This is a genomic window from Asticcacaulis benevestitus DSM 16100 = ATCC BAA-896 (genome assembly GCF_000376105.1).
Taxonomy (GTDB): Bacteria; Pseudomonadota; Alphaproteobacteria; order Caulobacterales; family Caulobacteraceae; genus Asticcacaulis; species Asticcacaulis benevestitus.
The window spans coordinates 56212-285603 of the sequence record NZ_AQWM01000001.1 but is presented as its reverse complement, the minus strand read 5'-3'; the positions used below and the strand labels follow the sequence as shown (position 1 = coordinate 285603).

Annotated in this window: 222 protein-coding genes, 3 tRNA genes and 1 riboswitch (2 of these 226 cut by a window edge); of the genes, 109 read left to right on the top strand and 116 right to left on the bottom strand. The window is 59.3% G+C overall.

The annotated features are described in order from the left end of the window. From ppdK to B060_RS23690, 3 genes are all read right to left on the bottom strand, one after another. A protein-coding gene (gene ppdK, locus B060_RS0101425) for a pyruvate, phosphate dikinase (protein WP_026172501.1) crosses the window boundary here: on the bottom strand, positions 1-1105 show its 5' portion. The gene continues 1562 nt to the left of window position 1, outside the view; only the first 1105 of its 2667 coding nucleotides appear in the window; its start codon is at positions 1103-1105; its stop codon lies off the left edge, out of view. Positions 1106-1198: 93 nt separating this feature from the next. Beyond that, on the bottom strand, positions 1199-3478 hold the full coding sequence (gene glyS / locus B060_RS0101420) for a glycine--tRNA ligase subunit beta (protein WP_018079962.1): 2280 nt from the start codon (positions 3476-3478) through the stop codon (positions 1199-1201). A 2-nt stretch (positions 3479-3480) separates the two neighbouring features. Next, positions 3481-4398: a glycine--tRNA ligase subunit alpha gene (locus B060_RS23690; protein WP_018079961.1), complete on the bottom strand. Its 918-nt coding sequence runs from the start codon at positions 4396-4398 to the stop codon at positions 3481-3483. Positions 4399-4537: 139 nt separating this feature from the next. On the opposite strand from B060_RS23690, the gene B060_RS0101410 reads away from it, so the two are divergent. Both B060_RS0101410 and B060_RS0101405 read left to right on the top strand, forming a co-directional pair. After that, complete coding sequence (locus B060_RS0101410) at positions 4538-5854, top strand: AmpG family muropeptide MFS transporter (protein WP_018079960.1); 1317 nt, start codon at positions 4538-4540, stop codon at positions 5852-5854. Positions 5855-5928: 74 nt separating this feature from the next. After that, positions 5929-6393: a DUF6157 family protein gene (locus tag B060_RS0101405; protein WP_018079959.1), complete on the top strand. Its 465-nt coding sequence runs from the start codon at positions 5929-5931 to the stop codon at positions 6391-6393. Here B060_RS0101405 and B060_RS0101400 read toward each other — a convergent pair. The 3 genes from B060_RS0101400 to B060_RS0101390 all read right to left on the bottom strand — a co-directional run bounded on the left by B060_RS0101400 (position 6331) and on the right by B060_RS0101390 (position 10856). Beyond that, a complete protein-coding gene (locus B060_RS0101400) occupies positions 6331-7245 on the bottom strand; it encodes a 4-(cytidine 5'-diphospho)-2-C-methyl-D-erythritol kinase (RefSeq protein WP_026172500.1) in 915 nt (304 codons plus the stop codon). The two genes, B060_RS0101405 and B060_RS0101400, sit on opposite strands and share 63 nt — an antisense overlap. Then, positions 7245-9044 (bottom strand): tetratricopeptide repeat protein, encoded by a 1800-nt coding sequence (locus B060_RS0101395; RefSeq protein WP_155847733.1) that lies wholly within the window; start codon positions 9042-9044, stop codon positions 7245-7247. The genes B060_RS0101400 and B060_RS0101395 overlap by 1 nt, the downstream gene beginning before the upstream one ends. A gap of 120 nt (positions 9045-9164) precedes the next feature. Further along, the gene (locus B060_RS0101390) at positions 9165-10856 is read right to left on the bottom strand and encodes an electron transfer flavoprotein-ubiquinone oxidoreductase (protein WP_018079957.1); all 1692 of its coding nucleotides are present in this window, start codon (positions 10854-10856) and stop codon (positions 9165-9167) included. Positions 10857-10955: 99 nt separating this feature from the next. Between B060_RS0101390 and B060_RS0101385 the strand changes: the two genes are divergently transcribed. Further along, the gene (locus tag B060_RS0101385) at positions 10956-11783 is read left to right on the top strand and encodes a uracil-DNA glycosylase (RefSeq protein ID WP_018079956.1); all 828 of its coding nucleotides are present in this window, start codon (positions 10956-10958) and stop codon (positions 11781-11783) included. A gap of 209 nt (positions 11784-11992) precedes the next feature. Further along, a complete protein-coding gene (locus B060_RS0101380; protein WP_018079955.1) occupies positions 11993-14242 on the top strand; it encodes a lytic transglycosylase domain-containing protein in 2250 nt (749 codons plus the stop codon). On the opposite strand, the gene B060_RS0101375 is transcribed toward B060_RS0101380, so the two are convergent. Next, positions 14243-14917 (bottom strand): glycosyltransferase, encoded by a 675-nt coding sequence (locus tag B060_RS0101375; RefSeq protein ID WP_018079954.1) that lies wholly within the window; start codon positions 14915-14917, stop codon positions 14243-14245. Further along, positions 14914-16152, bottom strand: coding sequence for a class I SAM-dependent RNA methyltransferase (locus tag B060_RS0101370; protein WP_018079953.1), 1239 nt, complete (start codon positions 16150-16152; stop codon positions 14914-14916). Before B060_RS0101370 ends, B060_RS0101375 begins: the two co-directional genes overlap by 4 nt. Positions 16153-16338: 186 nt before the next feature. Here B060_RS0101370 and B060_RS0101365 point away from each other — a divergent pair, with 186 nt between their 5' ends. After that, positions 16339-16908 carry a hypothetical protein gene (locus tag B060_RS0101365; RefSeq protein WP_018079952.1) on the top strand — a complete coding sequence of 190 codons (570 nt, stop codon included), beginning with the start codon at positions 16339-16341 and terminating at the stop codon, positions 16906-16908. Positions 16909-17025: 117 nt separating this feature from the next. Continuing rightward, the gene (locus B060_RS23685; protein WP_018079951.1) at positions 17026-17502 is read left to right on the top strand and encodes a glycine zipper domain-containing protein; all 477 of its coding nucleotides are present in this window, start codon (positions 17026-17028) and stop codon (positions 17500-17502) included. Between the two features lie 60 nt (positions 17503-17562). On the opposite strand, the gene B060_RS0101355 is transcribed toward B060_RS23685, so the two are convergent. Beyond that, a complete protein-coding gene (locus tag B060_RS0101355; RefSeq protein ID WP_018079950.1) occupies positions 17563-18744 on the bottom strand; it encodes a glycosyltransferase in 1182 nt (393 codons plus the stop codon). A 143-nt stretch (positions 18745-18887) separates the two neighbouring features. Here B060_RS0101355 and B060_RS0101350 point away from each other — a divergent pair, with 143 nt between their 5' ends. Continuing rightward, positions 18888-20111 (top strand): hypothetical protein, encoded by a 1224-nt coding sequence (locus B060_RS0101350; RefSeq protein ID WP_018079949.1) that lies wholly within the window; start codon positions 18888-18890, stop codon positions 20109-20111. On the opposite strand, the gene B060_RS0101345 is transcribed toward B060_RS0101350, so the two are convergent. The 4 genes from B060_RS0101345 to B060_RS0101330 form a co-directional block, all read right to left on the bottom strand. Next, on the bottom strand, positions 20112-22811 hold the full coding sequence (locus B060_RS0101345; protein WP_026172498.1) for a valine--tRNA ligase: 2700 nt from the start codon (positions 22809-22811) through the stop codon (positions 20112-20114). A gap of 153 nt (positions 22812-22964) precedes the next feature. Then, entirely contained in the window at positions 22965-23516 is a 552-nt protein-coding gene (locus B060_RS0101340) for a DUF2497 domain-containing protein (protein WP_026172497.1), read from the bottom strand. Positions 23517-23707: 191 nt separating this feature from the next. Then, positions 23708-25105 (bottom strand): TolC family outer membrane protein, encoded by a 1398-nt coding sequence (locus B060_RS0101335; protein WP_018079946.1) that lies wholly within the window; start codon positions 25103-25105, stop codon positions 23708-23710. A 295-nt stretch (positions 25106-25400) separates the two neighbouring features. Next, positions 25401-26030: a protein-L-isoaspartate O-methyltransferase family protein gene (locus B060_RS0101330; protein ID WP_018079945.1), complete on the bottom strand. Its 630-nt coding sequence runs from the start codon at positions 26028-26030 to the stop codon at positions 25401-25403. Positions 26031-26237: 207 nt separating this feature from the next. On the opposite strand from B060_RS0101330, the gene B060_RS0101325 reads away from it, so the two are divergent. After that, a tRNA-Cys gene (locus tag B060_RS0101325) sits at positions 26238-26311 on the top strand. Positions 26312-26340: 29 nt separating this feature from the next. Here the strand turns inward: B060_RS0101325 and B060_RS0101320 are convergent. Continuing rightward, positions 26341-27648: a methyl-accepting chemotaxis protein gene (locus B060_RS0101320; protein ID WP_018079944.1), complete on the bottom strand. Its 1308-nt coding sequence runs from the start codon at positions 27646-27648 to the stop codon at positions 26341-26343. A 344-nt stretch (positions 27649-27992) separates the two neighbouring features. Between B060_RS0101320 and B060_RS0101315 the strand changes: the two genes are divergently transcribed. From B060_RS0101315 to B060_RS0101300, 4 genes are all read left to right on the top strand, one after another. Then, positions 27993-28068 (top strand) — tRNA-Asn (locus tag B060_RS0101315). Positions 28069-28238: 170 nt separating this feature from the next. Next, a complete protein-coding gene (locus B060_RS23680; RefSeq protein ID WP_018079943.1) occupies positions 28239-28817 on the top strand; it encodes a tyrosine-type recombinase/integrase in 579 nt (192 codons plus the stop codon). Positions 28818-29126: 309 nt separating this feature from the next. Further along, positions 29127-29273, top strand: coding sequence for a helix-turn-helix domain-containing protein (locus tag B060_RS28380; RefSeq protein WP_413783242.1), 147 nt, complete (start codon positions 29127-29129; stop codon positions 29271-29273). A gap of 203 nt (positions 29274-29476) precedes the next feature. Then, complete coding sequence (locus tag B060_RS0101300; RefSeq protein ID WP_018079941.1) at positions 29477-30619, top strand: SLC13 family permease; 1143 nt, start codon at positions 29477-29479, stop codon at positions 30617-30619. Between the two features lie 76 nt (positions 30620-30695). Here the strand turns inward: B060_RS0101300 and B060_RS0101295 are convergent, their stop codons facing one another. The 3 genes from B060_RS0101295 to B060_RS23675 are packed head-to-tail and all read right to left on the bottom strand — an operon-like array spanning position 30696 to position 34075. Next, complete coding sequence (locus tag B060_RS0101295) at positions 30696-31760, bottom strand: PLP-dependent cysteine synthase family protein (protein ID WP_018079940.1); 1065 nt, start codon at positions 31758-31760, stop codon at positions 30696-30698. Further along, the gene (locus tag B060_RS0101290; RefSeq protein ID WP_018079939.1) at positions 31757-33778 is read right to left on the bottom strand and encodes a M3 family metallopeptidase; all 2022 of its coding nucleotides are present in this window, start codon (positions 33776-33778) and stop codon (positions 31757-31759) included. Before B060_RS0101290 ends, B060_RS0101295 begins: the two co-directional genes overlap by 4 nt. Before the next feature lie 30 nt (positions 33779-33808). After that, positions 33809-34075, bottom strand: coding sequence for a RidA family protein (locus tag B060_RS23675; protein WP_081606775.1), 267 nt, complete (start codon positions 34073-34075; stop codon positions 33809-33811). A gap of 138 nt (positions 34076-34213) precedes the next feature. Between B060_RS23675 and B060_RS0101280 the strand changes: the two genes are divergently transcribed. After that, the gene (locus tag B060_RS0101280; protein WP_018079937.1) at positions 34214-34465 is read left to right on the top strand and encodes a hypothetical protein; all 252 of its coding nucleotides are present in this window, start codon (positions 34214-34216) and stop codon (positions 34463-34465) included. Between the two features lie 173 nt (positions 34466-34638). Here B060_RS0101280 and B060_RS0101275 read toward each other — a convergent pair whose 3' ends face one another. Next, complete coding sequence (locus tag B060_RS0101275) at positions 34639-35820, bottom strand: alpha/beta hydrolase-fold protein (protein WP_026172496.1); 1182 nt, start codon at positions 35818-35820, stop codon at positions 34639-34641. A gap of 134 nt (positions 35821-35954) precedes the next feature. Continuing rightward, complete coding sequence (locus B060_RS0101270) at positions 35955-37751, bottom strand: glycoside hydrolase family 97 protein (protein WP_018079935.1); 1797 nt, start codon at positions 37749-37751, stop codon at positions 35955-35957. Positions 37752-38122: 371 nt separating this feature from the next. Here B060_RS0101270 and B060_RS0101265 point away from each other — a divergent pair, with 371 nt between their 5' ends. Further along, positions 38123-38350 carry a hypothetical protein gene (locus B060_RS0101265; RefSeq protein ID WP_018079934.1) on the top strand — a complete coding sequence of 76 codons (228 nt, stop codon included), beginning with the start codon at positions 38123-38125 and terminating at the stop codon, positions 38348-38350. A gap of 4 nt (positions 38351-38354) precedes the next feature. Next, positions 38355-38570: a hypothetical protein gene (locus B060_RS0101260; protein WP_018079933.1), complete on the top strand. Its 216-nt coding sequence runs from the start codon at positions 38355-38357 to the stop codon at positions 38568-38570. A gap of 28 nt (positions 38571-38598) precedes the next feature. Here B060_RS0101260 and B060_RS0101255 read toward each other — a convergent pair whose 3' ends face one another. After that, entirely contained in the window at positions 38599-39381 is a 783-nt protein-coding gene (locus B060_RS0101255) for a hypothetical protein (protein ID WP_155847732.1), read from the bottom strand. A gap of 128 nt (positions 39382-39509) precedes the next feature. Between B060_RS0101255 and B060_RS0101250 the strand changes: the two genes are divergently transcribed. Both B060_RS0101250 and B060_RS0101245 read left to right on the top strand, forming a co-directional pair. After that, on the top strand, positions 39510-40106 hold the full coding sequence (locus tag B060_RS0101250; RefSeq protein WP_018079931.1) for an LOG family protein: 597 nt from the start codon (positions 39510-39512) through the stop codon (positions 40104-40106). 1 nt (position 40107) lies between these two features. Then, positions 40108-40809, top strand: a complete 702-nt coding sequence (locus B060_RS0101245; protein ID WP_018079930.1) for a VIT1/CCC1 transporter family protein — start codon at positions 40108-40110, stop codon at positions 40807-40809. Here B060_RS0101245 and gltX read toward each other — a convergent pair. Continuing rightward, a complete protein-coding gene (gltX, locus tag B060_RS0101240) occupies positions 40806-42146 on the bottom strand; it encodes a glutamate--tRNA ligase (RefSeq protein WP_018079929.1) in 1341 nt (446 codons plus the stop codon). The genes B060_RS0101245 and gltX overlap by 4 nt on opposite strands. A 278-nt stretch (positions 42147-42424) precedes the next feature. Between gltX and B060_RS0101235 the strand changes: the two genes are divergently transcribed. Continuing rightward, positions 42425-44566, top strand: coding sequence for an EAL domain-containing protein (locus tag B060_RS0101235; RefSeq protein ID WP_018079928.1), 2142 nt, complete (start codon positions 42425-42427; stop codon positions 44564-44566). Positions 44567-44613: 47 nt separating this feature from the next. Here B060_RS0101235 and dksA read toward each other — a convergent pair whose 3' ends face one another. Continuing rightward, positions 44614-45033, bottom strand: coding sequence for an RNA polymerase-binding protein DksA (gene dksA / locus B060_RS0101230; protein ID WP_018079927.1), 420 nt, complete (start codon positions 45031-45033; stop codon positions 44614-44616). Positions 45034-45246: 213 nt separating this feature from the next. After that, positions 45247-45672 (bottom strand): flagellar assembly protein FliX, encoded by a 426-nt coding sequence (locus B060_RS0101225; protein WP_018079926.1) that lies wholly within the window; start codon positions 45670-45672, stop codon positions 45247-45249. Positions 45673-46034: 362 nt separating this feature from the next. Between B060_RS0101225 and B060_RS0101220 the strand changes: the two genes are divergently transcribed. The 3 genes from B060_RS0101220 to B060_RS0101210 are packed head-to-tail and all read left to right on the top strand — an operon-like array spanning position 46035 to position 47896. After that, positions 46035-47093 (top strand): flagellar basal body P-ring protein FlgI, encoded by a 1059-nt coding sequence (locus B060_RS0101220; protein ID WP_236621607.1) that lies wholly within the window; start codon positions 46035-46037, stop codon positions 47091-47093. Continuing rightward, entirely contained in the window at positions 47094-47456 is a 363-nt protein-coding gene (locus B060_RS0101215; RefSeq protein ID WP_018079924.1) for a rod-binding protein, read from the top strand. Then, positions 47456-47896: a hypothetical protein gene (locus tag B060_RS0101210; RefSeq protein WP_018079923.1), complete on the top strand. Its 441-nt coding sequence runs from the start codon at positions 47456-47458 to the stop codon at positions 47894-47896. The genes B060_RS0101215 and B060_RS0101210 overlap by 1 nt, the downstream gene beginning before the upstream one ends. A gap of 12 nt (positions 47897-47908) precedes the next feature. Here B060_RS0101210 and B060_RS0101205 read toward each other — a convergent pair whose 3' ends face one another. Further along, positions 47909-48946, bottom strand: coding sequence for a hypothetical protein (locus tag B060_RS0101205; protein WP_155847731.1), 1038 nt, complete (start codon positions 48944-48946; stop codon positions 47909-47911). Between the two features lie 239 nt (positions 48947-49185). On the opposite strand from B060_RS0101205, the gene uvrA reads away from it, so the two are divergent. After that, positions 49186-52095, top strand: a complete 2910-nt coding sequence (gene uvrA, locus B060_RS0101200; RefSeq protein WP_018079921.1) for an excinuclease ABC subunit UvrA — start codon at positions 49186-49188, stop codon at positions 52093-52095. Between the two features lie 67 nt (positions 52096-52162). Beyond that, a complete protein-coding gene (locus B060_RS0101195; protein ID WP_018079920.1) occupies positions 52163-53011 on the top strand; it encodes a carbonic anhydrase in 849 nt (282 codons plus the stop codon). Here B060_RS0101195 and B060_RS0101190 read toward each other — a convergent pair. Next, positions 53008-53913, bottom strand: coding sequence for a hypothetical protein (locus B060_RS0101190; RefSeq protein ID WP_018079919.1), 906 nt, complete (start codon positions 53911-53913; stop codon positions 53008-53010). The genes B060_RS0101195 and B060_RS0101190 overlap by 4 nt on opposite strands. A gap of 38 nt (positions 53914-53951) precedes the next feature. Beyond that, the gene (locus tag B060_RS0101185) at positions 53952-54761 is read right to left on the bottom strand and encodes a hypothetical protein (protein WP_155847598.1); all 810 of its coding nucleotides are present in this window, start codon (positions 54759-54761) and stop codon (positions 53952-53954) included. A gap of 156 nt (positions 54762-54917) precedes the next feature. Between B060_RS0101185 and B060_RS0101180 the strand changes: the two genes are divergently transcribed. From B060_RS0101180 to B060_RS0101170, 3 genes are all read left to right on the top strand, one after another. Next, positions 54918-55367 (top strand): hypothetical protein, encoded by a 450-nt coding sequence (locus B060_RS0101180; protein ID WP_018079917.1) that lies wholly within the window; start codon positions 54918-54920, stop codon positions 55365-55367. Positions 55368-55439: 72 nt separating this feature from the next. After that, entirely contained in the window at positions 55440-56858 is a 1419-nt protein-coding gene (trmFO, locus tag B060_RS0101175; RefSeq protein ID WP_018079916.1) for a methylenetetrahydrofolate--tRNA-(uracil(54)-C(5))-methyltransferase (FADH(2)-oxidizing) TrmFO, read from the top strand. An 11-nt stretch (positions 56859-56869) separates the two neighbouring features. Beyond that, on the top strand, positions 56870-57631 hold the full coding sequence (locus B060_RS0101170) for a DUF1353 domain-containing protein (protein ID WP_018079915.1): 762 nt from the start codon (positions 56870-56872) through the stop codon (positions 57629-57631). Between the two features lie 8 nt (positions 57632-57639). On the opposite strand, the gene B060_RS0101165 is transcribed toward B060_RS0101170, so the two are convergent. The 6 genes from B060_RS0101165 to B060_RS0101140 all read right to left on the bottom strand — a co-directional run bounded on the left by B060_RS0101165 (position 57640) and on the right by B060_RS0101140 (position 63477). Next, entirely contained in the window at positions 57640-58308 is a 669-nt protein-coding gene (locus B060_RS0101165; protein WP_157405615.1) for a squalene/phytoene synthase family protein, read from the bottom strand. Positions 58309-58364: 56 nt separating this feature from the next. After that, the gene (locus B060_RS0101160; protein WP_018079913.1) at positions 58365-59003 is read right to left on the bottom strand and encodes a hypothetical protein; all 639 of its coding nucleotides are present in this window, start codon (positions 59001-59003) and stop codon (positions 58365-58367) included. 94 nt (positions 59004-59097) lie between these two features. Further along, positions 59098-60072 carry a protein translocase subunit SecF gene (gene secF / locus B060_RS0101155; protein WP_018079912.1) on the bottom strand — a complete coding sequence of 325 codons (975 nt, stop codon included), beginning with the start codon at positions 60070-60072 and terminating at the stop codon, positions 59098-59100. 12 nt (positions 60073-60084) lie between these two features. Further along, entirely contained in the window at positions 60085-61680 is a 1596-nt protein-coding gene (gene secD / locus B060_RS0101150; RefSeq protein ID WP_018079911.1) for a protein translocase subunit SecD, read from the bottom strand. A 48-nt stretch (positions 61681-61728) separates the two neighbouring features. Then, positions 61729-62079 carry a preprotein translocase subunit YajC gene (gene yajC, locus B060_RS0101145; protein WP_018079910.1) on the bottom strand — a complete coding sequence of 117 codons (351 nt, stop codon included), beginning with the start codon at positions 62077-62079 and terminating at the stop codon, positions 61729-61731. A 195-nt stretch (positions 62080-62274) separates the two neighbouring features. Continuing rightward, positions 62275-63477 carry a M23 family metallopeptidase gene (locus B060_RS0101140; RefSeq protein WP_018079909.1) on the bottom strand — a complete coding sequence of 401 codons (1203 nt, stop codon included), beginning with the start codon at positions 63475-63477 and terminating at the stop codon, positions 62275-62277. Between the two features lie 224 nt (positions 63478-63701). On the opposite strand from B060_RS0101140, the gene B060_RS0101135 reads away from it, so the two are divergent. Genes B060_RS0101135 through B060_RS0101120 form a run of 4 tightly spaced genes read left to right on the top strand, consistent with a single transcriptional unit; the run spans position 63702 to position 65166 of the window. Continuing rightward, positions 63702-63878: a hypothetical protein gene (locus tag B060_RS0101135; protein WP_155847597.1), complete on the top strand. Its 177-nt coding sequence runs from the start codon at positions 63702-63704 to the stop codon at positions 63876-63878. Positions 63879-63906: 28 nt separating this feature from the next. After that, on the top strand, positions 63907-64332 hold the full coding sequence (locus B060_RS23670; protein ID WP_018079907.1) for a hypothetical protein: 426 nt from the start codon (positions 63907-63909) through the stop codon (positions 64330-64332). A 5-nt stretch (positions 64333-64337) separates the two neighbouring features. Next, positions 64338-64859 (top strand): RNA polymerase sigma factor, encoded by a 522-nt coding sequence (locus B060_RS0101125; protein ID WP_018079906.1) that lies wholly within the window; start codon positions 64338-64340, stop codon positions 64857-64859. After that, a complete protein-coding gene (locus B060_RS0101120) occupies positions 64849-65166 on the top strand; it encodes a hypothetical protein (RefSeq protein ID WP_018079905.1) in 318 nt (105 codons plus the stop codon). Before B060_RS0101125 ends, B060_RS0101120 begins: the two co-directional genes overlap by 11 nt. Here B060_RS0101120 and B060_RS0101115 read toward each other — a convergent pair. The 10 genes from B060_RS0101115 to B060_RS0101070 all read right to left on the bottom strand — a co-directional run bounded on the left by B060_RS0101115 (position 65163) and on the right by B060_RS0101070 (position 73694). Next, the gene (locus tag B060_RS0101115; RefSeq protein WP_018079904.1) at positions 65163-65822 is read right to left on the bottom strand and encodes a protein-L-isoaspartate(D-aspartate) O-methyltransferase; all 660 of its coding nucleotides are present in this window, start codon (positions 65820-65822) and stop codon (positions 65163-65165) included. The two genes, B060_RS0101120 and B060_RS0101115, sit on opposite strands and share 4 nt — an antisense overlap. Further along, positions 65819-66616 carry a 5'/3'-nucleotidase SurE gene (gene surE / locus B060_RS0101110; RefSeq protein ID WP_018079903.1) on the bottom strand — a complete coding sequence of 266 codons (798 nt, stop codon included), beginning with the start codon at positions 66614-66616 and terminating at the stop codon, positions 65819-65821. Before surE ends, B060_RS0101115 begins: the two co-directional genes overlap by 4 nt. Before the next feature lie 226 nt (positions 66617-66842). Next, positions 66843-68294, bottom strand: coding sequence for a serine--tRNA ligase (gene serS / locus B060_RS0101105; RefSeq protein WP_018079902.1), 1452 nt, complete (start codon positions 68292-68294; stop codon positions 66843-66845). Positions 68295-68475: 181 nt separating this feature from the next. Then, positions 68476-69399, bottom strand: coding sequence for a twin-arginine translocase subunit TatC (tatC, locus tag B060_RS0101100; protein ID WP_018079901.1), 924 nt, complete (start codon positions 69397-69399; stop codon positions 68476-68478). Continuing rightward, positions 69396-69965, bottom strand: a complete 570-nt coding sequence (gene tatB, locus B060_RS28290) for a Sec-independent protein translocase protein TatB (protein WP_018079900.1) — start codon at positions 69963-69965, stop codon at positions 69396-69398. The genes tatC and tatB overlap by 4 nt, the downstream gene beginning before the upstream one ends. 52 nt (positions 69966-70017) lie before the next feature. Continuing rightward, positions 70018-70203, bottom strand: a complete 186-nt coding sequence (locus B060_RS0101090; protein ID WP_018079899.1) for a twin-arginine translocase TatA/TatE family subunit — start codon at positions 70201-70203, stop codon at positions 70018-70020. 141 nt (positions 70204-70344) lie between these two features. Continuing rightward, positions 70345-70986 carry an SMC-Scp complex subunit ScpB gene (gene scpB / locus B060_RS0101085; protein ID WP_018079898.1) on the bottom strand — a complete coding sequence of 214 codons (642 nt, stop codon included), beginning with the start codon at positions 70984-70986 and terminating at the stop codon, positions 70345-70347. Continuing rightward, positions 70983-71843: a segregation and condensation protein A gene (locus tag B060_RS0101080; protein WP_018079897.1), complete on the bottom strand. Its 861-nt coding sequence runs from the start codon at positions 71841-71843 to the stop codon at positions 70983-70985. Before B060_RS0101080 ends, scpB begins: the two co-directional genes overlap by 4 nt. Continuing rightward, on the bottom strand, positions 71840-72898 hold the full coding sequence (nagZ, locus tag B060_RS23660) for a beta-N-acetylhexosaminidase (protein WP_018079896.1): 1059 nt from the start codon (positions 72896-72898) through the stop codon (positions 71840-71842). Before nagZ ends, B060_RS0101080 begins: the two co-directional genes overlap by 4 nt. A 10-nt stretch (positions 72899-72908) precedes the next feature. Continuing rightward, the gene (locus B060_RS0101070; protein WP_018079895.1) at positions 72909-73694 is read right to left on the bottom strand and encodes an SPOR domain-containing protein; all 786 of its coding nucleotides are present in this window, start codon (positions 73692-73694) and stop codon (positions 72909-72911) included. Positions 73695-73921: 227 nt separating this feature from the next. On the opposite strand from B060_RS0101070, the gene B060_RS0101065 reads away from it, so the two are divergent. The 8 genes from B060_RS0101065 (at position 73922) to B060_RS0101030 (ending at position 80525) form a co-directional block, all read left to right on the top strand. Continuing rightward, complete coding sequence (locus B060_RS0101065; RefSeq protein ID WP_026172491.1) at positions 73922-74182, top strand: GNAT family N-acetyltransferase; 261 nt, start codon at positions 73922-73924, stop codon at positions 74180-74182. A gap of 360 nt (positions 74183-74542) precedes the next feature. Continuing rightward, the gene (locus B060_RS0101055; protein ID WP_081712340.1) at positions 74543-74932 is read left to right on the top strand and encodes a transposase; all 390 of its coding nucleotides are present in this window, start codon (positions 74543-74545) and stop codon (positions 74930-74932) included. Positions 74933-75334: 402 nt separating this feature from the next. Further along, positions 75335-75634: a helix-turn-helix domain-containing protein gene (locus B060_RS0101050; RefSeq protein ID WP_018079891.1), complete on the top strand. Its 300-nt coding sequence runs from the start codon at positions 75335-75337 to the stop codon at positions 75632-75634. Continuing rightward, positions 75635-76885: a type II toxin-antitoxin system HipA family toxin gene (locus tag B060_RS0101045; RefSeq protein ID WP_018079890.1), complete on the top strand. Its 1251-nt coding sequence runs from the start codon at positions 75635-75637 to the stop codon at positions 76883-76885. Between the two features lie 138 nt (positions 76886-77023). Continuing rightward, a complete protein-coding gene (locus tag B060_RS28375) occupies positions 77024-77197 on the top strand; it encodes an IS1096 element passenger TnpR family protein (RefSeq protein WP_081606772.1) in 174 nt (57 codons plus the stop codon). A 217-nt stretch (positions 77198-77414) separates the two neighbouring features. Beyond that, on the top strand, positions 77415-78335 hold the full coding sequence (locus B060_RS0101040) for a M14 family metallopeptidase (RefSeq protein ID WP_018079889.1): 921 nt from the start codon (positions 77415-77417) through the stop codon (positions 78333-78335). Positions 78336-79052: 717 nt separating this feature from the next. Beyond that, the gene (locus tag B060_RS0101035; RefSeq protein WP_157405614.1) at positions 79053-79265 is read left to right on the top strand and encodes a hypothetical protein; all 213 of its coding nucleotides are present in this window, start codon (positions 79053-79055) and stop codon (positions 79263-79265) included. 336 nt (positions 79266-79601) lie between these two features. Then, the gene (locus tag B060_RS0101030; protein ID WP_026172490.1) at positions 79602-80525 is read left to right on the top strand and encodes a tetratricopeptide repeat protein; all 924 of its coding nucleotides are present in this window, start codon (positions 79602-79604) and stop codon (positions 80523-80525) included. Between the two features lie 71 nt (positions 80526-80596). Here the strand turns inward: B060_RS0101030 and B060_RS28370 are convergent, their stop codons facing one another. The 3 genes from B060_RS28370 to B060_RS0101015 form a co-directional block, all read right to left on the bottom strand. After that, positions 80597-80956 (bottom strand): tyrosine-type recombinase/integrase, encoded by a 360-nt coding sequence (locus B060_RS28370; RefSeq protein ID WP_413783233.1) that lies wholly within the window; start codon positions 80954-80956, stop codon positions 80597-80599. Continuing rightward, positions 80881-81285: an integrase arm-type DNA-binding domain-containing protein gene (locus B060_RS25920; protein ID WP_026172488.1), complete on the bottom strand. Its 405-nt coding sequence runs from the start codon at positions 81283-81285 to the stop codon at positions 80881-80883. The genes B060_RS28370 and B060_RS25920 overlap by 76 nt, the downstream gene beginning before the upstream one ends. Positions 81286-81449: 164 nt before the next feature. Continuing rightward, a tRNA-Ile gene (locus B060_RS0101015) sits at positions 81450-81525 on the bottom strand. A 208-nt stretch (positions 81526-81733) separates the two neighbouring features. Between B060_RS0101015 and B060_RS0101010 the strand changes: the two genes are divergently transcribed. From B060_RS0101010 to B060_RS0100990, 5 genes are all read left to right on the top strand, one after another. After that, entirely contained in the window at positions 81734-82498 is a 765-nt protein-coding gene (locus tag B060_RS0101010; RefSeq protein WP_018079886.1) for an SIMPL domain-containing protein, read from the top strand. A gap of 139 nt (positions 82499-82637) precedes the next feature. After that, positions 82638-83390 (top strand): hypothetical protein, encoded by a 753-nt coding sequence (locus tag B060_RS0101005; protein ID WP_155847595.1) that lies wholly within the window; start codon positions 82638-82640, stop codon positions 83388-83390. A 2-nt stretch (positions 83391-83392) separates the two neighbouring features. Next, on the top strand, positions 83393-84289 hold the full coding sequence (locus B060_RS0101000; protein WP_236621551.1) for a M23 family metallopeptidase: 897 nt from the start codon (positions 83393-83395) through the stop codon (positions 84287-84289). 44 nt (positions 84290-84333) lie between these two features. Continuing rightward, positions 84334-84963, top strand: coding sequence for a TIGR02466 family protein (locus tag B060_RS0100995; RefSeq protein WP_018079883.1), 630 nt, complete (start codon positions 84334-84336; stop codon positions 84961-84963). After that, positions 84956-85987 (top strand): oxidoreductase, encoded by a 1032-nt coding sequence (locus B060_RS0100990; protein WP_018079882.1) that lies wholly within the window; start codon positions 84956-84958, stop codon positions 85985-85987. Before B060_RS0100995 ends, B060_RS0100990 begins: the two co-directional genes overlap by 8 nt. Before the next feature lie 76 nt (positions 85988-86063). Here the strand turns inward: B060_RS0100990 and B060_RS0100985 are convergent, their stop codons facing one another. From B060_RS0100985 to B060_RS0100965, 5 genes are all read right to left on the bottom strand, one after another. Beyond that, the gene (locus B060_RS0100985; protein ID WP_018079881.1) at positions 86064-86687 is read right to left on the bottom strand and encodes a DUF1134 domain-containing protein; all 624 of its coding nucleotides are present in this window, start codon (positions 86685-86687) and stop codon (positions 86064-86066) included. Between the two features lie 179 nt (positions 86688-86866). Next, positions 86867-87220 (bottom strand): MmcQ/YjbR family DNA-binding protein, encoded by a 354-nt coding sequence (locus B060_RS0100980; protein ID WP_018079880.1) that lies wholly within the window; start codon positions 87218-87220, stop codon positions 86867-86869. After that, on the bottom strand, positions 87217-88107 hold the full coding sequence (locus B060_RS0100975) for a hypothetical protein (protein ID WP_018079879.1): 891 nt from the start codon (positions 88105-88107) through the stop codon (positions 87217-87219). The genes B060_RS0100980 and B060_RS0100975 overlap by 4 nt, the downstream gene beginning before the upstream one ends. Before the next feature lie 36 nt (positions 88108-88143). Continuing rightward, entirely contained in the window at positions 88144-88914 is a 771-nt protein-coding gene (locus B060_RS27050; protein ID WP_018079878.1) for a MerR family transcriptional regulator, read from the bottom strand. 74 nt (positions 88915-88988) lie between these two features. Then, positions 88989-90653, bottom strand: a complete 1665-nt coding sequence (locus B060_RS0100965; protein ID WP_018079877.1) for a M28 family metallopeptidase — start codon at positions 90651-90653, stop codon at positions 88989-88991. Positions 90654-90843: 190 nt separating this feature from the next. Between B060_RS0100965 and B060_RS0100960 the strand changes: the two genes are divergently transcribed. Further along, positions 90844-91497 carry a fasciclin domain-containing protein gene (locus tag B060_RS0100960; RefSeq protein WP_018079876.1) on the top strand — a complete coding sequence of 218 codons (654 nt, stop codon included), beginning with the start codon at positions 90844-90846 and terminating at the stop codon, positions 91495-91497. A gap of 160 nt (positions 91498-91657) precedes the next feature. Next, positions 91658-92902 carry an SGNH/GDSL hydrolase family protein gene (locus B060_RS0100955; RefSeq protein ID WP_018079875.1) on the top strand — a complete coding sequence of 415 codons (1245 nt, stop codon included), beginning with the start codon at positions 91658-91660 and terminating at the stop codon, positions 92900-92902. A gap of 7 nt (positions 92903-92909) precedes the next feature. On the opposite strand, the gene B060_RS0100950 is transcribed toward B060_RS0100955, so the two are convergent. Both B060_RS0100950 and B060_RS0100945 read right to left on the bottom strand, forming a co-directional pair. Beyond that, positions 92910-93401, bottom strand: a complete 492-nt coding sequence (locus B060_RS0100950) for a hypothetical protein (RefSeq protein WP_018079874.1) — start codon at positions 93399-93401, stop codon at positions 92910-92912. A gap of 218 nt (positions 93402-93619) precedes the next feature. Then, complete coding sequence (locus B060_RS0100945) at positions 93620-94426, bottom strand: DUF695 domain-containing protein (protein ID WP_081606768.1); 807 nt, start codon at positions 94424-94426, stop codon at positions 93620-93622. An 86-nt stretch (positions 94427-94512) separates the two neighbouring features. On the opposite strand from B060_RS0100945, the gene lepA reads away from it, so the two are divergent. Further along, positions 94513-96318 (top strand): translation elongation factor 4, encoded by a 1806-nt coding sequence (gene lepA / locus B060_RS0100940; protein WP_018079872.1) that lies wholly within the window; start codon positions 94513-94515, stop codon positions 96316-96318. A gap of 12 nt (positions 96319-96330) precedes the next feature. On the opposite strand, the gene B060_RS0100935 is transcribed toward lepA, so the two are convergent. The 8 genes from B060_RS0100935 to B060_RS0100900 all read right to left on the bottom strand — a co-directional run bounded on the left by B060_RS0100935 (position 96331) and on the right by B060_RS0100900 (position 102765). Beyond that, positions 96331-96735: a DUF6491 family protein gene (locus tag B060_RS0100935; protein WP_018079871.1), complete on the bottom strand. Its 405-nt coding sequence runs from the start codon at positions 96733-96735 to the stop codon at positions 96331-96333. Positions 96736-96739: 4 nt separating this feature from the next. Further along, positions 96740-97174: a DUF6491 family protein gene (locus B060_RS0100930; RefSeq protein WP_155847594.1), complete on the bottom strand. Its 435-nt coding sequence runs from the start codon at positions 97172-97174 to the stop codon at positions 96740-96742. A gap of 23 nt (positions 97175-97197) precedes the next feature. Continuing rightward, entirely contained in the window at positions 97198-97644 is a 447-nt protein-coding gene (locus tag B060_RS0100925) for a DUF6491 family protein (RefSeq protein ID WP_018079869.1), read from the bottom strand. An 80-nt stretch (positions 97645-97724) separates the two neighbouring features. Then, positions 97725-99512, bottom strand: a complete 1788-nt coding sequence (gene mnmC1 / locus B060_RS0100920) for an FAD-dependent 5-carboxymethylaminomethyl-2-thiouridine(34) oxidoreductase MnmC1 (protein ID WP_018079868.1) — start codon at positions 99510-99512, stop codon at positions 97725-97727. Positions 99513-99587: 75 nt separating this feature from the next. Then, entirely contained in the window at positions 99588-99773 is a 186-nt protein-coding gene (locus tag B060_RS0100915; protein WP_018079867.1) for a hypothetical protein, read from the bottom strand. A gap of 92 nt (positions 99774-99865) precedes the next feature. Continuing rightward, positions 99866-100099: a hypothetical protein gene (locus tag B060_RS0100910; protein WP_018079866.1), complete on the bottom strand. Its 234-nt coding sequence runs from the start codon at positions 100097-100099 to the stop codon at positions 99866-99868. Positions 100100-100436: 337 nt separating this feature from the next. After that, the gene (gene motA / locus B060_RS0100905; RefSeq protein WP_018079865.1) at positions 100437-101309 is read right to left on the bottom strand and encodes a flagellar motor stator protein MotA; all 873 of its coding nucleotides are present in this window, start codon (positions 101307-101309) and stop codon (positions 100437-100439) included. A 130-nt stretch (positions 101310-101439) separates the two neighbouring features. Then, positions 101440-102765, bottom strand: a complete 1326-nt coding sequence (locus tag B060_RS0100900; RefSeq protein WP_018079864.1) for a lytic murein transglycosylase — start codon at positions 102763-102765, stop codon at positions 101440-101442. Positions 102766-103028: 263 nt separating this feature from the next. Between B060_RS0100900 and ykgO the strand changes: the two genes are divergently transcribed. From ykgO to fdhD, 9 genes are all read left to right on the top strand, one after another. Beyond that, positions 103029-103154, top strand: coding sequence for a type B 50S ribosomal protein L36 (ykgO, locus tag B060_RS0100895; protein ID WP_006274063.1), 126 nt, complete (start codon positions 103029-103031; stop codon positions 103152-103154). Positions 103155-103358: 204 nt separating this feature from the next. Continuing rightward, on the top strand, positions 103359-103637 hold the full coding sequence (gapR, locus tag B060_RS0100890; protein ID WP_018079863.1) for a nucleoid-associated protein GapR: 279 nt from the start codon (positions 103359-103361) through the stop codon (positions 103635-103637). 132 nt (positions 103638-103769) lie between these two features. After that, entirely contained in the window at positions 103770-104204 is a 435-nt protein-coding gene (locus B060_RS0100885; RefSeq protein ID WP_035422904.1) for a hypothetical protein, read from the top strand. Continuing rightward, positions 104182-104937: a hypothetical protein gene (locus B060_RS0100880; RefSeq protein ID WP_018079861.1), complete on the top strand. Its 756-nt coding sequence runs from the start codon at positions 104182-104184 to the stop codon at positions 104935-104937. The genes B060_RS0100885 and B060_RS0100880 overlap by 23 nt, the downstream gene beginning before the upstream one ends. Further along, positions 104930-105946: an endo-1,3-alpha-glucanase family glycosylhydrolase gene (locus B060_RS0100875; RefSeq protein ID WP_157405612.1), complete on the top strand. Its 1017-nt coding sequence runs from the start codon at positions 104930-104932 to the stop codon at positions 105944-105946. The genes B060_RS0100880 and B060_RS0100875 overlap by 8 nt, the downstream gene beginning before the upstream one ends. Positions 105947-106106: 160 nt before the next feature. Beyond that, positions 106107-107480, top strand: coding sequence for an MFS transporter (locus tag B060_RS0100870; RefSeq protein ID WP_018079859.1), 1374 nt, complete (start codon positions 106107-106109; stop codon positions 107478-107480). Further along, positions 107477-109813: a GH36-type glycosyl hydrolase domain-containing protein gene (locus B060_RS0100865; RefSeq protein ID WP_018079858.1), complete on the top strand. Its 2337-nt coding sequence runs from the start codon at positions 107477-107479 to the stop codon at positions 109811-109813. The genes B060_RS0100870 and B060_RS0100865 overlap by 4 nt, the downstream gene beginning before the upstream one ends. 104 nt (positions 109814-109917) lie before the next feature. Then, complete coding sequence (locus B060_RS0100860) at positions 109918-112197, top strand: FdhF/YdeP family oxidoreductase (protein ID WP_018079857.1); 2280 nt, start codon at positions 109918-109920, stop codon at positions 112195-112197. Next, the gene (gene fdhD, locus B060_RS0100855; protein ID WP_018079856.1) at positions 112197-113006 is read left to right on the top strand and encodes a formate dehydrogenase accessory sulfurtransferase FdhD; all 810 of its coding nucleotides are present in this window, start codon (positions 112197-112199) and stop codon (positions 113004-113006) included. Before B060_RS0100860 ends, fdhD begins: the two co-directional genes overlap by 1 nt. A 12-nt stretch (positions 113007-113018) precedes the next feature. Here the strand turns inward: fdhD and B060_RS0100850 are convergent, their stop codons facing one another. Both B060_RS0100850 and B060_RS0100845 read right to left on the bottom strand, forming a co-directional pair. Next, a complete protein-coding gene (locus B060_RS0100850) occupies positions 113019-114647 on the bottom strand; it encodes an NAD(P)/FAD-dependent oxidoreductase (RefSeq protein ID WP_018079855.1) in 1629 nt (542 codons plus the stop codon). Positions 114648-114865: 218 nt separating this feature from the next. Further along, positions 114866-116083 carry a glycoside hydrolase family 27 protein gene (locus B060_RS0100845; RefSeq protein WP_018079854.1) on the bottom strand — a complete coding sequence of 406 codons (1218 nt, stop codon included), beginning with the start codon at positions 116081-116083 and terminating at the stop codon, positions 114866-114868. Between the two features lie 360 nt (positions 116084-116443). Between B060_RS0100845 and B060_RS0100840 the strand changes: the two genes are divergently transcribed. The 4 genes from B060_RS0100840 to pncB all read left to right on the top strand — a co-directional run bounded on the left by B060_RS0100840 (position 116444) and on the right by pncB (position 120471). Further along, positions 116444-117319, top strand: a complete 876-nt coding sequence (locus B060_RS0100840) for a UTP--glucose-1-phosphate uridylyltransferase (RefSeq protein WP_018079853.1) — start codon at positions 116444-116446, stop codon at positions 117317-117319. A 105-nt stretch (positions 117320-117424) separates the two neighbouring features. Then, positions 117425-118927, top strand: coding sequence for a phosphomannomutase/phosphoglucomutase (locus B060_RS0100835; RefSeq protein WP_018079852.1), 1503 nt, complete (start codon positions 117425-117427; stop codon positions 118925-118927). 2 nt (positions 118928-118929) lie between these two features. Then, positions 118930-119166, top strand: coding sequence for a DUF2188 domain-containing protein (locus B060_RS0100830; RefSeq protein WP_018079851.1), 237 nt, complete (start codon positions 118930-118932; stop codon positions 119164-119166). A 3-nt stretch (positions 119167-119169) separates the two neighbouring features. After that, a complete protein-coding gene (pncB, locus tag B060_RS0100825; protein ID WP_018079850.1) occupies positions 119170-120471 on the top strand; it encodes a nicotinate phosphoribosyltransferase in 1302 nt (433 codons plus the stop codon). Here the strand turns inward: pncB and B060_RS0100820 are convergent. Further along, positions 120468-121229 (bottom strand): TrmH family RNA methyltransferase, encoded by a 762-nt coding sequence (locus B060_RS0100820; RefSeq protein WP_018079849.1) that lies wholly within the window; start codon positions 121227-121229, stop codon positions 120468-120470. The two genes, pncB and B060_RS0100820, sit on opposite strands and share 4 nt — an antisense overlap. A gap of 250 nt (positions 121230-121479) precedes the next feature. Here B060_RS0100820 and B060_RS0100815 point away from each other — a divergent pair, with 250 nt between their 5' ends. From B060_RS0100815 to B060_RS0100805, 3 genes are all read left to right on the top strand, one after another. Continuing rightward, complete coding sequence (locus B060_RS0100815; RefSeq protein ID WP_026172484.1) at positions 121480-122880, top strand: glutamine synthetase family protein; 1401 nt, start codon at positions 121480-121482, stop codon at positions 122878-122880. A gap of 142 nt (positions 122881-123022) precedes the next feature. Continuing rightward, positions 123023-124297: an NAD(P)/FAD-dependent oxidoreductase gene (locus tag B060_RS0100810; RefSeq protein ID WP_018079847.1), complete on the top strand. Its 1275-nt coding sequence runs from the start codon at positions 123023-123025 to the stop codon at positions 124295-124297. Positions 124298-124455: 158 nt separating this feature from the next. Then, a complete protein-coding gene (locus tag B060_RS0100805) occupies positions 124456-125478 on the top strand; it encodes a methyl-accepting chemotaxis protein (protein WP_018079846.1) in 1023 nt (340 codons plus the stop codon). Positions 125479-125485: 7 nt separating this feature from the next. Here B060_RS0100805 and B060_RS0100800 read toward each other — a convergent pair whose 3' ends face one another. The 12 genes from B060_RS0100800 to B060_RS0100745 form a co-directional block, all read right to left on the bottom strand. Next, positions 125486-125833, bottom strand: coding sequence for a hypothetical protein (locus B060_RS0100800; RefSeq protein ID WP_018079845.1), 348 nt, complete (start codon positions 125831-125833; stop codon positions 125486-125488). After that, complete coding sequence (locus tag B060_RS0100795; protein WP_018079844.1) at positions 125830-127236, bottom strand: aspartate aminotransferase family protein; 1407 nt, start codon at positions 127234-127236, stop codon at positions 125830-125832. The genes B060_RS0100800 and B060_RS0100795 overlap by 4 nt, the downstream gene beginning before the upstream one ends. Before the next feature lie 131 nt (positions 127237-127367). Beyond that, entirely contained in the window at positions 127368-128117 is a 750-nt protein-coding gene (locus B060_RS0100790; RefSeq protein WP_018079843.1) for a gamma-glutamyl-gamma-aminobutyrate hydrolase family protein, read from the bottom strand. Continuing rightward, on the bottom strand, positions 128117-129247 hold the full coding sequence (locus B060_RS0100785; protein ID WP_018079842.1) for an ABC transporter ATP-binding protein: 1131 nt from the start codon (positions 129245-129247) through the stop codon (positions 128117-128119). Before B060_RS0100785 ends, B060_RS0100790 begins: the two co-directional genes overlap by 1 nt. 7 nt (positions 129248-129254) lie before the next feature. After that, on the bottom strand, positions 129255-130130 hold the full coding sequence (locus B060_RS0100780; RefSeq protein WP_018079841.1) for an ABC transporter permease: 876 nt from the start codon (positions 130128-130130) through the stop codon (positions 129255-129257). After that, positions 130130-131026 carry an ABC transporter permease gene (locus B060_RS0100775; protein ID WP_018079840.1) on the bottom strand — a complete coding sequence of 299 codons (897 nt, stop codon included), beginning with the start codon at positions 131024-131026 and terminating at the stop codon, positions 130130-130132. Before B060_RS0100775 ends, B060_RS0100780 begins: the two co-directional genes overlap by 1 nt. A 61-nt stretch (positions 131027-131087) precedes the next feature. After that, complete coding sequence (locus tag B060_RS0100770) at positions 131088-132194, bottom strand: ABC transporter substrate-binding protein (RefSeq protein WP_026172482.1); 1107 nt, start codon at positions 132192-132194, stop codon at positions 131088-131090. A 208-nt stretch (positions 132195-132402) separates the two neighbouring features. Continuing rightward, positions 132403-133470: a polyamine ABC transporter substrate-binding protein gene (locus B060_RS0100765; protein ID WP_026172481.1), complete on the bottom strand. Its 1068-nt coding sequence runs from the start codon at positions 133468-133470 to the stop codon at positions 132403-132405. Between the two features lie 18 nt (positions 133471-133488). After that, positions 133489-134931, bottom strand: a complete 1443-nt coding sequence (locus B060_RS0100760) for a glutamine synthetase family protein (protein ID WP_018079837.1) — start codon at positions 134929-134931, stop codon at positions 133489-133491. Further along, positions 134928-136262: an aspartate aminotransferase family protein gene (locus B060_RS0100755; RefSeq protein WP_018079836.1), complete on the bottom strand. Its 1335-nt coding sequence runs from the start codon at positions 136260-136262 to the stop codon at positions 134928-134930. The genes B060_RS0100760 and B060_RS0100755 overlap by 4 nt, the downstream gene beginning before the upstream one ends. Further along, entirely contained in the window at positions 136259-137710 is a 1452-nt protein-coding gene (locus B060_RS0100750; protein WP_018079835.1) for an NAD-dependent succinate-semialdehyde dehydrogenase, read from the bottom strand. The genes B060_RS0100755 and B060_RS0100750 overlap by 4 nt, the downstream gene beginning before the upstream one ends. Positions 137711-137714: 4 nt before the next feature. Then, positions 137715-139232, bottom strand: coding sequence for an aldehyde dehydrogenase (locus B060_RS0100745; RefSeq protein ID WP_018079834.1), 1518 nt, complete (start codon positions 139230-139232; stop codon positions 137715-137717). A 216-nt stretch (positions 139233-139448) separates the two neighbouring features. On the opposite strand from B060_RS0100745, the gene B060_RS0100740 reads away from it, so the two are divergent. After that, the gene (locus B060_RS0100740) at positions 139449-139838 is read left to right on the top strand and encodes a DUF4844 domain-containing protein (protein WP_018079833.1); all 390 of its coding nucleotides are present in this window, start codon (positions 139449-139451) and stop codon (positions 139836-139838) included. Here B060_RS0100740 and B060_RS0100735 read toward each other — a convergent pair. Continuing rightward, positions 139835-140557, bottom strand: coding sequence for a GntR family transcriptional regulator (locus B060_RS0100735; protein WP_018079832.1), 723 nt, complete (start codon positions 140555-140557; stop codon positions 139835-139837). The two genes, B060_RS0100740 and B060_RS0100735, sit on opposite strands and share 4 nt — an antisense overlap. Positions 140558-140687: 130 nt before the next feature. On the opposite strand from B060_RS0100735, the gene aptA reads away from it, so the two are divergent. After that, positions 140688-141998, top strand: a complete 1311-nt coding sequence (gene aptA / locus B060_RS0100730) for an omega-aminotransferase AptA (RefSeq protein ID WP_018079831.1) — start codon at positions 140688-140690, stop codon at positions 141996-141998. Here aptA and B060_RS0100725 read toward each other — a convergent pair. Beyond that, positions 141995-142285 carry a hypothetical protein gene (locus B060_RS0100725; RefSeq protein ID WP_155847592.1) on the bottom strand — a complete coding sequence of 97 codons (291 nt, stop codon included), beginning with the start codon at positions 142283-142285 and terminating at the stop codon, positions 141995-141997. The two genes, aptA and B060_RS0100725, sit on opposite strands and share 4 nt — an antisense overlap. Positions 142286-142421: 136 nt before the next feature. On the opposite strand from B060_RS0100725, the gene B060_RS0100720 reads away from it, so the two are divergent. After that, a complete protein-coding gene (locus B060_RS0100720; protein WP_018079829.1) occupies positions 142422-142991 on the top strand; it encodes a hypothetical protein in 570 nt (189 codons plus the stop codon). Positions 142992-143035: 44 nt separating this feature from the next. On the opposite strand, the gene B060_RS0100715 is transcribed toward B060_RS0100720, so the two are convergent. From B060_RS0100715 to B060_RS0100705, 3 genes are all read right to left on the bottom strand, one after another. Then, positions 143036-143236, bottom strand: coding sequence for a DUF3126 family protein (locus B060_RS0100715; RefSeq protein ID WP_018079828.1), 201 nt, complete (start codon positions 143234-143236; stop codon positions 143036-143038). A 180-nt stretch (positions 143237-143416) separates the two neighbouring features. Beyond that, positions 143417-144244 (bottom strand): serine O-acetyltransferase, encoded by an 828-nt coding sequence (cysE, locus tag B060_RS0100710; RefSeq protein ID WP_018079827.1) that lies wholly within the window; start codon positions 144242-144244, stop codon positions 143417-143419. Positions 144245-144265: 21 nt separating this feature from the next. Continuing rightward, positions 144266-144898, bottom strand: coding sequence for an NUDIX domain-containing protein (locus B060_RS0100705; protein WP_018079826.1), 633 nt, complete (start codon positions 144896-144898; stop codon positions 144266-144268). Between the two features lie 46 nt (positions 144899-144944). On the opposite strand from B060_RS0100705, the gene B060_RS0100700 reads away from it, so the two are divergent. The 3 genes from B060_RS0100700 to B060_RS23645 are packed head-to-tail and all read left to right on the top strand — an operon-like array spanning position 144945 to position 146204. Beyond that, positions 144945-145565 carry a nitroreductase family protein gene (locus B060_RS0100700; RefSeq protein WP_018079825.1) on the top strand — a complete coding sequence of 207 codons (621 nt, stop codon included), beginning with the start codon at positions 144945-144947 and terminating at the stop codon, positions 145563-145565. A gap of 37 nt (positions 145566-145602) precedes the next feature. Then, complete coding sequence (locus B060_RS0100695; RefSeq protein WP_018079824.1) at positions 145603-145893, top strand: nucleotidyltransferase family protein; 291 nt, start codon at positions 145603-145605, stop codon at positions 145891-145893. Continuing rightward, entirely contained in the window at positions 145890-146204 is a 315-nt protein-coding gene (locus B060_RS23645) for a HepT-like ribonuclease domain-containing protein (RefSeq protein ID WP_023447267.1), read from the top strand. The genes B060_RS0100695 and B060_RS23645 overlap by 4 nt, the downstream gene beginning before the upstream one ends. Positions 146205-146446: 242 nt before the next feature. Here B060_RS23645 and queF read toward each other — a convergent pair whose 3' ends face one another. Further along, complete coding sequence (gene queF, locus B060_RS0100680; RefSeq protein ID WP_026172478.1) at positions 146447-146908, bottom strand: preQ(1) synthase; 462 nt, start codon at positions 146906-146908, stop codon at positions 146447-146449. Positions 146909-147090: 182 nt separating this feature from the next. On the opposite strand from queF, the gene B060_RS0100675 reads away from it, so the two are divergent. Then, a complete protein-coding gene (locus B060_RS0100675; RefSeq protein ID WP_018079821.1) occupies positions 147091-148047 on the top strand; it encodes an NAD(P)H-dependent flavin oxidoreductase in 957 nt (318 codons plus the stop codon). Here the strand turns inward: B060_RS0100675 and B060_RS0100670 are convergent. Continuing rightward, a complete protein-coding gene (locus B060_RS0100670) occupies positions 148042-148494 on the bottom strand; it encodes an SRPBCC family protein (protein ID WP_018079820.1) in 453 nt (150 codons plus the stop codon). The two genes, B060_RS0100675 and B060_RS0100670, sit on opposite strands and share 6 nt — an antisense overlap. Positions 148495-148590: 96 nt before the next feature. Between B060_RS0100670 and B060_RS0100665 the strand changes: the two genes are divergently transcribed. Further along, positions 148591-149289 carry a DUF1345 domain-containing protein gene (locus B060_RS0100665; protein ID WP_018079819.1) on the top strand — a complete coding sequence of 233 codons (699 nt, stop codon included), beginning with the start codon at positions 148591-148593 and terminating at the stop codon, positions 149287-149289. 118 nt (positions 149290-149407) lie between these two features. Here the strand turns inward: B060_RS0100665 and B060_RS0100660 are convergent, their stop codons facing one another. The 3 genes from B060_RS0100660 to B060_RS23640 form a co-directional block, all read right to left on the bottom strand. Beyond that, a complete protein-coding gene (locus B060_RS0100660; protein WP_018079818.1) occupies positions 149408-151267 on the bottom strand; it encodes an SGNH/GDSL hydrolase family protein in 1860 nt (619 codons plus the stop codon). A 289-nt stretch (positions 151268-151556) separates the two neighbouring features. Beyond that, complete coding sequence (locus tag B060_RS0100655) at positions 151557-152012, bottom strand: response regulator (protein WP_018079817.1); 456 nt, start codon at positions 152010-152012, stop codon at positions 151557-151559. Between the two features lie 21 nt (positions 152013-152033). After that, on the bottom strand, positions 152034-153521 hold the full coding sequence (locus B060_RS23640) for a sensor histidine kinase (protein ID WP_236621550.1): 1488 nt from the start codon (positions 153519-153521) through the stop codon (positions 152034-152036). 206 nt (positions 153522-153727) lie between these two features. Here B060_RS23640 and B060_RS0100645 point away from each other — a divergent pair, with 206 nt between their 5' ends. Together B060_RS0100645 and rnr are read left to right on the top strand one after the other, a co-directional pair. Beyond that, positions 153728-154198, top strand: a complete 471-nt coding sequence (locus tag B060_RS0100645; RefSeq protein ID WP_018079815.1) for a response regulator — start codon at positions 153728-153730, stop codon at positions 154196-154198. A gap of 55 nt (positions 154199-154253) precedes the next feature. Further along, positions 154254-156644 (top strand): ribonuclease R, encoded by a 2391-nt coding sequence (gene rnr, locus B060_RS0100640; RefSeq protein ID WP_035422900.1) that lies wholly within the window; start codon positions 154254-154256, stop codon positions 156642-156644. 41 nt (positions 156645-156685) lie between these two features. Here rnr and B060_RS0100635 read toward each other — a convergent pair whose 3' ends face one another. Beyond that, positions 156686-157255 carry a hypothetical protein gene (locus B060_RS0100635; RefSeq protein WP_018079813.1) on the bottom strand — a complete coding sequence of 190 codons (570 nt, stop codon included), beginning with the start codon at positions 157253-157255 and terminating at the stop codon, positions 156686-156688. Positions 157256-157468: 213 nt separating this feature from the next. Between B060_RS0100635 and rpmG the strand changes: the two genes are divergently transcribed. After that, positions 157469-157636 carry a 50S ribosomal protein L33 gene (gene rpmG / locus B060_RS0100630; protein ID WP_018079812.1) on the top strand — a complete coding sequence of 56 codons (168 nt, stop codon included), beginning with the start codon at positions 157469-157471 and terminating at the stop codon, positions 157634-157636. A gap of 196 nt (positions 157637-157832) precedes the next feature. Beyond that, positions 157833-158279, top strand: a complete 447-nt coding sequence (locus B060_RS0100625) for a hypothetical protein (protein WP_018079811.1) — start codon at positions 157833-157835, stop codon at positions 158277-158279. Between the two features lie 3 nt (positions 158280-158282). Here B060_RS0100625 and B060_RS0100620 read toward each other — a convergent pair whose 3' ends face one another. Further along, entirely contained in the window at positions 158283-159662 is a 1380-nt protein-coding gene (locus tag B060_RS0100620; protein WP_018079810.1) for a PleD family two-component system response regulator, read from the bottom strand. Positions 159663-159677: 15 nt separating this feature from the next. Further along, entirely contained in the window at positions 159678-160043 is a 366-nt protein-coding gene (locus B060_RS0100615; protein WP_162149112.1) for a response regulator, read from the bottom strand. A gap of 268 nt (positions 160044-160311) precedes the next feature. Here B060_RS0100615 and B060_RS0100610 point away from each other — a divergent pair, with 268 nt between their 5' ends. From B060_RS0100610 to B060_RS0100590, 5 genes are all read left to right on the top strand, one after another. Further along, the gene (locus tag B060_RS0100610) at positions 160312-160782 is read left to right on the top strand and encodes a RidA family protein (RefSeq protein ID WP_018079808.1); all 471 of its coding nucleotides are present in this window, start codon (positions 160312-160314) and stop codon (positions 160780-160782) included. Between the two features lie 24 nt (positions 160783-160806). Beyond that, positions 160807-162510 (top strand): Hsp70 family protein, encoded by a 1704-nt coding sequence (locus B060_RS0100605; RefSeq protein WP_018079807.1) that lies wholly within the window; start codon positions 160807-160809, stop codon positions 162508-162510. Further along, positions 162501-164189 (top strand): J domain-containing protein, encoded by a 1689-nt coding sequence (locus tag B060_RS0100600; protein WP_018079806.1) that lies wholly within the window; start codon positions 162501-162503, stop codon positions 164187-164189. Before B060_RS0100605 ends, B060_RS0100600 begins: the two co-directional genes overlap by 10 nt. A gap of 70 nt (positions 164190-164259) precedes the next feature. After that, on the top strand, positions 164260-165672 hold the full coding sequence (locus B060_RS0100595) for a M20/M25/M40 family metallo-hydrolase (RefSeq protein ID WP_018079805.1): 1413 nt from the start codon (positions 164260-164262) through the stop codon (positions 165670-165672). Between the two features lie 11 nt (positions 165673-165683). Then, a complete protein-coding gene (locus B060_RS0100590; RefSeq protein ID WP_018079804.1) occupies positions 165684-167096 on the top strand; it encodes a M20/M25/M40 family metallo-hydrolase in 1413 nt (470 codons plus the stop codon). Positions 167097-167125: 29 nt separating this feature from the next. Here B060_RS0100590 and B060_RS0100585 read toward each other — a convergent pair whose 3' ends face one another. The 5 genes from B060_RS0100585 to B060_RS0100565 form a co-directional block, all read right to left on the bottom strand. After that, positions 167126-168001 carry an alpha/beta fold hydrolase gene (locus B060_RS0100585; RefSeq protein WP_018079803.1) on the bottom strand — a complete coding sequence of 292 codons (876 nt, stop codon included), beginning with the start codon at positions 167999-168001 and terminating at the stop codon, positions 167126-167128. Between the two features lie 11 nt (positions 168002-168012). Continuing rightward, positions 168013-169284, bottom strand: a complete 1272-nt coding sequence (locus B060_RS0100580; RefSeq protein WP_018079802.1) for a DUF3443 family protein — start codon at positions 169282-169284, stop codon at positions 168013-168015. Beyond that, a complete protein-coding gene (locus B060_RS0100575) occupies positions 169281-169757 on the bottom strand; it encodes a DUF2844 domain-containing protein (protein WP_018079801.1) in 477 nt (158 codons plus the stop codon). Before B060_RS0100575 ends, B060_RS0100580 begins: the two co-directional genes overlap by 4 nt. A gap of 80 nt (positions 169758-169837) precedes the next feature. Further along, entirely contained in the window at positions 169838-170545 is a 708-nt protein-coding gene (gene hutC, locus B060_RS0100570) for a histidine utilization transcriptional repressor HutC (protein ID WP_018079800.1), read from the bottom strand. After that, the gene (locus B060_RS0100565) at positions 170542-171837 is read right to left on the bottom strand and encodes a formimidoylglutamate deiminase (RefSeq protein ID WP_018079799.1); all 1296 of its coding nucleotides are present in this window, start codon (positions 171835-171837) and stop codon (positions 170542-170544) included. Before B060_RS0100565 ends, hutC begins: the two co-directional genes overlap by 4 nt. A 69-nt stretch (positions 171838-171906) precedes the next feature. Here B060_RS0100565 and hutI point away from each other — a divergent pair, with 69 nt between their 5' ends. The 6 genes from hutI to B060_RS0100535 all read left to right on the top strand — a co-directional run bounded on the left by hutI (position 171907) and on the right by B060_RS0100535 (position 181848). After that, the gene (gene hutI, locus B060_RS0100560; protein ID WP_018079798.1) at positions 171907-173094 is read left to right on the top strand and encodes an imidazolonepropionase; all 1188 of its coding nucleotides are present in this window, start codon (positions 171907-171909) and stop codon (positions 173092-173094) included. Further along, complete coding sequence (hutH, locus tag B060_RS0100555) at positions 173091-174614, top strand: histidine ammonia-lyase (RefSeq protein WP_018079797.1); 1524 nt, start codon at positions 173091-173093, stop codon at positions 174612-174614. The genes hutI and hutH overlap by 4 nt, the downstream gene beginning before the upstream one ends. Continuing rightward, a complete protein-coding gene (hutU, locus tag B060_RS0100550; protein ID WP_018079796.1) occupies positions 174611-176278 on the top strand; it encodes a urocanate hydratase in 1668 nt (555 codons plus the stop codon). Before hutH ends, hutU begins: the two co-directional genes overlap by 4 nt. Further along, positions 176275-176796, top strand: coding sequence for a HutD/Ves family protein (locus tag B060_RS25910; RefSeq protein ID WP_026172475.1), 522 nt, complete (start codon positions 176275-176277; stop codon positions 176794-176796). The genes hutU and B060_RS25910 overlap by 4 nt, the downstream gene beginning before the upstream one ends. Before the next feature lie 68 nt (positions 176797-176864). Beyond that, positions 176865-178421, top strand: a complete 1557-nt coding sequence (locus B060_RS0100540; protein WP_018079794.1) for a hypothetical protein — start codon at positions 176865-176867, stop codon at positions 178419-178421. 40 nt (positions 178422-178461) lie between these two features. Then, the gene (locus tag B060_RS0100535; protein ID WP_018079793.1) at positions 178462-181848 is read left to right on the top strand and encodes a trifunctional glycoside hydrolase family 18/polysaccharide deacetylase/glycosyltransferase family 2 protein; all 3387 of its coding nucleotides are present in this window, start codon (positions 178462-178464) and stop codon (positions 181846-181848) included. On the opposite strand, the gene B060_RS0100530 is transcribed toward B060_RS0100535, so the two are convergent. From B060_RS0100530 to B060_RS0100520, 3 genes are all read right to left on the bottom strand, one after another. Further along, complete coding sequence (locus B060_RS0100530) at positions 181845-182999, bottom strand: acetyl-CoA C-acyltransferase (RefSeq protein ID WP_018079792.1); 1155 nt, start codon at positions 182997-182999, stop codon at positions 181845-181847. The genes B060_RS0100535 and B060_RS0100530 overlap by 4 nt on opposite strands. Before the next feature lie 144 nt (positions 183000-183143). Then, a complete protein-coding gene (gene dapA / locus B060_RS23630) occupies positions 183144-184082 on the bottom strand; it encodes a 4-hydroxy-tetrahydrodipicolinate synthase (RefSeq protein WP_018079791.1) in 939 nt (312 codons plus the stop codon). A gap of 4 nt (positions 184083-184086) precedes the next feature. After that, positions 184087-184320, bottom strand: coding sequence for a hypothetical protein (locus B060_RS0100520; protein WP_018079790.1), 234 nt, complete (start codon positions 184318-184320; stop codon positions 184087-184089). A gap of 407 nt (positions 184321-184727) precedes the next feature. Between B060_RS0100520 and B060_RS0100515 the strand changes: the two genes are divergently transcribed. The 4 genes from B060_RS0100515 (at position 184728) to B060_RS0100500 (ending at position 188649) form a co-directional block, all read left to right on the top strand. Then, complete coding sequence (locus tag B060_RS0100515; RefSeq protein WP_018079789.1) at positions 184728-187529, top strand: helicase-related protein; 2802 nt, start codon at positions 184728-184730, stop codon at positions 187527-187529. A gap of 243 nt (positions 187530-187772) precedes the next feature. After that, a complete protein-coding gene (locus B060_RS0100510) occupies positions 187773-187982 on the top strand; it encodes a cold-shock protein (RefSeq protein WP_018079788.1) in 210 nt (69 codons plus the stop codon). 119 nt (positions 187983-188101) lie between these two features. After that, complete coding sequence (locus B060_RS0100505; RefSeq protein ID WP_018079787.1) at positions 188102-188362, top strand: type II toxin-antitoxin system ParD family antitoxin; 261 nt, start codon at positions 188102-188104, stop codon at positions 188360-188362. Next, complete coding sequence (locus B060_RS0100500; protein ID WP_026172473.1) at positions 188362-188649, top strand: type II toxin-antitoxin system RelE/ParE family toxin; 288 nt, start codon at positions 188362-188364, stop codon at positions 188647-188649. Before B060_RS0100505 ends, B060_RS0100500 begins: the two co-directional genes overlap by 1 nt. On the opposite strand, the gene B060_RS0100495 is transcribed toward B060_RS0100500, so the two are convergent. Next, positions 188650-191148, bottom strand: coding sequence for a glycoside hydrolase family 9 protein (locus B060_RS0100495; RefSeq protein WP_018079785.1), 2499 nt, complete (start codon positions 191146-191148; stop codon positions 188650-188652). Positions 191149-191268: 120 nt separating this feature from the next. Between B060_RS0100495 and B060_RS0100490 the strand changes: the two genes are divergently transcribed. The 6 genes from B060_RS0100490 (at position 191269) to rpmB (ending at position 194460) form a co-directional block, all read left to right on the top strand. After that, complete coding sequence (locus B060_RS0100490; protein WP_018079784.1) at positions 191269-191571, top strand: RNA-binding S4 domain-containing protein; 303 nt, start codon at positions 191269-191271, stop codon at positions 191569-191571. Between the two features lie 159 nt (positions 191572-191730). Then, positions 191731-192069 (top strand): ferredoxin FdxA, encoded by a 339-nt coding sequence (gene fdxA / locus B060_RS0100485; protein WP_018079783.1) that lies wholly within the window; start codon positions 191731-191733, stop codon positions 192067-192069. A 30-nt stretch (positions 192070-192099) separates the two neighbouring features. Beyond that, the gene (locus B060_RS23625; RefSeq protein ID WP_018079782.1) at positions 192100-192375 is read left to right on the top strand and encodes a DUF1294 domain-containing protein; all 276 of its coding nucleotides are present in this window, start codon (positions 192100-192102) and stop codon (positions 192373-192375) included. A gap of 385 nt (positions 192376-192760) precedes the next feature. After that, positions 192761-193276 (top strand): CarD family transcriptional regulator, encoded by a 516-nt coding sequence (locus B060_RS0100475; RefSeq protein WP_018079781.1) that lies wholly within the window; start codon positions 192761-192763, stop codon positions 193274-193276. Positions 193277-193595: 319 nt separating this feature from the next. Then, positions 193596-194021 carry a hypothetical protein gene (locus tag B060_RS0100470; RefSeq protein ID WP_018079780.1) on the top strand — a complete coding sequence of 142 codons (426 nt, stop codon included), beginning with the start codon at positions 193596-193598 and terminating at the stop codon, positions 194019-194021. A gap of 145 nt (positions 194022-194166) precedes the next feature. Continuing rightward, entirely contained in the window at positions 194167-194460 is a 294-nt protein-coding gene (gene rpmB / locus B060_RS0100465) for a 50S ribosomal protein L28 (protein ID WP_026172472.1), read from the top strand. Positions 194461-194523: 63 nt separating this feature from the next. Here the strand turns inward: rpmB and B060_RS0100460 are convergent, their stop codons facing one another. The 6 genes from B060_RS0100460 to B060_RS0100435 all read right to left on the bottom strand — a co-directional run bounded on the left by B060_RS0100460 (position 194524) and on the right by B060_RS0100435 (position 199902). Then, complete coding sequence (locus B060_RS0100460) at positions 194524-195489, bottom strand: esterase-like activity of phytase family protein (RefSeq protein ID WP_018079778.1); 966 nt, start codon at positions 195487-195489, stop codon at positions 194524-194526. A gap of 218 nt (positions 195490-195707) precedes the next feature. Next, a complete protein-coding gene (gene cobT, locus B060_RS0100455; protein WP_018079777.1) occupies positions 195708-197558 on the bottom strand; it encodes a cobaltochelatase subunit CobT in 1851 nt (616 codons plus the stop codon). Positions 197559-197683: 125 nt separating this feature from the next. Next, positions 197684-198685: a cobaltochelatase subunit CobS gene (gene cobS / locus B060_RS0100450; RefSeq protein WP_018079776.1), complete on the bottom strand. Its 1002-nt coding sequence runs from the start codon at positions 198683-198685 to the stop codon at positions 197684-197686. Between the two features lie 100 nt (positions 198686-198785). Next, complete coding sequence (locus B060_RS0100445; protein WP_018079775.1) at positions 198786-199124, bottom strand: HepT-like ribonuclease domain-containing protein; 339 nt, start codon at positions 199122-199124, stop codon at positions 198786-198788. Further along, positions 199114-199410 (bottom strand): nucleotidyltransferase family protein, encoded by a 297-nt coding sequence (locus tag B060_RS0100440; protein WP_018079774.1) that lies wholly within the window; start codon positions 199408-199410, stop codon positions 199114-199116. The genes B060_RS0100445 and B060_RS0100440 overlap by 11 nt, the downstream gene beginning before the upstream one ends. Before the next feature lie 42 nt (positions 199411-199452). After that, positions 199453-199902, bottom strand: coding sequence for a GFA family protein (locus B060_RS0100435; RefSeq protein ID WP_018079773.1), 450 nt, complete (start codon positions 199900-199902; stop codon positions 199453-199455). 87 nt (positions 199903-199989) lie between these two features. Here B060_RS0100435 and B060_RS23620 point away from each other — a divergent pair, with 87 nt between their 5' ends. Continuing rightward, positions 199990-200700, top strand: a complete 711-nt coding sequence (locus B060_RS23620; RefSeq protein ID WP_018079772.1) for a GNAT family N-acetyltransferase — start codon at positions 199990-199992, stop codon at positions 200698-200700. Positions 200701-200861: 161 nt separating this feature from the next. Here B060_RS23620 and B060_RS0100425 read toward each other — a convergent pair whose 3' ends face one another. Then, on the bottom strand, positions 200862-201524 hold the full coding sequence (locus B060_RS0100425; protein WP_018079771.1) for a J domain-containing protein: 663 nt from the start codon (positions 201522-201524) through the stop codon (positions 200862-200864). 68 nt (positions 201525-201592) lie between these two features. Here B060_RS0100425 and B060_RS0100420 point away from each other — a divergent pair, with 68 nt between their 5' ends. From B060_RS0100420 to B060_RS0100400, 6 genes are all read left to right on the top strand, one after another. Continuing rightward, a complete protein-coding gene (locus tag B060_RS0100420; RefSeq protein WP_018079770.1) occupies positions 201593-201883 on the top strand; it encodes a BolA family protein in 291 nt (96 codons plus the stop codon). 59 nt (positions 201884-201942) lie between these two features. Next, positions 201943-202260, top strand: a complete 318-nt coding sequence (locus B060_RS25905) for a TadE/TadG family type IV pilus assembly protein (protein WP_018079769.1) — start codon at positions 201943-201945, stop codon at positions 202258-202260. Positions 202261-202263: 3 nt separating this feature from the next. Next, positions 202264-203286: a hypothetical protein gene (locus B060_RS23615; protein WP_018079768.1), complete on the top strand. Its 1023-nt coding sequence runs from the start codon at positions 202264-202266 to the stop codon at positions 203284-203286. Positions 203287-203344: 58 nt separating this feature from the next. Continuing rightward, positions 203345-203537: riboswitch (cobalamin riboswitch) on the top strand. A 182-nt stretch (positions 203538-203719) separates the two neighbouring features. Beyond that, a complete protein-coding gene (locus B060_RS0100410) occupies positions 203720-205582 on the top strand; it encodes a TonB-dependent receptor plug domain-containing protein (RefSeq protein ID WP_018079767.1) in 1863 nt (620 codons plus the stop codon). 119 nt (positions 205583-205701) lie between these two features. Then, on the top strand, positions 205702-206850 hold the full coding sequence (locus tag B060_RS0100405) for a GNAT family N-acetyltransferase (protein ID WP_018079766.1): 1149 nt from the start codon (positions 205702-205704) through the stop codon (positions 206848-206850). 212 nt (positions 206851-207062) lie between these two features. Beyond that, positions 207063-207416 carry an Mpo1-like protein gene (locus B060_RS0100400; protein WP_018079765.1) on the top strand — a complete coding sequence of 118 codons (354 nt, stop codon included), beginning with the start codon at positions 207063-207065 and terminating at the stop codon, positions 207414-207416. On the opposite strand, the gene B060_RS0100395 is transcribed toward B060_RS0100400, so the two are convergent. From B060_RS0100395 to crcB, 4 genes are all read right to left on the bottom strand, one after another. After that, complete coding sequence (locus B060_RS0100395; protein ID WP_018079764.1) at positions 207400-208146, bottom strand: ATP12 family chaperone protein; 747 nt, start codon at positions 208144-208146, stop codon at positions 207400-207402. The genes B060_RS0100400 and B060_RS0100395 overlap by 17 nt on opposite strands. Position 208147: 1 nt before the next feature. Then, the gene (locus tag B060_RS0100390; RefSeq protein WP_018079763.1) at positions 208148-208834 is read right to left on the bottom strand and encodes an HAD-IA family hydrolase; all 687 of its coding nucleotides are present in this window, start codon (positions 208832-208834) and stop codon (positions 208148-208150) included. Between the two features lie 116 nt (positions 208835-208950). Continuing rightward, positions 208951-209955 (bottom strand): RluA family pseudouridine synthase, encoded by a 1005-nt coding sequence (locus tag B060_RS0100385; protein ID WP_018079762.1) that lies wholly within the window; start codon positions 209953-209955, stop codon positions 208951-208953. Continuing rightward, complete coding sequence (gene crcB, locus B060_RS0100380; RefSeq protein WP_018079761.1) at positions 209952-210338, bottom strand: fluoride efflux transporter CrcB; 387 nt, start codon at positions 210336-210338, stop codon at positions 209952-209954. The genes B060_RS0100385 and crcB overlap by 4 nt, the downstream gene beginning before the upstream one ends. Before the next feature lie 261 nt (positions 210339-210599). Here crcB and B060_RS0100370 point away from each other — a divergent pair, with 261 nt between their 5' ends. The 3 genes from B060_RS0100370 (at position 210600) to B060_RS0100360 (ending at position 213458) form a co-directional block, all read left to right on the top strand. Beyond that, positions 210600-211031 (top strand): HIT family protein, encoded by a 432-nt coding sequence (locus B060_RS0100370; protein WP_018079759.1) that lies wholly within the window; start codon positions 210600-210602, stop codon positions 211029-211031. Then, on the top strand, positions 211031-211672 hold the full coding sequence (locus tag B060_RS0100365; protein WP_018079758.1) for a histidine phosphatase family protein: 642 nt from the start codon (positions 211031-211033) through the stop codon (positions 211670-211672). The genes B060_RS0100370 and B060_RS0100365 overlap by 1 nt, the downstream gene beginning before the upstream one ends. A gap of 67 nt (positions 211673-211739) precedes the next feature. After that, complete coding sequence (locus B060_RS0100360) at positions 211740-213458, top strand: DUF4153 domain-containing protein (RefSeq protein WP_018079757.1); 1719 nt, start codon at positions 211740-211742, stop codon at positions 213456-213458. Here B060_RS0100360 and B060_RS0100355 read toward each other — a convergent pair. From B060_RS0100355 to B060_RS0100340, 4 genes are all read right to left on the bottom strand, one after another. Further along, on the bottom strand, positions 213455-214453 hold the full coding sequence (locus B060_RS0100355; protein WP_018079756.1) for an LLM class flavin-dependent oxidoreductase: 999 nt from the start codon (positions 214451-214453) through the stop codon (positions 213455-213457). The genes B060_RS0100360 and B060_RS0100355 overlap by 4 nt on opposite strands. A gap of 339 nt (positions 214454-214792) precedes the next feature. Continuing rightward, entirely contained in the window at positions 214793-217108 is a 2316-nt protein-coding gene (clpA, locus tag B060_RS0100350) for an ATP-dependent Clp protease ATP-binding subunit ClpA (RefSeq protein ID WP_031220253.1), read from the bottom strand. Positions 217109-217354: 246 nt separating this feature from the next. Next, positions 217355-217684, bottom strand: coding sequence for an ATP-dependent Clp protease adapter ClpS (gene clpS / locus B060_RS0100345; protein ID WP_018079754.1), 330 nt, complete (start codon positions 217682-217684; stop codon positions 217355-217357). Between the two features lie 342 nt (positions 217685-218026). Then, a complete protein-coding gene (locus B060_RS0100340; RefSeq protein WP_018079753.1) occupies positions 218027-218464 on the bottom strand; it encodes a phasin family protein in 438 nt (145 codons plus the stop codon). Between the two features lie 507 nt (positions 218465-218971). Here B060_RS0100340 and B060_RS0100335 point away from each other — a divergent pair. Then, positions 218972-220441: an SPOR domain-containing protein gene (locus tag B060_RS0100335; protein WP_236621548.1), complete on the top strand. Its 1470-nt coding sequence runs from the start codon at positions 218972-218974 to the stop codon at positions 220439-220441. A gap of 129 nt (positions 220442-220570) precedes the next feature. Here the strand turns inward: B060_RS0100335 and B060_RS0100330 are convergent, their stop codons facing one another. Next, positions 220571-221032, bottom strand: coding sequence for a J domain-containing protein (locus B060_RS0100330; RefSeq protein WP_018079751.1), 462 nt, complete (start codon positions 221030-221032; stop codon positions 220571-220573). Then, positions 221032-221907 (bottom strand): division plane positioning ATPase MipZ, encoded by an 876-nt coding sequence (locus B060_RS0100325; protein WP_018079750.1) that lies wholly within the window; start codon positions 221905-221907, stop codon positions 221032-221034. Before B060_RS0100325 ends, B060_RS0100330 begins: the two co-directional genes overlap by 1 nt. A gap of 163 nt (positions 221908-222070) precedes the next feature. Between B060_RS0100325 and map the strand changes: the two genes are divergently transcribed. Together map and B060_RS23610 are read left to right on the top strand one after the other, a co-directional pair. After that, positions 222071-222889, top strand: a complete 819-nt coding sequence (gene map / locus B060_RS0100320) for a type I methionyl aminopeptidase (protein ID WP_018079749.1) — start codon at positions 222071-222073, stop codon at positions 222887-222889. A gap of 93 nt (positions 222890-222982) precedes the next feature. Further along, the gene (locus B060_RS23610; RefSeq protein ID WP_023447266.1) at positions 222983-223672 is read left to right on the top strand and encodes a JAB domain-containing protein; all 690 of its coding nucleotides are present in this window, start codon (positions 222983-222985) and stop codon (positions 223670-223672) included. A 233-nt stretch (positions 223673-223905) separates the two neighbouring features. Here the strand turns inward: B060_RS23610 and galA are convergent, their stop codons facing one another. Together galA and B060_RS0100300 are read right to left on the bottom strand one after the other, a co-directional pair. After that, on the bottom strand, positions 223906-226782 hold the full coding sequence (gene galA, locus B060_RS0100305) for a beta-galactosidase GalA (protein ID WP_026172469.1): 2877 nt from the start codon (positions 226780-226782) through the stop codon (positions 223906-223908). Positions 226783-226879: 97 nt separating this feature from the next. Beyond that, positions 226880-228190: a peptidoglycan-binding domain-containing protein gene (locus B060_RS0100300; protein WP_018079746.1), complete on the bottom strand. Its 1311-nt coding sequence runs from the start codon at positions 228188-228190 to the stop codon at positions 226880-226882. A gap of 264 nt (positions 228191-228454) precedes the next feature. Between B060_RS0100300 and purB the strand changes: the two genes are divergently transcribed. Continuing rightward, on the top strand, positions 228455-229392 hold the 5' portion of the coding sequence (gene purB / locus B060_RS0100295; RefSeq protein WP_018079745.1) for an adenylosuccinate lyase. 367 nt of this gene lie beyond the right edge of the window; 938 of the gene's 1305 nt are visible here — the first part of the coding sequence; its start codon is at positions 228455-228457; its stop codon lies off the right edge, out of view.

The following is a 229392-nucleotide window of genomic DNA, read 5'->3' as shown; positions in this document are numbered from 1 at the left end:
TATCGACGGCGATTTTGAGCGCCGCCTTGGAGGTGCGCTTGGCGTTGCGGGTCTGGAGCATGTAGAGCTTGCCCTGCTCGACTGTGAACTCAACGTCCTGCACATCGCGGTAGTGATTTTCGAGCTTATCGACCGTTGTCTTGAACTGGTCGAAGACTTCCGGCAGCGCCTCTTCCATCGAAAGTGCGCGTTCGCCCATTTCCTCGCGGGCCTTTTTCGTCAGGGCCTGCGGGGTGCGGATACCCGCCACCACGTCTTCGCCCTGCGCATTGAGCAGGAACTCACCGTAGAGATCGCTGTCGCCGTTGGAGGGGTTACGGGTGAAGGCGACGCCGGTGGCCGAGGTCAGGCCCATATTGCCGAAAACCATCGACTGGATATTGACGGCGGTGCCCCAATCTTCGGGGATATCGTGCATCTTGCGATAGAACTTGGCGCGATCGTTCATCCACGAACTGAACACGGCCTTGACCGCGCCCCAAAGCTGTTCCTTGGGGTCTTGCGGGAAGTCGCGGCCCAGCTCGGACTTCACCATCGCCTTGTAATCCGCGATGATCCTCGTCCAGTCCTTGTCGGTGATGTCGGTATCGACCGTCACGCCAAGGCGATCCTTGTGATCGTCCAGAATGTCCTCAAAGCTGTGATGGCTGACGCCCAGCACAACATTGGAATACATGGTAATGAAACGGCGATAGCAATCAAGCGCAAAGCGGCGGTCACCGGTCAGTTCGCTCAGGCCTTCGACGGTTTCGTCGTTGAGACCGAGATTGAGCACCGTATCCATCATGCCGGGCATTGAAGCGCGGGCGCCGGAGCGCACCGATACCAGAAGCGGATTGGACACCTGGCCGAAGCCCTTGCCCGTGCTCCTTTCCAGTTCGGCCAACGCCTTTTCAACCTCGTCAACCAGACCTTCCGGCAGGGACGACTCGTTTTTGAAATAATGGACGCAGGCTTCGGTCGTGATGGTGAAACCCGCCGGAACCGGCAGGTTGAGCGACGACATTTCGGCGAGATTCGCCCCCTTGCCGCCCAGCAGGGCCTTCATTGAGGCGTCGCCATCGGCCTTTCCGGCCTTGAAAGCGTAAACCCAGTGCTTTGACATGAACTTTCCCTTTTCATTTTCAAGCATGACTTGATATTTTAAGCGAGGTGTTTCAGGAAACTCGTTGTTTTCCTGTATTTTATAAAAACGTCATCAGGAAATTTTGCTGAGATCAGCAATATCTCCGGACAGATCACACACAGCTTGCAGAAGGATCAGACGGTTGGCCCGGATCGCCGGATCTTCCGCATTGACCAATACCCCGTCGAGGAAGGCATCGACATCATGCCGCATTGCAGCAATATGATGCAAGGCGTCAATATATTTTTCCTCAGCGAGTGACGTCTCTACCGCACGTTTGGCGGTGTTGATGTGCGTCAGCAGGGTGGCTTCCACCGCCGGCGCGTCTTTCAGAGCCTTGGGCGCGCCTAGTGGCAAGGCCGCTTTCTTGGCTTCGGCCGCCAGAATATTGGCGGCACGCTTGTGAGCGGCCAGTAAGTTTTCGCCTTCAGGAGACTTCAGGACTGCTTCAAGAGCCGCGATCTTCTCGGTCTGGCGCACGATATCGCCGTCCTTGAGCGCGAAGACAGCTTCGATCACGTCGAAGCGGAAGCCCTCGTCCTTGAGCTGGACCTTGAGGCGATCGGCCATGAAATCCTCGAATTCGGGTCCGACCTGGGTAAAGCTGCGGAAACTCAGCAACGCACCTTCAACCTCCGGCACATTCGGGACGTGCTCGTACAGGATATCGAGATCGTAATTGCGATCGGTCGGGATCACCCAGACCGGGCTTTCCAGCAGCCCCTGCTGGAAATCGCGCAGGTAGTTGTCGAAGATATCGCCTTCGCCTTCCGACCAGCGCGGACCGGCCGAACCGCGCCAATTCTCGGTATCGACATAGACGGCCCTGCCCTCGCCGGCATAGATCAGCAGGCTCTTGTACCAGAAGCCGGCCAGTTGGCTGAGACCAACGCGGACATTGTGCTGGCGCAGGATGCGCAGGATACCGAGCGCCGAACGACGCAGGGCGAACGGGTCTTTCGAGCCGGTCGGCTTTTCATCGATAGCGAAGAAACCGATCAGGGTATCGATCTTGTCAGCTAGGGCCACAGCGGCCGAAACAGCGGCTTCCGGCACCGAATCCGAAGGGCCCTGAGGCTTGTAATGCTCACGGATGGCGTTGGCGACCTCCGGCTTCAACCCTGCGGCATCGGCGTAATAACCGCCCATGACGCCTTGCAGTTCCGGAAATTCGCCGACCATGTAAGACGCCAGATCGGCCTTGGCGAGACGCGCCGCCTCAGCCGCCACAGCCGGATCGGCGTGGATGAAAGGTGCGATATCCTTGGCCAGGGCTTCGATGCGTGCCACGCGCTGCGCCATCGTGCCGAGCTTGGCATGGAAAGTCACGCCATTCAGCTTCGTCAACCATTGATCGAAATTATGGGCGCGATTGTCTTCCTTCCAGAAGAAGACACCGTCCGACAAACGCGCCGACAGTACCTTGGCGTTACCGCGCTTGATTTCCGCGCCGCCATCGATCGCTTTCATGTTCGAGGTAATGACGAACTTAGCCGCCATCTTGCCCGTCGTCCTATCCTTGACCGCGAAGTACTTCTGATGCGTGCGCATAGAGGTCTTGATGACTTCCGGTGGCAAGGTCAGGAAGGCCGGGTCCATATCACCCAGCAACGGCACGGGAAACTCATTGAGCCCGGCCACCTCTTCCAGAAGCCCTTGATCCTCTATAAGCTCGCAACCGGCCTCTGTGCAGATGGCCTTGGCTTGTTCGAGAATGATCTTTTGGCGCTCTGCATGATCCAGAATGACAGAATTATCCGCCAAGGCCTTCTGATAGCTGTCAAAATCACTGACGGGAAAAGACTGTGCCGAACCGAGGAAACGGTGGCCTTCGGTCACATTGCCTGCCGTGAGGCCTTCGAGTTCAAACGCAATGACCTCGCCATCGAACAGGAACAGGATGCGCTTCAGAGGCCGCACCCAGCGGAAGGTTGAGGTACCCGAGCGCATCGACTTCGGCCAGGGGAAGCTAAGAATGACCTCACGCAGCATGGCGCCCAGCACCTCAGCGGTTTTCACACCGGGCTTTTCTATGCGCGCCAGCCAGACGCCATTTTCCAGCACAAGCTTATCACGTGTCAGGCCGACCTTGCGCAGGAAGCCTTCCATGGCATGCGGTGGGGCACTTTCCTTCGGCCCCTTGACCTCTTCGGTCACGGCGGCGGTTTCCTTTGGCAGGCCTTCGACCACCAACGCCAGACGGCGCGGGCCGACATAGGCCTTGAGGCTTTCAAAGGTCAGGCCGGACGCCGTGAGCTTGGCGCCAAACAGACGCTCGAAATCACGCGCGGCACCCAGTTGCATACGGGCCGGAATTTCTTCGGAGAAGAGTTCGATCAACAGTTGAGCCATGTCTATTGCCCTACCACTTCGTTGCTTGAGGGCAAGCGCGCCTCCTCCTGCTTCGCCCATTCAAGCGCACAGGCCTTACAGAGATCACGGATACGGCCGATATAGCTCTGACGTTCCGCCACGGCGATGGCGCCGCGCGCATCCATCAGGTTGAACAGGTGTGAGGCCTTCAACACATGGTCATAGGCCGGCAGGACGAGCGGATAGCCGAGGCTGTTCTTCGTCTCCAGAATGCGCGTCACATTGGCTTCCATGTCTTCAAACTGGCGCTTGAGCGTCGGCACGTCCGAGGCTTCAAAATTGAAGGCCGAGAACTGCCGCTCCTGCTCCTTGAAGATATCGCCGTATTTCACGCCGGCATTGTTGAAGCGGAGATCGTAGACATTATCGACGTTCTGGACATACATGGCCAAACGCTCCAGCCCGTAGGTCAGTTCGCCCGACACCACATCGACCTCAATGCCGCCGACGCCCTGAAAATAGGTGTACTGCGTCACTTCCATGCCGTCGCACCACACTTCCCAGCCAAGCCCCCAGGCGCCCACGGTCGGGTTTTCCCAGTCGTCCTCGACGAAGCGGATATCGTGCAGTTGCGGATCGAGCCCGATCGCTTTCAGTGAGCCGAGATAGAGCGCCTGCAGGTTCTCCGGATTGGGCTTCAGGATGACCTGATACTGGTAATAGTGCTGCAAACGGTTAGGGTTTTCGCCATAGCGGCCATCAACCGGGCGGCGCGACGGCTGCACATAGGCGGCCTTCCACGGCTTCTTGCCAAGCGCGCGCAGAACCGTGGCCGGATGGAGCGTGCCGGCGCCGACCTCGATATCATAGGGCTGGAGTATGGCGCAGCCCTGTTTGGACCAGTAGCTGTGAAGGGTCAGGATCAGGTCCTGAAAACTTAAGGGTTCGGCTGAAGACATTGTGCTCTGCAAATGGCTTTGAATTTGGCGCGAACATAGAGGGAGGCTTAACCGCCCGCAAGCCAAAAGACCCCGTATTTAAAAAGAAAACCTGTCCGAAGACGGGAGAATCTGGCTTCATCGCGCAAGGAGCCGCCATATGATTGCACACGAGACAAAAAACCGCGTGAAAGCCGTAGGCGCAGCTCTCCGGCATCCGACCTCGTGGCTGCTGCTTGGTATGGGCTTTTCCGCCGGCCTGCCCTTCCTGCTGGTGGGCGGCACCTTGGGTTTCTGGTTAAGAAGTTCGGGCATCTCCCTGACTCTGATTGGCTTTCTGGGCTGGGTCAGTTTGCTGTACGGTCTGAAAGTGGTCTGGGCGCCCTGGATGGACAAGGTGCGCCTGCCGTTCCTGCATGGCTGGCTCGGCCAGCGCCGCAGCTATATGCTGCTGTCGCAAATCGGCGTTGCCCTGGGCCTGATCGCCATGGCCCTGATCGGTCCGCAACATCTGGCAGGGCTTGCCTGCGCCGCCCTTTTCGTCGCCTTCGCCGCTGCCTCGCAGGAAATCGCTATCGATGCCTGGCGGGTCGAACAGACGGAAAGCGAGGCCGATCAGGCGCTTAACCCCAGTTTCTACGCCTTTGGTTTTAGAATCGCCATCCTGACCACCGATGCGCTGGTACTCGTCCTGTCCAAGCGCGTCGGTTGGCCGCTGTCCTACCAGATCCTGGCTCTGGCCATGCTGATCGGCGTGACCGTCACGCTTATGGCCCCCCCCAGCACCATCGAAACCCATATCAAAACCTCGACCAAAACGCTTTACGCTCTGATCGTTGAGCCCTTTGTCAGCTTTTTCAACGCGCATAAGGGCACAGCCGGGTTGATCCTGCTGACCCTCGCGCTTTACCGCCTGCCGGATTACCTGATCGGCCCGGTGGCCGGCCCGCTTTATCAGGATATCGGCCTCGATCAGGACACCATCGCCGCCATGCGCGCCTCCATCGGTTTGTGGGCGTCCTTTATCGGGATCGCCGCTGGCGGCTCATGTCTGTTGTGGCTGGGTGTCCAGCGCAGTTTCCTACTGGGCGCACTGGTCGGACCGATCTCCAACATATGTTTCTCATGGATGGCTGTGTCGCATGGCGATCCGGTCATCTTTGGCCTCACGCTTGTGGCCGATAATTTTTCCAACGGTATCGCCGAGACCGCACTCGTCGGCTTCATGACCCAGCAGACCCTTAACAGCCAGCAAGGCCGCGAACACACCCTCACCCACTATGCGCTGATGTATTCGGTCGCCGCCTTAACCGGCAAGTTCCTCAAAGGCTTTTCGGGCTGGGCGGTCGATCTGATCAAACCGGACCTTGGCCTTTTCAACGCCTATTCCGCCTTCTTTATGGGCACCGCGCTGATCGGCCTGCCTTGCCTCATCTTGTGCTGTTATATGGGCAAAAAAGGCGTATTCTCACGCTGATATTCGTATCGTCTTTTTATGCGGCGAAGGTCTAAATCTCGCCCATAAAGTTCCAATGCGTGCGGGGATGTTACATGAAAATCACCAATACTTTCATTCGCATAGCCGATGACAGCGATGCCGCCATGGGCATTGTGCCCAAGGTCAAGCCTGGCAAGCCAAGCGTGGGGCGCATGCATTACGATCTTCTGACCGATCATCCTTATGAATACGATCTCGACAGCTTCAATTTTGAAATCTGGTGTCAACGCAACGATATCGATGCGGCCGACCGTGAAAGCCACCGCGAAGCCTTCTTTTCCAAGGGCCACCCGTGTATGCGGGCCTCACCGCTGACCAAGACCCATGGCTTTGGCGCGCATTATAATTATGCCGGAAAAATAGCCATCTATCCCGTTGATTCAAAAGCCTATCATAAGCTTCTCAACGACCCGGATAATAAGGTAGAGATGGCGATGCGCTCAAAGCGCCCCGCCTCAGCCAAGGCGACAGCGCCTGACCCAGCCGGACGGGTACATCACGCGCAGACGCACGCTTAGGGCTTCGGCGTCTTCGTCAGTGCGGCAAAGGGCGAAACAGGTAGCGCCGGAGCCGGACATGCGGGCGAAAAGTGTTTGCGATTGCTCACGTAAGTCAGCCAACACTTTCCCGATAACGGGCTGCAGCGATATTGCCGGCGCCTCCAAATCGTTACGTGTGGTATTTAGGTAGTCGATTAACTGCGTAAGCTGAATGTTATGACTGAAGCACAGCACAGAACCGTGGACCAAGTCCTGCGCGGAAATTACGTCCTCTCCAATCCATCTCGTGTAGATCGAACGATAGCTGCCTGCCTCGTCATAGGCTTGGAAAACTTCAGGTGTCGGACACTCAACACCAGGATTTATCAACACACATGGCAATGAAGGCAAAATGATAGGACTGAGCTTTTCGCCATAACCTTCAGCAATACAAGATTTTGACCAGGCGCACATCACGCCGTCTGCTCCGGTCTTACTGGCTATGGCGAAAAATGTCTCCTGTGACATTTCCGGGTTCCAGTCTCTTAGCAGGCGTAACATGGCCCCTGCATCCGCGCTACCACCTCCAATACCCGAAGCCAAAGGCAGGTTCTTGGTCAGGCGATAATCCCAAACCTTGTTCTTGTCGCCTGTTGCTTCTTCAAAGAGGCGGACTGCCTTCATGATCAGGTTGTCTTCACCCGTGCTCAGTCCTTCAGCATAAGGCCCATCAATTCTCAACCGGCCCTTGCCGCCAAACACGAGTTGAACCTCATCCCCAATATCCGCGAAGGCCACCATACTGCGCAAAGGATGATAGCCACGCGCATCTGGTGCTGCGACATGAAGATACAGATTGACCTTGGCTCTGGCGGTCGCGGTCAGCGTCATCAGGGGTGACGCTTCGGTTCTTCGTTCAGTGCCTGCGTACCGTTTGATGCCTTGGCGGCGATCTTGCGATCGGCGGCATTGGCGTCCAGTTTGCGGCGTACCTCGACGGCCTGGCGCTCGGTCGTTTTCAGCGTCAATACGCGCTTCCATTCGTAACCGGCTTCGATATCGCGTCCCATTGCCTTGTAAACGTCCCCAAGATGCTCGTTGATTTCCGGATCGGACGGCTCCATCTGCACGGCCTGCTCGATAAAGCTCAGCGCCTGTTCGTATTCACCGAGCTTGTAATAGCCCCAGCCGAGCGAATCGACGATGGCGCCCGACTTCGGATTGACGTTCAGCGCCTGACGAATCAGATCCATACCGCCCTGAATGTTTTCGCCGCGGTTTATATAGCCGTAGCCAAGGAAGTTAAGAATTTCCGGCTGCTTGCCATTGACCGCCTGTGCCTTCTTGATGGCGGTTTCGGCATCGGACCAGCGCCCCAGTCCATCATAAACAATGGCCTGCATATACCAGGCCTGCCAGCCGAAATCCTTGTCGCCCACGCGTTTGATGCGGGCATCCAGCAAGGCTTGCGCATCGGCATCCTTGTCCTGAGCGTGCAGGATACCGGTCTTTTCAATCAGCAGGCTGAGATTATCGGGATCGCGGCTGAAAGCCTGATCGATAAGCGCCAGGGCCTGACCAAGCTGCTCATCCTCGCGCATGGCCCAGACGCGGCGCAGAGTCGCTTCGTTATAGAAGGGCGATTCCGGTGCGATACTGGCCCAGGCCGCTTCGGCCGCCGGCGTATCTTTCAGTTCCTGCTGGATCTGACCGAGGAAGATGCGCTCGCGGTCGGAGGAATTGTCGAGATAGAGCGACAGATGCAGACTGGCCAGCGCAAACTCGCTATCGTGTTCGCTGAACGACACCGTCGAGGATACGAACAGGGCCTGCGCCATGCTTTCCTTTAAGCTTGGCAAAACCGGCGGCTTGTAATCGGCGGCATCGAGACGCTTCAGGGCCTGCGCCGCAGTGATATCGCCGCTCTGACTGGCGATGGCGCTCCAGACCGTCTTAGCCTCATCCTTGCGGCCACGGCGTTCCAGGAAACTGGCATAATCCGGCCCGAATACGAAACTGGCGGCGCCGGGCTGATAGAGCGATTTATAAAGCGCATCGGCCGCATCATACTTGCCCTTGATCTCATTGAGGCGCGCACGGTCGGCCTTGACGAGATAAACCAGCAGGCGATCGCGGTCATTGCCTTGCAGAGCCGCATCCCCGGAATCATCGAGCGCCGCCGACCACTTGCCGTTCATGGCCAGGATATAGGGGCGCAACAAAACGGCGTTGCGGTCGTTTTTCTTGAAAGCCAGCACAGCGTCTATGCTTTTCAGCGCCTGAGACGGTCTGTCGGCCTTGGCAGAGGTGACGGCGCCCAGCAAATTGACCATCAGTTCGGCGGTGTCGCTGGTCGGTTTCATGCCCGACGCCAGCTTAGAGGCGCGATCAATATCTCCGCCCAACGCACTGATCAAAAATGCTTTTTCGCGTAAATCACTATCGGTCGGATCGCCCAGACTTGCCGCGCCCATGGCCTTGGCCGCCGTACTTACGTCGCCTTGAGCCATGGCGAAGCGCCCGACGAGATAGTTGGCGTAAGGGCTTGGATAGACACCCAGTTCCTGGCTGGCGCTCGCGTAAATGACGCGCGGCGCGGCCATCTTATCGCTGGCCGACACCTGTCCCGCCAAGGCGAAACCGATAGCCACCAGACTAAAACCAGACTTCAACACCAAACTTGTCTTCACGTTACGACCTCTGAAGCTTCAGCAAGCTCCGTCAGCTTTCGTTCAGCCAACGGATCAGACTCCCATATCAAACATATAGGGCTAAAATGCGTAACATAAAAGTTTACGACGTTCAGAAGCCTACATATTCGGATAGTTGGGCCCGCCGCCACCTTCCGGGCATACCCAGACGATGTTGTTCGTCGGGTCTTTGATATCGCAGGTTTTGCAGTGGACGCAGTTCTGCGCGTTGATCTGCAGACGTGGCTCGCGCGTTTCCAGGCCGACAATTTCATAAACACCGGCTGGGCAATAACGCTGCGCCGGCTCGGCATATTTGGCCAGGTTGATATCGATCGGGATATGCGGATCTTTGAGTTTGAGGTGAACCGGCTGGTCCTCCTCGTGGTTGGTGGCCGACACAAATACCGATGACAACTTGTCGAACGAGATCACACCATCCGGCTTCGGATAGGCGATGGGCTTGAAATCGGCCGCTGGCTTGAGGCTATGGGCATCGCTCTTCGTGTGGTGCAGCGACCCCGTGCCGGTGAAGATGCTGAAACCACCGAGCAGATGGGTCAGGGTCATCTCGATGCCGCTGATCAGGGTGCCGAGATTGGTGCCAAACCTTGTCAGGATCGGCTTGACGTTGCGAACAAGCTTGAGCTCTTTGGCCACATCCGAATGTTCATAGGCCTTCTGGTAGCCTTCGAGCACGCGCGGCGCGTCTAGCGACTGCAGAGCCTTAAAGGCGGCGTCAGCGGCCATGATGGCAGTCTTCATGGCGTTATGGCTGCCCTTGATGCGCGGCACATTGACGAAGCCGGCCGAGCAACCGATCAGCACCCCGCCCGGAAACACCAGACGCGGCACGGACTGATAACCGCCTTCGTTGATGGCGCGGGCGCCGTAAGCGACACGTTCGCCGCCTTCCAGCACATCACGGATGGCCGGATGCTGCTTGAAGCGCTGAAACTCATCAAACGGCGACAGGTAGGGGTTTTCGTAGTTCAGATGCACCACGAAGCCGATCGACACGTAGTGATCACCGAAGTGATAGAGGAAGGAACCACCGCCGGTCTTGTCGTTCAACGGCCAGCCAAGCGTATGCTGGACAAAGCCCGGCTTGAACTTCTCCGGCTTGACCTTCCACAGTTCCTTGAGGCCGATGCCGTATTTCTGGACGTCGCTTTTGGCGTCGAGGTCGAACTTGCGGATAACGAGTTGTGACAGCGAGCCCCGCACCCCTTCGGCAAAGAAGGTGTATTTGGCGCGCAGTTCAAGGCCTGGCTGGTAATCCGGCTTATGATGACCATCGCGGGCGATACCGAACACGCCGGCCACGACGCCGGCAACAGCGCCCTCGTCATCATAAAGCACTTCCGAACAGGCCATGCCGGGATAGATTTCGACGCCCAGACCTTCGGCCTGTTGAGCCAGCCAGCGACAGAGATTGCCAAGCGAGCCGATGTAGCAACCATGATTGCTCATATAGGCGGGCTTCGGCAGGGCCGAGATATCCATCGCGCCCTGTGGTCCGAGATAGATGAACTTATCCTCGGTCACCGGCGTATCGAGCGGGGCGCCCATCTCCTTCCAGTTGGGGAAGAGCGAGGCCAGGCCGGAAGGATCGAACACGGCGCCGGACAGGATATGGGCGCCGATTTCCGAGCCCTTTTCCAACACGGCGACCGAAATGTCCTTGCCGGCTTTTTCCGCCTGCTGTTTCAGGCGAATGGCGGCCGAAAGACCGGCCGGACCGCCGCCGACGATCACCACGTCATAATCCATGGCTTCGCGCTCAATAACGGTGTCTTGCGTATCGGCCATGTTATCGTAACTCCTGACGGATCCCGGCATCCGTTTTGTTTTGAATTTTACGCACAGTCTCACTATGACAGTGCGATAGTGTTAGCTTAAGGCCCGCCCGTGATCCCTTCCGACGACCTCAGATCTGAAATCGAAAGCTATCTCGGCTTTCTGATCGATCATGAGCTGGAAGACGCCTATGAAACAGAGCCTCTTAATCGGACTCTGTCGGAAAATAAACACGCATTTAAGCGTGCCGCTGCGGCACCTGCGCAAATTCACGTTACACCCGTGCAAACGGGCAACAATGTCAGCGCTCTCAAACCGCAAAGCCTTGCCCATCTTGATCTCGGCACTGTGCTCCACGAAGCGCGCCAGCGCGCCAGCGCGGCCCGCACGCTTGATGAGCTTTATGCCGAACTGGAGGCCTTCCAGCACATGCCTTTGCGCCATGAAGGCGGCAAGGGTGTGGTGCGGTTTCGCGGCCATGCCCAGCCCGATATTCTGGTGATCGGTGAGATCCCTGACGAAGAAGAGGACGCGAGGCTCAGCGCCTTTAGCGGCAAGGCGGGCGAAATGATGGACAAGGCGCTGAAAGCCGCCGGTATTTTCGACAAGGCTATGCTCAGCCCTTGTGTTTTCTGGCGGCCGGCCGGCGGTCGCCCCCTGACAGCGGAAGATGTCAGCCTGAACGCCCCGTTCATGCACGCCCTGATCCGGCTGGCGGCGCCAAAAGCGATTCTGCTGCTGGGCGCCTCGGCGGTGTCGTGCGTGCTAAATCTCGATCAGAGCCTGGCCAAACTGCGCGGTCGCCTTGTCAGCTATGGCGAAAATCAGGCCCTGCCGGTCATGGCCAGCTACCCCCCCAACTTTCTGCTCAGGCAACCGCAGGCCAAGGGCCTTTTCTGGAATGACCTTTTGCAACTGGTCGATAACGCCAAACTCTAAGAGTCTCAAGAAGACGTGATACAACCCACAGGTACTAGGCGTTGCACGAACTCTCCCCTACTCACAGGATGGTTATTAGGTCGCAATAGGTTGCGGCTTGCCAAAAATTAATCTTTGATTAAGCTCGCTCAACGATTTTGGCGGTCAGTCCCGAAGAACTTCCGGTCTGTTCCTCCGCTAAAAATTGCATTCGGACCAAGGAAGACGTTTTGAAGCCAACCCATCGCGCCCTGATTAGCCTGTCCGCGCTCGGTTTCGCCCTTATGGCGGCGACTCCCGGCTGGACCGCTACGAGCAAGACAGAGAAGCCGACAACGGAAATTCGTACCGCCAAGCCGGCGGAAAAGAAAACGGATGCGAAAAAGGCGGCCAGCAAGACCAGTTCTAAAAAGACTGAGGTCGCTGAAAAATCGTCGAAAGCCAGCAAAAAAACCGCTGCGGGTGAATCTGACGACGCCAAGCCCTTAAAAACCAAGGGCAAAACCGCAAACGGCAAGGAAAAAGCCAAGATCGCCGATGCCGCGCCTGAAAAAGGCTCGAAGACAAGCAAAGCTTCCGAAAAAGCCTCCAAGAAAGCCACGGGAAAGAGCAAATCGGAACTGGCTGAGGCCAAATCCAGCAAGAAAAGCAAATCCGAACTCGCAGACGCCTTGTCTGGCAAGACATCCGGCAAGAAGAACAGTAAAAAGACCGAAGTGGCCGCTGCGGCGCCGGCAAAAAAATCCAGCAAAACGGCCGTAAAGGTCGCCACCGTCAAGGCGCCAGCCGTTGTGGCCACCATAACAGCCCCCAAGGTCGATGCCCCCGTCGTGATGAACGCTATGCCGCTGCCCTATGGTCTGGTGGCCGGGCAAGGCACACCGATCACGCCGGTGGCGCTGAATACCCCCCTTTCACCTTACGATACAGCGCTTTATCAATCAGCCTTCACCCTGATCGACAAGGGTGACTATGCCGGCGCCGATGCGCAACTGGCGCAGGTTACCGACAAAAGGCTTATGGGTTACGCTCAATACAACAAGCTTTTTAGCCGCGGTTATAACTCGACCTACGAAGAACTGATGGCGTGGCTGGCCGACTATGGCGATCAGCCCATGGCCATGAAGGTCTGGGGCCTGGCCAAGCGCAAGAAGCCTGAAGGCGCACCCGATCCTGCCTTCCCGCTGCTGGCCGGAAAACCGGTGTTGACAGGTGGCAATGCGATTCAGCTTGACGGTGGCACCACCCTTTCCGGCAGCACGCCGGTGGCGCGTGCCGATGCCAGCGCCCCCGCATCCGATACCGACCTGACGCCAAAATCAGCCCGATCGGCCTATAATAATGGTCAGCTTGCCGAAGCCGTGCGCCTCGGTCGCAAGATCGGCGATCACTGGGTGGCAGGCCTGGCAAGCTGGCGTCTCAAACGCTACGAAGACGCCATGGCGGAATTCACCTTCGTCAGTTCCGATCCCAGCACCAACGCCTGGACGCAATCGAGTGGCGCCTATTGGGCCGGTCGCTGCGCTGCCAAACTGGGTCAGAAGGAACAGGCCGACACCTATTTCCAACTCGCCGCCAGCTTTCCCTTCACCTTCTATGGCCTGCTCGCCGAGGCCCGCCTGGGCGTCACGCCCGCCATCGCCTTGGCGCAAAAGGGCTTACCCCCCACCTTCAGCCGTGATCAACGCACCGCCCTCGCCGCCAGCCTGACCAGCGACTTTAGCTGGACCCACACCAATGCACGCGCCCAGCGCCTCAACGCGCTCGTTCAGGTCGGTCAGCATTCCGAAGCGCAGTATGAGCTAAAAACAGCGATCCAGAATTCGAGCAACAATGATGAGCGTCAGAAGTGGCTGGCCCTCGGCGCCAAGACCCATCTGCCGGTCAATCAGCTCACCATGACCGACCGCCTGTTCGACGTCTCACTCTATCCCATGCCGGATATAGCCCCCAAGGGCGGCTACACGGTCGATAAGGCGCTGATCTATGCCCTGGCGCGCAAGGAGAGCAAGTTTGACGCCTCAGCGCACAGCTATTCCGGCGCCTATGGCCTGCTGCAACTGATGCCGTCCACCGCGGCGCTGGTTGAAAACGATCCGAGCTATAACAGCAAGCCCAAGCAATTGCTGACCCCAAGTGTCAATCTGCGCGTCGGCCAGAACTACATCATGCGACTCAAGGATTCCAATATCGTCGATGGCGACCTGCTGCGCACGATCGCCGCCTATAATGCCGGTCCGCGTCCCGTAAAGGATGCCGTGAGTTCGCTCGGCAATGACGCTGATTCGCTGCTGGTGATGGAATCGATTCCCGTGGCGCAGACCCGGCAATATGTCGAAGAAGTCGCCGCTAACTACTGGATTTACCGCCAGATCATGGGCAAGACGAGCAAGACCCTGGCGGCCGCGGCGGCTGACGCACAGATCATCGACCTGACGGCGGATTCACCCGCGCAAGCCGTAGCCTTCGCCGATAAATAATCAGGACGGCTTTTTTACCGGCGGCTTGGGCGGTATCCCTAGAAGATAGGCCAGGAAGCTGAAGCTCTTGCCGATCAGGCGCAGCATCCAGCCACGGGCATGGAATCGCTCGGCGCTCGTGGTCAGCGAGGCCCCGATCGGACGCAGCCGCGCACGACCGAGCGCCATGGATAGCGCCACATCCTCAAACGCCGCCTGATCCTTATAGCCGCCAACCGTATCGTAGAGCGCGCGCGACAGCAGCAGACCATGGTCACCGCTCGGCATGGCCAGCCAGCGCGCGCGCAAGGCCAGCATTTCGGCCCATAGACCCACCATAATCGACGGATCATCAAACCGCAGGTGGAAGTAGCCCGCCTGCAAAGGGAAGTTCTTGATATGCGCCTGCACCTGATCCATCCAGCCGTCGCCAAGCTGTGAATTGGAGTGCATGATCAGGATCCAGTCGCCGCGCGTGGCGCGACAGCCCTGCCAGAGTTGCAAGCCGCGTTCGGCGTCGGTCTTGACGATCTGACAGCCGGTCGAATCGGCGATTTCGAGCGTCGCATCGTCCGAGCCGCCATCGACGATGACAACCTCCTTGATCATCCCTTCGACCACACCGGGGACGAGCGCCGACAAGGTGCGGGCCAGGTGATCCTCGGCATTCAGGGTCGGCATGACAACGGAAATCAACGCGAAAATACTCCTACCAGCTCAACGTGGCCAGACCACAAGAACTGATCGATCGGCGTCACCCTGTCCAGCGAAAAGCCAGCGTTCACAAGGATTTTAGCATCGCGCACGAAGGTAGACGGATTGCAGCTCACGGCCACGGCGCGCGACACCTGTGAGCGCGCGATCTCGGCCGATTGCGCCTCGGCACCAGCACGCGGCGGATCGAAGACGATCGCTTCATAGCCCTTCATATCTTCGGCCAGCATGGGCCGGCGGAACAGGTCGCGCGCTTCGGCGGTGATGGTTTTCAGCCCTGGCGCAGACGCTATGCCGGTTTTCAGGGCGTGGATGGCCGGCGCGGAGCCATCGATGGCATAGACCACGGCCTTTTCCGCCAACGGAAAGGTGAAGGTGCCAGCGCCGCAGAAAAGATCGGCGACCTTTTTCGCGTCGCCGATGCCAGCCACCACCAGTTTCGCCATATCGATTTCCGAGGACGCACTGGCTTGCAGGAAGGGCGAGATCGGCAGGCCGACCATAGCCTTGCCAAAACGCACCTTGGGCGTGCGGGCCATATAGAGCATGTCCTCGCCCATGGAGACACGGGCGAAATCGGCCTCGCCGGCACACATGGCGATGTTCATGCGCGCGTCGGCCGAAAGGCCGCCGGACTTCATGCGCTCGACGCCGGTGATATCGATATCGAGTCCGGTCATCGACAGGGTAATATGCAGGATCGGCGCGGACTTCGGATGCTCGAACAGATAGCCAGCCAGTTCTTTCAGCTTGGGCAGAGCCTTGACAATGGCAGGTTCCGAGACCGGGCATTCCTGGATGGCGACCAGGTTCCACGACTTGCGCGCCTTGAAACCCAGTTCGATCTGCTTGCCATTCTTGCGAGCGTGCAGGCCGACGCGACGACGACTTTGCGCCGGAGTGGTCACGATCGGCGCCACCTCGGTCTCAAGCCCCGCCCTTTGCAGGAAGACCTCGACCATCGCCTGTTTCCAGCCGCTATAGGCGGTCATATCCCAATGTTGCAGGCTGCATCCGCCACAGGCTGAAAAATGCCTGCACGGCGGCGTAACGCGATCGGGGCTGGCCTCCAGCACCTCAACCAATTCCAGCCGGTCTTTGCCTTCGCGCACAACAACGCGCTCACCCGGCAGGGTCAGGGGCACGATCAGGCCGCCAGCGGTGATGCCATCGCCCTGAAAACCCACTTTTTCAATTAGAGCCTCAAATTCGGCCATTGTAGTTCCGCTGTTACGAAGAGAGGCCCGCTTAAAGCAGACCGGCCAAAATGCAAGTTTAAAGCCCTTGCTGTGTCGAATCGGCGCTATTTTTATCGATTATTTACAAATGGCCTTCGAATTAACCATGCGGACTTTTCGCCTGAAAGGCGATACTATATCCTATCATTCTGAGGAAAAGTCGCCATGCCCCGCCCTTATCCCACGCCTCACCCGCATCATATCGGTCCGGTCCTGATCGGCAGCGTGCTGGCTGCAGCCATCGTGGCGCTGCTGATGCCCGCCGTTGCCAATGCGCAGCATGACGACAGGTACGACAATCGCTTCACCTACAGTGACAGCGACTATTACCCCGATGACCAGGACAATAGTTATGACGTTGCCATCGCGCCCTATAGCAATGGCGATGAAGATGACATCTATTACAACAGCCCGGCCTATTATAACGAAGATGGCGTGCCCTACGCCGGCAAGAATCTGGCTTACGATTATCTGAAAGGCGATTATTACCGCTATCAGGGCCAGCCCGCTCAGGACCACCGCGCCCGTGAGCAGGACGGCTATCGGGACGGCGTACTTCAGACCCGCCCGCGCGGCTATCGTGCCTACCGCAACTATTATGATTCTGCCTGTGGATGCAGCCGCCGCGCCTATTACCGCGTCTACAATAGCTGGGGTGAGCATGAGTATCGCAAACTTGGCGGCTATAACGACCGCCGCACCTATTCCAGCAGCGATCGCTACAGCCGCTATTGAGCACAGCGTTACATGAACCAAGATGAACGAAGTTATCAAGTCTCGTTCATCTTGGTGCGACTAAGGTGGTGACATCAACGGCAAGGCGATACGCGCTCATGCCACAGGAGACCTGAGATGACGAAGATGTCCAACAGTAAGAAGATTATTATATCCGCCCTGGTATCGACGGCTCTGGTCGGCATGGCCCTGCCCGGTATCGCTTCGGCATCGTGCCGCGACAAGCAAACCGATGGCGCCGTGCTTGGCGCCGTGGCCGGTGGCCTGATCGGCGGCAGCGCGGCAAACACCCGCAACAAGGGCGCCGGTACGGTGCTTGGCGCCGTGGTTGGCGCGGCCGTGGGCTCCTCGATCGCCAAGAACAACAGCAAATGCGATAACCGCTACGCTTACAATGACAACCGCTACGCTTATAACGACAATCGTTATGATGATCGTTACGACCGCAATGATCGTTATGATGACCGTTACGACCGTCGTGAAGATCGCCGCGATGACCGCTGGGATCGCCGTGACGACCGTCGCCATGATCGCCACGAGTACCGTCAGGAACGCCGTGAAGATCGCTGGGAAGACCGCCACGACAACTGGTAAGATCTGACTTTCACCAAGACAAACTTGACGCCCAAGGTTTCCCCCGCCTCGGGCGTTTCTTTATTTCGAGCCTTTGGGGGTGCGCCAGGCAAGCCATTTGGAGGCAAAGTAGTTCCACACGCTGCTCAGAAGGGCCGCGACGATACCCGCGACCATGTAATGAATACGCAGATGGTCCTTCATGTAAACCGCCATGAAGAGGCTCAGGATTGCCCCTATTGAACAGGCGAAATAGAAACCGAGCAGGCCATAGAACATGGCGATGCCCTTCAGGCGCTTGTCGCGGAAGGTGATGGCATTGTTGACGAAGAAGTTCCATGTCATCGACACCCAGATCGCCAGGCTAAAGCTCAGCACGTCGTCAAGACGCTTCTGGAAGCGGTACATAGGCACCGACTCACCGGTATTAAAAAGGTGGTGGCAGAGAAAGAGCACCGCCGCATAGACGAAGACGCCGGTCACACCGACGCCGGCGAACAGAACGAAGCGCGCGTTCAGAACGCCGCCGGTAGCCTTTTCGATCAACAAGGCGCCCAGATCGAGCACCACGCGGATATCGAGCTTCGATTCGCCGCCCTGGCGCTGGCGCAGCGCCGCCTTGACCTCGCCAAAGCGCGGCTTGATCGGGGAAGACGCCGCCACATCGAGCAGGATTTTGAAGCCGATACCCGTCAGCTTGGGGCGCGCCGACATATAATAGTCGCGCGTCATCATGAAACAGCCGCTCATCGGATCGGACAGCGGCACCTTCAGCACCATGCCGGTCGCGGCCGTAGCCACCTTGGAACCGATATCACGCAGGCCACTCAGGCCCGTATCGGTCTGGCCGATATAGCGCGAAACGCAGACCAGATCCTTGTCGCCGGCCATGATCATATCGGCCAGGGCACGAATGGCCACCGGGTCATGCTGACCATCACCATCCATCACGCCGAGATATTTGCCGTGGGCGATATCCCAGCCCTTTATGGCGGCCGACGACAGCCCGCGCTCATTGACGCGGACATGCAGGCGGACATGGGGGTGAGACTGCGCCAGCGAGAGCACTTCTGCGGCGGTGTTGTCCGACGAATTGTCATCGACCACGATAATCTCGTGACGGATCGAACCGAGCGCCGCCGAAACCTCTTCGACGACAGAACGGATCGCAACACCTTCATTCAGGGTGCAAATAATCAGGCTAAGATCAGGCGCGCCCCCGGAAACGGATGCAGACGCAGATACAGGATCGATTCCGGACAAAAAAAGCTCCCAGCCGAAGACAAAATCAAAGGACGCTGCATATCCGGTTAAAGCCCTAAATACAAGAAGCAGGTTCGCTAAGCTCTTGACGGTGCGCAGCTACTGCCTATGCTCCGCCGCCTTCGCCACCTTCAGGACGCCCCATGGATGCGCTAACCTTCTTAAGAGACCGCACCCGCAACAAGTGGATGTTTGGCCTCTTCCTGCTATTCGCGCTGGAGCCGATGATCGGCGCCCTGACCCGGCGCTTTTCCAAGCCGGGCTGGTGGCTGGGCGATTTCGACGCGCTCATCTGCGGTGCCCAAAGGCTTGGCCAGGGGCAATCCCCCTATGTCGATCCGGCCAACTGTTCGGGGCTGAAAGCCGCCAGCTATGTCTATGCGCCGCAGATCGGCAAGGCGATAGCGCCCCTCGAACAGCTTCTTGGACCGTGGGGCCTGCACTGGACCTATGGCGCCATTCTCCTGCCGCTGCTGGTTTTCCTGCTGTGGTACACGATGATCAAGCCTTTCCCGCACCTGCCCCTGCACATGCGCCTGATGGCCTTGAGCGCCATTCGCGGCAATCCGCTGACGACCGGCAATATCGGAGGCGTTATTCACGCCCTGATCGTCGCCAGCGTGCTGGTCATCCGTAAATGGCGCTGGCTGTTTATCGCCATGGTAATCACGGCCGGGCTGATCAAGCCGGCCTTCCTGACGGTGCTGGTGGTTTTGCTCTATGAGAAAAGGCCGTTCACGCACCGCCTCGTGACGTTTGCCCTAGCACTTGCCCTGGGCCTTGCCGGCGTGGCGACTATCTTCCTGACCGCCGGGCCTTTGTCCGCCGAATGGCATGCCTATGTCGTCGATATCGTGCTCAACCGCCAGCCCGGACGCGGCTTCTTCGCCCTGCTGACCTATATCGGGCTTGAGCCCAACACCCTGCCCGTTTTCCTGGCCTATATGGTCTTCGCCGCTATCATCATCGGCGGCGGACTGGCGCTGGCCGAATGGGGCCCTCTGACGGTCGAGGAGCGCTGCTTCTTTGGACTGGGCGTGGCGCAACTCATCAATCCGCGCCTGTTCGAATACAACTTCGATCTTTACCTGCTCTATCCGGCCATGGCGATGGTGGTCATGATGGCCGAGCCGCTCAACCGCAAAGCCTTTGTCTGGCTAAGCTGGCTCTACGTGATCACCATGGGTGCCAATTTCTGGATCAGCATTATCGGTATCAATATTCTGCGCTATTTCCCCGGCACCTTCCTGATATCGTGCGTCATCTACCTGACCGTAGTCGGGCTGACGCTCCATGCGCGCAGGGAAACGCTGCAAGCGTGGTCGCAGCGCCCCGGCATATGGCTCAGGGCGCTGCGTAGGGTTTGATTACTGCGCGGCGCGCAGGCGTTCCAGCGCGGCCGACAGCTTGACCTTGCCGTTCTGTGCGTCTTCAAGGCGCTCGCGGTTTTCGGCGATCACCTCGTCCGGCGCTTTGCGGACAAACTCCGGATTGTCGAGTTTACGGCGCACGCCATCAATCGTCTTGTCAAAGTCGGCGATGCCCTTGGTCAGGCGCGCCTCTTCGGCCTTGATATCGATGAATTCGGCGATGGCCAGATGCGCCGTCGCTTCACCGGCCACAAAGGGCACGGAGCCCGCGGCGGCCGTTTCGCTGACATCAACGCCTGACAAACGCCCTAAGAACAGGATCAGATCTTCGTGTGTATCCAGACGCTTGCGTGTAACATCTGAGGCACCACTTAAGGTGAGAGGCGCGCGCGCCGAACCCGGCACGTTCATTTCCGAACGGATCGAGCGAATCTCCGAGATCAAATCGATCAGCCAGTTGATCTCTTCATCGGCCTCGGCATCAATCGCGCCGGCATCCGATTTCGGCCAGCTATGGGTGATCAGCATATCCTTGTGGCCGGTCTTATCCCAAAGCTCTTCGGTAATGAAGGGCATGACGGGATGGAGCAGGATCATCGCCTGATCAAGGACCCAGGCCGTCATGGCGCGGATTTCAGCCTTGGCGGCCTGATCATCGCCATTGAGGATGGGCTTGGCCAGTTCGAGATACCAGTCGCAGAACACATTCCAGATAAACTTATAGAGCGCATTGGCGGCATCATCGAAGGCGCAGGCTTCCAGCGCTTCGGTGATGGCAGCAACCGTCTTCTGCACCTCGCCGCGGATCCAGCGGCTGAGCGTCAGTTTGGCCGTGGCCGGATCGAAACCGTCGACGCGGGCGCATTCATTCATCTGCGTGAACCGCGTGGCATTCCACAGCTTCGTCGAGAAGTTGCGATACCCCTCAATGCGCGGCTTGGCGAGCTTGATATCACGCCCCTGCCCCGACATCGCGGTCATGGTGAAGCGCAGGGCGTCGGCGCCGAACTCATCGATCAGCACCAGCGGGTCCATGACATTGCCCTTGGACTTCGACATCTTCTGGCCCTTGTCGTCACGAACCAGGGCGTTGATGAAGACGCGCTTGAAAGGCGCCTTGCCGGTGAAGTGCAGGCCCATCATCATCATCCGGGCCACCCAGAAGAAGATGATGTCAAAACCGGTGATCAGGGTATGGGTCGGGTAGAAACGCGCCAGATCCTCGGTATTTTCTGGCCAGCCCATGGTCGAAAACGGCCACAGCGCCGACGAGAACCAGGTGTCGAGCACGTCCTCGTCCTGCTTGAGCGCGACCTTATTGCCGTAATGGGCTTCAGCCTGCTTGTGGGCATCGGCTTCAGTCTCGGCGACGAAGATATAGCCGTCCTCGGCATACCAGGCCGGGATGCGGTGGCCCCACCAGAGCTGGCGCGACACGCACCACGGCTCGATATTACGCATCCACTCAAAGTAGGTCTTTTCCCAGTTCTTAGGCTCGAAGACCGTGCGACCGTCCTCGACAGCGGCAATCGCTTCCTTGGCCAGTTCGCCGGCATTAACGTACCATTGATCGGTCAGGAACGGCTCAATGACCACGCCGGAACGATCGCCATGCGGCACCATATGCTTGGTCTTCTCGATCTGCTTCAGCCAGCCCTCTTCCTCGGCACGAGCGATGATCGCCTTGCGCGCGGCGAAGCGTTCCATCCCCTGATATTCCGCCGGAATCGGATCGAACTTCAGAAGATTGGCTTGGGTATCCAAAATATTGATCTGCTCCAGATCGTGACGCTTGCCGACCATGAAGTCGTTGAAGTCATGCGCCGGTGTGATCTTGACCGCGCCGGACCCCTTGGCCGGATCAGCATACTCATCCGCCACGATCGGGATACGGCGGCCGGTGATCGGCAGGATAACAAACTTGCCGACCAGATCCTTGTAGCGCTCATCATCCGGATGCACGGCTACGCCGCTATCGCCCAGCATGGTTTCCGGGCGGGTGGTGGCGACCACGATATAGTCGCGCGTCTCCGTCGTGTCGTTGCCCTCTTCATCCTTAATCGGGAACGGATAGGTGACGCCATCGGCCAGCGGATAGGCGAAGTGCCAGTAGTGGCCGTCGACCTCTTTCTGCTCGACTTCGAGATCGGAAATCGCCGTCTGGAACTGCGGGTCCCAGTTGACGAGCCGCTTGTCGCGGTACATCAGGCCGTCCTTGTGAAGCTGAACGAAGACCTTACGCACGGCCGCCGACAGACCGTCATCGAGCGTAAAGCGTTCGCGCGACCAGTCGCACGAAGCCCCAAGGCGACGCAACTGCTGCACGATGGTGCCGCCCGATTCCTTCTTCCATTCCCACACCTTGGCGACGAACTTGTCACGGCCCAGTTCGCGGCGGCCTTCGTTGCCGGCGGCAGCCAACTGACGCTCCACCACCATCTGCGTGGCGATGCCGGCGTGGTCGGTGCCCGGCAACCACAAGGCCGCCTTGCCGCGCATACGCTCAAAGCGCGTCAGGACGTCCTGCAAGGTGTTGTTCAGCGCGTGGCCGATATGCAGGCTGCCGGTGACGTTGGGTGGCGGGATGACGATGGAAAAGGTCTCACCCGCATCGGAAGGCGCAAAGGCGCCGGAGTCTTCCCACTTTTTGTACAGGCGGGGCTCAACGGCGGCGGGATCGAAGTTTTTTTCTAACATGGTCTCGTAAGGGGAATAGCCTGGGCGGAAAAGCGACAGGGCGACTTTTAAGGAAAAAGGGCGGCTCACCGGAGTGATGCCGCCCTCTTATCAGGTGATCTTTATAAAATCTATGTTTTAGCGTCGTGCCAAGTCTTAGTGGCGTGCCAGATCTTAACGTCGTGATTGACGCGCAATACGTTCGACTTCGAGGCGAACCTGCTCTTCGACGATGCCAGGCAGGTTTTCATCGAGCCAGGCTTGCAGTTGCGGACGCAGCAGTTCCTTGACAACGTCTTCAAGCGTGCGGTCGCTATGCGGCACCAGCAGATTGCTGGTCAAGGCACCAAACGACGAGGCGGCGATCGATTCGGTGCGCTCGCTGACCAGACCGCCAGCGGCCGAAGGCGCCGCAGGGCGTGGGGCTGGTTTGGGCGCCGGTGCTGCAGCGACAGGCGCAGGGGCCGGCGCATCAAAAGCGTCGATGTCGCCAATAGACACAGCGGCCGGTGCTTCGTAGGTTTCCGTCAGTTCGAGCACATCATCGTCTTCCGGCTCGTCCTCAATTTCCGGCTCCGGTTCTGGAGCGACGGCTTCGGGCTCTTCCTCGACTTCGACCTCCGGCTCGGCCTTCGCGTCTTCCGGAGCGTCATCTTCAGAGATGATGCGACGGATAGAGGCGAGGATTTCCTCCATGGTCGGTTCGTGTGCGGATTGTTCTGCCATGTTTTTTTAACTGCTGCGAATCGGATTCGGGAACTGAAACCGTGTACAGGTGACACGTATTTGGCGCTTTTTGCAACTCTTTAGGCAGGTCGCTCAAGCGAAATTTCGTCGAAACGACGAATTTCCTGTGGTTAAGCAAGGCGGTTAACAGCGCCCGACTTCGCCACAGGATTATAAGGTCGCAATAAGGATTACTTGCCGCCGGCAGCCAGGCCATCGAGCGCATGAACCACCGGCTCAAGCGGTGTCCAGCCCTTCTTTTTCACATCATCAAAGTGCTTCTGAGGATCATAGACCTCGATATCCGGCACGAAGGCCTTGGCCGTCATGCCGCCCATTACCGACAAAAGCTGGCTGGCAGCAACATATTGACTGCGCTCGGCCTCCACCAGCGACAATTGCGCTGATTTCAATTCCTGCTGGGCGTTCAGCACTTCGATATTGGTGCGCAAACCGACCTGTTGCTCGACCTTGACCCCTTCGGCCGCCACGGTCGCGGCCTTGACCTGCTCCTGATTAGAAGAAACAGCCGAACGCGCCGCCAGCATCTGCGACCAGGCTTGCGAGACCGACGACACCACCTGGCGGCGGGTCGATTCGACCACAGCGACCTGGGCATTGTAGTTTTCGGTCGCCTGACGGACGCGGGAACCATTCAGGCCGGCGCTGAACAAGGGGATCGACAAACGCAGGCTGGCCGATGTGGCGTCATTATCAGCGAGATCGCCGATTTTAAGACCAGGCACATTGCCACCCGTACTGGCCGAAAGCGAAACCGTCGGGCCAAAAGTCGAACGCTGCGCCCTCACCTGGGCTTTGAGCGCATCCGCGGCATAGAGCGCCGATTGCAGGTCGGGATTGTTCTTTTGGGCGGCATCGAGCGCAGCATTGAAATCTGAAGGCAGCCCCGGGAGGGTCGGCTCAGGTTCAAGTGCCACCGGCGCCTGGCCAACAACAGCCACATAAGATGCGCGGTCCGAATCAAGTTGGGCCTGAGCCGAGGCCAGCGACGCGGCCGAAGCCGACAAACGGGCCTGCGACTGCGCCACATCCGTGCGCGTCAGTTGACCGGCGTCGAACTGAGCCTGGGTCTGGTCGAGCTGCTGCTTGAGAATGTCATAATTATCCTGCGAAATCTGCAGAGCGCGCTGGTCGCGGCGCACGGCGGTATAGACGCTGATCACATCAAGCAGGACGCCCGATTCGGTAGAACGCAGACCTTCCTGACCGGACTTGACATTAGCGCGTGACGCATCCAACGACGAGGCGATGCCGCCCGAAGCAAACAGCGTCTGGTTGGCGGTGATGCCGGCACTGGTCGAAGCGCGGTTGCCAGCCGTTGGCAGGTCGTTATAGGTACTTGTGGCGCTGGCGCTCAAATTCGGCCCGAGCTGCGAACGTGTCTGGACGTAGGATTCGTCGGTGGCGCGCTGCGTAGCGCGACTACGCTGCAAGGTGGGATTTTGCGCATAGGCCATGGCGATGGCGTCATTCAGGCTCTCCGCCTGCGCACCGATGCTTCCGAATGCGTTCACGGTAAGGGCCAGAACCGATACGGCGGCATACCTGGCAAGCTTGAATTTCATCATGTTAAAGACGTCCCCATAAAGTTTAAGGCAGACCACAAACACGGCCTGTTACCCCGTAGCCGCATGTACCTGCGGCATCGTTCGGGGCCGATGCGATAAATTACCACTTATTCCCTACTGCCAGAACTTTACGAGCTTGGCGAGTTAAGGATTTTTCACGTTTGGCATTTTCTTGTCACATCTGACACTCTTCGTCAGCGGGCGACTTTTATGCATCACTCTATCGGTTAGCCGGACGATTTCCGTCAGCAGTAGCGCCTGCAAAAATGGCCAGTGCTAAGGCTGGCCATTTTCATCAGAACTGGAAGGACGGAGCCCGCTCGAAACCGGGCAGCGTGGACGGTGTTGAGTCAAAGACATCGCGCTCTGAGACACCCGATTGAAGCCGGATATAAAGCCGGGCGTGGCCTACAGCGCCATCACGCACCACCACGGCCAGGCGCCCGCCTACTTTCAAAGCATCAAGCCAGGCCGCCGGCACTTCGGCCACGGCGCCCTCAATGATGATCATGTCGTAGTCAGCGCCCACAGGCGCTTTCAGATCGCTTGTTTCAATCCTGACGCCGAGTTCCTTGAGATAGGGCTCGGTGACCGACAGGACACGCGGATCGGATTCCTGCGCTGTCACCTTGAGACCGGCATGGCTCAGAACGGCGGCGGCATAGGGTGCAGCTATCGCCAGCGCGCGCTCGCCGGTCTTGGGTTCGGCTATTTGCAAGAGCTTCGAGATATCGCGCGGCTTCATCAGCACACGTCCCGGTGCGATCGGGCTTTCGACCTCGCCGTAGGCGCCAAAGGCTTGCGACGGCGCGCACAAACGTTCGCGCTGGATGTGACGCATAGCCAGTTGCAGTGGCATATCGGTGACATCGTTCACGCGAACCTGGGATTCGACCATATTCTGGCGGGCGGCGTAAAGATCCATGGATATAACCCCTTTGGCAAACTCGGACTTAGAAACGGTTGCACCGCTTATAAGCGGAAGCCTGCGCGTCTTCAATCGGCATTTACGTTTGTTTTCCAGCAAAAAACCCACAATCCTGTGGGCTTATACAAAATTATTAGCTAAATTAGCCTACAAGTGATTGCAGGCGGTGATGCGATCTGATAGCTCACCGCTTCGCTCTGATGAGGCCTGATGGCGGAGCGGTTACGCACCGGATTGCAAATCCGTGAAGCCCGGTTCGACTCCGGGTCAGGCCTCCAAGCGTTCCCCCGATATATTCAGCCGGCTATCATGCCGCCCGCATGCTGTTCAGGAATTTGGCGATTTCCATTTTCAGCTTGTCAGAGGCCTGACTTACCGATTTGGCCTCTTCAAACACCACACTGGCGACCTGTCCGGTTTCATTGGCGACATCGCGCACGGCGTCAATATCATTGCCGACACTGGCCGAACCCTCCGCCAGAGATTCGACGGTCTCGGCGATCTGACTGGTGGCCATCTGCTGGGCCGCCACCGAGCGGGCGATATCATCGGCGCCGGAACGCAATTCGCTTATGGTTCCCACAATGGCCGCAATAGCTAAGGTCGCGTCGCCAGCGTCGCTTTGGATCTGCTGAACCTTGGCGGTGATTTCACGCGTTGCCTTCTCTGTTTGCTGCGACAGGGTTTTAACCTCAGAGGCCACCACGGCGAAGCCTGCGCCGTGCTCCCCTGCCCGCGCCGCTTCAATGGTTGCGTTGAGCGCCAGGAGGTTGGTTTGCTGAGCAATCGAAGTGATCATATCCACCACCGCGCTGATCTCGTCAGCGCTGCGGCTGAGACGGGTCATCATGGCGGAGGTTGATTCGGCTTCAGCCGAGGCGCGTGCCGAAACCTCGGTCGAAATCTGCGTCGACCCGGCGATTTCGTTGGCAGTTTGCGACAGCTCCATCACCGTGGCGGCCACCTTTTGCGCGCTCTCAGACGTAGAGACCGCGACCGAAGCCACCTTGCCGGCGCTTTCAGACGCCGCGAAGGCCGACTGGCTCATCTGATCCGACGAGATGATCATCGCCTTGGATGAATTTGTCAGCCCTTCCAGAAGGGTCGAGACTTGAGCTTCCAGCTTGACACCGAGCTCCTGCAAGGCAAGCTCGCGTTCGCGGGCTATATGTTCAGCGTGATGTGAGGCATCTTCTTCCAGGCCAATCATTTTCTGACCATTGGCGCGCAACACATCGAGGGCACTGGCCAGACGGCCGATTTCGTCCGAACGATGAGCGCCTTCGGCCGGCATATCGTACTTACGATCCGCCAAGCGCACCGTATAGTGGCTCAGGCGGTCGATAACCGAAAACACTTCCCGATCAAAATAGATAGCGGCCCCCAGGCCAGCAAGCCCAACAATGATCGCTGTCATGATGGCCAGCGAAGTGAACCCTGCCTCCAACTGGCGGATCTGTTCGATGTAATCGCCTGCCCCCTGGCTTTGCGCCTGAACCAACAGACCACTGACAGCGTTCGTATGCTGCAACACCACAAAGGTCGCCATGCCAAGCCCGGCAAAGAAGAGCGCCAGAAGGGCGCGGATACGGATCTTGATTGGGGGAAGACGCACGGCTGATTCCTAACTTGTTGCTCAAGAGGAACTTCTTCCAGGCATCGTTAAATTGTGGTGAAGATATGACTTCCCCGACACTTAAAAGACATGCAAAAATATTTCGCCAACCAGGAGAATTAACCCCTTATTAACCCAACTCCTTACATAACAGCGTTGTCTTTGCTTTACTTAAGACACCCACCATCACAAAACTTTAAAGCCCGAAAGCGCAATTTCGGGCTTTTTTTCGCCCCGCGCCCAGGCAAACGCATTTATTTTGGATAGTTGTGCAAAACTTGGCGATTGGGCTTGCCATGAGGTTCAAACCCTTGCTATAGGGCGCGCCTTGCCAAGCTAATCGTTCCCCGATAGCTCAGTTGGTAGAGCAGTCGACTGTTAATCGACTTGTCACAGGTTCGAGTCCTGTTCGGGGAGCCAGCTTGGCATGTATCCACGTCCCATGACGTTGAAAAATTCCTTAAAATCTGGCACTTTAGCGGCCTAACTGTCCCGCGGCGGTTCTGCGCGTCCCATCGTATCCCACGTTATTGGGGGGCACTTTGGGGGTCAGATTTGAAAGTGGGACTCAACGCCAAAAAGTGACCCCCATGGCCCTCTCGGATACGGCTATTCGCAACGCTAAGCCTCAGACGAAACAATATAAATTGTTTGATGGCGGCGGACTGTTCCTCATCGTCCACCCGACAGGTGGCAAGCTCTGGCGCCTGAAATACCGATTTGGCGGTAAGGACCTTCAGCTTTCGATCGGGACCTATCCAGAGACCAATTTAAAGGAGGCGCGCGAACGGCGGGAAGATGCGCGTCGGACCATGGACGCTGGCGCCGACCTGAGCGTCGAAAGAAAGAAGGTCGCAGCCGCCGCTATGTTGGCCGCAGGCAGCACGTTCAGCGTCATTGCCGAGGAATATCTGGCCAAACGAAAGGCCGACGGCCTGGTCGACCATACGATCATCAAGAACAAACGCTTTATAACCCTCATCGAGGGTGATATCGGGCGCCTGCCCATCACCGAAATCGAACCGTTTCAGTTGCTTCAGGCGTTGAAGAAGATCGAGCGACAAGGTCTCCATGAGACGGCGAAGCGTAGGCGTCGATCCGGCCTTGCTTGTCTACGCAGGTCGGAAAATACAATTGGAAATCCGACCACCTCTGGACGGAACACCTGAGCTTTCGCGCATGAGAGCAAAATATAAACTATGGATCGCCAATGACGAACAACTTGCCAAATTTGGCCTGAATATCGGAAACTCCTCCCGGCCGGGGTGGCGCCCAACGGTCGATCACTATGTCGGCTTCAATTTCAAGAATGTATACTCTGAGGTCGTCTATTAGAAGTATTCATCAACTCCACTCGGGCGCTCGTGTCATGCATCGCACCACTACTTCCCCTCACGGTTGGCCGAAGTGGCTCAGGTCAGCGGCAAAACTCCATGCCAGCATTTTAAGAAAAAGCATGAGATGCCCCCAGTCATTATATTAGGCACCTCCGCCTTCAAAAAGCACATTCCATGCTGAAAGGCGCGCCCTCGGCTTCTGTGGTCTCAATCGCACTTCATTGTGGATTTAGCAGTTTTGGCCATTTTGCCCGCGCATACTGGCAAAAATTCGGGGAACTCCCTTAGGACACACTGAAACGAAGAAAATAAACCGAACTCCCGATAGAAGCTCTACACTTCTGCCGGCATGTTGCATCTCAGCATGGCGTCCATGCAACCAGCCCATTTCTACGACTACAGCCACCGCCGCCAAAGTGTAGATTTCCATACCCATCGCTGGGCGAAAGCGGTAAGGAGTTGCACTAAAGACCTGACCGGGAAGATTTCGTATGGCGACGCGTATATTTGGCTTGCTGCAAGGCCTCGTCCGTGCCGTGGCCCGCGACAAGCTGTTGCTCATCTTGTTGGCTGCCTTTGGTGTTTTAGTGTTCGTGATCCCGTCAGGTATGGCCTCTGTTCCATCGCTCATCGACTGGCCCACCATGGCGGCCTTGTGCGGTCTGCTGATCCTGACCAAGGCACTGGATATGTCCGGGGCGCTGCAATGGCTCGCGGAGGTCGTCGCGAAGCGCATGCCTGATCAGCGGCGCCTTGCACTTGCGCTCGTCCTTATGACTTGCCTACTATCGATGGTGCTCACCAACGACGTTGCGTTATTCGTCGTCGTTCCCGTCACCTTGGCGCTGGCAAAATCGACCGGGATGCCTGCAACTCGTCTCATCATGTTCGAAGCTCTGGCCGTCAATGCGGGCTCGGCGCTTACCCCGATCGGGAATCCGCAAAACCTCTACCTTTGGCAAATTTCCAACGTGTCCTTTGCAGATTTCATAATCCATATGCTGCCGCTGGTATTCATCCTGATCATCGTTCTACTGGGGCTTACAGCCCTTACTTTCAAAGGGTCCCCGATTGCCATCACAAGTTCGCCAGAGGAACGTCTATCGCCTATTGAGCGTGACTTGTGCGCTGCAGCGCTCACCCTGTTCTTGCCTTTCCTGATAGCCACCAATTTCGGTCAGGCCTTATGGGCGGTGGCGGCGATGACCGTTCTGTTCCTATGGTTTCGGCGCGCCGTGCTTGTGAGTTTGGACTGGGGATTGCTGGTGACCTTTCTGCTGATGTTCATCGACCTCGGCCTGGTGACAAAGTTGCCAACGGTTGCGAGCACTTTGCGATCCTGGCACCTTGATATCGCGTCTCACTTGTATTGGGCAGCCCTAGGCGCTTCGCAGATTATCAGCAATGTACCCGCGACGATTGCGCTGATGAGCTACGCCCACGACTGGCGCGCCCTGGCCTACGGGGCAAATATCGGCGGGTTTGGCATATTCATTGGGTCTCTGGCAAATCTCATCGCCCTCAGAATGGCCGGCGATCGAAAGGCCTGGCTGACCTTTCACGTCTATAGTCTACCTTTTTTAGGCCTTGGTGCGGGCGTCGGATATCTGATCCTGTTCTGGCCTGGCGCCTAGACTAGTCCAGCTACATGAATTACCCTCCTGGTAATCCAAGTTTTCGTCCGCGGTCCCCTTCGGCGGATGGCCGCTATCACATCGTCGCCGACAGAAAGGCCTCCATCTCCTGTGCGCTGCCTTGCCAGTCGATGCCAGCCTCAAGCAGCCAGCCATCGTTGTAATAGGTGTCGGCATACCGATCGCCGCTGTCGCACAGCAAGGTCACGATGCTGCCTTTCTTTCCGGCTTCGTGCATCTCTCGCGCCAGTTCCGCACAGGCCCAGATGTTCGTCCCCGTCGAGCCGCCGACATTTCGCCCAAGCCGCCGTGAGAGAGCTCGCATCCCGCCGATGCTCTGGTGGTCTTCAACTACGACCATACGATCGACAAGTTCGGCGATGAAGCTCGGTTCAACCCGCGGCCGGCCAATGCCTTCGATGCGCGAAGAACAGCCCAGTGCAAGACTGCGCACGCGCCGGTCACGATGATACTGGTGAAAAACCGAATGCACCGGATCAGCCACGCATAGCCGTGTATTACGGCGATTATAGCGGACAAAGCGGCCGAGCGTGGCGGACGTACCGCCGGTGCCCGCACCACAGACGATCCACTCAGGCGTTGGATATTCTTCTTCCGCCATCTGGTTGAAGATGCTCTCGGCGATATTGTTGTTGCCCCGCCAATCGGTCGCCCGCTCTGCGTTGGTGAACTGATCAAGATAGTGGCCGCCCGTTTCCTCAGCCAGGCGCTGCGCAACGTCATAGACCGTGCGCGGATCATCGACCTTGTGGATCTCGCCGCCATGAAAGCGAATCGCGTCCAGCTTGGGCTGAGCCGTCGCACTGGGAACCACGGCCACAAAGCGTAGCCCCAGCATGCGGGCGAAATAGGCCTCGCTGACCGCGGTCGATCCAGAAGAGGCTTCGATGAGGCAGGTATCCGGTCCGATCCAGTTGTTGCACAGGGCGTACAGGAATAGCGAGCGTGCAAGCCGATGTTTCAGGCTGCCCGTTGGGTGAGAGCTTTCGTCCTTGAGGTATAGCGTGATGCCGTCATAGCGTGGCAGCGGTACGCGAACCAGATGGGTGTCCGCAGAACGGTTGAAATCCGCCTCGATACGGCGAACGGCTTCGGTTTGCCAGGTGCGCAGGGACCTCATGCTGCTAACCCATGCCGTACCAGCATCGCCACAGGATCCGGGTCACGGCCGCTAAACGCCCGGAAACTTTCGGCGACCGGGCGTGACGCGCCACGCGACAGAACCTCCCTACGGAACGCATCCCCCGTTGCGCGATCGACCACGCCCGCTTCGGCAAATTTGCGGAAGGCGTCCGCCGCCAGCACCTCGGCCCACAGATAGCTGTAATAGCCGGCCGCGTAGCCGCCAGAAAAAATGTGATTGAAGCTGTGCGGGAACCGGTGCCACTCCGGATAGGAAACGACGGCCACCTCATCGCGAACCCGCTTCAGCACAACCATCGGATCGCGGCCCCATATGCCCAGATGCAGGATAAGGTCGAACATCGCGAATTCCACCTGGCGAAGAATTCCAAGCCCCGATTGGAAATGCCGCGCCGCCACCATCTTGTCAAAAAGCGCGTCCGGCAGGGCCTCGCCTGTCAGATTGTGCGCCGACATCTGCTTCAGGGTCGTGCGATCCCAGGCGAAGTCCTCCATCATCTGGCTCGGCAGTTCGACGGCATCCCACTCGAAACCGTTGACCCCGCCAATCGAGGGGCGATCGATTTCCGTGAACAACAAATGCAGACCGTGACCGGTTTCGTGCAGGAAGGTCACCACGTCGTCGTGGGACAGCAGCGACACCCCATTCTCGTCCTTGGGCGCGAAATTGCACGAGAGATAAGCCACCGGCAAACTCTCGGCATCGCCGTCACGCAGACGCGGCCGGGCTTCGGCCATCCAGGCGCCGCCGCGCTTGCCCGTGCGGGCATGCAGGTCGAGATAGACGCCGGCGAACACACGCCCCTGGTCGTCGGCGACATCGAAATATCGCGCATCCTCGTGCCACAGGGCCACATCTACGCGCGGCTGCAGCCGCACCCCGTAGAGGCGCAACAACAATTGCTGCCACCCCTCCATGACACGGTCGACCGGAAAATAGGCCCGGATCTCTTCTTCCTGAACCGCGTAGCGCTCCGCACGCAGACGCTCGGACACAAATCCGCGATCCCAGGCCTCCAGTGTTTCCAAACCCAACGTCCGGCCGTGGGCCTCCAGGGCCGCCAGATCCTTCTCAGCCGAGGGACGCGCCCTCACGGCAAGGTCGCGCAGAAAACGAAGAACCTCGGCACCGTCAGGGGCCATCTTCGTCGCCAGCGACAGGTCGACCGCGCTTGGCATGCCCAGCAATTCTGCGCGCTCCTGGCGCAGGGCCAGGATTTGGGCGATACGTTCAGAATTGTCGAAGCGGCCCGCATCAGGACCAGCATCTGAGGCCCGGGTGCCATAGGCCCTGTAGACACGTTCGCGCAGGTCCCGGTTCTCGGCAAAGGTCAAAACGGCGATGACGCTTGGGGCCTGCAGCGTAACGACCCAGCCTTTGAGGCCCCGTGCGGCCGCTGCGGCGGCAAACATCGCCATCGCCCCCTCCGGAATACCGGCGAGGTGCGCCGCGTCCTCGATAGGCTCAAACCAGGCGTCCGTCGCGTCCAGCACGGCGCTGGAAAACGCCGTCGACAGTTTCGACAACTCAAGCGATACCGCAGCAAAGCGCGAACGCGCCTCATCGGCCAGCGCCACGCCGGATAGCGTGAAATTACGAATCTCGTGCTCGACGGCGACACGATCAGCCGCCGGACATTTCGCGAAATCTGCGGATGTGCTCAAATCGACGAGTAAGCTATAGAGCTCTGGCATCTGGCGCACGGCGGTTATGACTTCGACCATGCGCGCCTCGCCCATGGCATAAGCCTTCCGCAACTCCGGCGTATCGGCGACGCTGTGAAGGTGGCTGACACCGGACCACAACGCACTCACGGCGACATCGGCGCGCTCCAAAGGCAGCCAGACCTCTTCAAAGGTTGTGGGGCGCGTCTCGATCAGGTCGCGAACGACGGCCTGATAGGCTGCCAGCCCCTCATCAAGGGCGGCGCCGATCGCCTCCGGCGTAAGGTCTGCGAAATGTGGAAGATGCAGGGGATCCAGCAAGCTGTTCATAGTCATTCTTTCTGTGCCGAGACGGCTGTCTCAGGCGTTTATCTTCAGGACGGCATCGACCTCTACAGCCACACCCAGAGGGAGGGCCGCTGCCGAAACGGCGCTACGGGTATGTCGCCCCTTTTCGCCAAAAGCCGCCACCATCAGTTCGGAGGCGCCATTGGCAATCTTGGGCTGATCGGTAAAATCGACCGTCGAATTGACGAATACAGTGAGTTTCATCACACGGCAAACCCTCTCAAGGTCACCCAACGCGGCTTGCGCCTGCGCTCCGACCTCCGCCGCGACAACACACACACGCCTGGCGTTGTTTTGACATCAGCTTTAGTCCTTTGAGAGTAATCCATGCGTTTGCTTTTTTTGGGCCTCATTAGAGTCTAACGAACCAGCCCTGTACAGTCCTCAAACCGAAAGCGAAGGCCTTTTGATTAAACTGTGCGGGAGCTGATCAAGCGGCCCGATCCCCATCTCCATGCGCATAATGCCAGCGCTGTTGAACAGCAGATTGACACCAGAACAGCCCGTTATCAGTTCCTTGGCGAAGGCCGCGACATTGTGGGGATCGTCAATATCGAGTCTCAGGGCATGTACGCGCACTCGATCGCCGCCCCCCTGGAGGAATTAAAAGCGGCGGCCAGCAATAGTGACAGCGCCGCCGAGGTCGTAAATCAATGGTTGAGTACCTGACTTTGGCACGTACCCACGCCCATTGACGATGTGCCCACCAAATAGCCAGTCGCTTAACAGCTTCGCATTTGCGCAGGGCCAAGGGATTCAAGGGTTACCCCCCCTTATGGGCATTCGAGCTACGCCGACATTGGAGCCCCCAACTGGGGCCAAGACCGACACAACTCAGGCTATCAGTCCTTGAAGAGCAAGGGAGCCATTTCACGCAGACTCCGCCGCCAGGTGAGGAATTCGTGTGCCGTATTCGGCGACACATAAAAAACACTGTTAAAGCCAGACTTTTTCAAAGCTTCCGCATTTGCGCGCGGATCCTGGCGAGGTCCGCCCGGAGGGCCGCCGCGTCCGCCTTCAAGTTCGCGGCTGCCAAAACTGACAAACGCCAGCTTTACCTTGTCCCGGAAACCCGGCGTCTTGTCGACGTCTTCGACGGATAGTGTTCCACCGCTCAGAAGGCCGATATAGGCAAACTTATCGACGTTTGCGAGCGTGACCAATTTGGTTTCGAAGCCGCCCATTGAAAGGCCTGCCATGGCTCGGTGCGGCTGGTCGGCAAGTGTGCGGAAATGGCCATCAATATAGGGGATCAGTTCGTTGACGAGAACCGTCTGGAACGGCTTGATGTCGAAGCTTGCCAAACCGCCGGGACGGACCTCGTTCGTCATGCCATATGTCATCACAATGATGAACGGACGCACCTTACCGTCAGCGATCAGATTATCCATGATGAGGTTGGCGTGGCCCTGATTGGACCAGGCGGTTTCGTCCTCCCCCCAGCCATGCTGGAGATAAAGCACCGGATATCGCATGCCTTGATTTTTATCGTATCCTGGCGGCGTGTAGACAAAGGCGCGTCGCTGCGCGCTTGTGCTGAGAGAGGCAAAAAGAACCTGTTGCACATTACCATGGGGAACGTCCTTGAGCGCATAGAAGTCCGCGTCATGCGCCGGAATTTCTATGCCGCTTTCCCATCGTGTCGAGCCATAGAAATTCAAAGCCCCCGGGTCATTGAAGGTCCCGCCGTCGACCGTCAGGTGATAATAATGAAAGCCCTCGTCCATCGGGCCTTCCGTTGTGCCGCTCCATGTGCCGTCTGAGGCCTTGGTGAGGGTTGTACCGCCACGACCACCCAAACCGAGGCTCACCTTAACATTTTGAGCGTCCGGCGCGACGATGTGAAAACGGGCATATCCCTGCGAATTGACCTGAGGGTATTGCTGACCCGGCTGATTCACAGAAGACGGCTTAAAGTCCTCCGTTATCGCCGCAGGTCCGGTTTGTGGCGGCGTAGCTGTCTGCGCGGACACGGGGCCAACGATGAAGACAGCCATCAAGGCTGTGGCTATAGACCGGTTCATTTGACATCTCCCTAAGTTATATCGCCGTTTGTTTTCTCTCGGCGTTTATATTACTCAGACTATTACAAAGATCCGCGATCTCTGCAATAGCGCTGATGTGTCAGCAAGGACAAGGGAACCGGCTACAGGCGCTCCTAGTTCGCTGCTTTGCGTATATGCGCAACGAAGCCGCCGCGTGCGCGCATGGTCAGCCTGATAAGCTGATCAGATGCGACCGGTCCCTCCAAAGGCTTATAAGAATCTGGCTTATCCGGATCATCGGCAAGTTCAACCATATGCCACGTCCCCTTTTTCAGGAAAGCCAGGCTTAGCTCCATGTCACGCGCCTCGCCATTATTGATGGCCGCGATGAACCAGTCGCTACCACTGCGTCTGGCCATGATAGCGACCTTACCCGGTTCGCTGCCAGGCAGGACGATCGTCTCATCCCACGTGGCGGGCACAGCCTTTAACAGGTCAAGCCCAGGGTTTGACAGATAGGCCTGCGGGTGCCCGCCCATTGACAGATAAGGCGATGTAAACATGACCATCTGGGCCAGTTCGTGGCCCCAGCTATTGCCCTGCAGTTCCTTGGTTTCAAAAACGGTCGGCGTGTAATCCCCGGGGCCTACCACATAGCGGGTGAACGGCAGGATCGTGTCGTGGTCGGCCGTAAGTTTGCGCTGATAGCGCGTAATATGCCACTCATGGCCGCGCACCCCCTCGCGTGTCAGAACATTCGGCCATGTCCGCTCCGTGCCTGTCGGCTTGGAGGCTCCATGAAAATCAACCATCAAATGCTCGGCCGCGGCATCCTTTGCCGTGTCTCTATACCAGTTGGACCATTCACGACTGGCAGGTGCCGGAAAATCAACCTTGACCCCCACCACGCCAATGTCGGCAAAGCGCTTGAACAAGGCTTGCCGGGTCGCCGGGGTCGATACGTCATGACTATGAACCCAAACCCAGATGCCAACGCCCTGCTGACGGGCATACTGGACCGTATCGGTCAGGGATGGCCACGGCGCGGCCCATTTGGCCCAGCCGTCATCGATCAGGTAGTAATCAAAACCAAGCTTGTGCGTCCAGTCGACCCATTGATGCTGATCCGTTTCGAGAGGATCACCAATCGCCAGCCATTGCCACGATGAACGCCCCGGACGAATCCATTTGGCCTCCGCCAACTCCGCCGACGGGGGAGGATTGAGGTTTTGCACAAGAGTTGAATTGACCAGCCCTGTCAGGTCGCGGGCAATAATCGTCACGCGCCAGGGCTGGATCACCGCCTGGTCTGTTGACCAGCCATTGGGATCAGCATAGAGGCGCGTCGCCAGCGTACCCTCTTTGGTCAAATGGATAGAACTGTCGCCATAGTCGACCACCGCCGCTTCGCTCAAGGTTACCCATAATCCGCTGACCTTGGCCGTTAATGGCAGACCGTAGGCTTTGTCGCCAAGCTTGGTTAAGGTCGTTTCTGCATAGGTATTTTCATATTCGGGTCCAAATTCTGTTGCCCAGATCTTGGGATCAGGTTCAGCCAGGTTCCAGCCGGATCCATTGGCTTCAACCTTTCGACCGGCAAGGGCCGGCAATCTCAGCCGCACGGCCACGCCATCGTTAGCGACATGGACATCCGCCTCAAACGCCACTCCGTTGGACGACAGAAAAAGCTTCGCCGTATTGGCATGGTTATCGGCCCAGGCCTTGCCGCCATGGAAGGGGTAACGCTCCGCCACCTTCCCGCGTTGCGTTTTCTTGATGGATACGCCAGCCCCAAGATCAATCCCGTTCGTACGCATACCCAGTGGGGATGGATTGAGGACGGACTTGCCGTCCATCGACACACGATAGGCCAAGACCCCGCCTTCGTCGCTAATAACCGCTGTGACTTTTCCATCCGGACTCAGAACGCCGACGGGTCGGGCCTGCACGGCCGAAACCGCAAGGAGCAAGATTACAAGTCCCCCTATCACGGAGGCTACATCTTTTATTTGAATCCTGATCACTGACTTTGCGCCTTATAATGCCCTGCTTAGGCTCAATTGTAGGACATTTCCACAACCATAAACAGAACTAATTTTCACCGCTGTCGCGTTTAAGAGATCCACCTGGCATTGCCATACTGAACTGGGTCTTCTCAAACACCCTGAGCTTGTATGTCCATCTCATCCGTCGGGCTGAAACCTTAGGCGAATTAAAGCCTCCATAAAAATCACACAGCAGATGACCCTCGCCCTTTTTATAATCGCCCAGGGACTGGCCTATATTTTCCTTACCGCCCACGAGCGCATGTTGAACGCGTTATTTCAATGCGAGTCCTGCCATGCCCCGCGCAACTACCTTACGGAATACAGACTATCGCAGCGATCGACGCGAGCCCGTCGTCTTCGAGACCATCGTCATTGTTTTGGCCCTCATCATGATCATTTCCGGCTTTTCCCTCTATGTTGGCAGGGCTTTTGCAGCACCCGGAGACACACAGGCCCATACGATCCGGACCGAGACACCCGCGCCCATAACCGCTAGACCTTTCAGCCTTGCAGAGACCTAAGATCATGTCCTCCGCCTATGCCATACGCACAAGCTCTTCCACGCCCTATGCTTTGATGGCCTTCTTTGCAATTGTCATCGTGGCGATCCTGGCTGCGACAGCCATGGTGCAGCTGAAAGCCGCCGAGGCGCTACAGGCAGAAGCCGCTGATCGCTATGTACCGGTGGATGAAGATGTACCTGTCACAGACGCGGTGGTGGAAACGCAAACCAAGATTTGACAGTTCGCGTTCAAGCAAGGCAGACGGACTAAAAAACCAGGGTTGTCTGCATACCGCCGCCAGGCAGTTTCCACGCGACGCGCCACCCCTCTCCCACCCGGCTTATGGCGTCCTCATTATCTGCCGGCAGAACGTCGGTGAAATCGCGTTTTATCTGTTTTTCACCGACCACCAATGTCAGGCTGTTGGGCGTCTCGGTTTTCAATGGAGGCTCGATTTGCGTTGTCGCGTTGTAATATCCCCGATCATCGCTGGTGGTGCGCCAGATGTCGCCGTTCAGAATCACCTCGACCGCGGCAGAAGGCGCTACACGTCCGCTGATTGCAAGGGCGCCTGCCGCATCATAATCCAGCACCGCCACCTCTGTATCATCGTTGAACAGGGCCAGGCTTGGAGAACCCGCCCGCATCAATACGGCCTTATGCGGCGCCAGCGGCGGAATGAACAGGCGTCCTTCGGCGTACATCAGCCGGCCACCATCTTCGGTCGAGAGGTCGTAAAGGCCGCCTTGCGGTCCGGCCGGCAGTTCGGCGCGGAACCGCCCCTTGGAGTCCGAAGTGACACCAATGGCGCGATTGCCGCCATAGCCGAAGCGCACGCGGGCATCGGGAATCGTCTGACCGGTGACCACGAACACGTTGGAACCGGCCTGAGCCACCTCAATGATCTGCGGGGCGCGCGAATAGCCGGCGGCGCGCATGGCGTCGGGCGCTTCGGGCAAGGCCGGCTTGCCGTTGCAGCCCCCAAGCGTCGTCAACGCCACCATAGCGGTCAGCGACAAAAGGCGGCGCAAATCAGTTACGTGTCTCATGGTCGATATCTTTTTCACGCCCTAGACCTAACCGCTTTTCACGAGCGCGAATAGAGGGTTAGATATGTCATGACGCAGGTTTATAAGATTAAAGTGAGTCGCGCTCCCTAACCGAGATTGAAGCCAACATGCCCCTGACCAAAAACGAAATCCGTTCCGTCTGTGTGTTTTGCGGATCGGCCTTCGGCAAAGACCCGGCCTATAAACAGGCGGCCCACGATCTTGGGCAAATTCTGGCAGGCGCCGCCATGCGCCTGGTTTATGGCGGCGGCGGCGTGGGGCTTATGGGCGAAACCGCCCGCAGCGTGCACGAGTCAGGCGGCAAGGTGCTGGGTATCATGCCCAAATTCCTGCAGAACCGTGAAGCCATTGTCGATGGAGTCGACACGCGCATCGTGTCGAATATGCACGAACGCAAGATGATGATGTTCGAGGAATCGGATGCTTTCGTCGTCATGCCCGGCGGCGTCGGCACGCTTGAAGAGGTCATCGAACTGATGTCATGGCGTCGTCTCGATTTACATAAGAAGCCGGTCATCTTTCTCAATATCAATCACTATTGGGAGCCTTTCTTTGCGCTGATACGTCATACCGAAGCGGAGGCCTTCACCCCTGCTGTTTTCCTCGACACCTTTTTCAGCGTGGATACGGTCGAAGAGGTTCTGCCTGCCATAGCCCGCGCTGGCCTGCACACGGTGGATATCGATACCCGGCGTAGGGTCTGACATGACACGATCTCACAAGGCTTCGGAACGGCACTATATCTCACGCATCGGCTGGCTAAGAGCCGCAGTTCTCGGCGCCAATGACGGGATTATCTCGACCGCCAGCCTGATTGTCGGGATCGCCGCCAGCCCCGCGGACAAGAGCGCCATCCTGTTGACAGGCGTAGCGGCTCTTGTGGCGGGCTCGCTGTCGATGGCGGCGGGCGAATATGTCTCCGTCAGCTCGCAGGCCGATACCGAAGCTGCCGATATCGCCCGCGAAACTCAGGAATTGCAAGACTTCCCAGAAGCCGAGATCGAGGAATTGACGCAGATCTATGTTGGCCGGGGTCTCGAAGCGCAGCTCGCCCGTCAGGTGGCTGAGCAGTTGATGAAGACAGACGCCCTGAAAGCCCACGCCCGCGACGAACTGGGCTTCTCCGAACACACCGAGGCCAAGCCCATTCAGGCGGCCCTGACTTCGGCCATCACCTTCGCCTCGGGCGCCATCCTGCCGCTGCTGGCCATGTGGCTTAGCCCACGCCCGCTCATCGTGGGGATCGTCGCGGCCTGCGCCATTGTCTTCCTCGGCCTTTTGGGCGCTTTGGGCGCTGTGGCTGGCGGGTCGAACATGGGTAAGGCTGTTTTCCGCGTTACCTTCTGGGGCGCGATCGCTTTGGGTGTGACCGCCGGTATCGGCAAACTGTTCGGTGCCGTGATCTAGCCCTTCAAGCGTTGCGCGATCTTGTCACGGCCGATCAGGAAGCTCAGCGCCCCCATATCCGGACCGTGGTCCATCCCGGTCAGGGCCTGGCGCAGCGGCATGAACAGGGCCTTGCCCTTGGCGCCGGTGGCTTCCTTGATGGCGCCCGACCAGGCGGACCAGCTCTCGCGGCCATAATCGGCCGGCAGAAGGTCCAGCGCCTTGGCGGCAAAGGCAGCGTCTTCGATCTTCGGCGTGATGTCCCCACCGACGATCTGGGCCCACTCGGTCACCTCGTTGAACTTGTGCAGGTTCATGCGGATGGTGTCCCAGAAGAGTTCTCCGAGATCGGCGTTGAGGGCTTCGAGACGCGGCTTGGCCTCGGCATAGCTCATGGCCTGCAACACGCCAGCATTGAGGCGCATCAGGTCATCAAAATCATAACGCGCCGGCGCACGCCCCATCTTGCCGAAATCCTGACCTTCGGCCAGCGCGGCCAGAGACGGCGCGGCTTCCAGTGCATCGGAGGTGCCGATCTTGGCGAGGTGTGAGGTGATGGCCAGAGGTTCGATGCCGTCTTCGCGCATTTGCGAAATCGACATGGAGCCCAGGCGCTTGGAAAGCCCCTCGCCATCGGCACCGACCAGCAGCGGCATGTGGGCGAAAATAGGCAGCGGCGCGTTGCCGAAGAAGGCGGAAAGCGCTTCAAAAATTTCGATCTGCGTGCCGGTATTGGCGACGTGATCCTCGCCGCGAATGACGTGGCTGATCTTCATGTCGATATCATCCACCACCGATGGCAGGGTGTAGAGGAAGGCACCGTCTTCGCGGATCAGCACAGGGTCGGACATCGAGGTGGTGTCGACTTCGCAATGCCCGCGCACCAGATCTTCCCAGGCGACGCGTTTGCCTTCCAGCTTGAAGCGCCAGTGCGGCTTGCGCCCCTCGGCTTCAAAGGCGGCGATCTCTTCGGCGGTCAGGGTGAGCGCCGCGCGGTCATAAATCGGCGGCAGGCCGCGCGACAATTGCACCTTACGGCGACGATCCAGTTCGTCAGCGGTTTCATAGCACGGATAGAGCCGGCCATCGGCCTTTAGCTGGTCAGCGCACTTTTGGTAGATGTCGAAGCGCTTGGACTGGTTATAGCGCTCATCCCAGACCAGACCCAGCCAGGTCAGGTCGGTCTCAATCAGGTCTTCATTTTCCTTGGTCGAGCGTTCCAGATCGGTGTCGTCGATACGCAGGACAAAGACGCCCTGATTCTTCTGTGCGAACAGCCAGTTAACGAGCGCGGCGCGAACATTGCCGGCGTGGATGCGGCCGGTGGGCGAAGGAGCGAAGCGAACCTTGACGGTCATGGATACGGTCTCTGATAAAAGCCTGAAATTCAAGCCCCTCCCATACGCCGCCCGATCCGCTTTGGGAAGGGGCCGAATGGAAAAGGCGCCAAGGCCCAGATATGAAAATACCGCCTGCGCCTTGACTTGGTTTCTTAGGGAAACGCTTTAACGCTCTGAATAAGAATAATAATCTTTTGTGACATCAAGCGACAATTAAGCACTTACCTTTAGGACTGACCACAAGACGCCAAAATCGCGTCCATTGCGTGTCTAGTGAAGAAGTCAGGCTTAACTCTATGCAGACGTCCTTGTGCATTTCCGATATCACCGACCGGATCGATCCGGTGCCCGTTCATTGCAATAACTCCACCCTCTACGAAGCCTTCCGTGACGATCATGACCTGATGGTGGTGGCTGTGGTCGATACTGCCGGCCAGGTCCTTGGCTTGATCGAACGCCATGCCTTCAACCTGACCATGGCTTCCGAATATGGCCGCGCCCTCTATGGCAACAAGCCGGTCACCACGGTGATGGACAAGTGCCCGCTGCTCGTCGATATCACCACGCCTTTGCGCGATTTCACCAGCAAGACCCTGACCGAACGCCCGTCCGAACTGATGCGCGGCTTTATCGCCACCTCGGATGGCCGTTATGCCGGCGTCGGCACCTCGCTATCCGTGCTCAGGGCGATCAGCGGCGATCTCCAGCAATCGCTGGGGCGTCAGCAGGAAATGACCAACGACCTGATCAGGCTGGGTGGTGAATCCCAGCGCCACCAGACCTTCCTCAACATGGTTATCCAGAATATCCCGGCCATGGTGCTGGTTAAAAACGCCTCTGACCAAAAGATCGTCCTGCTCAATAGCGTCGGCGAGGACATGCTCGGTGTCTCACACGAGACCGTCGTTGGCCAGGCCAGCGGCGACTTCATGACCGCCGAACGCGCCGCGCTTTACAACACCTATGATCAGATGGCGCTCAATAGCGATGAGGCCATCATGCTCAAGGAAGAGCATGTCACTGACGCCCATGGCCGGCAACGTATTATCCAGCTCAAGAAGACCGTCCTGCGCACGCCGTCCGGCGAGCCCGACTGCATCCTGACTCTTGGCACCGACCTGACCGAACAAAAGCAAGCCGAAGCGCGCATCGCCCATCTGGCGCACTACGACCCCCTCACAGGCCTGGCCAATCGGGCGCTGTTCAGCCGCGAAATGGAGGCCGCGCTCAGTCGCGTGCAGCGCCTTGATCGTAAAACCGCCCTTCTCTGCCTTGACCTCGATCGTTTCAAGGCGATCAACGATTCCTACGGCCATCTCACGGGTGATCAGTTGCTGACCGAGGTCGCCGAACGCCTGCGCGGATGCGTACGCAAAGGCGATGTCATCGCGCGCATGGGCGGCGATGAATTCGCCATTATTCAGGATATTGAGGTGCCCCAAGATGCCCAGCATCTGGCGGCCCGCATCGTCGAGGCGATGAAACTGCCGATCGTAATCAATGATACGGCGCTCGAAGTGGGGGCCAGCATCGGCATTGCCATGGCGCCGACGGATGGCATGGACGCCAACAATCTGTTGTCGCGCGCCGATCTGGCCATGTACCGCGTCAAGGCGGAAGGCCGTAACGGCTGGCGCTTCTATCGTCCGGAAATGGATGCGCAGTTACAAAGCCGCATCGAGATGGAACATGACCTCAGGCAAGCCTTGGCTGATAATCAGTTCCAGCTGTTTTACCAGCCTCTGCTCAATCTTGACACCCATCGCATCGTCTCCTTCGAGGCACTGTTGCGCTGGCACCATCCGTTACGGGGCATGGTATCGCCGGCCGAATTTATCCCGGTGGCCGAAGACTGCGGCCTGATCGGGCAACTGGGTGAATGGGTCCTCAATCAAGCTACCCGCACCGCCGCTTTGTGGCCAGAAGCCTGGCGCGTGGCTGTCAATATCTCGCCGCTTCAATTCCGGCACAAATCCTTGGTGGGTCTGGTAAACAGGGCGCTCAAGGTTTCGGGTCTGTCGCCCGCGCGCCTGGAACTGGAAATCACCGAAAGCGTTATTCTGGAAGACGAGACGCACAATCTCGCCATCCTGAACGCCATCCGGGCCCTGGGCGTTCGCATCGCCATGGATGACTTCGGCACCGGCTACTCATCCTTGAGTTACCTGCGCACCTTCCCGTTCGACAAGATCAAGATTGATCAGTCCTTCGTGCGCGACCTGCCACACGACAAAAACGCCCTGTCGATTGTTCGCGCCATCACCGACATGGCGCAGTCGCTCGGCGTTCTGATCACCGCCGAAGGTGTAGAGACGGAAGCACAAATGGAAGCCCTGAAAGCGCTCAATTGCGGCGAAGCCCAAGGCTACCTGATCGGTCGGCCGGCGCCGGATATCAGTGCCTATGTACAGCCGCTCGCTGTCTGCTACGGCACATAAAAAAGCGCTGGATCACGCCGGCGCTTTTTCATTTTCCATTTTCTGGCTTAGTCGTCCCGGTGGACCCGCTCGGAACGTTCGTGGCGTTCCTGAGCTTCAATCGAGAGTGTCGCCGTCGGGCGGGCCTCAAGGCGGCCGAGTCCGATCGGCTCTCCGGTCTCTTCGCAGAAGCCGTAGGAACCATCGTCGATGCGCGAAATCGCCTCGTCGATCTTGCTGATCAGCTTGCGCTGACGATCGCGCGTGCGCAGTTCGAGGGCGCGGTCGGATTCCGACGAGGCGCGATCGACCAGATCCGGATGGTTTTCCGTCTCTTTCTGCATGATGTTGACGGTTTCCTTGGCGCCTTTCAGAATTTCTTCTTTCCAGGCGTTCAGCTTGCCGCGGAAATAGGTCAGTTGGCGGGAATTCATATACTCTTCGCCATCGGTCGGGCGATAGGGCTCTGTTACTTGGATGGCAGACATAAGATTACACCCCTGATGAACGACGCTGGTCAATATGTCCTGACGCTGAACACAGCCGGACATAAGAACCCTAGACAGCAAAAACGATACCAGTCGACAGTCGCTCATCCCCGCCGGGCGCGATTGTGCGATGGCGGGCTTATAATGCGGGAATCTAAACCTGTGAAGCGGTTTTAAGTGAATGGTTCGTAAATCGCCGGAAGCGGTGCAGCGTTACATCAAACGGCGCTTGGCCAGCTCGACGCAGGCGCGGGTTTCGATCTCGTTGAGCACACCTTGCAGCCTGTCATCTTCGATGTCCTCCCGATGCTCGGCGATGCGTGACTGCAAGCGCAGCAAGGCTTCGTCATCGAGATCGCCGGAGAGCACGCTGACCTTGATATCATCAAGCGCATCGAGAATATCGTGAGAACGCTTCATCTGGCGGCGGCGGCGGCCAGTCAGCACGTCCTCCTCGCCCTGGAGCGCCAGAAGCGCATCCATGCCCATCATGCCGAAGGTCGCAGAGGTTTGCGCCGTCGCCGCCGATTTTTGCGCGCCCGTGCTACCGGAAAGCGAGAAGCCAGAACCGGGCTTTTTGGCGCCGCTGGCTGGTACGCTGACGGAAGCGCCGGTCGTCGGATTAATTCTGAACGTCATGATAGACCTACGGGGACGAAATGCCCCTCACCCTTATGCATTTTGTAAGAAATGCCGTCTAGCTTCTCTTCATCCGCGCCGATCAGAATGACCGATAGCGGAAACCGGCTTTTGCCAGTTGTAACGACACGGTCATTATTGCCGCCTACGGGTAAGCGAAGCCTTAACGCCCCGGCATAATTTTCCGCCTCGCTTCAAGTTCGCAAAATGCGCCTCACAAGTAACTGACTCTCAAGGCGAATTTAATCCACAAAGCGTGGCACGATATTCGCAGACCTATCCGGCAGTTATGGTTAACGGGTAATTTTATGCTGATCAGGAATTTGAAAGCTGCTTTTTGCGCCACGGCCCTCGCCGCCGCGATGCTGTGCGGCCATGCCGAGGCCGGCTCCCGCATCAAGGACATCGTCGATGTCGAGGGTGTCCGCACCAACCAACTCGTCGGCTATGGCATCGTGGTGGGCTTAAGCGGCACCGGCGATACGGTTCGTAACTCGCCCATGCTGAAGCAATCCATGGAAAGCATGATGGAGCGCATGGGCGTCAATGTCCGTGACGCCAGCCTTAACACCAAGAACGCCGCCGCCGTCATGGTCACCGCCGAACTGACGCCGTTTGGCGCCGCTGGCTCACGCATTGATGTCACCGTATCGGCCATGGGCGACGCCAAGAGCCTGCTGGGCGGCACCCTGCTGGTCACGCCCCTGCTCGGCGCCGACGGCGAAGCCTATGCCGTGGCGCAAGGCACCGTCCAGACCGGTTCGGTCTCGGCCGGCGGCGCGTCAGGCTCTTCGGTCACCAAGGGCGTACCGACCGCCGGGCGCATCGCTTCGGGCGGCACAATTGAGCGCGAAACGGCCTTTGACTTCAACTCCATGCCTTTCCTGCGCCTGACCCTGCACAATCCTGATTTCGCCACCGCCAAGCGCATCGCCGACACCATCGTGTCACGCTATCCCGGCACGGCCATCGCCCAGAATCCTTCGATCGTCGCCATCAAGCCGCCCGCCGGCACCTCGATGATGGACTTCATCACCATGGTCGAGCCAATGAACGTCGAGGTCGATACCCCGGCCAAGGTTATCATTGATGAAGTCAACGGCGTCATCGTCATGGGTGAGAACGTCCGCATCTCGCGCGTCGCCATCGCTCAGGGTAACCTAACCATCCGCGTCGATGAGCGCCCGGATATCAGCCAGCCGGCGCCGTTCAGCCAGGGCCAGACGGCCGCGATCCCCAACAGCAATGTCAGCATCGATGAGGAAAAGGGCAAACAACTGCTCCAGCTCGGCGGCGGATCATCACTTGCCGATCTGGTCGCCGGCCTGAATGCCCTGGGCGTCACGCCGCGCGATATGATCGCCATCCTGCAATCGATCAAGGCATCCGGCGCCCTACAAGCCGATATTGAGGTTATGTAAATGGACACCGCCGCCCTCCTCACCCTGCAAGCCGCCCAAACCCAAACGCAATCGGCCCAGCAGAACCGCATCAGCAGCGCCATGGCTGCCACGGGCGGAAAGAGTAACGCCAAGCTCGGCCTCGATTTTGAGACCATGTGCCTGACCAATTTGATGACGCCGATGTTTGAAGGCCTGAAATCTGACGGCCCGTTCGGCGGCGGCGAAGGCGAGGAAGCGATGAAATCCTTCTATATCGGCGCCATCGCCAAGGAAATGGCGCTGCGCGGCGGCGTCGGCATATCCGACATGATGCAGAAGCAACTGCTTAAAACCCAGGAAATGGGCCAGGAAATGAGCCAAAAAATGGGAGTGTCCGCCTGATGGCTCTTTCCGCCGCAAGCCCTTCTGATCGCGCCGCGCAACTGATCGCCCTGACCATCCGTCTTGGTGAACGCCTGGTGGGTGAAACCGCCTGTCTTGAAGCGCACCGCCCGCAGGATATCTACGAAGGCATTGAGGAAACGCGCAACCTGTCGAACCTCTATCGTCACGAATCGATGCGCATCAAGTCAGACCCGAGCCTGCTGAATGGCCTGACCGCCAATGAGAAGAAGGCGCTGCGCGAGGCCACCGAACTGTTTCAGGAACGCCTGCATCGCTATGAACTGGCGGTGACCGCCGCCAAGACGGTGACCGAGGGCATCATCAGCGCCGTAGCCGAAGACCTGAGCGCCCGCCGCACGCAAAACTCGCCCTATGGCGCACGCGGCCGCACGGTCGTCAGCGGCCCGCAATCGTTTAACTTCGGCAAAAAGGCCTGAAAATTACAGGCCTTAGTTGCCATTCAGGCGCTGGTCTTTGGGATTTGAATAGGCTCCCTTTTTAGGCAGGTCATCCTTACGGTCGCTTGAGGTCGGTGCGTGATTGACGCGCTTCCAATACTCATCATTGCCTGGTGTTGTCTTATACCGCAGGTCGAAGTCCTTCTTCGCCACAGCCGCCTGGAAATCTTTATCCGGCCTGGGCCCCAGCGGGGGCTGGCTGGCGAGATCCGTCATCTTGCAATCAGCAGGTATGGGCTCGCCAGCCTTTTGCGTTGCAACGCACCAGTCATGGTTTTGCAGGGATTGCGTCACCTGACCACGACCGCCCTTGAGGCCTGTGCCGTTTATACTGCCCAGCGGCAATTGCACGGTCCCGATTCGGCCGCCCTCGGGTGCCGCAGCCTGACCTGTCGGGGCCAAGCCGGAAGGCTGAACCTTCTGCAAGGCCGGCATATTGATAGAATCGACGGCGTGCAGATTGAGATCAGTCACTTGAGTCGCCGTGTCCTTTTTGGCCGCCTCGATCTCCTCCTGCGTTTTCTTTTTCACCGTCGCGCCGATGTTCGGACGAGCGGGCACATCCGCAACCGTTTTCGGTGCGGTCATGTCGAGCGGCTTCTCCTTGGGTATCTGGATGGTAATCGGCTTGACGACCTGGGGCTGAACCACGGGCTGTGGCGCGACAACAGCCGGCGCCGACTCTGACTTTTGCGGCGTTTCATCGACCTGTTGCGGCGTATCCTGCGGCTCGACCTCGCGCGGCGTCACGACCGGCTCGATAACCGGAACCGGTTCGGGTTTCGGCAGAGGCGGCACATCCCAAAGCTCGATCAGTACAGGCGCCTCATCGATCACCGCCAGATCCGTGTCCCAGACACCGAGACGCGAACTGAGCAGGGCCCATAAAAAAAGAGCATGAAGACCAAGCGCCACGACAACGGCGCCCGTTAAGCGCGTGCGTCGGCTGGTGCGGGCCGCCAATATCGCCAGCGATAACTCAAGGCCGTCGCTTATACGATGCCTTAAACGGGTAACGATGACCGACATGATAACAGCCCCCTTCATCCTGACCCTGATCAATAAATCAGGCCTTACTGTGTTCTTATGGTTGAAAATACATCAAAAACATCTGCTGACACATCCTGACAGCTTATCGTCATAGCTAAAGAACCGATATGTATTGCGGCGCAAAAACTAAATGTTGCTAAAATGTTCTTGAAGCCCTCTGGCAAATCACGGCAAAACTTCTATATAGTCCTCTTGTTCAAATTTCGGGATATGCGCGTATGGCGAAGCACTTCGATCAGGATTTCATCAAGGTTCGCGGTGCCAGAGAGCATAATCTCAAGGGCGTGGACGTTGATATCCCCCGCGGTCAACTGGTGGTGCTCACCGGCCTTTCCGGTTCAGGCAAATCGTCACTTGCGTTTGATACCATCTACGCCGAAGGCCAGAGGCGTTACGTCGAATCGCTGTCGGCCTATGCCCGTCAGTTCCTCGAACTCATGTCGAAGCCCGATGTCGACCTGATCGAAGGGCTGTCGCCGGCCATTTCGATAGAACAAAAAACGACCTCGAAGAACCCGCGCTCGACCGTCGGCACCGTCACCGAAATCCATGACTATATGCGCTTGTTGTGGGCGCGCGTCGGTATCCCCTATTCGCCAGCCACCGGTTTGCCGATCGAGAGCCAGACGATTTCGCAGATGGTCGACAAGATCATGGCCCTGCCGGAAGGTACGCGCCTGCTGCTGCTGGCGCCGTTCGTGCGCGGCCGTAAGGGTGAGTATAAAAAGGAAATCGCCGACCTTCAGCGTCAGGGTTTCCAGAGACTTAAGATTAACGGTGAATATTATCCCATTGAAGATGCACCAAAATTAGACAAAAAGTTCAAGCATGACATCGACGTCGTTATCGACCGCGTCATCGTCAAATCCGGCATCATGGCGCGCCTCGCCGACTCGCTGGAAACCGCTCTGAAACTGGCGGATGGCCTAGCGATCGCTGAATATGCCGATCTGGAAGACGGTGAAACCGAACCGAAGCGTATTATTTTCTCGGAAAAATTCGCCTGTCCTGTCTCCGGCTTTACCATCACCGAGATCGAACCGCGCCTGTTCTCCTTCAACAACCCCTACGGCGCCTGCCCGACCTGCGATGGCTTGGGCGTCAAGCTCGCCTTCGACAAGGAGATGATCGTCGCCGATCCTAAGCTCTCCCTGACCGGCGGCGCCATAGCCCCCTGGTCGAAGGGCCCGTCGCCGCTCTATGCCCAGACCCTGCAGGCGCTCAGCCTGCACTATGGCTTCAAGATGGATACACCGTGGAACAAGCTGAGCGAAGAGGTGCAGAACGTCGTCCTGCAAGGCTCAGGCGGCCAGAAGATCAAGTTCACCTACGAAGACGGCAATCGGCGCTACGACGTCACCAAGGTCTTTGAAGGCGTCATTCCCAATATGGACCGGCGTTGGCGTGAAACCGATTCGTCGTGGGTGCGGGAAGACCTGGCGCGCTATCAATCGGAAACGCCGTGCGAGGCCTGCGGTGGCGCACGCCTCAAGCCGGAAGCCCTGGCCGTCAAGATTGACGCCAAAAACATTTCGCAGATTTCCGGTTTGTCGATCCGCAAGGCACACGAATGGTTCTCCACCGTCGAAGACAAGCTGACGCCCCAATCACAGGAGATCGCTCGCAGAATCCTGAAAGAAATCAAAGACCGGCTGCGTTTTCTTAATGATGTAGGTCTGGACTACCTCAACCTGTCGCGCAATTCCGGCACGCTGTCCGGCGGCGAAAGCCAGCGCATCCGCCTGGCCTCACAGATCGGTTCTGGTCTGACGGGCGTGCTCTATGTGCTCGATGAGCCGTCGATCGGCCTGCACCAGCGCGACAATGACCGTCTGCTCGTCAGCCTCAAGGGCCTTCGCGATCTCGGCAATTCGGTGCTGGTGGTCGAGCACGACGAAGACGCGATCCTGCAAGCCGATTATGTCATCGACATGGGCCCAGCCGCCGGCGTGCATGGCGGCCAGATCATCGCACAGGGCCTGCCCGAAGAGATCAAGGCCAATCCGAACTCCCTAACCGGCCAGTACCTGACCGGCAAGAAGGAAATCCCGCTTTTCTATGGCGAAGGTCATAACGATCAGCGCCGCCCAATCAACAAGAAGAAGATGCTGAAGGTGATCGGCGCCCGCGGCAACAACCTGAAAAACGTCACCGGCGAGATCCCGGTCGGAGTCATGACCTGCATCACCGGTGTCTCAGGTGGCGGCAAGTCGACCTTCACGCTGGAAACGCTCTACAAAGCCGCCGCCCGCCGGCTCAACAATGCGTCTGCCCATCCGGCCCCGCATGACAAGATTGAAGGTCTGGAGTTTTTCGACAAGATCGTTGAGATCGACCAGTCGCCGATCGGGCGCACCCCGCGCTCCAATCCGGCCACCTATACCGGTGCCTTTGGTCCTATCCGCGACTGGTATTGCGGTCTGCCGGAATCGAAGGCGCGCGGCTATGGCCCTGGCCGCTTCTCCTTCAACGTCAAGGGCGGGCGCTGCGAAGCCTGTTCGGGCGATGGCCTGATCAAGATCGAAATGCACTTCCTGCCCGATGTCTACGTCACCTGTGATGTCTGCAAGGGCAAGCGTTACAACCGCGAAACCCTCGATATTTCGTTCAAAGGCCACTCCATCGCCGACGTGCTGGACATGACGGTCGAGGAAGGCGCCGAGGTCTTCAAGGCCGTGCCCACCATCCGCGACAAGCTGGAAACCCTCAAGCGCGTTGGTCTCGGTTATATCAAGATCGGCCAGCAGGCGACCACGCTGTCCGGCGGCGAGGCCCAGCGCGTCAAGTTATCGAAAGAGCTTTCCAAGCGCGCCACCGGCAAGACGTTGTATATTCTTGATGAACCTACCACCGGCCTGCACTTCGAGGATACGCGCAAACTGCTGGAAGTGCTGCATGAACTGACCGATCACGGCAACACAGTCGTGGTCATCGAGCACAATCTCGACGTCATCAAGACGGCTGACTGGCTGCTCGATTTCGGCCCGGAAGGCGGCGATGGCGGCGGTGAGATCGTGGCCTTCGGTACGCCGGAAGACGTGGCGAAAAACAGTAAGAGCTGGACTGGCAAGTATCTCAAGGAGATGCTGGCCAAACACAAACAGCGGCATCTCGAACCGGTGCAATAACTGTTTTTTCGCCTTACAAGCGAAGCGCGCTTAACCTCCGTTAACCAATTTTCGTCAGGATCGCGACATGAAGATGAGTCGCGCCCATAGAATCGTTGCGGTCAGCCTGCTGGCCCTATCCCTTGTCGCCTGCTCGGGCAAAAAGGCGGATGAACACGCGCCTGACGCAACGGAGCATGGCTCTGCTGAGCACGGCGCGGCTGCGGCCGGTCACGGCTCCGAAACGGGCGCCGTGCAGCACTGGACCTACAGTGGCAACGAAGGGCCGGCCCACTGGGCTCAGATGGGCGGCCCTAATGCGGTGTGTAGCGCCGGTCAGCGCCAGTCCCCTGTCGATATCTCTGGCAACACGCGCAATATGTCATCGCACATGGTCATGGCCTATCACGCCTCGACCGCCACGATACAAAACAACGGCCATACAATCGTCGTAACGCCGAAAGACGGCGGCGGCGTTGAGATTGATGGCAATCTTTTTACGCTCAAGCAATTCCACTTCCATTCGCCGAGCGAACACGCCATCAATGGCCACGCCACCGCGCTGGAAGCCCACTTTGTCCACCAAGATGCCAAGGGCCATTACCTCGTGATCTCCGTCATGTCGGACATTGGTGCTGCAGACCCCATGCTGGCCTCCTTGTGGACCTACCTGCCGTCCGATCCGGGCCAGCCAGTTCCCTTGCCGGATCTTCTGATCAACGCGCAGGATCTGATGCCGGGGACCGAGGACTTCTATGTCTATTCAGGCTCACTGACGACGCCGCCCTGCACGGAAGAGGTGACGTGGATGGTCTTTTCTTCGCCATTGACCGTCAGCGCTGAACAGGCCGACGCCTTTCAACGCCTTATCGGCCCGAACGCCCGCCCCTTGCAGCCGGCGCATGGACGCGACTTCCTGCATATGGCGGGCAGTTAACGCGCCGCTTCCTGATCCGGTAGAAGCGCCACCTTGCCGCGCAGGATCTTGTAGGCCGCCACCGGCGCGCCAAACTGTATGGCCGAGGTCAGCGGCGCGACAATCGCATAGCTCAGGACAAAGTAGATCAGAGAGGCCGGTGACAGGAAACTGGTCAGGGTGGTCGGGTCGGGCGGCACCATATCGCCGGTAACCTTGAGGCCGAGGCTCAAGACCTGCACCGCCTCGATGATCTTGTCACACAGAAACTGCACCACCAGCGCCAGGGCCATGGCGGCCGCATAGCCAGTGAACAATGACCAGAAGCGGTCCTGCGTCATGCTAAAACTACCGAACAGGTTGATACGCTGGCTTTCGAAGCTTTGCGGATTGTTAAGCGACAGGCGCAAGGATAGCCAGACAAAGGTGCCGAGCGCCAGAATACTGCTCAAGGACTGCGCCGCCGCCGCGGCTTGCGGGCTGCTGGCATTGACCAAAGCTGCAAAAAGGCTGCCAACCGTGCCAAAACCGATAAAAACACCGGCAAGGGTCAGCAAGGTCCCGCCCCGCACGCCCATCATGCGGATCTCATCCATACCCAGCTTCAGAAAGCCAAAACGATCATCTCTTTGTCCCATAGAGGCGCGGCAGATGGCGCAGACCAGAATCGACGACATGACAACATAGATGGGCGCGCATACGCCTAAAGCCGGTAAAAGCTGCTCGGTCAGGGTCTGGATCACCTGCGGATCATAGCTGGTCATCTTCATCAGCGTAGCCAGAGCCGGTCCGGCCATAGCGACCATGATGCCCCACATCGCCCCCCACCACAGAAGCGTCAGCGCCCCCCAGAAAGCGATCAGCTTGGGTCGCTCGCGGATCAGGCGGAAGCCTTCAAAAGCGAAGTCAAAGGTGAGGTTCATGCGCAGGTCTCGTCCGTCCGCATCAGGCACGGACTCGGCTATTTAGACCTGATCGTGACAATCTGCCTATAGCTGGCGGCCAAAAATCCGACGGTCAATGGCAAAAACAGGAAAATATACAGGCTCATCAGCGCGGCATGGACCACAAGACGCGCCTGCCCGGCATGTCCCAGCCCTTGGCTAACTAAACCACAGATCAGCCCGAATGGTAACAGGATGACCAACAGCCCAAGACATATCCGCCCGACATGACCGGAGGTCAGCCCCAAGGCATTGAGCGTCACCAGCCGGCGCTCGGCGATATTGGCGGCGGCCAACAGGGCGAATTTCAGCCCCACAAAAACGAGGAAGAGAAAGCTGCCGATGATATAGGCGATAAACAGATAGTCTATGCCGTCATGCCGCGCGATCAGCGCCTGAACCGCCTGCATCGTGGTGTCATAGCCATGCGTCAGACCGGAAAAGCTGAGAGCGATGGCGAAAACGATAAACAAAGTGGCCGCCATCAAGGCGAAAAAGGCCGTCACGACCAGCGAGGCCACAAACAGACGCCATTCCGGCGGGCCAAATTGCAGACCGCCAAGACCAAGCCCTTCTTCGCACGCTGACTTGCCGAACAAGGCGACGCGATAGAGCCCCCCTTGCGTCATGAGCTTGGCGATGACCAGCAACACAACCAGCGCCAGACCGGCCAACGGCGTTGTGAACGCTATCGCTGCCATCGGCCCACCGATCACAAGCGCCAGTATCACGAGCAGCGAAAGCCACCCGCCAGCCCACGCCTGCGGCAGAAAGCCTGTAGCCGTCTTCAAGGCTTTCGTCACCGAAAATGCCGATGTATCCCTCATAATACCCCCAACCATGGCCTGTCGATCTATTTCAGGCCAATAGCAATTTAGAAACAAATCCATTCGCTTTTAAAGCTTATTTCGTTAACCGCGTCACATTTCCGATCCAAGCTTGCTATAGAGCCACACAGATATGACCGTGATATGAGGATCAAGATGAAAAAGTTCTGGTTGGCCATGGCCGCTTTCGTGATGGCGATGCTGCCCCTATCACCCGCCATGGCACAATCCATGACCGATGAGGAATCGGCCGAACTGGCGCAGTTTCCACTGACCGAACCTCTGCTGGCCAAGCTGATTGCCGCCGCGAAGGAGATCAACACCCAGAAGATCGATCTCGGCGGTGGCGCCGATATGTCGAAGATGGAAACCCTGGCGCAACTGGTCGGCCAGATCGAGGCCTCGCCGAAAGCACGCGACATCATCGTCAGAAACGGTCTGACGCCGCATGATTTTCTCTATGGCATGCTAGCCATTGCCGATGCCGTGGCGGCTGCGCAACCGGGCGCCGGCGATGTCATCCTGTCCTACACCAATGCGGCCAATATAGACTTTTACAAGTCGCATCACACACAGATCGACGCCTTTCTGGCCGGCCGCCTGTAATCTCTTCCCACAGGCGTCGCCTTGCTATAGAGGCATCGTCTTTCCGTTTAGGCTCTACGGCAGGAGATCAGGTTGACAGTTCATGTTATTGGCGGCGGTCTCGCCGGTTCAGAAGCCTGCTGGCAACTGGTTCAGGCGGGCATTCCGGTGGTGCTGCACGAAATGCGCGGCGGCACGCGCGATGGCGCGCCGATCACGACCGATGCCCACCAGACCGATGGCCTGGCCGAACTGGTCTGCTCCAACTCTTTCCGCTCGGATGACTGGCAGTTCAATGCCGTGGGCCTGCTGCATGAAGAAATGCGCCGCTCGAAGTCTCTGATCCTCGCCTGCGCTGACAAGCACCAGGTGCCGGCCGGCGGTGCGCTTGCCATGGACCGCGAGAATTTCAGCGCCGCCGTCACCGAGACGCTTGCCAACCATCCGCTCATGACCATCGTGCGCGAGGAAATCACCACCCTGGCCGATAAGGGCTGGGACAATGTGGTGGTGGCCACCGGCCCCCTCACTTCCGAGGCGCTGTCGCGCTTCGTGCTCGATGTCTCCGGCGAAGGCCAACTCAGTTTCTTCGATGCCATCGCGCCGATCATCCATGCCGAGAGCATCGACATGTCGAAGGCGTGGAAGCAATCGCGCTACGATAAGGAAGGCCCCGGCGGCGACGCGGCGGCCTATATCAACTGCCCGATGGACAAGCAGCAGTACGAGGCATTTATCGACGCCCTGCTAGATGGCCCCAAGGCCGAATTCAAGGACTGGGAGCACGTCCCCTATTTCGATGGCTGCCTGCCAATCGAGGTCATGGCCGAGCGCGGCCGCGAAACCCTGCGCTACGGTCCCATGAAGCCTGTGGGCCTGACCAATCCGCATAACCCGACGGTGAAAGCTCATGCGATCATTCAGCTTCGGCAGGATAACGCCTTGGGAACGCTGTATAATATGGTCGGCTTCCAGACCAAGCTGAAGCATGGCGCTCAGGCTGAGGTCTTCCGCATGATCCCGGGCCTGGAGAACGCGCAGTTCGCGCGTCTGGGTGGCCTGCACCGCAACACCTTTATCCAGTCCCCCAAGCTTCTCGACCGAGAATTGCGCATGAAAGCGTTTTTCGCGCCCTCAAGCAGCGAAGCAATAGGGCAAAAACATGTGCGGTTTGCAGGTCAGATCACGGGCGTGGAAGGCTATGTCGAAAGCGCCGCCATCGGCCTTTTGGCCGGCCGTTTCGCCGCCGCGCAGGCTCTGGGCCGCGACCTCCCCGCCCCGCCCGAAACGACCGCTCTGGGCGCCCTGCTCAACCATATCACCATCGGCCACCTCGAAGGCGGCTCCTTCCAGCCCATGAACATCAACTATGGCTTGCTCCCGCCGCTGGACGCGCCGAAGGTCGATGAGGACGGCAAGAAAATCCCGCTCAAGGAGCGTGGCCGCGCCAAAAAACGCCTTATGTCGTTACGCGCCTTGCAGGATTTGCAGGACTGGCTAAATATCGCCTGAATTTCGGGCTAATGGCCCGGTACATGCTTATCGGATGGGTTCCCTTGCGTTCGTTGAAAATTGCCGCCTTAGCCGCCCTGCTCTTTGTCGCCGGATGCGCCACAACGAAGACGACGGAGACCGTCTATGTGCCAGTGGTGGCACCGACGCCGCCCAGTTCGCTGACGCCGCTGCCGATCATGCTGTTCAACCAGACCAAACAGGGCCGCAAGCTTTTCACCCTCAACGCCGAATTTCCCTATTGCGACGGCGCCACCGGCATGGTGATCGTGGTGCCGAAATGGTACGTCACCGACTTCGCCTCGGTGCCATGGTACGGCCAGAGCTTTATCGATCCGCAAGGGCCGACGGCGCGCGCGGCCATCATCCACGACTGGCTCTACACCATCGGCGAGCCGGGCAAGCGCGATGTCGCCGATGGCATTTTCTACCGCGCCATGATCAAGTACGGCGTGCCGGAATATCAGGCCCGCATCGCCTATAATGCCGTCCATGTCGGCGGTCAGGGCGGGTATGGCCTGGCGGGTGACTGGCAATTCGTCGACCCGACGCGGCAGAGCGTCAAACAGGCGGCGCCCTTCATCAAGCCTCGGACCGGCGCCGTACGCATCCTGCCGAAATGCCAGGGTTTCAACGAACTCATTCAGAGCGGCTGGCGCGCCTATCCGGAAAAGCCAATCATCATCAATGTGCCGCCGCCGGTCGTGGTGACGGAAAAGCCGCTGGATGGCGTGATGGAACGCATGCCATGGGGCAAAAAGAAGAAATACTAGATAAGTTTCTAGATTTTGGCGCTGATAAAGGCCCAGAACAGCCTCAAACGCTTGGAAAGTGGTCCAGGCATCCGGCCATGCCATAAATCACCTGCCAGAGTGGCCGGCAAGGCCAGCGGCATGACAGCCACCGGCATTCCCTTGGCAGCCTTCACGGCTTCGCGTTTCAGGTGCGCAAATTCCATATCGCCGGCGTCGCTCAAGCCGCGCGCGGCCTTGATATGCGACATGCCGATGAGCCGGGCAATATCGGTCAGGTCGGCGCTCTCGCCCAGTATATGAGCGGCCAGACGGCAAACAACGCCCTCCCCGCGATCCACGACGCTAAGCGCGTCCTTGATGGTCAGCGGCCCTTTATCGAGCAGCGGCATCTGGCCTTCGATCAGGTTGAAAAAGTCCTTCGGCGCCTGCTTATAGCGCTCAATGATCGCCTTCAGCGCTTCGGTCAGCGGATGGTAACGCACCGCCCGACCCTGGTCGATTTCCTCAATCGCCTCAAACCACCAGCGCAGACGAATTTCGCCCATCAACGGATCGGTGACGCGTTCGGGGATATCGCGCAGGGTTTCCAGAAAAGCAAACAGCACCAGTATGTCGGCCCGCTTATTCGCTTCAGGGATGAAGGCGCAGGCCAGGCGAATGTCCTCGGACTTCGGTACCAATTCAGAGGACGTCACGCAAATTTATCCAAAAATAGTCTGATACAGTTTTTGTTGATCCAGCCGTTTTCGGACTAGCCGAAAATGGTCTGGTACATGGCCATGCTCGCCAGCATGGGCAGAGACAGCAGCGTATTGATGCGGCTGAACATCATGGCCTTTTTTGCCGCGGCGGCCTTCTGCTCCGGCGTGAAGCCTTCGCGGATGCCAAGCGCGATCTTCTGCGCCGGCCAGATGGCGTGCCAGACGTTCATAAACATGATCAGGGCCAGCCACATGCCGACGCCAATAAAGATGAACTGGGAATTAGCGCTGTCAAAACCGAAGGCATAGCCCTTGGCGGTCAGGCTGACGAAACCAAAGCTCATGGCCTCGACGATGTAGCCGCGCAACCAGGCCAAGATCAGGCCGAAGACGACGGTAAATAGTGCCGAATAGCGGAACCAGAACAGGGCTTCGGGTGCGATATACTTGCTGATAGCTGGTTTAAGATCGGCGGGGATATCCGGCATGACCCGGATCTGCACGAAGTTGAAATAGTAGAGCAGACCGACCCACAGTACGCCGCACAGGACGTGCGCCCAGCGGATGACGGCGATCAGAAAGACCTCATTGAAGCCCGCGCCGTGCTTGCCGAAGCCAAAGATCACCAAGGCCGCCAGCAGAAAACTGGCCAGCATCACATTGCGAAAATTACCGAGAAAACCAGCCATAGCCTGCCCCTTATCCTGAAATCCGATTCGTATCCTACGTCAGACGCGCCATCAAAGCAAAACGGCCTCCGCTGGGAGGCCGTTTCAACAGTGTTTAAGGCATGTCTTTGGGCTTCTTACCGCCCTTGAAGCCACCCAGATCGACCACCTCGGCGTCCGGGTCGTTGCGGTTGACGCCCCAGATCAGGATGATCGGCAAGGCGACGTAGATTGACGAATAGGTGCCGATCAGGATGCCGAAGACCATGGCAAAGACGAGCGGGAACAACGCCGGACCACCCAGGAACAACATGCCGGCCAGTGCCAGAACAGCGGTCGAACCGGTGATGATGGTGCGCGACAGACGCTCGTTTTCCGACAGGTTGATGATATCGGCCAGCGGCGTCTTGCGGAACTTACGCAAATTTTCACGCAGTCGGTCGAAGGTGATCACCTTTTCGTTCATCGAATAACCGATGACGGTAAGCAGTGCCGCGATCGAGGTCATGGTGAATTCGATCTGCAGGAAGGCCATCATGCCGACCGTCAGAGCCACGTCGTGCAGCACGGCGATAACCGCACCCGAACCGAATTGCAGGCCGGACGGGAAGCGGATCCAGATGTAGATCAGCATCAGCACAAGCGCCGCCCCCAGGGCCAGGAAGCCCGAACGCAACAGTTCAGCCGAAACCTTGGGGCCGACCACTTCGGTGCGCTTGAAGGCGATGCCCGGAATGGCCGCCGACAGCTTGGTCTTGATGGCTTCGACGCCGTCATTGGTCTGGTGGCTCTCGTCGAGCTTGAACTTGATGATGACGTCGCGCGGGCTGCCGAAGGTCTGGACGCCCGTATCTTCCGCGCCGAACTGATTCATTTGCGCGCGCAGGGTATCCAGATTGGCCGCCGTCGGCGTCTCGACTTCAAGCACATTACCGCCGGCGAAATCGGTGCCGAGGTTCAGGCCTTGCAGAAAGAGCACAGCGATGGTGGCGATGATCGCCAGTCCGGAAATGACGGCCGCCACAGGTGCATACTTCGTAAAGCGAAAGTGGAACTCGTTCGGCAGGTTTTTAATCAGAGGCCATTGCATGACGCGGATACCTTAAATCGGGAGTTTCTTGGGCTTGGCGGCCTTATACCACCAGCCGAGCAGGATCTGGCTGACCAGAATGGCCGAGAAGACCGACGTGAACACACCGATCATCAGCGTCCAAGCGAAGCCACGCACCGGGCCGGCGCCGAAGACGAACATGATAAGCGCCGCGATCAGGTTGGTGATGTTGGCGTCCATGATCGACACCAGCGCGCGGGCGAAGCCGACATCCATGGCCGCGATGGGCCGGTGGCCGGATCGTTCTTCGTCGCGGATACGCTCATAGATCAGCACGTTAGCGTCAACGGCCACGGCCAGACTGAGGATCAAACCGGCGATACCCGGCAAGGTCAGGGTGGCCTGGAAGGCCGTCATCGAGGCCACGATCAGCAGCAGGTTGACCAGCAGGGCCGCAATCGACACGCCGCCGAAGATGAAACCATAGGCCAGGAACATGAAGACGACGATGGTCAGGAAACCGATAATGGTCGACACGACACCGGCGTGAACCGCATCTGCCCCCAGTTCGGCGCCAACAGTGCGCTGACTTTCGAAGTTGAGCTTGGCCGGCAGGGCGCCGCTCTTGAGGATGTTGACGATTTCCGAGGCCTCTTCATGGGTGAAGCCGCCGGTGATCTGCCCGCTGCCCGTGGTGATGGCGCCATGGATAACCGGCGCCGAAACGATGTGGCCATCCAGAACAATGGCGAAACGTTTGCCCACATTGCGCAACGTGGCGTCACCGAATTTCTTGGCGCCTTCACTGTTGAAGGCGAAATCGATGGCCGGACGCTGATACTCATCGACACCGACATTGGCCTTGGTCAGGTTGTTACCCGATACCAGAATAGCCTTGCGCACCACCAGAGGCGTACCACCACGGCTGTCATCCGGCAGGACTTCCGAGCCCGGCGGCACGCGGCCAGCGGCGAGATCGGACGGGCTTACGGTTTCATCGACCATCTGGAAGGTCAGCTTGGCTGTGCGGCCAATCAGACGCTTCAGTTGCTCAGGGTCGCTTTCGCCCGGTGCTTCAATAACGATCCGGTTGACGCCCTGACGGCTGATCGAGGGCTCCTTGGTGCCGAGCGCATCGATACGCTTTCGGATGACTTCGATCGAGGTTTCGACCGCACCGGCGGAGGTGGAGCGGATACCTTCCTGCGTGAAGATCACGAGCAGGGTTTGATCACTATTCTGCTGAACCGCGAGATCCATCACGCCGGGGTTCTTCGGCAGGGGCGTGCCGAGCTTGACGAGCGTGGCTTGCGCTTCCTGCAGGCGCGACGCATCTGTGATGCGAACGCTAACAGAGGTGCCGGTGGCGGCGACGCCGGTGTAGGCGATGCCCTTTTCATCAAGACGGGCCCGCACATCATCGCTGACAGCGGCGATCTTGGTCTTGATCAGGTCGTTGGTATCGACCTCCATCAGGAGGTAGGAACCACCTTGCAGATCGAGACCGAGGTTCAGAGTCTGAGTCGGCATAAAGCCTTTGACCTGATCCCGCACACTGGCCGGAAGGAAGTTGGGCACGGCAAAAAGGATGCCCAGAAGGACGGCTACAATAACCAGCCCTACCTTCCAGCGCGATAAATTCATCATGATCGGGATGCTCGGTCGTTAAATCTGCAAAATCAGGAAAGGGTGAGCTTAGCTCTTGGCGTCGTTGGCGGGCGCAGGCTCGCCCTTAACGCGCACTTCAGCGATGAGGGCCTTGACAACGCGTACATTGACGCCGGTCGCCACTTCAATCATGACCTCGGCGTCTTCAACGCGCGTGACCTTGCCGATCAGGCCGGAGGACAGAACCACCGTATCGTTGCGCTTCAGCGCCGTAATCATGGTCTTGTGTTGCTTGGCGCGCTGGCTTTGCGGACGGATCATGAAGAAGTACATCGCGCCGAAAAGCACGATCATCATCGGCAGCATGGTCAAAAGGTCACCACCAGCGGCGGGGGCAGCAGCGCCAGCGGCCTGGGCAAAGGCAGGTGTTGCGAACACGTATGTCTCCTGAATATCATTGACTTTTAACCGCCGGTTCGGTGGCGGGTTAAAATTTGTTCGCCATACATAGGCACAACCAAAAAAAGGTCAATGACATTATTAGCACGGTTTGCCACCACCAACCGTCAATAGACAAAGCCGAACCACCAAAAGCGGTCCGGCTTTGTAAATCGTGGAATTCGCTTCTGAATTCTAAGGCAGAACGAGCGTCGGATCGATCGGACGGGCGATATCGGTCGACGGCGTGTAGCGAATTTCAAAGTGCAGTTGCGGCTGATCAATGGTGCCGGTCTTGCCAACCGTGCCAATCACCTGCCCCTTGGTGACGGTTTCATTGTTCTTCACCAACATGTTTTGCAGGTGTGAATAGCCCGTATACCAGCCGTTGGGATGCTTGATATAGATGGTGTTGCCCAGTTCCTTGACCTGGTCGCCTTCATAGACCACCACGCCATCGGACGCCGCGCGGATTTCGGTGCCTACGGAAGCGGCAATGTTGATTCCGTCATTGCGCACATTGGGCGCCAACTGGCCAAACGGCACCAGAAGCTTGCCCTTGACCGGCCATACGAACCTGCCCTTGCCCATCTGCGTAAGCTGCGCGCTGCCGGGGAAACCTGCCACAGTCGGCGTAACGGCCGGCTTGACAACCGGCTTCACCGGCGTCGTTGTTGTGGTCGTGGTCGTTACCGCTGGCGCGGTCACGGTCGGCTTTGCGGTGGAAGGCGGTGCAATCACCGGCTTGGTCGCTGGTGTCGTCGTGGTCGGGGCGGTCGTCGTTTTCGCCGGCGCGACGACAGCGGGCTTAACAGGCGCAACAGCCGGCTTTGCCGCTGGAACTGCCAGAGCCTTTTCGAGCTTGACCAGTCCGGTTCCGTTGGCGTGATCCTCAACGCCCTTATCGACCGCCGAGGAGGGCAGCAGAACCTTCTGGCCGATGCGCAAAGAGGCATCCGGCGCCAGATCGTTAAGCTCATAGATCGCCTTGATCGGCACGCCGAAGCGGCGCGACACGCCGTAGAGGGTGTCGTGCGGCTGGAGCACATAGACATAGGCCGCCGGTGTATCGCGTACCGGCGCGGTAGCCACAGGCCTGGTCGCTGCCTTGGCCGCTGTTGTCATCTCAGCGGGTGGCGGAGGCGGTGGTGGCGGGGCGGCCAGTTCGGTCACCTGCACGCTGCCATTGGGCGATGTCACCGGCGGCGGTGGCGCCTCTTCCTCCACGCGGCTCACTGGCACGACCGCTTCGGCCGGCTTGTCCTGCATATAGATGGGATATTTCGGCTTTAGGGGCGTAGCCGTACAGGCCTGCAAGGCCATCACAGTCACCGCCGTCAGCGCAAGTTTGACGGACAGACGATTTAGGTGATCCGTCTTGAAAGGATGCGGGAACATGGCAGGCTCCATCGGTAGCAAGCAGAAAAAGCGTAGGTCAAAACCACTCTATGCGAACTTATGGATAACGAATCGTTAAACTGTCCGGCAAGCGGAGCTTTGAAACGGGGGACAGTTCAAAAAACGCAAAAATAATTCTGGCGGCCACATCCAAACCGGCTCGCGGCGGACATTAAGTCTCAGAAGGCGGGCTGATCCGCGCTTACGGAGAGATGAAAATGTTCATGACGCTTTTTAATCAATACTGGTGGCTGGTATTCCCGCTGGGCTTCATGGTCGCGGGCGTGGTCCGCATGGTACTGAGGGACGAGGAAAAGCGCCGCACCATGGCTCTGATCCGCACCTACACCGACCAGGGCAAGGACGTTCCGCCCGAACTTTTTAATCTTTTGAAGCGCTAAGCGCTCGTCTTTCATCCGGAGTCTTATCATGACCGCAAGTCAACTTTTTGCCAGCTACTGGTGGCTGATCTTTCCGATCTTCGGCATGAGCATGGGCCTGATCGGGATGCTCGGCACCTTCCGCCACCGCAGCGAAACCCTGAAACTGATCAAATATTATGCCGATCAGGGCAAGGAACCACCGCCTGCCCTGCTCGACGCCCTGCGCAGCAACGAACCTCATGGCTTTGACTACAGCGCCCGCCACGGCCGCCGGCGCGGCGGTGCGTGGACGCAGGTTGTCGTCTTCGGCGCCCTGTCTGCCGCCTTTGGATATTTTGGCTATTATGGCGGCGGCGGACAGGTTTTCATCGCTTTGGCGCTCGGTTTCGGGGTCGCCGCGGTCAGCCTTTTGGTCATCTCGATTATTCGCGCCGCCGCTTCGCGCCCGGCTGACCTTGACACGAAGGACTAATCTTCATGTCCGACCCGCTCATTAAGCGGGCCAGGGAAGGCTCTGGCGACGCCTTCTCAAGGCTGGTGGCAGATCATCAACAGGCGGTGCGCGCCTTCGTGCGCCGCCTGTGCGCCCTGCCTGACGATGCGGACGATCTGGCGCAGGAGGCCTTCGTGACCGCCTGGACCAACCTGCACAAACTGCGCGAGGGTGTCGCCTTCAAAACCTTCGTCTGCGGCATCGCCTACCGCAAGGCGCTCAATGATCGCAAGCGCTTTAACCGCTCGGGCGCACGCGACACCGAATGGTCGGGGATGCAGGACCAATCCCGTTCATCAACGGTTGATGCCCGACTAACGGTGCAGGCCGCCCTGCAAACCCTGCCGATTGATCAGCGCGCCGCCATATCGCTGTGCGTCGCCGGCGATTACAGCCATGCCGAGGCAGCTGACATTTTGGGGCTTCCGCTCGGCACGATTAAGTCCCATATTCTCAAGGGAAGGGCCAGATTGAATGCCCTTCTGGGTGTACCCGATGACCAATGACGCTTTGAAATCAATGTTGACGAACGACGCACCTGCCGCCCCGCCTGCGCGGGATATCGGCTTTGTCGTCGAGGTGATGAAGCGTGTCGAGCTCCGCCGGCTTTATGAGGGCCTGGCATGGCTCACCCTGATTTTTACCACCGTCACCGCCCTGCTCTTCATCACCATGCCGGTCATTACGCCTGCCCTCACCGGACTGGGTCAAGCCATGTGGCCGCTGGTCATTGCTATAGGCATAGCCGGCTTTTCGCTGGTCGGCTTTGAGCAGACCCGCCGCGTGTTCAACCAGTTAGGTTGGCGTTTTTAGGTTTCCTTGGCGACGCCGGCGATCAGCGGCACAAAGCGCACCTCACCAAGATCCTCGGTCTCATAGCCATCCGACGTGCGGGTATAGCGCAGCAGGCGCTGGGTCGAGCCCCGCCCTTGCGGCCCCACCATGATGCCCTTGACTTTAAGTTGCGCCAGCAGGTGCGTCGGCGCTTCCGGCAGGGCAGCTGTGACCAGAATGCGATCAAACGGCGCCTGCTCCGGCCAGCCTTCCCAGCCATCGCCGAAGCGATAGATGATATTTTCCAGCATCAGCCGCTTATGGCGGATCTCGGCCTCGACCATCAGTGAACGGTAACGCTCGATCGTATAGACATAGCGCGCAAGCCGGCTGAGCACGGCGGTCTGGTAACCGCTGCCGGTGCCGATCTCTAACACGCGGTGGCGGCCTTCGATCTTCAGCGCCTGGGTCATCAGCGCCACGATATAGGGCTGGGAGATCGTCTGGCCGCAATTGATCGGAATGGCGGAATCTTCCCACGAGCGATCGAGAAAAAGCTCCGGCACGAACAGGTCGCGCGGCGTGTATTCCATGGCGTGCAGCAGCTTCTTGTCGTCGATGCCCTGGCTTTTCAGCCCACGCAGCAGCCTTTCCAGGCGCGTTTCTTCGGGACTGTCCTTGCGTGTTTCGCTCATGACGCCACCTCGTCCTTGATGACTTTCGGCGCCACGCCGCCCAGAGTCTTTTTGAGGCGGTGCATCGTCTCATAGTGCGTCAGGTCGAGGTGCAGCGGCGTCACCGAAATGCGTTTTTCACGCACGGCCTTGAGGTCGGTGCCATCGAGCAGGGTCTGTTCGAGGGCGTGGAAATCCATCCAGTAATAATCACGGCCGCGCGTATCGACGCGCTTGACGGCGTGCATCTCATGCTGATCGCGCAAACCCTGCTTGGTGACCTCGACGCCGGTGACGCTGTCGGCGTCGCAATCGGGGAAATTGATGTTCATGATGACATCGGCCGGCCAGCCCTGCTTGATCAGATTGCTGATCACCGGCGCGCCATAGACCTGCGCTGCCAGCCATTGCGCTTCGATATCGAGCTCGAAATCAAGGCATTGCGACAGGGAAATGGAGGGAATGCCGAGCGTCATACCTTGTAGGGCGCCGGCGACGGTGCCCGAAAGCGTGACGTCCTGCGCCAGATTGAAGCCGCGATTGACGCCGGAGAGCAAAAGATCGGGCGGACTGTCCATCAGGTCGTTCACGGCGATTTGCACGCAATCGGTGGGGGTGCCGGAAACGGCGAAGCGCTTCTCACCGATACGGCGGGCGCGCAGCGGATCATGCAGGGTGATGCCCCTACCCTTGCCGGATTGTTCGGTGAGCGGGGCGCAAACCCAGACATCATCGCTCAGGGCGCTGGCAATATCGTAAAGCACCTTCAGCCCGAAGGCATCGATACCGTCATCATTGGTGAGCAGAATACGCATGGGGCGTTTGTACGGCGATTTGAACAGATCACGCAACGATGAAAGCAGCACTCAAAGCAAGAAAGATACACCACCACCACGCCATAAAGAATGGCGCGGTCCCCCTCCCCGACAAGCGGGGAGGAACAGGAGGCCGCTATTTCTTGCACCTCCCCGCTTGTCGGGGAGGGGGACCGCACGAGCCAGCGAAGCAGGCGAGATGTGGTGGTGGGGTTTCTTGCTTTAACTACCCAATATGCGTCAGCCCGCCCATATAGGGCTGGAGCACCGAGGGAATGGCGATGCGGCCCCCCTCGTCCTGATAGTTTTCCATGATGGCGACCAGGGTACGACCAACCGCCAGGCCGGAACCATTAAGGGTATGGACAAAGCGCGTGCCTTTTTCGCCGGCCTTGCGGGTGCGGGCGTCCATGCGGCGCGCCTGGAAATCCCCGCAGTTCGAGCAGGAGGAGATTTCGCGGTAGGTATTTTGCGACGGCAGCCAGACTTCGAGATCGTAGGTCTTCTTCGCACCAAAGCCCATATCGCCGGTGCACAGCAGCATCGTGCGGAACGACAGGTCGAGCTTTTTCAGGATGGTTTCGGCGCAGGTGGTCATGCGGTCGTGTTCGGCCTCGGATTGCTCCGGCGTGGTGATCGAGACCAGTTCGACCTTCTGGAACTGGTGCTGGCGGATCATGCCCTTGGTGTCGCGGCCCGCCGAACCGGCCTCGGCGCGGAAGCAGTTGGTCAGGGCGGTCAGGCGCAGCGGCAACTCTTCCTCGGCGGTGATGGCTTCACGGACGAGATTGGTCAGGGTCACTTCGGCCGTTGGGATGAGGTAATACGGTTGATTCTTTGCTGGAGGTGCCTCCAAACTACTTTGAGCCTCCCGGATGTAGCTATCGACGTCCACAAAACTGTCAATTTTACCTTTAGAAGCTAATATAGACTTCAAGCGTTGTCCGAAGGAAATCCAGCTTTCCTCGCTCGATACTGGTTGCTCTCCCGTTTTGAATAGGTCCTCTTCAAATTTCGGCAATTGCCCAGTTCCAAACAGAGCTTGCTCGCGGACCAGAACCGGTGGGTTGATCTCGGTATAACCGTGCTCGCTCGTCTGAACATCAAGCATGAATTGGCCAACCGCGCGCTCCAAACGCGCCAGTTGGCCTTTTAGCACCACGAAGCGCGAACCAGACATCTTGGCCGCCGCTTCAAAATCCATCAGTGGGCCGATTGGCCCTTTCAACGCTTCGCCCAGATCGGCGTGATCCTTGGCGGGGAAGCTCAGGATGTTCGGTGCGCCATGTTTGCGAACTTCAACATTGCCGTGCTCGTCGGCGCCTTCCGGCACATCCTCGAACGGGATATTCGGCAAGCTGGACAGCAGATCTTTCAGGTCTTCGGTCTTGAGACGTTCGGTTTCCTGCGCCGTACTGATCGCGCCTTTCAGGCCCTCGACCTCGGTCATCAGTTCGGCAGCGCGCGCCTCATCCTTCTGGCCCTTGGCCTTGCCGATTTCGCCGGACAGCTTTTTCAGTTGCGCCTGATTGGTCTCGAAGGCGGTTTTTGCGGCACGCAGATCGGCATCCAGCGACAGCAGGGCATCGACATCCGATTGCGCAGTTTCGCGGCCGCGACGCGACCAGCCCTGAACATAGCTCTGAGGATTTTCGCGGATCGCCTTGATATCGTGCATGTGAGAAGCCTTGACTGAATGCGGGGTCTGCCCCCTCCGTCACGGACGTCGCCTCTGCCGAGGCGAGCGCCGTGCCACCTCCCCCGTTTCACAGGGTAGGATAAGGGTATATGTGTCTATACAATGGTTTGCGGCTCAGGCAAGCCCATAGACGACGACACAAGCATCGTCGCGTTACGGGTTAAGGGACGTTACGTCCCTTACGGAGTTCGATGATCTTCACGCACAGGATCGAGACTTCATAGAGCAGCCAGATCGGCACCGAGAGCATGATCTGCGAGATCGGGTCCGGCGGCGTGACCACGGCGGCGACAACCACTATGCCCAGAATGGCGTAACGGCGGAAACCGGCCAGCATCTTCGAGGTCACCATGCCCGTCAGGCCGAGCAAAGTGATGATCACCGGCAACTGGAAGCACAGACCAAAGGCGATCATCAGGGTTTCGATCAGTTGCAGATATTCCGACACCTTCGGCATGAACTGGACGGCGACGCCGGCATTGCCGACGATCTGCTGGTTCAGCGAGAACCACAGCACCATCGGCAGGATCAGAAAATAGACCAGCGCCATGCCCATGATGAAAAGCACGGGCGCGGCGATCAGGAACGGCAAGAAGGCCATGCGCTCGCGCTTGTAAAGGCCGGGGGCGACGAAGCGGTAAAGCTGGAAGGCCAGAACCGGGAAGCTGACGATCACGCCGCCAAACATGGCCAGGCGCAGATTGGTGAAGAAGACCTCCATCGGCGCCGTGGCAATGAGCGGGATGTTCTTGACGTTGGCGATGGTTTTCAGGCCGGTCAGAACCATGATCAGGTCGAACGGGCCTCCATGACCGGCATTGCGCTGTTCTGCTTCGTAAAGAGACGACGCAACCGCCAAGGGGTGCACGAGCAGGTTCAGGATATGGGTGTGGAAGGCATAGCAGCCGATCACGCAGACGAAGAAGGCCACAACCATGATGATGATGCGGGTGCGCAACTCGATCAGGTGATCCATCAGGGGGGCGCGCGAGGATTCGATATCGGCCTCGTCGTGCTCCATCGGTGTCACGATGCTGCGCTTGGACTTGTCCTCGATAATCTGAGCCGGCAGGTTCTCGCTCATGCTTCAGTCTCGTTCGGTTTAGCTACAGTCTTCTTGGTGCGTGTGCGTTTGACCGGCGTCACGGTGGGCTCGATATTGACAACCTCGACCGGCGCGGCCTTTACAGGCGCCTTGCGGACGCGCTTGGTTTTTTCCGGCTTGCCTTGTGGTGGCAAGCCTTCCATCTGGGCTTCCAGCATGGCTTCGCGGTCGGCGTCGATCTGGTTGATATCCATCTCGGTGTGTTCGACCGGCGCGGGGATATTGGCGCCACCATTATAGACCTGCGTCTTGGTCTGCAGGCTCGAATTGATATCGCTCTCGATGGATTTCATCTGGTGCGACATATCTTCAAGCCCGTTCAGCTTGCCCGATCTGAGCGCATCGACTTCTTTACGCAGATCGTCCAGTTCGCTCTGTCGCGCCATATCCTCGAAGGAGGTGCGGAATTCATCCGCCATGCGGCGCATCTTGCCGACAAAGCGGCCAAGTTGACGCAACAGCTTCGGCAGGTCTTTCGGCCCGACGACAACCAGCGCCACGACAGCAATAAGGATGAGCTCACCGCCCCCGATACCGGGCACCATGTGACAGACTTTCTCTTAGTATTTCTGGCTCTTAGAAGTTCAAGGTTGAGGATTAAGCCTTAGGCTCTTCGTCAGCCTTCTTGACCTTCACATCGTCTTCGTCGTCCTTCAGGCCGTTCTTGAATGCCTTAATGCCCTTGGCGGCATCTCCCATGAGGCCGGACAGCTTGCCGCCGCCGAAGAGAACCAGAACTACCACACCGATGATCAACCAGTGCCAGATGCTAAAACTACCCATCTTAATCTCCTTAAACCCGCAGCCTACACCTCATACATGGTGGCGCGGCTTTTATATGTCAGCCCGTACGGACAGATTTACGTCCTTATAGGCGCAAGTTTATGCTTGTTGGAAGTGAAAACTCAGTCTTTCTCAAAGAAGTCAGTCCTTCTCGAAAAAGTCTTGGGCAAATTCGGTCTCTTCCATTTCTTCAAGCAGAAGGGGATCTTCGGTGGTCTGTCCACTGGAGGGATCGGGCACCATGAAATCGGCCGGCACGTTGATATCGAGCAGCCCCGCCGCGCGCATTTCGGCCGCGCCCGGCAGATCGGCCAGCGAGGGCAAAGAGAACTGCTCCAAGAAGGCGTCGGTCGTGCCGTATGTGACCGGACGGCCGGGGCTACGTCTGCGACCGCGCAGCTTGATCAGGTTCATTTCATGCAGCACGTCAAGTGTGCCGCGTGAGAGGCCAACCCCGCGCACGGCCTCGATCTCGGCGCGCGTCACCGGCTGGTGGTAGGCGATGATGGCCAGGGTTTCCAGCGCGGCCTTGGAAAGCCTTCGCGGCTCCTCGCGCTCCTCGACCATCAGGTAGCCCAGATCGGAGGCGGTGCGGAACTGCCAGCGGTCGTTGATGATTTCCAGCGCCACGCCACGGCCGGCATAGCGCGCCCGCAAGGCCGCCAGCGCCTTGCCGACCTCAGCGCCTTCCGGCAGACGATACGCGATTTCCGACGCCGACAGCGGTCCATCGGCCGCGAACAAAAGCGCCTCGATGGCGCGTTCCACGGTTTCCGGCGTCATGTCCTGTCTCCGGAGATAGGTTGCCTTTTACGCATATAGAGCGTCTCGAAAGTCGCCAGTTGCTGAAGCTGTAAATGGCCTTCCTTGGCCAGTTCGAGCGAGGCACTCAAGGTGGAGGCGACATAGGAGACGCGCCGTGGACCGCCCGCGCCATAGGGCTGCGGCGCCACGTCTTCGAGCGCCGTCCAGTTGCTCAGCTTTGGCAATTGCGCCCGCAGATTGTCGCGCGCGTCTTCTAGCGAATAGGCCTCGATGCGGCGCGTGGGGTCGTAATGGCGCTCAATTTCGCGACGGCGCTGCGTCACATAGGCGCTCATCAGGTCGAACACATTGGCCTCGATGCGTGACGACGGAATGATCAACCGCGCCTCCGGATCGCCGCGCGCAAACACATCGCGCTTGAGCTGGGGCCGCGAGGTCAGTGCCTCGACCGACTTTCGCATGGCTTCCAGTTTTTTCAGGCGGAAGGCCAGCGCCGCGGCCAGTTCTTCGGGCTGGGGCTCGTTGGTCTGCTTGCGCTCGGCCTGCGGCAGCAGCAGGCGTGATTTCAGATAGGCCAGCCACGACGCCATGACGAGGTAATCGGCCGCCAGAGAAAAGCGCAATCGGCGCGCTTCCTGGATAAAGGTGAGATACTGCTCAGCCAGACGGGTGATCGATATCTTGAGCAGATCGACCTTTTGCTGACGGGCCAGCGCCAGCAGGACGTGCAGCGGCCCTTCATAGCCATCGAGATCGAGCACGAGGGTATCGTCAGCCGCAATTTCTTCAGCGACCTCAGGCCCCGGTCCGTCGAAATCGAGCCGCCTTTGCAGGACGTCGTTTTCAAAGCCTCTGGGGCTGGTATCGCGGTTCACGACGCCTGACTTTCAGTAGGATCAACCTTTGTCACGGCTTCCTGACCGCGCGCCAGCACCATATCAAAACGTGCGCGGGCGTCGATGACATCGAGCGGTTCGGGGACGCGCAAGATGCGCTTGATAGCCGCACGGGCGCGGCGCAGTGATTTGCCTTTCAGCTTCGGCGTTTCATGCACAACCTGCTCCATCTCGGCCATCTGACCACTGCAATGCAGGACCACGTCAACACCGGCACGCAGAGCCGCTTTCACGCGCTTGCCGAGCGTGCCCGACAGAGCATTCATCGAGAGGTCGTCGGTGACCAGAAGGCCCTCAAAACCGATGACATCGCGGACGATCTTGAGACATTTCTTCGAGGTGGTGGCCGGATTCCGGTTGTCGATGGCGTTATAGAGCACATGCGCCGTCATGGCGATCGGCATATCGGCATTGACCTGAAACGGATAAAAATCAACGCGCATCAGGTCATCGAGCTTGGCATCGACGCGCGGCAGATCCATGTGCGAATCGGCGCCGGCGCGGCCATGACCGGGTATGTGCTTGATGACCGGCAGGACACCGCCCGCCAGGAAGCCTTCGCAGGCGGCGCGGCCCATGATGGCGACATCCTGCGGCGTGTGACCATAGGCCCGGTCACCGACAATCTCGTGAGCATCCGGCTGCGGCACATCGAGCACCGGGGCGCAATCGACATTGATACCCAACTCAGCCAGATCGTGCGCCATCAGGCGCGCGCCCAGTCGCACCAGCTCACGTTCCTCATTGGGATCATTGGTGACCTCGGCATAGCGACCGGCCGCTGGATAGTCCGGCCAGTGTGGCGGACGCAGGCGGCGCACCCTGCCCCCTTCCTGATCGATCAGGATAAGGGCTTCATGATCCACCAAAGCTTTCAGCGACGCCACCAGTGACTTAACCTGTTCCGGCGTCTCGATATTGCGACGGAACAGAATAAAGCCCACCGGCTGGGTATCGCTGAAAAACTTGCGCTCCTCAGGCGTCAGTTCGAGGCCTTCAAGCCCCAGGATACATGCCGCGATCGCCTTGGCCACAGGGGATGCCTTATTTTACGATACAGTCGTGCCCGGCAGATTTGAGCGCGGCGCAGAAGGACTTGGCCTTTTCCGCGCTCAGGCCGGTGAAGGCCGTGCGATAGAAGGTGCCGTTTGGCGTGGTGACCTTCTCGACACGCTTGCCGGCGCCACCCACAAAGAGACCGTAGGACGACGCCACCTTGGCGTATTCACTGTTGGCGATCTCGGTCGAGGTGAAGGCGCCGATCTGCACAGCCGACGAACCCGAAGCAGCGACCGGCTTGGCGGGTGTCACAGCCGGCTTGGCGGGCGTCACAACCGGCTTGGCAGGTGTCACAGCCGGCGCAGCGGCGGACGAAGCCACAGCGCTGGAGGTCGCAGCCGCGCTTGCGCCTAGTTGCGACGGCAGCGGCCCGGTAATCGGCGCAGCCGGCAGGGGGGCGACATCAACGACGCCCGCGCTGGCGGCTGGACGCGCGCCCGGCACTTCCGAACCTGGCGCGAAGGCTACGCCGCCTTCGACGCTCATATCCTGATCGCTAAGCGGCTTGGCTTCCTGAACCTGGCCTTCCTTGACATCGCCCAGGGGATCGCCAACTTCCGGCGCGATCTTGCCTTGCTTGTTGAGAGCGAAATTGTACAGGATCACCACCGCCAGCAGCAGAACCACCAGGCAGATGCCGCTGACGATCAGGGTCACCGGCGCCTGATCGCGCGATGTGGGGACACGACGTTCATAGCTCAAGTGATCTTCGGTCGGCGGCGAATAGGTTCCGCGATCCCTGTCGCCTGATCCGTGATCGTTGTCTGTCATGGTGTATCCCCAAACGCCCGGCGCGTCCGCCGGCAACAAAGTTAAGTGTCGTTTCCCCACTATGGGTGGGGAATCGGCGATGAGAATAGAGGGTAGCGCACGATTTGGACACCCCTGTGTCCAAAAATGTCCACAGCGACCTGTTTTGCATGGCTCACTGCTATGTGAAGCGCGCAGAATTGAACTCCCGCCCCGAAGCACTTACCTTTATCACAAAGGAGCCCATCATGAACGCACAGGTCATCGACAATACCAAAGAAAGCCGGTTCGTACTGGTTATCGACGGCGAGATCGCCCACGCCGATTACCGCTTATCGGGCGACGAGCTCTATATTGACTATGTCGAGGCCCCACCTGCCCTGCGTGGCACCGGGGCGGCGGGCCGCCTGATGGAGGGCATTATGACCTCCGCCGCCGAAAAGGGCTATTCGGTTGTGCCCATCTGCGGTTACGCCGCGGCCTGGATGCGCCGGCACCGCAAGCTTTAGCTCAACCAGACTTCCATTCGACGAGAATTTATGCGGCGCTTATTTTTGCCCGCACAACACTTGCCCATACCGAGAATTTCTGAGGGAACTCCCGAAATTGCCGTTTACTTATGGCTTTATCATCCGGATTCGGAAAACGCTGTTATTCAATTTTTGAGTGATGCGTAAAAGATGGGAGGGGCGGTTTATGCACCTTAGTAATGTGCCATTGGCCGGCAAGCTTTCAATTATCGTGGCAGCAATGGCCGTCCCGCTCGCTTTAATGACAGGCCTGTTCATTATGAGTGAGCGTTCAATGATAACCTTCAGTCAGGCCGAACGCGAAGGGGTCGCCTACATCCGCCCGCTGTGGAAATCTCTATGGTTGACGCCGTTATTGCCAATACTGGCAAGGCTCCAGACGAATTATCGGCTGATGCAGGCTATTGCTCCGAAGCCAATATAGCGGCTATGGAAAATCGGAAAATAGACGCCTTTATTGCAACCGGACGCCAAAAGCATAACGGCCCGGCCGCTGATGGCGGCCAGGCCAAAACGCCCAAAACGGAAGAGATGCGCAAACGATTGCGCGAAGGCGGCTTTGAAAGTCCATACCGTTTACGCAAGCAGACGGTAGAGCCTGTGTTTGGCCAGATCAAACACGCCAGAGGCTTTCGTCAGTTTCTAATGCGAGGAATAGAAAACGTATCCGCCGAATGGGCAATGATCTGTACCGTCCACAACATCCCGAAGCTCGCCAAGGCAACCTAAAGACAAAACACCTTTTGAAGAGACAGGCCGCACCAAAAAAATGGCAGAGCCCGATAGTGCCGAACCGCGTCAAAAAATGCCTAACCCCAAAACTGATTACTCGGACGGGCTCCTAGAACATATCGACAGGCTGGAGATGAGGACGATATCTTTTTTTTCACATACTGAACGGTCATAGCCCTGCCTCGTCTGCTCTCAGGCGGGGCAAATTACTAAACCGGCATTTTTAGAATGGCTGACGCCCGCTGGACTTAGGTCGCAATTGACGCGCTCGCCACCGCGAATTAGTCATCCGGCTCTGCCTCACTCTTAATGCCGGGGACACCGCAGCGCCCACATTGCGCGTCATATTAGAGACAACATATTGACTATTACCTGCCACCATGGCATTTAACAGGCATTATGTTATCCATTGCCCTGAAATCACCAAACGAACTTTTGCGCGATGTGGCCAATAGGGCCAAGGCGCGACGGCTCTCTCAGAACCTTACGCAAGAAGGGTTGGCGGCGCGTGCCGACGTAAGCTTGGGGACTCTGAAATTGTTCGAAAAAGAGGGCAAGGCTTCCTTTGCCACCATCGTGCGCATCGCGTTCGCGCTCGATGCGGTCAGTGAATTTGAAAGCCTGTTCCCGCCTTTCACTTACATACACATTGAAGACGTAGCGAACCCGTCCGTCCGCCAACGTGGAAGGCGGAAATAGGTGCTCAAAAATGTTGATCATGTCACCCGACTCGACGTCTCGCTCGATCTAGCTGGGCGCACCCAAGCTGTGGGAACGCTCGCGTGGAGTACGGCTGAGCGTCGCAGCTATTTTGAATACGCTGCCGAATTTATCGAGACACGGCTCTCCCTCTCCCCAATAGCTATGCGCCTCGAACGCGGTGCCGTTGCAGCCCCTCACGTACCCTTTGAGGGCCTCCACGGCCTGTTCAACGATAGTTTGCCGGATGGCTGGGGGCGAAAATTGTTAGATCGCCACCTCCAACGCCTCGGTTACGATCACCAGAGTCTGAGTCCGTTGGACCGGCTGTCCTTTGTAGGGACGAGCGGCATGGGAGCCCTGCGCTACAAGCCGACGGGTGATCTGGATGTACCAGACAAGGCGGCGTTAGAGCTTGACTGGCTCGCATCGCAGGCCGAACTCGCTCAACGCGATGCCACTGAGGCGGACATTGACCGACTACTGGCGGAACAGGGAGGCTCCGCTGGCGTCAGACCCAAGATTGTCGTAGGTCTCGATGTTCAAACCGGTCTTTTGTTTCCAGATCGGAATACGGGCTTGCCTGAAGGATACGCTCCATACATCGTGAAATTCAAAGCGGATAGCGACTCCGAGGAGATTGGCGCGGAAGAATATGCTTATTCTTTGATGGCGCAGGCAGCGGGTGTCGACATGCCAAAGACCCTTTTGCTAAGTGGTAAAAGTGGTGCTCGCTATTTTGCCGTCGAACGGTTTGACCGCACAGCGGAGGGAAGCCGTCACATCCACACACTGAGTGGATTACTGCATGCTGATCATCGAATCCCGTCCGTAGACTACGGCAGCCTATTAAAGGCTACGCGTATCGTGACACGCGATGAGCGTCATGTGAAGCAAATGTTCCGCCGCATGGTCTTCAACGTTTTGGCCCGGAACAGGGACGATCATGCGAAAAACCATGGGTTTGCGATGGATGCTGATGGCATATGGAGCGCCACACCTGCCTACGACATCACCTTTTCGTCGGGCCCCGGGGGCGAACATAACCTGACCATTGCTGGCGAGGGACGAAACCCCAACAACGCACACATTATGGCTGAGGCCAAGGCTTCTGGTGTTAGGGTGGCTGATGCCGCAGAAGCCTATGATTGTGTGAAAGCCGCCCTCGACCTCTGGCCAAAGTTTGCCGAGGCCGCAGGGCTTTCGGGGCGCCGTACCAGGGAACTGGATGCTGTTCTCAACAGCCGCTAGAACGACCAGCAGAGAGAATGCCCGGACCTACTAGACCATTATGTCCGTGAGGCATTAGCCAATTGAATTGGCCCGCCTCGAGGTGTCAACTAAGGCGTCAAGCACAACGGGGGTTGCTCATAGTGAGCCTATCGGCGTGTGCTCGTTCCTTACACCATAAGGCTCCACCGCCTTCACATGGTCATCCAGGCGGCCATGGGATGGACCGATAGCCGCACTGACTGTGGTCATCTATTTCGCTTGTGCATGGGGAAGTCTAAGCTTCATGAATTTGGCCCTAGACAATCAGCCAGTGAAACACCTTCAAGTTAACGTGCTGAAGGCTGAGGCATATGATGATCGCTACGAATTGACGCTTGGAGATTGGGGGCCTCGTCAGGCTGAGAATAGTCTCGAAGTGCCGCGCGCTGTATACGAACAAGCCAAAACTGAGAGACGACTAAGCGCGTCGAACAACCCTAAAGACGGGTTTGACACACACGCCCGTGCGTCCTTAATCTGGAGCACGTTTTCTCTGACCGCGAGCCCCATGATGACTGCTGCCACCTACCCTATCGGACTACCAGGAACGCCCTGGGGCGAAGCTGAGCTCGACACCTGGCGCCAACACCGCATTCGTTTGCGCAATTATGCCGAGGATGTCGTCCCTCGCATAGACGCCCTATCGGCCCAGTTCGACGTCGTAACCTATGGAGAGCTCAACTACTCTGACGACAGCTACCGGCTTTTTGCGCTGCGTTCGCGCGACTGGAACCCCACCTTGCCGGTGGCGCTGGTGACTGGCGGCGTCCACGGCTATGAGACCAGTGGCGTGACAGGTGCGCTGGCCTTTCTGGAAACCCAGGCGGCCAAGTATGCGGGCAGGGTCAATCTTATCGTGGCGCCCTGCGTCAGCCCGTGGGGTTATGAACGTGTCAACCGCTGGAACTATGACGCTCTTGACCCTAATCGCAACTTCCGCGCGGACGGTCCGGCCCCGGAATCGGCCGCGCTGATCCAGCTATTGTCGCCGCTGCACGGACAAGTTCTCATGCACATCGACCTTCATGAGACGACCGATAGCGATGAAAGCGAGTTCCGACCGGCGCTCGCAGCACGCGACGGCAAGGATTATGAGCCGGGTGAAATCCCTGACGGCTTCTATCTGGTGGACGACAGTGACAATCCGCAGCCGGAGTTTCAACAGGCGATTGTCACCGCGGTGGAAGCCGTCACCCACATCGCGCCGCCAGATGCGCACGGCAACATCATCGGCTCCCCCTTGGTTGCGCATGGCGTCATTGAATATCCGGTAGCCAAATACGCCATGTGCACGGGCATCACCGGCGCGCCTTACACGACGACGACCGAGGTTTATCCTGACAGTCCCCGCGCCTCCCCTAAGGAATGCAGCGACGCCCAGGTGGCCGCGGTCTGCGCAGCTATAGACTATGTCCTGACCCAGATTTGACCGCTTGCTTGGGGCCCCTGTGTCGCCGATGCGGTCAATTCGGGCATCTTGAAGGCTTTTATGACTACACCCGCCAGAGGCTTATCTGGCGGGTGTTTGGCTTTTGTCCGGAGACGTATGGTTCTTCTAAATCAGACGAACACACCCAACTGCACGTCGTAAGCGGCATCATAGAAGTCCTCATTGCTTGTCTGAGCCTGCAGTGACCGTTGCGATGTTACAATGCGAACCAGGTATTCTTAATCGCCAAATGTAAGCTGTAAGGCAAGCTCCTCACAGCACTAGATAAATCATCGAGACTGGGTGAGTTCAGACGTGCCACATTAAAACAAATGCCACCCCGATAAGGGTAAAGCCACACCACGCGACAACGTACATGATGAGGTCAACATTGCCCTTGCCAGATTGTTTTTCGGCAATTTTAGGTTTCTCTGCGTACCTAATATGTCTCATTCCGAAACTCCATTCGCATTCAGATGACCACCAGCAAAACACATTCCACTTGCCGTTACGCAGGCCACTTCGGCTGCCGTTCAGCTACGGTCACCTTAATTGACAGCTACCAGTGAGCGGAAACTGTGGATGACGGAGGTCATCCTTTAAGACTGTCGGCAAAGTCGCTGTTCAGACACGCAAAATGGTGAAATGATGCCACCCTGTTACAGGGGACACGTGTCAGACCAACGACTAACGGGCCAGGAAATAGCCGCGAGCGGCTTGACCTATGAACAAATAGTCGAGGCGGTCGAATGGCTTGTGTTGGATTCCATTGGCCCCAAGGTCAATGGAATGGCGGGCGACATCATCTTGGGCGGCATGGCGCAAGCCATGACCCGAATCGCCATGGCGACAAACAAGATTGAGCAGCGCGAGGCTATGCAAATGATCCGTTCGATGTTTATGGCGAAGCCGAACGAGTGCCCCGCTTAAATGACAACTTGCAATTCGCAAGCCTCAACATTTAGCCAGTCAGCCCGTATATGGGCATAGGTATCCGTATTTGGTGTCGGTCAGCCGCCCCTCCCGCTAAACGCCCCCCAACGGCCGAACGGCCACACTTTGGAGGTGAACACTTCCCAGCAACTGAAGATCAATGTGGTAAAATGCCGGTGCCATTATGCTCCTCTCCTAAGCAACTGTTTCAATAATAGGATAACACTTGCTTCTGGCCCAGCGGCGACAGGGAAAAATCTAATCCGGAATGATATGTGCTTTAGAGTTTTAGGCCTTCCGTCTAAAGTCTGCAATTCCATAGGGGGGAGAAGAATGAGCCAATCAGTTGCGTCAATTTGCCGGATTTTTTATATATGCCTGCTGATAGTTCAGCCATTTCCTGTGATCGCGCAAACAACCGCCACTGACTTCGGGAAATCTATCAGCCGCGCGGAAAAAGGTGACGTGCAGGCATACGAAGGTGCTGGTTTAGACTATTTTCACGGAAGCAATGGCGCGCCACAGGATTACGCAAAGGCCTTGTTCTGGTTTCGTAAAGCCGTCAACAATGGCAATAGTTCGGCTGCCCAAATGCTTGGAGAGATGTACGGCCGAGGTTTGGGCGTCCCTCAAGACAGCGAGTTGGCGGCTAAATGGTATCGAATGGCCGCCGAGCATGGAATACCTTTTGCTGCTGAATCGGCGGATTTGTTTGAGCATATCACAGTAGAGGGACGACTGGAGCAGCGAAGGCTTGGTGAACTCGAAAGGGCATTTACAATACTCAATCCATTTCAAGACCCTGCCTTCGACGCCTCCATAGAGGACCGAAAGCAAGCTTTTGCTGTAATTCAAAAAGCTGCAATGGAAGGATTGGCAGGTGCCCAGTCGACCATAGCGTTTATTTATGACGACCCTGTCTTTGCTGATCAACTGGGTGTTGGATTTGACCAGTCCAAAGCTACCGAGTTCTATCTGGCAGCAGCAGAGCAACATGATCCGGACGCAATGGTTGCAATCGCCAAGCGGTATGAGCACGGAATCGGTTTCGCAAAAGATACCGATAAGGCGTTAATGTGGTATAGAGAAGTGGCTAAACTTCCATTCAACAGGTTTAGCCACCTGACGGGCCTGGCAGGGTGTAAAATCGATTTCCTCGAAGATGGAATGCTGGACAATCGAAATTGCGAAACTTGGACGAGCACCCATCAAGCAAGGAATGGGCTGCGAGACGACGAGCCTCACCTCGATCAGTGAGTGTTCATAAGGAGTGTTAGGCGCCATGTATTGCCGTTCAATCCAGTCAGAATTGAATAGACCACTCTCGTTTAGAATGGTTGATGCCGTGCTGCGGAGACCATGGATCGACAGCCGCGAATGATAAACTCGGGCAATTCCTTTTCCCGAATGCTCGGTTGATGCTTGACCTTCGGTGCCGGTCGCATCGCGTTATGGAGCGAAGCTGCTGGATCGTACTTCGCCTTTCCGTTGGCAATAGCGTACCTGAAGATTGAACTGATGGTCTGTCGGAGGCGTTTGGCCGTGTCGATGGCGCCTCGATCCTCCACCGTTCGAATCGCAGCCAAGACTTCGGGAGGCTCGATTTCGGTTATCAATTCGCACCTAGAACCGGGAATACATCTCTCTCCAAGCCTGAGATAATCGGGCTGCTGTGATGGTCGACCCATGCTCCTTGCTTTAAGTTGAACCACTCGCGCCCCATCGCCTCGAAGCTAATCGATTTAGCCTTCTCTTTAGCGGGCACCTTAGCAGACGGATCAACCCCCTTCGCCAACAATCGCTTGGCATCATCCTTCAAGCGGCGAGTGTCAAGAAGCTTCACATGCGGATAAGCTCCAAACGTTAGTGACTTCTGTTTGCCCTCAAAACGGTAGGCCAAGCGCCAGAGTTTTCCGCCAGAAGGTGTCACAAGGATATGAAGCCCCTCACCGTCAGAATATTTTTTAGCCTTTTCGGCAGGCTTTAACGCCTTAATTCTTAATTCGCTGAGCGACATGTGTTGGTATCCCGGCCAACCCGTGTTGGTATCTGACCTAAACATCCCAACAAATATATGAGAACAGGTGACATTTAACGGTACCTCAAGGGACGAGAATTTTCAATATTCCCTTTTAAAATAAGGAGTTTTGAACACATATGGGATCTATTGGGAAAGGAGGTTGGTAGGCGAGGAGGGACTCGAACCCCCAACCAGACCGTTATGAGCGGTCGGCTCTAACCATTGAGCTACTCGCCCCCAAAACGCGAAAGGCGCCCGAAGGGAGGCCGTGCCTAACATGCACGCCACATGATTTAAACCCCATTTTTTAGCTATCCACGCTGTTCAGGCCACATTCATGCAGCTTGCGCCATTATGAGCTTACCGCAGAGAAGCGTCATACAAACGATGCAAGCTGCGGACTGTCATATCGACATGCGACCCAATATAGAGAAAGACCATCCACATGACCGCCATCCGTAACGCCAAATCCGCCCTGCTGAAATCCTTCGCTTTAGGCGCCCTTGTGGCCGGAATGGCCGCCGCCCCTCTGATGGCAAGCGCTCAGGCCGCCACCCAGACGCCCGTTATGATCATGCCGGCGCCCAGCACGCTCAGCCTCAACGCCTCCGGTGAGGTCAGCGCCACACCCGACATGGCCACGATCAATTTCGCCGTGGTGACGCAAGGTTCCAGCGCCTCCGAAGCCATGAAGGGCAATAATGTCCGCATGAATACGGTCATGGCCGCCCTCAAGGACGCCGGGATCGCTGCCAAGGACATCCAGACCTCAAGCCTCAACTTGAACCCGCAGTATGATTACACCGATGGTCAGGCCCCGAAACTGACCGGCTATCAGGCCCAGAACCAGATCACCGTGCGCGTCAACGATCTGACCCGCACCGGCCCGGTCATCGACGCTGTGATTAAGGCCGGCATCAATCAGGTCAATGCCATCACCTTTGGCCTGAAGAATGATGAAGCCGTGCTCGATCAGGCCCGTCAGGCCGCCGTCGCCACCCTGCTCAAGCGCGCCAATCTCTATGCGGCTGCCACCGGCATGAAGGTTAAGCGTATCATCACAATCGATGAAGGCGGCCCGGTCTACAACCAGCCGCAGCCGATGATGATGTCGATGCGCGCCAAGTCGGCCGATTCCTCGACGCCCGTCTCTTCCGGTGAACTGCAACTGAGCGTCAACGTGTCGGCGACCTTCGAACTGGAGAAATAAACCTCTCCCAAGGCGAGTAAGGTAAAGCCTCTTCATCCATTTCCTTCTTCACACGTGACAGGGTGTTAACTTTTTGTTAACTTGCCGCGTGGGTGACGGCGTCAGATTGGCGCTGTGGGATGGATGGGGAGGCTTTGACGTGTCCAAAAAGCAGATTGCTGCCGTAGCAGCCGCTGTGGTCGCGCTGACGATGGGCGCCGGCGCCGTGTTTTACAGCGCTGAGGCGCGGCAGGTGGCCACCAATCGGCAGGCCAGTTCCACCTTCCGCGGCGACCTCCGAAATGGCAGCCCTGTTCTTTTACGCAAGGCGCTGCCGCCCGCACCGGTGCAGTGGCAGTCAGCCCTTGAGCGCGCCAGCCAGCAAAAGTCCTTGCGCAAGTCGGATGGCATATTGGCGCGCCTGCCCAAGGCTGAACTCGACCGCACCCGCCTCCCCGTCATCCTGCCGCGCGCCGGCGTGATTGATGCCGCCAAGGCCAAACTGGTGAGCTTTGGTGATGCCTACGCGCTCAACATGCCGCAGGCCAAGGGCGTGCAGATCACCATGTACGGCAACCGCTCCTTCGTGCCGGCCGAGGCCGGCGCCGTGTCGAAAAGACCGGTCGCCCGCTTGCTCAATGTGGTCGAGGACGTCCGCATCAGTCAGATGGAGGACGGCTGGACCGGCACCTTCACGCGCTACGGCGTGGTCTACAGCCTCGATGTCAGTTGCGATGATATCAAAAGCCCCGATTGCCAGAGCGACGGCTATATCCGCAACGCCATCGCGCAGTTCGATGACGTGACCCTCGGCGCCGAAGCCCAGGCAGAAGCCAATAGGGCGGTCGCAAAGCCCGCCAACTGGCTGGACGGCGCCGTCCAGTCGGTGCGCAAGCTGACGAAGGCGAGTTGATCATGCGCCGTCATCCCATCAATGTCGCCATCTTCCTCGCCGCCATGCTGTTCGGTATGAACGCCTGTGACAGCAAGCCGCCGGTCGATGGCGGTGACGCCAGCGCCTCAGCCAGCGAATCCGAAAGCGCGGACAGCTTAGAAAGCGCGGAAGCGTCCGATGCCGCATCAGAAGTGGCATCCGAATCAGCTTCCGAAGTCGCCATGGTCGATTTCCCGCATGGCGCCGCGACCGCCCTCGTCGCCGGCTCCGGCAGCGGCTACACCGATGTCAGCAACTGGGCGCCGGGCATCTGTTTCCCGATGGCCCAGACGCCCGTCTACGCAAATTCACAGGTCTATAGCCCCGGCGGCGACCATTACCCCACCACCACGGCCAGCAATCACGGCGTCCAGTGCGACCCGGTCAACTACGCCTATCCGTGGAAGGACAATTTCTGCGAGGCGCGCGGCTGGAACAATCCGGTCTGTGCCAGCGGTCAGGGCCACCAGGGCCAGGACATTCGCCCAGCCACCTGCAAGGCCAATATGTACTGGGCCGTGGCGGCCGAGGACGGCGTTGTCACACAGGTCGGTTCCTATACCGTAGCCGTCACCGGGAACGGCGCGCCGCACCGCATTTACCGTTACCTGCATATGCAAAAAAGCTCGGTCAAGGTGACGGTTGGCGATGCGGTGAAGCGCGGGCAAAAGCTCGGCCTCGTTTCAAACAATCTCGGCGTTTCCAACGGCGTGCAGCAATATACCACCATCCACCTGCATTTCGAGGTGCGTATCGCGCAGGCCGAACAACTGGCCGACGGCACGCAACTGACCGCCAACGCCTTTGTGCCCCCCTACACGGCCCTGGTCGACGCCTACCAGCGCAAGCTGGCCGGCGATTGCCCGACGGTGGAGTAGTTTTGAGTCTTGCCCTGAACGCCCTATAAGCTTAGGGAAACGCCATGAGCAAAACAGCCCCCGCCTCCGTCACCCCTCTTTTCGTCACCGAGCTTTACCGCGCCGATCTCGGCGATGCCAAGTTCGAGGATTTCCTTGCCGAACTCGACGACACCTGCCGCGCCATCGCCGATGAGGACGAGGCCGGGCAGACCTGGTCGCAGACCAAGGGCTACCTCGGCTATACCTCCTATGCGTCGCTGAACGACCTGCCGGCCCGCGCCAGCATCTTCGCCGACCTGAAAGCCATACTCGACAGCCACGTCGCCGCCTTTGCCGACAAGCTCGATTTCGATCTCAACGGCCGCAAGCTCAAGCTTGACTCGATGTGGATCAATGTTCTGGAGCCGATGGGCCACCATTCTAGCCATATCCATCCGCACAGCGTCATTTCCGGCACGTTTTACGTCTCCATCCCCGAAGGCTCAAGCGCCCTGCGCCTCGAAGACCCGCGCCTCGGCTTTATGATGAACGCCCCCCTGCGCAAGGCCAATGGCAAGCCGGAGCACCAGAGCTTTGTCTGCGCCACGCCGCTGGCCGGAACGGTTTTGCTGTGGGAAAGCTGGTTGCGCCATGAGGTGCCGATCAATCTGAGCGACGATGTGCGCATTTCGGTGAGTTTCAACTATGCCTAGGGTCAGGGCAGCGCTGGTCGGTTACGGCTATGCCGGCAAGACCATCCACGCGCCGCTGATCCGCGCGGCCAAAGGGCTTGAGCTGACGACCATCGTATCGTCACGCCCTGCCGATGTGCTGTCAGATATCTCTGGTGTCACGGTCGCGCCCGATCTCACCACCGCACTCAATGATCCCGCTATCGAACTGGTGGTGATCGCCACACCGAACGACCTTCACGCCTCACAGGCCCACGAAGCGCTGGAAGCCGGCAAGCATGTCGTCATCGACAAGCCTTTTGCGCTCAGTGTAGCGGAAGGCGAATCGGTTCTGGCCCATGCCGAGCGGGTCGGCAAACTCGTATCGGTCTTCCATTGCCGCCGCTGGGACAGCAACTACCTGACTTTCCAAGCCCTACGTCCGCGCCTCGGCGACCTTTATCAGTTTATCCTGCGCTATGACCGTCTGCGGCCCGTGGTGCGCGATCGCTGGCGTGAACGCGCGGGTCCCGGCTCCGGCATCTGGTTCGACCTCGGCTCGCACCTACTCGATCAGGCCTTGAGCCTTTTCGGACAGCCGGAATGGATCATGGCCGATATCACGGGCCAGCGTCCGGCTGCGCAGACCGATGACTATTTCCACGTCACGCTCGGCTACGGCCCGCTGCGCGTCATCCTGCACAGTTCGATGATGACCACCATCAACGGCCCCTGCCTTGAGGTGCAGGGCTCAAAGGGCGCCTTCGTCAAGTATGGCATGGATACGCAGGAAGAGATGCTAAAAGCCGGTCGCACACCGGGCGATCCTGGCTGGGGCGCCGATCCGGTCACCGGACGTTTCACACCGGTCACGGATGATGTCGCAGGCATGCCGGAGGAGATCGTGGCCACAACCGGCAATTACCTTGCCTATTACGAGGCCATGGCGAAGGCCATACCCGACAACGCGCCCAATCCGGTGAGCGGAGAGGACGCGCTGAAAGTGATGCGATTACTGGAGCTTGGCTTTATCAGCTCACGTGAAGGTCGAAGAGTAGCGGTGTAGTTCCGAAACCGTGAGGTTTCGGCAAGCGCGATCACGCGCCGGCGCTGATGCGCCGAGCTATGCGGCGTTTGAGCTCTTACAATGGAATAATACGGCGCTTCTTCGAGAAGCTCATATAGCCGACATTGGCGCCGAGACGGAAGCCGACACCGGCGCGGATGGGCGCCAGCACGATACCTTCGGCGCGCTGGTAGGTCAGGCTGAGGCCGCCGATGAAATAGGCCGAACCCTCGACACCAGGGAAGCGGCGATACATGAAGATCGGCTCGCGCAGGTTATAGATCAGGGTAAAGCAGCGCGAGGCGTTGGCGCCGGTATCAAACCCGATCGATGGCCCCTGCCAGAACAGTTGTGTCGGCTCCGGCACGTCCTTCATGAACAGGTTACCCTTGCCATAGCGTACGCCGATGCCGACCGCGCCGGAGGCTTCGGTGCCGGCGATATAGGCGGTGGGGTGATCGCCATAGTCGGCGAAGATCTTTTCCAGCGCGCCGCCAAGCGCTTCGACGGTCACGCCGAGGAAATCCGAACCTGCGGTCAGGATTTCATCACGCGTATAATAGCGATATTCCTGCTTTTCGGCAGGCTGGCCTTTCTCGACAGGATAATCCTGCGCCATAGCCAAGCGCGGGGCGAGGCCAGCGATCAAGGGCGTGGCGGCGGCGGCCACACCGGCCAGAAGAAACGAACGACGCTCCATGCGGCGACTCCTCAAACTCAAAAGATCGGGTGTATCGCCATGAAGGTTAATGCCGTATTTACTAACATCCCCTTACGCGCGCAAATTCCCCGGTTGATTTGACGATGACAGAGTCATGTGTCGTCAATAGGGCTTGATCCGCCGCAAGCCGGCCGCAATTCTTAATTTCGGGATATCAATTACAAAGTTCTGACGTCCGCTTCATGCGCCTTCAGAAGCTTTTTCGGTGCCTGCGCCAGCCACACCTGACGCAGATTTCCGCGTATCCAGTCCTCATCGATTTTGTCCTTGTGCGCCAAGATGCATGGCCAATTACGATGATGATCTGTGATAAAAAAGGTCTCGGAATCAGCCTCCAGATAAACGTCGCGCGTCTCAAAATCCATCTTGAAGACCGGCGCATCCCACTTCGAATTCCAGTAGAACATCGCCCTCTTGCCTACCTTGACGTTCGGCGCACCCCACGATTCCGAGGCTTCGGTACCAGGCAGTTCCAGAGCCAGTTCACAGAGGTGTTGCAAGGTCAGGCTCACAGGACACGCTCAAGCCAACGTCCTACATTCAGCGCAAATTGCTGGTCGTCATATCCCGGGACATTCATACCGGCATAGATACGCTCACCATTTGGTTGGATGACCACCTGGGCCGACAGCATGGCTGCCTCCCCCATCACCACCAATCGCCCTGCGCCATAGTCCAGCGCGAAGCTCTGGCATCGCCCGGCGACTGCAGGCATCTTGCGTCCGCGGGTCATATCCTGGGGTGTTGGTGCCTCACGCGCCCGGTCACCAAACTTTAGCAAGGCCGTAGCGCCTTTCGGCACACTCAACGACTGGCCGGTGAAGCTCTTTATCTTGCGAATACGCTCCTTGTCATTGCGCCCATGCATGATGAGATGATCACCCAGCGCGGCGCCGGTAAAGACAAGCTGACTGTTTGCTTCCGGTTCGAACACATAGCCCGTGCCCATGTCGAAGCCAAAGGCCTTCGCCATGATCTGCGCCGCCTTGCCAAAGGGGGCATGATCGGCGATCAGCCACAGCGATCCGCCGCCCTTAACCCATTGTTCAACGTTGGTACATTCCTCAGTCGTGAAAGCCTCTTCGCCGCCCTTCGGCGGCAGGGCATTAGCGACAACCAGCACATCGTTTTCGGCCAATGTTGCGGCGCTAAAGGCCGCGTCGTTCGTCCCAACCGTCCAACCATCAGCGGTCATCAGCCGCGCAAACGGCGCATAACGACCGTCACGCGTATGGAAGTTGTTATGCGCTTGATCTATCGTCAGGTGCTTCCCTGCGATGGCCGGCATATCAACTTTCGGTTTGAAATCGGGATCACTAACCTGTTGCTGTGCCTGAACAGGACCAGCCGCCAGAGTCGCCGCCCCCGCCATAACCATGCTGCGCCGTGTCCAGTCCATGCCAGCCTCCTGTTTTGCAGTCTGAACCTACCGCGTTCATGCCGCCGCGTCGAGCGCCACCCACGCTTTCATGCCGGACGTCAGCCATACGGTCAGTCCAGGCGCCAGGCTTTCGAAATGATCCTTATACCCGGCATAGCCGAAAGCGTCGGCCACGCTTGTATAGGTTTCCGGCATACATGGCCCGCCTATTATGGCAGCCGTCAGAATACGGTGCCTGACCAGCAGCTCGGACACCGCCAGCGTTTCAACCGTCATACCGGCTTTAAATGCTGTCACCAAATCACCCTCCCAAGCTTTGCGCTGCGCTGAAAGTCCAGTCCGTTCTTCCGGCGTCATGGCGGTGATACGGCGGCGCGTGTCCGCAACGGAGCTGTCAACTTTTTCACTGTAGCGCTCCATCAGCCATTGCTTGTATTCGGCCGCCTGAGCATCCGATTTCCAGATGTTGGGATATGTATCTGTCATGTCATCTCCATCAATGCGCCTGAGCGTGGTTTCGATAATACTCAGCAGATCACCAAGGCTTCTCAGACGGTCCACCAGCCGCTGGCGATGGCCGCGCAAAGCGCTGGCAACATCGAAATCGGTCGCATCCATGATGTCACCGATCTGATCTAGTCCCAGGCCCAAGTCGCGGTACATTAGCACCTGCTGCAGCCTGTGAAGCTGCGTCCGTTCGTAATATCTGTAGCCATTATTGCCAAGGTAGGCCGGTTTCAGCAGGCCGATATCGTCATAGTGATGCAAGGTTCGCACCGAAATGCGAACCAGATCAGCCAGTTGTTTGACGGTATAGCGAGTCAACAGTCTCCCTCCGTACGCCGGACCATCCGGCGCAGGACAAGCCATAGTCTCTAACGCCACGTGAGGGGCAACGCCTATTTCCGGTCAGCGGCGCTGGAATCGCGCGCACCCTTGAATTCGGATGTGTCACGCCAGACGGGCCAGATAGCAGAATTGGCCAGTGCTGAGCCAATGCGATAATAGAGCGTGGCGTCCTCCACCAGACCCGACAGGTCCCATTTGGCTGACCACTCATCCGCCGGCTGGTGATAGCGCTTTTCCGTGTAATCCTTGCTGAAGGCCTCGCCAGCCGCCTTGCCGCCCTTGATCATATCATCGCCCGAACTGGCCACCAGCATCGGCACGCCGCGCTTCACCAGCGGGAAGTGGTCGGAACGGAAGAAGCCACCGCTTTCGGGGCGAGGTTCCGGCACGACAACACGGTGCTGTTCGCTGGCGTAGAGGCTGACCAGTTCATCGAGCGAAGACTGACCGACGCCCTCAACAATGATATCCCGGGTAGCGCCATTGACGTTCAGCGCATCCATATTGATGCCAGCCACCGTCTTGCTCAGCGGATAGACCGGATTGCTAGCGTAATATTCCGAACCGAGAAGCCCGCTTTCCTCGGCGGTGAAAGCGACCATGACGATGCTGCGTTCCGGCTTCTTTGCACTTTTTTGCCCTATCGCTGCGCTGCTTGAGGGCTGACCGAAAGCGCGTGCGATCTCCAGCAAGGTGGCAATGCCCGTCCCATTATCGACCGCGCCGTTGCAGATCTTGTCCTTGGCCTCCGGCGCGCAGATGCCGAGATGGTCCCAGTGGCCGGTGTAAAGAATCGTCTCGTCCGGATGCGTGGTGCCCGGCAGGCGCGCCAGCACATTATGCGTGGTGATCTCCGTAGCGGCCACCTTGTAGCTGCCGCTCAAAGACACAGTAAGTTCGACCGGTTGGAAGTCCTTCGCGCGCGCCTTGACCCTCAAGGCCGCCAGATCCTGCCCGGCCGCCTTGAACAGGGCCTCGGCCGTTTCGTGGCTGATCCACGATTCCAGTTTCGGACTGGCGGTCGAAGGATCGGGCCGGACGATATCGAACTTCGAGCCGTTGTTGGAATTACGCACCGTATCCCAGCCGTAAGAGGCGGCATCGGCGTCATGGATGATCAGCACGCCGGCTGCGCCGCGTCGCGCCGCTTCTTCATACTTGTAGGTCCAGCGGCCGTAATAGGTCATGGCCTTGCCATTGAAGGTCATCAGTTGCGGCTCGACGAAATCGGGATCGTTGATCAGTTCGACGAGGATCTTGCCCTTCACATCAAGGCCTTTGAAATCATCCCAGCCGCGTTCCGGCGCCGTCACGCCGTAGCCGATGAAGACCAGCGGCGCCTTGTCGAAGCTGACATCGCTGAGCGCGCCGCGCGTATTGACCGTGATCTCCTGGCCCTGATGCAAGTCGAACGTCTTGCCGTCCGGCAGGTTGAAAGCCAGTTTCGAATCACTGACGATGAACTGGCGCAGATGCACGGCCTGCGTCCATCCGCCATTGTCACCACCGGGCTGGAAACCCGCCGCGGCAAAACCCTTCGCCAGGTAATCGATCGTCTTTTGCTCGGCCGGCGTGGTGATGCCGCGCCCCTCATAGGCGTCGGATGACAGCACCTTGACGTCCTGCGATATCCGCGCTGCGCTGATCGATTGGGCCATAACCGGCGTGGTCATGAGCGTCAGGGCCGCGGTCATCATCAGGATGCGTTTGAACATGGGTCTCTCCGAAAAAAGTTTCGGGTGATGCTAGAATTTACCCCGCCAGAGTCAAGCGCAACGCCTCATAAGAAAGGCAGGTGGTAAGGCCTGCAAACATATAAAGAAGCGATAAGTGGGCCATCCAACCCCCATCCGGGGACGTATCCTTTTGCAAGCCACGACACACAGACTTCACAAAGGAACGCCCATGTACCGCACACTTTCCATCACCGCCCTTATCGTCGGCGCCTCGTTATCCTCCGCCATGGCGCAGGATACCAAGCCGGCTCAACCCGATCAGAACCCCGCGCACCAGATGCACTATGCCGAAGGAACAAACGCTGCGGCCAAGCCTGTGGCGAACGCTGCGATGAAGAACCCTTGGGTCGGCGGCGCCGAAATGTACCCGACGAAAAACATCGTTGAGAACGCCGTCAATTCGAAGGACCACACCACCCTGGTCGCTGCCGTCAAGGCCGCAGGTCTGGTCGATACCCTCTCCGGCCCTGGCCCTTTCACTGTCTTCGCGCCAACCAATGCCGCCTTTGACGCCCTGCCCGCCGGCACGGTCGATAATCTGCTCAAACCTGAGAACAAGGCCACGCTGACCAAGATCCTGACCTGTCACGTCGTAGCCGGCAAGGTGTCGGCCATGGACCTGTCCAACGCGATCGACCAGAACGGCGGCAGCTACAAAATCACCACGGTCGGCGGCTGTTCGCTGACCGCCAAAAAGGATGCCGCCGGCATGATCTGGCTGACCGATGGCTCCGGTGCCACAGGGCAAGTCACCATCGCTGACGTCAACCAGTCAAACGGCGTAATCCACGTGGTCAACAAGGTGCTCCTGCCTGCCATGTAAGCTTTCTCCCCGATTGATTTCGACCAACTGGCCCCGGATGCCGCCCTCTCACCCAAGGCATCCGGGGTCCTTTTTGTCGGGACTTGCCTCAGCATGATATTCGGCGCATAAATTTGGCGCCGCTGTTAGCGCTAACAAATAAGACTATCGGGAGAGAAACATGCTGTCAGGCACACGTCGCGCCGCACTTTTGCTTGGCCTTAGCCTGCTGGCCACACCGGCCTTCGCCCTGACACGTTCTTTGGCGCCACCGCCTGCGTGGGTCGGCACCTGGGCCTCGGCGCAGATGACACCCGGCGCCGATAGCGCCCTCTCCCCGGTCGACGCTACCGATGTCACCCTGCGTCAGATCGTGCGCATCACAAAAGGCGGCGGCACGATCCGCATCAAGCTGTCGAACGTCATGAGCAACGCGCCACTGCGCCTGCAAAACGTGCACGTCGCCCGCGCCTTGTCCTCAGCCGGTGCCGGCATAGATCCGGCCAGTGACCGCGCCGTCACCTGCGGCGGCATGAGCGATATCGTCATTCCCGCCGGCGCCGATTATCTCTCCGATCCCGTCGCCATCGCCCTGCCCGATCAGGCCGATCTCGCCATCAGCTTCCATATGGCAGAACCGCCAGCGCAACAAACCGGCCATCCCGGCTCACGCGCCACCTCGTATCTAGCACCCGGCGGTCACAGTGCCGAGGCCGATCTGCCGGGTGCCACCGCCGTCAATCACTGGTTCCATATCGCCGGAGTGGACGTCATGGCGCCAGTCGGCACCCGCGCCATCGTCACCTTCGGCGATTCGATTACCGATGGTTACGGCATCACACCCAACAGCAACCGCCGCTTCCCGGACCGTCTGGCCGAACGCCTTAAGGAGCATCCCCTGACCGTGATCAATGCTGGCATCGGCGGCAACCGTCTGCTGCTCGATGGTAACGGCCATAACGCTCTGGCGCGCTTTGAGCGTGACGTGCTGAGCCAGTCCGGCATCGGCTATGTCATCGTGCTGGAAGGGGTCAATGATCTCGGCATGTTGACCAAGGAGGCTCCGGCCACACCCGACGCCCATGCAGCCCTGGTGAGTCAGCTAAAGGCGGCCTATCTTCAGATCATCGCCAAGGCACACAGCCGCGGACTAAAGATCTACGGCGGCACCATCACACCCTATATGGGGATGGATTTTTATCACCCCGAACCCGTCAGCGAGGCCGATCGTCAGGCCATCAATAGCTGGATCAGAACGTCAGGCGCTTTCGATGCGGTCATTGATTTTGATGCCGCCTTGCGTGATCCGGCCAAGCTGGACCATCTTAAGGCTGAGTATGACAGCGGCGATCATATTCACCCGTCCGAGGCAGGCTACAAGGCCATGGCCGACGCGGTGTCATTGACATTGTTTGGAATTAAGTAGCGCCAGCCTATTTGCTGGCAATCTGCGTGCTGGGAACCTGAGCACCGGGGACTTGAGCACTGGCGATTTGCGTGCTGGCCACTTGGGATGGCGCCAGCTTCCAGTTGGTGGTGAAACGCAGCCAGGCGCCCGGCTGGTGATCAGGACGCGACGTGTCGGTCTGGGCCCATTTCAGCACCGTAATTGCCAGACCCTGCCCGAGGTCGTAGCCGGCTGCACCTTCGGATGCGACGACGCAGCGTGTCAGGAAACCATCGGCGCCAATTTCACAATCGACCGCCGCAGGCCCTTCGACCGCGCTGGTCTTGGCGAGACGCGGATATTCACCAGCGTCGCTTAAGTCGCTACCGTCACGGGTAAAGACCCGCGCGCCGGCCAGATCAGGCTGTGCAACGGGCGCGCACTTGACGCCGCCACCGTTCGCTGTTGCATCCTGGGCAAGGGTTTGCGTCGCCATAAGGCCGCATATTACCGAGACTGAAAGAGCGATCGTTTTCATCAGGCCACCTTTAGAACTTTTCGCCAGTTAGCTACTGACCAGCATAAGGGGGCAATATGGAGAGTCTGGCAATCACTAAAATTGCTCTCAGGGTTAATGGGACCCCCTGAGACGCTTCTGAGACCGTCGCCATGAGTCACGCATTTTTTAAATTTTATCAGCCATCTGTAGACCATATGTAAGATTCAAACTCAGTCTTATCGTTATGCCTAATGGTCCTATGAAGGAGAAATAACTTCAATCCCCCAACCATCATAGTCGCCACCAAAATCCTCGACTAATCCTTCAATAATATCAGTCACATTGTCGATATTCTGAAGTAAATAAGCTCTAAAAAAGTCAACAATAAAGATATTAATATCTTCAGAATTTTGAGCTTCTATTTGAAACCCCATAGACAGAATTTTATCTATAAAAGGCTGGACTTGACTATTTTGAGTCAAATATACGCGATGATCTAACTTGTGAGGAACCGCCTTATCGTCCCCATGCTGATCCAAGGCTTCCAACACACGGCGATTGAGAATCGTTCTGTAAGCCTTCGCATCTGGATACAAAAATTCACGGTAAGTAGACCAATTGGCATCCAGCCGGTCACCGGTTTCATATTCATATTCTGATAGTGTCGCCATAAGAGTGGCCAATGCTTTAGAGAAAGCATTTGGTTCTTTGACATAGAAATAGAAGTCGCGAACGCCATTGTTGGTATTTCGCCCGACGTATAATATCCCGGCCTTGGCAATCAGCTTGGTATTCAGGTGATCTTCAAAATCACAGAGGATTTGATATTCTTCGTTGCTGGATAACCCGTCTTCTCTTGGCTGCTTCATATAGAGCCTGAGATAGGCCATATGCTGGAAGCCTTTATCAGGAATGGCGTTCATACGCCCGATATCGACAAAGATTGACGCTGGCTTATGATCGACCTGGCAAAAATAGAAATCCCACTCTTTCGACGGCTCACTGACCTGATCCGCCTTATCAAAAAACCACGACATGCAACGCCCCCCTTTATCTAAAGCCATATGCCGGTCCAAACTTAAAAACAATTGGGTGCAGGGGCTGCCCCCCTGCCTTTCCTTTCGCGGCGCATCATGCTATCGCCACCGGCATGAGCACAGACCTGTCCCTGATCCGCAATTTCTCCATCGTCGCCCATATCGACCACGGTAAATCCACCCTGTCCGATCGCCTGATCCAATTCACCGGCGGTCTCACCGCGCGTGAGATGAAGGAGCAGGTGCTCGACAATATGGATATCGAGCGCGAGCGCGGCATTACCATCAAGGCCCAGACCGTCCGCCTCACCTACCCGGCCAAGGACGGCAAGACCTATATCCTCAACCTAATGGACACGCCGGGTCACGTCGACTTCGCCTACGAAGTGTCACGCTCACTTGCCGCCTGCGAAGGCTCGATCCTCGTAGTGGACGCCTCGCAGGGCGTCGAAGCGCAAACGCTCGCCAACGTCTATCAGGCCATCGACAACAACCACGAGATCGTGCCGGTTCTCAATAAGATCGACCTGCCGGCCGCCGAACCTGAGCGTATCCGCGCCCAGATCGAGGATGTCATCGGTATCGACGCTTCGGAAGCCGTGCTCTGCTCTGCCAAGTCCGGCCTCGGCATCGAGGATGTGCTCGAAGCCGTCGTGAAGCGCCTGCCTGCCCCCAAGGGTGAGGAAAATGAGCCGCTGAAGGCCTTGCTGGTCGATGCGTGGTATGACGCCTATCTCGGCGTTATCGTTCTGGTGCGTATCTTCAACGGCCGCATGAAGCCGGGTCAGCAGGTCAAGCTGATGAACGCCGGCGCGTCCTACAAGATCGACAAGCTCGGCGTCTTCCAGCCGAAGGCCGTCGATGTCGAGAGCTTGGGGCCTGGCGAGATCGGCTTCTTCACCGCCCAGATCAAGGAAGTCTCTGACGCCGCCGTGGGTGACACCATCACAGACGAGCGCAAGCCGACGGCTGCCGCCATGACGGGCTTCAAGGAAGTCCAGCCGGTCGTCTTCTGCGGCATCTTCCCGGTCGACGCCGCTGACTTTGAAGACCTGCGCGCCGCCATGGGCCGCCTGCGCCTCAACGACGCCAGTTTCTCCTACGAGATGGAAACCTCTGCCGCTCTGGGCTTCGGCTTCCGTTGCGGTTTCCTTGGGCTGCTGCACCTCGAAATCATCCAGGAGCGCCTGAGCCGCGAGTTCAATCTCGACCTGATCGCTACGGCGCCTTCGGTCGTCTACAAGATCAACATGAACAACGGCGATGTGATCGACCTGCACAATCCCGCCGACATGCCCGATCCGGTCAAGATCGCCAGCATCGAGGAACCGTGGATCAAGGCGACCATCTTCTGCCCGGACGATTACCTGGGTGCCATCATCAAACTCTGTCAGGATCGCCGCGGCGTCCAGATCGACCTGTCCTATGTCGGCACCCGCGCCATGGTGGTCTATAATCTGCCGCTCAATGAAGTGGTGTTCGATTTCTATGATCGCCTGAAATCGGTATCGAAGGGCTATGCCTCGTTCGATTACACCATAGAGGAATATCGCGAAGGCGATCTGGTCAAGATGTCGATCCTCGTCAATTCCGAGCCGGTCGACGCTTTGTCGATGCTCGTTCACCGCGATCGGGCGGAAATGCGTGGCCGTGGTATGTGCGAGAAGATGCGCGAGCTGATCCCGCAGCACCTGTTCGTGATCCCGATTCAGGCGGCTATCGGTGGTCGTATCATTGCCCGTGAAACCGTCCGCGCCCTGCGCAAGGACGTGACGGCCAAGTGTTACGGCGGCGACGCCACGCGCAAGAAGAAACTGCTGGAAAAGCAGAAAGAGGGCAAGAAGAAGATGCGGCAGTTCGGCAAGGTCGAAATACCGCAGGAAGCCTTCATCGCCGCGCTCAAGATGGACAATGACTAATCCCATTAGGGATCAGCGCATATTGTTATACTCTTTGACCTGATCTTTCGTCAGGGCCTCGACCGACGAGATCATGCAGCGCAACGGCACAGCGCTTGAGATGTCGCCGGTGACGGTAACGTCGAGAGGCGAACAGACGCGCGCCGAGCCAAAGAACTCCAGCCCGACCGGCTCATTCTTTTGCAGGCAAGGCCCCGTCATATGCAGCAGAACGGCATTGCCCGAGCGATCGGTCAGCATCAGGGTCTCGCGGTCGATGACCTTGGAATCCTCCAGCGGCGACGACACGCACTGACGCCCCGATACGCTGTTGCTGCGCTTGTCGTCATCCGCCATCGACCGGCTGGCGGTCATCGCCACCACAACGCCCGCTGCCAGGGCGCAAACACCGCCCGTTACAAGCTTCAGATGCTTCATAATCTTACCCCTTATCCAGTGCGTCGGCTTCTTCGCGGCTGATCGATTCCACGCCATTGATCAGGCATTTCACCGGACGCGAACCGTTCTCCGAACGCAATATCTTGGCGTCATGCGCCTTGCATATCTGGTCGGAACCGTTGAATTCAAAACCGACCGTCGAGAAATCGTTCATGCTGCGGCACGGACCACGGACATCCAGCTTATAGGGATTACCCCAGGTATCATAGACCAGCAGCGTATGGTCATCGACCATGTGGGTGCGGCCGATATTGCGGCCATCGAGGCACTTCGGCGCCTGACGCGGCGTGGAAGCGCGATCGTCGTCACGCGCTTCACGCGCCGAAACCGACGCCGCACCGGAAAGCGCCGTGATGGCCAACGCGCCGGCCAGAAGTCCTGCAGCGGCAAAGCCGGCCAGATATGTCTTGTTCGTCATTTTCATTTCTCCCAATTCTATCGTTACTTCGAGCGTTCGGATTTGCGCTTCACCACATAGGGCGCCGCTTCCTCGCCGGTCAGGTGTCGCACCTGACTGATCGTGCACCGTTCGATGCGATCGCTGCCATGATCACGGAAGACAATCTCACCATCAAAAGGCCCGCAGATATCGGACATACCGCCCATCCGCGACTGGATGCCAATGCCGAAACTGCTCTGCAAACCGAAGCATATACCCGTCAGGCTCAGTTCATAGGCCTCGTTGCGGTCCGACGTGATGATGATCTTATTATCGCTCACTGTATCGAAACTGCGCACCTGTGCCGGATCAAAGCAGGCATAGCGGTCCTTGCCCAGCTGGACATCACTTGAGGGCCGCCCCGCCGACATGGCGAGCGCGGCGCCGGTCACAGCAACCATGCCCAATCCGACAGCGATCAAACAGGCGATAGTGGTAAATTTTTTCATGACAGCACCTCAAGACTTACAGAAGTACGCGCCGCAATCTGAACGGCCGATGAACGCATTTGTCAGATCGTGGCTGTGACTTATACGCTCGATACACGCTCCAGCCGTTGCGGACTGAGTAAACTTTCCGCGACCACGGGCAATACGGATGGCACATCGATAATCCCGGCCAGCAAAGCCTTGGCCAGCAAGGGTGCGAGACAGAAACCGCGCGCCGCCAGTCCGGTCATCACATACACGCCCTCGCCAACCGTTCCCACTACCGGCAGGTAATCGCGCGTCATCACGCGGATGGAAGCGCGCGATTGAAACGGGCCAGACGCGATTCTCGCGCCCCGCTCTGGCATGGCCTTGGCGAGGCTATCAAGATTGCGGGCGCGGTCGGCTTCGCGCACCTCTGTGCCGCGATCGTCGCGTTCGTGCGTCGCACCAAAGAGAAAGCCGCCGTCGAGCGGTATGGCGTAACCGCCCCAGCTCAGCGCGCTTTCCAGCGGCGCAATATCGGCGACGCACTCCACCTGTCCCCGCACGGGCTTGAGATCGTAACGCGCGGCATAGTCCATATCGAAAACACCTTCGCCACAGGCAAAGATGACCGCATCATAAGGGCCGAGGTTAGCGCCTTCGTCGCTTACCAGGCTGTAGCCGCCTTCAGGCCTTGCCTGAAATCCCGTAATCTTTGCGATGATGGTCGCCTCGCCTCCCAGCAAGGCCTCCAGCACCGGCTGTGGTCGCAGCCAAAGGGCGGTGTTGAGGGTCAGTCCCTTCGCCTGCGGCACATCAGCCGCCTCCCCCGCGTCAAACAGCTCGATATCTTCCGGCGCGAAAGCCGCCTGCCCGGCAATACGTTCAAAGCGTGAAGCATCGCGTGGCGTGGCTTCGCATTGCAGGACGCCTTCGCCAATGATCGCCTCAGGGCACAGGCGGCGGTAAAGCTGACCGGCATAGGCAAAGGCATCGGCGAACAGGGCGGAGATCTCGTTATCGCCGGCATCCAGGCGCGGTGTCACCAAAGCCGCCGTATTGCCCGAAGCCCCGGCGCCGACTCCATCGCTGTCATAAAAATCAATCTGCAGCCCCAGTCCACGCGCCTGATGCACCAGTGCACAACCAGCAATGCCTGCGCCGATAATCGCCAGTTTACGCGGGCGCTCAGGCCTCGTGACCACCTCCCCCGCGAAAACCGCCTCCAGACGTTCGCGCTTGCGTCCGAAGCCCGGATGCTTCTCAATCTCGAAGCCGGCCGCCTGCAAGCCGCGCCTGACAAAGCCCGCCACGGTAAAAGTGGCCAGCCGCGCGCCCGGCCGCACTTTCGTGGCGATCAAAGCCAGCACATCTTCGCCCCACATGCCGGGATTGAGCGCCGGCGAGAAGCCATCGAGAAAAGCCGCATCGGCGCCGCCTTGCCATTGCATCAGAGCGTCGCGAACCTCCATCAGGCCAAGCGTCAGGCTGACGCCCCACTGCGGGAAATCCATATAATGAAAACCGCGCCGTTGTTTCGGCCATTGCGCCAATAAGCCTTGCGTGAAATCCCCCAGTTCCGGCCAGTTCGCCAGCGCCTTGCCGGCATCCTCGGCGCTCATCAGGAAGCCTTCGACCGAGAAGATATGCAGATGCGCACCCGGCGCGCGTGTCTGCGCCCAGAGCTGCATCACCGCAGCGATGTTGAGACCGGTGCCAAAGCCAAGTTCCAGCAGTGAGAAGTCGCTTTTGCCTTGCCAGACATCGGGCATATGGCAACCGCCCAGGAAAACGGCGCGCGATTCACTCAGGCCGTCTTGCAGGGAATAATAGATATCACCGAACAGTCCGGAACGCGGCGCGCCATCCTCGGCGAAATAAAGCTCGGGATCATTAGTGGACATCGGTCTCACGCAAATAAAAAAAGAGGGCCGTCTTGCGACAACCCTCTCTTCAAATCAATGCCCGAAGGCAAATCATTACATCGACGAAGCAGCTTCCGAAGCAACTTCCGAAGCAGCAGCCGACTCAACGACGGCTTCCGAAGCGACTTCCGACGAAGCAGCAGCTTCATCAGTCGTGGCCTTCGGGGTGCAAGCGGCAACCGACAGAGCGGCGGTGGCAACGGCAGCGATCAGAGCGATACGGACGATCTTGGAGGTCATGGATCTATTCCTTTTGATTAAGTTTTAAGGCGCAGGACCATTCCTGAACCTATTGACCGAGGCGGTAAAACCGCCCCCGTCAAATTTCGTGATTAGTGAGCAGCAGCCGGAGCAGCCACCGAAGCTTCGGCAGCGGCAGGCGAAGCGGCGACAGCGGCGTCAACGGCAGCAGCCGAATCAGCAGCCGATTCCGTGGTGGCTTCGGCAGGCGCCATTTCCGAGGTAGCACCTTCTTCAGTGGCGGCTGGCTTTTGGCAAGCGGCAACCGACAGAGCTGCGACAGCGACAGCAGCGACCAGAGCGGTACGGATGATCTTGGAGGTCATAGTATCAGATCCTATATCTAACATTAGAGCGCCAGGAACTGATACCTAGGCCCGAGCCTTTTCATACCGATTTTGCGCGAGTCCCGCAAGACCTTATTTCACAAAACTGTGATCGCTTCGGTGACTAAAACGGCCAAATTCATCTAAAAGGAGGTATTTCCTGCGCAAAACGGCCATTTTAACGATGGTTAACGGGGAAGTGGCCAAAAAATCGTGATCGGCACGATAGAAATCCACGTATCTCCAACGGCATGAGACATGCCCGTATCGTCTTTTAATATGCAAAAAAGCAGCCGGCGTGGTTAATGCCGGCCGCTTTTGCGAATCAAGTCTGTTATCAGGCCGCTTCGGCCGGAATGTTGTTGAGCGCCTCTTCCATCTCCAGGAAGCTCGGCTGCATGGTCGAGGGAATATTGCCCCGGCCGATTTCGACCGAGATCTGAGCCGCGTTGCCATGGAGGTGGGCGATAAGAACGGCCTGAATAATTTTGTAGAAGGCGGCGTCTTCTTCGATGACACCGCTCATCCGCGCCGCGAAAGGCCCGACCAGACCATAGGATAGCAAAATACCGAGGAAGGTACCGACGAGCGCGCCGCCGATCATTTCACCCAGAATTTCCGGCGGTTCGGTAATCGACCCCATGGTTTTCACGACGCCCAGAACGGCGGCCACGATACCCAATGCCGGCAAGGCGTCGGACAGGCCGGCCATGGCGTGCGCCGGATGCAGGGCCTCATGGTGGTGCTTTTCCAGTTGTTTTTCCATGGCATCCTCGACCTGGTGCGGATCTTCGAGGTTCATGGTCATCATGCGCAGGGTATCGCAGATGAAGTCGGTGGCGAAGTGATCTTTCACGATCTTGGGGAAACGGTTGAAAATCGTCGAATCGTGCGGCTTTTCGATGTGGCTTTCGAGCGCGATGACCCCTTTTGACTTCATGGTCTTGGTCAACAGAAAAAGAAGCGACAGAAGGTCGCGGTAGTCGCTGGCCTTCCACTTCGGCCCGCCGAACACCTTGCCCATGCCGCTCCCCATGCCCTTGAGCGTGGTCAGGCTGTTGGAGATCAGCGTGGCGCCGACGGCAGCGCCGCCAATGGCCATCATTTCGTGCGGCAGGGCGTGCAGGATCGGCGCCATATTGCCGCCGGAAATGATGTAGCTGCCGAACACCATGGCGAACAGACAGACAATACCGATGATTTGAAACATTTAGACCACACCCAGCGACTCAAACTTCTGAGGCTACCTTCGGCGTTAATGATTAATTACGAGTTTCGAACCGACGGCATTAACCCTTCTTTTTTACCTTTTTGCAGAGAAAGGCATGTTTTACGCGCAGTTATGTCGCCGGACGCTCCGCCGGCGTGCCGCCTTGCGACACGACGAACTGGTTGGCGAGATCAAAGCTCAGATAACCATCCGCCGTCAGTTGGTTGGCGCGCTGCCAGTCACGAATAGCCTGACGGGTGCCGACACCGATCACGCCGTCGATCGTGCCCGGATCAAAGCCCGCCGCTTTCAACGCGGCTTGCGTCTTGAGGCGTTGATCAAGGCTAAGTGGCGGCTCAACCGGCCACGGTGTCACTAGCGGCGGACGACCGGCGATGCTGTCGGCGATCAGCCCCACCGCCAAAGCGTAGGAGGTCGAGTTGTTGTATTTGCGGATGACATAATGATTGGGTAAGGCGAGGAAGGCCGGGCCCTTCGCGCCCGAAGGCAGCAGGATCTTGGCCTGTTCGCCGGTTTCGGCAGGTTTCCAGTAACCGCCATCGGCGCGCTTGACGCCGAGCGCCGCCCATTCCAGCGGCGTCTTGCTGGCGGTTTCGGCGAGGTAATAGTCAAAGCCCACCGGCAGCATGATCTCGACGGCCCACTCCTGTCCCGGCATCCAGCCCGCCTTGGCGAGCAGGTTCGCCGATGAGGCCAGCGCGTCGGAATCGGAATTCCAGATATCGACCTTGCCGTCATGATCGCCGTCGACGCCAAGGCGCAGGTAATTGTCGGGCAGGAACTGCGTCTGCCCCATAGCGCCGGCCCACGAGCCTTTCAAGGTGTCGCGGCTGATGCCGGAATCGCGCAGGATGGTCAGGCAGGCGATCAGTTCGCTTTCGGCCCAGTCACGACGGCGGCCATTATAGGCCAGGGTCGCCAGGGCCGACACCACATCTATCTTGCCCTGCACGCGGCCCAGATCGCTTTCCATGGTCCAGATGCCGCCGATCAGTTCCGACGGTACGCCATAGGCGCTGACGATTTCGCCGACGTTGGCGTTGGCGTCGAGCCTGGCGCGCGCCGCCTGAGCCCGAGAAGCCGAGACCGAGGCGCGCATGTAGGAACTGGCCGGCTTGGAAAACTCCGGCTGCTGCGAATCGGATGAGGTGACACTGGCCTGCGGAGTCACATTGCTCAGAACCTGCGCCACGAACAAGGGATCGAAGCCTTTGGCGGTCGCCTTGGCAATAAAGCTCTGCTTCCAGTCATCGAACGTGGCGTTGGCCGGCAGGGGCGCCGTGGCCGGGCTGGCGGGAATTACGGCTTCACTGGCCGAAGACGCGGCCGAGGACGCTGCCGGCGGCACGGGCGTTTGCGTTACATTTTCCGGCTGCGGCACCGCCGTGGTGCAGGCGCTCAAGACAACGAACAGACTGGCATAACGTAACCGCATGGTAGGCACCTTTGTAGACTATAGATGGACTAAACCTCATTGCGTTCGTCTTTCCAAGCCCTTAAAGGCCTCACTTTCCCGTCAATCACCTGTGTAAAACGAGAAAATGCCGCAATCGGCCGCAAACCGGCCAAATCGTCATTGACAATATTCTGCCTCTCCCCTAGATACCCGCCCTCTAACGAAGTTGACCCATGCGTGCGTCCGGTTCTGGTTGCCCTGTGTTCGCTTTAACCGTCATTTTAAAGATCAGGTGAAAACCAATGAAAGTCCGCAGCTCGCTCAAGTCGCTCAAGGGTCGTCACCGCGATTGTAAGATCGTGCGTCGCAAGGGCGTCGTCTATGTCATCAACAAGACCGATCCGCGCTTCAAGGCGAAGCAAGGCTAAGCTTGTTTGAGGCCACTATCGTGGCTTTGACATGACACATCGAACAACGCTTAAGGCTTATGCTTTAAGCGTTTTTTCGTGTTCGGACGGAGCCTTGCGTGTCACTTTAATCCACAGCCTAGGCCGACTTATCCTCAAGGCAGACGTTGAGAAGCTGATTCGCAAGCGCTATGGTTAAGCCAACAGTTTCACAGGATATCCCCCATGGCCGATGACGCCCCCCTCTCCTTTTCCGCCGACGACGTCATTTCCGGCGCCGCTCAGACCCGCCTGCGTACCATCATAGAGCGTATCGAGCGCCTTGAAGAAGACAAGGCCGGCATCATGGGCGACATCAAGGAAGTCTATGACGAAGCCAAGGGCGAAGGCTTCGACGTCAAGATCCTGCGCAAGGTCGTTTCCCTGCGCAAGAAGGACAAGGTCAAGCGAGATGAGGAAGAAACCATCCTCGATCTGTACCTGACCGCGATCGGCGACCGCTAAAAGCCTCATGCCAAAAAGTGGTCGCCACTTTTTGGATACACCTGAGGCGCAAACAAAGCCAGTTGACGACGTATCAAGCCATCCCCATGCTGAACCGCATGAGGATGGCTTTTTCATGCGCGGATGATGCAGATGGCTTTTAAAACGCCGTCCAAAACCGGCATGACCCGATCAAAGCCGCTGCAAAGTAAGGCAGGGCTGCAAACGCGCAAGCCGATGCAGGCCCAGGCAGGTTTGACGAAGAAGGCTGCCTTTAGCGCCAAACCGCCCTCGCCCCTCGATCAGATCAAGGCGCAAAAGAAGGCCCTGCAGGCCGCCACGATCCGAGCCCTGGAAAAGGCCAGACGCGAGGCCGCCGAACAGGGTGTCGCTCTCTCGGAGTGGGAAAACGAATTTATCGAAGGCGTCAGCGAGCGGGTCAAAACCTATGGCCGTGCCTTCGCCGATCCAGACAAGGGCGCAATGAACGGCACGCTCTCCATGCGACAGGGACAAAAGCTCAAGGAAATCCGTAAGAAGGTGCAAGCCAAGGGGGCACAGAACCATGACGAACCCGGAGAAGAATGATGGCCTTACCATAGCGGCCATCGCCACGATGGCCGCACTTACGGTCACCTTCGTGCACGAAGGTCTCGGCCATGGCGGCGCCTGCCTGACCCTCGGTGGACGCATTACACAACTAAGCTCTTCGCTTTTCCATTGCGACACGCCTTCGCCATGGATTGATCCGGCCGGTCCCTTGGCCAATCTAGCCTTGGGCACCTTGGCGCTTATCCTGTCACGACGGGTGACCACCACGCCCTGGCGACTGTTTTTCATACTCATTACCGCTTTCAGCTATTTCTGGGAGGGGGGCTATCTGGTCCAGGCAATGGCCACAGCCAAAGGCGACCTTTATTTCGCCGGACACAATTTTATCGGCGAACCGTCTTTGTGGTGGCGGCTGGTCGGCGGCCTTATTGGCGTGCTGCTGTATTTGCTCACGATACGTCTCACCTCACGCGCACTTCTGAATCTGTGGCCGCAAAAGACCGCGCGCCACGTCGCCCGCATCACCTGGTGCGCCGCCACACTGGCCACGGTGGCCGCGGCCCTGACCTATCGTGGCGGCATGGGTCAGAACCTGCACGACACCATCATGGAGATCGGCGTCGCCAGCCTGCCTCTGCTGATCATTCCGCTACGCGCCTTACATCCGCCGGCGAAGGTTGCTGTCATGGAGCGCAAGCCGCTTGCCCTCGTTCTGGCCGCCGTCATCTTTATCGTTTTCACGCTCACACAGGGGCATGGCCTTGGTTAAACCGTCTCGTCGTCACCTGCTGACCGGCTTTGTCGCCACGGCTCTTTGGCCATGGCGCGCCCTGGCGCAAACCCGCGCCCAGCGTGAAGTGCTGGCCTTCTATTACGGCTGGTACGGCACCAGAGCGCGTTCCGGCGCAGATATTCATTGGCTCAACCCCGATCCAGCGCATGAACGCATCGAGGATGCGCCACACTATCCGGTGGGTGGTCCTTACGACAGTCTCGATCCGGCGATAATCGACCGTCAGATGGCGCAGATGAAGGCCGCCGGCATCACCGGCCTGATCGCCTCCTGGTGGGGGCAGAATGATCGCACTGATCAGCAGTTTCCCCTACTGCTCAAAGCCGCCGAGGCCCACGGCCTCAAGGTCTGCGCCTATGTCGAACAGGCGGAAAACGCCGAAAAGGTCGCCGACGATGTTCTCTACCTGCAAAAGCAATATGGTCGCCATCCGGCGCTGCTCAGGCTCGACGACAAGCCCGTCATCATGTTCTTCGACCGGCTGATGCAGGTGATCGGGCTCAATGGCTGGGCAAAAGCGCGCCGCCTGATGGATCAACAGGTGCCCAACGCCATCAGCTTTGTCGGCACCGCCAACACGCTGAAGGAAATCAGCACACGCAAGAGCGCATTTGACGGCCTGCACATCTATTCGATGCAGTTCGAAACCGCCGATCACCACTGGATACCTGCCCTGTGGCGACCAGCGTTTTACAGGAATTGGGTGAAAGCGCAGGCCGGCGCCAAAGTGACCACCGCCACCATCCTGCCAGGTTTCGACGACCGCCAGCAAAAGGACCGCCCCGGCCGGCGCCCCACCGTGAAGCGCGAGGACGGCGGACCGTTCCGTCGTCAGTGGAAAGCCGCCATTGCCGCCAATCCGGACTGGATTCTGATTGTGTCGTTCAACGAATGGCATGAGGCCAGCCAGATAGAGCCCTCCACCGCCTTCGGTATGCGTGAATTGCAGACTGTCAAGGAAATGAGCGCCCAATTTAGACACTGACCTCCAAGTCCTTTGCGGATTTGGCAAGGGCAATAGCCCGCCGACGCCAATGCGTCACGCCTGCGCGGCGTTTGAGCACGTTTCAAGCCCAATTCATGAGGTGACAGCGCTTTCCCCTGTGCTAAACCTGACCTACCAAAGATTATAAAAGTTGGGAAGAATGACAAACGCGACGCGCACGGCGACACAACCGGGCTGGCTGGAGAAAATCACCTACGGCTTCGGTGATTTCGGCTTCAACCTCTACTGGACAACCATCAGCGCGTTTCTGCTGATCTTCTATACCGACAGTTTCGGACTGAGCGCCGCCGCGGCCGGCACCATGCTTTTGACCACCAAGCTGGTCGATGCCTGCGTCGATCCGATCATGGGCGCAGTGTCCGACCGGACGCGCACCAAATGGGGCCGGTTTCGCCCCTGGCTGGTATGGGGCGGTGTGCCGCTGGCGCTATCGGCCGTCGCCACCTTCACGACGCCTGATCTGGCCGAGGGCGGTAAGCTGATCTACGCCTACCTGACCTTTGGGCTCATGATGGCGCTCTATTCGGTGGTCAATATCCCCTATGGCGCGCTGTCCGGCGTGCTGACCAACAATCCGCAGGCCCGAACCCAGATCAACAGCTTCCGCTTCGTCGGCGGCTTTCTCGGCGGCACTTTCGTCACCTTCATGACGCCCAAACTGGTCAAGTGGCTAACCGCGCAGTATGGCAACGGTAATGAGGTTATCGGCTGGCAACTGACCCTGGCGCTCTATGGCGTGGTCGCCTGCCTGATCTTTTTCGTCCTGTTCCTGACCGCGCGCGAACGCATCGAGCCCGTCGCCGAGGTGCAGGTCAGCCCGCTGAAAGACATTGGCGACCTGGTGAAAAACGGCCCTTGGCTGATCATGTTCGTGCTGGCGCTTGTCATCATGATCACGATCTCGACGCGCATGGGCGCCAGCGCCTATTACATCAAATACTATGTCGGCAAACCCGAACTGGTCGCCAGTTTCCTGACCGTCTATGGCTTTGCGCTGGCGGCCGGATCGCTGGTCACGCCCCTTCTCACGCGGTTCATCGACAAGCGCCGCCTGCTGATCATCCTGATGATACTCGTCGGCATTTTGTCATCGCTGTTTTTCTTTATCCCGAAAGACCAGATAGGCCTGATGTACGCCCTGCAAATCGCCATCGGCCTGTGCCTGGGGCCCAAGTCGCCCCTCACCTTTTCCATGTATGCCGATTGCGCCGACTATAACGAATACAAGACCGGCCGCCGCGCCACCGCCATGACCTTCGCCGCCGCCACCTTCTCGCAGAAGCTTGGCGGAGCGCTGGCCTCCTTCGTCATCGCCAGCGTACTGGCAGGCCTCGGTTATGTCGCCAACCAAGCGCAGAGCGGCGCCTCGCAGACCGGTATCGTGCTATTGATCAGCGTGGTGCCCGGCGCCCTGGCCCTTCTCGCTGCTGTCATCATGTGCTTCTACAATCTCAACGATTCCCGCCTGGCAGAAATTCAGGCGGCGCTTAGCGAACGAAAGTCCAAACTGTGAGCCTGATCGATTTCGACGCCGACCGCTGCATCCTCAGCAGCCCCACCGCCATGCCGCTGGCCGCCGGCTTCCTGTGGAACCCGCATATGATGATCCATATGACAGCGCGCGGTTACGCCACGGCGCAGTTCATGCAGCCGGAACCGTCGAAATACGCCCGCGCCCAGATCATGGAGGCCAAGCACTTCATGCTGCCGGAACAGGGCACCTATGCCCATCACCCCGGCCGCTTCTTTTACGTCAAGGACCGCGAAACCGGCGCGCTGTTTTCGGCCCCCTACGAGCCGGTGCGCGCGCCCGTCGAGGCATTCGCCTTCGAGGTGACGCCCACCCGTCTGCACTGGACCGTCGATCGCCCGGGCCTGCGTATCGAACTGACGCTGACCCTGACGGTCGATGACGCCTGCGAACTATGGGAAGTGCGGTTAATCAACAGCGGTGCACGCCATCGCAATGTCAGTTTTTACCCCGCCTTCCCCATCGGCCTGATGAGCTGGATGAACCAGTCGGCAAACTATCACGCCGGCCATCAGGGCATCGTCGCCGACTGCGTGACCGCCTATCAGAAGATCGAGGACTACTTCAAAAACAAGAGCCTCAAGGACAAGGTGTTTCTGCTCAGCGAACAAACGCCGCTGGCCTTTGAAACCCGTCAGGCGCGCTTTGAAGGCGAAGGCGGCCTGCACAAGCCCGACGCCATCATGGCCGAACAGATGGGCGATGGCGTGGCGCTCTATGAAAACCCGATCGCCGCCCTGCAATTCGATCATGAACTGAACAAGGGCGAAAGCGTCACACACCGCTTCCTCTTCGGACCGGCCTTTGACGACACCGAGATCACACGCCTTAAAACCCGCTATCTGTCGCAAGACGGCTTCGCCACAGCACGTGCTGAATATGTCGCCTATATGGCGGCCGGCGCCAAGTCCATCAATATTGATTCAAGCGATCCGCACCTGAATGCCTTCGTCAATACCTGGCTGCCGCGCCAGGTCTATTATCATGGCGACACCAACCGCCTGAGCACCGATCCGCAAACGCGTAACTTCCTGCAGGACGCCATGGGCAGCGCCTATGTCAGTCCGAAGACCGCGCGCAAAACGCTTTTGAAAGCCCTGTCGCAACAACACGCCAATGGCTCGATGCCTGACGGCATTACGCTCTATGACGGCGCCGAGCTGAAATACATCAATCAGGTGCCGCACACCGATCACAGTGTCTGGCTGGCCCTGTTCCTCGAAGCCTATCTCGATGAAACCGACGACTATGCCGTGCTCGATGAGTTGGTGACCGATAAGGAAACCCAGACGGCTCGGAGCGTGCGCGATCGCATCTCCGCCGCCAATCAATGGTTGATTCAAGCGATTGATTATCGCGGTCTGAACTTCATCGATCAGGGCGACTGGAACGACCCGATGAACATGGTCGGCTGGAAGGGCAAGGGTGTCTCCGGCTGGCTCACGCTTGCCACCGCCCACTCGCTTCGCCTGTGGTCACAGATCCTGGAGCGCGACGGCCGTGATGGCTCCGCTTTCGCCAGGGCCTCGCAAGCCTTCAATGACGCCATGAACACCCACCTGTGGGATGGTGACTGGTACGGGCGCGGCATCACCGATGATGATGTGAAGTTCGGCATCAAAAGCGATGTCGAGGGCCGTATCTATCTCAACCCGCAGAGCTTTGCCCTGATGAGTGGGGCAGCCGACGGCGACAAGCAGAAGCGCATGGTGACGGCGGTCGAAGACCAGATGGAAACGCCCTATGGCGTCGAGATGATCGCGCCGGCCTATACGCACATGCGTGAGGATGTCGGTCGTCTGACGCAGAAATTCCCCGGCGTGGCCGAAAACGGCTCGGTCTATAATCACGCCGCCGTCTTCTATATTTATTCATTGTATCAGGTAAATGAAGCCGAAAAAGCCTTTGAATTAATGCGTAAAATGCTGACCGGACCGGACGATGAGGACTACCTGCGACGTGGCCAGATGCCGGTGTTCGTGCCCAACTATTATCGCGGTGCCCATCGCCAAAATCCGGAAGCCTCCGGCCGCTCGTCGCACCTGTTCAACACCGGCACGGCCTCCTGGCTCTACCGCAGCCTCATAGAAGGCCTGTTCGGTCTGAAAGGCTCCCGCGAAGGCCTGCGCATCGCGCCGCAACTGCCGGCAAGCTGGGCCTCCGCCCGCGTCACGCGACACTTCCGCGGCGCGACGTTCGAGGTCGAAATCAGCCGTGGCACACCGGCCCTGAACGTTGATGGTGAGGTCGTGACGGGCAAGGTGATCCGCGACATTGTGGCCGGTAAAACCTATCAGATCAGCGTCACGATTTAAGGCGTAATCCTCACAGGATGCATTTGACGCAATTTAATACCACAGGACAGGTGGAAACGCCTGTTGGTTCGGCGTAGTCTCGCACGGCAGAGTGAGGAGTCGTCATGTCGGACAAAGGCATTCGTGAATATCATGCGCCGGCCGGCGGCTGGGGTGCCCTTCGCGCCGTGGCGCGCACCATACGTAGCCAGATGGACGCCGTGTCCGGCTCCAAGACCCTGTTGCGGAATAATCAGCCGCATGGCTTTGACTGTCCGGGCTGCGCGTGGCCCGATCCCAAACATACATCGGCGTTTGAATTCTGCGAAAACGGCGCCAAGGCCGTCACCTGGGAAGCGACGAAAAAGCGCGCCACGCCGGAGGTCTTCGCTCAGCACAGCGTCAGGGAGTTACTGACCTGGCACGACCATGATCTTGAAAACCTTGGCCGCCTGACCCACCCGATGATCTATGATCCGGCCACCGACCACTATGTCGAGATAAGCTGGGACGAGGCTTTTCAACGCACTGCAACAGCCCTGAACACCCTGCCCGATCCCAATATGGCCGAGTTCTATACCTCGGGTCGCGCCTCCAACGAAGCCGCCTTTCTCTATCAGTTGTTCGTGCGCGCCTATGGCACCAACAACTTCCCGGACTGCTCGAACATGTGTCACGAGGCCACCAGTGTCGGTCTGGCGCAGGTGATCGGTCTGGGCAAGGCGTCCGTGTCGCTGGAAGATTTCGATCATGCCGACGCGATCTTTTCCATTGGCCATAATCCCGGCACCAACCATCCCCGCATGATGACGACCCTGCGCGAGGCGTCAAAACGCGGCGCGCCGATCGTTGTGTTCAATCCGCTCAGGGAACGCGCGCTGGAACGGTTTGCCGCCCCGCAATCGCCGGTGGAGATGGCGACCCTGACCTCGACCCCGATTGCCAGCGACTACCTGCAGCTCAAGGTCGGCGGTGACATCGCCGCCCTCAAAGGCGTCATGAAGGCGGTCATCGCGCTCGATGACGCCGATATCGCGGCCGGCGGCGACGGTGTGCTCGATCGGGCCTTTCTGACCGAACACACCACGGGCCCCGAGACGCTTATCAACGATCTGCGTGATACGCTCTGGCCCGATATCGAAGCCGCTTGCGGCCTGACGCGCGCCCAACTGGAACATGCCGGCGCGATCTATGCCAAGGCTAAATCTGTCATCGTCTGCTATGGCATGGGCGTAACCCAACACAGCAACGGCACGTCGGCGGTTCAGCAAATCTCCAACCTCCTGCTCCTGCGCGGCAATTTCGGCCGCCCAGGCGCGGGCATCTGTCCGTTGCGCGGCCATTCCAATGTGCAGGGTGACCGCACGGTCGGCATCGATGAAAAAGCGCCAGCACCTTTGCGCGAAGGCATCAAGCGCGTATTCGGCTTCGATCCGCCGGTGGCGCACGGCCATGATGCCGTAGCGGCCATGGAAGCCATGGCGGGGGGGCGATCGAAAATCATGATCTGCCTCGGCGGCAACCTGGCCGTGGCCATGCCCGATCCCACGCGCAGTTTCGCCGCCGTGCGCAGTCTCGATCTGGCGGTTCACATCGCCACCAAGCCCAACCGCTCGCATCTGTTGCTGGCGAAGGATAACCTGCTGCTGCCGTGCCTTGGCCGTACCGAGATGGATGTGCAGGCGTCTGGGCCGCAATCGGTTTCGGTCGAGGACACCATGTCCATGGTGCACGCCTCAACCGGCAAGTTGCCGCCGCCCTCCGAGCACGTTCGCTCCGAACCGGCGATTGTCTGCGCCATGGCCAGGGCCGTGCTGGGTGACAGGTACAACATCCCCTGGGAAGCCTATGCCGATAATTATGATCTGATCCGCGACGCCATCGCCGATGTGCTGCCGGCTTTCCATGATTACAATGCCCGCATCCAGGTACCGGGTGGCTTCCGCCTGCCGATAGGTCCGGCGGAGCGCGTATGGAAAACTCCTTCGGGGAAGGCGGAGTTCCGCGTTTTCGCCGGATTGAATGTCGAGACGGTCGAGCACGATCCAGACGTCCTGACCCTGACGACGCTACGAAGCCACGATCAGTACAACACCACCATCTACGGCCTTGATGACCGTTACCGCGGCATCTTCGGTCGTCGTGACGTGGTGTTCATGAACCCGGACGATCTGGCAGCGCGCGAGCTGGCCACGGGTGATGTTGTCGATCTGTCATCGATCGGTTCGGACGCCGTACTCAAGGGCTATTCCGTCGTCAGCTACAACATTCCGCGCGGCTGCGCCGGCGCCTACTATCCCGAAGCCAATGTGCTGATCCCGCTGTCACGCCATGACAAGACGAGCGGGACGCCCTCTTACAAGTCAGTGCCGATCAAGGTGACACGCGCCGCGGAAACCGCGTGATGCCCGATACCCTGCCGCCGCCTGCAACCTCCGTCGCCCATATCCTCTGGTCCGAAACCGCCAGCCACGGCCGCCGCGACATAGCCGAAGAGGTGCCCGTCGCCCTTGTCTATGATGCCTCGACCGAAGCGGTGATGATGGCAACGCCGGCTGATCTGGAGGATTTCGCCTATGGCTTCAGCCTGAATGAGGGTCTGATTTCCGAGCCGGCGGATATCCAGCGCCTGGATATCGTTTCAGGCCCGGATGGCATCGAAGCGCGCATATGGCTGACGCCGGACAAAAGCCGGAGGCTGACGGCGCGGCGCCGCAGCCGCACCGGTCCGACGGGTTGCGGCCTATGCGGGATTGAAAGCCTCGAAGACGTTCTGCGTCTGCGGGGCGAACTGCCCCCTTCCGAGTTACGATTATCGGTGGCGGACATTATGAGTGCCGTCGAGAGCCTTGAAAGCCAGCAACCGCTGGGCCAGCAAACGCGCGCGGTCCACGCCGCCGGCTTCTGGACGCCAGAAGCCGGGCTGATCGCGACCCGCGAAGACGTGGGGCGGCACAATGCGCTCGACAAACTGGCAGGCGCTGTGTCGCGCCAGGCCACAGATCCCACCCGCGGTGCGATCGTGCTGACCAGCCGCGTGTCGGTCGAGATGGTGCAGAAGGCCGTGGCCATGGGCGCGCCGGTCCTCATCGCCATTTCCGCCCCGACCGCGCTGGCGCTGCGCACCGCCGAAGAGGCTGGCCTGACCGTCGTGGCCGTGGCCCGCCACAATGGTTTTGAGGTCTTCACACGACACGAGCGCATCGTCTTTTAGAGCGCTCGGCCTTTAGGGAGCAACCTCCACCCATTCCTGCGCCACAGCCTCGGCGATCTTGATGCCGTCAATGGCCGCCGACAGGATGCCGCCGGCATAGCCAGCGCCTTCGCCCGCCGGATATAGCCCCTGCGTATTCAGGCTCTGCATATCCTTACCGCGCGTGATGCGGATGGGGGATGAGGTGCGCGTCTCAACGCCGGTCATCATGGCGTCCGGATGGTCGTAACGCTTGATCTGGCGGCCGAAGATCGGCAGGGCTTCGCGCATGGCTGCGATGGCGAAGTCAGGCAGACAGGCGCTGAGATCCGTCAGGTGAACGCCCGGCTTATACGACGGCAGAACCTCGCCGAATTCGGTCGAGGCCTGGCCTTTGAGGAAATCTCCGACCTTCTGACCCGGCGCCTTGTAGTCCGAACCGCCAGCCACAAAGGCCAGCGATTCCAGTCGGCGCTGCAATTCAACACCGGCCAGCGGGTGGCCAGGATAATCGCGTTCCGGGTCGATGCCGACCACAAAGCCGGCATTGGCGTTGAACTCCTTACGCGAATACTGGCTCATGCCATTGGTGACGACGCGGCCAGGTTCCGAGGCCGCCGCCACCACGCGCCCGCCAGGGCACATGCAGAAGCTGTAGACCGTGCGGCCATTGGCGCAATGGTGCGACAGGGTGTAGGCCGCCGCGCCGAGATCGGGGTGACCGGCGCAAGATCCAAAGCGCGCCTGGTCGATCCAGGACTGCGGATGCTCAATACGGACGCCGATGGAAAACGGCTTGGCCTCGATGAAGACGCCGCGTTCATGGAGCATCTCAAACGTATCGCGGGCGCTATGACCCACCGCCAGAACGACCTGATCGGCTTCGAGATAGCCGCCCCCATGGAGATGAAGTCCGCGCACGCTGCGTATGCGATCGGATGCGACATGGACGTCAATATCGGTGACACGAGTCTGCCAGCGATATTCGCCCCCCAAGGCTTCGATGGTCCGGCGCATGTGCTCAACCATAGTGACCAGTCGGAAGGTGCCGATATGCGGATGCGCCTCGGTCAGGATTTCCGGCGGGGCGCCAGCCTTGACGAACTCGGTCAGCACCTTGCGGCTGAGATGCCGCGGGTCTTTGATCTGGCTGTAGAGCTTGCCGTCGGAAAAGGTGCCTGCGCCGCCTTCGCCAAACTGGACGTTGGATTCCGGCTCAAGCTCGCCACGACGCCACAGCCCCCAGGTGTCCTTGGTACGTTCGCGGACCACCTTGCCACGATCAAGGATGATCGGCTTGAGCCCCATCTGCGCCAGGATTAGCGCGGTGAAGATACCGCAGGGGCCTGCGCCGATCACCACCGGGCGATGTTTGCCGTTGTTGGCAAGCGTTGTGCCGATAAAGCGATACTCAGTATCCGGCGTGATCCGCACGCTTGGCTCATGGGTCATACGCGCCAGAACGTCGGCTTCGTTCTTCAGCGTCACGTCCACCGAATAGATCAGCAGGATCCCCGACTTCTTCCGCGCATCGTGGGCCCGGCGCACGATCTCAAACGCCATCAGGTCTTCAGGCGCAATGTTCAGGCGTTGACAGATGGCCGCGGGCAAGGCCGCGGGCGCATGATCGAGCGGCAACTTCAGTTCGGTGATACGGAGCATGGCCGTGCTTTAGCGGCAATACCCCTGCCACGCAACCGGACGCAACGGGATTTATCCCCGCTCATGAACCCCATGCCTATGCCTGGGAATGAAACAGACACAGATAAACAATTTTATCCGGGTGAGCCTTGCAACACTCAAGGTAAGAAAAAGCCCTTACCATCGTGTCCAGCGCTTCGCCCCTCCCCCCTGAAAGGGTTAAGGGCGAAGCAGCCCCCTTAGACCATTGGCGTGACGCGGATCATGACCACGCCGTGTGGCGCGACCTCGGCGCTGTAACCGCCCTTGACGCCCTTCGTCACCTGTTTCGACCACAGGTCCTTGACCGTTGCCTTCATGCCCGCCGGCAGTTGCAGGCCTTCCCAATCGACCGACATGGTTTTGGCTTCCGCGCCACGATTGAACAGCACCACTGCGCGATCACCACCGGTCAGCGGACGCACCCAGACCTCAAGATCGCCATTCTTGCTGACGCGACGCCCTTGCTGCCCCAATTTATCCTGATCGACGGCTATGACGTCCTTATTGGTCAGGACATCTAGCGTCGCCTTGTCCATGGTCGAGAGGTCGTTACCGGCGATCAGGGGCGCTGCCAGCATGGCCCACAATGAGAAGTGCGACCGGTATTCCACGTCTGTCATGCCTCCGTTACCGACTTCAAGCATGTCCGGATCGTTCCACTGGTTAGGCCCCGAGTTCTTCCACAGGTCGGCGTTGTGGTCGAGGATCCACAGGAAGCCGTGGCTGTAGCCTTCGTCCTTGTCCCAGGAATCGCGGATATCGCCGGTGGTACGCCACAGATGGCCTGGCCCCGCCGCCCATTCCGCCGGCTTGTTATCGCCCCACTCACAGATCGAGAACACGATATCGCGGCCGGAAGCGCGCAGGGCTTTGGCCATAAGGGTATAGGCAGCCTCGGCATTGCGCGTGCCGGTGTAGCACCAGTCATACTTGACATAGTCAACGCCCCAAGACGCCCATGTGCGGGCATCCTGAAATTCATAACCCGCCGAACCCGGACGGCCACCGCAGGTCTTGGCGCCGGCATCGGAATAGAGACCGAATTTCAAGCCCTTCGCATGAACATAATCGGCCAGATGCTTGATGCCGGAGGGAAAACGCTCCGGATCGGCCTGAATGGTGCCATCGGCGGCGCGGTCCTTCTGCCAGCAATCGTCGATAACGATATACTGGTAGCCAGCGTCCTTCATGCCGGAAGCCGCCATGGCATCGGCGACGGCGCGAATCCTGGCCTCATCAATATTGCAGGCGAATTTGTTCCACGAATTCCATCCCATGGGCGGCGTCAGAGCGATCTGCGGCTTCGGCGCGTCAAGGCCGAGCGTTTCGTGGGCTGAGGCGTGCCCTACCATCAAGGCTGGGGTGATCAGCAGGGCGGCGATCAGCCCGCCGCGCCATTTTGTCATGAATTCCATAGGTCTGCTCCCAAATATGGCCCGAAAAGCCTGTTTTTTATTCATAAATAATACAACGGATGGCCTTGCAAGGGCTAAAGCCCGGCGCCCCTAATTAAAGACAACAAATTTTATTATTCACGGCGCGAGCCAGGAGCCAATCACGCAAGATTCACGATTTATGTGCAAAATTTCAGACGGATCGACTAATTTTTAGCCCATTCACAGCTCTTAAATAATCATGATATAGGTGAAATGTATCAGAGGGCTGTTGCTTTTTTGTGCAACTGCACACTAACGTGCCACCGGGGACGGGGCGCTGGTTATCACCTGAAGCGAAACACCTGAAAAGGGGTTGGCTTCACTTGCTTCGAGGTTCATGTGTCACAAAAGCGCGTTCGTAAAGCGGTCGTCCCGGTCGCCGGTCTCGGCACCCGGGTCTTGCCCGGTACCAAGGTGGTTCCCAAGGAACTGCTCAATGTCGTTGATCGCCCTATTCTCTCCTATGTGGTCGCCGAGGCGCGCGCCGCGGGCATCGAGCACTTTATTTTCGTCACCGGCCGCGCCAAGGGCGCCATCGAGGACTATTTCGATCACCAGATCGAACTGGAAGCTCAACTCGCCGCCAAGAACAAAATCGCCATCCTCAATGAGCTGCTGGCCGAACTGCCTAAGCCCGGCGAGATGAGCTTCGTACGCCAGATGCAACCGCTGGGTCTTGGTCACGCCGTCTGGTGCGCCCGTGATATCGTCGGTGACGAGCCCTTCGCCGTCATCCTGCCTGATATGGTGATGGACGCTGAGGTCCCGGCCTTGAAACAGGCGATCGACGCCCATGATCAGGTCGGTGGCAATATCATTGTCGTCGAAGCCGTGCCGCACGACCAGACGCATCAGTATGGTGTGGTCGCTCTGGAAAACCAGAACGGCCGCCTCAACAAGATGACCGGCATGGTCGAAAAGCCCTCGAAGGGCGCCGCGCCTTCCAACCTGATCGTCTCAGGTCGCTATATCCTGCAGCCGGAAATCTTCGCGCTGCTCGCCGATCAGGAAAAAGGTGCCGGCAACGAAATCCAGCTCACCGATTCGATGTTCCGCCTGATGGAAAGCCAGGATTTCCATGCGCTCGAATATGACGGCGTCACCTATGACTGCGGTGACAAGATCGGCCTGCTGCGCGCCAATGTAGCCCTCGCGCTGAAAAACCCCGAACTCGGCGCGGCTGCGCGTGAAGCGCTTCTGCCTTTTTTCCAGTAAAGCTTGCCGGCTCGACCTAGAGCCTCAAACATCGCTTTGCATCTTTATATTTTTACATGGCATAGGGGTTCATTCCCCATGCCAAACCCTCTGAGGACTGCCTGAATGACCATGCTGCCGAAAGCCGCCATTCCCGAAAACAGCTACGATTTTGAGACCATCCCGCTCGTCAAGGCGACCGGTTTCCGCGAATATGACGCACGATGGATCTTCGGCAAGGAAATCAACCTGCTCGGCATTCAGGCGCTGGGCCTGGGTCTTGGCACCTACATCTATGAGCGCGGCGTCACGCCGAAGCTCGTCACCGGCCACGATTTCCGCTCCTATTCAACCAACATCAAGAACGCCCTGATCCTCGGCCTGATGCAGGCCGGCATCGAGGTGATCGATATCGGTCTCTGCCTCTCGCCCATCGCCTATTTCGCCCAGTTCGATCAGGACGCGGCCTGCGTCGCCATGGTCACGGCTTCGCACAATGATAACGGCTGGACCGGCGTGAAAATGGGCTGCCAGGCGCCGCTCACCTTCGGCCCGGAAGAAATGACCCGCCTTAAGGAAATCGTCCTGGGCGGCCTCGGTGTCGAGCGTCCGGGCGGCAGCCTCAAGCAGGTTCAGGGCGTACAGCAGCGCTACATGGACGATATCTCGTCGAAGCTGCAACTGAAGCGCAAGCTGAAGGTCGTCTGCGCCTGCGGTAACGGCACGGCCGGCGCCTTCGCGCCGCAAACCCTGCGCGCCATGGGCGCCGAGGTCATCGAACTCGACACCAATCTCGACTCGACGTTCCCGAAGTATAACCCGAACCCTGAAGACCACGAAATGCTGCTCGACATGGCCAAGGCCGTGAAAGAACACGGCGCCGATCTGGCGCTGGGCTTCGATGGCGACGGCGACCGCTGCGGCGTGGTCGATGACGAGGGCAATGAAATCTTCGCCGACAAGATCGGCCTGATGCTGGCGCGCGACCTGTCGGACATCTACAAGAACGCTACCTTCGTGGTCGACGTCAAATCGACCGGCCTCTACGCCACCGATGAGATTCTGAAAAAGAACGGCGCCACCACCGTCTACTGGAAGACGGGTCACTCCTACATCAAGCGCAAGACCGCCGAACTGAAGGCGCTGGCCGGCTTCGAAAAGTCGGGCCACTTCTTCCTCGCCGAGCCGATCGGCCGCGGTTACGACGATGGCCTCAAGGCTGCCGAAGCGATCCTGGCCATGCTCGACCGCAACCCGGGCAAGAAGCTTTCCGAGCTGAAAAACGCCCTGCCGGTGGCCTATACCTCGCTGACCATGAGCCCGCACTGCGGCGATGAAGTGAAGTACGAAGTGCTGGAACGCATCGTCAAGGAATACGAAGACCTGCTGGCCGCTGGCGGTTCGATCCTCGGCCGCAAGGTGACCGAGGTCATTACGGTCAATGGCGCCCGCGTCCACCTCGAAGACGGCTCGTGGGTTCTGGTCCGCGCCTCCAGCAACAAGCCGGAACTGGTCGTCGTCGTTGAATCCCTGCGCTCCGAAGACGATATGCGCGACCTGTTCCGCAAGGAAGTGAAGCCGCGCCTGGCCAAATATCCGGAAATCACGGATTACAATCAGGAGATCTAGGGATGAAGGTCATTTACAAGGTGCTTCAGCACGATGGCGGCTGGGCCTATCAGGCCGACGGCACCTACTCCGAAACCTTCGCCAGCCATGATCTCGCACTGGCCGCTGCCCGCAAGGTCGCCCGCGAACAAACCGCGCCGGGCAGCGACACCGGCATTTCTTACGAAGACACCAACGGTGTCTGGCATGAAGAACTGGCGCATGGTGGCGATCGCCCGGAGACCTCGGTCGAAGGCTGATCCATGGCCGTCACGGATATCGCCTCACGCACCTATGACCATAACTGGCGGCTCGATCCGATCGTGCGCAGCCTGCTCGATACCGATTTCTACAAACTTCTGATGTTGCAGATGATCCGGCACCTCTACCCAGAGGTGCCGGTGACGTTTGGCCTGGTCAATCGCAGCAGCGTTCGCATTGCCGACGATATCGACGAAGATGAACTGCGCGCCCAGCTCGATCATACCCGAACCTTGCGCTTTGCACCTAAGGAACTGATCTGGCTGGCCGGTAACACCTTCTACGGCAAGACCCAGATGTTCAGCCCGGACTTCATCACCTGGCTGAAGGACTTTCGTCTGCCGGATTACGAGCTGCGCAAGGTCGATGGCCAGTATGACCTGCACTTCCATGGCACGTGGACGCACACCACCCTGTGGGAAATCCCGGCGCTCACCATTATCAACGAGTTGCGCTCCCGCGCCGTCATGCGCGGTCAGGGCCGGTTCGCACTCGATGTGCTCTATGCCCGCGCCAAGGCGAAACTGTGGGGCAAGGTCGAGCGCTTAAGCGCCCTGCCCGATCTCGTTGTGTCCGATTTTGGCACCCGCCGGCGCCATTCCTTCCTCTGGCAGCGGTGGTGTGTCGAGGCGCTGAAAGAGGGCTTAGGCAAGCGCTTTATCGGCACCTCCAATGTTCTGCTGGCCATGGACAACGACCTCGAAGCCATCGGCACTAATGCGCACGAACTGCCGATGGTGCTGGCAGCGCTGGCCGATGATGACGCTGGCGTGGCTTCGGCGCCCTATCGCGTGCTGGAAGACTGGCAGGCGCACTACGACGGCAATCTGCGGATCGCCCTGCCCGATGCCTTCGGCACCACCGCCTTTCTTGAACGCGCGCCGGACTGGCTGGCGGCATGGACCGGCTTCCGGCCGGACAGCGCCCCGCCGATCGCCGGCGGCGAACAGATTATCCAATGGTGGCACTCGAAGGGCGTCGATCCGCGCGAAAAATTGCTGATCTTTTCCGACGGCATGGACGTTGACAGCATCGAATCGACCTACCGTCATTTCGACGGCCGTGTGCGCCTGAGTTTTGGCTGGGGCACCAATCTGACCAACGATTTCCGCGACTGCGCGCCTTTCACGGATCATGGCCTTGATCCGATTTCTCTGGTCTGCAAGGTGACCGAGGCCGATGGCCGGCCGGCGGTCAAGCTGTCAGATAATCCGGCCAAAGCCACCGGCGCACCTGCCGAGATTGCGCGTTATCTGCGCATCTTCGGCGAGGCTGGACGCACGGTGACGCCTGTGAGCGTTTAACGGCAGAACTGATAGAGCACGATACCTGAGGTCGTGGCCACGTTCAGGCTGTCGAAGCCGCCGCTCATCTCGATACGCACCGTCGTGCAGGCGGCCATGACCTCGGCGGACAATCCCGGTCCCTCGGCGCCAAACAGCATGGCGGATCGGGCGGCGGGCCTGACCTCATCCAGCGTCAGCCTGCCTGCGGGGCTAAGCGCATAGGGCGTCAGGTCCCGCGCACGCAGGGTTTCCACCAGATTGTCGACGCGATAATGCGGCATTTGCAACACACCGCCAACACTCACACGGATCGCCTTGCGGTAAAGGGCGTCGCAGCAGGTGGCATCAAGGATCACCGCATCGACGCCAAAAGCCGCCGCATTGCGCATCAGCCCGCCCATATTGTCGGTATTGGCGATGCCGGACAGCACCAAAACCCGCACACGTTCGCCCGCCAGTATTTCGCTCAGCGACTTCGGCGGCGCGTAACGCCCCAGCGCCAGATAGCCGCGATGGATAGGAAAGCCCGCCAGGTCATCCATCAGCTCTTGTGCCACGACATAGACCGGGGCCTCAGGCAAATGCGCCAAGCCTTTCAGACGTTCCGGCGTTGTCAGGACACTGACGGTCTGCGCCAGGGGCGACGAAAACAGGCGCTCCAGCACCACCTTGCCCTCGGCCATGAAAAGTCCCCCACGGCCGGTCAGGTCGCGGTCCTTCACATCGCGGTAAAGTGCCAGACGTTCATCATGCGGGTCCGATATCTCAGTGATCATCCGTCTCCCCTAACGCCCGCATCGCAGGCAGGCAAGCCGGATCGCGGGCGACTCGCGAAACAGGCGCTTGCCAAGGCCTGAAAACCCGCATATTGTGATCACAATTCATCAGAATACCCCGGCGGCCGCTTAAAACTCCTGGCCGTGGACCTCGTCGCGCTTTTGTCATTTCCAAAAGCGTTCTGGCTGGTGTCTGATCCATATGACCAATAAGCCATAAAGACGATTCAACATGTCACACGACAACTACATGAAGTCCAAGAGCAAACGTAAGGTGACGTTTGCCAAGCGCGGCGCGAAAGATTTGGAGGAGGCGCGCGCCTGGCTGGCCAGCCAGAATATCGAGGAAATCGAGTGCATGGTGCCCGATCTCGCCGGCGTGGCGCGCGGCAAGATCATGCCGTCGAAGAAGTTCCTCAACACCCCCTACATGAACCTGCCGCTGGCGGTTTTCTATCAGACCATCACCGGCGACTACCCCGATCTCGAAGGCGTGGTCGGCACCGTGCAATCCGACACCGACATCTTCCTGAAGCCCGATTTCGCCACCCTCGCCGCCGTGCCCTGGGCGCATGACCCGACCGCGCAGGTGATACACGACGCCTTCCATCCCGATGGCCGTCCGGTCGAGGAAAGCCCGCGCCAGGTGCTGCGCCGCGTGCTCGGCTTCTATGAGGCCAAGGGCTGGAAGCCGGTGATCGCGCCGGAACTGGAATTCTATCTGGTCGAGAAGAACATCGACCCCGACTATCCGCTCAAGCCGCCGATCGGTCGCTCCGGCCGTCCGGAAACCGGCCGTCAGGGCTATTCGATCTCGGCGGTCAACGAGTTTGATGCCCTTTTCGAGGACATGTACGAATATTCCGAAAGCCAGGGCCTTGAAATCGATACCCTGATCCACGAATCGGGCGTGGCGCAGATGGAAATCAACCTGCTGCACGGCGATCCGCTCGAACTGGCGGATCAGGTCCTGATGTTCAAGCGCACCATCAAGGAAACCTCGCTGGAGCACGATATCTACGCCACCTTCATGGCCAAGCCGATGGCCAATGAGCCCGGATCGGCCATGCACATCCACCAGTCGATCGTCGATGCCAAAACCGGGCAGAACCTGTTTTCCAATCCGGAAACGGGTGAGCCGACCCCGGCCTTCTTCAACTTCATCGCCGGCCAGCAGAAATACATGCCGGCCATCACCTCGCTGCTGGCGCCTTACGTCAACTCCTATCGCCGCCTCGCCAAGGGCTCCGGCGCGCCAGTCAATACACAATGGGGCTATGACAACCGTACGGCGGGCCTGCGCGTACCGCCCTCCAACCCCGCCAACCGCCGCCTTGAAAACCGGATACCGTCGTCCGATGCCAATCCGTATCTGGCTATCGCCGCTGTGCTCGCCTCCGGCTATCTCGGCATGGTCGACAAGATGACCCCCGCCGATCCGGTCGATAAGGACGCCGCCACCTTACCACAGGGCGACCTGCCCTATTCGCTCGTACAGGCCATTATCAAGCTGGAGCGTTCTCAGCCCATCATCGACATTCTCGGCCCGCAATTTGTCAGCGCCTATTCGCGCGTCAAGCTGCACGAGTACGAGACCTTTATGCAGACGATCAGCCCGTGGGAACGCGAATTCCTGCTGCTGAACGTGTAAGTAAGAAGTCCCTCACCCCAGCCCTCTCCCCGTTAAAACGGGAGAGAGGGGGCATACAGCGCCATACTGCCCCCTCTCCCTGCCTGCGGGGAGAGGGCTGGGGTGAGGGGCAAAAACGGCTGAACCAAGCGCCGAAACTTTCATGAAAAACACCGGTCATCCTTACGATTCCTGGTACGCCGCTACGGCGAGCGCCCCCGCCTACCCCGCGCTTAGCGGCGCGCATCACACCGATGTCTGCATCATCGGCGGTGGCTACACCGGGCTTGGCGCCGCCATCGAACTGGCTGGCAAGAAGATCGACGTCACCGTGCTCGACTCGGCGCAGATAGGCTCCGGCGCCTCTGGTCGCAACGGCGGGCAGATCCACACCGGCCAGCGCGTCGATCCGGAACGTCTGGAAGCCCTCTTCGGCGCAGATCAGGCGCGCCAGCTCTGGGACATGTCGGAAGATGCCAAGACCAGCCTGTATGATCTCATCCGCACCCACGGCATAGACTGCGACCTCAAGCACGGCCTCGTCCATGCCTGGCACAAGCCTGCCTATGAAGCCGATGATCGGGCTTATGTCGATTTTGTCGCCAGATACGGCTACGACAAGGTCACCCTGCTCGACAAGGCGCAGGTGGCCGACGAACTCGGCACCGACGTCTATTACGGCGGCACGCTCGATCGCGGGGGCGGCCATCTTCATCCGCTCAAACTGGCGCAAGGGCTCGCGCGCGCCGCGACAGATCTCAACGCCCGGCTGTTCGAGAATAGCCACGTCATAAGTTACCGCAAAATAGCCAAGGGCATCCATCTGCATCTCGACAACGGCGCCACCGTCACCTGTCAACGCCTGCTGATCTGCGGCAATGGCTATATGGAAGGCCTGTCGGAAGAGATCGACAGCCACGTCATGCCGATCAACAACTTCATCCTGACCACCGAACCGCTCGATGATCCCGCCATCCTGCCGAACGATTACGCCGCGGCGGATTCGCGCTTCGTCGTCAATTACTGGCGCAAGACGCCCGATAACCGGCTGTTGTTTGGCGGAGGCGAAAACTACACGCCTTGGTTCCCGAAAGACATCAAGGCCTTCGTGCGCAACAATATGCTGAAGGTTTACCCTCAGCTTGGCGAGGCCAAAATCTCGCACGGCTGGGGCGGCACCCTGGCCATCACCATGAGCCGAGCGCCCTTCGTGCGCAATCTGGCACCCAATGTCTACGCCTCCGCCGGCTACAGCGGACAGGGCGTGGTGCTGGCGCCCTATTTCGGCCGTCTGCTGGCGCGCGCCATCACCGGCGATGACCATGATGTCAGCCTGTTGAGCCGCCTGCCCACACCGGCCTTCTTCGGCGGCCGCCTGTTGCGCTGGCCGGCCCTCGTCGCCGGCCTCAGCTATTACGCCTTACGCGACCGTCTGTAAGATAAGACCAGTTGAAACCAATTGGCCCAATAGTTGCCCATGAGATCAAATCACCGACACATTTCGACATATTGCGTTACATTTGAGGCAAGGTTTAGACGCCATTAACTGAATTGCGGCATCCAAAAACGGTATTATCTACCGGCCTGGGAGACGTCATGCAAACGGTCAGCGTTCGCGATATTATAGAGCACACGGCTAAGGCGAAGTCGGTGACGTCGGAAAGCCTACGCGATATCAAGGGTGTTACGGGCATGTTGCGCATTCTGGCGCTCAACGCCCTGATCGAAGCCAAGCGCGCTGGCGAGATGGGTGCCGGTTTCGCGGTGGTCGCCGACGAGGTGCGCCTTATATCCACACAGGTCGAGACCATCACCAACATCATGGCCACGGATCTGGGAAAAGAAATCGCATCGCTGGAGCGCCTGACCGAAGACATGGCGCGCCAGAACCAGGGCGCGCGGATGGTCGATCTGGCGCGCAACGCCATCGAACTGATCGACCGCAATCTCTATGAGCGCACGTGTGATGTGCGCTGGTGGGCGACCGACGCCGCCATGGTCGAGGCCGCCGCCGATCACGCGCGTCATGGCCATGCGTCGCGCCGCCTCGGCGTTATTCTCGACGCCTATACGGTTTATCTCGATTTGTGGCTGTGCGATCTGAACGGCAACATTATCGCCAATGGCCGACCGGACCTCTACAGCGCTAAGGGCGCCAATGTCGCCTCAAGCGCCTGGTTCACGCGTGCCCGCAAACTGGCCAGCGGCAATGAGTTCGCCGTTGCTGATATCTCGACGGAGCCCCTGCTCAATGGCGCGCAGGTCGCCACCTATGCCACCGGTGTGCGCGCGCATGGCGATGCGTCTGGCGAATTGCTCGGTGTTCTGGGCGTGCATTTCGACTGGCAGCCCCAGGCGCGCGCCATCGCCGAAGGGGTGCGCCTTTCCGAAGATGAGCGCAAGCTCACCCGCGCCCTGCTGGTCGATGCGCAAGGCCTGATCATTGCGGCTTCCGATGGCCGCGGCATTCTGCAGGACCGCATAGCCCTGCGCAGCGAAGGCCGCGCCTTCGGGCATTATACCGAAGCCTCAGGCACCATGATCGCCTATCATCGCACACCGGGTTACGAGACCTATGCTGGGCTCGGCTGGTACGGCGTCATCGTGCAAAAGCCCTGAGACGGACCTATCTCTGAAGCGTCATCTGATCCAACGCATCGCTGAGGTGACAATTGACACCCGGCTTGACGTCATCGATGGCCATGACGATCAGGATATAGGTGTCGCCCTCTTCCTCGACGGATCCAAAGACCGAGGCCTGCGTCGGCTTGACGGTATCGCGTTTCAGCCAGTCAGCCACCGGCGCGTCATCTTCGGAATCATCGCGCAGTTCATAACGGGTGTCGCCAAGATCGCAACGCGACAGGATCAGCTTGCCGCCGTCCTTTTCCAGAGTGCCGAAAAAAACATCCTGCGCCGACGCGCTGCCGGCGAGCAGCAGACCGGCGACGGCGAGCCCTGCGACACGCATCATAAAGCGCGCAGGACCGGTTCGGCTTCGTTAAGCGACTTTTCGATGGTATCGACAATCTGGTCGATCTCAGCCTCGGTGATGATCAGCGGCGGACACATGACGATGGAATCGCGGATACCACGCACCATCAGCCCATTCTTGATACACAGGTCGCGCACGATCGGACCGGCGGTACCCTCCGCGCCCTTGAAGCGTTTGTTCGTCCCCTTTTCAGACACGATCTCTACGGCGCCGATCAGGCCGAGCGACCGGGCTTCGCCCACCAGCGGATGCGAATCCAGGCGCTTCAAAGCCTTGGCGAGATAGGGGCCTGTCACGTCGCGCGTGCGCTCGATCAGGCCTTCGTTCTCCATGATCCCGATATTGGCCAGGGATACGGCGGCACAGGTCGGGTGGCCGGAATAGGTATAGCCATGGACGAAATCACCGCCCTTTTCCAGCAACACATCGACGATCTTCTTCGACACGCCAACAGCCGAAATCGGCAGATAGCCCGACGACATGCCCTTGGCCATGGCGATCAGATCCGGCTTGATGCCATAATGCTGATGGCCGAACCAATGGCCGAGACGGCCAAAACCGCAGATGACCTCATCACAGATCAGCAGGATGCCATATTTGCGGCAGATGGCCTCGACCTTCGGCCAATAGGAGGCCGGCGGAATGATAACCCCACCGGCGCCCTGCACCGGCTCACCGATAAAGGCGGCTACCTTTTCCGGCCCGACGGCCAGGATACGTTCCTCGATCGAATTGGCGACGCGGGTGGCGAAGGCTTCCTCATCTTCACCAAAGCCTTCGCCGAAGTGGTAAGGCTGCTCGACGTGTTCGATGCCGGGAATCGGCAGGCCGCCCTGGGCGTGCATGAAGGTCATGCCGCCGAGCGAGGCGCCGGCGACGGTCGAGCCGTGATAGGCGTTCTTGCGCGAGATAAAGACGGTGCGTTCCGGCTCGCCTTTGAGCTCCCAGTAATAACGCACGAGACGGAAGATGGTGTCGTTGGCCTCGGAGCCGGAACTGTTGAAGAAGACATGCGTCAGATCGGGGTTCGACAGAGCCATCTTCTCGGCGATCTTGGCCGCCAGCTTGACCGGCGGCGGCGTCGCCGTCTTGAAGAAGGTGTTGTAGTAGGGCAGTTCTAGCATTTGCTCATAGGCGACGCGGGCCAGTTCCTCGCGGCCGTAGCCGACATTGACGCACCACAGGCCAGCCATGCCGTCGAGCAGGGACTTGCCCTCGGCGTCGGTGATGAAAACGCCGTCGGCGCGGGTGATGATGCGCGAGCCGCCCAGTTCATGCTGGAGCTTGTAATCGGATTGCGCCGGCAGATGGTGCGCCATGTCGAGCTTCTTCAACTCGTTCATGTCATAATTGCGCACAGGCGGTTTTGCGGGAGCGTTCATGCGAAAATTCCTCGAAGCGGGCTCGCTCAGCCTTAAAGCGGCAGCGATGGCGATATGATTGCCGCCTATTTCATCGAAATTACGGCAAAAGTCAAATATTGTGATCACAATTTTGCGTTAACAAAGCGCGATCAGCGCAGAGGCATACCGCGCAGGGCCTGCCCCATCATGTGAAAATAGGCCTGGCTTTCCGGATGCCGGTCCGCCTGCCATTCCGGATGCCATTGCACCCCCAGAACCTGACAGCCGGCGATATTGGCGCTGAACGCCTCGATCAGTCCATCGGGTGCAACCGCCTCGACTATCAACCCTTCGCCCAGCCGATCAACGCCCTGATAGTGCACGGAATTGACGCGCAAGTGATCACGGCCGTAGACGCCTTCGAGCACGCCGCCCTCTATCAGCTCGACCTCATGGACATGCTCGAACTGCTGATCAAAGGCCGTGCCGTCCGGCGCATGGTGGCTGATGCCATTGGCCCCGTTTTCAGCGCCATAACCGACATCACGACGCAAAGAACCGCCGAGAACGACATTGATCTCCTGAAAGCCGCGGCAAATACCGAACACCGGCTTGCCCATGGTCACCATACATTCGATCATTCCGAGCGACACGGTATCGCGGCCTTCATCGAACGGCCCGGCGCCGTCTTCCTGGCCATAAAGCTCCGGCTGGAGATTGGACGGCGAACCCGTCAGCATCAGACCGTCCAGCCGTGCCGTCAAGGCACCCGACGAAAAGCCGTCGGCCATGGGCGGGATCAGCAGGGCATGGCAATCACCATAGGTCACGGCCGCACGGACATAGCGCTCCATCACCGCGTGAGCGTTTTCCACCCCGACCATGCGATTGCACGCCATAATGCCGACAATGGGCTTCATCAGCTCAGCAAAACCGCCGGCGAGCAGGCGTGGAAACTGACCCAGACCTGTTCACCGAGTTCAAAATCTTCCTGATCCCAGCGCGTCAGGTTGGGGCGCACCACCTTGATCAGCTTGCCCCCCGCAATCTCGACCTCGTAATTGGTCTCAGACCCGAGATAGACCATGTGCTTCACCACGCCGGCGATGACATTATAGCCTTCCGGCGCATCATCGACCTTTGGAGGGAGATTTTGGGGCGGTGTTTCGGTGCGCTTGTGCATCTCGATTTTTTCCGGACGCACGGCCGCCCAGACGGTTGTGCCCGTGGCGCCGGTGACGCCGTGATCGAGATAGACCGGTCCGGCCTCGGTCGTGTTGACGATGGCATGATCGGGCTCGTCGACATCGAGCGTGCCCTCGAACATGTTCACGCTGCCAATGAAATCGGCCACGAAGCGCGAATTGGGGAATTCGTACAGGTCAGACGGCGTCGCCACCTGTTGCAGCAGGCCGCGGTTCATGACAGCGCAGCGCGTCGCCATGGCCAGAGCCTCGTCCTGATCGTGCGTCACCATAATGAAGGTGATGCCGACCTTCTGTTGCAGGCTGGTCAGTTCCGACCGCATGGCGTCGCGCAGCTTGGCGTCGAGCGCCGACAGGGGCTCATCAAGCAGCAGGACGCGAGGCTTCTTCACCAGCGCCCGCGCCAGAGCGACGCGCTGGCGTTGACCGCCAGACAACTGATCGGGCTTGCGCGCGCCAAAGCCGGCCAGTTGCACGAGGCCTAGCGCTTCCTCGGCGCGGTCACGGCGTTCGGATGCCCCTACCCCGTCCATTTTCAGGCCGTAAGCGACATTGTCGAGTACGGTCATGTGCGGAAAGACAGCATAGGACTGGAACACCATATTGACCGGGCGCTGGTTCGGCGGCGTCAGGCTGACATCCTTGCCATCGATCAGAATATGCCCTTCGGTCGGCATTTCAAAGCCGGCCAACATGCGCAGGAGCGTCGTCTTGCCACAGCCCGAAGGCCCAAGCAGCGAAAAGAATTCGCCCTCATGGATGGTCAGGGACACATCGTCGACGGCGGTCGTCTTGCCGAAGCGTTTGCTGACATTCTGAAAGCTGATGATCGGTTGAGCGGACATGGGACCCCTATTTATCGTCTGCGCCGTGACCGGCGGTCAGGGCGCCTGAGCCCTGGAATTTAAGCGCGAGGAAGGTGAGCAGGACGGTAATCACGATGAGGATGGTCGAGGCGGCGTTGACCTCGGGCGTGACCGAGAAACGCACCATGGAATAGACCTTGACCGGGAAGGTGATGGTGTCCGGTCCTGCCGTGAAGAAGGTGATAACGAAATCATCGAGCGACAGGGTAAAGGCCAGCAGGCCACCGGCGATCAGCGACGGCTGAATATGCGGCACCACCACATCCATCAGGGCGCGGAATTCCGAGGCGCCGAGGTCCTTGGCGGCTTCTTCCAGTTCGCGGTTGAACGATGCCAGACGCGCCCGCACCACGACGGCGACAAACGGGAAGGAGAAGGAAACGTGGGCGATAATGATATTGCCGAGATCGAGCGGCCACGGCAGGTTATGCGGCCATGGCAATACCTTGGCGAAAAAGACCAGCATCCCCACGCCCATGCAGATTTCCGGCACGACGATCGGGATGGCCAGGCCGGCATTGAAGGCCGTCTTGCCGACGAAGCGGAAACGCCACAAAACGATCGCGGCCATAGCGCCGATAACCACCGAGATGACGGTCGAGCATAGCGCAATTGTCATCGAATTGCCGAAGGCGGTGATCAGGCTGTCGTTGTTCAGCGCCTTCACGTAGTATTTCAGCGTGAAGCCCTGCCAGACGATATTGCGCTTGGAATCGTTGAAACTGAACGCCATCAGGCTGACGAGCGGGGCGTAGAGGAAGATGCCGACGAGTACCAGCCAGGCCTGCAGCGGCCAGCGGCGCAGATATTCAAGCGGTCCGGGCGGTATCTTTCGTACTTTAGCGGCGGTGGTCGAGGTCATCAGGCGGCCCTCCCCTTGTCCTTGCGTTCAATAAGACCCTGCAAGGCGATGCCGATAAAGGTCAGATAGACCAGGATGAAACTGAGTGCAGCGCCGAACGGCCAGTTGTTGGCGCGTTTGAACTGGCTCTCGATGATGTTGGCGATCATCTGCGAATCCGGCCCGCCGAGCAGGTCAGGCGTCAGATAGGAGCCAAGCGCCGGAATGAAGGTGATCAGGATACCCGACATGATGCCTGCCCCCGCCAGCGGCACCACAACATTGAAAAGGGTGCTGATGTGACCGGCGCCGAGATCAAGCGAGGCCTCAAGCAGCGAGCGATCCATGCGGTCGAGCGTCGAATAAAGCGGCAGGATCATGAACGGCAGATTGACGAAGACCAGACCGAAAACGACGGAAAAATTGTTGTGCAGCAAGGCCAGCGGCGTGAAGTCACCCAGCGCGCCACCCGCCACCTTGTTGGTCATGTCGAACAGCCAATGGTAGGTCATGTTGACATAGCCCTCGGTACGCAGAACGGCGATCAGGGCGTAGGTGCGGATCAGCAGATTGGTCCAGAACGGCAGCATCACCGCCAGAAGCAGCCAGGATTTCGCCTTGTCGGGCGCAAAGGTGATGGCCAGGGCCACCGGGAAGCCGATGACAAGGCAAAGAAAGGTCGTAAGTCCGGCGATCCAGATCGATTTCCAGAAAATGCCCGGATAGGGATCATCCAGGGCGTGAGCATAGTTGGACCAGGTGCCGGTAAAGGCGATATCGATCAGGCCACGGTTTTCACCGAAGCTGTAGAGCCACACAATGCCCAGCGGGATAAAGAAAAAGAAGACAAGCCAGAACAGCGGCGCGCTGATCATGGTCACGAAAATAGTTTTCGCCTGTCGCCAACTCTGTTCCATCTTATCCCCTCAATACTGAACAAAAAAAGTGCGCCCCGATCACTCGGGACGCACCTGTTTCTTAGCTGGCGCGCATGCGCGTCACGGCTTCTTCAAACTCGGAAGCCGTTTTCTGATCGAACTTGGCGTATTCGCACTTGGCCAGGAGATCAGCCGGCGGGAAGATGACCGGATTGTTCTTGTAGCTGTCCGGCATCAGCGCCTTGGCGGCGGCGTTCGGCGTCGGGTAAAGGATCGTCTTGTAGATTTCAGCGCCCGCCTGGGCGTCCATCATGTAGTTGATGAACTTGTGCGCGTTGTCAGGCCGTGGGGCGTCCTTAGGGATGCACCAAGTGTCCGAATTGAGCTGGCTGCCTTCCTTCGGGATAACGAAATCAAGGTCTTTATCCTCGGTCATAACCTGAGCGATGTCGCCATTATATTCGATGACGATATCAACTTCCTTGGACAGCAACATGTCCTGTCCGTCGTCGCTGTGGAAGGCGTGGACATTGGGCTTCTGCTTGGTCAGCATCTTCTCGACGCTGGCGATAATCTCCGGCGTAATGCCGTTGACCGAATGGCCCTGATACTTGGCGCCCAGGCGCATCAGGTCGCCGGCTTCTGACAGGAGAGCAATCTTGCCCTTGTAGAGGTCTGAATCGAACACCCATTTCCACGAGTCGGGGATCTTGTTCCCGCCGCCCATATCCTTCATCTTCGACTTGCGATAGCCGATGCCAAGCACCAGCCAGGTATAGGGCACCGACCATTTGCGGCCCGGGTCGTAATCGGGGTTCATGAAGGCCGGATCGATGTTCTTGAGGTTCGGCAGCTTGGCGTGATCGAGCGGCAGCAGCAGGCCAGATTCCGACAGGCGCGTCACGAAATCGTTCGACGGCACGATGACGTCGTAGCCGGAATTGCCGGTCTTCATCTTGGCGAACAATTCGTCATTGGTGGCGAAGAGAGTCATCTTGACATCGATGCCACTGGCGCCCTTGAAGTCGGCCAGGGTGGTTTCACCGATATAGGTGTCCCAGTTGTAAAAGTTCAGTGTCGGCTCTTCCGCAGAGGCCCCACCGGCCTTTTCACCGGGCTTCGAGCAGCCGGCGGCGCCAAAGCTGATCCCCACGGCGGCAGCACCCAGCGCTGTCAAAAGCGAGCGTCTTGAAGTTCTTGAACTCATAAGCCAGTCTCCAGTTTGCTTGCCCTGTCACGTCGTTGCTTGAGGGCGATATATGGTGTGGTGGGAAACCCCGGACCTTGAGAGGAATACGGGACGCGACGGCTGTCAATCCCCAAATGTGATCACAAGTGAACAATTGTTAAGAATATGTCACTTAAGTCTCTCAAATGACGCGCACGGCGATCACACATCACCGCATTGCAGCAGATTAGCGCCCGGCCGCCAGCCGAACCCGCGCGAAGGCTTCCTCGAAAGCTTGCTGCGTTGCAGCACCCGGCCAGCGCGCAAAGTCGCTTAACGACAGGCCGCCTTGCGGAAAGATCGCCTGATTGTTGCGATAGGCGTCCCTGGTGCGCGACCGCGCGGCTTCGTTCGGCGTCGGATAGAGGATGGTCTGGCTGATATCCGCCCCCACTTGGGCGTCCATCATATAGTTGAGGAACCGATAGGCGGCGTCCGGATTGGTGGCGTTCTTCGGGATGGCCCAGCCATCGGCGGTTCTTAAACTGCCCTCCTTCGGCACCAGAAAATCAAGATCACTGTCCTCGGTCATCGCCTGCGCGATATCGCCATTATATTCGATAACAATATCGACCTCTTTGGCCAGCAGCATGTCCTGGCCGTCATCCTGATGGAAGGCCTTCACGTGCTTCGCCTGCTTTGTCAGCAGTTTCTCGACCTTCCCGATCTCCTTGAGCGTCAGGGCATTGGGATTGAAACCGAGATATTTGGCACCGAGCCGCATCATATCGGCCGGCTCGCTCAGCCACGCCATGCTGTAGCGATCAGACCCGAAGACCCATTTCCACGAATTGGGCGGCACATAGCCCTTCATACGCGATTTGCGAAAGCCAAGCCCCAGCACCAGCCAGGTATAGGGCACGCTGTGCGCACAGCCCGGATCGTAGGACGGATCGCGGAAGGACGCCGACATATTGGCGAGGTTGGGCAGGCGGCTGTGATCGAGCGTGGTCAGCAAGCCGCGCTCGACCATGCGCGTGATATAGTCGCTCGACGGCACGATGACATCGTAAGCCGCACCATTTCCGGCGATACGCGAGAACAACTCGTCATTACTGGCGAACAGCGACATCTCGACTTCGACGCCGGCAACGGCCTTGAAGTCGGCCAGGGTCGTGGCGCCGATATAGGTATCCCAATTGTAGAAACGCAAGCGCTGGGCTTGGGCCGAAACCCCGCCCGTGAAACTCATGCCCGCCGCCGCGGCCCCTGTTCCGGCCAGCAATGACCTCAGCAAAGACCTCTTTGACAGCATACACGTCTCCCTTGGCGGTTAAGCGTTTCGCAAGTACCAGTCGTAGTCCAGCTCGGTAATTTCCTCGAAGAAGCGCGCCTGTTCGGTCCGCTTGACCTTGACGTACATGTCGACGAAGCGCTCGCCGAGATAGTCGCGTAAAACCTTCGACTTGTCGAGATAATCCACAGCCGCGAACCAGTTTGTCGGCAGGATAGCACCGCTCTCAGCCGCCGCCGCATAACCATTGCCGACCACAGCCGGGCCGGGATTGGTCTTGTGCGTAATGCCGTGGTGGGCGCAGGCCAGGATCGCCGCCAGCACGAGATAGGGATTGGCATCAGCGCCAGCCACGCGATGCTCAACATGGCGGGTGTGGGCCGGACCAGCGGTCACGCGCAGGGACACCGTGCGGTTATTGACGCCCCAGGTCAGGCCGACCGGCGCGTAGGAATTGGCCTTGAAGCGCTTGTAGCTATTGGCGCCCGGCGCGAGAATACCCATGACATCGGCTAGATGATCCTTCATGCCGCCGATCATGTTGTGCAAAAGCTTCGAGCCCTGCGGGTCTTCCGAGGCGCACAAATTATTTCCGTCCTTGTCGGCCACCGAGATATGGACGTGGAAGCCCGAACCGGCGCGATCCGACCACGGCTTGGCCATGAAGGTGGCTTCTATGCCAAGGCTGAGCGCCACGCCCTTGGCCAGGCGCTTGTACATCACAGCGTCATCGGCGGCGCGTAGGGCATCAGGCTTGTGCTTGAGGGTCAGTTCGACCTGGCCCGGTGCAAATTCCGAAATCGCCCCTTCGAGCGGGATATTCTGAGCATCGGCGGTTTCCCAAAGTTGGCGGAAAAAGGCGCCGTGGGCCTCGATCTCCGGCAGGCCGTAGACCTGAATACCCTTAGGGGTTTCGCCGGTGTTGAACGAGGTCGCCGGCATCAGTTGGCCATCGTGACCACGCTCGATATCGACAAGATAATATTCCAGTTCGCACGCCACGACAGGGGTCAGGCCATCCTTCGCATAGCGGTCGAGCACGCCTTGCAGCACATGTCGCGGATCGAGATCGTTGGGCGTGCCATCCAGTTCATAGAGCGATAGCATGACCTGACCGACATCATCGCCCAGCCAGGGCGCCGGCACCAGCGTGCCAGGCACCGGACGCGCCACGCGGTCGGCGTCGCCATCTTCCCAGACGAGGCCGGTCTCTTCGCAATCGGCACCCAGCGTATCGACGACGAGGATCGAGCCCGGCAGGAAACGGCCATACTCATAGATCGGCAAAAGTTCATGACGGCGCAGGCGCTTGCCGCGCGGCACGCCGGTCATCGAGGTGAAGAGTATCTCGAAATAAACGATATGAGGATTGGCGTCGAGAAAGGCTCTCGCCTCTTCAACCGTCGCCACGCGCGGCGATGGCGGCAGGCCACGCTCTGACTTCGCCTTGGCCGGACCGCTTGATTTGCCGAAAGTGCTCATGAGTTCAGTTCCTGTGAGAAGGCATCCACCGCCGCCACCAGACGATCGATCGCGTCGAATCCGGTTTGGGGAGAGATAAGCATCATATTGTGGAAGGGCGCAATCAGCACGCCGCGATTGATCAGATAGAGATGGAAAGCTTCCAAGAGATCGTGATCGAGATGATCGCGCATCGCTTCGGCGTTTTGCGGCGCTTCGGGCGCGAAGATCAGTTCCGCCCGCGCGCCGACATGGACCACGCACCACGGCAGCTTATGGTGCGCGATAACGGTGCGCAGGCCTTCGACCAGATAGGTCGCGCCTTTGAGCATATAGTCATAGGCCGTGGGGGTCATGACCTCGGTCAGCATGGTCTTGATCGCCGCGATGACCAAAGCATTGCCCGAAAGCGTGGTGCCGATGCCGGACTGGCCGGCCCCGATCTCTTGTTGCGCGGCGTCCATGCGTGCGGCGATCTCCGACGTCACGCCCCAGACGGCCGCCGGAATGCCGCCGGCTATGGCCTTGCCGACCACAAACATGTCCGGCTTGAGGTTGTGCGCGCCGGCATAGCCCGATGGGCCGGAGGAAAGCGTATGGGTTTCATCCAGAATCAAGATTGAGCCATACTGTGTACAAAGTTCGCGCAGGGTTTCGTTGAAACCGTCGATCGGCTGGATCATGCCGCAATTGGTCATTACCGGCTCCGCCAGAACGGCGGCGACATCGCCTTCAGACAGCGCTTTAGCCAGCGCCTGTACGTCATTGAATGGAATCACTTTCGTGGTCCGCGCCTGATCAATCACCTGACCGATCAGACCAGTCTTATTGCTGGCCACACCGTCTTTCAGAGCGACAAAACAATCATCGACCATGCCGTGATAGCAGCCGTCAAACACCAGAATTTTGTCGCGTTTCGTAAGGGCGCGCGCCCAACGGATGACGGCGCGGTTGGCGTCGGACGCGGTGGTCGCCACCTGCCATTGCGCCATGTGGAAACGCTCGCGCAGCAGGTCACCGACCTCATTAGCCAGCGGGGTTGGCAGCATGAAGCCGACGCCCTCGCCGGCTTGCTTCGCTATGGCCGCCACGAGTTCGAGACGGGCATGACCAAACATCGACGGTGTATCGCCCAGGCAAAAATCATCGTAAGCGTGGCCATCGACATCGGTCAGGGTCGCTTGTTTCGCCGACTGCACATAGATCGGAAACGGTGTCGCCCAGTCGCGCATCCAGTGCATAGGCACACCACTGCGCCAGGCGGATGCCTTCCCCGCCAGCGCCTGAGATTTCGGATGTGCAACGGTAAAGATGGCGCGCTGCTGCGACAGGAAGGTCTTGAGATCGGTCAAATCGCACCCAGTCCGCCATAGGAGATGTACTTCACGCTGAGATACTCCTCCATGCCCTCGATCGCGCCTTCACGGCCGATGCCCGATTCCTTGATGCCGCCGAACGGCGTCACCTCGGTCGAGATCACACCATCATTCATGCCGACCATGCCGTATTGCAGCTTCGCCGCCACGCGCATGGCGCGGCCGATATCGCGCGTATAGGCATAGGCCGCCAGACCAAACGGCGTGTCGTTGGCCAGTTGAACCGCCTCGGCCTCATCGCTGAACCTGAACAGCGGCGCCACCGGACCGAAGATTTCGGTCGAGAAGATCTCCATGTCGGCGGTGACGTTGGTCAGCACCGACGCCTGATAGAACAGCGCGCCTTGCGCATCGACATGGCCGCCGGTCTCGACACGGGCGCCGTGCTTCACGGCATCATTGACCAAGTGCTCGACCTTCTCGATGGCCTTGGCGTTGATCAGCGGCCCAAGCTGCGACTCTTCCCGCCAGCCCGCCTCCAGTTTCATGGCCTTCACGCGCTCCACCAGCGCCGCGGCGAAGCGGTCATAGATGCCGGCCTGCACCAGAATCCGGTTGGCGCAAACGCAGGTCTGGCCGGAATTGCGGTACTTCGACGCCAGCACACCCTCGATGGCATCTTCCAGAATGGCATCATCGAACACGATGAAGGGCGCGTTGCCGCCCAGTTCCATCGACACCTTCTTCATGGTGGGCGCGCAAGCCGCATAGAGCAGCTTGCCGACGGGGGTCGAGCCCGTGAAGCTCAGCTTCTTGATGCGCGTGTCGGAGGTCATGATCTCGCCGACCTCTTTCGCTTTCACCGAGGTGATGATGCTGATGACGCCCTCGGGCAGGCCGGCCTTGAGCGCCAGGGCATAAAGCGCCAGCGCCGACAACGGCGTCTCTTCCGACGGCTTGATCACCACGGCGCACCCGGCGGCCAGGGCCGGTGACACCTTGCGCGTGATCATCGAGATCGGGAAGTTCCATGGCGTGATGGCGGCGCAAACCCCCACCGGCTGCTTGATGGTTTGCAGGTGCTTGCCGGGCATGGTGGCCGGGATGGTGCGGCCATAGGCGCGCTTGGCCTCTTCGGCAAACCACTCAATGAACGAGGCACCATAAGCCACCTCGCCGCGCGTTTCGCGGATCGGACGTCCCTGCTCAAGCGTCACCAGCATCGCCATGTCTTCGCTATGGGCCACCACCAGATCGTTCCATTTTTTCAGGACGATCGAGCGCGCCTTGGCGGTCAGGCCGGACCACGCGGCGAAGGCCTTGTCAGCGGCACCGATGGCGGCGGTGGTTTCTGGCGCGCCTTGCGCCTGCACATAACAGAGCGTGGAGCCATCAGCCGGATTGAGCACGGGAAAGCGGTCCGGGCTGGCTTCAAAAAAGACCAGCCCGTCGAGCAGGGCTTTTTGCGAGGGGGAAAGTTGCATGACGCTACGCCTTGAAGCTGATGGAAACCGCCTTGAGATCGGCATATTTATAGAGGGCATGGAGCGAACGATCGCGTCCGAAGCCCGACTGCTTGACGCCCCCGAACGGCGAGGTGATGTCGCAGGCGTCCCAGCCGTTGACCCACACCAGACCGGCTTTCAGCGCCTTGGCGGCGCGCATCGCCTTGCCGATGTTCGAGGTCCAGACGCCCGAAGCCAGCCCGTAGATGGTGTTGTTGGCGATGCGATAGGCGTCCTGCTCATCATTGAAGGTCAGCACCGACAGCACCGGCCCGAAGACCTCTTCCTGCGCCAGAATATTGTCCTGCGCGATATCGAGCAGCGAAGGCGCGACGTAATAACCGCCGGACTCGCTGCGCACACGCTCCCCGCCGAGCAGCAGCTTGCCACCCTCGGCCTGCCCCTTCTCAATGTAGTCGAGCGCCGTGTTCATCTGGCGCTCCGAGATCATGGCGCCGAACTGGGTTTTCGGATCGAACGGATCGCCCACCCGGATGGTTTTCGCCACGGCGATAACCTTGGCGACGAAAGCGTCCTTGATCGTCTCCTCGACCAGCAGGCGCGAGGCGGCGGTGCAGACCTGTCCCTGATTGTAGAACACGCCCCAGGCGGCATTGGCCGCCGCGCCATCGAGATCGTCCGAATCTGCGAAAACGATCTGCGGTGACTTGCCGCCGAGTTCGAGCGACACGCGCTTGAGATTGCTGTCAGCCGAGGCGCGCATCAGTTGCCGCCCGATCGGGCCGGAGCCGGTGAAGGTGATCATGTCGACGTCCATATGGCGCGACAGGGCGTCACCCGCCTCGCCGCCAAGCCCGGGAATGACATTCCAGACACCCGCCGGCACACCGGCTTCCAGCGCCAGTTGCGCCGTATAGAGCGCGGTCATGGACGAGTTTTCCGCCGGTTTCAGCACCACGGAATTGCCCATAGCCAAAGCCGGCGCCACCTTCCACATCGCCATATGCAGCGGGAAGTTCCACGGCACGATGGCGCCTATGACGCCCAGCGGTTCATGGACGACGTAGCTCAGCCGGTCTTCCGGCGACGGCGCCACCTCGCCATAGACCTTGTCGAGCGCCTCGGCATAGTAGCGCGTGCTGTTGATCGCCAGCGGGATATCGACATTGCGCGCGTCCGAAATCGGCTTACCGGTATCGAGGCTTTCCAGCAGGGAAAGGTTCTCGGCGTGCCCGGTCATCAGATCGGCCAGCCTGTGCAGGATTTTCTTGCGTACCTTCGGCGCCAAAGCGCGCCAGCGGCCATCCTCGAAAGCCTGCCGCGCCGAATGAACGGCGGCATCGACATCGGCGCGATCGCAGGCGGCAATCTTGTTGATCAGCTTGCCGTCGCGTGAAGAAAAATTGTCGAAGGTTCGCCCCGATGCCGACAACACTTCCATGCCTTCGATCACGGCCTTGTCCGGCAGGGTGAGCGCTCTTATCGAGGCCAATACGCCTTCAAGTGTGTCGGCTGGGGTTTGCAGAGCGGAAACAGGCATGGGAAGGCCTCAAATGCAATTTGTGATCACAATTAGACACCGCCGTCACGGTCGGTGTCAAGCACTTGCAAATTTGACTTTAAACGTCTCCGCTTCTGCTGGTAAGGTAAAATAAGAGTCCATCACGTAAACGGGATCACTATGCAACGCAGACATATCTTGATTGCAATAGCGACGATTGTGGCGTTGTCTGCTTGCTCTGCAAGAGGAAACGCAATGAACGACGATGCGTTGACGCTCCCTGCGGACTTAGACGTGCGTTTAATGCATCTTAAGGCGAAAACTAAATTTGCGCCTGACGACATGTATGTGGGTTATTTACCGGAAGAGCATCAGCCTGCTGCGGAAAAGCTAATCAACGATCTGATCAGCAAATTACAAGTAGAGCTGCCTAAAAAACCATCGAAAACCTATCTCAAAGAACAGATTTCAGACACCTATGCGTGGTTTGATCTCAGCGACACAGAAGATCGTGAGCGCTGCATATTATATCTTGAGCAGACATTGGAAGCCGTCGGTGTCCCACCATCAGAAAGAGCGATAAGCAAATGGCTACCGCCTTTTGATCTAACCGCAATGCTCGCTCATCCGCATCTTGAAAACTAGCCCCCCCGCCGTCTCCGCTTTGGCTCCGGCGCGACCTGCGCCTTGATGGCCTCCAGCATCAGCTCCATGCCTTCGTGAATATCCGCCGCCATCGAGCTGCGCACCGCCTCGGCATCGCCCTCTTCCAGCGCGCGGATCATGTCCTGGTGGTGGTCCTTCGGCAGATGCACTGTGCCCATGCGGCCGAACACGACACGCATGAAGGGGCCGACCTGGAGCCACAAGGTGCGCGCCATGTTGTAAAACAGGTCGGCGTCGGCCAGTTTGTAGATAGAGAAATGGAAGTCCTGATTGGCCTGCATATAGGCTGACACATCGCCCTTGGCGAGCGCCGACATCACCGCCTGATCGTCCTCGCGCAGGCGTCTGATCACATCGCGCGTCACGCTCGGCGTGGCCAGAAAGGCCAGTTCGGGCTCGACCCACTGGCGCGCCTTCATCAGTTGCATGAGGCGTTTTTCGGTCAGATCCGGCACCCGCAGACGCTTGTTCGACGGCTGGAGCTCCAGCGCCTTTTCCGCGATCAGACGGCGCACCGCCTCGCGCACCGGCATGGGCGACACACCGAGATTTTGCGCCAGGGTGCGCAAACTAACCGGCTTGAGCGGCGGGATCTGCCCTTGGATCAAGGCTTCCGACAGGGCTTCGTAGACCTGATCATGGATCTTGGCCTCATTCAAAACTCCGCCAGACAGGCTCTCAAGGCTGACGACAACCATTATATTCTACCTTTTGCGGCCGCCTCTTGCAGGCCCGCGCATTTTGTGATCACAATTGCCGCGACCGTTCATCTTAATCTAGCACATATCCTGCGAGATTCGTCATCAATCCGCAGTTGGAACACGCCTTATGACCACGCCCACGCTCGATAATTTCTGGATGCCTTTTACGCCAAACCGCGCCTTCAAGGCAAAGCCTAAGCTGCTGACCAGCGCAAAAGACATGCATTATACCGATGTCGATGGCCGCCAGATCCTCGACGCCACCGCTGGCCTGTGGTGCGTCAATGCGGGTCATGGTCGGGCGAAGATCACCGAAGCGATCCAGAAGCAGGCAGCGATCATGGATTTCGCGCCTACCTTCAACATGGCGCATCCGCTGGCCTTCGAGTTCGCGCACAAGCTGGCCGGCATCATGCCCGGCGACCTGAAGAAGATCTTCTACACCAATTCCGGCTCGGAATCGGCCGATACGGCGCTGAAGATCGCCCTAGCCTACCAACGCACGCGCGGCCACGCCTCGAAAACCCGCCTGATCGGCCGTGAGCGCGCCTATCATGGCACAGGCTTCGGCGGCATCTCGGTCGGCGGCATTGTGCGCAACCGCATGTATTTCGGCTCGCTCCTGACCGGCGTCGACCACCTGCCCCATACCCATGATCCGGAGCTCAACGCTTTCTCCAAAGGCATCCCCGAGCACGGCGCCGACCTCGCCGATACTCTGGAGCGTCTGGTGGCGCTGCATGACGCCTCCACCATCGCAGCCGTCATCGTTGAGCCCGTGGCCGGCTCCACCGGCGTGCTGGTGCCGCCGAAGGGCTATCTCCAGCGCCTGCGGAGCTTGTGCGACAAGCACGATATCCTGCTGATCTTCGATGAGGTCATCACCGGTTTCGGCCGCTTGGGCGCTGCCTTCGGCGCCGACTATTTCGGCGTCACGCCCGATATACTGTGCATGGCCAAGGGCATCACCAATGCCTGCGTGCCCATGGGCGCGGTCGCGGTCTCCAACCGCATCTACGACACCTTCATGCAGACGGCGGATGCGCCGATCGAGCTGTTCCACGGCTATACCTATTCCGGCCATCCGCTGGCCTGCGCCGCAGGCATCGCCACGCTCGAGGTCTATGCCGAAGAAGATCTCTTCAATCGCGCCAACACCATGGCACCCTACTGGCAAGAGGCCGTGCATGCCTTACGTGACGCGCCGCACGTCATCGATATCCGCAACCTCGGTCTAATCGGCGGCATAGAGTTGGAATCGCGTCCGGGTGCGCCGACCGCGCGCGCGCTGGAGGTGTTCGACCGCTGTTTCGACAAGGGGCTACTGATCCGCGTCACCGGCGACATCATCGCCCTGTCACCACCACTCATTCTCGAAAAAGCGCATATCGACCAGATGGTCGAGACCATCCGCGCGGCTTTGAAAGAAACCGCTTAGGCCACGCCTGTCATGCCCTTGGCCTGAAGGATGGCGATAAAGATAAAGAAGACCACGGTGGCCGCCACGTTGAAAACGCTGGCGGCCACAAACCGTTTGACCAGAATGAAACGCAACAGAAACAGGCAGATGACAAAAGCGATGCAGACCTCACCGGCCATGCCGGGATAGCCCATCTGCACGAAACCGCCCCACAGGAAGGCCAGCGACAACAGCCAGTAGAGGCCCGCGCTGACCACTTTCGCCGAATGCCAAAGCCCTTGAAGCCAAAGTCCTTGAAAGCTCATTTTTCGCCCTGTTCGTGGTTATAAACTGTGCCTAACACGGCCCTGTCGGGACAAGAATGCGTGCTTTATTCATATTGTTCCCTTATAGGTTTGTGGCATTAATTTGGAAGCCATTTCAGACTCAGCCGGAAGCCTTATGTTCAATTTCTCCAACCAGCTTGAAAACCTCAAATCCTCATTGATCGGACTTGTGCTGCTGCTGGCCAGCGCCATCATCGGCCTCATCTGGGTCAGCATTGGCCTCTATAGTCTGGCGGTGAAGCTGTTGGGTGACCTGTGGGGTCCCTTGGCGCTCGGCGGCGTTTTCCTGCTGCCAATCGTTATTTACCTGGTGATCAAGTCCCTGCCCCATAACAAGGCAAAGAGACGCCAGTCGCTGATCGACGAGGCCTTCAGCCGCTCGACCGTCGGCAGCATCTCCAACCTGATCGACAATCTCTCGGGCGTATCGCCGGTGCTGGCCACGGTGGCCGCGATCGTCGCCGGCTTCATGGCCTCGCGCTTCCCGCAGTATCTGCCGATGTTTTCGCAGATTGTCAGTTCGCTGGGTGAGGAATTCAAACTGCACAAGGTCCGCCGCGCCGAATCGAAGGTGCGCAAGGCCAAGGCGGAGTACGAACGCGCCGCCACGCCGACACCGCCCGATGTCGAGCCGGTGGTCAAGCGCCGCCGCAAGAAGAACGACGATCCTTACGCCGAGATGTAAACATGAAAAAAGCCCGGTGATCGCTCACCGGGCTTTTTTCATGTTTAGAGGTCTTCCTTGAGGATGGCCATTTCAAAGAGATAGGAACCTTCTTCATCCTCGTCGACATAGACGACGCCGATGAAATCCTCGCCGATATAGACTTCGGCGGAATCCTTTTGCTTGCGCGGTTTGATTTCAAGGCCCTTGGTCTGGAAGGTCTTGAAGAGATAATCCTGAACCTTGGTGATTTCGGCGGGGGTCATGGCTAAGCCTCGTAGGGTAGATGTGGCGGAGGTCTATCCAGTGGTGCAGCGCCCCCGATGCAAGGCTGTAACTAAAGCACATTTTATCGGGCGCGGGGATAAACTTTGTGTGTGATCAACGCCATAGGCGCTTAGGCGCGCAGGTGCAAACCCTTAACCGCGCTTATCCACATTCTGCGTTTAAATCGAATAGTCGAGATCGATATCCGGCATGGTATGGTCCATCTGGCGCGCCGGATCTTCGCAGGTCTTGCAATTGATCAGCTTGGCCGGCACGCCGGCGGCCGTGCAATGGGCCGGCACAGGCTTGAGCACCACGGAGCCCGAGGCAATCTTGGCGTAATCGCCGATGGTGATATTGCCGAGGACATTGGCGCCAGCGCCCAGAAGCACGCCCTTGCCGACCTTGGGGTGACGATCGCCGCGCTCAGCGCCGGTGCCACCCAGGGTCACGCCCTGCAGGATCGAGCAGTCATCGCCCACCACGGCGGTTTCGCCGATGACGATGCCCGTGCCGTGATCGAGGAAGACGCCCTTGCCGATACGTGCGGCCGGATTGATGTCGATCTGGAACAGTTCGGACACACGGCTCTGGAGGAAGTGCGCCATGGTGACGCGCCCCTCCTGCCACAGGCGGTGCGACACGCGGTAAATCTGCAAAGACAGATAGCCCTTGAAGAACATGAAGGCCTGAAGATAGCCACGCGCGGCGGGATCGCGCTCATAGATGGCTTGCAGGTCAGCCTCGGCATACTCGACCAGTTGCGGTTCGGTCAGATAGGCCTTGCGCACGATTTCGCGCAAGGTCATGCCGCGGATGGTGTCATCGCCCAGCTTGCGCGCGATATGATAGGACAGCGCGCTGGCTAGATCATCGTGCGACAGGATGGTGGAATGGAGCATCGAGGCCAGGCCCGGTTCCGCCGCCAGGGCATCAGCCGCTTCCTGGCGCAGGTTGAGCCAGATACGTCTGTCGTCAGGATGGATGACCTCGAAAACCTGAGCCATGCGTAAAGCCTTCAATAATTTCTAGCCGAGTATAGCATCTCGCAAATGCGGGAGCAATTCGCCTGTGACCGCCATATGGTGTACCCGCAATACACTGACAACGGTTAAGCCATCGCGAACCTGCCCTTTTATCACCGCCTCCAGCAGATCGCGGAACGGCACGCGGGCATAGTCGAAGGCCTCGGTCTCGTCGGGTTCCTTTTCACCCGGCGTCAGGCCGGTGGCGAGATAGATCACCGCCACCTCATCGGTCACCGAATTCGACATATCGAAGCCGAGGATTTCGCGCAGCTCCGCCGCCTCCATACCCGTTTCCTCGCGCAGTTCGCGGATGGCGGCTTGGCGCGGGTCTTCGTTCATCGGGCCGCCGCCTTCGGGCAATTCCCAGCTATAGGTGCCGACCGCAAAGCGCGACTGCCCGACCAGCGACACCGTGCCGTCATCGTGCAGCGGCAGGACGGCGATGGCGCGGTTGGCGAACTTGACCAGGCCGTAATGCGCGGGATTGCCGGTGGGCGCGATGACATCGTGGCTCTCGATCCTGATCCACGGGTTCTCGAAAACCGTTTGCGAGGTCAGGCTTTGCCAGTCCTTGCGGGCAGCGGCGCGCGTTTCATTATCCCATGAGGGCAGGTTGGGTGTTTTATCGGCCACGGCTCACCTATATGCTGACGAGAGATTCTTCACCGTGAGCCATAGCATGTCCTTGCCCGACTTTGACCAGACGCCGATCGCATTCGGCCAGCCCGTAGCGCAAAAAAAATCGGCCGAGGTGCTCGATGTACTGTTTCACCGCCGCAGCGCCCCGGCCCCGACGCTCGACCTGCCAGCCCCTTCGGAAGACGAGATCGATCTGTTGATCAAAATTGGCTTCCGCGTGCCCGACCACGGCAAGCTTGGGCCGTGGCGCATTGTGCGCTTCACGCCGGAGAGTAAGGCAAAGCTGGTGGAAAAACTGAAAACACTGGCCGAGAGCCGCGATGATCGCAAGGCCGTGGGCGCGCTGCAAAAGCTGTCGATCCCACCGGAAGCCCTGCTGGTGATTTCCAGTCCGGTGTTTCCGTATAAAAAACCTCTGTGGGAACAGCAGCTTTCCGCCGCCGCGGTCTGCCAGAACCTGCTGATCGCCGCCGGCGCCTTAGGCTATGGCGCCAACTGGATCACGGACTGGTATTCCTATGACGACGACGCCAAGGCGCTGCTCGGCCTGACCGCGGGCGAAAATGTCGCCGGCTGGATCTTCCTCGGCACCCCCACCGAAGCGCCGCTGGAACGCGAGCGCCCGGATTATGAGGCACGGGTTAGCTGGTGGGAGGGCTGAGTTGGCCTTTTTCTTGAATATAGGCTAAGCTAAACTCATGAAGCCCTCTGTTGCCCTGAACATCCATCGTGATGCTATACGCTCCCTGACGACACGTTTCAGAGCCTCGAACCCGCGTGTCTTTGGTTCTACCTTACATGGCAGCGACAAAGACGGCAGCGACCTTGATCTGGTGGTTGACACCTTGCCGAACACGACTCTCTTTGATCTGGGGGGGGTGCAGGATGAGCTTCAGGAAATGCTTGGTGTGCCTGTCGATCTGCTGACACCCGGCGACATCCCCCCGTCTTTCCGCGCTCAGGTGCTTGCTGAGGCCCGCGCCATATGATGGCTGAGAAGCTTCAAGACTATCTGCGCCATATGCAGGAGGGCGTAAAGCAGGCTTCTGACTATATTTCTGGCATGGATAAGGCCGGCTTTGTAGCGGATAAACGCACGCAGCAGGCCGTGATCATGAACCTCGTCATTATAGGCGAAGCGGCGACGCGAGCGATGAAGGAGTTTCCTGAGTTTACCGAAGAGCACCCAGACATTCCCTGGCGCAACATGCGTGGGATGCGCAATCGTATAGCCCATGGTTATTTCGATATCGATCTTGAACAGGTTTGGGAACGGCGCTTACAGCCCTGCCAGACTTAAGCCTGGGGTTGTCATCGCTTCCGGCTGAGCCGCCTCCAGACCTCAGCAACGCACCCTAACATTGGTGACAGGGCGAGCAAGGTCAGCCATTTTATGTTCACAACGGCGCCGCCAGCAAAGTCGAGAACTTTGGTTTGCGAAAGTAGTACAAGCATCAAGGCAGGCAGCAAAATAATGGCGTGCGTGATGCCAATGATCACCACGCCCCTAAACCACCATTTGCCAAAGCCCCTCACCTGCGCTTAGCCCCGGCCACGATAGCTGGGCACGCCGAAGTCCGGCACATAGACGCCCTTGGGCGCTTCACCTGTTTGCCAGAAAACATCGATCGGAATGCCACCGCGCGGATACCAGAAGCCGCCAATGCGCAGCCAGCGCGGGTCGAGCAACTCTTTCAGGCGCTTGGCGATATAGATGGTGCAATCCTCATGGAAGGCGCCGTGATTACGAAAGCTGGTCAGGAACAGCTTCAGCGATTTCGACTCGACCAGCCATTCGCCCGGCACATAATCAATCACCAGATGGGCGAAATCCGGCTGGCCGGTTACCGGGCACAGCGAGGTGAATTCCGGCGCCGTGAAACGCGCGACATAGTCGACATCGCTATGCGGATTGGGCACGCGCTCCAGCACGGCCAGGGCGGGATCGCTGGCGACGGCATTGCCGCCACCTAATTGGGTCAGGTTATCGGTATAATGGCTCATGAGCTGGATATAGACGCGACCGCCAAATAAGCAAGAGATATGGATTTTGAACTTTACGCGAACGTCAATTTCTGCAAATGTTATCTCCAAAATGCCGACCGCGTTTTGGCAAGCGCGACCGCGCGCCGCGCACGTTTGCGCGTAAGCCATGCGGCGCTCGAGCTAATATAAGAGGAAACATCATGGCCATTCCCGCTTCGCTCTCCAAGAACCTGCGCTTTCCGGCGGTCGCAGCACCGATGTTTCTGGTTTCAGGCCCGGAGATCGTCATCGCCACCTGCAAGGCCGGCATGATCGGCACCTTCCCCGCCCTCAACCAGCGCACGTCGGAGGGCTATGCGGAATGGCTGGATGAGATCAAGGGCAGCTTAGGCCCCGAAGATGCCGCTTTCGGCGTCAACCTGATCGTTCACAACACCAATACGCGCCTGATGGCCGATATCCAGATCACCGTCCAGCACAAGGTGCCGTTGGTCATCACCTCGCTTGGCGCGGTCAAGGATATCGTCGATGCCGTCCATTCTTACGGCGGCGTGGTCTTCCATGACATTATCAATGCCCGCCATGCCCGCAAGGCGATGGAGGCCGGTGTCGATGGCCTGATCCTAGTCTCGGCCGGCGCCGGCGGCCATGCCGGCAATCAGCACCCGTTCGCCCTGATCAATGAAATCCGCGAGTTCTTCAGCGGAACCATCCTGCTTTCCGGTGCGCAATCAACCGGCGGCGACGTGGCGGCGGGCCTGATGGCAGGCGCCGACCTTGGCTATATGGGCACGCGTTTTATCGCCACCACCGAGGCCCGCGCTGTCGAGGGCTACCGCGAAATGCTGATCGAGAGCACGGCCAAGGACATCACCTATACCGATGCTATTTCGGGCATCAACGCCAACTTCCTGACACCCTCGCTTATTGCCAACGGCCTCGATCCGGCGGCGGCCAAGGACCCGCACCACAAGATCGACATGGCCGAAGAACTGAACAGCGAGGCCAAGGCCTGGAAGACGATCTGGTCAGCCGGCCAGGGCGTCGGCTCGATCCACGAGGTGCTGCCGGTCGCCGACCTCGTCAGCCGCCTGAAGGCGGAGTTCTCCGCCGCTCATAAAGCCTTTGCCGCCAGGGCGAAGCTATACGATCTATAGACTGACCGCTTCCTTCGCCAGCAAGTCGCGAATATTTTCCGTCGTCTGGATGGTCTGCTTCGGCAGCTTCATTTTGAACACCGGCGACATCAGTTTGGCCATGAAGCTATGCGGGGTGATGTCTATCAGGTGGGTCAGCCGCGTGCCCTCGCCGGAAGGCTCCATGTGGAACTCGACTACCACCGCCATCATCTTGTCGAAATAGCGGTAAGCCATGTGACGATCCTGGTCATAGGCGGTGATCACGCCGTCCATCAATCCGTGGCGGCCACTCTCGCAATAGGCATAGCGCAGTTTGTCGCCCACCTTGTTAGGGCCCGAACTCGCCTTGGCCACGCCTTCGCACCGCTTGAGCCACAACGGCACCTTGGAATAGTCGGCCAGGAGGGCAAAAACCTGATGCGGCGGTTGCGGCAGTTCAATACCGTGTTCGAAAGCGATCGTCATACGCGAAACCTCGTTGCTCCCCCATTGCAAAATTGACAAGCGGCAGATCAAAGAGCCTAACATAGGTCACACAACTGACAAGAGTTTTACATAACTATGACGTCCCGCAAGACCGGCTTTTTAAATCTCACCGTTATCCGATATCTGCGCCACAAACCCCAACTTGTCTTTTCACTGCTGACTGGCCTTGCGGTATTGGGTTTTTGCCTTGGTTTCACGCACCTCAACGGCATCACCAGCGCCCTGATCGCGTGGAACTGTTTCACGGTTCCCTACATCGCCCTTGCGCTTCAGGCCATGCTGACCGCCGATCGCGCCAGCCTCGAAAGCCACGCCCACCTTTATGACGATGGCGAAGGGGTGATTCTCCTGCTGTCGATTCTGGCGGCTATTTTGAGTTTCGTCGCTATCATCGGCGAACTGGCGACCACGCAGAACGTCAGCGACGCGGCAAAAGCCTGGCATGTCGCCCTCTCCGGCCTGACCCTGATCACCGCCTGGACCTATATCCACATCGCCTTCGCCTTCCATTACGCCCACGGCTATTATGCCGAACTTCCGCGCAACAAGGGCGAGCCGTCGCTGATCTTTCCCGGCACCAAGGCACCGCACTATATGGATTTTCTCTATTTCGCCTTTGTTATCGGCACATCGGGCCAGACAGCGGACGTCGATTTCGCCACCACCAATATGCGTCGCATTGGCCTGATCCACTGCGTAACGGCCTATCTCTTCAACGCCACGGTTCTGGCCCTGACGATCAATATCGCCGCCGGCTTGATCAGTTCGTCTTAAAGTAAGAAGCCCCACCACCAACGCGCCTGCAAATGTTGCGCTATCGCCTCGCTGCTTGAGCGCTGGCGCGTCGGTCCCCCTCCCCGGTAAACCGGGGAGGTATAAGGACTCGTTTTCCCTAAAACGCTTTATTCAGAGAAATCAGCGCGGTCTGGTCCTGCTGGCTGTCAGAGCCATAGGTGCCGCGATATTGCGCCGACAGCGCATAGCCGCCCATCCTGCGCTCCAGACCAATGCCGACCAGTACGCCGGGGCTGCCGACATCGCCCATTTTGGTGGCAAAGGCCTGCGCCGTATTGTTGATCAGCTTGCCGCGCAGGTCTTCCTGATCGCCGCTCAGCACGGCCTCATAACCCAGCACACCGCTCAAGGAGACATTTTCGCTGAGCTTGCCACTGGCCTGGAGTTCGACCGCGCCAGACAGCGCCGACACCTTGCGGTCCTCAAAGCCGACCGCCGCCACCGTGCCGCGCTCCTTGAAGCCCTTCATCGTAGCGCTGGCATAGGACAGACGCGCTACCGGCGTGACCGTCCAATCGCCCATGGCATGATCGAAGCCGGTCTGGACTTGCGCCGAATAGGCGGCGGTATCGACATGATTGACCGTCTCGCGGAAGGCGTTGATCAGCGTATGGCGTTCATAATCGCTGAAACTGGTGATGCCGGCGCCCGCTGTCGCGGTAATGAAATAACGGCCGGGACGCCAGTCAAGGCCCAGATCAAAGCTCAGATCGGTCGGCTTGGCGGTGACGAGGAAGCCCTTGGAATCACCGGTCAGGGCAGTGACGCCAAAGCCAAAAGTGGTGGCGCTGCCGATCGACTGCACGGCGCCCGCGCGAACGCCGGCCAGGCTGTAATCATAGGCCTTGACGTCAGAGCTGGCGTCATCGCCGCCGATGCCGTCCTGCATGGCGAGCGAGGTGTCACGCGATCCTTGCGCCCCGACGATCTGGACGAAATAGCCCTCGCCGGTGGCGCGATGCAGCAGCGAGCCCATCTCGGCCTGAATCGCACGGCGGGTGGTGTAGCCCTGCTCGGCCAGCATCCCGACACCGCGGGTCAGGGTGGGTGTGTAAAGATATTGCGCGGCCAGGTTGGCCACCAGTTGATGACCAGCCGCCGTCGGGTGGACGCCGTCCCAGAACAGATAGCTGTTGCGGGTTTCCTGCGATCCGGTGACGCAGGCCGTCACAGTGATGCAGGCCTGGGTGACATTGCTGAACCCGAAGCCTTGCGGATCGGCGACGATGGCGCTGAAGGCCGAACGGATATCGACCTCGACGATATTGGTGTCACTGTGTGCCGCTGCCGCCGCGTTGAGGCCGGTGTCGAGCGCGGTGTTAAAGACGCCCGTGGTGTAGGTGGTCAGGCCCGATGTGGTGATGCTGGTGTTGAACTGCGGCGTCGAACCGAGATCTGGCAGGTTCATGACGACGATGGTCTTTGCGCCGGCGGTGGCCAGTTGCCCAACCTGGCTGCTGACATTGCCGGCCGCCGTGCTGGCGATGCCCGTCATATAGGCCGAGGCGGTCGCGGGATTAGCCGCAGCGGTTGGCAGCGCCTGGAAGATATCGTTGGCGCCGGCCCATAATGAGACGACGTCATTGGCCCCAAAGGTGCCGCCGCGCGCCAGATAGGCGCCGATCTGGGTCGGCGTGCCGGGGATGGGGCCGCTGGAGTTGGCGGCGGAATCGGACCGCGCCCCGCCCCAGCCGGAATAGACATTGCCGCTGTTGATGGTTGCGGGCGAGCCGAAGAAGTTGAGGCCGCTGCCAGCAAGATATTCGTTCCACACCAGATCATTGGTGAAACGGCGATTATAGGGGGCGGGCGGCTGGCCGGTGGCGGTGAACAGGTTGCCGGGGTCGCTGAGCGAGTCGCCGAAGCTGACCAGACGGTCATAGGACTGGGCGTGGGCTGCGAACGGCAGCATGGAAACCATGGACGCCAGAAGCGCCAGAGTGAGCGTGTGTTTCATTGGACCCTGCGAGTTTTATTTTTGTTATGGCGGCAACCCAAGCCTGCCGTCCGGCCGGACACATATTGCGATGCAATAAGTAATGCCGTGACCGTTACGGTCCAGCCTTAAGTCGTGCGACGGCATGAAGAACACCGTCACAAGCACGACAGTGTTATGTTACTGGCGAGATGGCAATATTTCCGCAACGTTAAGGGGCAACTTATTTTGCACGCCTGTCACAAATTAGCCGCAGGCAAGTTATCGCCGGCTGAATACAGGGAAATGAAAGTAATTATGTTACCTTACGTCAATCCGCCCCCGGCAAAACGGCCAGCATGAAGAAGAACTGCTCGATCGAGCGCACGACGTCGGTGAAATTCTGCAGATTGAGCGGCTTGACGATATAGGCGTTGGCGTGAAGACCATAGCTGCCGGCAATATCCAGCTCGGCGGCCGAACTGGACAGGATGATCACCGGAATATGGCGCAAGCCCTCGTCGTTCTTGATAAGGCTAAGCAGTTCCTTGCCGCTCATCTTTGGCAGGTTGAGATCGAGCAGGATGATATCCGGCAGGCGCATCCCGGCGTAATCCCCCTCGCGCCTGAGCATCGACAGGGCCGTCTCGGCCGTTTCCGCTACGGTCAGGTTGTTGTCGATCTCGGCCTGGCGAAAGGCGCGTGAGGCCAGCAGGGCATCGCCGCGATTATCTTCCACCAGCATGATTTCCGCTGCGCGCCCTTCGCGGATAAGCAGATTGACCATGTTTTGCACTCCTATGAAAGATTATACGCTCTTAAGGTCTTTCGGGATCATAAAGAAAAAGGTGGAACCGACACCCTGCTCGGATTCCACCCAGATGCGGCCGCCGTGGTTCTCTACGATCTTGCGGCAGACCGCGAGGCCCAGCCCCGTGCCCTGGATGCCGTCCCAGCTATGCAGCCGACGGAAGGGCTCGAAAATCTGGCCGACAAAGGCCTCATCAATGCCCATACCGTTATCCTTCACCGAAAACCTCCACATATCCCCGTCGTCCGCCACACCGATATGGATGACCGGCAGACGGCGCGGCTTTTGATACTTGATGGCGTTGGTGACGAGGTTCTGCATCAGGCGCATCAGTTGCACGCCATTGCCCTTGAGCCGCGGCAGGGTGTCATAGGTGATGACCGCCAGGCTCTCCCGGGTCAGGGCGCGCAGGTTATCGAGCACATGCACCAGTTCGGTGCGCATATCGACATCGGAACAGCGGAAGCCTTCCTTATCGACGCGGGCATATTCGAGCAGATCCTGCACCATGTCGCGCATCCGCATCGCCGAATCGCCGATGATCTTGAGATATTCCTTGCCGTCGTCATCGAGCTTGTCGGCATAGTCCTTGGCAACGATCTGGCTGAAATTGAGCACCATGCGCAGGGGCTCCTGCATGTCATGCGAGGCGACATAGGCGAAGCGCTCCAGTTCGGTGTTGGAATCGGTCAGGCGGCGCAACAGCCTCTGGCGGCTGTCCTCGGCCAGCTTGGCCTTGGTGATGTCGCGCACGATGCCGGTATAGTGCTGCTTGCCGTCAATTTCGAAGGCGCTGACCGACAGATCGGCCGGGAATTCCGTGCCGTCCTTGCGCCGCGCCTTGACCTCGCGGCCAGTGGTGTCGGTATTCAGATATTCGCCGATGTATCGGTCGTGTTCGGTATAGGTCGGGTCGGGCATCAAAAGGCTGATCGGCTTGTCCTGCACTTCCTCGGCGCTATAGCCGAAAATGCTCTCGCAGGCGGCGTTGAAGCTCTGAATGCGGTCATTCTCATCGATCGTGATCACACCATCGAGGACGTTATCGACCACCGCGCCCATGGCGGCACGGTTGTTCTCCTCGCTTTGCCGATGAAGGTCCTCCAGCCTGGCGTTGGCGTCGGCCAGTTGCTTCGGGCTCGGCAGGGCCAAGGCTTTCGGCATCATGCGCACAATGGTGACCAGGGTGGCGATCGAGGCCACGGCGGTCAGCGCCTTGATAACACCTTCGAAGTAATAGTCCGGATGCCACAGCACCCATATATTAAGAAGGTGCGAGAAGCCGCACAGCAGGATGAAGGCGCCGAACAGCACGAACACCATCTGAAACGGCAGATCCTTGCGCTTCCTGATAAAATAGATCAGCGCCAGGGGAATGCCGAAATAGGCCAGAACAATCCCCAGATCTGACAGGACATGGAGCCACAAAATACCGGGCTGCCACAGAAAGCAGTAGCCATGCGGCATAAATTGGTTGACGTTCATATCGTGATCCACGTCGTGTCGTCCTTCCCGGCAAAGGTGAGTCCGTTTTGCCCTTAACAAGCGCGAATTGAGTCAAAAAGCAAACGAAACACCAGACAGGCGATTGGGTGTAGTAACAACGGCCCCTTCGAAGGAAACCGCTTGCGGAAAGGGACAAATTAGCCGAACCTGTGATCACAGCAGGATGACTACTATGGACCCGCTACATGACACATATCACCGACAGAGATCGCCCGCCGCAGGTTTTGCTGATCGAGGATAATCGGGGTGATGCTGTCCTGACCCGACGTGCCTTCAGGCGCGCCAATATCGCCAGCGATATCGTGGTGGCGGAAACCGGTGAAAAAGGCCTGAGCATCCTGCGCCGCGAAGGTGAGCACGCCGGCGCCCCGCGCCCCGACATCATCCTGCTCGATCTCAACCTCCCCCACATGCACGGTCAGGATTTTCTCCAGACGGTGAAGTCCGATCCTGACTTCAAGCGCATCCCGGTCATTATTCTGTCAAGCTCCAGCGCCGACAAGGACGTAATCGGCAGCTATGACCGCCACGCCAACGGCTACATCACCAAGCCGGTCACCACCGAAACCTATGACGATATCGTGGCGCGCATCGAACAATACTGGTTCACCCTGATGCAATTGCCGCCCGATCAGGCCCCTTCCGCCTTCTCATAAGGATTTTGTGCCTCGGGGGATGGTCTCAAACGCGAGACTCCCTTACATTATGGCCATGAGCAAATTCCCCCGCGTGCCCCGCGCCGCCAAACCGCTGAACTCCCCCATCGTAAAAGTCGCCAGGGGCCTGCCCGACGACCAGACCCTGCTGGACGCGCTGGCCGCCAATCGTGAACTCGATGTCGGCGATCTTGCCAAGCAATTCGGACTCAAGGGCGACGACCGCCGCCTGCTGCGCCAGCGTCTGAAGCATCTGTCCGAAGCCGGCCAGCTCGACAAGCGCGGCCGCAAGACCTTCGGCGCCATCGGCGCCCTGCCCGATACCGGCGTCTGCGAAGTGGTCGAGCGCGATATCGACGGCGAACTGTGGGTGCAGTGGGGCAAGCCGGAAGACACGAAGAAGGACAAGGCCAAGCCACCGCTGGCGCGCCTGGCGCCGCTTAAAAAGTCCGTTGTCCAGACGCCGCCGACCATCGGCGACCGCATCTTTGCGCGCTTCGAGAAGACCTCCGACGGCTGGGTGGCACACCTGATCAAGGTGCTCGATCAGGGCGCGCCCAAAGTGGTCGGCGTTGTGCGGATCAGCCGCCAGCGCAAGGGTGTCAGCGAGATCAGGCTGGAATCGGTCAATCGCAAGACCAAGGAAAACTACGTCCTCACCGGTCAGGGCCTCGACGCGCTGGAAGACGGCGACGTGGTGGTGGCCGCGCCGGTTGGCGGCATCACGCGTTATGGCCCCAAGCCCGCCAAGGTGATCGAGGTCATCGGCAAGGAGGACGAGCCAAAGGTGGCTTCGATCATGTCGATCCACAGCCATGGCTTATCCATCGGCTTCAACGCCGACACCGAGCTTGAGGCGAAGTCCGCCAAGGCGCCCGGGCTGGGCAAGCGCACCGACCTGCGCGACCTGCCCTTCATCACTATCGATCCCTCCGACGCCAAGGACCACGACGACGCCGTCTACGCCCACCGCGACGAGGACGAAGCCAATCCGGGCGGTTATGTCGTCTGGGTCGCCATCGCCGACGTGGCGCACTATGTGACGCCGGGGTCTTCACTCGACAAGGACGCGCGCGACAAGGGCAATTCGACCTACTTCCCCGATCGCGTCGAGCCCATGCTGCCGCATGTCCTTTCCTCCGGCCTGTGTAGCTTGCAGGAAGGCGAGAACCGCGCCACCCTGGCCGTGCGGATGGTGTTCAACGCCGCCGGCAAGAAGCTCAGCCACAGCTTCGTGCGCGGGCTGATGCGTTCGGCCGCCAAGCTGAGCTACGAGCAGGCGCAGGCCGCCATCGACGGCACGCCGGACGACAAGACCGGCCCGCTGCTCGATACGCTGCTGAAGCCCCTGTGGGAGGCGCACGCCTGCCTGACGCGCGGCCGTAATATCCGCCAGCCCCTGCATATCAATTCGCCTGAGCGCAAGATCACGCTCGATGCCGAGGGCAAGGTCATCAAGATCGAGCCGCGCGTCAGCTTAGATGCCATGCAACTCATCGAAGAGATGATGATCCAGGCCAATGTCTCGGCCGCCGAAGCGCTGGAAAAACACAAGACGCCGCTGATCTTCCGCGTCCACGAAGCGCCCTCACTGGAAAAGATCGGCAATCTGGCCGATTTCCTCGCCACGCTCGGCCTGCCGTGGACCAAGGGCGAGCCGCCGCGCACCGAGCGCTTCAACGCCCTGCTCGATGGCCAGAAGGACGGTCCGCACGCCGAAATCATCAACGAAGTGGTGCTGCGCACGCAGATGCAGGCGCACTATTCGCCGGAGAACTACGGCCACTTCGGGCTTAATCTTGATAACTACGCCCACTTCACCTCGCCGATCCGCCGCTATGCCGACCTTGTGGTCCACCGCGGCCTGATCCGCGCCCTCAAGCTGGGTGATGACGGCCTGACCGACTACGAGATCAAGACACTGAAGGACACCGCCGAGCACATCACCGAGACGGAGCGCCGCTCGATGAAGGCCGAGCGTGAGGCCATCGAGCGCTATATCGCCGCCTTCCTGCAGGATCAGGTCGGTGCCACCTTCCAGGGCCGCATCGTCGGCGTCACGCGCTTTGGCCTGTTCGTGAAGCTGACCGAGACCGGCGCTGATGGCATCATCCCGGTGTCGTCGCTGGGCAATGACTATTTCGTCCATGATGATGTGCAGCACGCCCTGATCGGCGAACGGAGCGGCCAGCGCTGGCGCCTGGGCACGAATATCGAAGTCGAACTGATGGAGGCCATGCCGATCACCGGCGGGCTGGTCTTCAAGATGCTGAGCGAACCCGAGGCCGCCGATCCGAACGCGCCGCGCGCCCGTCTGGGTGTGCGTGCCCGCACCGGTCAGGCCTTCCAGCCCCGCAGCGGCAAGCCCGGTCCGAAGACCGGCGGCCGGCCCAAGGGTTTCATTCCGCAAGGCGTCAAGAACGCCAAAAAGAAAAAGAAGCGGTAAGTTGGCTATGCCGTCCCACCCTTGTGGGGCGGCATAAGCTCTCAACGGAAGCTGTAGCTCTGCTTGAGCAGGGTCAGATCGCCGCCGGAGACGCGCATCGACAACTGTTTGACACCTTCCGAAAGCTGCACATCGCGGCTTTCCATCCTGTCGAAGCCTGTGGCCGGATCGCGGCCATAAAGATAGAAGGTGACGCGATCGCTGCGGGTCCAGTGGATGCGCAGGTCAAAGCTCTCATCGGGCTTCAGGGCCACCTTGAAGGTCTGCCCCCGGTCCTGCCCGCTGCCCGTCACCTTGGTCAGGGTGGATTGCAGGCGGCCATCCCCCCCGACCTCAAAGGTCAGGGCGGCCGCCTCATTGGCCACACCATCCATCGACAGGCCGAACGACGCCGTATCGCAATTGGCCTCGGCGCAGGACAGGCGCACGACCAGATCAACGCGGGTGATATCGGTCAGCGAATCGGACGACGCCGTGTTGCTCTTGCCGGCGTCGGCATGAAGCTTGAGCGCTTCCGCGACCTGATAGGGCGCCTTCGGCTCTGCCGCCAGGGCGGGCGCCGCCAGAATCAGTCCGGAGAAGATAAATGCGGCGGCGAGGTGGTGCGTCATGGCGTTTTGTCCCGAAATCCGTGTAGAAGGTTGCAGATAGCTTGACCTTCGGGGCAAAAATGCGTCTATGCCCGTCTTACAGCGAAAAAACGCTTTTTATGCCGGATCGGTCCTTGACTTCCCGCCGTTCCTGAGTATTTTCCGCCCCTCTCGTTTATTTGCGCTCCATGACTGATGTTTTGGTCCGCACCCGTACCTTAAGGACTTTACGTCATGGCAAAGCCAGCCTCCATTAAGATCCGTCTGAACTCGACGGCTGACACCGGCTTCTTCTACGTGACGAAGAAGAACGCCCGCACGAAGACCGAAAAGATGGTGCTGAAGAAGTACGATCCGGTCGTGCGCAAGCACGTCGAATTCAAAGAAGGCAAGATTAAGTAATCAAGCCCTCTTGAGATTGTCCTTTGGCATCCCCCCCGCCGAAGGACCTTAAAGGAAGCCGCGTCTGAGTTCCCCCTATACTCGGCGCGGCTTTTTTACGTCTCAAGAATACCGAAGGCTATGCAAACATAAATTATTTCTCGCACAATTTCGTATACCGTATTATTTGCTTGGATACACTTTTGGGGGATATGACATGTTAACTTCGATGCTTCTGCTGGCCACGATGGCGCAGGCTTCCACTGTTGATTTAGCTACTCATTTCAAAGGCCTTGATGGCCATTGTTGGCAGGCTACTTTTGAAAGCGGTCAAAAAGACACCCGCTGCTTTCATGTCGCAACAGGCAACAAATTGGCTATCAATACGCACACATTTCTCAATTCGGACGGGAGTGTTGATGAGGAAGGTGTATCTGTCGTCACCATCGATACGGTAACGGGCGAGATAGACAGCAGCTATTACCATTCTGCTGGTCTCATTTCCTACGCAACGCAGAAGCGTATAGGTAATGAAATTATATTTTACAATCTTGGCTCAGACGTACCCGTGAGCAGATGGGTTGTTTCTGAAGATTCTTACGAATGGATCAACTCGAAAAACGAGCGGCAGGTTTACGTTAAAAAAGCGGACGGCAAACCCTAAATTTTACGCCGCCGACCGGACAATCACGCGATTACGTCCGGATTGCTTGGCCTCGTAGACGCCTTCGTCGGCACGCTTAAGCAGGCTTTCGGGCGCATCCCCCATGCCGCGCGAGGTCGCAACCCCCACGGAGACTGTGACGTCCAGCTCACGGCCATCGGCCAGCACAAACGGTGTATCGGCCACCTGAGAGCGCACACGCTCGGCGATATGAGCGGCATCGGCCTGATCGGTGCCCGGCATCAGCACCACGAATTCCTCACCACCGAAGCGGCACGGCATGTCGATGGCGCGGACATTCAGGCTGAGACGGCGGGCAAATTCACGGATCACCTCATCGCCGGCATCGTGGCCGTAGGTGTCGTTGACACGCTTGAAGAAGTCGATATCGAGCATCAGCAGAGACACGATATCGGCCTCAGCATCCTTCGACGTGGTATGGCGCGCCATGGCCATGCTGAGTTGGTGATCGAGGAAGCGGCGGTTGTTCAGGCCGGTCAGCGGATCCGTGACGGCCATTTCGAGCGAGCGATCGAGTGAATTGCGTAAAAAATCGCCATAGCGCTTGCGCCGGATCTGGGTCTTGGCGCGGGCACGCAGTTCCTGCATGTCGACCGGGCGCGGCACCACGTCATTGACACCCAGTTCCAGCGCCTTGAACATGATCTTGCGCTCATCGGCATTGATGATGGCGAGGACGGGGCGCTGGCGCGTCGCTTCGTTGGTACGCAGTTGCGCCACCCAGCGCAGGGGATCGAACGCCTTGGCGGTCAGGTTCAGTACCACCAGATCGACACGCCCGCCGGCGATCTTCATGGCGTTCACCGGATCGGTTTCGTAGGCGCAGCGGTGGTCTTCGCCCAGTTGCAGCATCAGGCGTTCGGCCTGGCGCGGATTGTCATCGAGAATCAACACATTGCCGGTGGCGGAAATCTGCCGTTGCAGGAGATCGTTATCGACCAGACCGGCGCGGCGGCTTGAGGCTTCGCGCTGGCGCAGGTCATCGACCATCTGCTTGAGACGCACCAGCGCCTGCAAACGCGCCATCAGAATCACATCATCGACCGGCTTGGTAAGGAAATCGTCGGCGCCGGCCTCCAGGCCCGACAAGCGGTCATCACGGCCATCGAGTGCCGTGATCAGGATGATCGGGATATGCTGGGTAGCGGGATTATTCTTGAGCTGACGGCAGACCTCGTAGCCGTCGATTTCCGGCATCATGACGTCGAGCAGAATGATATCGGGCTGCTCGCTGGCCGCCTTGGCAATGGCGGTGCGGCCGTCCTGCGCGGTCAGCACCTCGTAATAGTCGGCCTCCAGCTTGGCCTGAAGCAGGCGCACATTGGCGGCGATGTCATCGACGATCAGGACGCGCGCGGTCATCTTGCCCCCTCAGCCTTAACCGAGATAACGGCGCACGGTATCCAGGAAATGGGTGACGGAGATCGGCTTCGAAATATAGGCCTCACAGCCGCCTTCGCGGATGCGTTCCTCGTCGCCCTTCATGGCGAAGGCCGTCACGGCCACCACTGGAATGTGCGACAGTTCATCGTCCTCTTTCAGCCACTTGGTGACTTCCAGGCCGGAGATTTCGGGAAGCTGGATATCCATGAGAATGAGGTCAGGACGGTGTTCGCGGGCAAGAGTCAACGCCGACAATCCCTCGCCGGTCTGGAAGGTTTCATAGCCCTGCGCATCGAGCAGGTCATGAAAGAGCTTCATGTTCAGTTCGTTGTCCTCAACAATAAGGACTTTCTTCTGTATCATTCCAAAACCTTTGAGCCCCGCCGGAAACCTTCAATATTGAAGACCCTCAGCCCCACATCATCTTATTTTTTGCACCGAATCGCCCGCTTGCGCGGCCCTCGGCTTTTCGAGCCTCAATCTATAGGGACTCTCTTAAGGTCCGATGAAGGGGAAGGTAACAAAAGGTAAAAATGGGGATGGAAGTCATGAACGCAAATCAGCTATAACCTCCGCCAACTGGCCACCTTTGAGCGGCTGCATACTCTTACCACATAAAGGATTCCTCATGTCACAAACCGAAGATCGTCTGCGCGCCCTCGGGTTAACCCTGCCCGTCCCCACCGCGCCGGTGGCCAATTACGTGCCGTTCGTCCGCACCGGGAATCACGTTCATATCTCCGGCCAGCTCTCGAATGACGCGAATGGCGGAATCAAGGGCACGCTTGGCGTCGATGTCACGCTGGAACAGGGCGTGGAAGCTGCGCGCCTGTGCGCCATCAACCTGCTGGCCCAGATGAAGGCCGCCGCCGACGGCGATCTTGACAACGTCGTCCGCGTTATCAAGCTCAACGCCTTCGTCCAGGCCGGCCCGGAATTCTACAATATCCCGCAGGTCATCAACGGCTGCTCCGACCTGATGGTGGCCGCGCTCGGCGACGCCGGCAAGCACGCCCGCTCGGCCGTGGGCATGTACAAGATCCCGCTCGGCTTCGCCGTCGAGATCGATGCCCTGATCGAAGTGTCGGATCGTCGCTAAAAACGGTCTGAGGGGGGACATACTATGATTATCGGCATCGACCTGGGCACGACGAACTCCGCCGTCGGCGTTTTTCGTGACAGCAAGGCGGAATTGATTCCGAACAGCCTGGGGCATAACCTGACGCCCTCGGCTGTTGGTCTGGACGACAATGGCGACCTGCTGGTCGGACTACCCGCGCGTGAGCGGCAATCGACGCACCCTAAGCTGACCACCAGCGCCTTCAAGCGCTATATGGGGTCACGGCGGATGACAACGCTTGGTCGGCGCGAGTTCTCTCCTGAGGAACTGTCGGCGCTGGTCCTGCGCAGTCTCAAGGCCGATGCCGAGGCTTATCTGGGCGAACCGGTGGCCGAGGCCGTGATCACTGTCCCCGCCTATTTCAACGACAAACAGCGCAAGGCCACTCGCCGGGCGGGAGAACTGGCCGGCCTCAAGGTCGAGCGCCTGCTGAACGAACCGACCGCAGCCGCTCTCGCCTACGGCATTCATCTGCTGGAGGACGAATCTCAGTTTCTGGTGTTCGATCTCGGCGGCGGCACGTTCGACGTCTCGATCCTGGAAATCTTCGAAGGCGTCATCGAGGTCCGCGCCTCGACCGGCGACGCTCGGCTGGGTGGCGAGGATTTCAACGACCTGCTGATCCGCGCTATGCGCAATACATTCACCGACGACTGGAAACTCAAGCTCGGCGAGGAAGACGCTCTGCATCAACTGCTGCGCGCGGCGGCGGAGAAAGCGCGGCGCGAACTCACCAGCCAGCCGTGGGCGAAGATGGAGATTGTGTGGCGGGGCAAGGCTTATGAGCACGCGGTTTCCGCCGACGATTTCGACACCCTGGCCGCGCCCCTGTTAGAGCGCCTGCGCGAACCGGTGCTGCGCAGCCTGCGCGACGGCGAGATTCGCACCGATGCCTTGAATGAAATCGTCCTGGTTGGCGGTGCGACGCGCATGCCGGTGGTGCGCAAGGCTGTGACCCGCATGTTCGGGCGCTTCCCATCTCAGACCGTGCATCCCGATGAGGCCGTGGCCATGGGCGCCGCGGTGCAGGCCGGTCTGAAAGCACGCGATCAGGCCCTGAAAGAGGTCGCGGTCACTGATGTCTGCCCGTACAGCTTAGGTGTGGGCATCGCCGAGCATGACCATGCCGGCCATTTGCATCATGGTATTTTCTCGCCGATCATCGAACGCAATGTCGCGGTGCCCGCCAGCCGGATGAACACCTATAATACACTGCAAGACAACCAGTCGGTCATCGAGTTCGAAATATATCAGGGCGAGTCGCGCTATGTGACCGACAATATTTCATTGGGCAAGATCAGCGTGCCGGTCCCGCGCAGGCCCGCCGGCGAGGTGACGGCGGATTGTCGCTTCACCTACGATATCAACGGCCTGATCGAGGTCGATGTCCATATCCCCATGACGGGCGAAAAGCACCAGCTTGTTATTGTCGATGAAGATGGCCCCACGGGCGCCGATCTGGAGAAACAGCGCAAGGCGCTCGAAGCGCTCAAGGCGCATCCACGCGACAGCGACGCCAATCGCGCGGCCCTTGCGCGTGCCTCGCGTTGCTACGAAAACTTCCTGGGCGACAAGCGCGAGCATGTCGGCGGCCTGATGCGCGAGTTCGAGGGGGCTCTGGCCAGTCAGGACAATCGCCTGATCGACAAGGCACGCGGACATCTGCTGTCGGTTCTCGATTCGCTTGAAGGCGAAACATGGCTGTGACATCGATCTGGAAGACACTCGGCATTAAGAAGACATCTGATCGCAAGGATATTCGCAGGGCATATGCCGCCAAACTGAAGGTCACCAATCCGGAAGACGACGCGGAGGGCTTCAAGGCCCTGCGCGAAGCTTATGAACGTGCCTTGAACTATGCCGAGCGTCCCGTTGCGGCACCCGCCCTGTCTCAGGGCAAGGTCTATATCGTCAAGGCCTCGGAGGTATCGGCCTTTATCGCCGGACCTGAGCTTGCGGAAAAAATAGAAGCCCCCGCGCCTGTCGTCTTTGCTGATCCGCACGCCGACTTTTATACCGCGCGCCTGCGACTGGAAAAAATTCTACGCGCCACCAGCGCCGAACCGGACATGCGTATCAAGGCGCTGCAAACCGTCCTTGATTCACCTTCTCTGGAAGCGCTCGATATCCGCGCCGAGACTGAGATCTGGATGGCTCAGTTGCTGCTGAAGACAAGCCCCTACAGCGATCCACTAATAGATAGAATCATCAAGCGCTTCGGCTGGCGCTTGCAATCACGCGGTCTGAAAACGGCCTATCTGACCCGGCGGATTTTGACGCGCAGCGATGATCTCGCTTATCTGGAGCGTCTGAAAAATCCAACCAGCGAACATCATGACGCCTACAAGGTGCTGAATGCGCCACCTAAACCGCCGGGACTCTGGCGCAAGCTGTTTGGGGACAGCGCCGGGGTCAGGGCCCTGCTGGATCATCTGAACACTCGTCATGACGGTCTGTTGAAGGATATGAACGCCGACTCACTGGCGCACTGGGAGGCCTATTTCGAGAAACCACGCCTGAAATCCACAGCGAGATGGGCATTGATGCTTGCGCCCATTCTTCTGGCTCTGGAAGCGGTAATCTACAACGCCGGCCCGCAATGGCGTGAGGTCGCCTTGCTTCTGCTGATACCAACCGCGCTCACCCTGTCGACTATTCTGCACCACTTCGCAGTCATCATGCCGCGCCACAGTCTGAAAAAGAGCTGGCGGTTGCAGGGTAATCACCTGCTGCAATTTGGCTGGGGACCTGCCGTTCTGTTACTTTTGCTGCTGGCCGCGGTGCCGGCCTCATGGCCTCTTATTGTTATTATCGGTATTCTGGCCACCCTCATCGCCATATGGGTGTCCATAACCGGTGTCCCCGATCAGCGCGAAAGCAGCATTCCGTGGCAGATGCGCGCATTTCTAAGTGAAGGTTATCTCATTGCCTGGTGGGCCGTGGTTGCCTTCACTATGCCACCTCTCACGGCAATCCAGATGTCGCTCGCCGTGATAGCGGTTTGTTTTGTCAGCGCGTTTGGTAAAATGGCGCTGCTGCCGCTATGGTTTCGCCTGTCAAGGGCGTGGCGCATATCCGCGCTTCCGGCAATCGGCGCTTTCACTGTCGGCGCCGGTGCTCTGTTATGGCAGGCGCGCGATCTGGCTATCCTGCAGCCCGTTGCGGTTTCCGCCATAACGATCGTCACACTCCTTCAGCGCACGCCGGCCCTGACTCTCGAAGGCTGGTCGTTCCGCCTGCGCTGGATAACCTTCATGGGTATGAGCTTCGCCACCCTGCATGGCGGGATCGACTATATGTTCCTGTTCGGAGGATTCGCCCTGCTCATCTGGACGGTCGTTTCCCTGATCGAACTGACCATCAACCAGTTCCGGTCAGAGGCCTGAACGCGGCTGTAATGGCCGATTGTGCATCCGCGAAAGGGGTGTTAGCGTCACCTCTTTTGCGGAGCACCCCATGCGCCTGAAAGCCCTCCCGCTGGCGCTAACCTCCTTGCTGGCGCTTTCGGGTCAGGCTGTGGCCGCCGACAGATCCGGCGATGGCGAAGCGGCTTTTCGCACCTTGTTCAAGGAACTGGTCGAAACCAACACCGCGCCGGGCGTCGGCAGTTGCACCCTCGCCGCCCAGCGCATGGAAGCCCGCCTGAAAACTGCCGGCTACAGCGATACCGACATCCATCTCTTTATTCCTGATAGCGCGCCGAACGATGGCGGGCTGGTAGCGACACTGAAAGGCACCGGCTCTAGTAAGAAGCCGATCCTGCTGCTGGCCCATATCGACGTGGTGGCCGCCAAGCGCGAGGACTGGACGCGCGATCCCTTTACCCTCTTCGAGGAAGACGGCCAGTTCTACGGACGCGGCGTGGCCGACGACAAGGGGCAGGCCGCCATCTTCACCGACCTTTTTATCCGCTACAAACAGGAAGGCTATAGGCCAAAGCGCGACATCAAGCTGGCGCTCACCTGTGGCGAAGAAACCGAAGGCGTCTTCAATGGCGCCAAATGGCTCAGCGAAAACCACAAGGACTGGATCGACGCGGCTTTCGCCATCAATGAAGGCGCCTATGGCGCGGATGATGCTGAGGGCCGTCACGTCTCGTTCGATGTCGAGGCGGCCGAGAAGGTCTATCAGGACTTCACGCTGGAGACCGACAATCCCGGCGGTCACTCGTCGCGCCCGGTGCCGGAGAACGCCATCTATGACATGGCCGATGCTCTGAAAGCCGTCTCTGCTTACAGGTTTCCGGTCAGGATCAACGACGCCACCAGGGAATATTTCACCCGCATGGCCGATATCAAGGGCGGCGAGGACGGCGCCGCCATGCGCGCCATCGTCACCAATCCGAACGATGCCGCTGCCGAGGCGCGCCTGTCGCAGGACGCCATGTGGCAGGCGATGCTACGCACCACCTGCGTGGCGACCATGATCGAAGGCGGTCATGCGGTCAACGCCCTGCCCCAGACGGTCAAGGCCAATGTTAATTGCCGCATCTTCCCGGGCACGACGGTCGACGAGGTCAAGAAGGCCCTGGCCACCGCCATCAACAATCCCAAGGTCAGCCTGACGCTCAATGGCGCGCCCAGCCCGGCCACACCCGCGCCACCGCTTGGCCGCGATATCTTGGCGCCCATTGAGAAGGTGGTGGCGGAGGTCTATCCTGGCGTGCCGGTGCTGCCCACCATGGAAACAGGCGCTTCAGACGGCATCTACACCACCGCCGCCGGCATCCCGACCTATGGCTTCTACGGCTTCTTCGAGGGACCGGACGAAGGCAATATCCACGGCCTCAATGAGCATGTCGGGGTCAAGTCGCTGATGGAAGGCCGACGCTTCTTCCACAAGCTCGTCAAGCTTTACGCCGATCAATAAGGGGAACCGATATGCACCTGAAACACAGCCTGCTGGCTTTTACCGCTGTTCTTGCCATCTCCGTCCCCGCCTTTGCGGCCGATACGTCGGGTGACGGCGAACCGGCTTTCCGTGCGACCTACAAGGAACTGGTCGAGACCAATACCACGCTTTCCGTCGGTAACTGCACCCTGGCCGCCGAACGCATGGCGGCGCGCCTGAAAGCCGCCGGCTATCCCGATGCCGATCTGCGCGTCTTTTCGGTGCCTGAGCACCCCAAGGAAGGCGGCCTCGTCGCCATCCTGCACGGCAAGGGCTCGAAAAAGAAGCCAATCTTGCTACTGGCCCATATTGATGTGGTGGAGGCCAACCGCGCCGACTGGACGCGCGATCCCTTTACGCTCGTGGAAGAAGACGGCTATTTCTACGCCCGCGGCGCTCAGGACGACAAGGCGATGGCCGCCATCTTCACCGATCTGCTGATCCGTTACCGTCAGGAAGGCTATACGCCGAAGCGCGACATTAAGATGGCGCTGACCTGCGGCGAGGAAACCTCCGGCGCTTTCAATGGCGCGGAATATCTGGCGCAGAACCACAAGGACTGGGTCGACGCCGCCTATGCCATCAATGAAGGTGGTTCCGGCGAACTGGATGAAAACGGCAAGCGCGTCACATTCGGCGTTCAGGCGGCGGAAAAGGTCTATCAGGACTTCCGGATCGAGACGACCAATCCCGGTGGCCATTCCTCGCAGCCGGTAGCGGCCAACGCCATCTACGACATGGCTAGCGACCTGACGAAGCTGAGCGCGCTGGAATTCCCGGTCGAATTCAACGACACCACCCGCGCCTATTTCACCCGCATGGCGGCCATCAAGGGCGGCGATATCGGCGCGGCCATGCTGGCCCTTGTGAAGGACACGACCGACGCAAAAGCCAACGCCATCGTTTCGGCCGACAAGAAGTGGCATTCGATGCTGCGCACCACCTGCGTGGCGACCATGATCAACGGTGGACACGCCACCAATGCCCTGCCGCAGCGGACCACGACCAATATCAACTGCCGCATCCTGCCGGGCACGCCGATCGAATCGGTGCGCGCCACACTCGACCAGGCCATTGGCGATCCGAACAACCACGTCACCATCGTGGAGCCGCGCAGTCCGGCCACGCCGGTGCCGGCGCTGAGCCCGGAGATCATGGCGGCAGTCGAGAGCGTGTCAGCGAAGATCTATCCGGGCACGCCGATCTTGCCGACCATGTCGACCGGGGCGACCGACGGCATCTATATGACCGCCGGCGGTATCCCGACCTACGGCATTTCCGGTATCTTCGTCGATAAGGACGGCAGCCACGCTCATGGCCTGAACGAGCGCATCCGCGTCCAGTCGCTGATGGACGGCCGCCGGTTCCATTATCAGTTCGTCAAAACACTGGCGGATCAATAAGGCCTCCGTACCGCGACATCCGGAGAGGTTCAGACGCGCGTTTCCAGATCAGCCAGAAACGCATCTATCGCCGTCATCGCCTCCGGTTCGTCGAGCATCGGCGCATGGCCGACACGCGCCACGGTCACGGCGCGCATGGCCGAATGGCGCTCCAGCATCTGGCCAAAGGTCGCCTCTGACAGCAGGTCGGAAAGCTCACCGCGCACGCCCAATACAGGGATGCCTTTAAGCGTATCCCAGATTCCCCACATATCGGGCGGCGCCACAACCGGCCCATCCGGATCGAAGGCGCCGGAAATCGCCGGATCGTAGGACGATACCGGCACACCCTCGACCTCATGATAGGTGCGCTTCGCGAAGGCCAGCCAGTCGGCGTCGTCATAGTCCGGAAAAGCCGCGGCATTGGTCTGACGGGCGCGCGCTGTCGCATCGGCCCAGGTGTTGATCGGCGGGCTCTTGCCGACATAGGACTTGATCCTTGCCAGCCCCGTCACGTCCAGTTCCGGCCCGACATCGTTGATCACCATGCCGATGACGGCCTGTGGCGCGATCATGCCCATGATCATCGCCATGATGCCGCCCATCGACGTGCCGATCAGGGCTGCCCGCGCGATGCCAAGCTCTCCCATCAGCTTGAACACATCCTGCACATAGAGCGCCGGAGAATAGTTGGCCGGCTCGGCATCCCAGCCTGACTTGCCGCGGCCGCGCTGGTCCGGCACGATGACGCGATAGCGCTCGGACAGATGCGCCGCGATGACCTCGAAATCCGCCGAATTGCGGCTCAGGCCATGCATGCAGATGACCGGCATGATCTCGCCGCCCCCGGAACGATGATAGTCCCGGGCATAGAGCTTCACGCGCAGATCATGGCTATCGTAAAAGACATCTTGATAGGCTGGCATGGTAGTCAACCTTAAAACGCGATGTAAGGGCCAAGCGTACCGCCGGCATTGCGGCCGGAAATCGCCGTATAGACGCGCCGCCCATAGAAGAACGGCAGGCCGAAATCGAAGCTGTTGCTGTAAGGCTCCAGATTGTCGAACCCGGCGGGATCACCGCCCAATCCCGGCAGGACGTAGTTTGGCGACTGGACAAGCTGAGACGTGTTGTCGATGGTGAACGGGACATTGGCCACAACGCCGTTCTGCCCGGTCAGGGTGGCGGTCAGGCCAAGCGAGGTGGCCGGACAGTAGAAGCCCGCCAGATTGCCGGTGCAGGATGGAATGGCGCTGTCGGAGAAGCCGTAGAAGTTGGTGCCGCTGTCGATAAAGCTCTGCGTCAGGGCCACCCCCTTGTAGGTGGCGGTCAGCAGAAAACTGTTGCTGAGCGTCAGGACCGTGCGGTTGCCGAGCGTGTTGTTGGTCTGGGTACCTATGCCAAAGTAAAGCGTTCCTGTCAGGCTGGGCGTGCCAAGGCCGGCCACCGCCGGCAGATCAACGATCGTGCCGTTATTGTTGACCGCCATGCGCGCCACCGGATTGGGCACCTGCGAAGCCGTGGCCAGGGTCGAGGGCGTACAGGTGGCCGCGACACAGGTGTAGTAATAGCCGTTATTGGTGGTCCCCGCGCAATAACTGCCGCAATCGATGATACCGTTGCTGATGCCGATAATGCCGTTGGCGCCGAAATCGGCGATGGTGTCGTGGCTGGTGCCGCCGCCGGAGGAGCAGTCGGTCGGCACATTGGCGTAATCGCCATCATCACCGATGACCATCATGGGCATGGCCGCGACATTCTCGCCGCCGATGGTGAAATCGGCCGTGCGGATCGAGCCGAAGACATAGCCATCGACATACTGGTAACATTCCGCGGCCCCCTTGCCGGCCACCTGCGTATGCGGCAAGGCAGTGCGCATGGCCGGCGTCAGGGCTTCGTTTTCGATGCGCAGGCCAACAGAGCCGGTGTCCATGATGACGTGATCGATGGTCTGGCAGGTGCTCGTGCCCGGCGCGCAGATCGTGACCGTAACAAAGCCGATATTGACGTTACCCCCCGCCTGAGTCGGCCCGGAATCCACCGAGATGGTGGTAAAATTACTCAACGCCACGCTGCTGGAGCTGGACGATGAGGACGAGGAACCGCCGCCAGAGAAACCACCGCCAGAGGACGTGCTGCCCCCGCCACCACCGCCGCCACAGGCGGCAAGAAGGAGCAGAAGACCCGTCAGAAGAATATGCGGCTTCATTGTGCACCTGCGTGAAGGCTCTGGGCTGAGAAACCGGCAGGCGCGGCCTTGGGCAGGAAGGCAAACCCCCAGAACGCGCCGGCATGGCCGCCGGTGCGTACGACAAAATCGCTGTGGGTCGAGGCCAGGGCGCGCCGCATCCGGATACGACCGACCGGCGCATTATCGCTCTGGAAACGCTTGAAATAGCTTGTGCCGAATAGCTGGTTGAGATTGGGGCGCACCGGCCCTTGCCAGCTCACGGCGAAAACCGTGCCATCGGCGCGCGTCAACTGGCGTGTCACCGTGCCGTTTTCCAGCGTGACTTCGTGGCTGGTGACCTCACCCTGGACCATCTGAGCGCTCTTGCGCCCCACCATGCGGATACGATCGTTTTCGATGGTGGACGCCTTGCCGCCGAGCGTGGCGTGCGCGGGAGCGCTCACCGAAGCGATCAGCAGACTAAGCGCGATACCGGCTTGCCAGGATGTCATGAAAGGGCCCTTGCGTATGTGTGCACGGAGTATCACCGCTTGTAGTTAACGCAAGATTGCCGGACGGCGCCGGAAAGACCTTAACCGTGATCGAATCGCGCGATCAGGCGATAAGACGCCCCGTCGAAGATCTGCCGCACCGTGGTGACGCGGTCCCTGTCGCGCCAGGTGCGGCGATCGACCACCAGACAGGCGGCGCCGGCATCGAGGCGCAGATGGCGGGCGGTCTGCGCCTCCGCGGCGGTGGCGCTGATCTGGTTCTCGACGTGCGTCCATGGCACGGCGCCGAGCAGCCAGTGGCCGGGTGACTGGCGGCTGAAATCAACGCCTTCGGCCTGCGGCACCACCGACAGATTGATCAGGCGGCGTTCCAGCGCCAACGGCTTGTCGGAGACGAAATGCAAGCCCTCGATTTTCAGCACCCGTCCGCCTTCACCGGCCAGTTCGCGCTCATCATCGCTGGACGCGGGGCGAATGGCATAGGACAGGACTTCGAAATGATAGGCTTCGCCGCGCGTCTCGATCTCGATCTGGATATCGGGAATATCAAGTACGGTGGAATCGAGGCGCGGCAACCGCACGAAGGTGCCGGCGCGCTTGCGACGTTCGATCAGACCGGCTTCATCGAGCGGGGTCAGCGCCTTGTTGACCGTCATGCGCGACACGCCGTACTGCTTCATTAATTCATGCTCAAAGGGGATACGCTGACCGGGCTTCAGGGCCCCGGAGCGGATCTGCGCTTCGATGTCGTTACGGATCTGCTGATGCAGCGGCAGGATTCGGGTCATGCGGACAGCCTTTGCATCAGCCTGCGGTAATCGGCAAGTATAGCGTCGCGCCGGATATAGCGGCCGCCCGTGACCTGCTTGCGGCCAAAGCGCCAGACGCAATCGATCGGTGAGCGCGCAGAGGCGAAGACGAAGCTGTCGAGATCGCAATCCAGACTAACCAGATCGGCAGGCAGGCCGACGACGAGACCGCTCTCAACACCCAGCGCCTGGGCGCCATCAAGCGCGCGGACATAGAGGTTATCGAGCACATTGCGTTCACGGTGGATCAGGCGCTGGCCGTATTCGAGCAGGCGCAGTTCCTCGGCCGCGCTGATCAGGACGTTGGAATCCGAGCCGATACCGAAGCGCCCGCCCTGTTGGAGATAGTCCCGCGCCGGGAACAGACCATCCCCCAGATTGGCCTCGGTGATCGGGCACAGGCCGGCGATGGCGCCTGATGTCGCCAATCGCGTCGTCTCTTCGGGCGTCATGTGCGTGGCATGAACCAGACACCATTGCGCATCGACCGGCGCATGGTCGAGTAGCCATTCGACCGGACGCTGGCCGGTCATGGCCAAACAGTCTTCGACCTCACGCGTCTGCTCGGCGATATGGATATGGATCGGCGCGCCTTCGGCCATGGGGATCAGGGCTGTCAATTCTTCCGGTGTGACGGCGCGCAAAGAATGCGGGGCGATTCCGACAAGGGCGTCATCGAGCGCGGCGACCTGTTTGCGGCTGGCTTCCAACAGGCGCTGGAAACCCTCGATATCATGGATAAAGCGCGCCTGACCGGCATTGGGCGCCTGTCCGCCAAAACCGGCATGGGCGTAGAAGACCGGCAGAAGCGTCAGGCCGATGCCGGTCTGCGCGGCGGCCGCAGCGATACGCGCGGCCATCTCCGCCGGATCGGTAAAGGGCTGACCATCCGGTGCATGATGCAGATAGTGGAATTCGCCGACACGGGTAAAACCGGCCTCCAGCATTTCCATATAGGCCAGACTGGCGATGATCTGCAGTTCGTCCGGGCCAATTTGCGCCTGGAATTTGTACATCTGCTCGCGCCATGACCAGAAGCTATCTGGTTTCTGGGCCGGCTCACCAGAGCGCCACTCTGTCAGGCCGGCGATAACGCGCTGGAAGGCGTGGCTGTGCAGATTGGGCATGCCGGGGATGCCGATCGCATGGCGCTCCCCTTGAGGCTCAGCGTCGATTTCTATGCTGGCGATAAGGCCATGGCTAATGGTCAGCAACACGCCCGACTGCCAGCCTGATTTCAGCAGCGCTTTTTCAAACCAAAGTGACGACATCGCACTTGCACTCATTATGTCTATACATTATGCATTATGTATAGACATATTAGGCGAGTCTGAAAAGCTATGCAATGCGATACGGTCTGGACGAATTGCCGCCTGCTGGTGAAAGCGGGCCAACCGGTGATCGACAAGGGCATGATCGCCGCACGTGGTGGCCACATCGTCTATGCCGGCCCGGCCGCTGATTACACGGGCGACACCATAGATTTGCAAGGCCGGCTGGTTACCCCCGGCCTGATTGACCCCCACACCCACCTCGTCTTTGCCGGCAACCGTGCCCATGAATTCAAGTTGCGTCTCGATGGTGCCTCTTACGAAGATATCGCCCGTAGCGGGGGCGGCATTCTCTCCACTGTCACCTCTACGCGCGCCGCCACTGAAGATGATCTGATCACAGCCGCCCTGCCCCGCCTCGATGCGCTTTTAGCCAGCGGCGTCACTACCGTCGAGATCAAGTCAGGCTACGGCCTGACGCTGGAAGACGAGCTGAAGATGCTACGCGCCGCCAAGGCGCTGGCACATCATCGCAAGGTGCGAGTGGTGACCACCTTGCTCGGTGCCCATGCCCTGCCGCCGGAATATACGGGCCGCCCTGACGCCTATATCGACGAGGTGTGCGAACGCATGATTCCCGCCGTGGCCCACGAAAACCTGGCTTCGGCGGTCGATGTTTTCTGCGAAGGCATCGGTTTTTCCCCCGCCCAGACCGAGCGCGTCTTTATGGCTGCGAAGGCGCATGGCTTGACCGTCAAGCTCCACGCCGAACAGCTCTCCAACCTGCATGGCGCAGCTCTTGCCGCGCGCTATGGCGCGCTGTCGGCCGATCATCTCGAACATCTCGACGCCGATGGCATCGCCGCCCTGCGCGACGCCAACACGGTCGCCACCGTCCTGCCCGGCGCCTATTACTTCATGCGCGAAACCATCAAGCCACCGATTGAAGCCCTGCGTGCGGCAGGCGTGCCCATGGCCATCGCCACCGACTGCAATCCCGGCACCTCGCCGCTGACCTCGATCCTGCTGGCGATGAACATGGCCGCCACCCTCTACCGCATGACGGTCGATGAATGCCTGACCGGCGTAACGATCCATGCCGCACAAGCGCTTGGCCTATCGCACGAGATCGGCACGCTGGAGGCCGGCAAGGCGTGCGACCTCGCCATCTGGGACTGCGAACAGCCCGCCGATCTCGTTTATTTCATGGGCTTTTCGCCCCTCCATGCTCGTGTATTCCAAGGTCAAACCGTATGATCCTCACCCCCGGCAACGTCCCTTTGTCCGTATGGCGCGATATCTATCGCGGCGCGGCCTTCAAGCTTGATCCGGCCTGTATGCCTGCGGTGGCCGAAAGTGCGGCGGCGGTTTCGCGCATTCTGTCACGGGGCGAGCCGGTCTACGGCATCAATACCGGCTTTGGCAAACTGGCGTCGACGCGCATCGAGGACGCCGATCTGACGACGCTCCAGCGCAACATCATCCTCAGCCATGCCGCGGGAGTCGGTGCCCCCTCCCCGCAGCCTGTGGTGCGGCTGATGCTGGCGCTCAAGCTGACCTCGCTGGCGCAGGGCGCTTCCGGCATCAAACCGGAAACGCTGGAGTTGATGCAGGCCATGCTCGATCATGACCTGATGCCGGTCATTCCGTGCCAGGGCTCGGTCGGGGCATCCGGCGATCTGGCGCCTTTGGCGCATATGGCCGCCTGCATGATCGGCGTCGGCGAGATCGAGGTCTATGGCGCGCGGATGCCGGCCCTGCGGGCGCTGAAGGAAGCCGGCCTTAAGCCCCTCACGCCCGGCCCGAAAGAAGGGCTGGCCCTCCTCAACGGCACGCAATTCTCGACCGCCAATGCCCTGGCTGGCCTGTTCGAGGCCGAGGTTTTGCTGCAAACAGCCCTGGTCACTGGCGCGCTTTCGACCGAAGCCGCCAAGGGGTCGGATGCGCCGTTCGATCCACGTATCCATGCCCTGCGCCGCCACAAGGGCCAGATCGATACCGCCCATACCCTGCGCGACCTGATGAGCGATTCCGCTATCCGGGCCTCGCATCTGAAGGGCGACGAGCGCGTGCAGGACCCTTATTGCCTGCGTTGCCAGCCACAGGTGATGGGCGCCGCACTCGATATTCTGCGTCAGGCAGCGGTGACACTGGAGACCGAGGCCAATGGCGTTTCCGATAATCCGCTGATCTTCACAGATCCGGATGAGGCCCTGTCCGGCGGTAATTTCCACGCCGAACCCGTCGCCTTCGCTGCCGATATCATTGCTCTGGCCATCTGCGAAATCGGCTCAATCGCCGAGCGCCGCATCGCTATGCTGGTTGATCCGGCGCTGTCGGGCCTCCCGGCCTTTCTGACGCCGCAACCGGGGCTCAATTCCGGCTTCATGATCCCGCAGGTGACGGCGGCCGCCCTGGTGTCGGAAAACAAGCAGCGCGCCTATCCCGCCAGCGTCGATTCCATTCCGACGAGCGCCAATCAGGAAGACCACGTTTCCATGGCCGCCCACGGCGCGCGCCGGCTGATGGAGATGGCCGATAACGCCTTCGCCGTGATCGGCATTGAATTGCTAGCGGCGGCACAAGGCTGTGATTTCCTCAAGCCCCTAACCTCGTCGGACGCGCTGGAGCGTGTCCGCGCGCTCACCCGTTCGGCCGTGCCCGCCCTCGATCACGACCGCCACTTCCATCCGGACATGGCGCTGGCGATCGAACTGGTGCGGTCCGGCGCAGTTATAAAAGCAGCGAATATTGCCTTGCCCGGAGTAGATCAATGACCCGTCTCGATAATACCCGCGTGATCAGGCCGGCCACCGGCACCACCCTTTCCGCCAAGTCCTGGCTGACCGAAGCGCCCCTGCGCATGCTGATGAACAACCTGCATCCCGATGTTGCCGAACGGCCGGAGGAACTGGTCGTCTATGGCGGTATCGGCCGGGCGGCGCGCGACTGGGAAAGCTATGACAAGATCGTCGAGACCCTGAAGCGGCTGGAAAACAACCAGACCCTGCTGATCCAGTCGGGCAAGCCGGTCGGCGTCTTCGAAACGCATGAGAATGCGCCGCGCGTCCTACTGGCCAATTCCAATCTCGTGCCGGCCTTCGCCACCTGGGACCACTTCCACGAACTCGATCGCAAGGGCCTGATGATGTACGGTCAGATGACCGCCGGTTCGTGGATCTATATCGGCACGCAGGGCATCGTGCAGGGCACTTACGAGACCTTCGTCGAGATGGGTCGCCAGCACTATAAGGGCGACCTCAGGGGCAAATGGCTGCTGACCGCCGGCCTTGGCGGCATGGGCGGCGCCCAGCCGCTGGCGGCGGTGATGGCCGGCGCCTCGTGCCTCGCCATCGAATGTCAGGCGTCGCGGATCGAGATGCGCCTGCGCACCGGCTATCTCGATTATCAGGCCAAGGATATCGATGACGCTCTGACCATGATCCAGAACGCCACCAAACCGATTTCGGTCGGGCTACTCGGCAATGCCGCCGATATCCTGCCGGAGCTTTACAGGCGCGGCGTGCGCCCCGACCTGCTGACCGACCAGACCTCGGCGCACGATCCGATCAATGGCTACCTGCCCTCCGGCTGGACGGTTGAGCACTGGCTCGACATGCGCGACCGCGATCCTCAAAGCGTCGCCAAAGCCGCCAAGGCGTCGATGGCCCAGCACGTCCGCGCCATGCTTGATTTCCAGAAGGCCGGTGTGCCAACGGTCGATTATGGCAACAATATCCGTCAGGTGGCGCTCGATGAGGGCGTGACAAATGCCTTTGATTTCCCCGGTTTCGTGCCGGCCTATATCCGTCCGCTTTTCTGCCGCGGTATCGGTCCCTTCCGTTGGGTGGCGCTCTCCGGCGATCCGGAAGACATCTACAAGACCGACGCCAAGGTCAAGGAACTGCTGCCCGATAATAAACACCTGCACAACTGGCTCGACATGGCCCGCGAACGCATCAAGTTCCAGGGCCTGCCGGCGCGAATCTGCTGGGTGGGCCTAGGTGACCGTCATCGCCTGGGTCTGGCTTTCAATGAGATGGTGCGCACAGGTGAGCTTAAGGCGCCGGTGGTCATCGGCCGCGATCACCTCGACAGCGGTTCCGTCGCCTCGCCCAACCGCGAAACCGAAGCCATGCGCGATGGCTCGGACGCCGTCTCCGACTGGCCCCTGCTCAACGCCCTGCTCAATACGGCGTCCGGCGCGACGTGGGTCTCGCTTCATCACGGCGGCGGGGTCGGCATGGGCTATTCGCAACATTCTGGCATGGTGATCGTGGCCGATGGCACCGATGATGCCGCCAAACGCCTTGGCCGCGTATTGTGGAACGATCCGGCCACCGGCGTCATGCGCCATGCCGATGCGGGCTATGATATCGCCCTTGATTGCGCCCGCGAGAAGGGCCTCGATCTTCCTGGTATTTTGCCGGGCATCCTTTGATCCGGCACCTTCCCGCTGCAGAGCGCGTGGCCACACCGTGGAAAAATGGCGGTGGCGTCACGCGCGAGGTCGCCGTCTTTCCCATCGGCGCGTCGATGGACGATTTCCTGTGGCGGATCAGTATGGCGGAGGTCACCGAACCGGGGCCGTTTTCGCTATTCGCCAATATCGACCGCCATCTAACTGTGTTGAGCGGAAGCCTGAGGCTGGAGTTCAGCGATCGCAGCGTCATTCTGGCAACGGGCGAAAGCCTCACCTTTGCCGGTGATGTACCGGTCAGTGGCGTACCGTTGGCGCCCGTCACTGATCTCAATGTCATGACACGACGCGGACAGATGCGCGCCGATGTCCGCCGCATCGACGGCGAAACGGCCCTCCAAAGCGGCCTGTTGATCGTCACCGGAGCGCAGACAGTCGAAGGCCATGCGCTGAAACCCTTCGACGCCCTGATGATCGCAGACGAAACCCTTACAGCGAAAGGCCTTGTGATCGCGTTCCACGAAATATTACGGCATTGAAAGACGGCCCACAAAAGGCCATGCTCTGCGCCTAAGGCGACAAACTCTCATCCGGCGCAAAGACGTATATGTCCATCAACTCCAAGACCCTTTATCTGGCGGCCGTCGCGGCGATCCTGGCCCTCTCGATGGGGCTGGCCATCGCTTTTGGCTATATCAGTGTCGATTCCTGGTACTATATCTTTCTTGCCGACAGCCTGCGTCACGGCCAGGGATGCAGTCTGAACGGCACCTATTTGGCAGTCTACCCGTGCGGCTACCCCACCATGCTGGCTCTGACCGCGCCGGTCGCTGATCCGGCCTTCCTGATGGTCAGCAGCAAACTGACCAATTTCCTCTTGCTGGCGGCCTCATTTGTCTTTGTTTACAAGGCCTCGCGCAACCTGCTGATGGCGACCTTGATCGTGATCAATCCCGTCACCCTGCTGATCGGCATGTACACCTGGTCGGAAAACCTGCTGCTGTTCTGCGTCTGCGGCACCTTCTTCGCTATATCGCTGATTCATACCCATCCCCGCAAATGGGCGTTCTATGGCCTCCTTGCCCTGTTTCTCGTGCTCGGCTGTTTCGCCCGCTATATCTTCGCGCCCTTCGCCTTCATCCTGTTTATCTGCACCTGGCTGGCCTATGGCCGCGCCACTGCCCTGCGCACCCTGGCCTGTTTCGCCATCGCCGGCGTCGTCTTCCTGGGCTATCAGGCCTTCAACCACCACATGACCGGCTACGGCACCGGCATGCCGCGCATCGCTGCGCCCGAAGCCAAACTGCTGCTGATCCGGCAATTTATTATCGCGGTCGCCGGCTGCGCATTTGGCATCATCGCCGTGATCGTGGTGCTGGCCGGCGCGTCATGGAACAGGCTGTCGCTATCGCGCGAAAAGACCTCTCCGGCTGTCACCTTTGTCCTTCTGGCCGGACTGGGCTTTCTGGCCCTGGCTTTTGTGTTACGTTTCCGCACCCAGTTCGACCCTTACAATGTCCGCACCATCGGTTACGGTGTCGTCCTGACCCTGGCGGGGCTGGCGGGGCGCTATATCCGGTGGCGCAAGGACGAGCCGCCGAAAATTTGGGCTTTACTCGCCTGCGGACTGGCCTGCGTCATCTTCTGCGATGGTCTCTCCATCCCGCAGGATCTCAGCGATCTGCGCACCGGCTATCAGTTCCCGGCGGCTTCCGTGTCCGATCTCATCTATAAAGGGCCGCCGCTGGCCACCGTCGTCTATTTCCAGTTGCCGGCCTCGGCGCTTGATACCGGCAATGTTGATAATATACCGCAGCTTCACTACGGCAAAAGCGTCCGGCTGATCACCCCGATGAGTGATACCGACAAGCCCGAAACCGCGGCATCCTTCCTGCATGATCTTGACGACGTACCGCCGCAAGGCTGCGTTTTCGACTTTACTGCCTTCGCCAGCGTTCGTGATTTCGACACCTTCCTCAGCAGCCGCACCCTGATGGATCATCGCTTTTCGCTGTTTGGCGGCGCCCCACAAACCCTCAGCAAGCCGGATTACGATCCCGGCCTGAAAGCGTGGCTTATCGATATAATCCAGGCCGGACGTATGGTACCGTGCCGCGACATACTGAGTCTGCCGTCCAGTCGACGAATCGCAACATTGTCATGATACCTCCTGTCCGCCGCCCTGTTTTTAATTAAGTCATTCCATGCCAAAACCCATTTTCTATGATCCCACAGGCCGCCGCCGCAAGGTGTCCTTCATTGGGGTCGTCGGCCTGATCCTTGTCGCCGTCCTGTTGTTTATCGGCCTGATTGTCTCGATTATGCTGGTGCCGGTTCAAAAGGATCTCGACCTGCACATGGAATATCCGAAGCCTTCGGCTTGGACAGCCCCCTTCCACAAGGCCGCGCCGCGCCATCGCGACATCATGGTAAAACGCGGTAATCCGAGTGTGAACCAGACCGTGGCGGCCTTCTATATCGGTGATGATCCCGGCCGCGCCTCGCTGGAGCGCCACGTCAACGATCTTGATATTGTTATCCCGTCCCTGGCCATTGTCAGCGGTGCCAATAACGCCTTCATCTATACGCCCGATTACCAGTTCCGCAGCATCGTCGCCTCGGCGAAGCATCAGCCGGCTGTCTTGGTCATGGTGCAAAACACCTACAAGGGCAGTTTTGACGGTGTCAGCCTGAGCCGTCTGCTGGCCAATCCCGCGCAGCGCAAGACCCTGATCGGTCAGGTCGAAGACATGCTGCGCAAGGAGAGGGCCGCGGGTGTCGTGTTTGACTTCGAAGCCTTGCCGGCCCACGCGCTCGGCAACTACCTGACATTCATCCACGAAGCGCGTGCGCAGCTCTCACACGACGGTTTTCTGGTCACCCTGACCGCGCCGATTGATGACGACACCTGGAACCTGAAAGGCTTCGCCAAGGCCTCGGACAAGCTGTTCCTGATGCTCTACGACCAGCACTCCATGGTTGATCCGGCCGGGCCGATCGCCGCGCAGGACTGGTTCAATACCCGCCTGACCGAGGCCTTGAAAAGCGTGCCGCTCGATAAGGCCATCGCCTGTATCGGCAACTACGCTTATGACTGGCATGACAAACAGGCCGATGTGCTGACCATTCCCGAAGCTTGGCTGATTGCCCACGATTCCGACGCGCCGGTGCAGTTCGATTCGGCGTCCGGCAATCCGAACTTCTCCTATCAGGAAGGCGGCAAGAACCATCAGGTATGGATGCTGGATGCCGTCAGCGCCTGGAATCAACTATTGACCATCGATAATACCAACCCCTACGGCGTCGCCCTGTGGCGGCTGGGCAGCGAAGACCCCGGCGTCTGGGCCTCCCTGGTAGCCTTCCAGACAAACAAGACACCCGACCTGCGCGTGCTCCAGCCCCTGGGCAATGTCGATGTCGAGGGCAATGGCGAGGTGCTGCATATCGACAGCACGCCGACCAATGGTGCCCGCACCGTCACCTTTGACAAGAACCGCGTGGCGCAGGTTGTGCAGTACCAAAGCCTGCCAACGCCTTATGTGGTGCGTCGTACCGGCCTCAAGCCGGGTTATCTGGCCCTCACCTTCGATGATGGTCCGGATGCCAAGTGGACACCGCAGGTGCTGAAAATCCTGCGTGAAGAAAAGGTGCCAGCCACCTTCTTCGTCATCGGTGAAAAAGCGATCAGCCATCCCGCTCTGCTGCGTCAGATGGTGAATGAAGGCGACCAGATCGGCAACCATTCCTACACCCATCCCGACATGTCGAAAGTCTCACCGGAATGGGCCCGCGTCGAGCTCAACTCGACCCAACGCGTCGTCGAGGCCTATACCGGCCGCTCAATGCGTCTGTTACGTTCCCCATACTTCGGTGACGCCGAGCCGACCACCGAAAACGAACTGGGACCGGCGCTGCTGGCGCAACAGCTTGGCTATACCAATGTCGGGCTGCACGTCGATTCCGAGGACTGGACACGCCCCGGCATCGACGCCATCATCAAGAATACGCTGGATGGCGTGCATGCCGGCAAGGCCAGCCAGACCTCTGAGGCCTGCCTGAAAGACGCGTCGGAATGTCACTCCGGCCAGATCATCCTGATGCACGATTCAGGTGGTGAGCGCACGGAAACCATCGCTGCCCTGCCAACCATCATCCGCACCCTCAAGGCCGAGGGCTATACCTTCACCACGGTCGGCGGTCTGGTCGGGCTGGCACCGGATCAGGTCATGCCGAAACTGAGCGGCGCCGATCTCGCCGAGGTGCGCTTTGACGTGGGTATCTTCATGTTCCTGGCGTGGACGGCGGAGGCCTTCAAGTGGCTGTTTATCATCGCCATCATCCTCGGCATCACCCGCGCCCTCTTCCTGTCCGGACTGGCCATCTATGCCGAGTTCAGCCGCCATATGGTCGCGCCCGGCAGCCTTGAAAACGACCCTCAGCACGATGAGGTCGCCGACTATGTCAACGGGCGTTTCGTCAGCGTCCTGATCCCCGCCTTCAACGAGGCGCGCGTCATCGAGAACTCGGTGCGCCGGGTGCTGTCGAGCATCGGCGTCAACATGGAGGTGATCGTTATCGACGACGGCTCGAAGGACTCCACCAGCGCCATCGTCGCCGAGACCTTCAAGACGGATCCTCGCGTCCGCCTGATCACCCAGGCCAATGCCGGCAAGGCGACCGCCGTCAACAACGGCATCGCCGCTTCGAAGGGCGACATCATCATCGCGCTCGACGCCGACACGCAGTTCGAGCCGGAAACCATCGCCCGTCTGGTGCGCTGGTTTATCCGGCCGGAAATCGGCGCCGTGGCCGGCAACGCCAAGGTTGGCAACCGCTTCAACTGGGTCACGCGCTGGCAGGCGGTGGAATACGTCACGTCACAGAACCTGGAGCGCAGCGCGCTGGCCATGTTCGGCGCCATGATGGTGGTGCCGGGCGCGGTCGGGGCCTGGCGGCGCGCAGCGCTGGCCGAAGTTGGTAACTATCCGCACAACACCCTGGCCGAAGATCAGGACTTGACCATCGCCATCCAGCACAAGGGCTGGAAGGTGGCCTATGATCAGGATGCCGTGGCGTGGACAGAATCACCAGAAAGCTTTGGCGCCCTGATGAAACAGCGCTTCCGCTGGGCCTTCGGCACCCTGCAGTGCTTGTGGAAGCACCGCACCATCCTGAAAGAGGGCAAGCCGAAAGGTCTCGCCTTTATCGGCATTCCGCAGGCCTGGGTGTTCCAGATCGGCTTCGCGGTCATCTCGCCGCTGATCGATTTCGCGCTGGTGGTCAATATCATCAATACGGCGCTGCAAGTGACGCAGCACGGCTGGGCCGCCACCAGTGGCGATCTGGAGCGAATGCTGGTCTATTGGATCGCCTTCCTGACCATCGACGCCATCTGTGGCGGCATCGCCTACTGGCTGGAGCCTCGCGAAAAGTCCTATCCGGTGTTCTGGCTGCTGTCGCAACGCTTCGTCTATCGCCAGATGATGTATTACGTGGTCATCAAGGCGCTGTTCGCGGCCGGACGCGGCATGGCCGTTGGCTGGGGCAAGTTGGAACGCAGCGGCCGCACCAGCCCGCAGGCGAAGGGCTAAACCAACTCGATCGCCACCGCCGTCGCCTCGCCGCCACCGATGCAGACGGCGGCCACACCACGCTTGCCGCCGGTTTGCCGGAGCGCGTTGATCAGGGTGACGAGGATACGCGCGCCGCTGGCGCCTATCGGGTGACCAAGCGCGCAGGCGCCGCCATGGATGTTAAGCCTGCCATGCGGGATTTTGAGGTCGTGCATGGCGATCAGCGCCACCACAGCGAAGGCCTCGTTGATCTCGAACAGATCGACCTGATCCACCGACCAGCCGACCTTGTCGAGCAATCTGTTGATGGCCCCAACCGGCGCGCGGCTGAACCATTTCGGTTCTTCGGCATGACTGGCATGGCCTGTGATACGCGCCAGCGGTGTCAGGCCGTGCGCTTCGGCGACCGATGCCTTCGTCAGCACCAGCGCCGCCGCGCCATCGGAGATCGAACTGGCATTTGCAGCGGTGACCGTGCCGTCTTTGGCAAAAGCCGGTCTGAGCAGCGGAATCTTGTCCGGCCGCGCCTTGGCAGGTTGCTCGTCCGCCGTGATGACGCCCGCCTTCGTCTCAACCGGCACGATCTCAGCGCTGACATCGGCGGCCAGAGCGCGGCTTAAACTGGCCAACGCGTAGTCGTCCTGCATCTGGCGGCTCAACTGATAGTGCCGGGCGGCGTCCTCGGCGAAACTGCCCATCAGACGCCCCGGTTCGTAGGCATCCTCCAGACCATCGAGGAACATGTGGTCCTTGACCTCGCCATGCCCCATCCGCATCCCCGAACGCGCCTTGGGCAACAGATAGGGTGCGTTCGACATGCTCTCCATGCCACCGGCCACCACCGTGTCCGCCGAGCCCGCCAGCAGGGCGTCATAGCCCAGCATCACCGCCTTCATGCCCGAACCGCACATCTTGTTGACCGTTGTGGCCGGCACGGAGACCGGCAAGCCTGCCAGAAGGGCGGCCTGACGCGCCGGCGCCTGCCCCAGTCCGGCCGGCAGGACGCAGCCCATAAGAACTTCGCTGACCAGATCGGCAGGCATGTTACCGACAGCCGCCCTGATGGCTGCCGCCCCGAGTTGCGGCGCGGTGACGCCGGCGAAATCACCCTGAAATCCGCCCATGGGCGTGCGCATGGCGCCGGTTATCACGACGTGATCGATGGGCATTGACGTTTCCTCGCGCGTCCTTGAGCGAACGCTTTATCGGGTCAGCATAGAACCCTCATCCGTTGCACACAACCGCAAACAGGATCGGCCCCAGCCGTAGGAGATGGCTGGGGCCGATCCTGTGGCCGGGTCCGCGGGTTTTACCTATTTCGAGGACTTGTCGGCACAGAGCAGATCGTCATGATGCAGGGCGTGCATATGGGCGAGTACGGTTTCCAGCTCCTGGCGAAAGTCCGCCGTCACCGGCGTCATCGGCAGGCGCAACTCTTCCTGACACCAGGTCTGCAAGGCGAGCGCGGCCTTGACAGGCGCCGGATTCGGTTGCGCGAACATATGCTCGATGAGGGGCATCAGGATGTTGAAGCGTTTCCAGGCCCCATCGGCGCTGTATTTTTCCAGCATGGCATAGGCTTCGACGAAGCGGCGCGGCGCCACCTGGGCCGAGGCGCTGATGACGCCATGCGCGCCCATGTCCAGCGCCCGGAACATCCACTGATCGTCACCGCACATCACCTTGAGGCGGTATATGGCCAGCAGGTCTTTCAGGCGATCCGTCGTCAGCCCGCAGGCCTTGATGGCCGGGAAATCACCACTGGCCATCAGGCGTAGGATGGTGTCAATTTGCAGCGCCGCCCCGGTGCGCACCGGAATATCGTAGAGGATAACCGGACGCTTCACCGCTTCGGATATCGCCATGAAGTGCCGGTAGATACCCTCCTGCCCCGGCCTGACATAGCTCGGCGCAGAGACCAGATAGCCATGCACCGGAAGATCACCGATCTCCGTCAGTTCGTTTAAAATCTTCGAGGTGTTCGCGCCTTCAACACCCAGGACGACGGGGATATCATCAGGGACGGATGCTGCGACGGTTTCAATAAGACGGGCCTTCTCATAAGGCGTGAGAGACGGACCTTCACCCGTCGTCCCGCCGACAACCAGACCGTGAACGCCAGAGTCCACAAGATGATGAGTGAAGAGATTAGCAGCGTCATAGTCGACATCTCCATGTTTGAAAGGGGTCATCATTGGCACCCAGATGCCGGTGTAAGGGGAACGGGGTTCGAAGGTTTCGGGGATAAGCATGGGATCAGGCCGCCATCGCCACGGCGCCGAACTGCGCGGCCGGCAGACCAAGGACGAGCGCATGCACGGCCGGTTCATAGGCCGAGGCTGACAGCGTCACCCACAGGCAGGCTTCGCGTTTATCAGGGATGGATTGCAGGTGGATGGAATGGATCTGCGCCCCGCACTCACGACGTAACAGAGATTGCGCCGTGAGGCTGAGGTCAGTATCGACGGTCAGGGGGAACAAAACCGTCATCTGAAGGGGATCTGGGGAAGGCATTTTGTGTTGGCTCTCTAGGGATGAGACAACGGTTTTCTACGCCTTCGCCCGTATGACAGGCGTATAGATTGGCCAGGCTTGCGTAGTGTTTTTGTATAGCCCCCATCACGCAATCGGCAGATCGACTATGGTTAATCGCAGAGCGGCCCACAAGATACTGTAGGGAACATAAACGGTATCCGTCGATGTCAGTGATTCGGACATGATTCGTTTCCATCCCGTTCGGCATTCCGGTAACACCTCGTTTACAAGTCCGCTTTTGCGCGCCCTCTGGTGCAATAGCGCTTCCCAAACGGCTTCCGCGCTCCTATGTATGCAGCGTGTCAGAGATAGCCCCCAACAGCCCCCGCCCCATTATCCACGCCGCCAGCGACGCAAAGCTGATGGCCGTGCTTGGTCCCACCAACACCGGCAAGACCCACTACGCCATCGAGCGTATGTGCGGCTATGCCAGCGGCATGATGGGCCTGCCCCTGCGCCTGCTGGCCCGTGAAATCTACGAGCGCGTGGTGGCGCTGAAGGGCGTCAACGCCGTGGCCCTGATCACCGGCGAGGAAAAGATCATTCCGCGCCTGCCCTCCTATTTCATCTGCACGGTCGAGGCCATGCCGCTGGAACGCCAGGTCGATTTCCTGTGCGTCGATGAAATCCAGCTCTGCGCCGACCCCGAGCGCGGTTACATCTTCACCGACCGCCTGCTGCATGCGCGCGGCCGTTTCGAGACCGTATTTCTGGGCGCCAAGACCTTCGCACCGTTGTTCCACCGCCTCTTCCCCGCCGCCGAAGTCATGCTGCGTGAGCGTCTCTCCGCCCTCACCTATTCCGGTCCGAAGAAGCTGACCCGCCTGCCCAAGCGCACCGCCATCGTCGCGTTCTCAACCGAGAAGGTCTATGCCATCGCCGAACTGATCCGCCGCCAACGTGGCGGCGCGGCTGTGGTGATGGGCAGCCTGTCGCCCAAGACCCGCAATGCGCAGGTCGAATTGTTTCAAAAAGGCGAGGTCGATTTTCTGGTGGCGACCGACGCGATCGGCATGGGCCTTAACATGGACATCCAGCATGTCGCGTTTTCAGGCCTCTCCAAGTTCGACGGCAAGTCGACGCGCCACCTGACAGCGCAGGAGATCGGCCAGATCGCCGGCCGCGCCGGCCGCTTCATGCGCGATGGCACCTTTGGCGTCACCGGTGAATGTCACGAACTCGACGAGGATCTGGTCCACGCGGTCGAGAACCATCAGTTCATGGCGCTCGATGCCGCGCAATGGCGCAACCACAAGCTTGATTTCTCGACGCTCGACGCCCTGCTGAAAAGCCTGTCGCAGCCCTCGACCGTCATCGGCCTGCACCTCGCCAAGGAAGCGCTCGATGAAAAGGCCCTGCGTCTTTTGAGCCAGGACGAGGATATCGCCGCCAAGATCAGAAATCCGGTGACCTTGCGCACGCTCTGGGAAGGCTGCCAGTTGCCTGACTTCCGCAAGATCGGGCTGGATGAGCACCTGAAACTGGTGGCGCATCTGTTCTGGTCACGTCTCAGCCCCGGCGGCTTCATCGCCGAGGACTGGTTCGAGGGCGCCTTGCGCGATCTTGACCATATGGACGGCGATATCGACACCCTGTCGTCGCGCCTTTCCGGCGTGCGCACCCTCTCCTACATCGCCAACCGCGGCGCCTGGCTGGCCCGCACCGAGCATTGGCGCGACGCGGCGCGCGATCTCGAAGAGCGCCTGTCCGATAAACTGCACGAAGCCCTCATGCAGCGCTTTATCGACGCCCGCACCAGCGCCCTGCTCAAGGCGCTCGATGCCGAGGAAGCGCCGCGCCCCGAAGTCACCCCCGAAGGCCAGGTCATTATCGAAGGCCATGTCGTCGGCGAACTGAAAGGCCTGTCCTTCACATCGACCAGCGCCGAAAGCGTTATCGCCGACAAGGCGCTGCGTCAGGCCGCCAACCGCGCCATCAAGCCGATCCTGCTTGATCGTTTGCGCGATCTCGCCAACAGCGCCTCGAAAGCTTTCCAGATCAAGGGCCATGACGTCCTTTGGAAGAAGGAAATCGTGGCCCGCATCGAGCCTTCCGACTGGTTCGCGCCGCGCCTCAAGCTGATCGAAGCGCCCGATCATCCGGCCTTGCAGGAACGCGCCGTCAAGCGCCTGACCGACTATGTGCGCCAGAGCGCTCAGGCCGGTCTCAAGAGCCTGTACAAGATCAAACAGACCTCGGAAGATGAGGCCGCGACGCCAGCCGTCCGCGCCATCGCCTTCCGCCTCTATGAAAACGCCGGCATCCTTGCCCGCGATGAAACCCTGAAGCTGACCGCCGAAGACAAGGCCGCGCTCAAGGCGCTTGGAGTCGCCGGCCATCGCTACGCCTGGTTCCTGCCCGAACTGCAAAGCCCGAAAATCCGCCCGCTGTTGCAGGCCTTTGGCAGCGGCGCCAACCCGACCGATCATCCGCAGCGCAAGCACAGCCAGCGCGGTCAGCTTTTGCTGGGTGACTATGGCGCGGTGGCGATGAAGACCCTGTCGCAGCTCGACAAGATCATGGGCCATGGCGTCTGGCAAAAAGGCGCGACCTACGTGCGCGAAGCCGATTTCGTCGCACTGGGGCTCAACGAGAACCAACGCGACAAGCTGTTGCAGGCCCTGGGGCTGGTGAAGGTTGAGCCGATCACGGTGACCGAGACGGTGGCTGTGGCGGTCGACGTGAAGGCGGAAACCGCGCCGACCGAAGGCAAGTCACGCCGTAAACGCCGCAGAGGCAAGGCGCCCGTCGCTGTCGAAGCGAGCGTGGAAGCTGTGGAAACGACCGTCGAGGTGGTTGACCTGCCGGAAGCCGCTGTAGAACCTGTGGCAGAAGCCATTACAGAACCTGTCGTGGAAGCCGTGGCCGAAACGCCGGCGCCCGTGTCTGAAACCCGTGAGGTGCAACTGCTTGGCTGGCGGCAAAAATCGTTCGAGCCGCGGCCGCCGCGCGTCCGTCCGGAGCGGACACGCTCTGACGCGCCAGGTGAAAACGCTGGCAAGCCGCGCGGCGACCGCTCTCGCAAGGGGGCACCGAAAGAGGGCAAGCCCTATTCAGGCGGCAAGCCGGATCGTAAACCCGCCCGCGAACAAAAGCCGGCGGAGCCCTATGTGAACCCCTATTCGCCCTTCGCCATCCTGCGCGAAAAACTGGGACAATCCTGAACTCTATAAAGCGGCGCGTCAGTAATACGACGCGCCGTTGCAGTTTTATTACGTCTTTTTTTGAAATGACTTGCGTGTTTTCAAGTTTTACATTATAGTTGAGAAATCGATTTATAATTGTCTGCTGTTTTGTTTCGCACTTTTCCAAAGTGCATCGAGCGAACCCCCATTCAAAAGTTAACCGAGAGGTCGTCGTACATTTCGTTCGGCGGCGTATAATATTGCTATTTGAAAGGGTTCATTATGAGCACTGGCACAGTTAAGTGGTTTAATCCGACTAAGGGTTTTGGTTTCATCGAGCCTTCGGACGGCGGCCAGGACGTTTTCGTTCACATCAGCGCCGTTGAACGCGCTGGTATGCGCAGCCTCAATGAAGGTCAAAAGATCTCCTACGAGATGGCGCGCGACGCCAAGTCCGGCAAGATGTCTGCCGAACAACTCGAAAACGCTTAAGCCTTAGGGTTTAACCGAATTTGGAAAGGCCGGAGCCGCAAGGTTCCGGCCTTTTTCGCGTCCGGAGCGACTTTGACAAACTTTGCCAAGAGATATAGTCTGGCGCAAAGGAGACCGTTATGGCCACAATGAATATTTCCCTGCCCGAACAGATGAAGGCGTGGGCGGAAAGCCAGGCGGAAACCGGCAAGTACAGCAATACCAGTGACTATGTCCGCGATCTTATCCGCCGCGATCAGGAACGTGCCGAGAAAATCGCCGCGATGCAGGCGGTCGTTACACGCAGCATAGCCAGCGGGATTAGCGACCTGAGCATGCAGGATATCCTTGAAAAGGCGCGTGCGCATGTCGCCGCCAACGGCATCGCCAAGAGCGCCTGATGCCCTACAGTCTAACACCCGAGGCCACTCATGACGTAGTGGACGTCTACGTGCAGGGGGTGATGATGTTCGGACAAGCGCAGGCCGAGACGTACCATGCTCGCCTGGAAGCGACCTTCGCCATGCTCGGCGACAATCCCAGAATGGCCCGTGAGTACGCTGAAATCGATCCGCCTGTCCGCGCGCATCCTCACGGCTCTCATATCATCATTTATAAAACGGACGGCGAAGATATTATCATCCTCGCCGTCCGTCATTCGCGCGAAAACTGGCAGGAAGACCTGTAGCTACTTCTTCTGATCCGCTTTCTGCGTCGCCGCCAGCACCAGGAACATGTAATTGGTCTCGCCGCCCCCCATGACATACTCGGTCTGTTGCCAGAAATAGGGCCAGACCTTGAGCTCAGGCAGGTCAGGCCGGATGAGCGCCGTACCCGAAATCACACCGCCGGGGATATAGCTCCAGTCAGCGCGATTGGCACCATAGGCCGTGGTCGCTGATTTCGCGCCCACGCCTGAGGCGAACGACGATGTGTTCTCGCCCGGATGGACGCCCAGCACAAAGTTCAGCGCCTCCATTTGCAAGGCATCCGGCGTATATTGCGGCCACGCCTTGCGGAAGAAATACTGCTGCACGCCGAATTCCTGAATCTGCCAACCGGCGCCCCAGATATAGGGCACATAGGGCACGCCATAGGGCGTCTTGGTGGCATCGTCGGTCAGTTTGGCCTGATAGGTCTGCACCGCCGCCCCGACGTCCTTGAGGAAGGCCTTATCGCGGATCAAGGGCATGGCCGAGGCCAGGACGGCGCCGGTCTGATCGATATGCGCCACGATCTCAGGCTTAAGCGCGATCAAACGCTTGATAAGCGCCGCATCGTGGGTGGTCTGCGCCAGTTCTGACAGGACGAAGACCCTGGCTTGCAGGTCGGTGGCGCGGTCATAGGCCTTGCCATAAAGATCGCGCGCCGCTGCCAAAGCCTCCCCAGCCATTTTCGGATTGGTCGGCGTCAGGGCACGCGCGGCGGTCGCCAGTTGCGCCGCCGTCGTCAGTTCACGGTTGGGATTGTCCTCGGTGAAGACATAACGATCGTCTTTCAGCGAGGACGTCGTGCCGGTGCGCTCGCCGGCCTTGAGCGCCGGATCGTAATTGAGATTATCGGTCTGGGTGGTGACGTCGCCCAGAAGGGTATATTGCGCCAGGTCGGGCTCGATAATGCCGCGATAGGTGCGCCCGAGCGCCTTATAGCCCCCCAGCACCGACAACAGGCCATGTTCAATCTGCTGGAGGGCGTCGTTCCGGCCGTCCGGCTGGTGGATTTCGGTGACCTTCTTCGCCTGATCTATGCTGGTGGCGTCGTAGTCGAGATTGAACTCTTCGACCATCTTGGAGAGCAGCCACACCGTGCCCATCTGGCTCTCGACTCGCAGGTCATAGTCGCCGGCGTCGTGCCAGCCACCGGCGTTCAGGCCCGCTATATGATCGCCCGGCTGATATTTGGTCAGGGTCGAGCCGCCTTGCAGGTAACCGTCGAAATGGTTGAAATTGATCGGCGCCATGCGGACATCGTCCTCATGGTCGATGCCGTGCCAGGTGCGGTACTTTTCCTTGACCAGCATATGGCACATCTGAACCGGCAGGAAATATTCCAGCGTCGGCTGCCAGACGTGGCGATCATAGACATCGTCAGCGATCTTGAAAGTGCCGGTCGCCTCGCCGCGATACGCCAGAACGTACATGCCCGGCGCCGTCACCGCCGTCAGGTCGGCGGTCAGGTAATTATAGCGCAGGAACTGGCCCCACGGTTTGGGCGTATAGCGCGTCACCTCTTCGCGGCCTTTGTCGGTCAGCTTGTAGAGGATCAGCGGATCGGCCTGACGGTCGCGCAGGTCCTGCTCGATGATGATGGTCTTGGTCTGCTCCGGCCGGTAACCGACCTGGCTGACCTGCACCACCGGCTTGTAGCGCCAGTCCGGATCGACGTTCGGGGTGATCACCCAGGTAATCGCGTCGGTCGTCGCGCCCGGCCGGGTAATCTCGCGCACGATATACCAGCCGTTGTTAAAATTACCGCGGCCGTCGATCAGTTCCAGTTCGCCGGTCTGGCTCTGGATCGTCATGCGTTGCAGATCGCTGTCCGGCGCCACGGTCAGTCGCTTGCCCTCAGCCAGAGGCGCGGTGATGATCTGGCCGTGATCATCGCTCATGCCGCCATTGGCCTGACGCGGGAAGATGCCCGCCACTTCTTTTCCATCTGTCTGATTCATCAGCCAGGACTTGCCGAAAAGGTCGGTCGGGAACAGTTCGAAATTGAAGCCGACCTTGCCTTCCCAGTCTTTCGGCAGCGGATTATCAAGATCGACACTGACCTTGAAGGCATTCCCTTCCAGCGGCGTGACGCGGACATGATAGCTGAAATTGAGATCGGGATATTCGATCGGATTGAAGCCCTTTCGGTTCTTCGAGTCGTCCGGATAGTGCAGCGCCTGACTGACCGAACTGGTTGCGCTATCCACGACCGGCTTGCCATCGCCCGCCGGCATCGGCGACCACTGACCAGGCGATGGTTCCAGCCGCAGATCACCATTGGCCGCCACACGCACGCCATGCTGGATCACGGTCACGCCGGTCTGGTGGCCATCGGGATAGATGTCGGCGAAGACCGTAACGTTCAGGCCCGGTGCTTCAAAATAGCCCTTGTCGTTGAGCTTGAGCGCTGGCTCGGCAAAAGCGCTGCCTGCCATCATCAGCGCCAGACACGAGGCGGCCGTCGTCATGATCTTCATGGTTCTTTTCCCTGGCTGCCCTCTGGTATGACGGGGCATTGATATCGATTACAACGCGACTATAGCGCACGAGGGCGCCATCACAAGCGACCGTTTGACATTTCATGGCCGCGTTCCAATATGACGCCTATGCAAACAGACTCTTCTTCCTGCCGGCTCGACGTCTGGCTGTGGCGCGCCCGCTTTTTCAAGACCCGTGCGCTTTCCGCTAAGGCTTGCGAGAGCGGTCATATCCGTATCGAGCGCTTCGGCAAGGTGGTGCGCGTCGAAAAGCCCTCGACCTTTATCAAGCCCGACGACCATCTGATCTTTGCGCTCGGTACGCGCCTGCTCGATATCGTGGTGGTCGATACCGGCGAGCGACGCGGCCCGGCGTCGGAAGCGCAAAGCCTTTACCGCCAAGCCGAACCCCATCGAGAATGAGGCGCATAGTCCTGAGATCCTGGCGTTTCAACCGTGCCGCACTTCAGCTAATGCCTGAAATTAGAACAAATGGCCCATCAACAGGGCCTCAAGTCTTGACACAGACGCCTTATCTGAGCATGACGCACGCTCGACCCCCCAGTAAGAGGCTAGACCGTTATGACCTACATCGTTATGGACCCGTGCGTGAAGTGCAAGTTCATGGACTGCGTGGAAGTGTGTCCGGTCGATTGCTTCTATGAAGGTGAAAACTTCCTGGCCATCAATCCGGACGAATGCATCGATTGCGGCGTCTGCGAGCCGGAATGCCCGGTCGACGCCATCAAGCCGGACACCGAGGACGAAGGCACCAAGTGGTTGGAGATCAACACCAAGTACGCCGCCATCTGGCCGAACATCTCCGAAAAGGGCACACCGCCCGCCGATCGTGAAGACTTCGAGCGCGAAACCGGTAAATTCGAGAAGTATTTCTCTGAAAAACCCGGCGACGGTAAGTAGGCCTTAACGGACTCAAAGTCTGATGCGGCCATGATCCTGTGGTCCGTCATCCTGATTTACATCTGCCTGATCAACCTTGTGACGTTCCACGTCTGGGCGCTGGATAAAAAATATGCCATCGCCCGGCAAAGGCGCGTGCCGGAATCGACTCTTTTGACCCTGTGCGCGGTCGGCGGCTGGCCCATGGGCATGATCGGCAGCCATGTTTTTCGCCATAAAAGCAGCAAAAAAGCCTTTATACACAAGGTTTATGCCGTGGTGGCATTTCAGGTCGTCCTGCTATGCTCTATAATCGTGTTTGCGTAGTGCGCCCTAACGGATTGGTGCGCCCGCCCTTTATTTTGCCGTAAATTTGTGATATGGATGTCATATTGCAAGAGTCGACGGCCTTCTTCTGTCCTTACGGATAAACCCAGACCAGCCGATCCGCGCAAATCTTCGTTTGTTTTATTGTGTTCAGACCGGCTGTTCCAGCGGGTCTGTTATGCACCATCGACGCAGGTCGGATGATACCCTTGTCTTAGTTGAGATCAGCGCACCATGTCCCTCCCTGAGAGTTTCCCTCTTTGCGGATGACTTCGTGCGCTCAAACCCTTACTTCAGTCCCTCCCCGGTTCTGGAGCAGGCCTTCTTGACGCCTATGAGATGCGGCTATCCTTCGGTACTGCCCTAACCTCTCGAAAGGTTCGCCATGTCCGACACCCTCACCCTTTCCCGTCACGATTTCGCCATTGGCGATAAGGTCGTCTATCCTGCCCACGGTGTGGGCCAGGTCGCCGCCATCGAAACGCAGGAAGTTGCCGGCTATACGCTTGAAGTGTTTGTGGTTACCTTCGATCATGAAAAAATGACCCTGCGCGTCCCTACCAAGAAGGCCAAGGTCGCGGGTCTGCGTCACCTGGCGGTCGAGGCCGTGATGTCGCAAGCCCTCGTCACCCTAAAGGGCCGCGCGCGCATCAAGCGCACCATGTGGTCGCGTCGCGCTCAGGAATACGAAGCGAAGATCAACTCCGGTTGCCTCGTTTCGCTGGCCGAAGTCGTCCGCGACCTCTACCGTTCGGACAGCCAGCCCGAGCAGTCCTACTCCGAGCGCCAGCTCTATGAATCGGCGCTCGACCGCATGGCCCGCGAAGTGGCAGCCATCGAAAAGATCGATCGCGACTCGGCTGTCGCCATCCTCAACAAGAACCTGACCAAGGCCGCCTAAGCCGTCTTCGGTTTGAAGATCAAAAAGCCTCCTGATTTCTGTCAGGAGGCTTTTTTGTTGCCCAAAAGTCGCGCTCTAGCTCAAACAACTTGTTTCAAAAAATACCATCTTGCCGGATCGAACGGCGTTTTGTATCTGCCGCATGTCCGCGCCTCTTGCGCCTAACGTCTTGGAGACTCCGATGAAACATATCGGCAATGGCTACGGCCCACGTCTCCCTTTGGAAGCCGTCTAAGCGGCCCAAAGGGCTCGCTATAATTTACGCAAAAATCCGAAGATAAAGAAGGCGCGCCTGCCTACAGGCCAGCGCGGAAACATCATGTATGTGCGGTTTGTAACCCCGCTTATCCATCCCGACAGCGGGATGGAGACGGGCTTTTTCCGAGCGTCCTGGTATCTGCACAGAACCGGATGCCCCGACTGGATTCATGACGAACTGGATATCCAGTTCCGCTGGTTCAACCGGAACCTGCCTGTTCCCGGTCGGGTGGCCCGCCATTTCAAGCGCCGCAACAGTATCTACGGCGTTTGCTGGTTCCATACGGCGGCGCGGGAATGTATCGACCGGGCACGGTATTGTGCCTGGCTGATCACCGAAGGCGGCGTGCCCGTGCAGGCGGTCAAGCTGAGGTCTCCGCGCGAGATCATCTGGCATGACGATCATCAGGTTGTTTTAAGGCCGCGCCGCGATATGCCGCGCGCCTTTCCGGACACCCGGTTTGCCTTGCGGGGCCGTCACATCTAAAAGGATGGCGAGGCTTGGTGCTTATGGCAAAAAAAGCCGTTTTACCCTTGACCTCGCCGTCTCATTTGCCTATAGAACCGCCTCTCGCGCGATGGACACGGCGTCCTTTCGCGCTCCCTTATTCGTTTTAACCGAAGGTAATCCCATGTCGCGTCGTTGCGAACTCACCGGTGTCGGTCCCATGGTCGGCCACAGCGTGAGCCACTCTAACATCAAGACCAAGCGTCGCTTCCTGCCGTCCTTGCGTCAAATCAACCTGGCTTCGGACGCGCTGGGCACCACCTTCCGCCTGAAGATCTCGAACGCTGCCCTGCGCACGCTCGATTACAAGGGCGGCCTCGATGCCTTCATCGTCAAGGCTGACGATGCCGATCTGTCGATCCGCGCCCGTCGCCTGAAGAAGCAGATCAAGGACAAGCTGGCCGAAACCGCCGCTTAAAGATCGCTTATCAGCGTCAAATTTGAAAAGCCCTGAGTGTTCCGCACTCAGGGCTTTTTGCTATCAGCGCCGCCAGTCGTAGATCAGGATTTTCGGCTTGTCGTTATCGTGCAGGCCATCGCTGACCAGGAAGATACGATAGCCTTCCGCGGTTTTAATCGCCGCCACGCCTTCATAGTTATCATAGGGCAAGGGCGGCGCCACCTTGGCCAGATCGGCCACGAAGGTCAGTTTGTCACCCTCCAGACGCAACAGGCGCAGCACATTGCGCGGGCCGCTGAAGGGATCGAAATAGCGATACAGCGCCAATACCTCATGGCTTTTGGCGGTCTCGTCCTGCGCCACCACGGCCAGCGAGGTCATCATGTACAGAAAGCCGGGCGTCGCGGGTCCGGCAATCTCGCGGCAGCGATCCAGCGCCAGACCACAGCGCCAGAAACCGCCCGATTCGACGCCGATCAGCAGCGAATCGCCATCGGCCTCACGCACATAGGTGACCGCCTCCATGCCCGCATTGCTCGGAAACTGGGCCAGTCCGGCCAATGGCAGGGTTTCGCCGGCACTGCGCCAGCCAGTGAACTTCATCACGCGCTGTACGCCCTCGAACGAGACGTAGCGGTCGCCGCTCACCGGATCGTAGGTCAGCCCTTCCGAATCGGCCTGCATCTTGTTCTGGAAGGTCTTGCCGTTACCATCGCGCAGACGGTCGATCTCCAGCGGGCTGTCGAGATAACCGCCCCTGCCGTCGGGTGTCAACGCGAAGCGCGCTATGGCGCCGAAATCGCTGATGGCCTCGACTTTCAGCGCATCGCCCTCAGGAAGAACCAGCAGGTCGGAGAGACCGTCAAGTTCCGAGGTGCCTTTGGCGTTCAGTTCATAGCCGCCGACATAGCGCACTTTCGCGTTGAGGGGCTTGGGATCGGTGACCGCTGGCAGGGCGCGAAAGCTGACGGTCGGCTTTTGCAGATAGGGCTGTGGCGCTGCGTGAGCCGAGGTGGCCAGAAGGGCTACGAGAAAAACAAAACGCATGAAACACCTGAGTAAGACAAATAAGAAACCCCACCACCAACGCGCTGAAGCGCGTCGCCCCCCTCCCCAAAACGCAAGTGCGTTTCAGGGAGGTATAGTTTTTTTATGCATTGTCGCCCAAATGGCCGGGATTTTGGATGAGTGGCCAGCCGGCAAGCGACGCAGGTACTCAAGTGCCTGCTAGCGCAGACTGCGACGCCAATCGCCAAAAGCACGAGTCATTTGGTTTCTTCAAACAATTCGGTGAGCTTATCCATAAGTCCGCCGGCGAGATGTTCGACGTCGATCAGGGTCAGGGCGCGCTTGTAGTAGCGCGTCACGTCGTGACCGATACCGATGGCGACCAGTTCCACGCGATGCTGGGACTGAATCTCATCGATCACCTTGCGCAGGTGGTTTTCGAGATAGTGGCCGCTGTTGACCGAGAGCGTCGAATCATCGACCGGCGCGCCATCCGAGATCACCATCAGGATCTTGCGCTGTTCGGGGCGTCCGATCAGGCGGCTGTGCGCCCATTGCAGGGCCTCGCCGTCGATATTCTCTTTCAGCAGGCCTTCGCGCATCATCAGGCCGAGGTTCTTGTGCGTACGGCGCCACGGATTATCGGCCGCCTTGTAGATGATGTGACGCAGATCGTTGAGGCGTCCCGGATTGGCCGGCTTGCCCGCCCGCACCCAGGCCTCGCGTGACATGCCGCCCTTCCAGGCCTTGGTGGTGAAGCCCAAAATCTCGACCTTGACGCCGCAGCGCTCTAGCGTCCGCGCCAAAACGTCGGCGCAGATGGCGGCCACCATGATCGGCCGGCCGCGCATCGAGCCGGAATTGTCGAGCAGCAAGGTCACCACCGTGTCACGGAACTCGGTGTCCTTTTCCTGCTTGAAGCTGAGCGGTGCCGAGGCATCGGTGATGACGCGCGTCAGCTTGGAGGCGTCGAGCACGCCCTCTTCAAGATCAAACGACCACGAGCGGTTTTGCTGCGCCAGCAGCTTGCGCTGCAGGCGGTTGGCCAGACGCGACACGACAGACGCCATATTGGCCAGTTGCGCGTTCAGGAAGCCACGCAGGCGCTCAAGCTCTTCCGGATCGCACAGTTCTTCGGCCGTGATGATCTCGTCGAACTGCTTCGTGTAGACGTCGTAGTCCTTTTTGACGTTGGTCTCAGGCTGGTCGTTTTCCCGGCGTTCAGCCTCGCCGGCTTCGCCATCGGGTGTTTCGTCGGTCGAGGATTCGGACGACATCTGCGGATCGCCCTGCATCTGGGTGTAGTCGTCCTCCCCCTCCTGCGGCTGCTCCTGACCGGACTGTTCTTCCGGCTGATCCTGCGGACCGTCGCTGTCGTCGGGCTCTTCGCTGTCCTGGGCATCGTCCTTGGGGCTTTCGCCTTCGCTCTCGCCCTCTTCGCCCTCGTCTTTCTTTTCGTCCTCGGCGTCCTGACTGTCGTCCTTAAGATCGAGCGAGGTCAGGATATGGCGCGCCTGCCTGTTGAAGGCCTTCTGATCGTGGATCAGCGCCGCCAGTTTCTCCAGGCCGTCGCCGGTTTTTTCCTCAATCTCATTACGCAGCATATTGACCACGCGCTGCACCGATTGCGGGATCGGATCACCGGTCACGGCCTCACGCGCCATCAGGCCCAGGATTTCGGGGATACCGATCTCCTGCTTGTCTTCCTTGCGGTAAAGGCCGCTGCGTTCGAGATCGCTTTCCTGAGCCGCCAGCAGATTGACGCGCACCCCTTGCATGGCGTGAGCACCGATGCCCTCAAGGCGCGCCTCTTCGAGAGCATCAAAAGCGTCGGCGCTCATATCGTCACGCGGACGAGCGCGGGCATGAAGCGTATCGTCGTGATGCGCCACTTTCAGCGCCAGCCGATCGGCCTGACCACGTACGCGCTGAGCCGCCTTGGGCGCCAGATCACGCGGCGGATGCGGCAGGATCAGCTTGTTGCCATCGAGGCGCGGGCCGTCGGAGCCGAAGACGACCTCCAGCTCAGCATCCTCCGCCAGGGCGCGGGTGGAATGCACCAGCGCCTTCTTGAACGGTTCGGAGAGGATGGTCGGCTTATTGGCCATGAAAAGAGAGGTTCCTTCTCCTCCCCATCGTGATGGGGAGGTGGCTGCGAGCAAAGCGAGCAGACGGAGGGGCGCCCCTCCACCACTTCGTAGTCCCCCTCCCCATTGTCATGGGGAGGAGAAGATCAGATCACTTTCACTTTCAGCGCCGATTCTTTAACATCGGTGCCGAAGGCGCGCTGATAGAATTCCGCCAGCGTATGGCGCTCAAGCTCATCGCTCTTGTTAAGGAACGACAGGCGGAAGGCCAGTTCTGGATCATTATTGAAAATCAGGGTGTTCTGCGCCCAGGTAATCACGGTCCGCGGCGACATGACTGTGGAGATATCGCCATTGGCAAAGGCCGAACGCGACATATCGGCGACGCGTACCATGGCGTTGATCAGGCCCTTGCGCTCAGCCGTATTGAACTCCGGCACCTTGGCCAGCACGATCTCGACCTCGGCCTCATGGCTGAGATAGTTGAGCGTGGTGACGAGCGACCAGCGGTCCATCTGGCCCTGATTGATCTGCTGCGTGCCGTGGTAAAGGCCGGTGGTATCGCCCAGACCAATGGTGTTGGTGGTCGAGAACAGGCGGAAGAACGGGTTCGGCTTGATGACCTTGTTCTGGTCAAGCAGGGTCAGGCGGCCTTGCGCTTCCAGCACGCGCTGGATGACGAACATGACGTCCGGGCGGCCGGCGTCGTACTCATCGAATACCAGCGCGACCGGGCGCTGGATCGACCACGGCAGGATGCCTTCCTTGAACTCGGTAACCTGCTGGCCATCCTTCAGCACGATGGCGTCCTTGCCGATCAGGTCGATGCGGCTGACATGGCTGTCGAGATTGACGCGGACCAGCGGCCAGTTCAGGCGCGCGGCGATCTGCTCGATGTGGGTCGATTTACCGGTGCCGTGGAAGCCCTGCACCATGACGCGGCGATCGAAGGCGAAGCCGGCGCAGATAGCCTGGGTCGTTTGCGGATCGAAGCGATAGGCGTCGTCAATATCCGGCACATGGCTGTCACGATGCGAAAACGCCGGCACCTGCATGTCGATATCTACGTTGAAGACGTCGCGGACATTGACCTTTTTATCGGGTGCGAGGGCCAACAGGGGATCGGGATATTCAAGCTCGACGGACATGGCGGACAGACGCTTTCGGTAACGAACGGACAGGCCTTTCAGCTAAGACTTTAAGACACTCGAAACAACCCTAATGTTGTCCTGCATTAAATTTTTTTGACTATTGATCCAACTCGGCTTCGACAGTCCGCAATAGGACCGGCAGACTTTTGTGCAATGTCACCCAAACGAAATCTCCGGTCACATTCTGACAATCATGCCGATAAATATTTCCGGCGCCGGCGATTTGTTTCCATGGCAGATGGCCATGCTTTTGCTTAGTCTCTTCCGGCAAGTGCCGGCTGGCCTCGGAAATGATCTCCAGCGCCCTGACAACGGCGTAGAAGGCTTTCTGATCCGCCTTGAAGGCAAGTTCATCCAGTCCGACTATGAAACTTTGCGCCGGCTTGATGTTATCGCGGATATCCCTCAGGGCCTGCCGGCTCCGGTCAGAAGGCATAAATAGCTTCCTGTTCGATGGCAGGACGGATGCCGGCTTTCAAGCCGTCCCGATTGGCGACATCCACTGTTTGCGTAAACAGGCTTTCAATAAACTGTACGATGCCGACGTACTCAAAAACACCGATGTCCAAATCCTTATCGATATCAATCAGAATATCGATATCGCTATCGCCCGTTTCTGTACCGCGCGCCACTGAACCAAAAAGCGCAGCCCGACTGACGCCCAGACTTTTCAAGTCGGACTTATGCCGGGTCAGGATGGCAAGAACATCTTCACGTTTCATAAGGCGACCTTAGCCTCAAAGACTTAAAATGTCACGATGACATCAGGCCTCATCGGGATACTGATAACTCACCAGCTTATCGAGAAATGGCGCCGCTTCTATGTCGTCCATCGTGGTGCGGAGCGGCCAGTCATTGACATGATCCATCCACGCAATGCGCGCCTCAACCCCAAACTGGATATCCGGCACGATGCTTTCCGGATGATCGAAAGCGCCGATGGCGACCGCGACACCATCCGGCGCCTCATAGGTCAGGGGCGTGCCGCAATCCGGGCAGAAGCCGCGCTCGACCAGATTGGACGAGGCAAAACGCTTCGGTTCGGCTTTCGTCCACCGGAAGTCCGTGCCGCGTACCGACACCAGCGGCGCGAACACATTGCCAAACGCCTTCTGGCACATGCGGCAATGGCAGACCGAGGCATGGCCCAGCGGTTCGCTGACCTCAAAACGCACCGCACCGCACTGGCAGCCGCCCTTATGAATTATCGTCATAGCCGGTCTCCTTTTCGATACACTCTGTCGTAGGATAGCGCAAAATTCCGGCAGCAGTTCCTCTCACGATCTGCTAGATCGCAGCCTATGGATATTTCCGAACTCGACAATCCCGCCTGGGCGGCGCTCAAGGGCCGCCACGCCCATCTGGCCACAGGTAACGGCCCCGTGCTGCGCTATCCGGCGGAGGTTTCCCCCTTTGCCGCCCTGGAAACGCCTGACGCTCTGCCGGTTCTGGCCGAGCGCATGGCCGAGGGCGAGACAGCGGTACTGTGGTCGCCGGATGAACTGAAAGCACCGACCGGCGTTGACCTGGTCGTGCGGTTTCCGATTATCCAGATGGTCGCTTTTGATTTTGCCCCGGTTAATGCGATGGATGCGGAAGCGCTCACCCTCACGCATGTTGATGAGATGATCGCGCTCACCACCTTGATGAAGCCCGGCCCTTTCGGCAAACGCACCCTCGAGATGGGCAACTATATCGGCGTACATGAAAATGGCCGGCTGGCCGCCATGGCCGGCGAGCGCATGAAGCCGCAGGGCTTTACCGAAATCAGCGCCATCTGCGTGCATCCGGAGCATCAGGGACGCGGCCACGCGCGGCGGCTGACCTCGATCCTCGGCAAGCGCATCGTCGCCGACGGGCGCGTGCCGTTTCTCAATGTGCTGCCGGAAAACGCGGCAGCAATTGCGCTCTATGAAAGTCTCGGCTTTCGCCTGCGCCGCCTGATGCAGGTGCACCTGCTGCGCAAACCCGGCGGCAATGTCACCCACGATCCGTTCTTCAGCAGCTTGTAGGGCACGCGGACGACAAAGAGACACCTCCCCCCCTTTGCAGGGGAGGAGAACACCGTAGCGCATAGGCGAGGGATTTTTGTTTGTGGCTAGCCGGCTAGCGCCGCGGGTACAATGCGTACCCGCTAGCGACGACTGCGGCGTCCACGGACGAAAAGCACCGCTTAGGCGAGGCTCATCTTTTTCAGAACCTTGTAGGCCTTGATCACGCGCTGGAGCTTATCCTCGGCCGAGCGATCGCCGCCGTTGTTATCGGGGTGGCAACGCTTGAGCATCTCGGTGTAGCGCACGCGGATCTGTTCGGCCGTGGCGCCGACTTCCAGATCGAGATCGGCGAAGGCCGCGCGTTCGATCTTGCCATACTGACGCACGGCGGGTTCGCCCTTGTCGCGCATGGGTGCAGCACCGGCGCCAAAGACGCTGTGCGGATCGAAGAAGGTCTTGGAATTGGTGCCCTTGACGGCGGCATTAGCGGCTTCGCGGCTGAGGCGCGAGGCGCGGAAGGCCCAGGTCGGGCGGTCGCCGGTGGCGATGGCTTCGCGGTGACGGCGCGCCTCGCCTTCGCTCATACCGGCGAAGAAGTTCCAGTTCTTGTTGTACTCGGCGGCATGACCCACACAGAAATTGTAGTGTTCATTCATCATTTCACGCGACTTCGGCGCCTTGGCCGTGGCGGCCTTGTGGCATTCCGGCCATTCGCATGGCTTTTCGCCAGGCTTCAGATGCAAGACATCATCTTCCGGCCTGCGCGTTTTCTCCTCGCCTTCCTTGGGCGGACGGATACGCATGTCCATGAATTTGGGCTTGAACTTAAATCCTTCGGTCATATGATGACAGTGATCCTTTGATCTTAAAAAATTGCGACGTGCGTATAGCTGTAAAGTGAGGCCAGAGTATGGGAACCGTAGCGGACCGTTTAAGCGTGAAGCTCAATCAGGCCTTCGCTCCACAACAGTTGGAGATTCACGACGACAGCGCCAAACATAGTGGACATGCGGGCGCGCGTGAAGGGGGCGAGAGCCATTTTTCCGTACTTATTGTTTCTGAACGCTTCGAAGGGCTTAATCGCGTCGCCCGCCAGCGGCTGGTGAACAGCGCCCTGGCCGAGGATCTGGCCGGCCCGGTCCATGCCCTCAGTGTGCAAACCCTGACACCGGAAGAGGCCGAAAAGCGCAACGCCGGTTAACCATCATTAATCATCCTATGCGATAGTGCCCCCGACTGAACAGACATTGGGGCGACACGGTGCTGAATAAACTGCGAAATTTTGCGCTCGATGTGCGCGGCAATGTCATCATGATCGTGGCACTGGCTGTGCCTGTTTTGTTTATGTTCGTTGCCGGCGCGATCGATTTCGGCCGCGCCATTGGCTTGCGCGCCGAGCTTCAGGATTCGGCGGATGTGGCCAGCGTCGGTTCCGTGGCCATTAATTCGGTCGCCTACAAGATCGGCCAGACCATGGGGTCCGGCGAGATCACCGCCGGCGAAGCACAGGCCGTCAGTATTTTCAACTCCGACATGCCAACCCACGCGGAACTGAGCGCTGTCACGCCCAAAGCCTAGGTGATGAAGACAGGCACCCTGATCACCTCGACGGTCACGGTCACCGCAAATTACAAGCCCTATATGCTGGGACTTTTCGGCTTCAGCACGCTCCCCATTGCGGTGACGTCGAAATCTCTGGTTAGTATGCCGCCCTTTATCGACTTTTATTTGCTGCTGGATAACACCCCCTCCATGGGGTTGGGAGCGACCGTAGCTGACATGAATAAGCTAATCGCCGCAACTAAGAACGCGCCCGTTGACCCATCGTGCGCCTTCGCATGTCATGAAACGGGGCCATTTACCGCTTCGCATAAGGCTACAATTCCTGAACGATACGGCCTTGCTAAAACCCTCGGTGTCACCATGCGTATTGATGTTGTCCGCGAAGCCACGCAAAAACTGATGACAACCGCCGAAAGCACCGAGAGAACACCCGATCAATACCGCATGGCTATATATGACTTTGGGGGCGCTGCTGATGTAATTGATCAGCAAAATCCGGTAGCGCGCCAAATAAGCAAGCTCCAAGCCAATCTCGTTCAGTCAGCAATCGATGCTAAGGCCCTCGACCTCATGACGATTCCCTATCAAAACTATAATAGTGACCGCCAGACCAATTTCAAATCCACGCTTACCAGCATGGACAAGTTGATACCAAAGACGGGTGACGGCATGACATCCAGCAATCCGCAAAAAGTCCTGTTCTTCGTATCGGACGGTCTTAACGATGGTTATGACTGCGCTTCATCAGGCTGCCGCCGCATCGCACCTATCGATACCGCTATTTGCACAACGATGAAAAGCCGAGGCGTTCGCATCGCCGTGCTGTACACAACCTACCAGCCGGTACCCACCGACGTATTCTTCATGGGCAATGTTCAGAAATTTTTACCCCCAAAGGCAAATCCGTCCCAACTTGCCACGCAAATGGAAGCCTGTGCCTCACCGGGCCTCTACTTTGAGGTCGGTCCTAACCAGGGCATTTCCCAAGCCATGACCGCGCTTTTTAACAAGGTCGTTTCGGTCGTCCGGATCAACTCCTAAAAGACACATTGTGGCGAAATGCGCGTTTGAAGGCTTGACGCGCCGCAGCTCAGGCCCTAGCACCCGCCCGTGCCAATGGTGCCTGCGCGTCAAAACCGCAGGATAATAGGGAATTGGGTTAGAGGCCCAAACTGTCCCCGCAACTGTAAGCGCCGAGCCTTGCTGCCCTATGTCACTCGCATCTGCGGGGAAGACGGCAGCGAAGCGTTCGAGGCGCGAGTCAGGAGACCTGCCTTGGCTGTCGTCCTTTGCGTGGCCGGGAAGTGCAGCGCGAGCGGAAATTCAAAGCCTGATGCCTGAACGTGGTCTCCACTTTCAGGATTGCATGATGGCGCGTGAAAATACCGAGAGACGATACCTTGTGAGCCGTAACCGGCGCAGGCTTCGTCATGCGCGGTTTACGGCTTTCGTTTCTGACTGAAAGACCGTTCACATGCTGAACTCCAAGACTGCCCTTTTCCTGACCGCCTCGCTTCTGGCCCTGCCCGTCTTTGCGCACGCCGACGAGGCGCCGACCGAAGTCGTCGTTTCGATCACCCGCGAAACCCTGCCGGTGTCCAAACTCGGCCAGAGCGTCGCCGTGCTGAGCGATGCCGATATCACAGCCTACCAGTCGCTGTTCGTCGCCGATCTCCTGACCCGCACGCCCGATCTGAGCATCGCCCGCACCGGTGGTCCGGGCACGGCCACCACCGCCTCGATCCGTGGCGCCGGTGCCGATCACACGCTCTATATTCTCGATGGCGTGCGCCTGAATGATCCGGCGCAGGTCGGCGGCGGCACCAATCTCGGCCTGGTCAGCACGGATGATGCTAGCCGCATCGAAGTGCTGCGCGGCCCGCTCTCGACCCTGTGGGGCTCCGGCGCCATGGGCGGCGTGGTCAGCATCACCTCGCGCACCCCGTCCCAACCGCTCGAAGGCGATCTGCGCTTTGAAGGCTTCGATGAATACGGTTCGGCCCGCGCCGGTATCGGTGGCAAAACAAGCGGTCTGACCTGGCGTCTGTCGGGCAGCACCTATAACGACCGTGGCGTATCAAGCTTTGCCGGCGGCGCGGAAAAGGACGGCTTCACCCAGACCACGCTGAACGGCAAGCTGCGCTACGACTTCAACGAAGCCTTCAGCGCGCAGGCCTTCTCGACCACCAGCCACAGCCGCAGTGATTTCGACGGCTATAACCCGGTCGCCCCCTACAACTTCATGGACACCGGCGATTTCGGCAAGAACGACAACACTCTCTCGGTCGTCGCCCTGACGCACCGCTTCACCAGAGGCGAACAGACCCTGTCGTTCAGCATCACCGATAATGACAGCAACAATTACAATCCCGATTCTTCGCCCAACTATGTCGCCAATGGTCATATCGAAGCCGCCGATTATCACATCAGCTATCGCCTGAGCGACGCCACACGTCTTCTCGGTGGCCTGAGCTATGAGCGCGACACCATGAGCGTGGCCTACCCCGCAAGCTGGGATCCGAACCCTGTGCCGCTCAAGGCCTCTTCGACGCTGGCCAGCGTCTACGGTCAGGTGACCCACGATTTCGGTCCGCTTGATGTGGCCTTAAGCGCCCGCCATGACGACGCCTCGTCCTTCGGCGGCAACGATATCGCGCAGGTGACGGTCAATGCCCCACTTGGTGAACACCTGCGCCTCCATGCCAGCGCCGGTCAGGGCGTCAAGGTGCCGAGCCTCTACCAGCTTTACAGCGATTACGGCACGGCCACCCTGGTCGAGGAAAAATCGACCACGCTCGACGGCGGCGTCGATTATGGCTTTGACGGCGGCGTGTTCAGCGTCAGCCTGTTCACCCGCTCGGTGCGCGACCAGATCGACTTCGTTTACAACACCTGCACGCTCGCCCAGCCATACGGCTGCTACGGTAATGTCGGCCGCACCGAAACGCGCGGTGTCGAGTTGGAACTGTCAAAGGACCTGACCGATTCCCTGAATCTGCGCGGCAATTACAGCTTCCTGCACGCCCGCGATGGCAATGGCGGCCTGCTGCCGCGCCGTCCGGATCAGATAGGCAGTGTCGACCTGACCTGGACCGCGACCGACAAGCTGAACCTGGGCCTTGGCCTGCGTCATGTCGGCGAGGCGCTGGATACCGCCTTTACCGGCATGCTCAAGGCCTATGATCTGGCCGACCTGCGCGCGAACTATCCGCTCAATGATCGCCTCAGCCTCTACGGTCGTATCGAGAACGCCGGCGATACCCGCTACCAGACCGCCGGCGGTTATGGCCAGACCGGCCGCCGCGTCTGGGTGGGCCTGCAAGCTAAGCTGTTCTAAATCTAATGTCCTCCCCCGTCCCGGCGGGGGAGGACACGCTATGCCGCTTGTCGGCGCGAAGATCATCGCACATAGTAAAGATGGTGATGGGGCTTCCTGCCTGTCCTCCAACGCACTATATGGCGAACATGTCCCCTGCCCTGACGCTTAAAATTCACAGCCGCATCGCCGAGATCGGCGAAACCGCATGGAATGGTTTAAGGGATGACGATAACCCTTTCACATCCTTTGCTTATCTCGATGCGCTTGAGGCGACAGCCTGCGTTGATCAGGCCAGCGGCTGGCAGCCCGTCCATCTGTCCTTATGCGATGAAGCCGGCGTGGTGTGCGGCGTCATGCCGCTCTACGTCAAATATCATTCGATGGGCGAATACGTCTTCGATCAGTCGTGGGCCCGCGCCTACGAACAGGCCGGTGGCGACTATTACCCCAAGCTGCAAGGCGCCGTCCCCTTCACGCCCGTGACCGGCAGCCGCCTGATCTCGCCCGATCCGGAGGTGCGGCAGGCGCTGGCGAAAGCCGCCATATCGCTGTGCGAAACCAACAAGCTGTCCTCTCTGCACATCACCTTCCCCCGTGACGACGAATGGGAGATGATGGGCGGTATGGGCCTGCTGCAACGTCAGGACCAGCAGTTCTGGTGGGACAATAACGGCTACGCCACCTTTGATAATTTCCTTGCCGCCCTCTCCTCCAATCGCCGCAAGGTGATCCGACGCGAACGCCGCGATGTCCGGTCAACCGTTGATCTGCGCTGGCATGTCGGCTCTGACATCACGGAAACCCATCTCGATCAGATGTATGCCTTTATCGAGAGCACCTATGACCGCAAGTGGGGGGCGCCCTATCTGACGCGGGCCTTTTTCAGCCGTATCGCCGAGACCATGCGTGATCAACTGGCGCTGGTCTTTGCCTATGACGGCGATGAGGCGGTGGCGGGCGCTATCAACTTTATCGGCGGTGACACGCTCTACGGCCGCCAATGGGGCACGCTGATCGATATCCCCTTCCTGCATTTCGAGGTCTGCTATTATCAGGCCATCGACTTCGCCATTGCGCGGGGCTTAAAGCGCGTTGAAGCCGGCACGCAGGGCGAGCACAAGCTGTCACGCGGCTACCTGCCCAACCCGGTCTATTCGGCGCACTATATCCGCGACAAGCGCCTGCGCGCACCGATCGAGGATTATCTGAAGCGCGAACGTGAAGCTGTGGTGGAACAGATGCAGATGCTCGAAGAGGAAGCGTCGCCGTTTAAAAAGGGCGTGTGATTAAAAGGATCACGGAAAGGCACAGAAGAAGAGGGAAAAGCACGGAAGGTTCAGGCGGCGCCTTCTTCGCCCGAAGGGCACACTCTTTGCTGTTAGAGCAGATATGATGGATGACGCTTCGCGTCTGCACGCGCCACGCAAAGAATTCCGTGCCTTTCCGTGATCCTCTTTTGCTGCCCAAGTCCAAAACATGTTATCTTAGGCCAAAAGGGATGAAACCGATGGTCGAACGCTACACAACCTATTCCGCCTTTTTCGATTTTTACCTGAGCGAACACAGCCTGCCGGCCACCCGCGCGGTGCATTATCTCGGCTCGACCTGCGGGATTGTCGCGCTGATCCTCACCCTCTCTACCGGCTGGACGGGCTGGATCGTTGTGGGCCTGATCGCCGGCTACGGCTGCGCCTGGATCGGGCATTTCTTCATTGAACATAACCGTCCGGCGACCTTTAAATACCCGCTGTGGTCCTTCGCAGGCGACTACCACATGTACTTTCTGTGGCTGACCGGCGGCTTAAGTAAGCGGCGCCAACTGGCCGAGGATCACCTCAAGCCAGCGCCTTGAACCAGATCTCCAGGCTGTGCGCCTGCGCCCGGATGCCGGCAGCGCGCTTGGCGGCCTCTTCATCACGTCCCCAGGTCTCGGTCTGGAAGTCCTCACCGATACGCGACGCCACAAAGGCCGCCTCGCCGCTCAGGTGTCCGCGCCACAGGGCCAATGCCAGAATGACCGAACCCAGCAAGGGAATGGCCAGCATGATCCCCGCCTGTTCATAAGGCGTGGTGTTGGAAATCAACGATTGAATTCGCTGGATCGTTGTCTTCGGCTGCGGCTGATGGATGATGCTCTGGTTCTGTTGGAACTGCAGATCGAGCGTCGCATCGGCCCAGGCCAGAACCGGCTGCCAGACGGCCGCCTCACGCGCCTGCAAGGCCGCAGGATATTCAGCCGGATAGCACAGAAGATCGGTTTCGGAATAGCGCGTCACCTCGGCCAGGGTATCGTCCAGCACCTCGCCCATGCGATCGACGCTGGCAAAGCCCAGGCGGGTCAGCGGCATGGCTTCGTAATCAACATACTCCCCCACAGCCGACCATTCGGCCGCGATCCGTTGCGACAGATCGGCGTTCGGCAGCACCAGCAGCTTGCCCTTGGGGGTCTTGACCGGCCGGCCATCGAGCGCAACGCCTATGCCGCCTTCAAGGTCAACGGTGGCTGTGCCACCCCAGAAGCGCTTGGGACGGAAGCCGAGCGAGTCGGATTTTTTATCAGGCGCCTTGGCTTCGTAAGTCATATCAATACCTTGCGCGTTTTTGTTCAGAAAGAGCTTGCGGCTCGAAAGCGTCGAGCCAAACCTTCAGTTCGGTGAAATCGTGGACGATTTGATCGGCGCCGGCGGCCAGCAATTCCTCGACCGTATGGAACCCCCACGACACGCCGATGGCGGTGACGCCGGCGCTGCGGGCCATGCGCATATCGTGCGTGGCGTCGCCGATCATGACGGCTTCATGTGGATCGACACCCAGGGCCTCAAGATTGCACTGGAGCATGTGCGGGTGCGGCTTGGAAGGGCCATCGTCAGCGCAGAAGGTAGTATCAAACACATCCGACCAGCCGTGTTTTTCAACCGTGCGCGTGACGCCGCGGCGCGAATTGCCTGTGGCCATGCCCATCAGCCAGCCCTCGGCCTTAAGAGCGCGCAGGGTTTCCTCGGCGCCGAGATAGAGCGACTCGGCGAACGACGGATCGGCGTGGAAACGCAGAAAAGCCTGCTGGAACTCGTGCGTATAGGCAGCGATGGTCTCGTTATCGAGATCGGGCCGCATCATGGCCAGGGCGTCGAACAGCGACACGCCGACAATGGCGCGCACATCATCGTAGCTCGGCGGGCTGATATTGATGGCGTGGGCGGCTTCCACCGCCGCACGGAAGATGGACGACCGGCTGTCGATCAAAGTCCCGTCTACATCGAAAACAGCCATTCTTATGCGCTCAAGCCGCGCGGGCTTTCCTCGCAACGGCTCGGGCGCCCCATCCTTCTCGGAAAGAATGGCACCCTTGCCAAAGCCCAAGGAAGAATGGGTCTTTGGAGAGTCGCTCAACGCTTTTTCTTCTTCATATTGGCAAACGGATCGTTCTCGGCCTCGTGCTCATCGAAACCGAAGCGATCGAAACCGGCCTTGATCACCGGATCGAGCGGCGCCTCGATGATCAGGCTGCCACTGGTCGGGTGCGGCAGTTCGATGCGGCGGTGATGCAGTTGCAGTTGCAGCCCCTCGGACAGCGACTGACTGGCCTCGTTACCGTATTTCGGATCGCCAAGGATCGAGTGGCCGATGGCCTGCATGTGGGCGCGGAGCTGGTGGGTGCGGCCGGTATGCGGACGCAGCGCCATCCAGGTCACACGCGGACCGGCGCGCGAAATGGTGACGTACTCGGTCTCGGCCGCCTCGGCACCAACCTCATTGGGCTCGGCCGGCTGGACGATTTCGCGGTCGTGGAAGCCCTTCTTAATCAGGGGCACGTCGATATAGCCCTCTTCCGGCTTCGGATTGCCGACCACCAGCGCCCAGTAGGTCTTGTTGGCGCGGCGTTTGGCGAAGGCACCAGAGAGGCGCGCGGCGGCCTGCGGGCTTTTGCCGAGCAGCAGCACGCCGGAGGTGTCACGGTCGAGACGGTGAACGAGGCGCGGACGCTCAAGCCCCTCGCCCCAGGCGGAGAGCAAACGATCGACGTGGTTCTTCGTCTTGGTGCCGCCCTGAACCGCCAGCCCGGACGGCTTGTTGATCGCAATAACGTCCTCGTCTTCGTAGATGACGAGCGAACGGATAAAGCGGATTTCCTGCGGGCTCAGCATGGCGCGTTCGCGTTTTTGCTGGTCGACATCGGGCGCGGCCGGCAGCGGCGGGACGCGGATGGTCTGGCCGATGGCCAGGCGCGTATCGGCCTTCACCCGGCCGCCATCGACACGAACCTGCCCCGAACGGAGCAGCTTGTTGAGCATGACGTGATTGATATGCGGCCAGCGGCGCTTGAAGAAGCGATCGACGCGGATGCCGTCCTCACCATCGGTGATATACAGGGTTTTGACTTCGTTACTCATAGGGCAAACTTCCGTATCAGGAAAAGGCCAGCCATCACGGCGGCAATGGAGAGGATAACCGACAGGGTGCTGTAGCCGAACGCCAGGGCGTAATCGCGGCGCTCCAGCATCTGCACGGTTTCGAGGGAAAAGGACGAGAAGGTGGTGAAGCCACCCAGCACGCCGACGCCCAGCAAAAGGCGCGTACGTTCGTTATCGGCCAGGCCCTTGCCGAGCAGCACCCCCATCAGCAGCCCCATCAACAGGCCGCCGATGATGTTGGCACAGAAGGTGCCGATCGGCCACGCCGATGCCGGCCACAGCGATTTCGTGCTGAGGCTAAGCCCATAGCGCGCCGCCGAGCCCACAGCTCCACCGATCATGACAAGTACGAGATTGAACATTGACGGGTCTTTAGACCTAAAATCCAAAGAAGGAAACCTTTGGATTTCAGGTCGCGCTCAGAGGCCGCCCGCGTGTTTCATTGAAACACGCTCTTTAACCTAGATTAAGTCCAATATGGCTTTCAGTCATATTGGGGGCTCGCCGCAAAAGCGGCGGCGGGCTTTGCCCTTGCCAAAACCTTTACAGGTTTTGGAGTCCCCCTCTTGGCCTTGTGAGCATAGTCCTTTAAGCTCGGAATCAGCACAAATCGCAGGTAAACCATGAGCCTTCAGACCCAATACGATCCGAAAAACATCTTCGCCAAGATCCTGAGCGGCGAAATTCCCTCGGCGAAGGTCTATGAGGACGCGCGCATATTGAGCTTCATGGACGCCTTTCCACAGACCAAAGGCCACACGCTGGTCATCCCCAAGGTCAAGGCGTGCAACCTGTTCGATATTCCGAGCGAACACCTGCAAAACCTGATCGCCCAGACACAAAAGATCGGCCGCGCCGTGCGCGACGCGCTGGAGCCGGACGGCATCCGCCTGATGCAGTTCAATGGCGAGGCCGCCGGCCAGACCGTCTTCCATATCCATTTCCATATCATCCCGGCCTGGAGCGAGGCGGCGCCACGCAAGCACGCTTCCGGCGAGATGGCAGATATAAATGAATTGAAGGACTTGGCGGCGCGCATTAAGGCGAAACTTTAATGGCCTTTTACGTCCTTCGTCACGGCCAGACCGACTGGAACGTGCAGTTACGCCTCCAGGGTTCGACCGATATTCCGCTGAATGAGACCGGCCGGCAACAGGCCCATGTCGCCGCCGGGATACTGGCACGCGAAGGCCTGACCCGCATCATCGCCAGCCCCCTCTCCCGCGCGCTGGAAACGGCGCGGATCGTAGGCGCCGCCAGCGGGCTGGAGCCGGTGATCGATAACCGCCTGATCGAGCGCAATTTCGGTCTCTTCGAGGGCATGACGATCGATGAGGTCCATGCCCACCGCGAAGAGATGCGCGAGCACATGAATCCGGACGCCGATCTCGATGGCAAGCACTATCCGCATAATGCCGAGCCGCTGGGCGAGGTCATCGACCGGGTGTTCGCCTGCGTCAACGAACACCGTGCAAACCTTGACAAGACTGGCGGCGGCAAATGCCTGTTCGTCTTCCACGGTATCCCCTTCCGCGCCGTGACGCGCAAGTTTCTCAACGACATGTATTCCAGCCCCAACGCCGCGCCGGTCCGTTTCGAGCAAGATGGTGAAGAATGGCGTATGGTGCCGCTCGATCCGGATAACGCCCCGATCCAGCAGATCTACAACGCCCAGACCACCATGGGGCGTATTTAAGGGTTGGGGGACATATCTAGGCGGATAGCCCTATTCGTGTTACCCCTCAGTCAAAGCGGGGGATACCATGACCAACCAACAGTTGAGACCCAATGAAGCCCTGATCGTCCGGCTGGCCACAGGGCTGGTGTTCGGACTGGCCATCGCCTGGCTGATCAAGTCGTTCGACGCCCTGGAGGGCAGAAGCATCCCGCTATGGGCGCAGGTGCTGACCAGCACCTTGATGCTCGGCGCCTTTATCCTGTGGGCCGGGGCGGGCGCGATGAAGCGCCTCAGTCTGGCGATATGGAGCGTGATCGCGCTTGGCCTGATCGCGCTGATCGCCTGGAACCGCGTCGCCCATGCCAATGAGGGCGGCTACAATCCGTTCTTTTTCAACCTCTCCTTCCTGATCTATCCGTTCCTGTTCATTACGCATGAACTTGTCTCCAGCGCCGATCAATCGGGCACGCCGATAGCGCCCTATGGCCTTTATTTCGATGAGGCGTGGAAGCGCGGCGTGCAACTGGCCCTGAGCGTCATCTTTACCGCCCTGTTCTGGGGGATATTGTGGCTGGGCGCCGTGCTGCTCGGCTATATCGGCTTTAGCTGGTTCAAGGACTTGCTCTCGAACGAATATTTCTCGTGGCCGATCTCAGGGCTGGCCATCGCCGCTTCGGTCAATCTCGGTGACGTCCAGACCAAGTTGATGCACAATTTCCGCGCCCTTGTGCTCGGCGTGCTGTCGTGGCTGCTGCCGGTGATCACTGTCATCGGGCTTCTGTTCGCCGTATCGCTCTGCTTCAGCGGACTTGAGCCTTTGTGGAAGACGAAAGCCGCCACCGCCTCGCTGCTCACCGCCTGCGTGGCGCTGGTTCTGCTCATCAATGCCGCCTATCAGCAGGGCGACGCCGAGCGCCCGGTCCATATCGTGTTGCGCTGGTCGGCGCGGCTGGCGTGCGGCCTGCTGGCGATCTTCGCGGGCCTTGCGGCCTATTCGCTTTATTTGCGCATCGCCCAATATGGCCTGACGCCAGAGCGTGTCATGGCGCTGGTCGGTGTCGTCATCGCCCTGCTCTATGGTCTGGGCTATGCGGTGGCGGCGGCGTTGCCCAGGGGCCGCTGGCTTAATCCGCTGGAGCCGGTCAATATCGCCCTCGCCTTTGTGATGGCGGCGATCTGCTTCGTCGTTCTGACGCCCATCGCCGATCCCTATCGCCTGAGCGCGCAGTCGCAAGCTGAGCGCGTCAACAGTGGCGCGGTGATACCGGAAAAATTCGACTGGCGCGTGCTGCGTTTCGAGACCGGCAGCTATGGGCTGGATGAACTCAAGCGCTTGAGCAAGAGCGGTAAGACGGACACGATCCGCAAAGCCGCTGTTACCGCCCTGGCCGTCACAAACGAAGATCGCTACCTGATCACTCCGTATCAGCCACCTCAGAACAGGGTCAAACCTGATGCGCGCCGGCTTAAAGTCGTAGCGCCTGAAAAGGCCTTACTGCCGACGAGCTTCCTGCAACAGGACTACCCGGATGAAGGCTACACCCCGCAATGCCTTACAAATACCGACCGCGTTTGTACCGTCGTCCTGCTTGATCTCAATGGCGATGCAAAGCCGGAAATCATCATGCGGGATTCAAATGCGCTGTATATCTACGCCGAAGGTGAAAAAGGCTGGGAAATGCAGGGCAGTCCTCTTTACAATTCCGGCCACGAAGAAGACTTCAATGCCGGTCGGGTGACGGCGGCAAAACCAAAGTGGGATGATCTGATGATCGGCAAGGAACGCTTACGCCTTAGGGATTAAGCCACCTTCTGCATCAATGGCAGACCCGCGAACAGTTCCACCGACTTGAGGCGCGCGCCGATATCGTGAATCGGCATGGAGATGATCAGTTCGTCGGCGCCGGTCTGTTGCAGGAAGCCGCCAAGGCGCTTTTCGATCGTGGCCGGCGAGCCCACCATGGCGTAGCGCAGCATATGGTCGATCATGGTGGTTTCTTCAGGCGTCAGGTTGGCCACGGCGTCATAGCTCGGCCGCGGAAACGGCACACGCACATTGCGGCGCAGATTGGCGAAGGACTGCTGCATCGAGGTGAACTGATAGTCGGCCTCGGCGTCGCTATCGGCCGCCACGCCCATGACCCCGACCATGACATAGGGCTTGTTCAGCGCCGCAGACGGACGGAAATGCTGGCGATAAAGCTGGATGGCGTCGAACAGAAGCTCCGGCGCGAAGTGCGAGGCGAAGGCATAGGGCAGACCCAGTTGGGCCGCCAGTTGGGCGCTATAGAGCGAGGAGCCGAGCAGCCAGATCGGCACATGGCTGTTCATGCCGGGCACCGCCAGGATGCGCTGACCATCGTCCGGTTCGCCCAGCAGTCTCTGTAGTTCCATGATATCGTTTGGGAAACTCTCGACGCCGGCGTCCATATTCCGGCGCAAAGCGCGCGCGGTCATCATGTCGGTGCCGGGGGCACGGCCAATGCCGAGATCGACGCGGCCGGGATTGAGCGCTTCCAGCGTGCCGAACTGTTCGGCGATCACAAGCGGCGAATGGTTCGGCAGCATGATGCCGCCCGAACCGATACGGATGGTCTTCGTGGCCGCGCCGACATGGGCGATGACGATCGCGGTCGCCGCCGAAGCGATGCCGGGCATGCCGTGGTGTTCGGCCAGCCAGTAACGGGAATAGCCCGCCGCCTCCGCGCCTTGTGCCATCCGCGCGGAATTGGCCAGCGCATCCCTGATGCTGCCGCCTTCGGAAATCTGCGACAGGTCGAGGATGGAAAAGGGGATCATGCGGCGCTCCGGAGAGTTCCAAGCTTTCGCTTGGCTAGGGCGACCGCCCGCCGCCGCTTATGCGGCGTGTCTGCGCGGTCCTGAAGTGCTTATGTAGGTGATGCGGTTACGATTACGAGGGTGTACAGGAAAGAAAGCAAGAAAGCCCATGACCACTGCGCAAAAGCGCGTCGGTCCCATGGCTGGCGAAAGCTATACTTTCGCTGGCGCCAAACCCCGGCAAGCAGGGAGGTATAAAAAAGAAAGCCCTCCGGTTTGCACCAAAGGGCCTTCGTTATTTAGCTGCCAACACTTCAACACACGTCGTCAACAATCCGGGTGCAGGGTCCGCGACCCTGCCTAGTCGACGATTTCGGCCTTGGCGCCCGACTTGTCCGCGCCCTTTTGCGAGGGCGTGATGTCGAAGGCGATCTTGCCGTCGGTCAGCTTGACGAGGATATGACCACCCTTGACCAGCTTGCCGAAAAGGATTTCGTCGGCCAGCGGCTTCTTGATGTTCTCCTGGATGACGCGCGCCAGCGGACGGGCGCCATACAGTTCGTCGTAACCGTTTTCGCTCAACCAGGCCGACGCTTCGTCGGTCAGTTCGATCGAGATGTGACGGTCGGCCAGTTGCATTTCCAGTTGCATGATGAACTTCTGGACGACCTGCGAAATCACATCGAGCTTCAGTTGCTTGAAGGTGACGACCGCATCGAGGCGGTTGCGGAATTCCGGCGTGAACAGGCGCTTGATGGCCTGTTCGTCTTCACCGGTCACCTTTTCGCGGCCGAAACCGATCGAGTTCTTCTGGTTATCCGAAGCGCCGGCATTGGTGGTCATGATCAGGATGACATTGCGGAAATCGACCTTCTTGCCGACCGCGTCCGTCAACTGGCCATGGTCCATGACCTGCAGCAGGATGTTGTAGATATCCGGGTGCGCCTTTTCGATTTCATCGAGCAGGACAACCGAGTGCGGTTGCTGATCGACGGCATCGGTGAGCAGACCGCCCTGATCATGACCGACATAGCCCGGAGGCGCGCCGATGAGACGCGACACCGTGTGGCGCTCCATATATTCCGACATATCGAAACGCAGGAGTTCGACGCCCATGGTGGCAGCCAGTTGCTTGGCCACTTCGGTCTTGCCGACGCCCGTGGGGCCGGAGAACAGATAGCAGCCGACCGGCTTTTGCGGATCGCGCAGACCGGCGCGGGCCATTTTCACGGCCGTGGACAGTTGCTCGATGGCCTCGTCCTGACCAAAGACCGTGCGGTTGAGGTCAACCTTCAGATCACGCAGGGCGGTGGCGTCGTCACGGGAGACCGATTTCGACGGGATACGGGCGATCTTGGAGACGACGTACTCGATTTCCTTCGGACCAATCACCTTGCGGCGCTTGTTTTCCGGCAGGACCATCTGGAGCGCACCGGCTTCGTCGATCACGTCGATCGCCTTGTCGGGCAGCTTGCGATCGGTGATGTAACGCGCCGACAGTTCCACCGCAGCCTTGATGGCAGCGTCGGTATATTTCAGATGGTGGAAGGTCTCGTAATAGGGCTTGAGGCCTTTCAGGATCTTGATGGTGTCGTCGAGCGACGGCTCGGTGACGTCGATCTTCTGGAAGCGACGCACTAGGGCGCGGTCTTTCTCGAAGTGCTGACGGTATTCCTTGTAGGTGGTCGAGCCCATGCAGCGCAGGGAACCGGCCGCCAGAGCGGGTTTCAACAGGTTCGAAGCGTCCATGGCTCCGCCGGAGGTGGCGCCGGCGCCGATAACCGTGTGGATTTCATCGATGAACAGGACGGCATTGGGGTGCGCCTCCAGTTCCTTGACGACCTGCTTGACGCGCTCCTCGAAGTCACCGCGATAACGGGTGCCGGCCAGCAGCGTGCCCATGTCGAGCGAATAGATGGTGGCACCGGCCAGAACCTCCGGCACATCGCCATCAACGATCTTCTTGGCCAGGCCTTCGGCGATCGCGGTCTTGCCAACGCCGGGATCACCGACGAGCAGCGGGTTGTTCTTGGTGCGGCGGCACAGGATCTGGATGGCGCGCTCGACTTCCGCCGAACGACCGATCAGGGGATCGACCTTGCCGTGACGCGACTTCTCGTTGAGATCGACACAATAGGCGGCGAGCGCATCGGTGGAACCGCCCTTACCTTTTTCGTCGCCCGAATTGGCGTTGTCTTCGGTGGCGCCGCGCACGACGCGGGCCTCGGTGGCGCCGGGCTTCTTGGCGATACCATGGGCGATATAGTTGACCGCATCGTAGCGCGTCATTTCCTGCTCCTGCAGGAAGAAGGCGGCGTGCGATTCGCGCTCGGAGAAGATGGCGACCAGCACATTGGCGCCGGTGACCTCATCGCGGCCGGAGCTTTGGACGTGGATCACGGCGCGCTGGATGACGCGCTGGAAACCGGCCGTGGGCTTGGCTTCTTCCGATTGCAACTCGACCAGAGATTTCAGGTCGGTTTCGATATAGGCGTCCAGGGCGACGCGCAGTTTAGACAAATCGACGTTGCAGGCACTCATCACAGCGGCCGCGTCGACATCGTCGATCAGGGCCAGAAGGAGGTGCTCAAGCGTCGCATATTCGTGGTGATGGGCATTGGCGTGACCCACTGCGCGATGCAGGGTCTCTTCTAATGCGCTGGAAAATGACGGCATGACGACCTCCAATAAATCTTGAAAACGCTGTTACTCAAATCAAAACTGTGGGCTTAAAATCTTACTTATGGTTTAAGACATTAACCCTACCAGACGTTAATCGTGGCAGTCTGAACCTGATCTGAACCCTGTAGATAGAATTTAGATAAAATCCCGGCCGTCTAAGTTTCTCCGGTTAGTCCTTCTCCATCGTGCATTGAAGCGGATGCTGATGGGCAGTTTTGCATGTTTGTCATCAGCATAACTTCAGTCTTTCTCCATCGTGCACTGGAGTGGGTGCTGATGACGGCGTGCCATATCCACGACCTGCGCCACCTTGGTTTCCGCCACCTCATACGTGTATACGCCGCACACCCCCACACCGGTTTGATGGACGTGCAACATGATCAGGGTGGCCTCTTCGCGCGACTTGTTGAAGAAGCGCTCAAGCACATAGACCACGAATTCCATCGGCGTGTAGTCGTCGTTCAGAATCAGCACGCGATAGAGCGAAGGCTTTTGTGGCTTGGGCTTGGTATCGATCAGCAATCCCGGCGCCTGTCCGGGCCTGGTCGTGGTGCCCTTGTCGGCCGCCATGATCCGTTGCGCTGCGTTCTGCCCGTCGTGTGTCAAAACCAATCTCATCTCGTATCTGTTCGTTTTCTGGCTATTTCCGGACCGATGTTCCCAGCCCTCCCTCTAGATATGCAGGAGTCGCCTAATAACAAGATAGTCCAAATGAGGACGCTGTTAAGGGGGTAAATGCACAAACATGATGCAACGCGATCACAGTTTATGGGGTGTGATGTCGAATTGTGACGCTTATGAGGGAAACGTCCATATGGTGCACCGCTGAAAAAAGAAAAGCCCCGCACCGGTGAAGGTGCGAGGCTCGGCATTCTCAGGCCTTTAGGGCCTTAGAGTTTAGCGACCAGAGTCTTAGCGATAAGACTGGAACTTCTCAACCGCAGCGGTCATGCGCGCGTTGATCGGCTTGAAGGTGTCCTTGAACGAAGCCGACAGGGTTTCGGTCAGTTGGTTCATTTCAGCGACGTAGGCTTCCATCGAGGTCTTGGCGTACTTCGATTGCAGCTCGATGACTTCCTGAATGCTCTTGGCGCCTTGCAGCGTCTTGGCGGCCGAGACGGCTTCTTCCCAGTTCTTCTTGGAGAAGGCCATGGCTTGCGCGCCGACCGTTTCCGCGCCCTTGGTGGCGGCGGTCAGGCTTTCGACGACGGCTTCGACATTGCCCTTGGCAAGGCCGTTGGCTTCGTTGAGGCCGGCCAGGGTCTTTTCGACCGAGTCCTTGAAGGCCTGGTTACCAGCCGTGGTGAACTTTTCAACAGTGGTCTTGATGGTTTCAGCAGCTTCCGACATGACAAACTCCCTATGATTGGTTTGATGCGTGGATACAAAGGCGAAATGAGCCTAATTTCCGACGTCGTTTGACATCGAACCTTCTGCCCGGTTGCGACTTTATATAACGCAAGTGCAGCATATGGTCAAGCCGTATGTTGCACTGCACAATAAGGAATACGAAAACGTGAAGAGACAATTCCCCCTATGTGGGAGTTTCTTAGCATCTTCAGGCGCGTGGTGGTTGTCTGGTGTGGTGATGCCTGCCAAACAGGCATGAACTGAGACATTATAGCGCGTTAGCGGTCACGATACGGTGAGCTTAAGGCTTGGTTAAGGAAAATTCACGACAGACTAGGCTTCTGGGACTATATTGATAGATATACCACTCACAATAAGACCACATTGTTTTCTTATTTTGCGTGGGTCCGGCGGATTCCAAATTGTGTGTAATCGCGTTTGATAGAGTTAAGGACAGCTTTGATGCGTATGATCGGGCGGACGACAGGCCAAATTTTTGGGGACGTTGTGTTGGGGGGAAAGGGCGTTGTCGCCCTGCTCCTGTCCATGCTGGCCTTCATGACACTTCTGCTGCCGGCTTCGGCCAGCGCGCAGGATCCGGGCGATAACGCCAAGTATGCGGCCATCGTGGTCGATGCCCAGACCGGCGAAGTGTTTTACGCCCGTCGTGCCGATTCAGCCCGCTATCCGGCTTCGCTGACCAAGATCATGACGCTCTACATGGCGTTCGACGCCCTGGCCCAGGGCAAGCTCAAGCCGACCGACCAGATCACCATCAGCGCCCGCGCTGCTTCCCAGGCCCCCGTGAAGGTTTACCTCAAGGCCGGCGACACGATCGACGTCGATACCGCGATGCGCCTGGTCGCGCTCTATTCCGCCAACGATCTGGCTCTTGCCCTGGCCGAGAAGATCGGCGGCACCGAAGAGCGCTTCGCCGCCATGATGACCATTCGCGCGCAGGACCTGGGCATGACCCAGACGCGCTTCGTCAACGCCAACGGCCTGCCCGATGCCCGCCAGCTCTCTTCGGCGCGCGATCTCGCGATCTTGGCCCGCGCCACCTTACGCGACTATCCGCAGTATTATAACTACTTCAACCTGCCCTCACAGGAGTTCCGCGGCCGCACCTATGTCAACCACAACCCCTTGCGTGGTCTGGATGGCGTTGACGGCATGAAGACGGGCTTTACCAACGCCGCCGGCTATAATCTGGTCGCCTCGCAGGTCAAGAACGGTCACCGACTGATCGCCGTCATGCTCGGTGGTTCCAACAAGACCCAGCGCCGCGAGCACGTCACCACCCTGATGAGCACCGGCTTCGACGTCATCAGCCGCCGCCAGCGCGGTGAGACCATCGCCGTGGCGCAGAACGAATTCACCCGCGCCATGTTCGCCGAAAGCCGCATCCCGGACAGCCCGACCTCCTATACGATGCTGGCCAGCAACAACAAGCCGTTGACAGATGACCAACTGCGCGAAACCCTTGAGGGTAGCGAACAGGCCAATGCCACGGATGTCGATGTGCAGCGCGCCAGTTCAATGGTCTCGGCGCCGGACGTGGTGCAGACCCTGAGCAAGGCCCCGACCGCCGCCGATATCAAGCCGAAGGCCGTGCCGGCCGCGACCAAGGTGGCCGCCCAAAATACTAAGACCAAGCCGGCCGCCAAGAACGCCAAGACCAAGCTGGCGGATGCCGATGAGCCGAAGAGCAAGGGTAAGAAAAAGAAGAATCCGAAGGCGACCTACGCCATTCAGGTCGGCGCCTTCAAGGACAAGTCGCTGGCGAGTGACTGGGTGAAGAAGATGCAGTCGCGCTTTGGCGAGCACCTGACGGACAGCACCACGCAGATCGCCAAGAACGACAATGGCTGGTATCGCACCCGCTTCGCCACCCTGACCAAGGAACAGGCCGCCGCCGCTTGTAAGAGCATATCGGCCAAGCACCTGGATTGCATGGTGATCAAGCCCGAGGCCTAAACCTACGGGGCGTGGGGTCTGTGACCCCACAAACCTTACCTCTTTCAAAAGAAAAACCCGGTCTTTTGGACCGGGTTTTTCTTTTGAAAGAGAGAAGACTTGGGGCCGTTGGCCCCAAACCCCATAAGTTCAGCGCCGCCGCTTCAACAGCACATCCCTTGCGGCATTCAAGGCGCTGGCGCGACTGACATCGCCGCCCTGATCCGGATGCGCCGTCTTCATCAGGTTTTTCCACGCTTCCTTGACGGCTCTTTTGTCGGCGCCAATCGCCAGGCCCAGCGTGTTGTAGGCCTTGATCTCATCAGGCGTATAGCTGGCCGCGGTGGCCGGCTGTTCGTCTTTACGGAAATAGGTTTGGTAACGCACCGAGCCGCCCACCAGGAACGAGGCCAGCAAGGCGCCCAGTCCCGGCAGCATCAGCTCGCGCACCATCAGGGTCACGCCCAGCACCAGCAAGGCCATGCTGACCAGACTGCGCAGGGCGCGGAACTGGTTGATCCATGGCCCCTGTTTCAGCCGGCCAAGGCGCGATTGCCGCCCGACATAAGCCAGCAACAGAAAAACAGCGATGGCGCCGCCGACCCAGAGCATCAGACCTCAGCCATATCGTTATCGTCCACGCCTTCAGATGCGGTTTCTGAAACTTCCGCCCCCGCCTCAAGACCAAGCGATCCCATCAAGGCCCGCAGTTCAGCACGCGCCGCGATATGACTGAGCGATACCGCCACCGGCCGGATGTCGCCGGAGAGATCGGCCACCGTCAAACCAAAGGGGAAAAGCTCACGATAGATGACCCGATCGCGCAAACCGGCCAGAACCTCAAAACCAACGCGCTTGCCCAGCGCCTGCACCCGTTCATCGACGCGCTTGCGATTACGCGCCTCATTGGCGGCCAGACGGTTGCGCAGCACGATCCAGTCAATCGACTTACCGTCCCAGACGGCGCGCTGCTTGCGTGAATTCCATACGGTTTCGGCATAGATCGACGGCCGCTTGACATCGAGCGTCACCGGATCAACCTCGCCCAGCAGATCGAAATCGATAAAGCTGTCGTTCATCGGCGTGATGATCAGGTGCGCCACGGCATGGGCCCGGCGCGACAGCACGTGGTCTCCGCCCGGCGTATCGACAATCACATAGTCCGCCTGCTCGATCGCCTCATCGAGCGCGCGGTCAAAGGCCTTGCGCGCCTCGGCTTCGGGCACGGTCAGTAGGCTGGCCGGCTTGTCATGCAGGTGAGGCTCAAAGGCCATCGGCAGTTGCTTTTCATTGGCCGCCACCCACTTGGCGCGGTTGGAGAAAAAGCGCGCCAGAGACCGCTGACGCAGGTCGAGATCGATAAAGGCGACGCGTTTGCCTTGATGGAGCAGATGCACGGCGACGTGCATGGCGACGGTCGATTTGCCCGCCCCGCCCTTTTCATTGCCGAATACCAGAATACGCGCGCCCGACTTGACGTCACTCATAACTTACTCCTGCCACCTCTTATTGAATCAGGTGGTTCACCTCATTTAAGCCCTCTGCCGCCGCGCCGCCAGTAGCTGGTTAACATAGGGTTAAAATTTGACGTGGGTAAGTTGTCGCAACTGCCTACTGGATTTGAGGCCGTGACAGGACTATATTGCCGCCATGAACACAGATTCCGATTATATGCTCCGCTCCGAAACCATCCGTATCCATACCGACGAGGACTTCGCCGGCATGCGCAAGGCCGGTCGCGTCGCCGCCGAATGCCTCGACATGCTGATCCCCTACGTGGTGCCCGGGGTGAAGACCTCGTACCTCGATGATCTGGCGCGCGAGTTCATCGCCGATCACGGCGGCCTGTCGGCCTGCCTGTTTTATCGCGGTTACCAGCATACGGTCTGTATCTCGCCCAATCATGTGGTCTGCCACGGCATCCCGTCGGACAAGACCCTGCGCGAAGGCGACATCGCCAATATCGACGTCACCTGCATCGTCGATGGCTGGCATGGCGATACCTCGCGCATGTATGAGGTCGGCGTTGTGGCGCCCAAGGCCAAGCGCCTGATCGATGTCACCTACGAAGCCATGGCGCTGGGTCTGGCCCAGATCAAGCCGGGCAATACCTTTGGCGATATCGCCGCCGCCATCCAGAAATACGCCGAAGCCCAGCGCTGCTCGGTGGTGCGCGATTTCTGTGGCCATGGCGTCGGTCGCGTCTTCCACGATAATCCCAACGTCCTGCACTTCGGCAAGGCGGGCACCGGTCCGCGTCTCGAAAAGGGCATGTTCTTCACGGTCGAGCCAATGATCAATCTCGGCAAGCCCGATGTGAAGGTGCTGAACGACGGCTGGACCGCCGTAACGCGCGACAAGATGCTGACCGCGCAATGCGAACACTCCTGCGGCGTGACTGATGATGGCGTGGAACTCTTCACCGCCTCGCCGACCGGCCAGTTCAAGCCCTTGCCGGTTCTGGGCTAGATTTCAGCACAGGGGGGTGCATGGACGACAACGCACTGGAAGAGGCTGGCAGCTTTTTCGACACTGTGCCCGCCGCTCTGAACCTCCCTGATCATGGCGGTCATCGCCATCGTCTGCGTCACCGCGCCCGGCTTGGGCGGCGTGTCCGCCCTGCCCGATTACGAACTTCTGGAACTGTTCCTGTTCCGCTCAATCCCGCAACGCGATGTGAGGCCGCTGGCCAAGGCCGTGCTGGCGCGCTTCGGCTCCCTGCCTGCCACGCTCTCGGCGCCGCTGGAAGATATGCTTCAGGTCTCGGCGGTCGATAACAAGGGCAAGGCGCTTAAGGTCACGGGCGATATCGCGCTCGATCTCGCCCTGATGTTCGAGGCGACGCGCCGCATGGTGGCCGAACCGCTCAAGCGCTCGACGGTGATTTCGAGCTGGTCGGCGCTGATATCCTACCTCAAGGTGCCCCTGGCCCACGAACGGCGTGAGCAGTTCCGCATCCTGTTTCTAGACAAGAAAAACCAGCCTATCGCCGATGAGATCATGGGCCACGGCACGGTCGATCACGCCCCGGCCTATCGGCGCGAAATCATGCGTCGGGCGCTGGAACTGTCGTCGAGTCCGGTGATTTTGGTCCACCCCCCCCCTTCCGGCGATCCGATGCCGTCGCAAGGCGATATCGACATGACCAAACAGATCGTGGCGGCCGGCAAGCCGCTCAAGATCACCGTCCATGATCATCTGATCGTCGGCCGCGAAGGCGTGGCCTCGCTCAAGCAGATCGGCGCGTTTTAGCTCTTTCCTGACGCGCGATAGCCTCTATAAGATGTGTAAAAGAGAAGGAACGGGATTATGAAACTCAGGCAGAAGGAGGGGACGCACAGCAGGGCCACGCCCGCCTTCTGGCACGCGGACGACGGCGCGACCTCCGGCTGTCCGCACAACTGGGAACAACGCAGGTTCCCCCGCCGCCCTTACGATGCGCTCAAGTCCGAGCCCCGCACCGGCGACACCCCGCCTGATCAGCGCTAAGTTTTGCTCCGCGTCCGTATCTGGCCATTGAAGCCGTAAGCCTCACCCGCCCTGACCTTGAACAGCACCGACAGACGGCGCTCGCCGGAAAGCGCCGGCAGGTCCAGCGTCAAAGCCCCCGGCGCGGCATCGGTTTTCGTCCCGATCAGCTTGCCGTTCTCATAGACCTCACAGGCGCCGGTGATGCCCAGAAACTCGACCTTGCCGCCCGCCTTCTGCACCTTCGCAAAGGGCGCATAGCGCACCGCCACCAGACTGTAGCCGTCCTGATCGAGCGGTCGGTTGAGCGTGCCGGGCCTAAACCACTGCCACGAATTCATATCGTTATCGGCGGCTTTCTGACCCGGATCGGGGCGCGTCACCGACATCGGCGCCATGAACCAGCTATCGAGCAACTGCACCGAAGGCGTCGTCACCTGATAGGCCAGAGGCGCGGTCGCCTCGACCGGAAGGCGCAGGTCTGCGGCCTTAAGCCCCGGCGCGGTGGCGCGGATGCGCAAAGTGCCCGCCTGCCCTTCCAGGCTCTGCACGATCACCTGACCATAGCCATTATAGAGCGAACGCTTGTCGCCCTTCTCCGGCTCAAGGCTGTTGGCATCGCCGTTACCCAGACCGACAATGGCGCCGCCGCTGATCTCGTAGGTGATCATGTGCTGGGCCAGCGGCACATGACGGCCCTTCTTGTCGATCGCTTCCACGGTCAGCGGCTGGGCATCGCGACCATCCGCCTTCAGTCCGGCACGATCGGCGGTGAGGCGCAAGGCCAACGGCTCGCCCGTCGTCTCGTTGCGCGTCGTCCTGACCACCTTGCCGCCGGTATAGCCGCGCACCTCGATGGCGCCCGGCGCATAGGGCACGGTCCAGAAGTTCATCTCATAAGGATCGACCTTTTGCCGTCCGGCGGACTTGCCGTTGACGAACAGCTCGACCTCCTCCTGGTTTGAGCAGGCCATGACGCGCACCGGCTGACCGGCCGTCTCCCAGTTCCAGTGCGGCACCAGACCAAGCACGGGCCTGTCCTTCACCCACTGCGCCTGGTGAATCCAGAAGGCCGCTTTCTCGAAGCCGCACAAATCCATGATGCCAAACACCGAACTGTTGGACGGCCAGATGTAGGGCGTCGGCTCGCCGTGATAATCGAATCCGGTCCAGACAAAGCCGCCGGCGATATAGTCGCGCGTGGCGATGGCCTTCCACGCCTTGCAGTGCGTGGCGCCCCAGTCGGCAGCGTCATCGTCATAGGAGGCGCTGACGTGCTTGTCCATGTCGGTCTTATAGACGCCGCGCGTCATGAAGGCGCTGGTGTCTTCCGATGAGAAGACCGGGATGGTCGGGTGCGCCTTGTGGAAGGCGTCGTACTGGTCCTGCTGGTAGTTGATACCGACGACATCGACCGCGTGGGCGACATTGAGCGGGGTGAACAGGCCGTCGTTCATGGCGGCGGTGACCGGACGCGAGGTATCGAGTTCTTTCACCGCCTCGCTCATGCGGCGCACCATCTGGTAACCGGCCTCGGTGCCCTGCATCGGCTCCTCGTTGAACACCGACCACAGATAGACGCTCGGGTGATTGCGGTCACGACGCACCAGCCACTGCAGTTCGGCCATGTGGATCAGCGCCGGATTGAAGACGCGGTTTTCCGCCATGACGAGGAAGCCGTGGCGGTCGCAGGCGTCCATCAGCGCGCGGCTCTGGGCGTTATGCGAGAAGCGGATGGCGTTGCAGCCCAGCTCTTTCAACCGGCGCAGGCGGAAATCGATAACCCCATCCGGCACCGCAACGCCGACACCGGCATGATCCTGGTGGATGCAGACGCCCTGAATTTTCAGGTGTTTGTCGTTCAGGAAGAAGCCCTTGTCGACATCGAAGCGCTGGGTGCGGAAGCCGCAGGTGGTGGTGATTTCGTCGAGTAGCTTGCCGTCCTGTTCAACCCTCGTATGCACTTCATAAAGTTCGGGATTATCGACACTCCATAAGGCAGGATTGGTCAGAGTAGATCCGTGCGCTAATTCCATATGCACAACGGCATTCTCTAAGGCGCTAACCTTTGTTGTTGCTTGAACTTCTGCGGCTATCCCACTCAACACACCAGCCGCGCGTTTGTCCCACAGTCTGCTGATAACAGTGACCTGACTATCAGACAAACCCGTATTGTTAAGCGTCACTTCGACCGGAATTTTCCAACCTTCATCGTCCTTGATTGGGTGGGCGAAGACGCCATCCGTCACGATATGCACCGGGTTGCGCTTGACGATCCAGGCGTCACGGTAGATGCCGCCGCCTTCGTACCACCAGCCCTCCATGGCGTTGGCGTCGACGCGGATGACCAGCGAATTGACGAGATCGCCATAGGTGGCATAGGGCGTCAGGTCGATATAGACCGAGTTATAGCCGCTCCAGTTACGCGCCACGAGGGTGCCGTTGAACCAGACCGTCGCGTTGGTGGCGATGCCGTCGAGTTGCAGTTCGATATGCTTGCCGTTATCGGCCTTCTCGAACCTCAGGGTGTTGCGATACCAGACGATGCCGCGCTTGCGATAGCCTTGCGAGACATTGGCGTCCTCGACGATCGGCTGGAAGCTGACGAAATCGTGCGGTAGACTTACCGGGGGCCATTCGGAATCGTCATAGCCGGTGGCGGCGGCGCCCTGCGCGCTGCCGGCCTTGGCGGCGTTATAGGTGGCGCCATGCCCCACAATGATGGGGAACGGGATATCGCCGTCAAAAAAACGCCAGCCCTTATTGAGCAACAGAGTCTCACGGGGGCCTGCAACAGCCGCTTCCGGGCCATTCGTACCCGCAAAAACTGTCTGAGGCAGCAAGCCCATGGCAACCAGTGCACTGGCGCTTTTAAACAAGTCCCGACGATTCATATCCTGCTCCCGATTTTATGATTTTGGGGGAGCATAGACATGGAAACGGCGCGTTTTGAACCCCAAAACGCGCCGTTTCCATTGATTTATAGTATTTTTATTTCGTTAGGGGAACCAACGGCACACCAAGCAGTTTGACGGCCTCGACCGAAGGCTGGCCCTGAGGCAAGCCGTTATCGGCCTGGAATTTCTGCATGGCCGATACGGTCTGCTGGCCAAGCTGGCCATCGATCGCGCCCGGCTGATAACCACGGGCCGCCAGGGCGCGCTGTACTTCCATGATCTTGGTGGAGGAGGTATTTTTGCCGCAAATGACTTCACGCCACACCGGTTCCGGTTGTCCGGTCACACGCTGCTGCGTCACCTCGTCATAGACGGCGGGAACAACATAGGCTTCGGTGCGCGCCGGCCGGACAACGCGGCGCACCTTGCGCTTTTCATAAACGGCGGGGATGACCACCTCTTCGACGCTTTCCGGCACATCGACCACCTCGCGGCGGACGCGGCGGGTCTCGGCCGGCACCTCGACGCGGCGAACGCGCTCAGGCTCGACCTCGACGCGCGATTGACGGTCTTCATAGACGCCTGGCACCATTTTGAGGCACCACACGTCCTGGCCATCGTTATGCTCGACATAGTCAGCGGTTTCGCGCGACACCGGCATGGGCTGGCTCTTACCCGGCCATTGCAGGGTGCCATCGGCGCGATAACGCACCGGCGCGTGCTCGACCGGCGTCACCAGCGGCGCCTCGGTCGGGATGCCCTCGCGGCGCACCCATTCGCGGCGGGCGTCCTTGACCATGACGTGCTCGACCCGGGTTTCGTAACGGGGCGGAATGCGTTCTTCGCGGAAGCCGGCGGGGCGCACAATTTCGGTGACCATTTCCTTACGGACAACGGCCGGCACAACGCGGCGCTCGATCCGTTCAGGCGCCACCAGCACGTTCTCTTCGACCATCTCCACCACTTCCGGCACGGTGCGGGTCTCGGTGCGCTCCGGCTTGACCACCACGCGCTCACGGTAGCTTTCCACCTTGGGCGAGGTCAACAGGCGCGAGAAACACTGGCCGGCAATGGCATTGCGGCGCAGGTCTTCCGGCAGTTGCTGCCAGTCCGGCGACCCCACCGGCCCTTTCGGACAGGCGATAACCGGCTCACCGGAAAGCGCGGCAGTCTGGGCCACGACCTGATCGACATCATGGCCTTGCGAGCTGTACTGCGCATCCGTCGTGCCGGTCTGGACCACGCCCACGGTACGCGCGGCGGCCTGACGTGACTGTTCGTCGAAGGTTTTCGAGACCGGTCGCACGACCGGCCTGGCCTGGCTATCCGCTACAGCCGGCACTGAAAGGCTAAGGCCGGCCAGGGCCATAAAGGCCACACCGGATTTCAGGAAAAGCTTATGCACCACAGCACCCTCAAGATTCGCGTCAAATATCTGTTGCAGCCCTGGACCTTGCGTGACTCACGCTGAGGCTGCCGAAGATTTCAAATTAACCTTTTATAAACCTTTGCACCAACCCTTCTCACCTGCAAAGCGTAAATTAACCCCATTTTTCTGCCCGTTCGCGGTATGGCTAAACAAGCCGCAGCCTCTTTTAGGCTTGACATTGCGCCCCCATCTTCCCATTGCCACCGCGACACGTGTTTTAAGCTGTACAGGTATCCCCCCATGATCCACCGTTATGCCCGCAAGGAAGCCGCCGCCATCTGGGATTCGGCGATGAAATACAAGATCTGGTTCGAGATCGAAGCCCATGCCGCCACCAAGATGGCCGAACTGGGCGTGATCCCGACAGAAGCAGCTGAAATTCTGTGGGAAAAGGGCAAGGACGCCGCCTTTGACGCCGACCGCATCGACGAGATCGAGCGCACCGTCAAGCACGACGTCATCGCCTTCCTGACCCATGTGTCGGAAATCGTCGGCCCCGAAGCGCGCTTCCTCCACCAGGGCATGACCTCGTCGGACGTGCTCGACACCTGCTTTGCTGTGCAACTGCAAAAGTCGGCCGACCTTCTGATCGAGGACGTCGATCTGGTGCTGGCCGCCCTCAAGAAGCGCGCGCTGGAGCATAAGCTTACCCCGACCGTCGGCCGCTCGCACGGCATCCACGCCGAGCCGGTGACCTTCGGCCTCAAGCTGGCCGGCTATTACGCCGAGTTCACTCGCGCCCGTAAGCGGCTGGTGGTGGCCCGCGAAGAAATCTCGACCTGCGCCATTTCCGGCGCCGTCGGCACCTTCGCCAACGTTTCGCCCGAGGTTGAGGCCTATGTCGCCGAAAAGATGGGCCTTGAGGTCGAGCCGGTCTCGACCCAGGTCATCCCGCGCGACCGTCACGCCGCCTATTTCGCCGCGCTTGGCGTGGTCGCCTCGTCGATCGAGCGCCTGGCCACCGAAATCCGCCACCTGCAGCGCACCGAGGTTCTGGAAGTCGAGGAATTCTTCTCGCCCGGCCAGAAGGGCTCGTCGGCCATGCCGCACAAGCGCAACCCGGTCCTGACCGAAAACCTGACCGGCCTCGCCCGTCTCGTCCGTTCGGCCGTCGTGCCCGCCATGGAAAACGTCGCCCTTTGGCACGAGCGCGACATCTCGCACTCCTCGGTCGAGCG

Bases quoted from the DNA above. Each gene is read 5' to 3' on its own strand.
- glyS (WP_018079962.1), bottom strand. From the start codon at position 3,478: ATGGCTCAACTGTTGATCGAACTCTTCTCCGAAGAAATTCCGGCCCGT.
- B060_RS23690 (WP_018079961.1), bottom strand. From the start codon at position 4,398: ATGTCTTCAGCCGAACCCTTAAGTTTTCAGGACCTGATCCTGACCCTT.
- B060_RS0101410 (WP_018079960.1), top strand. From the start codon at position 4,538: ATGATTGCACACGAGACAAAAAACCGCGTGAAAGCCGTAGGCGCAGCT.
- B060_RS0101405 (WP_018079959.1), top strand. From the start codon at position 5,929: ATGAAAATCACCAATACTTTCATTCGCATAGCCGATGACAGCGATGCC.
- B060_RS0101400 (WP_026172500.1), bottom strand. From the start codon at position 7,245: ATGACGCTGACCGCGACCGCCAGAGCCAAGGTCAATCTGTATCTTCAT.
- B060_RS0101390 (WP_018079957.1), bottom strand. From the start codon at position 10,856: ATGGCCGATACGCAAGACACCGTTATTGAGCGCGAAGCCATGGATTAT.
- B060_RS0101370 (WP_018079953.1), bottom strand. From the start codon at position 16,152: ATGGCCGAATTTGAGGCTCTAATTGAAAAAGTGGGTTTTCAGGGCGAT.
- B060_RS0101365 (WP_018079952.1), top strand. From the start codon at position 16,339: ATGCCCCGCCCTTATCCCACGCCTCACCCGCATCATATCGGTCCGGTC.
- B060_RS23685 (WP_018079951.1), top strand. From the start codon at position 17,026: ATGACGAAGATGTCCAACAGTAAGAAGATTATTATATCCGCCCTGGTA.
- B060_RS0101350 (WP_018079949.1), top strand. From the start codon at position 18,888: ATGGATGCGCTAACCTTCTTAAGAGACCGCACCCGCAACAAGTGGATG.
- B060_RS0101345 (WP_026172498.1), bottom strand. From the start codon at position 22,811: ATGTTAGAAAAAAACTTCGATCCCGCCGCCGTTGAGCCCCGCCTGTAC.
- B060_RS0101340 (WP_026172497.1), bottom strand. From the start codon at position 23,516: ATGGCAGAACAATCCGCACACGAACCGACCATGGAGGAAATCCTCGCC.
- B060_RS0101335 (WP_018079946.1), bottom strand. From the start codon at position 25,105: ATGATGAAATTCAAGCTTGCCAGGTATGCCGCCGTATCGGTTCTGGCC.
- B060_RS0101330 (WP_018079945.1), bottom strand. From the start codon at position 26,030: ATGGATCTTTACGCCGCCCGCCAGAATATGGTCGAATCCCAGGTTCGC.
- B060_RS23680 (WP_018079943.1), top strand. From the start codon at position 28,239: ATGGCCCTCTCGGATACGGCTATTCGCAACGCTAAGCCTCAGACGAAA.
- B060_RS0101300 (WP_018079941.1), top strand. From the start codon at position 29,477: ATGGCGACGCGTATATTTGGCTTGCTGCAAGGCCTCGTCCGTGCCGTG.
- B060_RS0101295 (WP_018079940.1), bottom strand. From the start codon at position 31,760: ATGAGGTCCCTGCGCACCTGGCAAACCGAAGCCGTTCGCCGTATCGAG.
- B060_RS0101290 (WP_018079939.1), bottom strand. From the start codon at position 33,778: ATGAACAGCTTGCTGGATCCCCTGCATCTTCCACATTTCGCAGACCTT.
- B060_RS0101275 (WP_026172496.1), bottom strand. From the start codon at position 35,820: ATGAACCGGTCTATAGCCACAGCCTTGATGGCTGTCTTCATCGTTGGC.
- B060_RS0101265 (WP_018079934.1), top strand. From the start codon at position 38,123: ATGCCCCGCGCAACTACCTTACGGAATACAGACTATCGCAGCGATCGA.
- B060_RS0101260 (WP_018079933.1), top strand. From the start codon at position 38,355: ATGTCCTCCGCCTATGCCATACGCACAAGCTCTTCCACGCCCTATGCT.
- B060_RS0101255 (WP_155847732.1), bottom strand. From the start codon at position 39,381: ATGAGACACGTAACTGATTTGCGCCGCCTTTTGTCGCTGACCGCTATG.
- B060_RS0101250 (WP_018079931.1), top strand. From the start codon at position 39,510: ATGCCCCTGACCAAAAACGAAATCCGTTCCGTCTGTGTGTTTTGCGGA.
- B060_RS0101245 (WP_018079930.1), top strand. From the start codon at position 40,108: ATGACACGATCTCACAAGGCTTCGGAACGGCACTATATCTCACGCATC.
- gltX (WP_018079929.1), bottom strand. From the start codon at position 42,146: ATGACCGTCAAGGTTCGCTTCGCTCCTTCGCCCACCGGCCGCATCCAC.
- B060_RS0101235 (WP_018079928.1), top strand. From the start codon at position 42,425: ATGCAGACGTCCTTGTGCATTTCCGATATCACCGACCGGATCGATCCG.
- dksA (WP_018079927.1), bottom strand. From the start codon at position 45,033: ATGTCTGCCATCCAAGTAACAGAGCCCTATCGCCCGACCGATGGCGAA.
- B060_RS0101225 (WP_018079926.1), bottom strand. From the start codon at position 45,672: ATGACGTTCAGAATTAATCCGACGACCGGCGCTTCCGTCAGCGTACCA.
- B060_RS0101220 (WP_236621607.1), top strand. From the start codon at position 46,035: ATGCTGTGCGGCCATGCCGAGGCCGGCTCCCGCATCAAGGACATCGTC.
- B060_RS0101215 (WP_018079924.1), top strand. From the start codon at position 47,094: ATGGACACCGCCGCCCTCCTCACCCTGCAAGCCGCCCAAACCCAAACG.
- B060_RS0101210 (WP_018079923.1), top strand. From the start codon at position 47,456: ATGGCTCTTTCCGCCGCAAGCCCTTCTGATCGCGCCGCGCAACTGATC.
- B060_RS0101205 (WP_155847731.1), bottom strand. From the start codon at position 48,946: ATGTCGGTCATCGTTACCCGTTTAAGGCATCGTATAAGCGACGGCCTT.
- uvrA (WP_018079921.1), top strand. From the start codon at position 49,186: ATGGCGAAGCACTTCGATCAGGATTTCATCAAGGTTCGCGGTGCCAGA.
- B060_RS0101195 (WP_018079920.1), top strand. From the start codon at position 52,163: ATGAAGATGAGTCGCGCCCATAGAATCGTTGCGGTCAGCCTGCTGGCC.
- B060_RS0101190 (WP_018079919.1), bottom strand. From the start codon at position 53,913: ATGAACCTCACCTTTGACTTCGCTTTTGAAGGCTTCCGCCTGATCCGC.
- B060_RS0101185 (WP_155847598.1), bottom strand. From the start codon at position 54,761: ATGAGGGATACATCGGCATTTTCGGTGACGAAAGCCTTGAAGACGGCT.
- B060_RS0101180 (WP_018079917.1), top strand. From the start codon at position 54,918: ATGAAAAAGTTCTGGTTGGCCATGGCCGCTTTCGTGATGGCGATGCTG.
- B060_RS0101170 (WP_018079915.1), top strand. From the start codon at position 56,870: ATGGCCCGGTACATGCTTATCGGATGGGTTCCCTTGCGTTCGTTGAAA.
- B060_RS0101160 (WP_018079913.1), bottom strand. From the start codon at position 59,003: ATGGCTGGTTTTCTCGGTAATTTTCGCAATGTGATGCTGGCCAGTTTT.
- secF (WP_018079912.1), bottom strand. From the start codon at position 60,072: ATGCAATGGCCTCTGATTAAAAACCTGCCGAACGAGTTCCACTTTCGC.
- secD (WP_018079911.1), bottom strand. From the start codon at position 61,680: ATGATGAATTTATCGCGCTGGAAGGTAGGGCTGGTTATTGTAGCCGTC.
- B060_RS0101140 (WP_018079909.1), bottom strand. From the start codon at position 63,477: ATGTTCCCGCATCCTTTCAAGACGGATCACCTAAATCGTCTGTCCGTC.
- B060_RS0101135 (WP_155847597.1), top strand. From the start codon at position 63,702: ATGACGCTTTTTAATCAATACTGGTGGCTGGTATTCCCGCTGGGCTTC.
- B060_RS23670 (WP_018079907.1), top strand. From the start codon at position 63,907: ATGACCGCAAGTCAACTTTTTGCCAGCTACTGGTGGCTGATCTTTCCG.
- B060_RS0101125 (WP_018079906.1), top strand. From the start codon at position 64,338: ATGTCCGACCCGCTCATTAAGCGGGCCAGGGAAGGCTCTGGCGACGCC.
- B060_RS0101120 (WP_018079905.1), top strand. From the start codon at position 64,849: ATGACCAATGACGCTTTGAAATCAATGTTGACGAACGACGCACCTGCC.
- B060_RS0101115 (WP_018079904.1), bottom strand. From the start codon at position 65,822: ATGAGCGAAACACGCAAGGACAGTCCCGAAGAAACGCGCCTGGAAAGG.
- surE (WP_018079903.1), bottom strand. From the start codon at position 66,616: ATGCGTATTCTGCTCACCAATGATGACGGTATCGATGCCTTCGGGCTG.
- serS (WP_018079902.1), bottom strand. From the start codon at position 68,294: ATGCACGATATCAAGGCGATCCGCGAAAATCCTCAGAGCTATGTTCAG.
- tatC (WP_018079901.1), bottom strand. From the start codon at position 69,399: ATGAGCGAGAACCTGCCGGCTCAGATTATCGAGGACAAGTCCAAGCGC.
- tatB (WP_018079900.1), bottom strand. From the start codon at position 69,965: ATGGTGCCCGGTATCGGGGGCGGTGAGCTCATCCTTATTGCTGTCGTG.
- B060_RS0101090 (WP_018079899.1), bottom strand. From the start codon at position 70,203: ATGGGTAGTTTTAGCATCTGGCACTGGTTGATCATCGGTGTGGTAGTT.
- scpB (WP_018079898.1), bottom strand. From the start codon at position 70,986: ATGACGCCGGAAACCGTGGAACGCGCCATCGAGGCGCTTTTGTTCGCG.
- B060_RS0101070 (WP_018079895.1), bottom strand. From the start codon at position 73,694: ATGACAGACAACGATCACGGATCAGGCGACAGGGATCGCGGAACCTAT.
- B060_RS0101065 (WP_026172491.1), top strand. From the start codon at position 73,922: ATGAACGCACAGGTCATCGACAATACCAAAGAAAGCCGGTTCGTACTG.
- B060_RS0101055 (WP_081712340.1), top strand. From the start codon at position 74,543: ATGGTTGACGCCGTTATTGCCAATACTGGCAAGGCTCCAGACGAATTA.
- B060_RS0101050 (WP_018079891.1), top strand. From the start codon at position 75,335: ATGTTATCCATTGCCCTGAAATCACCAAACGAACTTTTGCGCGATGTG.
- B060_RS0101040 (WP_018079889.1), top strand. From the start codon at position 77,415: ATGATGACTGCTGCCACCTACCCTATCGGACTACCAGGAACGCCCTGG.
- B060_RS0101030 (WP_026172490.1), top strand. From the start codon at position 79,602: ATGAGCCAATCAGTTGCGTCAATTTGCCGGATTTTTTATATATGCCTG.
- B060_RS28370 (WP_413783233.1), bottom strand. From the start codon at position 80,956: ATGGGTCGACCATCACAGCAGCCCGATTATCTCAGGCTTGGAGAGAGA.
- B060_RS25920 (WP_026172488.1), bottom strand. From the start codon at position 81,285: ATGTCGCTCAGCGAATTAAGAATTAAGGCGTTAAAGCCTGCCGAAAAG.
- B060_RS0101010 (WP_018079886.1), top strand. From the start codon at position 81,734: ATGACCGCCATCCGTAACGCCAAATCCGCCCTGCTGAAATCCTTCGCT.
- B060_RS0101000 (WP_236621551.1), top strand. From the start codon at position 83,393: ATGCGCCGTCATCCCATCAATGTCGCCATCTTCCTCGCCGCCATGCTG.
- B060_RS0100995 (WP_018079883.1), top strand. From the start codon at position 84,334: ATGAGCAAAACAGCCCCCGCCTCCGTCACCCCTCTTTTCGTCACCGAG.
- B060_RS0100990 (WP_018079882.1), top strand. From the start codon at position 84,956: ATGCCTAGGGTCAGGGCAGCGCTGGTCGGTTACGGCTATGCCGGCAAG.
- B060_RS0100985 (WP_018079881.1), bottom strand. From the start codon at position 86,687: ATGGAGCGTCGTTCGTTTCTTCTGGCCGGTGTGGCCGCCGCCGCCACG.
- B060_RS0100975 (WP_018079879.1), bottom strand. From the start codon at position 88,107: ATGGACTGGACACGGCGCAGCATGGTTATGGCGGGGGCGGCGACTCTG.
- B060_RS0100965 (WP_018079877.1), bottom strand. From the start codon at position 90,653: ATGTTCAAACGCATCCTGATGATGACCGCGGCCCTGACGCTCATGACC.
- B060_RS0100960 (WP_018079876.1), top strand. From the start codon at position 90,844: ATGTACCGCACACTTTCCATCACCGCCCTTATCGTCGGCGCCTCGTTA.
- B060_RS0100955 (WP_018079875.1), top strand. From the start codon at position 91,658: ATGCTGTCAGGCACACGTCGCGCCGCACTTTTGCTTGGCCTTAGCCTG.
- B060_RS0100950 (WP_018079874.1), bottom strand. From the start codon at position 93,401: ATGAAAACGATCGCTCTTTCAGTCTCGGTAATATGCGGCCTTATGGCG.
- B060_RS0100945 (WP_081606768.1), bottom strand. From the start codon at position 94,426: ATGGCTTTAGATAAAGGGGGGCGTTGCATGTCGTGGTTTTTTGATAAG.
- lepA (WP_018079872.1), top strand. From the start codon at position 94,513: ATGAGCACAGACCTGTCCCTGATCCGCAATTTCTCCATCGTCGCCCAT.
- B060_RS0100935 (WP_018079871.1), bottom strand. From the start codon at position 96,735: ATGAAGCATCTGAAGCTTGTAACGGGCGGTGTTTGCGCCCTGGCAGCG.
- B060_RS0100930 (WP_155847594.1), bottom strand. From the start codon at position 97,174: ATGACGAACAAGACATATCTGGCCGGCTTTGCCGCTGCAGGACTTCTG.
- B060_RS0100925 (WP_018079869.1), bottom strand. From the start codon at position 97,644: ATGAAAAAATTTACCACTATCGCCTGTTTGATCGCTGTCGGATTGGGC.
- mnmC1 (WP_018079868.1), bottom strand. From the start codon at position 99,512: ATGTCCACTAATGATCCCGAGCTTTATTTCGCCGAGGATGGCGCGCCG.
- B060_RS0100915 (WP_018079867.1), bottom strand. From the start codon at position 99,773: ATGACCTCCAAGATCGTCCGTATCGCTCTGATCGCTGCCGTTGCCACC.
- B060_RS0100910 (WP_018079866.1), bottom strand. From the start codon at position 100,099: ATGACCTCCAAGATCATCCGTACCGCTCTGGTCGCTGCTGTCGCTGTC.
- motA (WP_018079865.1), bottom strand. From the start codon at position 101,309: ATGTTTCAAATCATCGGTATTGTCTGTCTGTTCGCCATGGTGTTCGGC.
- B060_RS0100900 (WP_018079864.1), bottom strand. From the start codon at position 102,765: ATGCGGTTACGTTATGCCAGTCTGTTCGTTGTCTTGAGCGCCTGCACC.
- ykgO (WP_006274063.1), top strand. From the start codon at position 103,029: ATGAAAGTCCGCAGCTCGCTCAAGTCGCTCAAGGGTCGTCACCGCGAT.
- gapR (WP_018079863.1), top strand. From the start codon at position 103,359: ATGGCCGATGACGCCCCCCTCTCCTTTTCCGCCGACGACGTCATTTCC.
- B060_RS0100885 (WP_035422904.1), top strand. From the start codon at position 103,770: ATGGCTTTTAAAACGCCGTCCAAAACCGGCATGACCCGATCAAAGCCG.
- B060_RS0100880 (WP_018079861.1), top strand. From the start codon at position 104,182: ATGACGAACCCGGAGAAGAATGATGGCCTTACCATAGCGGCCATCGCC.
- B060_RS0100870 (WP_018079859.1), top strand. From the start codon at position 106,107: ATGACAAACGCGACGCGCACGGCGACACAACCGGGCTGGCTGGAGAAA.
- B060_RS0100860 (WP_018079857.1), top strand. From the start codon at position 109,918: ATGTCGGACAAAGGCATTCGTGAATATCATGCGCCGGCCGGCGGCTGG.
- fdhD (WP_018079856.1), top strand. From the start codon at position 112,197: ATGCCCGATACCCTGCCGCCGCCTGCAACCTCCGTCGCCCATATCCTC.
- B060_RS0100850 (WP_018079855.1), bottom strand. From the start codon at position 114,647: ATGCTCCGTATCACCGAACTGAAGTTGCCGCTCGATCATGCGCCCGCG.
- B060_RS0100845 (WP_018079854.1), bottom strand. From the start codon at position 116,083: ATGGAATTCATGACAAAATGGCGCGGCGGGCTGATCGCCGCCCTGCTG.
- B060_RS0100835 (WP_018079852.1), top strand. From the start codon at position 117,425: ATGACCATGCTGCCGAAAGCCGCCATTCCCGAAAACAGCTACGATTTT.
- B060_RS0100830 (WP_018079851.1), top strand. From the start codon at position 118,930: ATGAAGGTCATTTACAAGGTGCTTCAGCACGATGGCGGCTGGGCCTAT.
- pncB (WP_018079850.1), top strand. From the start codon at position 119,170: ATGGCCGTCACGGATATCGCCTCACGCACCTATGACCATAACTGGCGG.
- B060_RS0100820 (WP_018079849.1), bottom strand. From the start codon at position 121,229: ATGATCACTGAGATATCGGACCCGCATGATGAACGTCTGGCACTTTAC.
- B060_RS0100815 (WP_026172484.1), top strand. From the start codon at position 121,480: ATGAAGTCCAAGAGCAAACGTAAGGTGACGTTTGCCAAGCGCGGCGCG.
- B060_RS0100810 (WP_018079847.1), top strand. From the start codon at position 123,023: ATGAAAAACACCGGTCATCCTTACGATTCCTGGTACGCCGCTACGGCG.
- B060_RS0100805 (WP_018079846.1), top strand. From the start codon at position 124,456: ATGCAAACGGTCAGCGTTCGCGATATTATAGAGCACACGGCTAAGGCG.
- B060_RS0100800 (WP_018079845.1), bottom strand. From the start codon at position 125,833: ATGATGCGTGTCGCAGGGCTCGCCGTCGCCGGTCTGCTGCTCGCCGGC.
- B060_RS0100795 (WP_018079844.1), bottom strand. From the start codon at position 127,236: ATGAACGCTCCCGCAAAACCGCCTGTGCGCAATTATGACATGAACGAG.
- B060_RS0100790 (WP_018079843.1), bottom strand. From the start codon at position 128,117: ATGAAGCCCATTGTCGGCATTATGGCGTGCAATCGCATGGTCGGGGTG.
- B060_RS0100785 (WP_018079842.1), bottom strand. From the start codon at position 129,247: ATGTCCGCTCAACCGATCATCAGCTTTCAGAATGTCAGCAAACGCTTC.
- B060_RS0100780 (WP_018079841.1), bottom strand. From the start codon at position 130,130: ATGACCTCGACCACCGCCGCTAAAGTACGAAAGATACCGCCCGGACCG.
- B060_RS0100775 (WP_018079840.1), bottom strand. From the start codon at position 131,026: ATGGAACAGAGTTGGCGACAGGCGAAAACTATTTTCGTGACCATGATC.
- B060_RS0100770 (WP_026172482.1), bottom strand. From the start codon at position 132,194: ATGAGTTCAAGAACTTCAAGACGCTCGCTTTTGACAGCGCTGGGTGCT.
- B060_RS0100765 (WP_026172481.1), bottom strand. From the start codon at position 133,470: ATGCTGTCAAAGAGGTCTTTGCTGAGGTCATTGCTGGCCGGAACAGGG.
- B060_RS0100760 (WP_018079837.1), bottom strand. From the start codon at position 134,931: ATGAGCACTTTCGGCAAATCAAGCGGTCCGGCCAAGGCGAAGTCAGAG.
- B060_RS0100750 (WP_018079835.1), bottom strand. From the start codon at position 137,710: ATGCAACTTTCCCCCTCGCAAAAAGCCCTGCTCGACGGGCTGGTCTTT.
- B060_RS0100745 (WP_018079834.1), bottom strand. From the start codon at position 139,232: ATGCCTGTTTCCGCTCTGCAAACCCCAGCCGACACACTTGAAGGCGTA.
- B060_RS0100740 (WP_018079833.1), top strand. From the start codon at position 139,449: ATGAACGACGATGCGTTGACGCTCCCTGCGGACTTAGACGTGCGTTTA.
- B060_RS0100735 (WP_018079832.1), bottom strand. From the start codon at position 140,557: ATGGTTGTCGTCAGCCTTGAGAGCCTGTCTGGCGGAGTTTTGAATGAG.
- aptA (WP_018079831.1), top strand. From the start codon at position 140,688: ATGACCACGCCCACGCTCGATAATTTCTGGATGCCTTTTACGCCAAAC.
- B060_RS0100725 (WP_155847592.1), bottom strand. From the start codon at position 142,285: ATGAGCTTTCAAGGACTTTGGCTTCAAGGGCTTTGGCATTCGGCGAAA.
- B060_RS0100720 (WP_018079829.1), top strand. From the start codon at position 142,422: ATGTTCAATTTCTCCAACCAGCTTGAAAACCTCAAATCCTCATTGATC.
- B060_RS0100715 (WP_018079828.1), bottom strand. From the start codon at position 143,236: ATGACCCCCGCCGAAATCACCAAGGTTCAGGATTATCTCTTCAAGACC.
- cysE (WP_018079827.1), bottom strand. From the start codon at position 144,244: ATGGCTCAGGTTTTCGAGGTCATCCATCCTGACGACAGACGTATCTGG.
- B060_RS0100700 (WP_018079825.1), top strand. From the start codon at position 144,945: ATGTCCTTGCCCGACTTTGACCAGACGCCGATCGCATTCGGCCAGCCC.
- B060_RS0100695 (WP_018079824.1), top strand. From the start codon at position 145,603: ATGAAGCCCTCTGTTGCCCTGAACATCCATCGTGATGCTATACGCTCC.
- B060_RS23645 (WP_023447267.1), top strand. From the start codon at position 145,890: ATGATGGCTGAGAAGCTTCAAGACTATCTGCGCCATATGCAGGAGGGC.
- queF (WP_026172478.1), bottom strand. From the start codon at position 146,908: ATGAGCCATTATACCGATAACCTGACCCAATTAGGTGGCGGCAATGCC.
- B060_RS0100675 (WP_018079821.1), top strand. From the start codon at position 147,091: ATGGCCATTCCCGCTTCGCTCTCCAAGAACCTGCGCTTTCCGGCGGTC.
- B060_RS0100670 (WP_018079820.1), bottom strand. From the start codon at position 148,494: ATGACGATCGCTTTCGAACACGGTATTGAACTGCCGCAACCGCCGCAT.
- B060_RS0100665 (WP_018079819.1), top strand. From the start codon at position 148,591: ATGACGTCCCGCAAGACCGGCTTTTTAAATCTCACCGTTATCCGATAT.
- B060_RS0100660 (WP_018079818.1), bottom strand. From the start codon at position 151,267: ATGAAACACACGCTCACTCTGGCGCTTCTGGCGTCCATGGTTTCCATG.
- B060_RS0100655 (WP_018079817.1), bottom strand. From the start codon at position 152,012: ATGGTCAATCTGCTTATCCGCGAAGGGCGCGCAGCGGAAATCATGCTG.
- B060_RS23640 (WP_236621550.1), bottom strand. From the start codon at position 153,521: ATGAACGTCAACCAATTTATGCCGCATGGCTACTGCTTTCTGTGGCAG.
- B060_RS0100645 (WP_018079815.1), top strand. From the start codon at position 153,728: ATGACACATATCACCGACAGAGATCGCCCGCCGCAGGTTTTGCTGATC.
- rnr (WP_035422900.1), top strand. From the start codon at position 154,254: ATGAGCAAATTCCCCCGCGTGCCCCGCGCCGCCAAACCGCTGAACTCC.
- B060_RS0100635 (WP_018079813.1), bottom strand. From the start codon at position 157,255: ATGACGCACCACCTCGCCGCCGCATTTATCTTCTCCGGACTGATTCTG.
- rpmG (WP_018079812.1), top strand. From the start codon at position 157,469: ATGGCAAAGCCAGCCTCCATTAAGATCCGTCTGAACTCGACGGCTGAC.
- B060_RS0100625 (WP_018079811.1), top strand. From the start codon at position 157,833: ATGTTAACTTCGATGCTTCTGCTGGCCACGATGGCGCAGGCTTCCACT.
- B060_RS0100620 (WP_018079810.1), bottom strand. From the start codon at position 159,662: ATGACCGCGCGCGTCCTGATCGTCGATGACATCGCCGCCAATGTGCGC.
- B060_RS0100610 (WP_018079808.1), top strand. From the start codon at position 160,312: ATGTCACAAACCGAAGATCGTCTGCGCGCCCTCGGGTTAACCCTGCCC.
- B060_RS0100605 (WP_018079807.1), top strand. From the start codon at position 160,807: ATGATTATCGGCATCGACCTGGGCACGACGAACTCCGCCGTCGGCGTT.
- B060_RS0100600 (WP_018079806.1), top strand. From the start codon at position 162,501: ATGGCTGTGACATCGATCTGGAAGACACTCGGCATTAAGAAGACATCT.
- B060_RS0100595 (WP_018079805.1), top strand. From the start codon at position 164,260: ATGCGCCTGAAAGCCCTCCCGCTGGCGCTAACCTCCTTGCTGGCGCTT.
- B060_RS0100590 (WP_018079804.1), top strand. From the start codon at position 165,684: ATGCACCTGAAACACAGCCTGCTGGCTTTTACCGCTGTTCTTGCCATC.
- B060_RS0100585 (WP_018079803.1), bottom strand. From the start codon at position 168,001: ATGCCAGCCTATCAAGATGTCTTTTACGATAGCCATGATCTGCGCGTG.
- B060_RS0100580 (WP_018079802.1), bottom strand. From the start codon at position 169,284: ATGAAGCCGCATATTCTTCTGACGGGTCTTCTGCTCCTTCTTGCCGCC.
- B060_RS0100575 (WP_018079801.1), bottom strand. From the start codon at position 169,757: ATGACATCCTGGCAAGCCGGTATCGCGCTTAGTCTGCTGATCGCTTCG.
- hutC (WP_018079800.1), bottom strand. From the start codon at position 170,545: ATGACCCGAATCCTGCCGCTGCATCAGCAGATCCGTAACGACATCGAA.
- B060_RS0100565 (WP_018079799.1), bottom strand. From the start codon at position 171,837: ATGTCGTCACTTTGGTTTGAAAAAGCGCTGCTGAAATCAGGCTGGCAG.
- hutI (WP_018079798.1), top strand. From the start codon at position 171,907: ATGCAATGCGATACGGTCTGGACGAATTGCCGCCTGCTGGTGAAAGCG.
- hutH (WP_018079797.1), top strand. From the start codon at position 173,091: ATGATCCTCACCCCCGGCAACGTCCCTTTGTCCGTATGGCGCGATATC.
- hutU (WP_018079796.1), top strand. From the start codon at position 174,611: ATGACCCGTCTCGATAATACCCGCGTGATCAGGCCGGCCACCGGCACC.
- B060_RS0100540 (WP_018079794.1), top strand. From the start codon at position 176,865: ATGTCCATCAACTCCAAGACCCTTTATCTGGCGGCCGTCGCGGCGATC.
- B060_RS0100535 (WP_018079793.1), top strand. From the start codon at position 178,462: ATGCCAAAACCCATTTTCTATGATCCCACAGGCCGCCGCCGCAAGGTG.
- B060_RS0100530 (WP_018079792.1), bottom strand. From the start codon at position 182,999: ATGCCCATCGATCACGTCGTGATAACCGGCGCCATGCGCACGCCCATG.
- dapA (WP_018079791.1), bottom strand. From the start codon at position 184,082: ATGCTTATCCCCGAAACCTTCGAACCCCGTTCCCCTTACACCGGCATC.
- B060_RS0100520 (WP_018079790.1), bottom strand. From the start codon at position 184,320: ATGACGGTTTTGTTCCCCCTGACCGTCGATACTGACCTCAGCCTCACG.
- B060_RS0100515 (WP_018079789.1), top strand. From the start codon at position 184,728: ATGGCCGTGCTTGGTCCCACCAACACCGGCAAGACCCACTACGCCATC.
- B060_RS0100510 (WP_018079788.1), top strand. From the start codon at position 187,773: ATGAGCACTGGCACAGTTAAGTGGTTTAATCCGACTAAGGGTTTTGGT.
- B060_RS0100505 (WP_018079787.1), top strand. From the start codon at position 188,102: ATGGCCACAATGAATATTTCCCTGCCCGAACAGATGAAGGCGTGGGCG.
- B060_RS0100500 (WP_026172473.1), top strand. From the start codon at position 188,362: ATGCCCTACAGTCTAACACCCGAGGCCACTCATGACGTAGTGGACGTC.
- B060_RS0100495 (WP_018079785.1), bottom strand. From the start codon at position 191,148: ATGAAGATCATGACGACGGCCGCCTCGTGTCTGGCGCTGATGATGGCA.
- B060_RS0100490 (WP_018079784.1), top strand. From the start codon at position 191,269: ATGACGCCTATGCAAACAGACTCTTCTTCCTGCCGGCTCGACGTCTGG.
- fdxA (WP_018079783.1), top strand. From the start codon at position 191,731: ATGACCTACATCGTTATGGACCCGTGCGTGAAGTGCAAGTTCATGGAC.
- B060_RS23625 (WP_018079782.1), top strand. From the start codon at position 192,100: ATGATCCTGTGGTCCGTCATCCTGATTTACATCTGCCTGATCAACCTT.
- B060_RS0100475 (WP_018079781.1), top strand. From the start codon at position 192,761: ATGTCCGACACCCTCACCCTTTCCCGTCACGATTTCGCCATTGGCGAT.
- B060_RS0100470 (WP_018079780.1), top strand. From the start codon at position 193,596: ATGTATGTGCGGTTTGTAACCCCGCTTATCCATCCCGACAGCGGGATG.
- rpmB (WP_026172472.1), top strand. From the start codon at position 194,167: ATGTCGCGTCGTTGCGAACTCACCGGTGTCGGTCCCATGGTCGGCCAC.
- B060_RS0100460 (WP_018079778.1), bottom strand. From the start codon at position 195,489: ATGCGTTTTGTTTTTCTCGTAGCCCTTCTGGCCACCTCGGCTCACGCA.
- cobT (WP_018079777.1), bottom strand. From the start codon at position 197,558: ATGGCCAATAAGCCGACCATCCTCTCCGAACCGTTCAAGAAGGCGCTG.
- cobS (WP_018079776.1), bottom strand. From the start codon at position 198,685: ATGTCCGTCGAGCTTGAATATCCCGATCCCCTGTTGGCCCTCGCACCC.
- B060_RS0100445 (WP_018079775.1), bottom strand. From the start codon at position 199,124: ATGCCTTCTGACCGGAGCCGGCAGGCCCTGAGGGATATCCGCGATAAC.
- B060_RS0100440 (WP_018079774.1), bottom strand. From the start codon at position 199,410: ATGAAACGTGAAGATGTTCTTGCCATCCTGACCCGGCATAAGTCCGAC.
- B060_RS0100435 (WP_018079773.1), bottom strand. From the start codon at position 199,902: ATGACGATAATTCATAAGGGCGGCTGCCAGTGCGGTGCGGTGCGTTTT.
- B060_RS23620 (WP_018079772.1), top strand. From the start codon at position 199,990: ATGGATATTTCCGAACTCGACAATCCCGCCTGGGCGGCGCTCAAGGGC.
- B060_RS0100425 (WP_018079771.1), bottom strand. From the start codon at position 201,524: ATGACCGAAGGATTTAAGTTCAAGCCCAAATTCATGGACATGCGTATC.
- B060_RS0100420 (WP_018079770.1), top strand. From the start codon at position 201,593: ATGGGAACCGTAGCGGACCGTTTAAGCGTGAAGCTCAATCAGGCCTTC.
- B060_RS23615 (WP_018079768.1), top strand. From the start codon at position 202,264: ATGAAGACAGGCACCCTGATCACCTCGACGGTCACGGTCACCGCAAAT.
- B060_RS0100410 (WP_018079767.1), top strand. From the start codon at position 203,720: ATGCTGAACTCCAAGACTGCCCTTTTCCTGACCGCCTCGCTTCTGGCC.
- B060_RS0100405 (WP_018079766.1), top strand. From the start codon at position 205,702: ATGGCGAACATGTCCCCTGCCCTGACGCTTAAAATTCACAGCCGCATC.
- B060_RS0100400 (WP_018079765.1), top strand. From the start codon at position 207,063: ATGAAACCGATGGTCGAACGCTACACAACCTATTCCGCCTTTTTCGAT.
- B060_RS0100395 (WP_018079764.1), bottom strand. From the start codon at position 208,146: ATGACTTACGAAGCCAAGGCGCCTGATAAAAAATCCGACTCGCTCGGC.
- B060_RS0100390 (WP_018079763.1), bottom strand. From the start codon at position 208,834: ATGGCTGTTTTCGATGTAGACGGGACTTTGATCGACAGCCGGTCGTCC.
- B060_RS0100385 (WP_018079762.1), bottom strand. From the start codon at position 209,955: ATGAGTAACGAAGTCAAAACCCTGTATATCACCGATGGTGAGGACGGC.
- crcB (WP_018079761.1), bottom strand. From the start codon at position 210,338: ATGTTCAATCTCGTACTTGTCATGATCGGTGGAGCTGTGGGCTCGGCG.
- B060_RS0100370 (WP_018079759.1), top strand. From the start codon at position 210,600: ATGAGCCTTCAGACCCAATACGATCCGAAAAACATCTTCGCCAAGATC.
- B060_RS0100365 (WP_018079758.1), top strand. From the start codon at position 211,031: ATGGCCTTTTACGTCCTTCGTCACGGCCAGACCGACTGGAACGTGCAG.
- B060_RS0100360 (WP_018079757.1), top strand. From the start codon at position 211,740: ATGACCAACCAACAGTTGAGACCCAATGAAGCCCTGATCGTCCGGCTG.
- B060_RS0100355 (WP_018079756.1), bottom strand. From the start codon at position 214,453: ATGATCCCCTTTTCCATCCTCGACCTGTCGCAGATTTCCGAAGGCGGC.
- clpA (WP_031220253.1), bottom strand. From the start codon at position 217,108: ATGCCGTCATTTTCCAGCGCATTAGAAGAGACCCTGCATCGCGCAGTG.
- clpS (WP_018079754.1), bottom strand. From the start codon at position 217,684: ATGGCGGCCGACAAGGGCACCACGACCAGGCCCGGACAGGCGCCGGGA.
- B060_RS0100340 (WP_018079753.1), bottom strand. From the start codon at position 218,464: ATGTCGGAAGCTGCTGAAACCATCAAGACCACTGTTGAAAAGTTCACC.
- B060_RS0100330 (WP_018079751.1), bottom strand. From the start codon at position 221,032: ATGCTCTGGGTCGGCGGCGCCATCGCTGTTTTTCTGTTGCTGGCTTAT.
- B060_RS0100325 (WP_018079750.1), bottom strand. From the start codon at position 221,907: ATGAGTGACGTCAAGTCGGGCGCGCGTATTCTGGTATTCGGCAATGAA.
- map (WP_018079749.1), top strand. From the start codon at position 222,071: ATGAACACAGATTCCGATTATATGCTCCGCTCCGAAACCATCCGTATC.
- B060_RS23610 (WP_023447266.1), top strand. From the start codon at position 222,983: ATGGCGGTCATCGCCATCGTCTGCGTCACCGCGCCCGGCTTGGGCGGC.
- galA (WP_026172469.1), bottom strand. From the start codon at position 226,782: ATGAATCGTCGGGACTTGTTTAAAAGCGCCAGTGCACTGGTTGCCATG.